This is a genomic window from Azospirillum argentinense (assembly GCF_000632475.1).
Lineage (GTDB): Bacteria > Pseudomonadota > Alphaproteobacteria > Azospirillales > Azospirillaceae > Azospirillum > Azospirillum baldaniorum.
The window spans coordinates 1,542,992-1,764,509 of record NZ_CP007793.1 but is presented as its reverse complement, the minus strand read 5'-3'; the positions used below and the strand labels follow the sequence as shown (position 1 = coordinate 1,764,509).

Genomic DNA, 221,518 nt, shown 5'->3' with positions numbered 1-221,518 from the left:
GACCCTGCTCCTGCTCGCCAACCAGGTGGCGACCGGCCTCGCGCTGACGCTGTTCGGCGTCGGCCTGTCGGCGCTGATCGGGCAGGGCTTCGTCGGCATCCCCATCGCCGACGTGCCGGAGCTCTACATCCCCGGCCTGACCGACCTGCCGGTGATCGGCAAGGCGCTCTTCGGGCAGGACGCGCTGGTCTATCTGGCGCTGGCGGCGGTGCCGGCGGTGCACTGGTTCCTCTACGCCACGCGCAAGGGGCTGATCCTGCGCGCGGTCGGCGAGAACCACGCGGCGGCCCACGCGCTCGGCTACAAAGTCATCCGCATCCGCTTCCTCGCCGTGCTGTTCGGCGGCGCGATGAGCGGCATGGGCGGGGCCTTTCTGTCGCTGGACTACACGCCGATGTGGGCGGAAGGCATTTCCTCCGGGCGCGGCTGGATCGCGCTGGCGCTGGTGGTCTTCGCGACCTGGAAGCCGGGCCGCGTGCTGCTCGGCGCCTGGCTGTTCGGCGGGGTGACCATCGCGCAGCTCCACGTCCAGGGGCTGGGAATCGACATTCCGTCACAACTCTTGTCGATGCTGCCTTATCTGGCTACCGTCATCGTCCTGGTGGTGATTTCACGCGATGTCGCCCGAATCCGGCTGAACGCGCCGGCCAGCCTCGGGAAGGTTTTCCATCCCGATGCCTGACGGGCTCACGCCTGACGGGCGCCGGTATGTCTGCAAGTCTTACGTTCGTGCTCAATCAATTGGATCAGGGAGCAAACACGTGAACAGAAGGACCATGGGCAAGGCCCTGATGGGTCTGGCCACCGGCGCCGCCATGCTGGCGCTGGGCGTCGGCGCGGCCGACGCGCAGGAGAAGATGAAGGTCGGCTTCGTCTATGTCGGTCCGATCAGCGACCACGGCTACAGCTACCAGCACGACCAGGGCCGTCTGGCCGTGGAGAAGGAGTTGGGCGACAAGGTCACCACCACCTTCGTCGAGAACGTCCCCGAGGGCGCCGACGCCGAGCGCGTGATCGAGCAGCTGGCCTCCTCCGGCCACAAGCTGATCTTCACGACCTCCTTCGGCTTCATGAACCCGACGCTGAAGGTCGCGCAGCGCCACCCCGACGTGAAGTTCGAGCACGCCACCGGCTACAAGCGCTCGGCCAACGTTGCCACCTATTCCGCGCGCTTCTACGAGGCCCGGACGGTCATCGGCCAGATCGCCGGCAAGATGACCAAGTCGAACATCATCGGCTACATCGGCTCCTTCCCGATCCCCGAGGTGGTCAGCGGCATCAACGCCTTCACCATCGCCATGCGCGAGGTGAACCCGAAGGCCGAGGTGCGCGTGGTTTGGGTGAACAGCTGGTACGACCCCGGCAAGGAAGCCGAGGCCGCCAAGGCCCTGATCGACCAGGGCGCCGACGTGATCTCGCTGCACACCGACAGCCCGGCGGCCATCCAGGTCGCACAGGAGCGCGGCCTGTGGGTGTTCGGCCAGTCCTCCGACATGACCCGCTTCGGCCCGAAGGCGCACCTGACCGCCATCGTGGACGACTGGCGCGAGTATTACGTGAACCGCGTCAAGGCGGCGCTGGACGGCTCCTGGAAGTCGCAGGACACCTGGGGCGGCTTCAAGGACCACATGCTGTTCCTGGCCCCCTACAACCCGGCGCTCCCGGCGGACGTCGTCGCGGCGGCCGAGAAGACCCGCACCGACATCATGGAAGGCAAGCGCCACTCCTTCCAGGGCCCGGTGAAGGACCAGTCCGGCAAGGTCGTGATCGCCGAGGGCAAGCAGGCCACTGACGAGCAGATCCTGAAGATGGACTGGTACGTCGAGGGCGTGCAGGGCAAGGTTCCGAAGTAAGCGGAGCCGGTCGCCAGGAAGGAAAGGGGAGGCTTCGGCCTCCCTTTTTTGTTGCCCGCTTTTTTTGGGCCGCCGCTCAGCCCGGCTGGCGGCCCAGCGCGGCCCAACCGGCGGGGGCGAGGCGCATCACCTCCGGCCCGCTGCCGGCGGGGTTGGGCTCCATCGTCACAAGCTCCCGGTTCTCGAACCAGACCCAGCGGGGAACCTCCGCCGCAGTGGGGACCCAGCCCTCGGCCATCCGCTCCAGCACCGCCAGATCGGCGGCGGCGATCGGGAATTTCGGCTTCGCCGGGGCGCGGCCGGGTGCGGCGGGGGTGGGCGGGGGCGCCGTCGGGGCGTCCTGCCCGGCGCGGGCGTGTATCCAGGCCGTCTGGAAGGCGGTCAAAGCCTCATTCAGTTCCCCGCGCAGCGGCTCGGACGGGCAGCGCAGGTAGCGGTCGAGCAGGGCGTGCAGGGACTCGGCGGAGGGCGGCGGGGTGTCGGGCATGGGGCGGTTCCGTGGTCGGCGTGGTCCGGCACCGCAGCCATAAACGCAAGGGGCAGGAGAAGACAAGGGGCAGGAAAAGAAAGGCTCCGCCGCTTCAGGGAGCGCGGCGGAGCCTGTCGAGGAGGCACAATCCCCTGTGCTGCCTGACTCCAAACACGCGGGCCGGGCCGACGGTTCCACCTTCCCTTCCGGGGTGACCCGCAAGGCTGCGGTCCGAAAGCCGGGACGATGCGTTGACAGCCGCAGGACAGGCTCTCGCGTCGGAAAGGGAAGCGCATCGTGGGGAACGGATTTCAAAAGGCGTCGCGGGTCATGTATTTCCTGGCGACCGGCGTGTTGATGCTGTTCGCCCTGGTGTTCATCGGCGTAGCCGCCTATTCGGTGTTTCACAGCCTTCTGCTCCTCGACATCGAGGCGACGACCCACGGGCTGCTGGACGGCGTCGGCATGATCGTGCTGGCCATCGCCGTCTTCGAGATCGCCAAGTATCTCTATGAGGAGGAGCTGGAGCACGACCGCGAGTTGCGCCACGCCGACGAGGCGCGGCGCACCCTGACCAAGTTCCTGACCACCATCATCATCGCCGCCAGCTTGGAAGGGCTGGTGCTGGTGTTCGAGGCGCGGACCTCGCAGATGAGCGACATGGTGTATCCGGCCATCCTGCTGATGGTCATCGTCTTCATGGTGCTCGGGCTCGGGCTCTATCAGCTGATCAGCCGACGGGCGGAGACCATCGACCCGAAGGAGGGGGATTCCTGACCGCCCCCCGCGTTCCAACATTGCTGGAAGGAGTTGTTGATCCCTCCAGCCAGAGCGGAGCGCCCCCATGTTCGACCCCGCCCAGATCGGCCGCATCTCTCCCGTGGAACAGGCCGATGCCCTGCGCACCCTGATCGCCGTCTTCGCCACCGCGGTGGTGCGGCCCGGCGAGAAGGCGCCGCGCAACGCCGTCAGCGCCGAGATCGTCGACATCCTCGACGAGGTGCCGGCGGAGCGGGTGGAGGCGGTGGCCCAGCTCTTCACCATGATGGCGCTGCGGCTGCGGCGGAAGGGGCGACCACGCCGCACCGCCTTCCGGCTGACCCTGGAGACGGCGCTGCTCGCCCGCTCCTACGTTGGGGAGCCGGCGCCGCAGAACGAAACCAGCTACCTGTCGTCCGACCGGCCCGGCCTGGGAACGATCGACCATGCCTGCAACGAGATGCTGGAGCGTATGGCCGGCGTGCCGGATGAGGAGCAGCGGGCGTGGCTGACCGCGCAGGTGATCGCCACCGGCCTGATCGACGCGGACCGCCGCCACCGGCTGGGCGGCCCCGACCGCGACCTGGGCGACATGGCGGTGGCGGAGTTCCTGCTGCGCACGGCGGCCCAGTATCTCGCGGCCACCGCCGTCCGCACCCCGCCGGGGGAGAGCGAGGGTTGAGGCCAGCGGGGCGGGCTCATTGCAGGGCGATGATCGCGGCCATGGTCGCGTAGCGCTCGATCGACTGGGAGGAGGGCGAGCGCATCGCCTGCCGGGTGATGGCGAGCTGGTTCTCGTGCGAGACCGGCTGGCGCACCCCCAGATGGGCGACCACCTTGGCGAGCGGCACGACGTGGGCCGAGGACAGCTCCCAGTTCACGATGGCGCCGCCCGCCGGGCGCCCGGGCGTGACGGCGGATTGCGCAACCCGCAGGGTGATCGAGGAGGCCAGCGACTCCAGCCCGGTCATCGGAACGAAATACAGCGTGAAGCTCCGCGAGGTGGGGCGCCATGGCTCCGCCGCCCGTCCGTCGGGGAAGGCGAGACCGGTCTGTTCGTGGAACAGGCGCTGGAGCGCCGCAAGCGGGCTGGTGACGCTCTCGTAGCCGCCGCCGGGCACCGCCCATTGGCCTGCGGCGTCGACGACCCGCGGCTCCGCCGGGCCGCGGCCCCACCACGTGCTGACCTCGCGCCGCCGGACGATCAGGACCTTCGTCCCCTCCAGAAACGCCACATGGACATGGCGCATCGCCTGTTCCCCGCATCCCGTTGTCTTCGCTGCCGGAGACGGGCGGGAGAGGCATGGCGTGAACGATCTAGGGAGAGGGGACCACGCGATTCCGCCCTTCGGCCTTCGCGCGATACAGCGCGGCGTCGGCCGTCCGGAGCGCGTCGTCGATGCCGCCGGGGGCGTCCGGTGCGACGGGCGCGACGCCGAAGCTGGCGGTCATGCGGAACGAATCGCCGTCCGGCCCCATCTCCTGCGCGGCGACGCGCTGGCGCAAGCGTTCCGCCACCACCGAGGCGTCCGCCAGCGCGGTGTTGGGAAGCAGAACCACGAACTCCTCACCGCCGTAGCGCCCGATCAGGTCGCCGGGGCGCAGGGCGCCGTCCAGCGTCCGGACGAAACGCTGCAAGGCCTCGTCGCCGGCGGCGTGACCGCGGCTGTCGTTGATGCGCTTGAAATGGTCGATGTCGGCGATCAGCAGGGACAGAGGCTGCCGCGCCCGCTGCGCCCGTTGGATCTCCTCACCCGCACGGTCCAGAAGGGCGCGCCGGTTGGCGACGCCGGTCAGCGGGTCGGTCTGCGCCTGCGCGACCAGCAGCCGGTGCATTTCGGTGATGCGGCCGCCCGCCTTCAGCCGCGCCTTGAGGTGGGCGCGGTTGACCGGCTTGTGGATGAAGTCGTCCGCTCCGGCGTCCAGCGCCTTCATCTCGTAGAAGGGTTCGTCGTGGGACGTCATCAGGATCAGGTAGCTGTAGGCGGTGCGCGGATCGGCCTTCAGAAGCCAGCACACCTCCAGCCCCGACAGCCGCGGCATCTCCCAATCGATGATGGCGATGTCGAAGGATTCAGCCTGGGCAAGGTTCAGCGCTTCCCGGCCGTCCCTGGCCAGGATCACGTCATGGCCGTAGGACGCCACCTGCTCCGAGAGCATGGTGCGCATCAGGACCGTATCGTCGGCGATGAGCACGCGCATGGCGGGAAACTGCCTCATACCTTCGTCTGCGGTCAATGAGTGGAAGACCGCCGCAGCATCATTTTCAGGAGTCCGTCCCTGCCGTCCTATCGCCTTCACGGTAACGTTGCGCCTAAGGTCGTGGTCGCCCCGCTGCGGCCCTTGCGGCATAGTACGGGCCGAACGGGGCGCCCATGTCCGGGCGCGCAACGCAAGAGGGAACAGCATGGCCCGCTATACGGGCGTCTACGGATTTCCAGAATCGGCCGACGGCGCGCGGCGTCTGGCCGAGGCCCTGAACGTTCCCTGCCACATCGCCGAACTGCACCGTTTTCCGGATGGGGAAAGCCTCGTCCGCCTGCCCGAATCGGTGGAGCGGGCCGTGGTCTACCGCTCGCTCGACCGCCCGAACGACAAGCTGGTGGAACTGACGCTGGCCGCCTCCGTCCTGCGCCGCCAGGGCGCCACGGAGCTGTGCCTCGTCGCCCCCTACATGGCCTACATGCGTCAGGACGCGGTGTTCCGCCCGGGCGAGCCGGTGAGCCAGACGGTGGTGGGGGATTGGCTGGGCCGGCTGTTCGACCGCTTCGTCTGCGTGGAGCCGCATCTTCACCGCACCCACACGCTGGACGAGGTGTTCGTCGGGCGCCCCTCCGTCTGCCTCAGCGGCGCCGGGGCCATCGCCGAGCGGCTGCGCCGTGACGGGACAGCACCCGACGCCGTGATCGTCGGCCCGGACGAGGAGGCCGCCCCGCTGGTCGAGGCGGTGGCCGGGCCGCTCGGTCTCGCCGCCCTGGTCGGGCGGAAGGAGAGGCGCGGCGACCGCGACGTGACGGTAACCCTGCCCGCCGACGCGCCGCTGGCCGGCCGGCCCGTGGTGATCGTCGACGACGTCATCAGCTCCGGCGAGACCATCTTCTCCTGCGCACGGGCGGCGCGGGCCGCGGGGGCGGCGTCGGTCCGGGTGTTCGGGGTCCACGCCCTGTTCGATGCGGCGGTGGCCGCCCGTTTCCAATCCGAAGGGCTGGGGATGCCGTTGTCCTGCGACGGGGTTCCGCACCCCAGCAACGCCCTGCCGCTCGCCCGGCTGATCGCCGACGCGCTGGCAGCCCCCTGTTGATGGGCCCCTGTTGACGGGCCGGTAACCCTTCGTCAGGCAGGATAGAGGGACAGGGCACAACAAGGCGGGGTTTCGCCATGACACTGTCCCTCACCTTCCACGGCGCCGTCGGCACGGTCACCGGTTCCTGCTTCCGCATCCGCACCGGCGACGGCGATCTGCTGATCGACTGCGGCCTGTTTCAGGGCACCAAGACGGTCAAGGAGCTGAATTACCGGCCCTTCCCCTTCAAGCCGTCCGCCGTGAAGGCGGTGCTGCTGACCCACGCGCACATCGACCATTCCGGCCTGCTGCCGAAGCTGGTCCGCCAGGGCTTCAAGGGGCGGGTGCACACCACCGCCGGCACCGCCGACCTGCTGGCCTACATGCTGCCCGACAGCGGCTACATCCAGGAGACGGAAGTCGAGCGGCTGAACCGCCGCAACCGCCAGCGCGGGCGCCCGGCGGTGGAGGCGATCTACACCCAGGCCGACGCCCAGGCGGCCATCCGCCACCTGCACGCCGTCGATTACGGGGAATGGGTGAAGGTGCTGCCCGGCATCCGTGCCCGCTTCTGGCAGGCCGGTCACATCCTCGGCTCGGCGTCGGTGGAGCTGGAGGTGACGCGCGGCGGGACGGCGGAGGCGATCCTGTTCTCCGGCGACCTCGGGCCGGGCGGCAAATCCTTCCACGCCGACGCGGAAGGGCCGCCGCGGCCCGATTGGATGGTGCTGGAGACCACCTACGGCAACCGCGAGCGGGTGGAGGTGGGCGAGGCCGAGCGGCAGGCCCTGCTGCGCGACGAGGTGCGGGCGGCGCTCGCCGCGGGCGGCCCGCTGCTGATCCCGGCCTTCGCGGTGGAGCGCACGCAGGAGCTTCTCTACGACCTGCACCGGCTGTTCGACCGCGGCGAGATCCCGCTGGTCGACGTGTTCCTCGACTCGCCGCTGGCCGACTCCGTCACCGGGGTGTTCCGCCGCCATCTGGCCGATCTCGGCACCGGGGGCGATCCCTTCGCCCGGCCCAACCTGCACCGTGTGCGCTCCGCAGCGGAGAGCCAGAAGCTCAACGCGATCAAGGGCGGCGCCATCGTCATGGCGGCCAGCGGCATGTGCGACGCCGGGCGCATCCGCCATCACCTGAAGAACCATCTGTGGCGCCCGGAGGCCACGGTCCTGCTGGTCGGCTATCAGGCGCCGGGCACGCTGGGCCACCTGTTGCAGCAGGGGGCGGCCAACGTCCGCATCCATGGCGAGGAGATCGCGGTGCGCGCCCGCATCCGGTCGCTGGACGTCTATTCCGGCCACGCCGACCGCAGCAGCCTGCTGGCCTGGGTGGCGGCGCGGCAGGGCGTGAAGCGCGGCCTGTTCCTGGTGCATGGCGAGGAGGAGGCCCGCGCCGGTCTGCGCGACGCCCTGGTCCGCCGCGGCTGGGACCCGGCGCTGATCCGCCTGCCCGAACTGGACGAGGTGGCCGACCTGACCGCCTCCGTCCCGGCACAGGCGCCGGCAACGACCGAGGGCAGTCCGTCGCGGCTGGAGCCGGAGGCCGTGACCGCCGGGCGGGACTGGCACAACCGCTACGCCGCCTTCCTGCTGGACCTGCACCGGGCGCTGGACGCGGCACCCGACGACGCGGCGCGCGAGGCGCTGCTTCGCGGGGTGGGCGACCGCCTGCCGCAGGCGCAGGGGCGGCCAGCGCAGTGAACGTCCTGCCCTCGGCCGGGCGGCGCATGCTATAGATCGATGACAGCCGCGAGACAAAAGGATGACGGGGCGATGGGGAAGGTGGCGAACATCGTGGTCCAGATGGCGCGCAAGCTGACCGACGACAACGCCCGGCTGGGTCGTGTCCGCAACGCCGGCAAGCCCAAGACCTTTCCCCATTTCCGCGAGATCCGAAACGCCTATCTTGACATCCAGGGGCTGGTCTTCTCCATCCAGGAGCGTCTTCCGGAGACGGGGAACGACCTGCCGCCGAACTTTCCGCAATGGGTGATCCGGCAGAAGCTGACGGCCATCGCCCATTTCACCGACATCAGCTACGCCTTCGTCAGCGATCCGCCGCTGGCGCTGACCAGCTCGCTCGGCGCCTTCGACGTGCTCCAGGCGGAACAGAAAGCCTTTTCGGAGACGCTGAACGCCTTCGACATGATGCTGATGGAGGCCGGCATCGACGACAAGACGGCCGACGAACTGGACGCCACCCGCACGAAGATCGAGCAGATCCTCGGCATGATCGAAACGCTTTTGCAGAACAGTCCCAAGGTGTTGCAGGAGTTTTGAGCGTCGTCGCACGCTGTGGGTGATTTCGCCCATATTTATACGCTTCTCGCACGCGCACATTCTGGTTAAGGTCTACCGGCGCGCGTCGTTCCGATGGTCGGAGTCCGGGTGGCGGCGTCACAGGCAGCTTCGGTACGGCCCCATGCAGAGGTCTTCCAGCCCCGATCCGATCGACCGCGCGCCGGGCGAGTCCGCTGCCGATGCCATGGCCGACTCCGCCACCGATGCGCTGGCCATTCCCAAGCGCCTTCCCCTTCTGGTTCTGCTGGCAGCGCTTCTGCTGACCGCGCTGGTGTGGCACGACACCCGAGAGCGCGTCGCTGCGGAGGCCGAAGGCCGGTTCGCCCTGCGGGTGGAGGAACTGCACCGCCGTTTCGAGAATCAGATCCAGGCCTACGTGCAGGTGACGCGCTCCGCCGCCGCCCTGTTCACCGCCTATCCCGAGGTGAAGCGCGCGGAATGGAGCCGGTTCGTCGACGGGCTGCATCTTGCCGAGCGCTTTCCGGCGGTGACCGCCGTCGCCTTCGCGCGGGTCGCCGATCAATGGACCGGCCCGGAGCTGGTGACGGAGGCCCGGATGGACGGGCTCCGCGGCTTCCGGATCTGGCCGGACACCACAGGCCCGATGCGGCTCGTCACGCTGTACGCCGCTCCGGTCAACGAACGCACCCTGCGCACGCTCGGTTATGATCTGCTGGCGGAGCCGGTGCGCCGTGCCGCCGCGGAGCAGGCGCGGGACAGCGGCGAGCCGACGGTCGTCCGCGTCGTCGGACTGCGGCTCGATGAGGGGGAGCCGTCGTCGCCCTCCTTCCTGGTCTTCCAGGCCGTCTACCGTGACGGGCAGCGCCCCGCCACGCAGGAACAGCGGCGGGTCGCCTTCGCCGGTCTGGTGATGACGCCGATCCAGGTCGCGCCGCTGGCGGAGTCCGTGTTCGGCCGGATGGGCGACGTCGCGGCGACGGTGTTCGAAGGGCAAGGGGATTTTCCGCTCTACCGCAGCCGCCCGGAGGCGTCGGACCGGCCGCTGCTGACCACGAGCCGCGATCTCGCCCTGGTCAACCGCGTCTGGTCGGTCCAGTACGAGAGCCGTGCGAGTTTCGAGGAAGGGCTGGACCACTGGAAGCCGACACTGGTTCTGGCAACGGGGCTGTCGCTCAGCCTGCTGCTGTCCGCCCTGCTGTGGGCGCTGGCCGCGACGCGCCACCGGGCGCTGGTGATCGCCGGGCGCATCACCGCCTCGCTGCGCCAGCGTGAGACGGAGCTGGACCTGCTGTTCAACCAGGCGCCGCTGGGCATCGCCCTGATCGGGCCGGACGCCAGGATCACCGATTGCAACCCGGCCTTCGCCCGCACGGTCGGGGTGGCGCGCGACGGGTTGATCGGAACCGACACGAGGCTGCGCGCCCCGGACCCGGCGGTGATCGCCGCCATCGACTCCGCGATTGCCGGGGAGAGCGCGCGGCTGGAGGTCGACCGCCTGCTGTTGGCCGGTGGACGGCACAGCCACTTCTCTCTTCACCTCCAGCCGGTGTCCACACCCGGCGACCCGCCCTTCGTCATGGCCTTCGTCGAGGACATCGGCGACAAGCGGCGGGCCGAGCAGCACGTCCACTATCTGGCCCATTACGACCCGCTGACCGGCCTGCCCAACCGCGTCCTGCTGTTCGACCGCATCGCCCAGGCGGCCCGGGAGGCGCGGCGCGACGGCGCGCGGGTCGCCGTCCTGTTCATCGATCTGGACCGCTTCAAGATCATCAACGACAGCCTGGGTCATTCCTTCGGCGACGAGGTTCTGCGGTCGGTGGCGCGGCGGCTGCACGGGGCGATGCGTCCATCGGACACGGTGGGCCGGCTGGGCGGCGACGAATTCCTGATCGTCGTCCCGAACATCGAGACGCCGGGCGTGGCCGCCGCGGTGGCGGAAAAGGTGATGGCGCAGCTCGCCGCGCCCTTCACCATCGGCGGGCGGAACTTCGTGGTGTCGCCCAGCATCGGCATCAGCCTGTTTCCCGACGACGCGGAGGATGCGGAGGGACTGATCCGCTGCGCCGACATAGCCATGTACAACGCCAAGGACGCCGGGCGGAACGCCTACCGCTTCGTGACGCGCGAGATGGGCGCGCGGTCCCGCGAGCGTCTGGACCTGGAGGCGGCGCTGCGCCGTGCCCTGCAGAACCGGGAGCTGTTCCTGGTCTACCAACCGCAGCTGCGCATTTCCGACGATCTCGTGGTCGGGGTGGAGGCTCTGCTGCGCTGGCGCCATCCGGAAGCCGGCCTCATCATGCCGAACCGCTTCCTGCCCGTGGCCGAGGAAACCGGCCTGATCCAGGCCATCGGCGATTGGGTACTGGACGAGGTGTGCGCCCAGATCCGCCGCTGGCACGACCAGATCGGTCTGACGGTCCCGGTCGCCGTCAACGTCTCCGCCCAGCAGTTCCGCGATGGTCAGCTTCCCGCCAAGGTGGACGCCGCGCTGGACCGCAACGGCCTCCAGGGATGGGAGTTGGAGATCGAGGTGACCGAGGGCACCCTGATCGACGACATTCCGTCGGCCATCGCGACCTTGCGCGCGCTGAAGCAGCGCGGGTGCCTGATCGCGCTGGACGATTTCGGCACCGGCTACTCCTCGCTCAACTACCTGCACCGTTTCCCGATCGACAAGCTGAAGATCGACCGCTCCTTCATCCTCGATCTGGAGCAGGATGGAACCGGCGATTCCATCCCGCGCGCCATCGTCGGTCTGGGCCGCAGCCTCGGCCTGTCGGTGGTCGCCGAGGGGGTGGAGACGGAGGCGCAGCTCCAGCTTCTGCGCAGCCTGAAGTGCGAGAGCTTCCAGGGCTATCTGTTCAGCCGCCCCGTCCTCGCGGAGGAGCTGGAGCCGATCCTGGCGCTGCGTGCCACCCGCGGGCGCCACCACGCTCCCGTGACCGAGGCGGCGAGGGAGTCGGTGTAGACCGGCGGTCAGCGGGGAAAGGTCACCATGCCTTCTTCCGCAGCCTGCCATGCCGGCTTGGCGTTGTGGCCGATGGTGCGCCCTTCCTCGTCCATCCGGTCCCGATGCCGCCGCATCGACCGGCGGTGCCGGTTCAGCCCCGACGCTGCGTCCTCGTCCCGCACCCAGCCGTGCGCCATCGCCGCCCCGGCCAGCACGCCGAAACCGGCGACCACCGCGGCGGTGACCCAGGGATGCATCCTGGCCTCGGTGTAGAGGCTGGTTTCCCGCACGAAGCGATGCCGGCCGGCGCGTTCCCGCCCGTCGTCGCCGTGGCTGTGCAGGGCGTCGTTGCGCGGGCGGCGCGGCCCGCCGGAGCGGATGACCCGCGGCAGGGTCCGCTCCATGATCCGGTCGGTGAGCCGCGGCGCGAAGGTCTCCGCCAGCGCGAACAGCTTGGCGCCGCCGCCGACATAGAGGTCGCGCATCGGCCGGCGGGCGCAATGCAGGATGGCCTTCGCCACGACCTCCGGCGCGTAGACCGGGGGCGGGTTGCTCGGCTCCGCGTCCAGCAGGTTCAGGGCGTGGTCCTCGTACAGGCTGTCGACCGCCGCCGGCTTGATCAGGCTGACCGAGATGGGCCAGCCCTCCGCCTCAAGCTCCATGCGCAGCGCGTCGGTGAAGCCCTTCACGGCGTGCTTGGTGGCGACATAGGCGCCCTGGAGCGGGATGGCGCGGTCGGACAGCACGCTGCCGATGTTGATCAGCGCCCCGCCGTCCTGCCGCAGGTGGGGGATGGCCGCCAGCGAGCCGTTGACCACGCCCCAGTAGTTCGTCTCGAACAGGCGGCGGTGGTCGTCCGGGGCGGTTTCCAGAAGCTTGCCGATGATCGCCACGCCGGCGTTGTTCACCCACGTGTCGATCCGGCCGTAGCTGCGCACCGCGGCGTCGGCCACCCTCCGCAGGGCGTCGGGGTCGGCCACGTCGGCGACGCAGTGGATCGCGTCCCCGCCTTCGGCGCGAATCTCCTCCGCCACCTGGGCGAGCGCGTCGCGGTCGCGGGCGGCCAGGACGACCTTCGCGCCCTGCCGGGCGGCCATGCGGGCGGTGACCAGCCCGATACCGCTCGACGCGCCGGTGATGACGATCACCTGCTCGTCAATGGGTTTGAGACGCGGTTGCATGAATGCCGTTCCTCCATCGTTCGATCGTCGGAATCCGTGCGTCATCCGCTGTGAACAGGCAGTGGGGCGGAGCGTTGCCGCCGGGCGGTGCGTCCGGGCCACTCCGAAAGGAGGGTTGGCGGCCCTGCGAAGCGGCACAGCTTTACCGGAACCTGTCAGGCGGGGGAGGGAAACAGCGCCCATGCTCAAAACAGCCGCCAAAGCCGGCGGACTCGCCGACCGATTCCGCCGGGTGCGCGCCACCTCGGCGGAGCTGGCCGTCGGGTTGTCGCCGGAGGATCAGGTGGTGCAGTCCATGCCGGACGCCAGCCCGGTCAAATGGCATCTGGCCCACACGACGTGGTTCTTCGAAACCTTTCTGCTGAGTCCGAATCTGCCGGGTTACCGGCCCTTCGATCCGGCTTTCGGCTATCTCTTCAACTCCTATTACGAGGCCGTCGGCGCCCGCCATCCGCGGCCCCGGCGCGGTCTGGTGACGCGGCCCGGCGTGGCCGAGGTGGCGGCCTACCGCGACCATGTCGACGCCGCCATGCTGACCCTACTGGAGCGTGGCGACGCCGAGCGGCTGGCCCCGCTGGTGACGCTGGGCCTCGCCCACGAGGAGCAGCATCAGGAATTGATCCTGATGGACCTGCTGCACCTATTCTCCTGCAACCCGGTCGCGCCCGCCTACCGTCCGTACCGCCCCGCCTTGCGCGGCCCCGCCCATGAGGGGCGCTGGATCGCGGTGGACGGCGGGATCGTCGCGGTGGGCCATGCGGGCGAGGGATTCGCCTTCGACAACGAGGGACCGCGGCACGAGGTGCTGCTGCGCCCCTTCCGGCTGTTCTCCCGCGCGGTGACCAACGGGGAGTGGTTGGCCTTCGTCGAGGACGGCGGTTACCGCAACCCGGCGCTCTGGCTGTCCGACGGCTGGGCCACGGTCAACGCGGAGGGGTGGGAGGCGCCGGCCTACTGGCGGCGCGGCGAGGACGGCGGCTGGAGGGAGTTCACCCTGCTGGGTGAGCATCCGTTGGACGAGGACGCCCCGGTCAGCCACGTCGGCTTCTACGAGGCCGACGCCTTCGCCCGCTGGGCCGGCAAGCGCCTGCCGACGGAAGCCGAGTGGGAAACCGCCGCCGCCGCCGGCATTCCCGCCACCGGGCTTTCTCCCACCGGCAACACGCTGGGTAGCGGGCTGCTTCGCCCGGTGGCCGCCGCGGCGGACGAGGGGTTTGCCCAAATGTTCGGCGACGTCTGGGAATGGACGGCCAGCGCCTACAGCGGCTACCCGGGCTTCCGTCCCGCTGTCGGGGCGGTTGGCGAATACAACGGCAAGTTCATGGCCAACCAGTATGTGCTGCGCGGCGGATGCTGCGCCACGCCGGACGGCCATGCCCGCGCCACCTACCGGAATTTCTTCTATCCGCACCAACGCTGGATGTTCAGCGGCGTGCGCCTCGCGGAGGACGCTTGATGACCGCAATTTCCGCCGCCCGCGCCCATCTCGCGCAGGGGCCGGCGCAGGATGACGTGTTCCTGTCCGACGTGCTGGAAGGGCTGTCCCGCCCGGACAAGAGCCTGCCCTGCAAGTATTTCTACGACGCCGAGGGCTCGGCCCTGTTCGACGCCATCTGCACGCTCGACGAATATTACCCGACGCGGACCGAGACCGCGCTGCTGCACGACCGCGCCGAGGAGATCGCCGGTCTGGCCGGGCGCGGCGCCACCCTGGTGGAGCTGGGCAGCGGGTCGAGCGTCAAGGTGCGCATCCTGCTCGACTCGCTGGACGCGCCGGCCATGTATGTGCCGGTGGACATCAGCCGCGACCATCTGATCGCCGCCGCCGCCCGGCTGGCCGGCGACTATCCGGCGGTGACGGTGGTGCCGGTGGCCGCCGATTATGTGCGGGGCTTCGCGCTGCCGCGGGGTGTCGCGCCGGAACGGACGATGGCCTTCTTTCCCGGCAGCACCATCGGCAATTTCCGGCCCGCCGAGGCGATGACCTTCCTGAACGGCTTGGGGCGGCGGCTCGGGGCCGGGGCGCGGCTGCTGATCGGGGTGGACCTGCGCAAGGACCCGGCGGTGCTGGAGGCCGCCTATGACGACGCCCGCGGGGTAACCGCCGCCTTCAACATGAACCTGCTGGCCCGCATCAACCGCGAACTGGACGGCACCTTCGATCTGGACCGCTTCGCCCACGTGGCCCGCTACGACACCGCGCGCGGACGGATCGAGATGCATCTGCGCAGCCTGGACGACCAGACCGTCCGCGTCGCCGGCCATCCCATCCGCTTCGCCCGCGGCGAGACGATCCACACCGAGAACTCCTACAAATACTCCGTACCCGGCTTCCGTCGCCTCGCCGCCCGCGCCGGCTGGCGCACCGAGCGGAGCTGGACCGACGAGCGGAGCCTGTTCAGCCTGCACTGGATGGTTCGGCATGGCTGACCCCGTTTGGCACCGGGAACACCGGGATCGGAGCCAGGGTTGAATCCCGTCGAGACATCGCAACAACGGGACAGGACCGATGACCAGCATCTTCGACCGGATCAAGCAGGACCACGACACCATCCGCCGCCTGCTCGACGCGGCCGAGAAGGCGGACGGCGACGGGCGCGCCGCCTATGAGGATCTGCAGCGCGAGCTGTGGGCGCACGGCAAGATCGAGGAGGCCGTCTTCTACCAATCGCTGTCCAAGGCCAAGAACACCAAGCAGGAGACCACCGAGGGCCTGAACGAGCACCACATCATCAACGGCTTCCTCGACGAGCTGAACGCCATGCCCGCCGACAGCACCGCCTGGAAGGCCAAGCTCCAGGTGCTGGGCGAGGTCACCCGCCACCACCTCGACGAGGAGGAGGAGGAGCTGTTCGAGGAGGCCAAGAAGGCGCTCGACGACAAGCGCGCCGAGGAACTCGGCAGCATCTATGGCGAGCGCAAGAAGCAGATGCTGGCTGCCCTGGCCCCGCTGCCCAAGAGCGCATAACACCGAGAGCAACGGCGTTCCGGTGAAACTCCGGTGAAACGATGGACCGCAGTCTCTTGCGCCGGGGCTTCCCGCCGTGACAGGCTGCGGTCTTCCGTTCCGCTGCACGAATCGTCGCCATGCCCCCGATCGCAAAGACCCCGATCGCCAAGCCCGCCCCGAAGTCAGCCGCCGGCTCGCTCGCCTCCTTCGCGCCGTGGGCGGGGGAGGGTGGTGTCCGCGTCTATCTGAGGCCGGTCGGGCTGCTGCCCATCGCCGCCTGGAGCGCCGGGACGGCGGTGCCGCTGGCCGGCGGGCGCTTTTCCTTCGCCACCGCCGAACTGATCGTCCGGCAGGGGGCGCGGATCGAGCGGGCCTTCGCGCCGCTGACCGAAATCATGGCCTGGGGGTGGGAGCGCGGCACCGCCGTGGCGCAGAGCCTCGACAAGCGGCTGGGCGCACTGACCCGTGGTCGGGCGCCGTTCGCCGGGCTGGACCTCGGGCGTCCGCGCATCATGGCCATTGTCAACGTGACGCCGGACAGCTTTTCCGACGGGGGCGACTTCTTCGACGCCGGAATCGCCATCGCCCATGGCGAGGCGATGCTGGAGGCCGGCGCCGACCTGCTGGACGTCGGCGGCGAATCCACCCGTCCCGGTTCCGCCCCCGTGTCGCCGGAGGAGGAGGAGGCCCGCGTCCTGCCGGTCGTCCGCCACTTCGCGGCCAAGGGCGCCGTGGTCTCGGTGGACACGCGCCACGCGCGGGTGATGCGCGCGGCGCTCGACGCCGGGGCGGCGCTGATCAACGACGTGGCCGGGCTGCGCGACCCCGGCGCGCTGCCGCTGGTGGCGGAGAAGGCGGCCCCGGTGGTGGTCATGCACATGCGGGGCGAACCCGGCACCATGCAGCAGAACCCGACCTATGAGGACGCGGCGCTCGACGTGTTCGACTGGTTGGAAGAGCGGGTGGAGGCCTGCCTCGCCGCCGGGGTGGCGCTGGAGCGCATCGCCATCGATCCCGGGATCGGCTTCGGCAAGACGGTGGAGCACAATCTCGACATCCTGCGCCACACCGCCCTCTATCACGGGCTGGGCTGCGCCCTGCTGATCGGGCTGTCGCGCAAGACCCTGATCGGCAAGCTGTCGCGCAGCGAGCCGCCGAAGGAGCGTCTGGGCGGCTCGCTGGCCGGGGGGCTGGAAACGCTGAACCAGGGCGCGCAGATCCTGCGTGTGCATGACGTTCCCCAAACGATCCAGGCGCGCGCCGTCTGGGAGGGGCTGCACCCTGCAAGGGTGCCGTGATCGCAGCGTGCGCGTAACCCTTTGGCGTCTGCGCGGAAGGGTTCTTGACCCTGCCCCCCGCGGCAAGCGATGACCTTCTCACCACATCCGCGATTGCGGTACAGTGACTGGCCTATTCCTGAGGGATTTCATGACGCGACACCTGTTCGGCACCGACGGCATCCGTGGCACCGCCAACATCGACCCGATGACGGCGGAAACCGCCCTGCGCGTCGCGATGGCGTCCGCTTTGCAGTTCCGCCGGGGTGACTACCGGCACCGCGTGGTGATCGGCAAGGACACCCGCCTCTCGGGTTATCTTCTGGAGCCGGCGCTGACCGCGGGCTTCATCTCCATGGGCATGGACGTGGTGCTGCTCGGCCCGCTGCCGACGCCCGCCGTCGCCATGCTGACGCGCTCGCTGCGCGCCGATCTCGGCGTGATGATCTCCGCCTCGCACAACCCGTATCAGGACAACGGCATCAAGCTGTTCGGCCCGGACGGCTACAAGCTGTCGGACGCGGTGGAGATCGCCATCGAGACGCGCATGGGCCAGCCCTTCGCGCCGGACCTCGCCGGCTCCGCCGATCTCGGCCGCGCCTCGCGCCTTGAGGATTCGACGGGCCGCTACATCGAGTATGTGAAGAACACCTTCCCGCGCGGCTTGCGGCTGGACGGGCTGAAGATCGTCGTGGACTGCGCCAACGGCGCCGCCTACCGCGTCGCCCCGAAGGTGCTGTACGAGCTGGGGGCCGACGTGATCCCGGTCGGGGTCAACCCGGATGGCCTGAACATCAACAAGGACTGCGGCGCCACCGCCACCCGCACCCTGCAGGAGCAGGTGGTGGCCCACGGCGCCCATCTGGGCATTGCGCTGGACGGCGACGCCGACCGCCTGATCATGGTCGACGAGGCTGGGCGCGTCGTCGACGGCGATCAGGTGATGGCGCTCATCGCCTCTTCCTGGGCGCAGGCGCAGACGCTGAAGGGCGGCGGCGTGGTCGCCACGGTCATGTCCAACCTGGGCATGGAACGGCACCTCCAGGGGCTGGGCATCGCTCTGGTCCGCACGCCGGTCGGTGACCGCTATGTGGTGGAACATATGCGCGAGCACGGCTACAACGTCGGTGGGGAGCAGTCGGGGCACGTCGTGCTGTCCGATTATTCCACGACGGGCGACGGGCTGATCGCCGCACTCCAGGTCCTGGCGGTGCTGATCCAGTCCGGCGGCCGGGCGGCCAGCGAGGTCTGCCAGGTCTTCGCCCCGGTGCCGCAGAAGCTGACCAACGTCCGCTTCGCCGCCGGGTCGAAGCCTCTGGAGATCGCTTCCGTCCAGGCGGCGATCCGCGACGGCGAGGCGCGGCTGAACGGGTCGGGACGCATCCTGATCCGCAAGTCGGGGACCGAGCCGGTGATCCGCGTCATGGCGGAAGGCGACGACGAAGGGCTGGTGCACGCGGTGGTGGCCGACATTGCCGGCGCCATCACGGACGCCGCCCGGCTGGAGACCGCCTCCTAAGGCCCACCCTCCAACCAGACGACCAGACGGAAGCAATCCCGATGCAGGCCCACCCGATCAACGGCCGTGTTCTCATCGTCGCCGGGTCCGATTCCGGCGGCGGTGCCGGCATCCAGGCGGACATCAAGGCGGTCAGCGCGCTGAACGCCTTCGCCATGACCGCCATCGCGGCGCTGACCGCGCAGAACACGACGGGGGTCTTTGGTGTGCTGCCCGTCGATCCGGCCTTCGTCGCCCTGCAGATGAAGGTGGTGCTGGAGGATCTCGGGGCCGACAGCATCAAGATCGGCATGCTCGCCACCGCCGCCGTCATCGAGGCGGTGGCCGGCGAGTATGAGGCGCGGGCCATCAACGTTCCGTTGGTCGTCGATCCGGTGATGGTTTCGAAGAGCGGCCATTTCCTGCTGGAGCCCGACGCCGTGCAGACCCTGCGCAAGCGCCTGCTGCCCCATGCGGAGCTGGTCACCCCCAACCTGCCGGAGGCCGAGGCGTTGACCGACATTCCGGTGCGCAACCTGGACGACATGCGCCGCGCCGCCGAGATGATCCGCACCTTCGGACCGAAGGCCGTCCTGCTGAAGGGCGGCCATCTGGAGGACGAGCGGCTGTGCGACCTGCTGCTCACCGAGGATGGCGAGGAGGTGTTCGAGGGGCGTCGCATCCACACCCCGCACACCCACGGCACCGGCTGCACCCTGGCCTCGGCCATCGCCGCCGGCATCGCCCAGGGATTGAGCGTGCGCGATTCGGTGGCCCGCGCCCGCGCCTATGTGGACGAGGCCATCCGCTCGGCTCCCGGTTTCGGGCACGGCCACGGCCCGCTGAACCATCTGCACACGGTCCGGCCGTTCCCGTAAGGGCGCGGCCCTTCCGCTTCTCCTCGATCACACGATCGACAGCATCGCCGTCTGCGGATTTTCCAGCAGGTCGGCCAGGGTGCGCAGGCCGCGCGCCAGCTCGTCCCGGCTGTGCGGGTGACAGAGGCCCAGCCGCACGGCGTGGGGGGCGCTGGCCCGGCCCACGGCGAACACGTCGCCACCCGTCACCTTCACGCCGCGCCGCAGCGCCTCGGCGATGAAATCGTCGCGCCGCCAGGGCTCGGGCAGGACCAGCCAGAGATGCTGCGCCGACGCGTGCCCGCAGACGGCGCTGGCGGGCAGGATGGAGCGGGCGATCTGCTGGCGCGCCATGGCCTCCCCGCGCTGGGCCTCGGCGATGCGGTCGGCGCTGCCGTCGGTGATCCAGCGCGTCGCGACCTCCGGCGGCAGGGGCGGGGAGGAGTATTGCAGGGCGCGGATGACCGCCTCGACGCGCGGCACCAGGGCCGGCGGAGCGACCACATAGCCGACGCGCAGGCCGGCCGACACGCTCTTGGACAAGCTGTTGACGTAGACGGTGACATCCGGGGCGATGGCTTGGATGGGCTTGGCGTCATGGACCAGGAAGCCGAACACGTCATCCTCGACCAGCATCACCCCGTAGCGGCGGGCGATGGCGGCGATCTCCACGCGCCGGGCCTGCGGCATGACGGAGGCGGTGGGGTTGTGCATGGTCGGCACCAGATACAGCGCCTTGGGCGCCAGACGGCGGCAGGCGCTGTCGAAACTGTCCGGGACCACGCCATGCTCGTCGATGGCGATGCCTTCCAGATGGTAGCCCTCGACCGCGCTCAGGGTTTTGATGCCGTAGTTGGTCAGCCGCTCGGTCAGCACGACGTCGCCGGGGCGCGCCACCGCGGCCAGCGCCACCGCCATGGCGTTCTGCGCGCCCGTGGTCAGCAGGACCGTGTCGGCGGAGGTGGCCACCCGGTGCTGCCGCGTCAGCCACTGCGCCCCGGCGGCGCGGTGCGCGGGCAGGCCGGCGTGCGGCGCGTATTCCAGAAGCGCCCCGAGATTCGGTGACGCGCCGATGGCGGCCAGGGTGGCGCCCATCATCGGCACCGACATCGGGTGCTCCGGCGTCACGACGGTCATGTTGACGACGGAGGGTTCGGGCCGGGGCGTCCAGCTGAAGGGGTCGGAGGGGGGCATGTGCCGCTGCCCCTGCACGAAGGTGCCGCGCCCGACCTCGCCGCCGATCAGCCCGCGCTTCTCCGCCTCGGTGTAGGCGCGGGTGATGGTGCCGACGGTGACGCCGAGGCGGTAGGCGAGGTCGCGGTGGGTGGGAAGCCGCGTGCCGGGGGCGAGCCGTCCGTTGGCGATGTCGTCGGACAGGGCGTCGGCGATGGCGCGGTAACGGGGGCCTTGCCGCCCCTCCAGATCAGGAACCCAATGTGTCATGGGGACAATGATGACATTGTACCGATCGCTCGACAAGTGTCACCGCATTGTCGCAATTGTGCGGTTCCGGTTGCGCTGGCAACTCGGGAACCCGGATGGCCGGGCGGGCGTTGCAGTCAGGACCGCCCGGCGCCGCTTCGGCATCCCTTTCGCGCCGGGCACAGCCGGGAGAATTCAGGCATGAGCGCCGAAAACGCCATCCGACACACCTACGACCGCTTCTTTGGGGGCGAACGGAATCTCGGGCCGCTGGAACGCGCCGTGTCCACCGGCCTCGGCCTTGTCATGGCGGCGGGCGGCGTGCGCCGCGGCGCCGACGTGCGGGGCGCCATCATGGGTCTGGCTGGCGCCGCCCTGGTGGCCCGCGGCATGAGCGGCCATTGCCCGCTGAAGGCCATGGTGGCGGACGAGGACCACGACCGCCTGTCCGGTCCGCGTTCGGAGCGCTACAGCCCCGGTGAAGGGCCGCTGGAGCGCACGCCGGCCCGCACCGGCTCCTATTCCTGACGGAACGGTGCAGTCAGAGGAGACGGTCATGAGGACGAGGAAGCGGCGCGGCGCCGCCGCTTCCACTCCTTCCAGCGCCGCTCGCCGCGCACCAGCGCGCGGTTGATCGGCGGGCGAAGGAACGGAACGTCGTAGGCGAGCAGCACGAGGCCGAGGGGCAGCATCCAGATGCCCAGCACGGGCAGGAAGCTGAGCAGACCGCCGAGAATCAGCAGCAGCCCGGCGGGGACGCGCACCCAGGTCGCCCGCGGCTCGCGGAGCCAAGCCAACACCCGCGCCATGGAGTCGGGAAGCTTCTCCTGGATGCGATCCACCCGCCGTTCGAGGCGTCTGTGGTGCTGGTCGCTCAACGCGGCACTCTCCATGTTGTTGATCCGGCTCTGGTGGTTGTTGACGGGTGAAGCGGCGGCCCGGCTTCCCGGACCGGTCGCTCCCAAGCCGCCATATGGGAACAGCCAGGCGTGTTCCAAGCTCCCGTTCGTGTGGAACCGCTGAGCGGGCGGGCATCTTGAAAGGCGCCGGCCACACGGCCAACTATTAGGGCAATCAGGGTCCGGGCCCCTCTGGCAGCCGAGTCGTCGGCCGCGATGTCGGACCTCTTCATCTGCTTTTGCGCCGACGGGCATGACCGCATCTGGAGGGCCTTTTCGGTGGACAGCGCAGCCATACCGTCCCGCCGCCGCTCAAGCGCGGCAGACCCGCTGCCCAATTTGCTGCCATGTGCCCCCCGCCGGTCCGAGGCTTGCCGGTTAGAAGCTTGAACGAGGGAGTTTTCGCAATGTTCGACCAGTATCCCAACCAGAGTCGTTGGGGCGCCGGCGCCGCGGGCGTGGACCGTGCGGCGTTCGACGAGGGCCTGCGCAAGCACATGCTGCGGGTCTACAACTTCATGATGCTCGGCCTTGGCGTGACGGGGCTTGTGGCGCTGTTCGTGGCGAGCACGCCGGCGCTGTACGTTCCGATCTTCACGACCCCGCTGAAGTGGGTGGTGATGCTGGCGCCGCTGGCCTTCATCATGGTGCTGTCCTTCCGCTTCCACGCGATGTCGGCGACCGCGCTGCAGGGGCTGTTCTGGGCCTTCTGCGCGGTGATGGGCGTGTCGATGGCGTCGATCTTCCTGGTCTTCACCGGGGCCAGCGTGGCGCGGGTGTTCTTCATCACCGCGGCGATGTTCGCGGCGATGAGCCTGTGGGGCTACACCACCAAGGCCGACCTGTCGAAGATGGGCTCGTTCCTGATGATGGGCCTGATCGGCATCGTCATCGCCAGCCTGGTCAACATCTTCATCGGCTCCAGCGCGCTGCAGTTCGCCGTCTCGGTGATCGGCGTGGTCATCTTCACCGGCCTGACCGCCTACGACACCCAGCGCATCAAGGAGGAGTACGCCGAGGGCTACGGGCATGAGGCCAACACCAAGCTCGCCGTCATGGGCGCCCTCTCGCTCTACCTCAACTTCATCAACCTCTTCCAGATGCTCCTCCAGCTCATGGGCAACCGCGAGTAACGGGACCGCATCCGGCGCCAGTCAGGGCGCCACACCGGGCCGGCCGCTTTCCGCGGCCGGCCTTTTTCATGCCCGGAGGGTGAGGGCGCCGGAGGTTGGGCTCGTCCAGGGGGGTGTCACGGGTGGGTGTGGCCGGCGGGATACATCCGATATCGGAAATGTAATGGTGACAATAACGACATTGACCGGGATGATTGCGCGGACATAATCACCATTGTCTCGATTGTTCGGGGCCGAATGTTTTGATGAAGGAGGCACATTATGCGCATCACAGAAGCGACCCGCTCGTCCGGATCGTCCTCGTTCACGACCGTCTTCAAGGTCATCGCGCGCGCCCTCTCCGTCGGCATCCGCCCCGTCTGGTTCGTGATGGAGGCCGGCCTGAACGGCTACGAGCGGTGGCGGCAGCGGCAGGCGCTGATGCGGCTGGACGATCATCTGCTGAAGGACATCGGCGTGTCCCGCGCCGACGTGGACAGCGAGGTCAACAAGCCGTTCTGGCGGGGTTGATGCGATGAGTGCCGATGCGATCCTCTACGCCGTCGAGCCCGACCTGACCGCCGACGCCTTCATCGACGTGCTTCACCGCTCCGGGCTGGCCGAACGCCGGCCCGTCGCGGACCGCCCGCGGGTGGAAGCGATGCTGCGCAACGCCGGCCTGATCGTCACCGCCCGCAAGGCGGACGGCGACCTGATCGGCGTCGCCCGCTCCGTCACCGATTTCGCCTTCTGCTGCTACCTGTCCGACCTCGCCGTCGACCGCGCCTGTCAGGGGCGCGGCATCGGCAAGGAGTTGATGCGCCGCACCCGCGCCGCGGTGGGGGAGGGCGTGACCTGCCTTCTCCTGTCGGCGCCCAAGGCGGTCACCTTCTACGAGGCGGCGGGGATGGAGCGGCACGCCCAGGCATTCCTATTCACCGAGAAACCCTAAGGAGGCACCGTGCGCCTTCCCCTGTATCAGGTCGATGCCTTCGCGGACGCGGTGTTCGCGGGCAACCCGGCGGCGGTCGTGCCGCTGGAGGACTGGCTTCCCGACGCGACGCTCCAGGCCATTGCGGCGGAAAACAACTTGGCGGAGACCGCCTTCCTCGTCCGCCGCGGCGACGGTTACGAGATCCGCTGGTTCACCCCGACGGTCGAGGTGGACCTGTGCGGTCACGCCACGCTGGCCTCGGCCTTCGTCATCGCGACGATGCTGGAGTGGGGCTGCCCGCGCATCGACTTCGCCACCCGGGAAGCCGGAACCCTCAGCGTCACCCGCAACGGCGACCTCTACACGCTGGATTTCCCCAGCCGCCCGCCGGAACCGCTGGCCGGGCCGCCGGCCGGCCTTCTCGACGCGCTGGGCGGACCGCCGCCGACGGCGCTGCTGAAGGCGCGCGACCTCGTGGTCGTCTATGACGACGAGGCGACGGTGCGCGGCCTGACCCCCGACATGAGCGCCCTGGCCCGGCTGGAGGATTTCTACGCGGTCATCGTGACGGCGCCGGGCAGCGGCGGCGTGGACTTCGTCTCCCGCTTCTTCGCGCCGGCCCAGGGGATTCCCGAAGACCCGGTAACCGGCTCCGCCCATTGCACGCTGATCCCCTATTGGGCGCAGCGGCTGGGCAAGGAGCGGCTGAAGGCCCGGCAGGTCTCGGCCCGCGGCGGTTCCCTGTCCTGTGAACTGGTAGGCGACCGTGTGAAGATCGCCGGGAAAGCGGTTCTCTATATGGATGGCGCCATCTACATTTAGCGCTGTCCATACGAGGACCGATGGAACGGGAGGGCAGCGGGCATGGCGGGGCGTTACTTCGAGGATTTCCGCGTCGGTGACGTGATCGACACCGAAGGGGCGACGGTCACCGACAGCCAGATCATGGATTTCGCCCAGCGCTTCGACCCGCAACCCTTCCACATGGACGCGGTGGCCGCCGCGGAGGGGCCGTTCGGCGGGCTGATCGCCAGCGGCTTCCACACCCTGTCCCTGACCTTCCGGCTGTTCCGCGACACCGGGGCCATCACCGGCACCAGCCTGGGCGGCTCGGGCGGCGACGAACTGCGCTGGCTGCGCCCGGTGCGGCCCGGCGACACGCTGCGCGTCCGGGTGGAGGTGGTGGAGGCCATCCCGTCCCGCCGCGGCGACCGTGGCACGGTCCGGCTGGCCTACACCACGCTGAACCAGCATGGCGAGGCGGTGATGACCATCACCCTGAACCACATCGTGGCCACCCGCAGTGTCCCGGCCGAATAAGAAGGACAAGCGCGGCCTGTTCCGTCGCGCGTCTTGATCCGCAGGCCCGGCCCCTGTATAGCCTCGCCCCTTCCATCACGGCGGGGGTTCCCATGACGGCTTGCGGCCTCGATTTCGGCACGTCCAACACGACGCTCGGCGTGCGGACGGCGTCCGCGGCTGCCGGCACGGGAGGGGGCGGTTACGGCCTGCTTGCCCTCGACGGCGCGCGGACGACCCTGCCCAGCGCCGTCTTCTTCGATTTCGAAGCCGACGCGGTGACGGTGGGGCAGGCGGCCATCGACGCCTATGCGTCGGGCGTCGAGGGGCGCTTGATGCGCTCCATCAAGTCGATGCTGGGCACCGACCTGATCGACGCCGACACCGCGCTGCGCAAAGGCCGCATCACCTTCCGCGCGGTCATCGCCACCTTCCTGGCCGCGGTCAAGGAGCGGGCGGAGACGGCGCTCGGCAGCGAACTGACCGACGTGGTGCTCGGGCGCCCGGTGCATTTCGTGGACGGCGACCCGGCGGGCGACGCCGCGGCGGAGGAGACTCTGGGCGAGATCGCCCGCTCCGTCGGCTTCCGCGGCATCTCCTTCCAGTACGAACCGATCGCCGCCGCGCTCGACTACGAGCAGCAGGTCGAGCGGGAGGAGCTGGCCCTGATCGCCGACATTGGCGGCGGCACGTCGGACTTCTCCATCGTCCGCATCGGGCCGGAGCGGCGCGGGCGGGCCGACCGCAGCGCCGACATCCTGGCCAACGACGGCATCCGTGTCGGCGGCACCGACTTCGACCGCGACCTGTCGTTGGCGACGGCCATGCCGCTGCTTGGCCACGGCAGCGCCATGAAGCGCCCCGGTCTGCTGGCCCCCAAGCATTTGTTCTTCGATCTGGCGACTTGGTCGAAGATCAACTTCCTCTACACCGCCAAGGCGATGGCCGATCTGGAGCGTCTGAAGCGCGATTCCGCGACTCCGGACCGCATCGAGCGGCTGATCGGCGTGGTCGAGCATCGGCTGGGGCACGCGCTGGCCATGGCGGTGGAGCGCACCAAGATCGCCCTGTCCGACGGGCCGGAGGCCGGCCTGTTGCTGGATTGGGGCGGGGGCGGCCTGACGCGCCCGGTGTCGGTGGACGAGTTGAACGAGGCGACGGCGATCCTGGCCGGCCGCATCGGCGGGCGGGTGCGCGCCTGTCTGGCCGAGGCCGGCACGCTGCCGGCGGAGATCGACGCTGTGTTCCTGACCGGCGGCTCCACGTTGCTGCCGCAGGTGCGGGCGGCCATCCTGGCCGAACTGCCCGGTGCCCGCGTGGTGGAGGGCAACATCTTCGGCTCGGTCGGCACCGGCCTGACCATCGAGGCGGCCCGGCGTTTCGGCGGCACCGCCTGAGACACCCTTCAAGTCCCGGACACGAAAAAGCCCACCGACGGTGCCGTCGGTGGGCTTTTTCGTGCTCTGCTCCACGGTTCGGCCCTCCGGTGGTGCCCGCCGCGCCGCGAGGGCGGGGCGGGCACCGGAGGACCGAAGTCCGACGGATCAGACCGAGTAGTACATCTTGTACTCGATCGGGTGCGGCATGGTCTCGAAGGCCAGCAGCTCCTCGGTGCGCAGGTCGATGTAGGATTCGATCATGTCCTTGGTGAACACGTCGCCCTTCTGCAGGAAGGCGCTGTCGGCCTTCAGGCTGTCCAGGGCCTCGCGCAGCGAGCCGCAAACCGTCGGAACCTTGGCCAGCTCTTCGGCCGGCAGGTCGTACAGGTTCTTGTCCATCGCCTCGCCCGGATGGATCTTGTTCTGGATGCCGTCCAGACCGGCCATCAGCAGGGCAGCGAAGGCCAGGTACGGGTTGGCCGACGGATCCGGGAAGCGGACCTCGACGCGCTTGCCCTTCGGCGACGCGACGTACGGGATGCGGCAGGAGGCCGAACGGTTGCGGGCCGAGTAGGCCAGCAGAACCGGAGCCTCATAGCCCGGGACCAGACGCTTGTAGGAGTTGGTCGTCGGGTTGGTGAAGGCGTTCAGCGCCTTGGCGTGCTTGATGATGCCGCCGATGTAGTACAGCGCCAGCTCCGACAGGTCGGCGTACTGGTTGCCGGCGAACAGCGGCTGGCCTTCCTTCCAGATCGACTGGTGCATGTGCATGCCCGAGCCATTGTCGCCGAAGACGGGCTTCGGCATGAAGGTCGCGGTCTTGCCGTAGGCGTGGGCGACGTTGTGCACGACGTACTTGTAGTACTGCATGTTGTCGCCGGTGCGGACCAGCGTGTCGAACTTGATGCCCAGCTCATGCTGCGAAGCGGCCACCTCGTGGTGGTGCTTCTCGACCGGCACGCCCATCTCGGCGAGCACGCTCAGCATCTCGGCGCGCAGGTCCGAGCCGCTGTCGACCGGAGCGACCGGGAAGTAGCCGCCCTTGACGCCCGGGCGGTGGCCCAGGTTGCCGTCCTCATAGTCCTTGTCCGAGGTGTACGGGCCTTCCTCCGAGTCGAACTCGTAGGACACCTTGTTCATCTCGACCTTGAACTTGACGTCGTCGAAGACGAAGAACTCGGCTTCCGGGCCGAAGTAGGCGGTGTCGCCGATGCCGGCCGACGCCATGTACTTCTCGGCGGCCTTCGCGATGCCGCGCGGGCAGCGGGCGTAGGGCTGGCCGGTCGACGGCTCGTAGACGTCGCAGAGGATGTTCAGCGTCGGCTGGGCCGAGAACGGGTCCATGACGGCGGTGGTCGGGTCGAGCTGGAGGATCATGTCCGACTCGTTGATCGCCTTCCAACCGGCGATCGAGGAGCCGTCGAACATGATGCCGTCCTCGAACACGTCCTCGTCGATGGTCGAGACGTGCTGAGCGGTGTGGTGCAGCTTGCCGCGCGGGTCGGTGAAGCGGAGGTCCACGTACTTGACGTCGTGTTCCTTGATCAGGTCGAAGACCTTGCTGATGTCGGACATATCTCTTTTTCCACGCTTAAGAGGTTTGGGTCCCGCTGCGTCAAACCGACCGAGGGGCGGGTGACGGCGCTCGCGGCGGACGTTATGTCATGCCTTTCCCAAGCACACAACGTGACAGCACAAAAAGTCGCGCCCGGATGGGCCTCCACGCACGGATCGTTCCGGTCGCGGTTGCGACGGTCTGCGTCGGCCCGATCGGTGTCGGCCGGCTTTGCGTCGGTTGTGGGCGGGGCTGGTTCATGTTGGCCGGTGGTCGGGTTTCCGGGACGCGATCAGATCGCGTCGCCTCCCTTCTCGCCGGTCCGGATGCGGACAACTTCTTCCACGGGGGTGACGAAGATCTTGCCGTCGCCGATGCGGCCGGTGTGGGCGGCCTGCTGGATCGCCTCGATCGCCCGCTCCACCAGGGAGTCCTCCATCACCACCTCGATCTTCACCTTCGGCAGGAAGTCGACCACATACTCCGCGCCGCGGTACAGCTCGGTGTGCCCCTTCTGACGGCCGAAGCCCTTGGCCTCGGTGACGGTGATGCCCTTGATGCCGACTTCGTGAAGGGCTTCCTTCACTTCGTCGAGTTTGAACGGCTTAATGATGGCTTCGATCTTCTTCATGGGTCTCTCGTGTACGAGGTGCCAACGCCGGCAGGCACCGTCCACGGCTCTGCCGACGGTCCGAAGTAAAGCACGTTGCGTGCCAATCGGAGGGGTTGCGATCCGGCTGCGTGGGATGCCGGGCCGCAGCGGGCCGATGCCACCGTGGGCGGCACGCGACTGCCAACGGATAGGGCGAAGTGAACAATATTTGTGCACAAGCTGCAAGCAATCCGCGCAGCTGTACCCTTTCGGATGGGGTAGGGCCGGCGTTCGTCAGGCTTTTCACATTGATAAACGCGGTGCAAAATAGAGCTTGACCCGCCCCGTCCCTTGGGGCAAATAGGCGACCCCGGTGGCGGTGGTAGCTCAGTTGGTAGAGCTCTCGGTTGTGGTCCGAGCGGTCGTGGGTTCGAGTCCCATCCATCGCCCCAGTCCCCCTTGACGGTGGATGCGCGTGCCTCGTGAGGAGTTCACGTCGGCGTTGCATCGATCGAAACGGCGGGTGGGGTGTTTGCGGACGGTTCATTCCGTCCCCCGGTGGCGGTGGTAGCTCAGTTGGTAGAGCTCTCGGTTGTGGTCCGAGCGGTCGTGGGTTCGAGTCCCATCCATCGCCCCAGTTCTTCCTTCCAATTCCTGTGCCAATCAGGCCATTCCTTTCATTCCCCCTGTGCCCGGCTATGCTGCGGCCGTCGCGGTGCTTATTGTGCCGGGTGACGGTGATGCGGGATTGCGGCGGGTGGAGGCGATGGACGAACTGCTTTCCGTGGCGGAGATGTACCGCGCCGACGCGCTGACCATGGCGGGCGGTGTGCCGGGGCCTGTGCTGATGGAGGCGGCGGGGGCCGCGGTGGTGCGCGCGGTCTGCGAGCGCTGGGCGCCGCACCCGACCGTCGTCCTGTGCGGGCCGGGCAACAATGGTGGCGACGGCTTCGTCATCGCGCGTCTTCTTCTTGAAGCGGGCTGGCCGGTGCGGCTGGCCTTGCTGGGGTCGCGCTCCGCGCTGCGCGGCGACGCGGCGGTGGCGGCCGGGCGCTGGACCGGGCCGGTGGAGGCCGCCGACCCCTGGCTGCTGGAAGGCAACCCTCTGGTCATCGACGCGCTGTTCGGGGCCGGGCTGGCCCGCCCGCTCGACGGCATGGCCAAGGACGTCGTCGAGGCGATGGCGGGGCGCACCGTCGTTGCCGTGGACGTGCCCAGCGGCCTGCGCGGCGACAGCGGCCAAGTGATGGGAGTGGCCCCGCAGGCGGCGTTGACCGTCACCTTCTTCCGCCGCAAGCCCGGCCATCTGCTGCTGCCCGGCCGGGTTCTCTGCGGGGAGGTGGTGGTCGCCGACATCGGCATTCCCGACACGGTGCTGGACGCCATCGCGCCGCAAACCCTGGTGAACGGCCCCGACCTGTGGCGGCAGCGCTACCCCTGGCCGCGGCTCGACGCGCACAAATACGCGCGAGGGCACGCGGTGGTGCTTGGCGGGGCGCGGATGACCGGCGCGGCGCGGCTGTCGGCGCGGGGCGCTTTGCGCGCCGGGGCAGGGCTGGTCACGGTGGCCTGCCCACCCGACTCGATGCCGATCTACGCCGCCGGCTCGCCCAGCCTGATCGTGACCGATGTGGCGGACGGCGCGGCCTTCGAGGCTCTGCTGGTGGATCCGCGCAAGAACGCGGTGCTGCTGGGACCGGGAGCCGGAGTCGGGGCGGACACGCGGGGCCATGCGCTCGCCGCGCTGGGTGCTGGAAAGGCCTGCGTGCTGGACGCCGACGCGCTGACCAGCTTCGCCGAGTCGCCCGCCGACCTGCTCGACCGGTTGAACGGGCGCTGTCTGCTGACCCCGCACGAAGGCGAATTCGCCCGGGTCTTTCCGGATATCGCGGCGCAGGAGGGCGGCAAATTGACCCGCGCCCGTGCCGCGGCGGCGCGCTGTGGCGCGGTCGTCCTTTTGAAGGGTGCCGACACGGTGGTCGCGGCACCGGATGGGCGGGCCGTCATCAACGCCAACGCTCCGGCCGATCTGGCGACCGCCGGGTCGGGGGATGTGCTGGCGGGCATCGCGCTCGGGCTGATCGCCCAGGGGACGGACACGTTCGACGCCGCCTGCGCCGCGGTCTGGCTGCACGGCGAGGCGGCGAACGCCTTCGGGCCGGGCCTGATCGCCGAGGATTTGCCGGACGCGCTGCCGGGGGTGCTGAAGCGGCTCAAGGCGGGCGCGCGCTGACCCGGCGTCCCCAGGGCATACATACGCCTGGACAGGGGGCTTACCCTTAGGGCCGGGCTCAAGCTATGGCTTGCCGAGAGCGCGCCCGCACGCCAGACTCTAGGGTATGAGCGAGACGCCCGAGATCAAATCCGCTGAGACCCGGTCCAGCCAGCCCGTCCCGACCCAGCCCCCCGCCATCGGGGTGGGCACGCCGCCGGGGCTGCTCGACCGCACTCTGGACACGCTGCGCGCGGGCTGGCGCGAGATCGCCGCCTCCGCCCGCGGGGTGGTCGGCGCCGCGCCGCGCGCCAATCTGCCCAAGGAGGACGCGGAGCGGCTGAAGGAACAGATCGAAGCCTGCCTGGAGGGCCGCGGCGGCGAGGTGTCGGCGCGGGCGCGGGCGGCGCAGCTCGGCCGCACTTATCTGGCGCTGGACGGGCAGGGGCGGCGCAATTTCCTGATGATGCTGGCGCGCGATTTCGACGTGGACCGCGCTGCCGTTGACCAAGCCATGGCGACCTTCCAGACGGCGGGCGACCCGGTGTCGCGCGGCCATGCCGAGCGCGCCCTGCGACGAGCGCTGGAGCCGCCGCGGCTGCGCCTGCTGACCCAGTTCAACGGCCTGCCGGAAGGGGTGAAGTTCCTGGTGGACCTGCGCGCCGAGCTGATGGAGATGGCGCGCGGCGAACCGTTGCTCCAGGCGCTGGAGGACGATCTCAAGAGCCTGCTGCGCAGTTGGTTCGATGTCGGCTTCCTGGAGATGCGCCGGATCACCTGGGACAGCCCGGCCTCGCTCCTGGAAAAGCTCATCAAGTACGAGGCGGTGCACGAGATCAGCGGTTGGCGGGACCTGAAGGACCGCCTCGACTCCGACCGCCGCTGCTTCGCCTTTTTCCACCCGCGCATGCCGAACGAGCCGCTGATCTTCGTCGAGGTCGCGCTGGTCCAGGGCATGTCGGACAACGTCCAGGCGCTGCTCGACCCCTCCGCCCCGGTCTGCGACCCGAAGAGCGCGGACAGCGCCATCTTCTATTCCATCTCCAACGCCCAGGTCGGGCTGGCGGGAATCAGCTTCGGCAACTTCCTCATCAAGCGGGTGGTGGACGGGCTGACCGGCGAGTTTCCCAACATCAAATGCTTCGCCACCCTGTCGCCGATTCCCGGCTTCCGCCGCTGGCTGGACCGGGAATTGGCCGAGCGCGGTGATTCTCTGCTCAGCCCGCCCGAGGCGGAACGCATCGCCGAAGCCATGGCCAGCCGTCCGGGCGCCAGCGAATCGGAGACGGAAAGCGACGCGGACGAGCGTCCCGTGCTGGCCGGAGCCCTGGCTCTGCCCTCTTGGCACGCCGACGACGAGCTTCAAAAGCAGTTGCGCGGCCCGTTGATGCGGCTGTGTGCGCATTACCTGACGACGGCGCGCGCGTCGGACCGCCGCAGCGAACGGCCAGGTGCGGCGCCGGCTCGGGCGCTCGATCCGGTCGCGCATTTCCACCTCAGCAACGGCGCCCGCATGGAGCGGCTGAACTGGCTGGGCGATCGGTCGCCCAAGGGGTTGCGGCAGTCTTGCGGGATGATGATCAACTACCGCTACAAGCTGGGGGAAATCGACGCCAACCACGAAGCGTACCGGGGGGAGGGCAAGGTCAACGCCTCCTCCTCCATCCGGTCGCTGGGAAAGGGGGGCGGATGAGCCGGTTCGCCGCCCGCCGGGGCGCCGTCGTCATCGCGTCAAGCGTCCCCCACCAATGGCGTGCGGAACGGCGCCCATTTTGCCTGTTTGCGGCGCGAACCCTGTGCTATAGAGCGGACTTCGCCGGCAGTCCGTCGGGTGTTCCGCACCCGTCGCGGGCTGTCTATGCCATTGCGGGCGTGGCGGAACTGGTAGACGCGCCGGATTTAGGTTCCGGTGACTTCGGTCGTGGGGGTTCGAGTCCCTTCGCCCGCACCATGGCAACAGCTTGGACCGCATGGGAACACACGGTTTCGGGCCGCCCGGACGGGCGCCGCCGGGCCGGACAACGAGATAGGCTTTCGTTCCGATGAACATCACCGAGACCAGCGCCGACGGCCTGAAGCGCGAGTACAAGGTCGTCATTTCCGCCCAGGATATCGAACAGAAGGTGCAGGGCCGGCTCGAAGAGCTGCGCCGGACGGTGCAGCTCCCCGGCTTCCGTCCGGGCAAGGTGCCGGTTGCCGTGATCAAGCAGCGCTACGGCGGCAGCGTGCTGGCCGAGGCTCTGGAGGATGCGATCGCCGACAGCTCGCGTCAGGCGCTGAACGAGCGCGGCCTGCGCATCGCCATGCAGCCGAAGATCAATGTCGAGAAGTACGAGGACGGCGGCGACCTGTCCTACACCATGGGCGTCGAGCTTCTGCCGGACATCGAGCCGGGCGATCTCAGCGGCCTGGAGCTTGAGAAGCCGGTCGCCACGGTCGAGGACTCGGCCGTCGACGAGGCGCTGACCCGTCTGGCCTCCGCCCATTCGGTGCAGGCCCCGGTCACCGAGGACCGCGCGGCCGAGAAGGGCGACATCGCCGTGATCGACTTCGCCGGTTCGGTCGATGGCGAGGCCCTGCCGGGCATGGACGGCAAGGACTACCCGCTGGAGCTGGGCGCCAACCAGTTCGTTCCGGGCTTCGAGGACCAGCTGGTCGGCGCCAAGGCCGGCGAGCACCGCACGGTGAAGGTCACCTTCCCGGCCGACTACCCGCACGACCGCCTGAAGGGCGCCGACACCGTGTTCGAGGTGGACGTCAAGGAACTCCGCAAGAACGTCCCGGCCGAGGTCAACGACGACCTCGCCAAGGAGTTCGGCATGGAGAGCCTGGAGAAGCTGCGCGAGGCCGTCGGCGACCGCATCAAGAGCGAGTACGCCAATGTGTCGCGCCTGCGCGTCAAGCGCCAGCTCCTCGATAAGCTGGCCGAGGCGCACTCCTTCGAGGTCCCGCCGGGCATGGTGGACGTCGAGTTCGAGGGCATCTGGCAGCGCCTTCAGCAGGAACTGAAGAACGGCACCGCCGGTGAGGACGCCGGCAAGCCGGAAGAGGAGCTGAAGACCGAGTACCGCGGCATCGCCGAGCGCCGCGTGCGCCTGGGCCTGCTGCTGTCGGAAATCGGCCGCCGCAACGACATCCAGGTGACCCAGGACGAGATCAACCGCGCCCTGATCGCGGAAGCCCGCCGCTTCCCCGGCCAGGAGCGTCAGGTGTTCGAGTTCTTCAAGCAGAACCGGGAAGCGCTGGAAAACCTCCGCGCGCCCCTCTTCGAGGACAAGGTCGTCGACTACATCCTGGATCAGGCCAAGGTGAGCGAGAAGCCGGTGTCCGCCGAAGAGCTGATGAAGGACCCCGACGAGGAGGCCGAGGCGGCCTGATCGTCAGAAAGGTTGAGGGGCGGCCTACCGGTCGCCCCTTTCCATTCCTATATGTAGACTGCTCAGACGACTAACCGAGCTGCGGGAGCAGGGAAGACCACCATGTACGACTTCGAACCGAAGATGAATGCTCTGGTCCCGATGGTCATCGAGCAGACCAACCGGGGCGAACGAGCGTACGATATTTACTCGCGCCTGCTGAAGGAACGGATCATCTTCTTGATCGGTGGCGTGAACGACGCCGTCGCCAGTCTGATCTGCTCGCAGCTGCTGTTCCTGGAATCGGAAAACCCGAGCAAGGACATCGCGCTCTACATCAATTCGCCGGGCGGCTACGTCTCGGCCGGCCTCGCCATCTACGACACCATGCAGTACATCCGTCCGCAGGTGTCGACGGTGTGCATGGGGCAGGCGGCCTCGATGGGCTCGCTTCTGCTCGCCGCCGGCGCGCCGGGCAAGCGCTTCTCGCTGCCGAACAGCCGGATCATGATCCACCAGCCGTCGGGCGGCGCCCAGGGCCAGGCCTCGGACATCGAGATCCAGGCCCAGGAGATCCTGAAGCTGCGTTCGCGCCTCAACGACATCTACGTCAAGCACACCGGCCAGTCGCTCGACACCATCGAGGCGGCCATGGAGCGTGACAAGTTCATGTCGCCCGAGGAAGCCAAGGCCTTCGGCCTGATCGACGAGGTCGTGGAAAAGCGCCCCGGCTCGATCGGCGACGGCAACGCCGCCTGATGGGGCGCGCGAACTAATGATTGATTGCGCCGGTTCCCTGTTGTTGAATGATGGGGAACCGGTCCGATGGATCGGGTTCGAAGGATGAGCGGATGCGTTAACCTTGTCACGGGCCATGCCCGGGACAACCTTTGAAAGGACCGGCGTCGGGGGACGCCGCAGGCGGTTGACAGGTTATACGGATCAGTCCCCCGCGAGATGACGGAGTACCGATGAGCAAGTCCAGCAGCGGCGATTCGAAGAACACGCTCTACTGCTCCTTTTGCGGCAAGAGCCAGCACGAGGTCCGCAAGCTGATTGCCGGTCCGACGGTGTTCATCTGCGATGAATGCGTCGAGCTGTGCATGGACATCATTCGCGAGGAGAACAAGACGACCCTCGTGAAGTCCCGCGACGGCGTGCCGACCCCGCGCGACATCCATGCGGTACTGGACGATTACGTGATCGGCCAGCATCACGCGAAACGGGTCCTTTCGGTTGCGGTGCACAATCACTACAAGCGGTTGGCGCACGGCACGAAGCACAACGACGTCGAACTGGCGAAGTCCAACATCCTGCTGGTCGGCCCCACCGGCTGCGGCAAGACGCTGCTCGCCCAGACGCTCGCCCGGATCATCGACGTTCCCTTCACGATGGCCGACGCCACGACCCTGACCGAGGCGGGGTATGTCGGTGAGGACGTCGAGAACATCATCCTCAAGCTGCTCCAGGCCGCCGACTACAACGTCGAGCGGGCGCAGCGCGGCATCGTCTACATCGACGAGGTCGACAAAATCAGCCGCAAGTCCGACAACCCGTCGATCACGCGCGACGTGTCGGGCGAGGGCGTGCAGCAGGCCCTGCTGAAGATCATGGAGGGCACCGTCGCCTCCGTGCCTCCGCAGGGTGGCCGCAAGCATCCGCAGCAGGAGTTCCTGCAGGTCGACACCAGCAACATCCTGTTCATCTGCGGCGGTGCCTTCGCCGGTCTCGACAAGATCATCGCCCAGCGCGGCAAGGGCACCTCGATCGGCTTCGGTGCCGACGTGCGCGGTCCGGACGAGCGCTCGACCGGCGATATCCTGCGCGAGGTCGAGCCCGAGGATCTGCTGAAGTTCGGTCTGATCCCCGAGTTCATCGGCCGTCTGCCGGTGGTCGCCACCCTGGCCGATCTCGACGAGGCGGCTCTGGTGGAGATTCTCACCAAGCCGAAGAACGCCCTGGTCAAGCAGTACCAGCGCCTGTTCGAGATGGAGGACGTCCGTCTGGAGTTCTCCGACGACGCCCTGCGCACCATCTCCCACAAGGCGATCCAGCGGAAGACCGGCGCGCGCGGCCTGCGCTCGATCATGGAGTCGATCCTGCTCGACCCGATGTTCGATCTCCCGGGGCTTTCGGGGGTGGAGAGCATCCTGGTGAACAAGGAAGTGGTCGAGGGGCGGGCCAAGCCGCTCTACGTCCACGCCGAACGCCGCGGGGAGCAACAGGCCCCTGGCGCCTGACCCTCACCGGCGGAGGTTGCGAAAACGAGAAAGGGCGCTTCGGGCGCCCTTTTTCATGCCTGGGCGGGGCCGCTGGTCACATCAACCGGCTCACGTTGCAGATCTTGTACGCGTATCTTACAACATCGTCCTCGCTGCACATGTCTTCGGTATAGACTTGGCTGTACAATCGCCACCGCCCTTGGACGCGCACGCCGACGAGTGAGCATTTGGTATGATCTCCGAAGGCGCGATACCGGCTGGGCCCGTAAATTGAGAAATCGGGGTTGAGGTTGCGCAGTTCCGCCGCCGTGGCGTCTTCTGTCATTCCCTCGATGTTGCACAAATTCGCGTGAGCGACGCTGACTGTCTGGTTCGCCTTGGCGGCCCAGCCGAAGGAGCAGCCGTCCATGGTCGCGTTGAAGAACAGGTCGGCGCCATCGCCCAAGGTGATCTGGGTGATCTTGTCTGAAATCCAGGGAAGATAGTAGGCGCACCAGCTCGGCGTGGGCGTCGTCATGGGGCGCAAACCCAGGTCGGGGCTTGTGAGGCAATAAGCGCCGGCGACGCTCCACTCCCAATCCTTTCTGAAAAATCCCAACAGTCTTGACCGGCGGCTGACCGTGTAATTCTTCCTGTAGACCTCCCGGTTGACCGTCTCGACATGCAATTCCCGCCTCTGGTCGAGCAGATAGAAAAACGGAGACTTGTATATTTCAGGCAAGTCGGAGCGGTTCATCTGCTGCGTCGGATAGCAGACGATGTTGTTCCCAAGGAAGCCGTCGGCATCGGCAACCAGTTGGTTTCGCAGATCCGCGGGCGCGCATCTTTTCATGAAAAGCTCCTTCGAACCGCCGCCACCGGCAGAGGTGTGGCATCGGTGGAAGGACGGTCAGGCCGACGGCGCCGTGAAGGCGCAGCCGCGTCGTGACAAGGGTTAAGCCCTTGCCGCACCGCCATACGGAATTGGGGTTCTGGCCCTTGAAGGGGGGCTATGGCTGTGCCACGTTAGAAAAAGTGCCGGTTTCCGATCCCTGCGCTCATCCCCGAGGCGGGGTTCCTCCCAGGCCCATCCCGGGCTGACGGCGTCCCAATGAAAGAGGCCCAATCAATGTTCGAAATCCCTCGTGGTGCCCTCTATCCGGTCCTGCCGCTCCGCGACATTGTGGTTTTCCCCCACATGATCGTGCCTCTTTTCGTCGGCCGCGAGAAATCCGTGCGCGCCCTGGAAGACGTTATGAAGGACGACAAGCAGATCCTTCTCGTCACCCAGAAGAACGCCGCGCAGGACGATCCGACGCCGGCCGATATCTACAGCGTCGGCACCGTTGGGACCGTGTTGCAGCTGCTGAAGCTGCCGGACGGAACGGTGAAGGTGCTGGTGGAGGGCGGCCAGCGCGCGTCCATCACCAAGTTCGCCGAGAACGAGGATTTCTTCCAGGCCCACGCCGACCTCGTCGAGGAGAAGGTCGGGGAAAGCCAGGAGCTTGAAGCGCTGGGCCGGGCCGTCGTCTCGCAATTCGAACAGTACATCAAGCTGAACAAGAAGATCCCGCCGGAGGTCCTGGTCTCGATCAACCAGATCGAGGAGCCGGGCAAGCTGGCGGACACCGTGGCCTCCCACCTCGCGCTGAAGATTCCGGAGAAGCAGCAGCTTCTGGAATGCGCCACGGTGTCGGAGCGTCTGGAGCGGGTCTACGCCTTCATGGAAGGTGAGATCGGCGTCCTGCAGGTGGAAAAGCGCATCCGCAACCGCGTCAAGCGGCAGATGGAGAAGACCCAGCGCGAGTACTACCTCAACGAACAGCTCAAGGCGATCCAGAAGGAACTCGGCGAGACCGAGGACGGCCGCGACGAGTCGGCCGAACTGGAAGAGAAGATCAACAAGACCCGCTTCTCCAAGGAAGCCCGCGACAAGGCCCTGGCCGAGCTGAAGAAGCTGCGTTCCATGAGCCCGATGTCGGCCGAGGCGACGGTGGTGCGCAACTACCTGGACTGGATGCTGTCCATTCCGTGGAAGAAGCGCACCAAGGTGAAGAAGGACCTGAAGCTCGCGCAGAAGATCCTCGACGCCGACCATTACGGCCTGGAGAAGGTCAAGGAACGCATCCTCGAGTATCTCGCGGTCCAGAACCGCATGAACAAGGTGAAGGGGCCGATTCTCTGCCTCGTCGGGCCGCCCGGCGTCGGCAAGACCTCGCTCGGCAAGTCGATCGCCAAGTCCACGGGGCGCAACTTCGTGCGCATGTCGCTCGGCGGCGTGCGGGACGAGGCCGAGGTCCGTGGTCACCGGCGCACCTACATCGGCTCGATGCCCGGCAAGGTCATCCAGGGCATGAAGAAGGCGAAGTCATCCAACCCGCTGTTCCTGCTGGACGAGATCGACAAGCTCGGCGCCGACTGGCGCGGCGACCCGTCGTCGGCCCTGCTGGAGGTCCTCGACCCCGAGCAGAACGGCACCTTCAACGACCACTACCTGGAGGTCGACTACGACCTGTCTGACGTGATGTTCGTCTGCACGGCCAACACGATGCGCATGCCGCAGCCGCTGCTGGACCGTATGGAGATCATCCGGGTCGCCGGCTACACCGAGGACGAAAAGGTCGAAATCTCCAAGCGTCACCTGATCGAGAAGCAGATCGAGGCGAACGGCCTGAAGAAGGGTGAATTCACGATCTCCGACGACGCGATGCGCGACCTGATCCGCTACTACACGCGGGAGGCCGGCGTCCGCAGTCTGGAGCGCGAGATCGCCAATCTCTGCCGCAAGGCCGTGAAGGAAATCCTGATGAAGGGCTCCGCCGGCGCCAAGGTCTCGGTCACCCGCCGGAACCTGGACAAGTACGCCGGCGTCCGTCGCTTCCACTTCGGCGAGGCGGAGCTTGAGGATCTGGTGGGCGTCACCACCGGGCTGGCCTGGACGGAAGTCGGCGGCGAGCTGCTGTCGATCGAGGCGGTCAGCCTTCCCGGCAAGGGGCGTGTGACCACCACCGGCAAACTGGGCGACGTCATGAAGGAGTCGGTCCAGGCGGCGGAGAGCTACGTCAAGTCGCGGGCCACCGCCTTCGGCATCAAGCCGACGCTCTTCGAGAAGCGGGACATCCACGTCCACGTGCCCGAGGGCGCCACCCCGAAGGACGGCCCGTCGGCGGGTGTGGCGATGATCACCTCAATCGTCTCGGTCCTGACCGGCATCGCGGTCCGCAAGGACGTGGCGATGACCGGCGAGATCACCCTGCGCGGCCGGGTGCTCCCGATCGGCGGCCTGAAGGAGAAGCTGCTGGCCGCTCTGCGCGGCGGCCTGAAGCATGTGCTGATCCCGAAGGACAACGAGAAGGATCTCGCCGACATCCCGGACAACGTGAAGCGCGGCCTGGAAATCATCCCGGTCAGCACCGTCGACGACGTCCTGAAGCACGCCCTGGTTCGGGAAGTCGAGCCCATCGAGTGGAAGGAACCGGAGGCGGTCGAGCCGGCGGTCGCCAAGCCGCAGACCGACGGTGGAGGCGAGGTGCTTCGTCACTGATCGAGTCCGGCGTTTAAAGCACCTTTAAAGCGCTACCATGCTTCGCATCGCCCGCCCGTCTGCAATTGACGGGCGGGCGATGTCGCGTTTATCGTTTGAATGCGTGAAGTCATTGGGCGGCTTTGCTTCCATTTTCTTTGCCGGTTTGAGAAGGGGGGAAGTAAGTGAACAAGAACGATCTGGTGGCGCACGTCGCCGACGCCGTGGGTTTGTCCAAAACCGATGCGACCAAGGCGGTCGACGCCGTTTTCGACGGCATCGCCGACTCGCTCAAGAACGGGGAGGAGGTTCGTCTGGTCGGCTTCGGCACATTCGCGGTCTCCGAGCGCGCGGCCAGCGAGGGCCGCAACCCGCGCACCGGCGAGAAGATCGCCATTCCCGCGTCGAAACAACCGAAGTTCAAACCGGGCAAGACCCTGAAGGACGGGTTGAAGTGATGACGCCTTGAACGGACAGGGCATTCCGGGCATAGTGCGCGCCGGTCAGCACAAGCTGGCCGGCTTTGCGTTGTCTGGAACGCCAATCCGGTCAACGACGCGGCGCGGGCGATTAGCTCAGCGGTAGAGCATCTCGTTTACACCGAGAGGGTCGGGGGTTCGAAACCCTCATCGCCCACCATCGCGCCCGGTCCTTCCGGCACGTCCCTTTCAAATTCGTGATTGACAGGTTATGCGTCGGGCGGCTAGAAACCGCCCATCGGCGACGGGGCGTGGCCCCGGAAACTGCGCTGCGATCCTATGACACGGACGCCTGTTCTTGCGCATTTCACTTCGCCGCGTTGCGCGGGTGTAGCTCAGTTGGTTAGAGCGCCGGCCTGTCACGCCGGAGGCCGCGGGTTCAAGTCCCGTCACTCGCGCCATTCTCTCCCTCTGCATTCTCCTTTTTGCAAAGAAAACGAAGCCTTCACGGCTTTACCGGCAGGTCCGCGGTCCCTATATCCGATTAGCTCGACCCGCATATCCGATAAGCCGGATAGAGAGAAGGGTCATTTAAAAAGTTTGGTAATACCAAGGACATCCGCTCATTTCCGCAGAGTGGATTCGTTGGCCGAAAGCGATTCAAAGCGCTTTCCTTGATCACGCTCTCGTCATATATTCCGCCCCGTCTGATGGGCTAATCCAAGGCATTCCAGCCACGACACCGCGCGTCGGCCGATTACGGGCCGTACCGGCGATCGTGGCGTGGGCTTATGGGAGGACCGCGGTGACCAACCCGCTGATCATTGAGTACCTTCCGATCCTGGTGTTCCTGTTGATCGGTATCGCGCTGGCCGTGGTGATGGTTGGCGCGTCTTACGTCATCAGCCCGAAGAATCCGGATTCGGAGAAGCTCTCCCCCTACGAGTGCGGCTTCGAGCCGTTCGAGGATGCCCGCACGAAGTTCGACGTGCGGTTTTACCTGGTCTCCATCCTGTTCATCATCTTCGACCTCGAGGTCGCCTTCCTGTTCCCGTGGGCCGTCGCGCTCGGGGACATCGGCCTCTTCGGTTTCTGGTCGATGATCGTGTTCCTTGGGATCCTGACCATCGGCTTCATCTATGAGTGGAAGAAAGGAGCTCTGGAATGGGAGTAGAGGCTGCCAAGCTGGCGCCGATTCCGCCCGGACCGGAACAGGACGCCTATCTCCGCGCGGTCACCGAGGAGATCCAGGAAAAGGGCTTCATCACGGCGAAGTACGAGGATGTGCTCGCCTGGGCCCGCACCGGTTCCCTGTGGCCGATGACCTTCGGTCTGGCCTGCTGCGCGGTGGAGATGATCCACGCCTACATGAGCCGGTACGACCTGGACCGTTTCGGCGTCATTCCGCGCCCCAGCCCGCGCCAGTCCGACTGCATGATCGTGGCCGGCACGCTGACCAACAAGATGGCCCCCGCGCTGCGCAAGGTCTATGACCAGATGCCGGAACCGCGCTGGGTGATCTCGATGGGCTCCTGCGCCAACGGCGGCGGCTACTATCACTATTCCTACTCGGTGGTGCGCGGCTGCGACCGGATCGTTCCGGTCGATATTTACGTGCCGGGCTGTCCTCCGACCGCGGAAGCGCTGGTCTACGGCATTCTGCAACTCCAAAAGAAGATCCGGCGCGGCAACCGCATCGCTCGCTGAATAAGAAAAAGGCAGGTCCTGGCCATGTCCGAACAGGCGTTGAAGGAACTTGGGGACCATATCGCCGCGACGCTCGGCGATGACGTCCTGAAGGTCGAGCTGAAGCTTGGCGAGCTGATGGTGACCGTCCGCCGGCCCTCGCTCATCAAGTCGCTCACCTTCCTGCGTGACGATCCGACCTGCTCGTTCGAGCAGCTGCTCGACGTCACCGCTGTGGATTGGCCGGAGCGGGAGGAACGCTTCGAGGTCGTCTACATCCTTTTGAGCTACAAGCACAATCGGCGCCTCCGCGTGAAGGTCACCACCGACGAGGACACTCCCGTGGCCTCGGCCGTGCCGGTGTACAACGCGGCCGGCTGGTTCGAGCGTGAAACCTGGGACATGTTCGGGATCTTCTTCTCCGACCATCCGGATCTGCGCCGCATCCTGACCGACTATGGTTTCGAAGGTCACCCGTTGCGCAAAGACTTCCCGATGACGGGCTATGTCGAGTGCCGCTACGACGAGGACCAGAAGCGCGTCGTCTACGAACCCGTCCGCCTGACGCAGGATTTCCGCAGCTTCGACTTCCTGTCGCCCTGGGAAGGCATGACGAACGTGATGCTGCCCGGCGACGAGAAGGCCCAGGCCCCTGACTCCGGGAGCAAGCCGTGACCATCGCCACGTCCGCACACCCCGCCGCCGGCCAGTCCGGCGGCAAGACCCAGATCAAGCCCTACACCATGAACTTCGGGCCGCAGCACCCTGCGGCCCACGGCGTGTTGCGTCTGGTGATGGAGCTGAACGGCGAAGTCGTCGAGCGCTGCGACCCGCACATCGGCCTGCTGCACCGCGGCACCGAGAAGCTGATCGAGTACAAGACCTACCTGCAGGCCGTTCCGTATTTCGACCGCCTGGACTACGTCAGCCCGATGTGCATGGAGCACGCCTATGTGCTCGGCATCGAGAACCTGCTGCAGATCAAGGCGCCGCTGCGCGCCCAGTACATCCGCGTCCTCTTCTCCGAGATCACGCGCATCCTGAACCACATCCTGTCGATCACCACCGGCGCGCTCGACGTCGGCGCGATCACGCCGGCGCTGTGGGGCTTCGAGGAACGCGAGATCCTCATGGAGTTCTACGAGCGTGTGTGCGGCGCGCGCCTCCATGCGAACTATTTCCGTCCCGGCGGCGTCGCCTGGGATCTGCCCGCTGGCCTGACCGACGACATCTGGGAGTTCACGGAGCGCTTCCCGAAGTTTGTTGACGACATTGACAATCTGCTGACGAACAATCGCATTTTCAAGCAGCGGACCGTCGACATCGGCGTCGTCACCAAGGAAGAGGCGTTCAACTGGGGCTTCACCGGCCCGATGCTGCGCGGTTCGGGCGTCGCCTGGGACCTGCGCAAGTCGCAGCCCTACGAAGTCTACGATCGCATGGACTTCGACGTGCCGGTCGGCCTGACCGGCGACTGCTGGGCGCGCTACCTCGTCCGCATGGAGGAGATGCGCCAGTCCAACCGCATGATCCGCCAGTGCCTGAAGGAGCTTCCCGACGGCCCGGTGCGCGCGGAGGAGCGCAAGGTCTCCCCGCCGCCGCGCGGCGAGATGAAGCGGTCGATGGAAGCGCTGATCCATCACTTCAAGCTCTTCACCGAGGGCTTCCACGTCCCGGCGGGCGAAACCTACACCGCCATCGAGGCGCCGAAGGGCGAGTTCGGCGTGTATCTGGTGTCGGACGGCACGAACAAGCCGTACCGCTGCAAGATCCGCGCACCGGGCTTCGCCCACCTGCAGGGCCTCGACTTCATGTCGAAGGGCCACATGCTGGCCGATGCGGTGGCCAACATCGCGTCCATGGACATCGTGTTCGGAGAAATTGACCGATGAGCGCCCCGGCTCACGACCCGGCCAAGGAGCCGGCCTCCTTCGCCTTCAATCCGGAAAACCTGGAACGGGCGAAAGCCATCATCGCGAAGTACCCGACGGGCAAGCAGGCCAGCGCCTGCATGCCGCTGCTCGATCTGGCCCAGCGCCAGAGCGACGGCTGGCTGCCGCGCGTCGCCATGGACGCCGTGGCCGACCTGCTCGGCATGCCGCGCATCCGCGTGTACGAGGTTGCGACCTTCTACACGATGTACAACAAGACCCCGGTCGGGAAGCACGTCATCCAGGTCTGCACGACCACGCCGTGCTGGCTGCGCGGGTCGGACGACATCGTGCACACCTGCGAGCGCAAGCTGGGCATCGGCGTCGGCGAGACCACCGCGGACGGCCAGTTCACGCTGCGCGAGGTCGAGTGTTCGGGCGCCTGCGTCAACGCGCCGGTGGTCCAGATCGGCGACGACTATTACGAAGACGTCAGCCCGGAACACATGGAAAAGATCATCGACGCCCTCAAGGGCGGCGAGATCCCCAAGCACGGCTCGCAGATCGGCCGGCAGTCCTCCGAACCGGTGGGCGGCCCGACGACTCTGAAGGCCTTCACCACCACGGCCGATTGAGGGGGATGCGATGCTTCGCGACGAGGACCGCATTTTCACCAACCTGTACGGCTACCAGAGCTTCGGCCTGGACGCCGCCCGGAAGCGTGGTGACTGGGACAACACCAAGGCCCTGATCGCCCAGGGCAAAGAGTGGATCATCGAGCAGGTCAAGGAATCCGGCCTGCGCGGGCGCGGCGGCGCCGGCTTCTCCACCGGCATGAAGTGGTCCTTCATGCCGAAGAACGTGACGGACAAGCCGGTCTACCTCGTCATCAACGCCGACGAGGGCGAGCCGGGCACCTGCAAGGACCGCGACATCCTGCGCCACGATCCGCACAAGCTGATCGAGGGCTGCCTGATCGCCGGTTTCGCCATCGGCGCGTCGGCCTGCTACATCTACATCCGCGGTGAGTTCTACAACGAGGGCTCCAACGTCCAGCGCGCCATCGACGAGGCGTACGAGGCGGGGCTGATCGGCAAGAACGCCTGCGGCACCGGCTACGACTACGACATCTACATCCACCGCGGCGCGGGCGCTTATATCTGCGGCGAGGAAACCGCGCTCATCGAGTCCATCGAGGGCAAGAAGGGTCAGCCGCGCAACAAGCCGCCGTTCCCCGCCCAAGCCGGTCTCTATTCCTGCCCGACCACGGTGAACAACGTCGAATCCATCGCGGTGGTTCCGACCATCCTGCGCCGCGGTGCGGCGTGGTTCGCCGGCCTCGGCCGTCCGAAGAACACCGGCACCAAGCTCTTCTGCATCTCCGGGCACGTCAACAAGCCGTGCAACGTGGAAGAGGAGATGGGCATCCCGCTGAAGGAGCTGATCGAGAAGCACGCCGGCGGCGTGCGCGGCGGGTGGGACAACCTGCTGGCGATCATCCCCGGCGGCTCGTCGGTACCGCTGCTGCCGAAGTCGATCTGCGACACGGTCCTGATGGACTTCGACAGCCTGCGCGACGTGCGCTCGGGCCTGGGCACCGCGGCGGTGATCGTGATGGACAAGTCCACCGACGTGGTGAAGGCCATCGCCCGCCTGTCCCAGTTCTACGCCCATGAGAGCTGCGGCCAGTGCACGCCGTGCCGCGAGGGCACCGGCTGGATGAACCGCATCATGCAGCGCATGGTGACCGGCAACGCGCGCGTCGAGGAAATCGACATGCTGCTGGAGGTCACCAAGCAGATCGAGGGGCACACCATCTGCGCGCTCGGCGATGCCGCGGCCTGGCCGATCCAGGGCCTGTTCCGGCATTTCCGGCCGGAGGTCGAGCGCCGCATCCTCGACTACCGCAACGCCGCCAAGTCCTTGGCGGCCGAGTAAGGAGCCCGGTTTCCAATGCCGAAACTCACCATCGACGGGATCGAGATCGAAGTCGAGCCGGGCACCTCGATCCTGCAGGCCTGCGAACAGCTGGGCATCGAGATCCCGCGCTTCTGCTACCACGAGCGTCTGAGCGTGCCGGCGAACTGCCGCATGTGCCTCGTGGAGATGGAGCGCGCGCCCAAGCCGGTGGCCGCCTGCGCCATGCCCTGCGGCGACGGGATGGTCGTCAAGACCAACACCGAACTCGTGCACAAGGCCCGCAAGGGCGTCATGGAATTCCTGCTGATCAACCACCCGCTGGACTGTCCGATCTGCGACCAGGGCGGCGAGTGCGATCTCCAGGACCAGGCGATGGCCTACGGTTTTGACCGTGGCCGCTACGGCGAGAACAAGCGCGCCGTCCAGGACAAGTACATGGGGCCGCTGATCCGGACCGAGATGACGCGCTGCATCCACTGCACGCGCTGCATCCGCTTCGTGAACGAGATCGCCGGCGTTCCCGACCTCGGCGCGGTGAACCGCGGCGAGCATATGGAGATCACCACCTTCGTCGAGAAGGCCATCGGGTCGGAGCTGTCGGGCAACCTCGCCGACGTATGTCCGGTGGGCGCTCTGCTGTCCAAGCCCTACGCCTTCACGGCCCGCCCGTGGGAGCTGCGCAAGACCGAGACGGTCGACGTGCTGGACGCGGTCGGCTCGAACATCCGCGTCGACACCCGCGGTCCCGAGGTGATGCGCGTCCTGCCGCGCGTCAACGAGGACGTCAACGAGGAGTGGATCGCCGACAAGACCCGCTTCGCCTATGACGGGCTGAAGCGCCAGCGTCTCGACCGCCCCTACGTCCGCAAGGACGGCAAGCTCCAGCCGGCGACCTGGGCCGAGGCCTTCCAGGCCATCGCCGCCAAGGTCAAGGGCGTCCCGGGCAACCGCATCGCCGCCATCGCGGGCGATCTGGCCGACACCGAGTCCATGCTGGCGCTCAAGGAACTGATGGCCGGCCTCGGCTCGGCCAACATCGACTGCCGCCAGGACGGCGCCCTGTTCGACACCTCGTCCCGCGCGGGCTACCTGTTCAACAGCGGCATCGCCGGGATCGAGCGGGCCGACGTCATCCTGCTGGTCGGCACTAACCCGCGTTGGGAAGCCACCATCGTCAACGCCCGCATCCGCAAGCGCTACCTGATGGGTGGCCTGAAGGTCGCGGTGATCGGCGAGGCCCGCGAGCTGACCTACCCGTACAGCCATCTCGGCACGGGCACCGACGCCCTGCAGCAGCTCGTCGACGGCACGCATGCCTTCGCCGACGTGCTGCGCGGCGCCAAGAACCCGATGATCATCCTCGGTGCCGGCGCCTTCCGCCGCAAGGACGGCGCCGCCGTTCAAGCCGCGGTGCGCAAGCTGGCCGAGACCTTCAACGTGGTTCAGGACGGCTGGAACGGCTTCAACGTGCTGCACACGGCGGCGTCCCGCGTCGGCGGCCTCGACATCGGCTTCCTGCCGGGCGAGGGCGGTCGCGGCACCGCCGGCATCGTCGAGGGGGCAGGGAAGGGCGAGATCGACGTGGTGTACCTGCTGGGCGCCGACGAGATCGACACCGCCGCTCTGGGCAACGCCTTCGTGGTCTACCAGGGCCACCACGGCGACAAGGGCGCCCACCGCGCCGACGTCATCCTGCCGGGCGCCGCCTACACCGAGAAGAACGCCCTCTACGTCAACACCGAGGGCCGTCCGCAGCAGGCGCGTCTCGCCACCTTCCCGCCCGGCGAGGCGCGGGAGGATTGGAAGATCCTGCGCGCCCTGTCGGAACAGCTCGGCCACAAGCTGCCCTACGACAGCCTGACGCAGATCCGTCGCCGTCTGGCCGAGGTCAACCCGGTCTTCGCGGCGGTCGGCACGGTCACGCCGGCCCCCTGGGCGCCGTTCGGCGCGGAGGGTGCGCTCGACGCGGCCCCGCTGCAGTCGCCGGTCGCGAACTACTACATGACCGACCCGATCAGCCGCGCCTCGGTGACCATGGCTCGTTGCGCCGAGACGTTCGTGAAGCCCGCCGTGAAGCCCGCCGAGAGCGCTCAGGAGAGGACCGGTACCCATGGCTGAGTTCTGGAGCGGCTTCCTGCTGCCGCTGATCATCATCGTCCTCAAGATCCTGGCGATCGTCGTGCCGCTCCTGGTGGCCGTGGCCTTCATGACCTACGCCGAGCGTAAGATCATGGGCGCCATGCAGCTCCGCCAGGGCCCGAACATCGTCGGCCCGTTCGGGCTTCTGCAGCCTTTCGCGGATGGCCTGAAGCTGTTCGCGAAGGAGCAGATCCTGCCGGTCGGCGCGAACCGCTTCGTGTTCTATCTGGCCCCGATGCTGACCTTCTTCCTGGCGCTGGTCGCCTGGGCGGTCATTCCCTTCGACTACGGCATGGTGCTGGCCGACATCAACGTCGGCATCCTGTACCTGTTCGCGATCTCGTCGCTGGGCGTGTACGGCATCGTGATGGCCGGCTGGGCGTCGAACTCGCGCTACGCCTTCCTCGGCGCGCTGCGCTCGGCGGCGCAGATGGTGTCCTACGAGGTCTCGATGGGCCTCGTCATCATCTCCGTCCTGCTCTGCGTCGGCTCGCTGAACCTGACGAAGATCGTCGAGGCGCAGGAGACGATCTGGTTCGCCATCCCGCTGCTGCCGATGTTCGTCATCTTCTTCATCTCGGCGCTGGCGGAAACCAACCGGTCCCCCTTCGATCTGCCGGAAGGCGAGTCGGAGCTGGTGGCCGGCTTCATGGTGGAGTACAGCTCGGCCCCCTTCGCGCTCTTCTTCCTTGGCGAATACGCCAACATGATCCTGATGAGCGCGATGACCAGCATCCTGTTCCTGGGAGGCTGGCTGCCGCCGCTGCCGTTCGCGCCCTTCACCTGGATCCCCGGCCCGATCTGGTTCGCCCTGAAGATCGCCTTCTGCCTGTTCGTCTATGTGTGGGTCCGCGCGACCATGCCGCGCTACCGCTACGACCAGCTGATGCGTCTGGGGTGGAAGGTGTTCCTGCCGTTCTCGCTGCTGTGGGTCGTGCTGACGGCCGGCGTGCTGGTGACGTTCGGCTGGCTGCCGAAGTGACCGGCGCCTGAACGGACCATCGGATCGAGTTTCAAAGAGAAAGCGCGGGCGTCACCCGGAACGGGGCGCCCGCTAGGAAGGAGACGAAGAGGCCATGGCGTTCCTCGATCGTGCGGCGCGCAGCCTGTTCCTGACCGAACTGTTGGGCGGCCTCGGGCTCACCCTGCGCTACATGTTCAAGCCCAAGGTGACCCTGAACTACCCGTTCGAAAAGGGCCCCATCAGCCCCCGCTTCCGCGGCGAGCACGTCCTGCGCCGGTATCCCGGCGGCGAGGAGCGCTGCATCGCCTGCAAGCTGTGCGAGGCGGTGTGTCCGGCCCTGGCCATCACCATCGAGGCCGAACCGCGTGAGGACGGCAGCCGCCGCACCACGCGCTACGACATCGATATGACGAAGTGTATCTACTGCGGCTATTGCCAGGAGGCTTGCCCGGTGGACGCCATCGTGATGGGTCCGAACTTCGAGTTCTCCACCGAGAACCGTGAAGAGCTTTTCTACAACAAGCAGAAGCTGCTGGCGAACGGCGACCGCTGGGAAGCGGAAATCGCCCAGAACCTCGCGGCCGAGGCGCCGTACCGGTAAGTCGTTGCAGTGCGGTAAGCGGAAACGGGGATAACGATGATTGTTCAAGGCATCGCCTTCTACGTCTTTGCCGCGCTGCTGGTGGCCTCCGGTGTGATGGTCATCTCGGCGCGGAATCCGGTTCATTCGGTCCTTTATCTGGTCCTGGCCTTTTTCCAGGCCGCCGGCCTGTGCGTGCTGCTCGGGGCCGAGTTCATCGCGATGATCCTGGTGATCGTCTATGTGGGCGCGGTCGCGGTGCTGTTCCTGTTCGTGGTGATGATGCTCGACATCAACTTCCGCGAGCTGCGGGCGGGCGCGCTCCAGTACCTGCCGATCGGCGGGCTGATCGGCCTCATCCTGCTGGCCGAGCTGGCCGCCGTGCTCGGCGGCTGGATCATCGCGCCGGCGGCGGAGAAAGCCGCCTCGGCGCCGGTCGCGGCGATGGCCGGTGCGACCAACACCGAGCAGCTCGGCCAGCTGATCTACACCCACTACGTCTATCTGTTCCAGGCGTCGGGCCTCGTGCTGCTGATCGCCATGATCGGCGCCATCGTCCTGACCCTGCGTCAGCGTGAGGGTGTCCGGAAGCAGAACATCGGCTCCCAGCTCGCCCGTCGGCGCGAGGACGTGGTCGCCATCCGCAAGGTGCCGACCGGGGAGGGCGTGTGATCATGGAAATCGGTCTCGGGCATTATCTGACGGTCTCGGCCATCATCTTCACGCTCGGCGTCCTCGGCATCTTCCTCAACCGGAAGAACGTCATCATCATCCTGATGTCGATCGAGATGATGCTGCTCGCCGTGAACCTGAACTTGGTGTCGTTCTCGGTCTTCCTGAACGATCTGGTCGGGCAGGTCTTCTCCATGATCATCCTGACCGTCGCCGCCGCCGAGGCGGCCATCGGTCTCGCCATCCTGGTGGTGTACTTCCGCAACCGCGGCTCCATCCGGGTCGAAGACATCAATCTGATGAGGGGCTAAGGCAGCGCCATGGAAGTCCTTGTCGTATTCCTCCCGCTCCTGGCGTTCCTCGTCGCGGGTTCCATCGCCCTGTTCGGCGGACCGAAGGCGGAGCCGGCGCACGCCGGCGGCCACGATCACCATGGGCATGACCACGGTCATGGCCACGACGCCCATGCGCATGACGCGCACGCTCACGACGAGCATCACGAAGACGGCCACGACGACCATCACGTCGTCGCCGGGCCGCCCACCGTGGGCGACCGCGCCGCGCAGTTCGTCACCACCGGTGCCGTCCTGCTCTCCGCAGTCCTGTCCTGGGTGCTGTTCTTCGACGTCGCCGTCGGCGGCCATCCCCGCACGATCGAGCTGATGAGCTGGATGCGCAGCGGCGGCCTGGACGTGTCCTGGGCGCTGCGCGTCGACCAGCTCACCGCGGTCATGCTGGTGGTGGTCAACACCGTGTCGTCGATGGTCCATCTGTATTCCATCGGCTACATGGCCGAGGACCCGCAGAAGCCGCGCTTCATGGGTTACCTGTCGCTGTTCACCTTCGCCATGCTCATGCTGGTGACGGCCGACAACCTCGTGCAGCTCTTCTTCGGCTGGGAGGGCGTGGGTCTCGCCTCCTACCTGCTCATCAACTTCTGGTACGAGAAGCCCTCGGCCAACAACGCGGCGATCAAGGCCTTCCTGGTCAACCGCGTCGGCGACTTCGGCTTCGTGCTCGGCATCTTCGCGATCTTCGTGCTGACGGGCTCCGTCCAGTTCGACGCGATCTTCGCCAAGGCGCCGGAACTGGCCGGTCAGACGCTGCATTTCCTCAGCTGGAACTTTGACGCGCTGACCGTCACCTGCCTGCTGCTGTTCATCGGCGCCATGGGCAAGTCGGCCCAGCTCGGCCTGCACACTTGGCTGCCGGACGCCATGGAAGGCCCGACCCCGGTGTCGGCGCTCATCCACGCGGCCACCATGGTGACCGCCGGCGTGTTCATGGTCTGCCGCCTGTCCCCGGTCTTCGAATACGCCCCGACGGCGCTGGAGATCGTGGCCGTGGTCGGCGCCCTGACGGCCTTCGTCGCGGCGACCATCGGGTTCACCCAGTTCGACATCAAGCGCGTCATCGCCTATTCGACCATGAGCCAGCTCGGCTACATGTTCTTCGCCGCGGGCGTCTCCGCCTACGGCGCGGCGATGTTCCACCTGTTCACGCACGCCTTCTTCAAGGCCCTGCTGTTCCTCGGCGCCGGCTCGGTGATCCACGCCCTGCACCATGAGCAGGACATGCGCAACATGGGCGGCGTCTGGCGGAAGATCCCCTTCACCTACGCGGTGATGTGGATCGGCAACCTCGCGCTCGCCGGTCTGCCCTTCTTCGCCGGCTACTATTCCAAGGACATGATCCTGGAGGCGGCCTTCGCCTCGGCCAGCCCGGTCGGCAAGTTCGCCTTCGCGCTCGGCATCGCCGCGGCCCTGCTGACCGCCTTCTACTCCTGGCGTCTGCTGTTCATGACCTTCCACGGCAAGCCGCGGATGGAGAAGTCGGTCTTCGACCACGCTCATGAATCGCCGATCGTCATGCTGATCCCGCTGGCGGTGCTGGCGGTGGGCGCGCTGTTCGCCGGCTTCGGCTTCCACGAGCTGTTCATCGGCCACAGCATGGAGCATTTCTGGGGCAAGACCATCCTGGTGCTGGCGGACAACAACAGCATCGAGGCGGCCCACCACCACACCCCGGGCTGGGTCAAGCTGGCTCCGCTGGTCGTCGGCCTGATCGGCATCGCGCTCGCCTACATCATGTACATGGCGATCCCGGGCCTGCCGGAGAAGGTCGCCACCACGTTCCGTGGCGTGCACCAGTTCCTGTACAACAAGTGGTACTTCGACGAGCTGTACGACCGTCTGTTCGTGCGCACGGCCAAGTATCTGGGCTACGGCCTGTGGAAATCCGGCGACGGCGCCGTGATCGACGGTGTCGGTCCGGACGGGATCGCCGCCGCCACCCGCGACGTCGCGGCGCGCGCCAGCCGCCTCCAGTCCGGCTACGTCTATCACTACGCCTTCGCGATGGTGATCGGTGTGGTGCTGCTGGTGGCTTGGCTCTCGGTGTTCGGTTGAGCGGTTTGAAGGGGAACAAGAACAATGGCTAGCTGGCCGCTCCTGTCGTTCACGACCTTCCTGCCGCTGGCCGGTGTGGCGCTGATCCTGCTCTTCTGCAGGGGCAACACGCCGGATGTGGTTCGGAACGTCCGTTACGTCGCGCTCTGGACGACGGTCATCACCTTCGTCCTGTCGCTGTTCATCTGGTTCAACTTCGACCCGCGCAACCCGGGCTACCAGCTCGTGGAGAAGGCGGCGTGGATTCCCGAGTTCGGGATCTCCTACCACATGGGTGTGGACGGCATTTCGATGCTGTTCGTCATCCTCTCCACCTTTCTGATGCCGCTCTGCATCCTCTCCTCCTGGGAGGCGGTGCAGACCCGAGTGAAGGAGTACATGATCGCCTTCCTCGTGCTGGAAACCCTCATGGTGGGGATGTTCTGCGCGCTGGACTTCGTCCTCTTCTACATGTTCTTCGAGGGCGTGCTGATCCCGATGTTCCTGATCATCGGTGTCTGGGGCGGGGCGCGGCGCGTCTACGCGGCGTTCAAGTTCTTCCTCTACACGCTGCTCGGCTCGGTCCTGATGCTGCTGGCCATCCTGGCCATGTACTTCGCGGCCGGCACGACGGACATCCCGACGATCACGGCGACCCACTTCCCGCGCAACATGCAGCTCTGGCTGTGGCTGGCCTTCTTCGCGTCCTTCGCGGTGAAGGTGCCGATGTGGCCGGTGCACACCTGGCTCCCCGACGCCCACGTCGAGGCGCCGACCGCCGGGTCGGTCATCCTAGCCGGCGTTCTGCTGAAGATGGGCGGCTACGGCTTCCTGCGCTTCAACATCCCGATGCTGCCCGAGGCGACCGAGTATTTCGCCCCGATGGTCTACGCGCTGTCGATCGTCGCGGTGATCTACACCTCCCTCGTCGCCCTGGCGCAGGAGGACATGAAGAAGCTGATCGCCTACTCGTCCGTCGCCCACATGGGCTTCGTCACCATCGGCATGTTCGCGCTGAACCAGCAGGGCATCGAGGGCTCGATCTTCACGATGCTGTCGCACGGCATCGTCTCGGGCGCGCTCTTCCTCTGCGTCGGCGTCGTCTATGACCGGCTGCACACCCGCGAGATCGCCCGCTACGGCGGTCTGGTGAAGAACATGCCGAAATACGCGGTGGTCTTCCTGTTCATGACCATGGCCTCGGTCGGCCTGCCGGGCACCTCCGGTTTCGTCGGCGAGTTCCTGGTCCTGCTCGGCGCCTTCCGCGACAACACCTGGGTCGCCTTCCTGGCCGCCACCGGCCTGATCCTGGGCCCGGCCTACGCGCTGTGGCTGTTCCGCCGCGTCGTGTACGGCAAGCTGGTCAAGGCGGACGTCCGCGCGATGTTCGACCTGAACACCCGCGAGGTTGCCATCTTCCTGCCGCTGATCGTCGTGGTGCTGTGGATGGGCGTCTACCCGAACAGCTTCCTGAACGTCACCTCGGCGTCGGTCGGGCAGCTGATCCAGACCTACCAGACCAAGCTGGCCGCCGCTCAGGGCGGGGCCGACGTCTCCGTCGCCGCGCGCTAGAGGTTCCGACATGACCGCTGTGTTTCCCGACATCTGGCCGGCCCTGCCGGAAATCTTCCTCGCCTGCGCCGGCATGGCCCTGCTGCTGATCGGCGTGTTCCGCGGCGACGGCTTCACGCGCCCCATCGGCTACATGACGATGGTGGCGCTGCTGCTGGCTGCCATATTGACCATGGGCTACGGCACCGGCCGGGTCGTCACCTTCAATGGCCTCTTCGTGATGGACGCCTTCGGCGTCTTCATGAAGGTGCTGATCCTCGTCGCCGCCTCGCTGTCGGTCCTCCTCGCGCTCGGCTTCAACGAGCGCGAGAAGATGGCCCGGTTCGAGTTCCCGGTGCTGATGCTCTTCGCCACGCTCGGCATGCTGATGATGGTGTCGGCCAACGACCTCATCTCCCTCTATGTCGGGCTGGAGACGCAGAGCCTCGCGCTCTACGTCATCGCCGCCTTCCGCCGCGACAGCGCCAAGTCCTCGGAAGCGGGCCTGAAGTACTTCGTGCTCGGCTCGCTCTCCTCGGGCATGCTGCTGTACGGCGCGTCGATGGTCTACGGCTTCGCCGGCACGACCTCTTTCGACAAGATCGCCGCCCTGTTCGCCGGCGGCGCGCATCCGTCGGTGGGCGTCATCATCGGCTTGGTCTTCGTCGTCGCCGGTCTGGCCTTCAAGATCTCCGCCGTTCCGTTCCATATGTGGACGCCGGACGTCTACGAGGGCGCGCCGACCCCGGTCACGGCCTTCTTCGCCGCCGCCCCGAAGGTCGCCGCCATCGCGCTGGTCACCCGCCTGCTGATCGAGCCGTTCGGTCATCTGGCCCACCAGTGGCAGCAGATCATCATCGTCAGCTCGATCCTCTCGATGTCGCTCGGCGCCTTCGCGGCGATCACCCAGAGCAACATCAAGCGGCTGATGGCCTACAGCTCCATCGGCCACGTCGGCTACGCCCTGGTCGGCCTCGCCTCCGGCACCCAGGAAGGCGTGCGCGGCGTGCTGATCTACATGGCGGTCTACATCGTCATGAACATCGGCACCTTCGCGGTCATCCTGTGCATGAAGCAGCAGGGCCGCATGGTCGAGGAGATCAAGGACCTCGCCGGTCTGTCGCGCACCAACCCGCTGCTGGCGGGCGCGATGGCGGTGTTCATGTTCTCCATGGCGGGCATCCCGCCGATGGCCGGCTTCTTCAGCAAGCTCTACGTCTTCCTCGCCGCCATCGAGGCGCAGCTCTACACGCTGGCGGTGATCGGCGTGCTGACCAGCGTCGTGGGCGCCTACTACTACCTGCGCATCATCAAGATCATGTACTTCGATGAGCCGGTGGAGGCGTTCGACAAGATCGGCGATGACGGGATGACCGGCATCCTGATCGCCACCGGCCTGTTCACCCTGCTGTTCTTCGTGGTTCCGGCGCCGATCCTGAACTACGCGGCGGCGGCGGCGGCCTCGCTGTTCGCCGGATGACGGCAGGCAACGAAGCGGAGGCGGCGCGTTTGCGCCTGCCTTCGGGCTTCCGGGTGATGGCCTTCGACTCCGTCGGCAGCACGAACGACGAGGCGAAGGCCTTCGCGCGTTCGGGGGCTGCCGAAGGCACCATCGTATGGGCCAAGCGGCAGGAGTCGGGCCGCGGCCGCCGCGGCCGGGCCTGGACCTCGCCGGAAGGCAATCTGTACAGTTCGACCATACTGCGTCCCTCGCGCCCGCCGGCCGAGGCGGCGCAGATTTCGTTCGTGGCGGCGCTCGCCATCGCCGACACCGCCGCCGCCGTTCTCCCCGATCCCGACGGCGTGCGCTGCAAATGGCCGAACGATGTTCTGGTGCATGGCCGCAAGCTGTCCGGCATCCTGCTCGAGTCGGAGGCAGCGGCCGGGGGCGGGGTCTCCTGGCTGGTGCTCGGCGTCGGCATCAACCTGCGGCATTTTCCCGAGGGCACCGACTACGCGGCCACGTCGCTGGCGGCGGAGGGCGCCCCGGCGCTCCAGCCCGCGGCCCTGCTGGAAATCTACGCGGAGCAGTTGGCGCGCTGGTACGGCGTCTGGGCGGAGCATGGCTTCGGCCCCGTGCGCGACGCCTGGATGAAGCGGGCTCGGGGTTTGGGCGAGCCCATCGTCGTCCGTCTGCCGGACCGCACGCTGACCGGCACGTTCGCCGATCTGGACAGCGACGGCGTTCTGTTGCTTGATCGGGATGACGGGGCGGGGCGCCAGCGCATCGCCGCCGGAGACGTGTTTTTCCCACCCGCGGTGGAGACCTGAGAGATGCTGCTCGCCATCGACGCCGGAAACACCAACGTGGTGTTCGCGATCTATGAGGGCGACGAACAGCGCGGCCTGTGGCGCACGGCGACCGACAAGAAGCGCACCGCCGACGAGTACATGGTGTGGGTGACCCACCTGATGGCGCTGAAGGGCTTGGGCCCGGCGAACATCGACAGCGCCATCATCGCCAGCGTGGTGCCCGGCGCGACCTTCAACCTGAAGCGCCTGTGCAAGGATCATTTCGGCTGCGATCCACTGGTGGTCGGCCAGCCGGGGGTCGATCTCGGCACCCGCGCGCTGGTCGACCGGCCCGACGAGGTCGGTGCCGACCGTCTGGTCAACACGGTGGCGGCGGCGGCCACCTACAAGACGCCGCTGATCGTCATCGACTTCGGCACGGCGACGACCTTCGACGTGGTCGACCGCGACGGCAACTACCGCGGCGGCGTCATCGCGCCCGGCCTGAACCTGTCGCTGGAGGCGCTGCAGATGGCGGCGAGCAAGCTGCCCCGCGTCGAAATCCAGCAGCCGGGCCACGTCATCGGCACCAACACCGTCGAGTGCATGCAGTCCGGGGTCTTCTGGGGCTATGTCGGCCTGATCGAAGGGCTGGTCAACCGCATCCGGGCGGAGTACGGCGAGCCGATGACGGTCGTCGCGACCGGAGGGCTAGGTGTGCTTTTCGCCAAGGCAACCCATGTAATCGAACACACCGACGGCGAACTCACGCTGCGCGGCCTCCTCCTGATCCACAAGCGCAACACGGCCCAATGACCCATCCCGACTCCGCTCCCTCCGTCCACCCGGTCGAGGGAGACGGCGACCTGTTCGCTCCCGAGGACGACGCGCTCTACTTCCTGCCGCTGGGCGGTTCGGGCGAGATCGGCATGAACCTCAACCTCTACGGCCATCGCGGCAAGTGGTTGATGGTGGATCTCGGCATCTCCTTCGCGGACGATACGATGCCGGGGCTGGACGTCATCATGCCGGACCCCGCCTTCATCGCGGAGCGTCGGCACGACCTCGTGGGCATCGTGGTCACGCACGCGCACGAGGATCACCTGGGGGCCATCCAGTATCTGTGGCCGCAGCTTCGCGTGCCCGTCTACTGCACGCCTTTCACCGCCGCCGTCCTGCGCGCCAAGCTGCACGAGCGCGGGCTGGCCGGGGTGGTGCCGGTGCATGAGGTGGCGCTGGGCAGCACCATCGAGGTCGGCCCCTTCTCGGTCGAGTATGTGACGGTCACCCATTCGATCCCTGAGCCGAACGCCCTGGCGATCCGCACCACCGCCGGCACGGTGCTGCACACCGGCGACTGGAAGCTCGACCCTGAACCACTGGTGGGGGAGGCGGCCGACGAGGAGCGGCTGCGCGCCATCGGCGACGAGGGCGTGCTGGCGCTGATCGGCGACAGCACCAACGCTCTGGTGCCCGGCAGCTCCGGGTCGGAAGGCAGCGTGCGCAAGACGCTGACCGAGCTGATCGGGCAGTTCCCCGACGTGCGCGTCGCGGTGAGCTGCTTCGCCACCAACGTCGCGCGGCTGGAAAGCATCGCCCACGCGGCGGCGGCGCACGGGCGCCACGTCGCCCTGGTCGGGCGGTCGATGTGGCGGATCAACGAGGCCGCGCGCTCCAACGGCTACCTCGCCGACCTGCCGGCCTTTCTGACCGAGCATGACGCCAACTACGTGCCGCGCGACAAGCTGGTGCTGGTCTGCACCGGCAGCCAGGGGGAACCGCGCTCCGCGCTCGCCCGCATCGCGTCGGACGACCATCCCCAGGTGTCGCTGCAGCGCGGCGATGTGGTGGTTTTTTCCTCGCGCGAGATTCCCGGCAACGAGCGGGCCATCGGCCGCATGCAGAACCTGCTGGTCAGTCAGGGCATCCGCATCGTCACCGCCGACGAGGCGCCGGTCCATGTGTCCGGCCACCCCGCGCAGGACGAGCTGGTCCGCATGTACCAGTGGGTGCGCCCGCGCATCGCCATGCCGGTCCACGGCGAGCAGCGCCACCAGCTGGAGCACGCCAAGCTGGCCCGCGCCTGTCAGGTGCCGGAGGCTCTGGTCCCCGGCAACGGCGACCTGATCCGGCTGTCGCCCGACGCGCCGCCGCGGGTGGTGGCGCAGGTCCGCTCCGGCCGCATGGCGCTGGACGGCAAGCGGCTGATCCCGCTCGACACCGGGCTGATGCGGGCGCGCCACCGGATGGTCCACAACGGCGCCGCCGTCGTCACGCTGGTGATGAACGGCAAGGGCGAGCTGGTGACCGCGCCGCAGATCGCGGTGATGGGGCTGCTCGACGACTCGGCGGACCGCGACATGCTGCTCGACGTGGTGGACGCGGTGCGCGAGGCCGTCGCCGAGATGCCGAAATCGGCCCGCGCCGACGACGAGCAGGTGCGCGCCGCCGCCCGGATCGCCGTTCGCCGCTGCTTCAACGCGACGCACGGCAAGAAGCCGGTGACGGACGTTCATCTGGTCCGTGTATAAGCGAATCCGACTTTACGCCTTTCGGGAGGACCCATGATCGGGAAGCTGAACCACGTCGCCATCGTCGTGCCGGATCTGACGGCGGCGACCGCGCTCTACCGCGACACGCTGGGCGCCGCGGTGTCCCAGCCGGTGGACCTGCCGCCGCACGGCGTCACCGTCGTCTTCGTCGAGCTGCCCAACACGAAGATCGAGCTGCTCCATCCCTTTGGCGAGAAGTCGCCGATCGCCGGCTTCCTGGAAAAGAACCCGTCTGGCGGCATCCACCACATCTGCTACGAGGTGGACGACATCCTGGCCGCCCGCGACCGGATGAAGGCGCAGGGCGCCCGCGTTCTGGGCGACGGCGAACCGAAGATCGGCGCCCACGACAAGCCGGTGCTGTTCCTGCATCCCAAGGACTTCTGCGGCACCCTGGTGGAGCTGGAGCAGGCCTGAGGCAAGGCGCGAAAACCGGAGGCATGCGATGGGCTGGGTGACGGGCATCAGCGTCTATGTGGTCGTCTGGTGGGTGGTGCTGTTCGCGGTGCTGCCCTGGGGCGTGCGCACCCCGGCCCAGCCCGAGCCGGGCATGGCGAGCAGCGCGCCGGAGCGCCCGCGCATCCTCCTGAAATTCGCCGCCACGACCCTGGTCGCGGCGGTGGTGTGGCTGGTCATTTTCGGCATCGTGCAGTCGGACCTGATTTCCTTCCGCGAGATGGCCAAGCCGCACTGATCCCCCTCCCGGAAGGAGCCTTCGCGTGAGCCTGACCTATTGCGACGCGGCGCCCGGCCACGCGCATCACGGCCCCTACCACGACAGCGAGTACGGCTTCCCCAGCGCCGACGACCGGGTGCTGTTCGAGCGGCTGATTCTGGAGATCAATCAGGCGGGCCTGTCCTGGCTGACCATTCTGAAGAAGCGCGAGGCCTTTCGCGCCGCCTTCGACGCTTTCGACATCGACCGCGTCGCTGCCTATGGCGAGGCGGAGCGGGAACGGCTGCTGGCCGATCCGGGAATCATCCGCAACCGGCTGAAGGTCGACGCCGCCATTGAGAACGCGCGGCGGATCGTGGCCCTGCGCGAAACGCACGGATCGTTCGACGGCTGGCTGCGCGCCCATCACCCCTTGAGCAAGGCGGAGTGGATCCGGCTGTTCAAGCGCACCTTCCGCTTCACCGGCGGCGAGATCACCGGCGAATTCCTGATGAGTCTCGGCTATCTGCCGGGCGCGCATCAGCCCCGTTGCCCGGTCTGGTCCGAGGTCGCCATGCTCGATCCCCCTTGGATGGTCGCCGTTCGGCAGGGGTTCGCAGGATACGACGCTCATAAAGCAGGCATATCGGCGCCTATGACGTAATCAACCGCCTATGTCTTGGGCGAAACCTGCGAATTCTTTGCTGACGACTTGGTTTATTCCAAATTCCGTCTTGTCATCGGGTGGGGTCGGGTTCAATGTACTTGGTGTGACGAGAGGGGTTCTTCCCTCTTTTCCGACGCCTGGTGGCGATTCCTCCCTAAACCTCGGGCCGCGCCGCGATCGCCGCGCGGTCCTTTTTTCGTCCCGGCCCGCTTCACGGAGCCCACGATCACCTTCGTCCGTAGGCAGACGGACCGTTGTGCTTCGGTACAGAATGAATTAACCCTTTGCGGGTATAGCTCATCCTACTGTGCGGGAGGCGGGCGAGCGTCCGTTCCGGCTTTGGATTCAAGTGCGGCGGCGTTCGCAGCCGGAATTTGCGGCCGTCAGCGGGGAGAACGATGCCGAGGCGCCGATGACCGCGGGTGATAACGAGAAGTTCGAGCAGTTCGCGGCCATTCTGACCACCGAACTGCTTGACCGCACCCGCAAGAGTCTTGAACTGCTGACCCCCGAAGAGCAGCCGGCGGCCAAGCTCCCCTTTGCCTTGACCCCATCCTTTCAGGAAATCTACGCCGAACTGGTGCGCGTCGGGATCTTCCCGGTTCTGCTCAGCCGCCGTCCGGTGCGGGCCATCGTCGGCGACGTGGATTGGCCGCGGGACGGGCGCGACTATCTGCTGACCGTCCTCGACGACCGCTCCAACGCCGTCTTCACCGCCTGGGATTACGCCTGGGACGCGCTGTGGGACGAGCGGAAGGTGGGGGCGGACAGCGGCTCCTCGGCACCGGCCAAGAAGAAGGGCTTCTTCGCCTCGCTGTTCGGCCGCAAAACGGACAAGCCGGAAAAGAAGGCCAGCGAGCAAGGTGCGGAGGGCGACGTGATGGCCGGCCTCTACACCATGCTGAACGAGCAGGCCGAGCGCCGCGGCTACCTGCCGCTGTTCCATGACGACATCAAGGTGCTGAAGGGGCTGGTCCGCGTGAAACCGGCGCGCATCTTCCAGGCATGGAAGGAGATCAACCAGTACCATCACCAGGAATTCTACCTGTCGGGCCAGGATCAGGCGAAGCCGGGGGTGACCTCGGAATGCCTGCAGAAATGGCATTACAACCTGCCGGACCGGATCGGCGAGTTCCTGGTGCTGAAGGCGGCCGTCGACATGGAGTTCGTGAACAAGCCCTTCCTCGGCAAGTACATCCGCCAGTCGGCACGCACCCAGGAGGAGGCGGAGAAGGGCATGCCCTATCTCGCCACCTACTGGAAATCCATGAAACAGTCCGCCGCCGCCCAAGGCTGAGGTCCGCCATGATCCGCCGCTCCGCCCTGTCCGTCATCGCTATGCTGGCGCTGTCCGGTGGGGCAGCGGCGCAACCGATCGATCTCTCCGCCTGCCGGTTCCTGACCGCTCACCGCCCGGCGCCGGGGGTGGACTACACGCCCGGCCTGGATGTGAACGGCAAGGCGGTGGCCCCCGCCGACCTGCCGGGCTCGGCCGGCGCCGCGCCGCCGCTGGAGCGGTTCGACATCCCGGTGACCGTGGATTTCGCCCGCCGCATGGGCTTCCCGGTGCCGCAAGGTGGGGCGGCGCCGGGTGTCGAGGTCGGCTATCTGACCTGGTACGCCAACCGCCTTTACTTCAACGGCCAGCCCATCGGCGCGCCGAGCGAGGCCGAGGTCTATGCCTATTGCCGCACCGTCCGATAGGGCGGTCCGCCTCCTGACGCGTGCCGTGACGATGGACAAGCGCGCGGTGGCTTCCTAAAGTCGCTCTCCCTGTTGCGGACCGGCGCACCGCCGGACGAATCCCCTCGAAACCGAGAGCAGAGCCATGCGGCTATCCACCTTCTTCCTGCCGACCCTCAAGGAGACCCCGACCGAGGCGCAGATCGTCTCGCACCGCCTGATGCTGCGGGCCGGGATGATCCGCCAGACCAGCGCCGGCATCTACGCCTGGCTGCCGCTGGGCCACCGGGTCCTGAAGAAGATCGAGCAGATCGTCCGCGAGGAGCAGGACGCCGCCGGCGCCCAGGAACTGCTGATGCCGACCATCCAGTCGGCGGAGCTGTGGAAGGAAAGCGGCCGCTACGACGATTACGGCAAGGAGATGCTGCGCATCACCGACCGTCACGACCGCGAGATGCTGTTCGGTCCCACGAACGAGGAGATGATCACCGACATCTTCCGCGCCTTCGTGAAGAGCTACCGCCAGCTTCCGCTGAACCTCTACCACATCCAGTGGAAGTTCCGGGACGAGATCCGCCCCCGCTTCGGCGTGATGCGCGGGCGCGAGTTCCTGATGAAGGACGCCTACAGCTTCGACATCGACGCGGCCAGCGCCCGGCGCTCCTACCAGAAGATGTTCCTGGCCTATCTGCGCACCTTCGCCCGCATGGGGCTGAAGGCCATCCCGATGCGCGCCGACACCGGCCCCATCGGCGGCGACCTCAGCCACGAATTCATCATCCTGGCCGAGACCGGCGAGAGCGGCGTCTTCTGCCACAAGGATTGGCTGACCCTGGACGTGCTGCAGAACGCCCCGGGCTTCGACGAGGACCTGCAGCCCTTCTTCGACACCTACACCTCGATCTACGCGGCGACCGACGAGAAGCACGAGCCCGGCAACTGCCCGGTCGCGGAATCGGATCTGGTGTCGGCCCGCGGCATCGAGGTCGGCCACATCTTCAACTTCGGCACCAAGTACTCGAAGCCGATGAACGCCGTCGTCGCCGGTCCGGGCGGCGAGCCGGTCCCGGTCGAGATGGGCTCCTACGGCATCGGCGTGTCGCGCCTGATGGGCGCCATCATCGAGGCCAGCCATGACGACAACGGCATCATCTGGCCCGACGCCGTGGCGCCCTTCAACGTCGGCCTCGTCAACCTGAAGGTCGGCGACGCCGAGACCGACCGCGTCTGCCAGGAGCTGTATTACAAGCTCCGCGCCAACGGGCTGGACGTGCTCTACGACGACCGCGACGAGCGTCCGGGCGTGAAGTTCGCCGACATGGACCTGATCGGCCTGCCGTGGCAGCTCGTCGTCGGGCCGCGCGGCCTGAAGAACGGCGTGGTCGAACTGAAGCGCCGCGCCACTGGCGAGAAGCAGGAGCTGTCGGTGGACAGCGCCCTGGAGAAGCTCTCGGCGTAACACCGTGGGGCGGGGGAGCGGGCGCCTTGGAAGGTCGCCCTTTTCCTGCCACGGTTAAGCACTTATGTTGCGGGGCGGCGGACTGGTTGCGGTCCGCCGCCTTTGCTTTTGCCGGGCCTCCGTCGCCCGCCCTTCGCTCATCGGGAGCCGCATGATCTTCTCCGCCTTTGAACGCATGGTCGCGATGCGCTATCTGCGGGCGCGCCGCCAGGAAGGGTTCATCTCGGTCATCGCCGGATTCTCGCTGCTGGGCATCGCGCTCGGCGTGGCGACGCTGATCATCGTGATGTCGGTGATGAACGGCTTCCGGGCGGAGCTTCTGGGCCGCGTGCTCGGCCTGAACGGCCATCTCAACGTCTACAGCAGCCGTGGCGGCCCGCTGCCCGACTACGACCCGCTGGTGCAGCGGCTGCAGGGCGTGTCCGGCGTGGTCGGGGTGACGCCGACGGTCGAGGGGCAGGCGCTGGTGTCGGTGCGCGGCGTCGCCTCCGGCGCGGTGGTGCGCGGCGTGCGGCCGGAGGACTTCCGGGTGCGCCCGACGCTGTCGCGCAACATCGTGCGCGGCACCGTGGAGGCGTTCGGCGAGGACAACATCGCCATCGGCATCCGCATGGCGCAGCGGCTGGGTCTGGCGGTCGGCGATCAGCTCACCCTGATCGCGCCGCAGGGCAACGTCACCGCCTTCGGCACGGTGCCGCGGATGCGCAGCTTCACCATCGGCGCCGTGTTCGACGTCGGCATGTTCGAATACGACAACAGCTTCATCTTCCTGCCCCTGCCCGAGGCCCAGGCCTTCTTCCGCACGGGCGAGGCGGTGACCTCGCTGGAGGTCTTCGTCAGCGACCCGACCCGGATACGGGAGGCGCGCGACGCCATCCAGTCGGCGGTGGCCGGGGTGGGGCGGGTGGTCGACTGGCAGCAGTCCAACGCCAGCTTCTTCACGGCGCTCCAGGTCGAGCGCAACGTGATGTTCCTGATCCTGTCGCTGATCATCACGGTGGCCGCCTTCAACATCATCTCCAGCCTGATCATGCTGGTGAAGGACAAGGGGCGGGACATCGCCATCCTGCGCACCATGGGCGCAACCCGCGGCATGATCATGCGCATCTTCTTCCTGTCCGGCGCCTCGGTGGGGGTGGCGGGGACGCTGGTCGGTGTGGCGCTCGGCGTGTCCTTCGCGCTGAACATCGAGACGATCCGCCAGGGCATCCAGGCGCTGACCGGCACCAACCTGTTCAACGCCGAGATCTATTTCCTGTCGCAATTGCCGGCGAAGATCGACTGGTCGGAGGTGGTCCAGGTCACGCTGATGGCGCTGGGCCTGTCCTTCGCCGCCACCGTCTACCCGTCCTGGCGGGCGGCCCGTCTCGATCCGGTGGAGGCCCTGCGCTATGAGTGAGCCGATGCTGGAACTGTCGGGGATCGTCCGGACCTTCGAGCAGGCGGGGACCGAGCTTCAGGTGCTGCGCGGGGCGGAGCTGACCGTCCATGCGGGCGAGCTTGTCGCCCTGGTCGGCCCGTCGGGCGCCGGCAAATCGACCCTGCTGCACATCGCCGGCCTGCTGGAGCGGCCGACCGCCGGCACGGTGCGGATCGCCGGGACCGACGTGTCCGCCCTGGACGACGGGAAGCGGACGGAGGTGCGCCGCCGCTCGGTCGGCTTCGTTTACCAGTTCCATCACCTGCTGCCGGAATTCTCCGCGCTGGAGAACATCGTGCTGCCGCAGATGATCAACGGCGTGGCGAAGCGCACCGCCCGCGAGCGCGCACTGGAACTGCTGCGCATGGTCGGGCTGGAGCCGCGCGCCGGCCACCGTCCGGCCCGCCTGTCCGGCGGCGAGCAGCAGCGGGTCGCCATCGCCCGCGCGTTGGCCAACGGGCCGGGCCTGCTGATCGCCGACGAGCCGACGGGCAATCTCGACCCGCACACGGCGGAGGGGGTCTTCGCCATGCTGACCTCCATCGTCCGGCAGGCGCGGGTCGGCGCGCTGATCGCCACCCACAACCTGGAGCTTGCCAACCGCATGGACCGGGTGCTCGAAATGAGCGATGGCGTCCTCGTGGAGCACGCGCGGGTTTGACCGCCATCGCGGCGCGGCCGGGGGATCGGCCAAACCGCGGCAACCGGCCAAACCGCTTAAGAGTGGCATCGCCGTTCGGCGGATTGGTGATCGGTGCGTCCTGGGGCAGACTTCGCGCAACCCAACAAGGAGGGACCGGAGTTCATGGATCAGAAGATCATCGATCTGTACGACGAGTACACCCACCGGCCGCTGCCGCGCCGCGTCTTCCTGGAGCGGCTGGCGGTGCTGGCGGGCAGCGCGGCGGCCATTCCGGCGATCCTCTCCCAGATCGAGCCGAACTACGCCCTGGCCGCCGAGGTTCCGGAGGACGACAGCCGGATCGCCACGGACCGCGTCACCTTCCAGGGGGCGACCGGCGACGTTCAGGCCTACCGGGCCCGCCCGAAGCTGGCCGAGCAGGCGCCGTCGGTGGTGGTGATTCACGAGAACCGTGGCCTGAACCCTTACATCGAGGACGTGACGCGGCGGCTGGCGGTGGCCGGCTTCGTCGCCATGGCTCCGGATCTGCTGTCCCCGCTCGGCGGCACCCCGCAGGACCCCGACCGTGCCCGCGAGATGATCGGCCAACTCGACCCCGACAAGACGGTGAACAACCTGATCGCGTCGATGAGCGACCTGATGGCCTACCGCTATTCCAACGCCAAGGTGGGGGCTATCGGCTTCTGCTGGGGCGGCGGCATGACCAACCGGCTGGCCATCAAGGCGCCGGACCTCAAGGCGGGCGTCGTCTTCTACGGCCCGGCGCCCGACCCGACGCTGGTCACCACCATCAAGTCGCCGCTTCAGCTCCATTACGCCGGGTTGGACAACAATGTGAACGCCAAGGTGCCGGCCTATGAGGAGGCCCTGAAAAAAGGCGGCAAGTCTTACCAACTCTTCATGTACGACAACGTGAACCACGCCTTCCACAACGACACGTCGGCGGAGCGCTACAACAAGGAGGCGGCGGACCTCGCCTGGGGCCGGTCCGTGGAGTTCCTGAAGAAGAACCTGACCTGAGCGATCAGGCCCGAATCAGGGCCGATGGGTGGCCGGCCGTGCGGAAGGCAGCTTCAGCACGGCCACCGCCAGCCCGGCCAGCACCAGAAGCGCGCCGGCCATCTTCAGCGGCGTGAAGCTCTCCCCCAGGACCAGCGCGCTGGAACTCATGCCGAAGACCGGCACCAGCAGCGAGAAGGGCGCCACCAGGCTCGCCGGATAGTGGCGCAGCAAAAAGCCCCAGGCGGCGAAGCCGAACAGCGTCGCCCCGAAGGCGATGTAGGCCACCGCCCCGACGCCCAGCGGCGTCAGATGGGTCAGGGCCTGCCAAGCCCGGTCCGGGCCCTCCATCCCCAGCGACAGCAGCAGCAGCGGGATCGGCGGCACCACACTGACCCACAGCATCATGCGGAACAGGTCCGGCGCTTTGGCCTGCTTCATCAGCAGGTTCGCCACGCCCCAGGTGGCCGCGGCGGCCATGACCAGCCCCAGACCGAGCAGCGACTCGCCCGCCGGCATCTCCAGAGCGATCAGGCCGATCCCGGCGAAGGCCACCGCCATGCCCAGCACCTGCTTCGGACCGGGCCGCTCCCCCAGCACCAGCGCGGCGAACAGGGCGGTGAAGAAGGCCTGCGACTGCAGCACCAGCGAGGACAGTCCGGCCGGCATGCCGATGTCCATCCCGACGAACAGCAGCGAGAACTTCACCACCCCCAGCACCAGCCCGATGCCCAGGATGAAGCGCCAGGGCACCGGCGGACCGCCGCGAACGCCCAGCACGAGAAGGGGCAGCGCCGCCAACGCGAAGCGCAGGGCGCAGAACAGGATCGGCGGAAAGTCCGCGAGACCGACCTTGATGGCGACGAAGTTGAAGCCCCAGATCGCCGCGACGGCGACGGCAAGGCCGATGTGGGCGGTGCGCATGGAGCCGAAGGCTAGAGATGCACAACCCGCCGGTCAACGCGGCGCTCAATGCGCCCATCGCGGGTCAGATCCCCGAATCGCTTCACTTGTCCGTGTGCAGGATGCGGCACTCGTCCAGCGCGGCCAGCGCCCAGGAGGAGCCGCCGAGATTGACGTCGCCGATCTCGGTCCCGCCGCCGTCCCGCTGCAGCGTCACCGCGCGCGACCGCATGAAGGGTTCGAACAGATCCTCGTACTTGGGCAACTCGACCGGAACCACAACGCCGCCGTCGGGCAGGGGGCTGGCCTCAAGCGCCATGGTCTCGCCGTCGGGGAAGATGGCGGTCAGGCGGCTTTCCGCGTCCTTGCCGGCTTGGGCGTGCTGGTCGGCGTTGACCAGCATGGCCGCGCCCTTCGCCGTCGCCCGGAAGGAGAGGGGGGAGGAGTCGTCCGCCCGCGTGGCGTAACAATAGGCCGAGCCGGTCTTGGTCGCCGGATGCGCCCGCACGACCCAGCCCTTGTTCTGCGCAACGACGCGCCCCGGCGCGTCGGACAGGGGGGAGGCGGGCGTAGCGGTCGGCGGCGGCCGGTGGGTCTGCTCCGCGGACGGTGCGGGGGCGCCGGTGGTCTGGCAAGCCGTGAGGAGCGTGGCCGCCAGCACCGCCAGGACGGCGCTGGAGCGGATGCGGCGCATGGAACGGGTCATTCTCGGATCGTGGCTCTGCCTCTTTCGATAGCACGAACACGCATGATCGGGGAATCTTCCCTTACCTTCGACAGGGTTGGCGCATCGCCGCATGGCCGGGCCCGCGCTTGGTCCCTTGCAGTGCGGGACGGGATGCGCGACGACTAAGGGGAAACGTCCCCTCTTCGCTGGAACCGGTGCCCATCTCCGCCATGCCCCACGCCGACTTCATCCACCTGCGCGTCCACTCCGCCTATTCCCTGTCCGAGGGCGCCATCAAGGTGAAGGAGCTGGTCAAGCTCTGCCAGAAGAAGGAGATGCCGGCGGTCGCCGTGACCGACACCGGCAACCTGTTCGGCGCGCTGGAGTTCGCGCTGGCTGCCGCGGATTCGGGTGTGCAGCCGATCATCGGCACGGTTCTGGGCATCACCCGAGTCGGTCCCGCCAACGGCAAGCCGGGCCTGCCGGGCAAGGCGGCGTCGGTCCCTGACCAGCTCGTCCTGCTCTGCCAGACCGACGAGGGCTACCGGAACCTGATGAAGCTGGTGTCCAAGGCCTTCCTGGAATCGGACCCGATGGCCGGGCCGCAGATTCCGCTGGACGCGCTGGAGGGCCATTCCGCCGGGCTGATCGCGCTGACCGGCGGTCCCGGCGGCTCGGTCGGGCGGCTGCTGGGCGAGGGGCAGAAGGATCTGGCGCTCGACGTGCTGGAGCGACTGAAGCGGCTGTTCCCCGGTCGCCTCTACGTCGAGCTTCAGCGCCACCGCGACCATTTCGCGGTGATCGAGGACGCCATCGAGCCGGCGCTGATCGATCTCGCCTACGCCCACGACCTGCCGCTGGTCGCCACCAACGACTGCTATTTCGCGACCGAGGACATGTACGAGGCGCACGACGCGCTGCTCTGCATCGCCGAGGGCGCCTACATCAGCCAGACCGAGCGCCGCCGCCTCACCCCCGACCACCGCTTCAAGTCGGCCGAGGAGATGCGGGACCTGTTCAAGGACCTGCCGGAAGCGGTGGACAACACGGTCGCAATCGCCCGGCGCTGCTCCTTCCTGCTGAAGCCGATCAAGCCCATCCTCCCGCCCTTCCCCTGCGAGGGCGGCCGCGACGAGGGGGAGGAGCTGCGCGCCCAGTCCCGCGAGGGTCTGGAGATGCGGCTGAACAGCGTCGTCTACACCCCGGACATGACGCCGGAGCAGCGCGAAGAGACCCGCAAGACCTATTTCGAGCGGCTGGAGTTCGAGCTGGATGTCATCGTGTCGATGAAGTTCCCCGGCTACTTCCTGATCGTGTCGGACTTCATCAAGTGGGCCAAGTCGCACGACATCCCGGTGGGGCCGGGCCGCGGCTCGGGCGCGGGCTCGGTCGTCGCCTGGGCGCTGACCATCACCGACCTGGACCCGCTGCGCTTCGGCCTGCTGTTCGAGCGCTTCCTGAATCCCGAACGCGTGTCGATGCCCGACTTCGACGTGGACTTCTGCCAGGACCGCCGCGAAGAGGTGATCCGCTACGTCCAGGACAAGTACGGCTACGACCGCGTCGCCCAGATCATCACCTTCGGTAAGCTGCAGGCCCGCGCCGTGCTGCGCGACGTCGGGCGCGTGCTGCAGATGCCCTACGGGCAGGTGGACAAGATCTGCAAGCTGGTGCCGAACAACCCGGCCAACCCGGTGACGCTGCAGCAGGCGCTCGACAGCGAGGAGATGCTGCGCCAGGCCCGCGACGGCGACGAGACGGTGGCGCGCCTCGTCAACATCGCGCTGAAGCTGGAGGGGCTGTACCGCCACGCCTCGACCCACGCGGCAGGCGTGGTGATCGGCGACCGGCCGCTGCACGATTTGGTGCCGCTGTACCGAGACCCGCGCTCCGACATGCCGGTCACCCAGTTCAACATGAAGTTCGTCGAGCAGGCCGGGCTGGTGAAGTTCGACTTCCTCGGCTTGAAGACGCTGACCGTGCTGAAGACGGCGGTGGACCTGATCCCCGAGAAGCCGGACCTGACCACCGTCACGCTGGACGACCCCCGAAGCTACGAGATTCTGGGGCGCGCCGAATCGACCGGCGTGTTCCAGCTGGAAAGCTCGGGCATGCGCGACGTGCTGCGCCGGCTGAAGCCGAACCGGCTGGAGGACATCATCGCGCTGGTGTCGCTCTACCGCCCTGGCCCGATGGACAACATCCCCAAATACATCAAGGTCAAGAACGGGGAGGAACTGCCCGACTACATGAATCCGGCCCTGGAGCCGATCCTGAAGGAGACCTTCGGGATCATGATCTACCAGGAGCAGGTCATGCAGATCGCCCAGGTGCTGTCCGGCTATTCGCTGGGCGGCGCCGATCTTCTGCGCCGCGCCATGGGCAAGAAGATCAAGGAGGAGATGGACAAGGAGCGCGACAAGTTCGTCGTTGGCGCCAAGGACAAGGGCGTGGACCCCGATCAGGCCAGCATGATCTTCGATCAGGTTGCCAAGTTCGCCGGCTACGGCTTCAACAAGAGCCACGCCGCCGCCTACGCCCTGGTCGCCTACCACACCGCCTATCTGAAGGCGAACCACCCGGTGGAGTTCATGGCGGCGTCGATGACGCTCGACCTCGGCAACACCGACAAGCTGAACGTCTTCCGGCAGGAACTGGTGCGGCTGAAGATCAAGCTGCTGACGCCGGACATCAACAAATCCGACAGCATCTTCGGGGTCGAGGCGCTGCCCGACGGCACCAAGGCGGTGCGCTACGCGCTGGCCGCCGTGAAGGGCGTCGGCCTGCCGGCCATGAAGGCGGTGGTGGAGGAGCGGCGCAAGAACGGCCCTTACAAGAGCCTCTTCGACTTCGCCCGCCGCCTCGACCTGAAGACCATCAACAAGCGCCAGCTTGAAAACCTGACCTGCGCCGGTGCCTTCGACGGCATCAACCCGAACCGCGCCCAGGTGCACGCGGCGCTGGAGACGCTCATCCGTTACGCCCAGGCCGAGGCGGCGGAGCGCGACAGCGGCATCGGCAACCTGTTCGGCGGCGCCGGGGGCGGGCTGAAGGAGCCGGACCTGCCCAAGGTCAAGGAGTGGGAGCCGCTGGAAAAGCTGAAGCACGAGTTCGGCGCCATCGGCTTCTACCTGTCTGCCCACCCGCTGGACGCCTTCGCCGGGCCGCTGGGCCGCATGAGGGTGGTGCGATCGGCGGACCTTGCCACGGCGGTGACCGGCGGCGGCTCGACCCGGCGCAGCGTCGCCGGCATCGTGGTCAGCCGCAAGGAGAAGACCGCGAAGTCAGGCAACCGCTTCGCCTTCGTGGAGCTGTCCGACTCCAGCGGCGGCTACGAGGTGACGGTCTTCTCCGAGGTGCTGGCGACCAACCGCGACCTGCTGGAGGCCGGGCGCCCGGTGCTGATGACCGTGGACGTCCAGATGAACGGCGAGGACATGCGCCTGACCTGCCAGGAGGTGAAACCGCTGGAGGACGCCGTCGCCCAGGTCTCGGACGGCTTGAAGGTGGTGGTGCGCGACGGCGGGCCGGTGGAGAGCATTCGCGGCATGCTGGAGCGGCTGGCCCGCGGCAAGGGCAAGATCCACCTGCTGGTCGAGATCGACCCACTGAAGGAGGTGGAGATCCAGCTTCCCGGCTCCTTCAACATCACCAACCAGAGCCGTGCCGCGCTGAAGGCGGTGCCGGGGGTGGTCGAGGTGGTGGAGCTGTAATCGGGTGCACAGCTGGAAAAGGCCGCGCCGGGATGTCATATTCAAGCCATGCCGAACCTCGCCCGCCAGCTCGACGATGAAGCCGCCGAATCCGATGCTCTGAAGGCTGCGGTCGCAACGGCGCGCGCAGACCGGCGCGGCGTGCCGCACGAGCAGATGCGGGAATGGCTGTTGCGGGTGGCCGATGGTGAGTTCGGTGCGGAGCCGCCGGAGACTCGCGACCTGTGACGGTAGTCTGGCGAGCGGCGGCGCGTGCCGATCTCGTCCGCATCCTGCACTATGTCTCGCAGGAAAATCCGGTCGCCGCTCGGCGCCTGGCCCAGGAGTTGGTTCTTGCGGGTGACAGCCTGCAGGTGTTTCCGCGACGCGGCCGCCGGGGCTTGGTCGAGGGCACGCGGGAACTGGTCGTCGTCCGTCCCTATGTCATCGTCTACGACATCGGCGAAGACGAAACCGTTTCGATCCTGCGGCTCTGGCACAGCGCTCAAGACCGCGGTTAACCGCTGAGAAAACAGGATCGCGCTTCCGACCGAATTGGCAAACCGGTGTTGCCAAAGCGGTTGCGGCGGGCTATGTAAGCGCCGTCGTCAAAACCTCACGCGGGCTGGCGGTCCCTCGGCTTTACCCCGATGGCCCGATCCGGTGTCCTGTCAAACGGACAGTGCCCGCGGCGGAGCAACCGGAAAAGGACTTTTCCAAATGGCTATTCCGTCTTTCACCATGCGCCAGCTGCTCGAAGCCGGCGTCCACTTCGGTCACCACACCCGTCGCTGGAACCCGAAGATGGGTCCGTACATCTTCGGCGTGCGCAACGGCGTGCACATCATCGACCTGGAGCAGACCGTCCCGGCTCTGCACCGCGCCCTGCAGGCCGTCCGTGACGTCGTCGCCGGCGGCGGCCGCGTCCTGTTCGTCGGCACCAAGCGCCAGGCCCAGGAGAAGGTGGCCGAGGCCGCGTCGAAGTGCGGCCAGTACTACGTCAACCACCGCTGGCTCGGCGGCATGCTGACCAACTGGAAGACCATCTCCCAGTCGATCAAGCGCCTGCGCGAGATGGAAGAGCGTCTGGGCGGCGACACCTCGGGCCTGACCAAGCGCGAAATCCTCGAGCTGACCCGTGAGCGCGACAAGCTGGAGCGCGCGCTGGGCGGCATCAAGGAGATGGGCGGCCTGCCGGACGTCCTCTTCATCATCGACACCAACAAGGAGTCGATCGCGGTCAAGGAAGCCAACAAGCTCGGCATTCCGGTCATCGCGGTGATCGACAGCAACTCCGATCCGGACGGCGTGGCCTTCCCGATCCCCGGCAACGACGACGCCCTGCGCGCCATCGACCTGTACTGCGAGCTGGTGAACGGCGCCGTGCTCGACGGTCTGCAAGCTGAGATGAGCGCCGCCGGCATCGACGTCGGCTCCTCCGAGGAGGCTCCGGCCGAGCAGCTGCCGGAAGAGGAAGGGGCCGAGGCCGAACAGGCCCAGGCCTGATCCCGGTGATACGGGGCAGCCGGGCCTTATGACCTATGGCCCGGCTGCCTTTTTTATGAGTTGTTTGGATCAACCCGATCCGCTTGGATCTGTTCGGAAGGAAGAGGGCGAAACCATGGCCGAGATTACCGCCGCGCTCGTCAAGGAACTGCGCGAGAAGACCGGCGCGGGCATGATGGACTGCAAGAAGGCGCTGGCCGAGACCCAGGGCGACCTCGAGGGCGCCGTTGACTGGCTGCGCAAGAAGGGCCTCGCCGCCGCCGCCAAGAAGTCCGGCCGCGTCGCCGCCGAGGGTCTGGTCGCCGTCGCCACCGCCGGCACCGCGGGCGCCGTCGTCGAGGTGAACGCCGAGACCGACTTCGTCGCGCGCAACGACAAGTTCCAGGCCTTCTCCCTGAAGGCCGCCGAGCTGACCCTGTCGGGTTCGGGCGACGTCGAGGGCCTGAAGGGCACCGCCTATCCGGACGCCGGCCGCACGGTCCAGGAAGAGCTGACCAACCTGATCGCCACCATCGGCGAGAACATGAACATCCGCCGCTCGGCCAAGCTGTCGGTCCCGGCGGGCGTCGTCGTGTCCTACGTCCACTCGGCCATCGCGCCGGGCCTCGGCAAGATCGGCGTTCTGGTCGCCCTGGAGTCGACTGGCGACGCCGCCAAGCTGAACGATCTGGGCAAGCAGATCGCCATGCACATCGCCGCCGCCCGTCCGGACGCCCTGGACATCGCCGACGTCGACACCTCCGCCCTGGAGCGTGAGCGCAACGTGCTCGCCGAGCAGGCCCGCGCCTCGGGCAAGCCGGAGAACATCGTCGAGAAGATGCTCGAGGGCCGCATCCGCAAGTACTACGAGGAAGTGGTGCTGCTGGAGCAGACCTACGTGATCGATGGCGAGACCAAGGTCCGCAAGGTGGTGGAGAACGCCGCCAAGGACGTCGGCGCCCCGGTCAAGGTGACGGGCTTCGTCCGCTTCGCGCTGGGCGAGGGCATCGAGAAGGCGGAGAGCGATTTCGCCGCCGAAGTCGCCGCCGCCGCCGGCCAGAAGTAAGGACCCGGCGACCCGCCGCACGCACTCTTCACACCAACCGGGAGAAAGCCCCCCATGGCCCAGACCACCGGGACCACCGAGCCGGCTGACGGCATCCGCTTCAAACGAGTCCTGCTGAAGGTGTCGGGCGAGGCGTTGATGGGTCAGCGCGACTACGGCCTCGACCCGGAGGTGGTCAACCGCGTCGCCAACGAGGTGAAGGCGGTGATCCAGCTGGGCGTCCAGGTCAGCCTGGTCATCGGCGGGGGCAACATCTTCCGCGGCGTGAAGGGTGCGGCGAGCGGCATGGAGCGCGCCTCGGCCGACTACATCGGGATGCTCGCCACCGTCATGAACGCCCTGTCGATGCAGAGCGCTCTGGAACGGATGGGTGTCGCGACCCGCGTGCAGTCGGCCATTCCCATGTCGTCGGTGTGCGAGCCCTACATCCGGCGCCGCGCCATCCGGCACATGGAGAAGGGCCGTGTGGTGATCTTCGCCGCCGGCACCGGCAACCCCTTCTTCACCACCGACACCGCCGCCGCGCTGCGCGCGTCGGAGATGGGCTGCGACGCTCTGCTGAAGGGCACGCAGGTGGACGGCGTCTACACCGCCGACCCGAAGAAGGTGAAGGACGCGCAGCGTTACGAGCGCCTGGGCTATCTCGAAGTCCTGGCGAACGATCTGCAGGTGATGGACGCTTCCGCGATCTCCTTGGCGCGCGAAAGCCACATCCCCATACTCGTGTTCTCGATCCACACCCCCGGCGCTTTCGCCGAGGTGATGCAGGGCCGGGGCAAGTTTACGATCATCAACGAAGAAACGGAGTGAGCCGTGGCTGCGCCCGATGCATCGGATCTCAAGCGCCGCATGGAAGGAGCGCTTGAGGCGTTTCGCAAGGAGTTGAGCGGTCTGCGCACCGGCCGTGCCTCCGCCAGCCTGCTTGAGCCCGTCACCATTGAGGCTTACGGCGCCAGGATGCACCTCAAGGAGGTCGGCACCGTCAGCGTGCCGGAGCCGCGCCTGATCGTCGTGCAGGTGTGGGACCGCGGCATGGTCAAGGCCGTGGAGAAGGGCATCCGCGATTCCGGCCTCGGCCTGAACCCGCAGACGGAAGGCCAGTCGATCCGCGTGCCGCTGCCCGACCTGACGCAGGAGCGCCGCAAGGAGCTGGCCAAGGTCGCCCACAAGTACGCCGAGCAGGCCCGCGTCGCCGTGCGCAACGTGCGCCGCGACGGCATGGACGGCCTGAAGAAGGCCGAAAAAGCCGGCGACATCTCGCAGGACGAGCACAAGGGGCTCGGCGAGAAGGTCCAGGCGCTGACCGACCAGTACATCAAGCTGGTCGACGATGCGCTTGCGGCGAAAGAAAAGGACATCATGCAGGTCTGACGGCATGCGCGACGCGGAAGACAGCCGCCCCCTGCGCCCGCCCGCGCACGTGGCCGTGATCATGGACGGCAACGGGCGTTGGGCGAAGTCCAGAGGGCTGCCCCGCACCGCCGGCCATAAAAAGGGCGTGGACGCCGTCCGCCGGACGGTCGAAGCCGCGGGCGAACTGGGGATCGGCTATCTGACGATCTTCAGCTTCTCGTCCGAGAACTGGCGTCGGCCGGAGGAGGAGGTGTCCGACCTCATGCAGCTCCTGCGCTTCTACCTGCGCAGCGAGATTGCCGACCTCCACCGCAACGGCGTGCGCCTGCGCGTCATCGGCGACCGGGCCCGCCTGTCCAAGGACATCATCGGGCTGATCGACAACGCCGAGACTCTGACCCGCGACAACCGCAAGCTGACCCTCGTGGTGGCGTTGAGCTACGGCTCCCGCCAGGAGATCACGCTGGCGGCGCGGCGTCTGGCCGAAGAGGTGAAGGCGGGGACGCTCGATCCCGAGGACATCACCGAGGACCGGCTGTCCGAACGCCTGTTCACCGCCGACATCCCGGATCCCGACCTGATCGTCCGCACCAGCGGCGAGAAGCGCATCAGCAACTTCCTGCTCTGGCAGGCGGCGTATGCCGAGCTGGTCTTCGTGGACACGCTCTGGCCTGACTTTTCCAAGCGTGACCTGGAGGCGGCGATTGAAGAGTTCCACCGACGGGAACGTCGCTTCGGCGCAACCACCGGCACCCGCTAAATCCGGCGATCTGAAGACGCGCGTCATTTCGGCGCTCGTCCTGGCTCCGCTCGTCCTGGCCGCGGTCTGGGCCGGCGGCTGGATTTTCCACGCCCTGATCGCGCTCGGCGCCGTGGCCTCCGCCGTGGAATGGGGCAACCTTGTTCCCTGCCGCCGCAAGGGTGCAGCCATCGCGTTATCGGTGGCCGGCGTCCTGCTGGCGCTGGCCGCGCAGGTCGCCGCCGGGCCATGGGCGGCCGTCGTCGTCGCCATCCTGGCCACGGCCGGCGTCGCGGTGGCCTCGGGCGGGCCGGACCGCGGTCTGTCCGGAGGCGGCGTCCTCTACATCGTCGCCGGTCTGGCGGGTCTGATGTGGCTGCGCGACGATCCGGACTCCGGCCTCGCGCTGTTCCTCTTCACCATGCTCGGCGTCTGGGCGACCGACATCGGCGCCTACGCCGCCGGACGCACCATCGGCGGGCCGAAGCTGGCCCCGCGCATCAGCCCGAAGAAGACCTGGGCCGGCCTGATCGGCGGCATGGCCTCCTCCGCCCTGGTGGGGTGGGGGGTGGCTTTGGCCGCGGGCGCGCAACGGCCGCTGCTGGCTCTTGCGGTGGGCGCCGTCCTCGCCGTGGTGGCGCAAGCGGGCGACCTCTTCGAATCCGCGGTCAAGCGCCGTTACAACGTGAAGGACAGCGGCCATCTCATTCCTGGTCACGGGGGAATCCTGGACCGCATCGACGGGCTGCTCAGCGCGGCTCCGGTGCTGGCCCTGTTCCACGCGACCATCGGCACGGCAATCGCATGGTGGTGACGGGGTCATGGTTGTGAAGGCTGAAGGGGCGGAGAACGCACCGCGCCGCGTGACGATCTTCGGTTCGACCGGGTCGGTCGGCACGCAGACGGTGGACCTTGTCGCCCGCGAACCGGAACGCTTTCCGGTGGAGGCGCTGACCGCCAACCGCAACGTCGCCCTCCTCGCCGAGCAGGCGCGGCAACTCCGCCCCAAGCTGGCGGTGGTCGCCGACCCCGCCGCCTACGCCGACCTCAAGGAGGCGCTGGCCGGTACCGGCGTGGAGGCCGCCGCCGGCCCGCAGGCAGTGGCCGAGGCCGCCGAGCGTCCCGCCGACTGGGTGATGGCCGCCATCGTCGGCGCCGCCGGGCTGGAGCCCACGCTGGCCGCCGTGCGCCGCGGCGCCTGCGTCGCCTTCGCCAACAAGGAGGTTCTGGTCTGCGCCGGCGCTTTGATGATGGAGGAGGTGCGCCGCCACGGCGCCAACCTGTTGCCGGTCGACAGCGAGCATTCGGCGATCTATCAGGTTTTCGACTTCGACCGGCTGGACAGCGTGCAGCGCCTGATCCTGACGGCGTCCGGCGGCCCCTTCCGGACGAAGGACCGCGCCTTCATGGCCGCGGCGACGCGCGAGCAGGCGGTCGCCCACCCGACCTGGGAGATGGGCGCCAAGATCTCCATCGACAGCGCCACCATGATGAACAAGGGGCTGGAGATCATCGAGGCGCATTTCCTCTTCGGCGTCCCCGAAGAGAAGATCGACGTGCTGGTCCATCCCCAATCGGTCGTGCATTCGCTGGTCGAGTATGTGGACGGCTCGGTCCTGGCGCAGCTCGGCACGCCGGACATGCGCACGCCGATCGCCTACGCGCTCGGCTGGCCGGCGCGCATCCCGACGCCCGCCGAAAGGCTGGACCTCGTCAAGGCCGCAACCTTGACCTTCGAGGCGCCGGACCCCGAGCGATTCCCGGCCCTGAGGCTCGCCCGGGCCGCCTTGCAAAGCGGTGGGGGCGCTCCTACTATTCTCAGTGCCGCCAACGAGGTGGCCGTGCAGGCGTTTCTCGACCGCCGGATCGGCTTTCTCGACATCGAACGGATCGTCGAGGGGGTGTTGGGCACGCTGCCGCACCGGCCGCTCCGCGACCTGGGCGCGGTGCGCGACACCGATGCCGAGGCGCGCCGCGTGGCGGCCGACCGGGTCGCGGCCCTGGCACGCTGAGTCTTTTTCCGGGCGCGGACCGCGAAGGAGCCGCTCCGGGATGCAAAGGATGTGATGGACGTCATGGGCGGCTTCGGGACCACGCTTCTGTCTTTTCTGCTGGTCCTCACCGTGCTCGTGTTTGTGCACGAACTCGGCCACTACCTCGTGGCGCGCCGCAACGGCGTGCGGATCGAGGTCTTCTCCATCGGCTTCGGCCCGGAGCTGTTCGGCTGGACCGACCGCTCCGGCACGCGCTGGAAGTTCAGCGCCATCCCGCTCGGCGGCTATGTGAAGATGTTCGGCGACGCCGACCCGGCGAGCACGCCCGGCGCCCACACGCAGAGCATGAGCGCCGAGGAGCAGGCGGTCTCCTTCCACCACAAGCGGCTCGGCCAGCGGGCGGCCATCGTTGCGGCGGGACCCATCGCGAATTTCCTGTTCGCCATCGTCGCCCTGACCATCCTCTTCGCCACCGCCGGCCAGTCCTTCACGCCGCCGGACGTCGGCGGCGTGCAGCCGGGCAGCGCCGCGGAGCGCGCCGGGCTGCAGCCGGGCGACCTGATCGTCTCGATCAACGGCAGCGGCATCCAGCGATTCGAGGAAATCCGGCAGATCGTCTCCATGCAGCCGGGGGCGCCGCTGGAGATGGTGGTGCAGCGCGATGGGCGTTCGGTCAATCTGACGGCGACTCCGGACGTGCGCGAGGTCACCGACCGACTCGGCAACACCCACCGCATCGGCCAGCTCGGAATCATGCGCGGCGGGGCGGAGACGAAGCGCCACGACCCGCTGACCGCCCTGTGGCAGGCGGGCCGGGAGGTCGTCGGCATGGTCTCCGGCACCTTCGTGGCGCTCGGCCAGATGATCGAGGGCTCACGCGGCACCGAGGAGTTGGGCGGGCCGCTGCGCATCGCCCAGATGTCCGGCGAGGTCGCGCAATCCGGCTGGTACCCGCTGATCTGGTTCATGACCTTCCTGTCCGTGAACCTCGGCATGATCAATTTGTTTCCGGTTCCGCTGCTTGACGGCGGCCATCTGATGTTTTACGCCCTTGAAGGACTCCGTGGGCGTCCTCTCGGACCTAAAGCGCAAGAATACGGTTTCCGCATCGGGCTTGCTTTGGTATTAACGCTCATGGTTTTCGCCACGTGGAACGATCTCGTTCAGCTTCGCGTGGTGGATTTCTTTAGGGGGCTCATTTCCTGAGGGATGCCCCCAAAGCCAGGGAGCGAGCTTTGCGGGTGTCGAGCAGGGTTCTGGCGTTCGGCCTGATGGCCGGTTGCGCCATGACGACGGTTTCTCTTGCCCTTTCCCACGCAGCCTGGGCCCAGGCGGGCGCGCCCAATCCGGGGGTGGCGAAGTCCGCCGCCTTCGGTGACGGGACGCTGGTGGCGCAGATGTTTTCGGGCGGCACCATCCGGGACATCCGGGTGGAGGGCGTCCAGCGCATCGAGCCGACGACCGTCCGCTCCTACCTCGCGGTGGCGCCCGGCGATCCCTTCGATCCCGACCGCATCGACCAGTCGCTGAAGGCCCTGTTCAACACGGGCCTGTTCGCCGACGTCGTGCTGAAGCGCGACGGCGACGTGCTGGTGGTGCAGGTGGCGGAAAACCCGATCATCAACCGCATCGCCTTCGAGGGGAACCGGCGCATCGAGAAGGAGAATCTGGAGAAGGAAATCCAGCTCCGTCCCCGCGTCGTCTACACCCGCACGCGCGTCCAGAGCGACGTGCAGCGCATCCTGGACATCTACCGCCGCCAGGGCCGCTTCGCCGCGACCGTCGAGCCGAAGATCATCCAGCTCGACCAGAACCGCGTCGATCTGGTGTTCGAGATCAACGAGGGTGTGCGCACCGGCGTGCGCAGCATCACCTTCATCGGCAACGAGAAGTTCTCCGACGGGACGCTGCGCGAGGCGATCCAGACGCGGGAAAGCGCTTGGTGGCGCTTCATGACGTCGGACGACAACTACGATCCGGACCGCCTGAACTACGACCGCGACCTGCTGCGCCGCTACTACCTCAAGGAAGGCTACGCCGACTTCCGCGTCGTCTCCGCCGTTGCGGAGCTGACGCCGGATCGCGAGGACTTCGTCATCACCTTCACGGTGGACGAGGGCGAGCGCTACAAATTCGGCAAGATGGACATCAGCACCTCCCTGAAGGCGTTGGACCCGGAGCAGCTGCGCAGCGTGCTGACCACGCGCGAGGGCGACTGGTACAACGCGCAGGAGGTGGAGAACACCATCACCAAGCTGTCCAACGCGGTCGGCGACCTGCAATACGCCTTCGTGGACGTTCGGCCGCGGATTTCGCGCAACCGCGAAAACCAGACCATCGACATCGTCTACGACATCGTCGAGGGGCCGCGCGTCTTCGTGGAGCGCATCGACGTGACGGGCAACGTGCGCACGCTGGACAAGGTGGTCCGGCGTGAGATGCTGCTGTCCGAAGGCGACCCGTTCAGCACGACCAAGCTGCGCCGCTCCGAGCAGCGCATCAAGGATCTCGGCTATTTCGAGCGCGTCAACATCACCACCGCGGAGGGCTCGGCGCCCGACCGCACCGTGATGAACGTCGAGGTGACCGAGCAGTCGACCGGTGAAATCTCCATCGGTGCCGGCTACTCGACCTCGGACGGTCCGCTGGCCGACTTCTCGATCCGTGAGCGCAACCTGCTGGGCCGCGGCCAGGATCTGCGCTTCGGCGCCACCGTGTCGGGCAGCCGCCAGGAATACGACGTCTCCTTCACGGAGCCCTATTTCCTCGACCGCGACCTGTCCGCCGGCTTCGACCTGTTCCGCATCACCCGCGACTATCAGGACGAAAGCTCCTTCGACGAGAAGAGCACCGGCATGGCCTTGCGCATGGGCTATCCGCTGACGGAGAATCTGCGCCAGCGCGTCTACTACCAGCTCCAGAACACCGACATCACCAGCGTTCCCAGCTCGGCGTCCCGGTACATTCAGGACCAGAAGGGCTCGCGCCTGACCTCGCTGATCGGGCAGGAGTTGACCTACGACCGCCGCAACAGCCGCCTGAGCCCGACCGAAGGCTATTACATCCGGTTGACCAACGATCTTGCGGGTCTGGGTGGCGACGCGCGCTTCCTGCGCAACCGTCTCGGCGCCGGCTACTACCTGCCGCTGTTCGACGACAGCTGGGTCGTCAGTGCCACCGGCGAGGTCGGCTACATCGTCGGCATCGGTGACGACGGCATCGCCTTGTCCGATCGCTTCTTCATCGGTGGCGACACGCTGCGCGGCTTCAACACCGCCGGCATCGGCCCCCGCGACCTGCGCACCGGCGACGCCCTGGGCGGCACCCGCTACTACCGCGGTTCGGTGGAGATGAGCTTCCCGGTCGGTCTGCCCGAGGAGTTCGGACTGAAGGGCCACGCCTTCTCCGACGTCGGCACGCTGGGCAAGGTCGACATCAACGATCCGCTCGTCCCCGACGACGAATCGCTCCGTCTGTCGGTCGGTACCGGCTTGTCCTGGCGCTCGCCCTTCGGGCCGATCCGCCTTGACTTTGCGATCCCGATTCTCAAGGAAGATTACGACAAGAAAGAGATCTTCCGTTTCAGCTTTGGAACCAGGTTCTAACATGCAGCTCAGCAAGCTCAGGGCGCTGGTCGCCGCCGGTGCGGTGTTGGCGGGCGTCGCGATGGCGACGCCGTCCTTCGCCCAGGACAAGCCGACCGACAACCTCAAGGCGCCGGTCATCGCGGTGGTCGACGTTCAGAAGATCATGCAGGAGTCGAACGCCTCGAAGGGTGTCTCGAAGTCCTTCGAATCGTTGCGCGAGACCTACCAGAAGGAAATCGCCTCGCTGGAGGACAAGCTGCGCAAGTCCGAGGAGGAATTGCGCAAGCAGCAGACCGTGCTGGCTCCGGACGCGCTGGCCAACAAGCGCCGCGACTTCGAGAAGCAGGTCGGCGAGGTCCAGAAGACGGTGCAGAGCCGCAAGCGCGCCCTGGAAAACGCGCTTAACGAGGCGATGGCCGTCGTTCACAAGAGCATGGTGGAGATCGTGGCCGACGTCGCGCGCGAGCGTGGCGCCAATCTGGTCCTCGCCCGCCAGCAGTTCGTTCTGGTCGACACCCAGCTCGACGTGACGGACGTCGTGCTGGACCGGGTGAACAAGAAGCTGCCCCAGGTCGCGCTGACCGTTCCCAAGCAGTAAGGCGCAAGCGGCAGTAAGGCATAAGCGGATGAGCCGCCGCGCTTCCTCAGGGAGGCGCGGCGGCTTTTTCGTTTGCGCCGGGTGTGGGGAGGAGCCGCACCGTCCACGGCGTCGGGATTGCCAAATCCCTGGAAATGGGGCACAAGGGGCGTCGTCCCGTGCCGCCGCAGGCGAAGCGCGGGGCGTTTTCGTGGAATTTGAAAGGCGGGCGGCCGGACCATGGATGTGACGGCGGACAACAAGAAGATAGCCGACCTCGACATCATGCGGATCATGGAAATGATCCCGCATCGCTATCCGATTCTGATGATCGACCGGGTGATCGACATCACGCTGGGCGAAAGCGCCACCGGTGTGAAGAACGTCACCATCAACGAGCCGTTCTTCCAGGGTCACTTCCCCTCGCGACCGGTGATGCCGGGCGTGATGATCATCGAGGCGATGGCGCAAACCTCCGCCGTGCTGGTGGTTGCCACGCTGGGCAAGGAGTCCGAGGGCAAGCTGGTCTACTTCATGACCGTGGACGAGGCGCGCTTCCGCCGTCCGGTCACGCCCGGCGACACCATCCACATCCATGTGAGCAAGCAGCGCCAGCGCGCCAACGTGTGGAAGTTCAAGGGCGAGGCCAAGGTCAACGGTGTCCTGGTCGCCGAAGCCGTCTATTCCGCCATGATCCTGGACGAGAAATGAGCGTTTCCATTCACCCGACGGCGGTCGTCGATCCGGCCGCCAGGCTGGGCGAAGACGTTTCCATCGGTCCCTTCTGTGTGGTTGGACCGGATGTCCAACTCGGCGACCGCGTGCGGCTGACCTCCCATGTGGTGGTCGAAGGCCGCACGCGCATCGGCGAGGACTCGGTCATCTACCCCTTCGCGTCCATCGGCCACCGCCCGCAGGACCTCAAGTTCAAGGGCGAGCCGTCCGAACTGATCATCGGGCGCAACAACCAGATCCGCGAGCATGTCACCATGAGCCCCGGCACCGAGGGCGGCGGCATGGTCACGCGGGTCGGCGACAACGGCTTGTTCATGGTCGGCGTCCACATCGCCCACGATTGCGTCGTCGGCGACCACGCGGTCCTGGCGAACAACGCCACGCTGGCCGGCCATGTCCATCTGGGCGATTTCGTGACCATCGGCGGTCTGTCGGCGGTCCGCCAGTTCGTCCGCATCGGGTCGCACGCCATGATCGGCGGCATGTCCGGTGTCGAGAAGGACGTGATCCCCTATGGCCTCGTCATGGGCGACCGGGCGCGTCTGGCCGGCCTGAACCTCGTCGGGCTGGAGCGCCGCGGCTTCCAGAAGGACGAGATCCACGCCCTGCGCGCCGCCTATCGCCTGCTGTTCGGCAACGAGGGCACCTTCGCCGAGCGCATGGAGGAGGTCGGGCGCGACATGGGGCAGCAGACGCTGGTCGCCGACGTGCTGACTTTCGCGCGCGCCTCGCGGTCGCTCTGCCAGCCGCGCGAGGGCTGAGGGGCCTTCACGCCCCTCTTTTTACGTTCCGTTTCCTGGGAGAGTCCCGGCCATGTCGCAGCCTCTTCCCAAGCTCGGCATCCTGGCGGGCGGCGGCACCTTGCCGGCCCGCATCGCCGCCGCGGTGCGCGGCCAGGGGCGCGAGGTCTTCGTGGTCGCCTTCGACGGCCACACCGACCCAGCCACCGTCGAGGGACTCCCCCATCTGTGGAGCCGCTTCGGCGCCGCCGGCAGCATCATCGACCGGTTGAAGAAGGAAAAGGTCGGGGAACTGGTCTTCGCTGGACCAGTGCGTCGGCCGTCCTTCACCGAGCTTCTTCCCGACTGGTACACCACCAAGTTCCTCGCCAAGGTCGGCACCCGAGCGCTGGGCGACGACGGGCTGCTGCGCTCCGTCGCGCGCGAACTCGAAGGGGAGGGGTTCCGCGTGGTCGGCCTGCACGACCTCCTCGGCGAGCTTCTCACTCCGGCGGGGCCGGTGGGCCGGCTGCGGCCGGACGCCGAGGCCGAACGCGACATTGCCCGCGCGGTCGAGGTCGCCCGCACGCTCGGTGCGCTCGACGTCGGACAAGGCGCCGTGGTCCAGCAGGGGATCGTGATCGCCGTGGAAGCCATCGAGGGCACCGACGCCATGCTGGCCCGCTGCGCCGGGCTGGCGCGTCCTGGACCGGGCGGCGTGCTGGTCAAGGTGAAGAAGCCGCAGCAGGACCGACGCCTCGACCTGCCCACCATGGGAGTGACGACGGTGGAGAACGCCGCCCGCGCCGGTCTGCGCGGCATTGCCGTCGAGGCGGGCGGCAGCCTGCTGGTGGACCGTGCCGCGGTGGCCGAGGCCGCCGACCGGCTGGGTCTGTTCGTCGTCGGCATCACCGTTGCGTCGGAGACCCGGTCGTGAGCGATCCGTTGATTTTCCTGATCGCTGGGGAGCCCTCCGGCGACGCGCTGGGCGCGCGGCTGATGGCCGCTTGCAAACGGCTGACCGGCGGGCGGGTGCGCTTCGCCGGCATCGGCGGCGAGAAGATGGTCGCGGAGGGGCTGGAGAGCCTGTTCCCGATGGGCGAGCTGACTCTGTTCGGCGTGTTCGAACTGCTGCCCCATCTGCCGAACCTGCTGCGCCGCATCGACCAGACGGTTGCCGAGATCCTGCGGCTGCGGCCTGACGCGGTGGTGGGCATCGATTCGCCGGGCTTTACCGTGCGGGTGTCCAAGCGGGTCAAGGCGCAGGCGCCGGACATTCCGCTCATCCACTATGTGGCGCCCACTGTCTGGGCGTGGAAGCCGAAGCGCGCCGCCAAGTACGCGGCGATCTACGATCATCTGCTGGCCATCCTGCCCTTCGAGCCGCCCTATTTCGAGAAGGAGGGGCTTCCCTGCACCTTCGTCGGCCATTCGGTGGTGGAGAGCGGCGCCGGGCATGGCGACGCACAGCGCTTCCGCGAGACCCATGGGCTGGCAGCGGATGCGCGGGTCGTCGCCGTCCTGCCAGGAAGCCGGAAGGGCGAGGTGTCGCGCCTGCTTCCCGACTTCCGCGCCACGCTGGAACGCTTGCTGCCGTCTCATCCGGGGCTGGTCGCCGTGGTGCCGACCGTGGCGACGGTGCGCGACCGCGTGGCGGCGGAGGTGGCGGGGTGGCCGTTGCGCACCATCCTCGTCGAGGGCGACGCTCCGAAATACGATGCCTTCGCGGCGGCGGAGGCCGCGCTGGCGGCGTCCGGGACGGTGGCGCTGGAGCTGGCGCTGGCCCGCCTGCCGACGGTGATCGCCTACCGCCTCAACCCGGTGACGGTGGCCTTGTACCGGCGGCTGATCCGGGTCAAATACGTCAATCTGGTCAATCTGATGCTCGACCGCATGCTGGTGCCGGAACTGCTTCAGGAGGACTGCCGGCCCGACCGGCTGGCGTCCGAACTGGGCCGCCTGCTCGACGATCCCGCCGCCCGCGCGACGCAGATCGACGGTGTGGCGGAGGTGGCGCGCTGGCTGGGGCAGGGCGGAGCGCCGCCCAGCGAACGCGCCGCCCAGGTCGTGCTGGAGGTTGCCGCCGGCCGGTTGGATAAGACGAGGCCGGATAAAACGAGAGCGCAAGAACCCGCTTGGGAGACGAGACCATGAGCCAATTCCGCCTGCTGCACACGATGCTCCGGGTCTATGATCTGGAGAAGTCGCTGGACTTCTACACCCGCCTGCTCGGCATGAAGCTGCTGCGCCGCAACGATTATGAGGGCGGTCGCTTCACGCTGGCCTTCGTCGGCTACGGCGATGAGAAGGACACCGCCGTCCTGGAACTGACCCACAACTGGGACCAAGCCGAGCCCTACGCCATCGGCACCGCCTACGGCCACATCGCGCTGGGCGTGCCGGACATCTATGCCACCTGCGAGCAGCTCGCCAAGGAAGGCGTCAAAATTCCGCGTCCGCCCGGCCCGATGAAGCACGGCACCACCGTGATCGCCTTCATCGAGGACCCGGACGGTTACAAGGTCGAACTGATCGAGACGAAGTAAGCGGTCTCACAGCGTTTTGTAGAAGAGGACGGTGTCGTGAAAGGCGCCGTCCGCTTCCACCGTGTAGCCGGGAATCAGCCCGGCGCGACGCCAGCCCGTCGCTTCGTAGAAGGGCTCGCCGCTGTCGCCCTTCAACGTGTCGAGCACCAGCAGCGACCGCCCCAGACCACGGGCCGTGTCCTCCACCGCCGCCATCAGCCGTCGCGCGACTCCGTTCCGCCGATGGCGGGTGAAGACGAGCAGCTTTTGCACCTCGGCGCGGTGCGCGCCATTCGGCTTGGTGCAGAGCGCCAACTGGACGCTTCCCAGCACGTCTCCGTCCGGCCCGCGGGCGATCAGCAGCCGGTGCGCGCCAGCGGAGAGCTGGGCGGCCACCCCGTCCCAGAACGCCCGTTTCCAATGTGGTTCCAGCGGGGCGTGGTAGCCGACCGAGGCGCCGCCGTTCACGGTGTCCTCCAGAAGGGTTTCAAGCTCCACCCGCAGGCGGCGGTCGTCGAGAGCGGGAACGTTGGTGATGGCCAAGGGGGTCGTCATGGGAAGCACCGGGATGGTTCTGTTCGTGCCCCAAGCCTGCCCGCCGCTTCATCGGTCCACAATTGACTTCGCAGGGCAGGGGTGTGAGGAATTCTCACAGCGAAACCCAGCAGCGCCGCCGATGCCGCGTCTTCCCTTCACCGCCCTGGCCGCCTTCGAAGCGGCGTCCCGGCACGGCAGCATGACGCGCGCCGCCGACGAGCTTGGCCTGACCCATGGGGCGGTCAGCCGTCAGGTCGGCGATCTGGAAAAGCGGCTGAAGGTCCGTCTGTTCGACCGCACCCCGCAGGGGCTTCACTTGACCGACGCCGGACGCGATCTCGCGCAGGCCTGCACCGCCGGGCTGGGGCGGGTCCAGGAAAGCTGGGACCGCATCGCCGGACAAGGGCCGGAACGGTTGCGTATCGCCGCGCCGCGCACCTGGGCGGCCTTGTGGCTGGTCCCGCGGCTGGGGCGCTTCCTGGACGGCCGGCCGAACCTGCGGCTGGACATCGAGGGGGGCAACAGCGAGCGCGCGTCGGAGGCCGAGGCGGGCTGGGCGGTGATCCGCTACGTGCGCGGCGGCGATCCTGGTCCCGCGGGGGCGCTTCTGTCGGAAGAGCCGCTGTTTCCGGTCTGTGCGCCGTCGCTGGCCGGGCGGCTGTCCGGCCCGGCCGACCTGTCCCGCCAGACGCTGCTGCATTATCAGGCGTCGCCGGACTGGAGTCTGTGGCGCGCTGGCAGCGGGGTAAGTCTGGATGGAGCGGGCAGCCTGAGCTTTTCGGAATCGGTGATGGTGATCCAGGCAGCCATGGCCGGGCAGGGGATCGCGCTGGGGCGCCCGTCGCTGGTGCTGGAGGCGCTGGAAGCGGGACGGCTTGTCTGCCCCTTCGGACCGGCGGTGCCCTGCGGCGACCGCTATGTGCTGACCGCACCGGCCGAAGGGCGCGGACGCGGCGTGCTCCGCGCCTTCCGGAACTGGCTGCTGGCGGAGGCCGCTGCGGATCGGGCGCGGTTGGAGCGGCTCGGCGTACCGTTTCCGCAGGGCTGCGCTGGCGCCTGATTCCGTTTCGTGTTTATATCCGCCATCGGATGGATTTGGAGCGGAGACACGCCCCATGCTGCGCCTTTACGACAACCTGTCTTCCGGAAACGGCTACAAGTGCCGGCTGCTGCTGCACAAGCTCGGCATTCCCTATGAACGGATCGAACTGGACATCGACCGGGCGGAGACCCGCACACCGGAATTCCTGGCCCGCAATCCGAACGGCCGCATTCCGACGCTGCAATTGGAGGACGGCAGCCATCTGCCGGAATCCAACGCCATCCTCTGGTATCTGGCGGAGGGCACACCTTACCTGCCCGACGACCGGGAGGGACGCGCGCGGGTCCTGCAATGGATGTTCTTCGAGCAGTACAGCCACGAACCGAACGTCGCGACCGTGCGCTTCTGGATCACGCACCACGTGGAGATGACGGAGGAGCGCAAGCTGGGGCTGGTGACCAAGCGCCGGCTCGGCCACGACGCGCTGGGTGTCATGGACGGGCATCTGGCGGAGCGCCGCTTTTTCGTGGGCGATCGCTTCAGCATCGCCGACATCGCGCTCTACGCCTACACGCATGTGGCGGAGGAGGGTGGGTTCGACCTGTCCGGCTATCCGGCGGTGCGCGCATGGATGGAGCGTGTGGCGGCGGAAGGGCCGCACATCCCGATCACCCAGGGCTAGACGGTCAGATCAGCACCACCGCGGCGATCATCGCCACAATCACCGCATAGAAGACGATGCGGCGAAGCCGCCGCGAGAGCGGCGGCTTGTTGTCGTTCGCGGCGGGCTGGCCCTGACGGACCCGCCGCGCCGGAACGATGAACGCAGCCGGGCTGCGGGCGGCTCCGTCGGAGCCGCCCGTCCCGATGTGTGCTGTCGGCCGGTTAGCCACGCTCGGCCAGCGGGATGAAGTCCCGCTTGGTCGCGCCGGTGTAGAGCTGACGCGGACGGCCGATCTTCTGGACCGGGTCCTCGATCATCTCCTTCCACTGGGAGATCCAGCCGACGGTGCGCGCCACGGCGAACAGCACGGTGAACATGCTGGTCGGGAAGCCCATCGCCTTCAGGATGATGCCCGAGTAGAAATCGACGTTCGGGTACAGCTTCTTCTCGACGAAGTACGGGTCTTCAAGGGCGATCTTCTCCAGCTCCATGGCGATGTCGAGGAGCGGCTCGTCCTTGATGCCCAACTCGGCCAGGACCTCGTGGCAGGTCTTGCGCATGACTTGGGCGCGCGGGTCGTAGTTCTTGTAGACCCGGTGGCCGAAGCCCATCAGGCGGAAGTTGTCGTTCTTGTCCTTGGCGCGGCGGACGATCTCCGGGATGCGATCGACGGAGCCGATCTCCTCCAGCATCTTCAGCACGGCCTCGTTGGCGCCGCCATGGGCCGGACCCCACAGCGAGGCGATGCCGGCGGCGATGCAGGCGAACGGGTTGGCGCCCGACGAGCCGGCCAGACGGACGGTCGAGGTCGAGGCGTTCTGCTCGTGGTCGGCGTGCAGGATGAAGATCTTGTCCATGGCCTTGGACAGGACCGGGTTGACCTTGTACGGCTCGCACGGCGTGCCGAAAGTCATGTAGAGGAAGTTCTCGGCGTAGGACAGGTCGTTGCGCGGGTACATGAACGGCTGGCCGACCGAGTACTTGTAGGCCATCGCGGCGATCGCCGGGATCTTGGCGATCAGGCGGTGCGCGGCGATCTTGCGCTGCACCGGATCCTCGATGTCCGTCGAGTCGTGGTAGAAGGCCGACAGCGCGCCGACGACGCCGCAGAGAACCGCCATCGGGTGGGCGTCGCGGCGGAAGCCGCTGTAGAAGCGGGTCAGCTGCTCGTGCACCATCGAGTGGCCGCGCAGGATGCCCTCGAACTCTTCCTTCTCGGCGGCGTTCGGCAGGTGGTTGTTGAGGAGGAGGAAGCAGACCTCCGGGAAGGTCGCGTGCTCGGCAAGGTCGTCGATGGCATAACCGCGGTGCAGCAGAACACCCTCATCACCATCGATGTAGGTGATCTTGGACTCGCAGCTGCCCGTCGAAGTGAAACCCGGATCGTAGGTGAAACAACCGGTCTCGGCGTAGAGCTTGCGGATGTCGATCACGTCCGGACCCGTGCTTCCCTTCATCACGGGCAGGCTGACCTGCTTGCCAGTCCGGTTGTCGATCAGGGTGAAGGTATCGGCCTTGTCCGCGGTTTGGGTCATCTCGGCACGTCCTTATCTTTAGGGTTGGGGCTTAACGCCCTTTTCGAATGCGCGCAGCATAGTTCTATGCCGGGCGGATATCAACGCACGGAAGTTATCCCCGTGCTGCAGTTGCGGCATCCTTCATCCGGGCCAGTGTTTCCGCGCGGCCGAGGATCTCGGCCACCTCGAAGATGGGGGGCGACACGGTGGAACCGGTGAGCGCGGCGCGCAGCGGCTGGGCGATCTTGCCCAGCTTCTCGCCCCGCTCCTCGGCGAAGGCGCGCACCAGCCCTTCGAGGGCGGCGGCGGTGAAGTCGGCCTCGGCCTCGAAGCGGGCGGCAAGGTCGGTCAGGACGCCGCGGCCCTTCTCGTCCAACAGCGCGGTGGCCTTCTCGTCCATCGCCAGCGGACGGGCGGCGAGGTAGAAGCGGGCGCTCTGGGCGAGATCGACCACGGTGCGGGCGCGCTGCTTCAGCCCGTTCATGGCGCGGGTCAGCAGATCGCGTTCCGACTCGGTCAGCGCGCGGCCAAGCTCGGCCTCCAGCCGCGGGGCGGCCAGACCCACGAGGCGGGCGTCGTCGGCCTGCCGCATGTAGTGGGCGTTCAGGTTCTCCAACTTGGCGAAGTCGAAGCGCGAGGGGGAGCGCCCGATGCCCTCCAGGTTGAACCACTCCACGGCCTGTTCGGTGGAGATGATCTCGTCGTCGCCGTGCCCCCAGCCGAGCCGCAGCAGGTAGTTGCGGATCGCCTCCGGCAGGTAGCCCATGTCGCGGTAGGCGTCGACGCCCAGCGCGCCGTGGCGCTTCGACAGCTTGGCGCCGTCCGGACCGTGGATCAGCGGGATGTGGCCGAACTCCGGCAGGTCCCAGCCCATGGCGTTGAAGATCTGGATCTGGCGGAAGGTGTTGGTCAGATGGTCGTCGCCGCGGATGACGTGGGTCACGCCCATGTCATGGTCGTCCACCACCACCGCCAGCAGATAGGTCGGGGTGCCATCGGCGCGCAGCAGGATCAGGTCGTCGAGCTGGGCGTTCTGCACGGTCACCTCGCCCTGGACGCGGTCCTTCAGGACCGTTTCGCCCTCCTGCGGCGCCTTCAGGCGGATCACCGGCTTCACGCCGGCCGGCGCCTCGGACGGGTCGCGGTCGCGCCAGCGCCCGTCGTAGCGCACCGGCTGACCCGCGGCCTTCTGGGCGGCGCGCATCTCCTCCAGCTCCTCGGGGCTCGCGTAGCAGTAATAGGCGCGGCCGGCGGCCAGCATCTGCTGCGCCACCTCGGCGTGGCGGTCCTTGCGGGCGAACTGGCTGACCGCGTCGCCGTCCCAGTCGAGGCCGAGCCAGGACAGGCCGTCGAGGATGGCGTCCACCGCCGCGTCCGTCGAGCGCTGGCGGTCGGTGTCCTCGATGCGCAGCAGATACGTGCCGCCGTTGCGTCGGGCGTACAGCCAGTTGAACAATGCGGTGCGGGCACCGCCGATGTGGAGAAAGCCGGTGGGCGACGGGGCGAAACGGGTGACGACGGTCATGGGAGGCTCAATTCCAGGTTCGGCGCTGCTACAGTGCTGCGGCGGCCGAGATGCGGCTGCTGCGGTGCGACTGCGGTGGTGCGGTGGTGTAACACATTAACGGCGCCGGAGGCATTTGCCTTGCGCGCATAGGCGACAGTATGGCCCACGGGGTTGAAGAGGGCATGGCCGGAGGTTTGACGGCGGAGGGCGATGCCGGTCCTGTCCGTCGCGGCGTCGGCGCGCGCCTTCTCGTTGCGGCTCTGGAATGCCTTGCCGCGGAACGGGAGCGCTGGGCGCTGTGGCTGCCCGTGGGGACCGGGGCGGGTGTGGCCCTGTATTTCGGCCTGCATGCCGAGCCGCCGCTCTGGCTGGGGCCGGGCGCCGTGGTCGGCTGTCTGGCTCTGCTGTGGCTGGTGCGGCGGCGTCTGGCGCCGGTCGTTCTGCTGCTGGGGCTGTTGAGCGTCGCTCTGGGTTTCGCGGCGGCGCAACTGCACAGCGTGGCTGCGATGGCGCCAATGCTGACGCGCGAGCTTGGACCGGTGCAGGTCACCGGGCGGGTGCTGGCGATCGAACGGCAGCCCACCGGCACGCGGTTGATGATCGGTGAACCGATGGTGGAGCGGCTGGCCCCGGAGGCGACGCCGGAGCGGGTCCGCCTGCATTTGCCGGCCAAGGTGACACCGCCGGAGGCCGGGACGGTGGTACGGCTGCGCGCCATGCTCCACCCGCCGGCCGCCCCGGCGGAGCCGGGAGCCTTCGACCTGCAGCGGCGCGCCTATTTCGAAGGCTTCGGCGCGGTCGGCTTCGTCATGGGCGCCCCCGTCGCCCAGGAGGCGCCGCCGCCCGACGGCTGGCGCCGGGTGACGGTGGCCTTTGAGCGGGCGCGCGCCGCCATCGCCGAGCGGGTGCGTGCCGTCGTGAGCGATTCCGCGGAGGCCAGCGTCACCGCCGCCCTGCTGAACGGCGACGCGGCGGCGATTCCGGGACCGATGATGGACGCCTTCCGCGACAGCGGTCTGGCGCACCTCCTGTCCATTTCCGGCCTGCATGTGGGCATCGCCGCGGGGATCGTCTTCTGGGTGGTGCGGGCGCTGCTGGCGCTGGTTCCCTGGGTGGCGCTGCGCTGGCCGATCAAGAAGATCGCGGCGCTGGCCGGCATCCTGTCAGCCATCCTCTATACGCTGCTGGTGGGGGCGCCCTTGCCGACGCTGCGGTCGGTGCTGATGACCGGTCTGGTCATGGGAGCGGTGATCGCCGATCGGTCGCCGATCAGCATGCGGCTGGTCGCCTTCGCCGGCATCGTCACCGTCCTCTATGACCCGGAGGGGATGCTGGGGCCGAGCTTCCAGATGTCCTTCGCGGCGGTCGTCGCCCTGATCGCCGCCTTCGAACGCTTCACGCCCTGGGTGGTGCGGCGGCGGCGCGACATGGGCTGGCTCGGCAAGGGCGCCATGGCGCTGGGCGGCATCGCCTTTTCCAGCGTGGTGGCGACCGTCGCGACGACGCCTTACGGGCTCTACCATTTCCAGCAGGTCGCCTTTTACGGTGTGCTGTCCAACATGGTGGCGATTCCCATCACGACGGTGTGGATCATGCCCTTCAGCCTGTTGTCCTACCTGCTGCTGCCCTTCGGGCTGGAGGGGCCGGCGGTGACGGCGATGAGCTGGGGCGTCCGGCTGGTCATCGAGACGGCGGAGCGGACCGCGGCGCTGCCCGGAGCGACGGCGTTCCTTCCGGCCATGCCGGACGCCGCCATAGCGGCGGTCACGCTGGGCGGGCTGTGGCTGGCCATCTGGACAAGACGCTGGCGCTGGCTGGGGCTGGTGGCCTTGGCCGGCGGGCTGCTCGCCCCGGCCGTCGCGCCGCGGCCCGACATTCTGGTGTCGGAGGACGGAAAACTGATGGCCGTGCGCGGCGCGGACGGAATTCTCAGCCTGTCCACCGCCAGCGACGGGCGGGTCGCCAACACGTGGAGGCGGCGCGACGGCATGGAGAAGCCGGAGGAGAAAGCCGGTCAGGATGTCTGGCCGCTCGCCGGGGTCAGCCTGGACGGGCGGCTGCGCTGCGACGCTCTGGGATGCCTTTATCGAGCGCAGGGAAAGACGGTAGCGCTGCTGCGCCAGCCGGATGCCTTGCCGCAGGATTGCGCGGTGGCCGATGCGGTGGTGACCGCGACCCCGTCGCGCGGGTGTCGGGCGCCGCTGGTCATCGACCGTTGGCAACTGCGGCGGGAGGGCGCGCACACGCTCACCCTGTCGGACAAGGGCATCCGGGTGGAAAGCGTGCGTGGTTGGCGCGGTGACCGCCCTTGGACGATGGGAGGAAGGACAATGGGAGGAAGGACGGCGGCCGGCAAGCTGACCGATGGAAGGACCGGGGCGCGCTGAGCCGCCGCCCCGGCGCGTCCTGCCGTCAGTACTTGCGCACCAGACCGACGAGGCGGCCCTGCACCCGAACGCGGTCGGCGCCGAAGATGCGGGTCTCATAGGCGGCGTTGGCGGGTTCGAGCGCCACGGTGTTGCCCTTGCGGCGCAGGCGCTTCAGCGTGACCTCGGCGTCGTCGACCAGGGCGACGACGATCGAGCCATTGTCCGCGCTGTCGCAGCGCTGGATGACCACCGTGTCATGGTCGAGGATGCCGGCCTCCACCATGGAGTCGCCGGCGACTTCCAGCGCGTAGTGGTCGCCCATGCCGAGCATGGCGGCGGGAACGTCCACGAAGGCGGAACCGTCGCGCAACGCCTCGATGGGCGTGCCCGCGGCGATCCGGCCGTAGAGCGGCAACTGCACGGATTCGGACGCCGGGTTCGCCTCACGTCCCGCGAAGCTGAAGTCGCCCTTGATGACGTTGGGCTCGAACTTGGCGCGCGGCGGCCGGGTGCGGGCGGTCTCCAGCCCCTCCGGCAGGCGCAGCACCTCCAGCGCGCGGGCGCGGTGGGGCAGGCGGCGGATGAAGCCGCGCTCCTCCAGCCCCGTGATGAGGCGGTGGATGCCCGACTTGGACTTCAGGTTGAGAGCGTCCTTCATTTCGTCGAAGGAAGGGGACACACCGCCCTGTCCGAGCCGCTCGTTGATGAAAAGCAGCAATTCATGCTGCTTGCGCGTGAGCATTTGTGCCTCCCGGCCGGTTCCGCACTAGATATGGAACAAAAGCAAAACGTTCCATCTTGTTCTAGTTTGGTTCTTAACCCCCGTCAAGCCCTACGGATGAAATCAATCGCAAATCGACGGACAGGACTCCCAAATGGATTTCCCGTGCGGAACGGATTAAAGCGACAGGACACCGCCGCTCAGCGGGATCACCGTCACGCGGTCGCCCACAGCGGCGGCGGTTGCCTGCGGCTCGCGGACGATCAGGGCGTCGGCCCGGGCCAGCCGGGACATCATCGCGCTGTCCTGGCGCGGGAAGGGCGTAGCGATGGGCTCGCCGTCCGTCCCGGTGGACAGGGTGGCGCGCATGAAGTCGGTGCGGTCGTCGTTGGCCTTTAGCGGCGCGCCGAGCCGCGCCGCGAGCGTGGTGTTCTCGGCGGGCAACCCCTGGAGACGGCGAAGGACGGGCACCAGGAACAGCAGGGCGGCCACCCCGGTGGACACCGGATTGCCGGGCAGGCCGAGCAGCGGCACGCCGCTCGCCGTCCCGAAAATCAACGGTTTGCCGGGCTTCATGGCGACGCGGTAGAAGTCCAGCGACAGCCCGCCCAGCACGTCGCGCACATGATCGTGCTCGCCTTGCGAGGCGCCGCCGGTGGTCACCAGCAGGTCGCAGCCGGCCGCCCCGGCGGCCATGGCGGCGAGATGCTCCGGATCGTCCTTGGCCACGCCGAGATTGTGGGCGACGCCGCCCTGGCTGGCGACCAGCGCGCAGAGGCCGAGCGCGTTGGAGCTGACGATCTGGCTCGGTCCCAGCGGATCGCCGGGCAGGGCGATCTCGTCCCCGGTGGCGAGCACGGCGACCCGCGGTCGGCGGTGGACGCGCAGCCAAGGCAGGTTGGCCGCGGCGGCCAGGGCGACGTCGCGGGCGGTGAGCAGCCGTCCCTTGGGAAGCAACTCCTCTCCCGCGGTGAAGTCCAGGCCGGCAGGGCGGATGAAGCGGCCCACAGGCACGGCGCGCCCGACGCGCACGCGGTCCCCGGCGTCCTCGCAATCCTCCTGCATCACCACGGCGTCGGCCCAGGCGGGCAGGGGGGCGCCGGTGAAGATGCGCACGGCCTCGCCCGCGCCGAGCGATCCGGCGAAGGCGTGGCCGGCCGCGGACTCGCCGATGCGGCGCAGCGTGACGGGAGCTTCCGCCGACGCCCGGACGATGTCGGCGGCGCGGACGGCCCAGCCGTCCATGGCGGCGGCGGCGAAGGGCGGCTGGGTCAGGCGAGCGACGGCGGGCTCCGCCAGGACGCGCCCCAGCGCGTCGGGCAACGGCACCGTCTCCGCCGGCAGGGCGGTGAAGGCGGCGAGGATGCGGGCGCGGGCTTCACCGACCTGTAGCATCAGACCGCGCTCCCCCATTCGCCGCTCTTGCCACCGGCCTTGTGCAGCAGCTTCACCTCGGTGATGGTCATGCCGCGGTCCACCGCCTTGCACATGTCGTAGACGGTGAGTGCGGCGACCGACACGGCGGTCAGCGCCTCCATCTCCACGCCGGTCTGGCCCCTGAGCTTGCAAGTGGCGGTGATGTCCACGGCGTTGCGCTCGGGGTCGCAGGTCAGGTCCACCTTGACCGACGTCAGCATCAGCGGGTGGCACAGCGGGATCAGGTCCGGCGTGCGTTTGGCCCCCATGATGCCGGCCAGCCGGGCCACCGACAGGACGTCGCCCTTCTTGAAGCCGCCCTGGAGGATGAGCGCCAGCGTTTCCGGCTGCATCAGGACGGAGCCGCGGGCGGTCGCCGTGCGTTCCGTATCCGCCTTGTCGGACACGTCCACCATGACCGCGCGGCCTTCGGCGTCGAAGTGGGTGAAGCCGCTTGCGGGCTGGTCGGTCATAGGGGTTTCTCCATGAACAGGCTCAGCGGGTCCAGACCGTAGGGGCCGAACGGGCCGCGGTCGGCGAAGCCCTGCTTGCGGTAGAGGGCAATCGCCTCGTCCTGATAGACGCCGGTCTCCAGCCGCAGCAGGGACAGGCCGGCGGCGCGGGCCTCGTCCTCGATGCGTTCCAGAAGGCGCCGACCGATCTGGCCGCCGCGCGCGGTCGGCTGGACGAACATCCGCTTGACCTCGCCATAGCCGCCGTCGGTGTCGATGCGCATGGCGCCGCAGCCGACCACGGTTCCCGACCGCCGAGCGACGAGGAAACGGATGTCCGGCTTGGCCAGCGATTGCAGGTCGAGTAGATGGTTGCTCTCGGCTGGGTATAAGTCGCCCAGATAGCGGTCCAGCTCTTCGATGAGTTGGACCACCTCGTCCTGGAGCGGGCTTTCACGGGCAATGGTCACGTTCGGCACGGCGTCGCTCCTCCCCATTGCTTTCTTGTTTTGTCTCAGGCGAGCAGGGCGCGGGTGGCCGCGGTCACATCCTCCTGCCGCATCAGCGATTCACCGACCAGGAAGCAGCGCGCGCCGACCGCGGCCATGCGCGACAGGTCCGACGGGCTGTAGAGACCGCTTTCGGCGACCAGCATGCGATCGGCGGGCACATGGGCCGCCAGTTCCTCGGTCGTGGCGATGTCCACCGCCAGGGTCTTCAGGTTCCGGTTGTTCACGCCGAGAAGCGGGGTCTTCAACGCAAGGGCGCGGTCCAGCTCCTCGCGGTTGTGCACCTCAACCAGCACGTCCAGGCCCCAGGCGATGGCGGCGTCCTCGATCTCCGCGGCCTGCGCGTCGCTCAGCGCCGCCATGATGATGAGGATACAGTCGGCGCCGAGCGCACGGGATTCGGCGATCTGGTAGGGATCGACCATGAAGTCCTTGCGTAGCACCGGCAGGTCCACCGCGGCGCGGGCGGCCAGCAGATAGTCGTCGCAGCCCTGGAAGTAAGGCTCGTCCGTCAGCACCGACAGGCAGGTGGCGCCGCCCTCGCGGTAGGCGCGGGCCAGCGACGGCGGGTCGAAGTCGGGGCGGATCAGGCCCTTCGACGGGCTGGCCTTCTTGATCTCGGCGATCAGGCCGTAGCGGCCCCCGTCCACCGTGCGGCGCAGGGCGCGGATGAAGCCGCGCGCCGGGTCGGCGCTGCGGGCGGCGTCCTCCACCGCGGACAGCGGGCGGGCGGACTTGCGGGCGTGGACCAGCGCGCGCTTGTCGTCGCAGATTCGGGTCAGGACGTCGCTCATGGCGCGGCAACCGGTTCGGTGGTGGCGGATGAATTGGTGATGGACACGAGGTGCTGGAGCACGGCGCGGGCGGCACCGCTGTCGATGGCGTGGCGGGCCCGCTCGACGCCTTCCTTCAGGTCGCCGGCCTTGCCCGCCACATGCAGCGCGGCGGCGGCGTTCAGCAGAACGATGTCGCGGTAGGCGCCCTGGACGCCGTCGAACAGCGCGCGGATGGCCTCGGCGTTCACATGGGCGTCGCCGCCCTTCAGAAGCTCCGGCCGGGCGCGGAAGATGCCGGCCTGTTCCGGCTCGATCTCGAGCACCGTGACCTCACCGTCCTTCAACTGGGCGACGGTGGTCGGGCCGGTGGTGGTGATCTCGTCCAGCCCGTCGGAGCCATGGACGATCCAGGCGGCCTCCGACCCCAGGCGCTTCAGCACATGGGCCAGCGGCTCCACCCACTGCTTGGCGTAGACGCCGAGAAGCTGGCGCTTGGCGCTGGCCGGGTTGGACAGCGGCCCCAGCAGGTTGAAGATGGTGCGCGTGCCCAACTCGACGCGGGTCGGGCCGACGTTGCGCATGGCGAGATGGTGGCGCGGCGCCATCAGGAAGCCGATGCGCGCGTCCCACAGGGCCTTGCGCACCAGACCCATGTCGCAGTCCAGGTTGACGCCCAGCGCGCCCAGCACGTCGGCGGCGCCCGACTTGGACGACATGGCGCGGTTGCCGTGCTTGGCCACCGGCACGCCGCAGGCCGCGATGACCACCGCAGCGGCGGTCGAGATGTTGTAGGTGCCCGAGCCGTCGCCGCCGGTGCCGCAGGTGTCGATGGTGCCCTCCGGGGCCTCCACCGGGATCGCCTTGGCGCGCATGACGCGGGCGGCGCCGGTGATCTCGTCCACCGTCTCGCCGCGCACGCGCAGCGCCATCAGGAAGCCGCCCATCTGCGACGGGGTGGCGTTGCCCGACATGATGATGTCGAAGGCCATCGAGGCCTCTTGCTCGTTCAGGGCGTTGCCGGCGGCGACCTTGGCGAGGATGGCCTTCATGTCGGTCAGGTCGCCGTGCGGCGCGGACGGCGTGCTCATGCGGCGGTCTCCAGCCGGCGGGTCGTGTTCAGGAAGTTTTCCAGAATCTTGTGCCCGTGCTCGCTCTCGATGCTTTCCGGGTGGAACTGCACGCCGTGGATCGGCAACTCGCGGTGGGACAGCGCCATGATCAGCCCGTCCTCCGTCTCGCCGGTCACCTCCAGGCAGGCGGGCAGGGTGGCGCGCTCGACGATCAGCGAATGGTAGCGGGTGGCCCGGAAGGGCGAGGGCAGGTCCTTCAGGACGCCGCGCCCCTGGTGGAACATGCGGTCGACCTTGCCGTGCATCGGCATCGGCGCGCGCAGCACCGTGCCGCCGAAGGCCTGCCCGATGGCCTGATGGCCCAGGCACACGCCCATCAGCGGAACGCCGGCCTTGGCGGCGGCGTCGATCAGCGGCAGGCAGATGCCCGCCTTGTCCGGGTCGCAGGGGCCGGGCGACAGCACGATCCCTTCGGGGCGAAGCGCCATGGCCTCCTCCACCGTCAGGCTGTCGTTGCGGCGGACGTCCAGTTCGGCGCCCAGTTCGCCCAGGTAATGGACGAGGTTGTAGGTGAAGCTGTCGTAATTATCGATGAGCAGCAGCATGGGGCGCCCCGGCATCCTTCCGGCCTGTCGTTTCCGGTCCGTCGGTCTCGGCCCGATCGTCCCGGAATAGCGTTCCGGCCTTGTTCCAAGGCGGGTACCCTAGCGGCTGGAGCGGTGGATTTCCAGCCCGTCCGAACCTCGACTCGGCGGAGAATCAGCGGCAGAGGAACTGCGCCGTCGCCGCCGGCTTGTCCAGCACCATGCCGCGCGCGTCGGTCTCCTCGGTGATCTGGCAGCGCCGCACGGTGCGCGGCAGGTCTATGGCCAGCGTGGCCTGCGTCCCGGCGTAGCGGCAGATCAGGAAGACGTTGTCGCGCCGCGCGGCGGGGAAATCCCATTGCCGGATTTCCGAGCGGCCCCGCCGCAGGCTGCGGTCCGGCTCCAGCGCCGCCGGGGCCGGGGCGGCCATCTGCGACGCCCGGTCGCCTTCCACCAGGGTGACGCCCGCGAAGGCGTGCTGGTCCTTCGCCGGGTAGGGCGACCAGCCGCCGGGCGCTTCCGGCTGGGCCTGCACGGTCAGGCTGGCCGGGCAGCGGACCTCGTTCGCGAGGGCGGGACCGGCGGTGGCGGTGATGAGGACCGTCAGGAGGATCAAGGTGCGGAGCATGGCGGTCACAGCATAGTCCCAGCCGGTGGAGGCCTCCACCCCGCTCCGCTGTTGCAGGGACGGAGCGGGGGTGCCACCTTGCGCGCAAACCGGAAACCAGGGTTCGAGATTCCTTCCCATGGCCAAGAAACCGCCGCGCAAGCCCCAGAAAGCCGCGGCACGGAAGCCATCGCCGAAAACGCCCGCCGCCGCATCTGGGCGCGCCGTCTCACCGGTCCTGCTGGCGCTGGCCGGCGTGATCGCGGTCTTCGTGGTGGCGCTCGGCGCGCGCTTCATCATCGGGCGCGACGCACCGGAGACGGAGAGCGTGGTTGAGCGGGAGGCGCCGGTCATCGCCCCCGCTTCGCCAATCAAGGCGCCGCCGCACAAGGTCGCCGAAGCGCCGCCTCCGCCTCCGCCGGTTCGCGGGGCCGAACCCGCCCCGGCGCCCGTTCCCGCACCGCCTCCCCAGGTGACCGAGGCCCCGGCCCCCGTTCCGGTTCCCGCGCCGCCCCCGCCGCCGGCCATGACGCCGAAGCCGGTGGTGGCGATGCTGCCGCCTCCCGTCGCCCCGCTGGAACCGCCCAAGGTGGCCCCCGGCTCGCCGCTGTGGAAGAAGAACGCGCTGCCCTTCCGCGCCCCGCCGGGCAAGCCGGCCATCGCCATCGTCATCGACGACATGGGCGTGGACCGCAAGCGTTCGAATCGCGCGGTGTCGCTGCCGGCGCCGTTGACGCTGGCGTGGCTGCCCTACGCCCACGAGCTGCCGGCCCAGGCCCGTGCCGCCCGCGCCGCCGGGCACGAGCTGATGCTTCATCTTCCCATGGAGCCGAGCGGCTCGGCCGATCCGGGACCGCAGGCGCTGCGCGTGTCGCTGGACAAGGGGGAGATCCTGCGCCGGACCAAGGCGGCGCTGGACAGCTTCGACGGCTATGTCGGGGTCAACAACCACATGGGCAGCCGCTTCACCGCCGACTCCGCGGCCATGGCGCCCGTGCTGGGGGAGATCGCGCGGCGCGGCCTGTTGTGGCTGGACAGCCGGACCACCGCGAAAAGCGCCGGCCTGACCCTCGCGCGGGAGTTTCAGATGCCCTTCGCCGGGCGCGACATCTTCCTCGACAACGAGATGACCGTGTCGGCGGTGCGCGGCCAGCTCGCCAAGACGGAGCAGGTGGCGCGCCGCCAAGGCTACGCCATCGCCATCGGCCACCCGCACGATGCGACAATCGACGCACTGGCCTCCTGGATGCCGGAGGTGCAGAAACGCGGCTTCGTCCTGGTTCCGGTCAGCGCCGTCGTGCGCGCCCACCACACCGGCGGGTGACCGCCGGTCCCGCTTGAGGAGAGTTCCATGGCTGACACCTACAAGGTCGGCGGCATGACCTGCGGCGGCTGCGCCCGCTCCGTCACCAATGCCATCGGCAAGCTGGCGCCGGGCGCCGCCGTGACGGTGGACCTCGACGCCGGCACCGTGGCCGTGGAGGGCGGAGTCGCCCCGGAGACGGTGAAGAAGGCCGTGGAAGGCGCCGGCTTCGACTTCGGCGGTCAGGCAGCCTGAGGTCCGGTCAGGCGGGCTGGCGCAGCCGCCACACCAGCAGGCCGCCGGCCCAGGACAGCGACACCGCCAGAGCGACGCCGAGCGCGACGAACCGTCCGGCGGGCTCGGCCAGCAGATGGGCGGTGGTCAGCGCAAGGGCCAAGCCGGGGTTGGTCAGCAGCGCGCTGCGCATCGCCGCGGCGACCACGCCGCCGCCCAGGCGGCCGTGCAGGATCGCCGTCAGGCTGGTGAGCGCGATGGGGAACACGGCGGCGATGCCGGTGGCCGCCGGGCCGATGCTGTGGCTGAGCGTGGTCACCGTGGCGACCAGCAGGCCGACCAGACCGGCGCGGGCCGGGATATCGTACCAGCGCGACCGCGCCACCCGGACCACCGTGTCCTGTGGAATCGGCGTCGACACCGCCCAGGCGGCGATCCCATAGCAGGCCAGCGTCAGCAGCAGCGCCAGCGGCAGCGTCCACGCGACGGCGGAGCGCAGCGTGGCCGCCGTGGCGATCCAGAAGACGGAACTGGCGATGACCGTCGCCGGCATACTCCAGCGCGGGGCGATCCGCACGAGAAGCGCCAGATAGAGGACGATCGTCGCGTTCCCGACCATTCCCGACAGGGCGGCGTCGGCGACGAAGCCGTCGCCATGCTCCATCGCGAGCATCACGAAGGCCGGGCCGGTCGAGACGGGCAGGGCGGTGATCATGCCGCCATAGAAGGGGCCGGCCTTCTCCGCCGCCAGCGAGGCGGCGACGACGACCAGGGCCGCCGCCACGATCTTGACGATCAGCGGCAGCAGCAGCGCATCGAGGGGCATGCGGTCCTTACCGGGCGGAGGTCTCGCGGACGGTTTCCTCCGCGGCGCGGATCAGGGCCATCGACTTGTTGACGGTCTCCTGATACTCGGCCTCCGGGTCGCTGTCGGCGACCACGCCGCCGCCGGCCTGCACATACATCATGCCGTCCTTCAGCACGGCGGTGCGCAGCGCGATGCAGGTGTCCATGGCGCCCGACGCGCCGAAGTAGCCGACGCAGCCGGCGTAGACGCCGCGGCGGGCCTTCTCCAGCTCGTCGATGATCTGCATGGCGCGGACCTTCGGCGCGCCCGACACGGTGCCGGCCGGGAAGCCGGCGATCAGCGCGTCCAGCGCGTCGTGCTTCGGGTCGAGGTCGCCCTCGACGTTGGAGACGATGTGCATGACGTGGCTGTACAGCTCCACGATCATCTTCTGCGTCACCTTGACGGTGCCGGTGCGCGCCACGCGGCCCACGTCGTTGCGGCCGAGGTCGAGCAGCATCAGATGCTCGGCCAGCTCCTTCGGATCGCTCAGCAAATCCTCGGCCAGCGCCTGGTCCTCCGCCGCGGTGGCGCCGCGCTTGCGGGTGCCGGCGATGGGGCGGACGGTCACCTTGCCGTCGCGCACGCGCACCAGGATTTCCGGGCTGGAGCCGACGACCGACAGCTCGCCGAAGTCGCAGTGGAACAGGAAAGGCGACGGGTTCAGGCGGCGCAGCGTGCGGTACAGCGCCAGCGGCGACGGCTTGAAGGGGAAGCGGATGCGCTGGGACGGCACCACCTGGAAGATGTCGCCGGCCCGGATGTACTCCTTCGCCCGCTCCACGATCGCGTGGTACTCCTCGCGCGTCGTGTTGGAGGTCCAGGCGAGCGGCAGCCCGTCCTTGGTCCGCGGCTCCCGCCGGTAGGGCAGGGGGCGCTCCAGATCGGCCACCGCGTCCATCAGACGCTCGCGGGCGTCGCCGTAGGCGGCGTTGCCGTCGACCCCCGGCTTCGGCCAGACCGGGGTGACCAGAGTCACCGAATCGGTGTGGCTGTCGAAGATGGCGACGATGCTCGGCCGCGACAGAATGGCGTCGGGGATGCCCAGCTCGTCCGGGTTGTCGTCCGGCAGCCGTTCCATCAGCCGGACCATGTCGTAGGTCAGGTAGCCGAACAGGCCGGCGGCCATCGGCGGCAGGGCGTCCGGCAGGTCGATCCGGCTCTCGTTGATGAGGGCGCGCAGCGACTCCAGCGGGGCGGTCTCGATCGGCTCGTAGGCGTCGCGGTCGTGCAGGGCGTTGCGGTTCACCTCCGCCCGGTCGCGGCGGCAGCGCCACACCAGATCGGGCTTGAAGCCGATCACCGAATAGCGGTCGCGCCGCGACCCCGCCCCGCGCTCCGCCGATTCGAAGAGGAAGCCGAAGGGCCGCCCGTCGGCCAGCTTCATGTAGGCGGAGACGGGGGTCTCCAGATCGCTGACCAGCGTGGTCCACACCACCTGCGGCTTGCCGGCCTCATAAGCGGTGTGGAAGGCGGCGAATTCCGGCTGAACCTTCACGGGACGGGCCTCGACTGAGTGGGCGACGGAGTTGGATTAGTTGCCGCTGGCGAAGAACTGGTCGATGCGGTTGCGGTGAACCTCGACCGGGTAGCTGTTGCGCAGCGCGTTGCCGAACTGGGCCATGATGTCGCTTTCCAGCCCCTGGGCCACGGTGCTCTCCACGGTCGCCAGCGTGGCGTCGGAGGCCGCCGGGTCCGCCGGGATGATCTCCTTCAGGCGGGCGACGACCTGGCTGTCGGCGGTGGCGCCGGTCACCGTCTCGCCGGGCTTCACCTCGAACAGCTTGCGCACCAGCTCGCCCGGTAGCCCCTCGACCGAACGGGCGTCGCGGGTGAAGGGCGTGGTCATGGCGAAGCTGGCGCCGGACTGGCTGGCGACGTCCTGCGCCGCGGCCTCCGAGCCCTGCTTCAGCTTGGCGGCGATGTCCTGGGCCTTCTCGGCGGCCAGCTTGGCGCGCTTGTCGTCCTGCCAGCCGGCGACGGCCTGATCGCGCACCTCGGCCAGCGCCTTGGGGGCGGCCGGCGTCACGCCGTCGACGCGCACGGCGTAGAAGACGTTGTTGGGGGCCTCGGTCAGGTTCGAGGTGGCGCCGGAGGCGAGCTGGAAGGCGGTCTGCACCATGGCGGCGAAGTTCGGGCGGCCCGGGGCGGCGTCCTTGCCGTCCGGCGCCTTGCCGCTGCTGTCGACCGCGGCGATCTTGGCGATGGGCAGCGACTGGGCCTGGGCGACCTCCTCCAGCGGAGCGCCGCTGGCGAGCTGATCCTCGACGCGGTTGGCGATGGAGTAGAGCGAATCCATCGCCTTCTCCTTGCGCAACTCGGCCAGGAGCTGATCGCGGGCCTCCTCGAAGCTCTTGGTGGCGCCCGGCTGGATGGCGGTGACCGTCAGGACGTGCCAGCCCAGCCCGCTGCGCACCGCGTCGCTGACCGCACCCTGGGCCAGGGCGAAGGTGGCGTCGCCGATCTCCGGCAACTCGTTGCGGGTGACGTTGTCGAGCGTGATGACGTCGGTCCCGGCGTCCTTGGCGGCGGCGGTCAGGCCCCTGGTCTTGGCGGCCTCGGCGATCTGCTTCGCCTTCGCCTCGTCGTCGGCCAGGACCATCTCCACCGTGCGGCGCTCCGGCGTGCCGAGCTCGTCGGCGCGCTCGTCGTAGGCGGCGCGCAGCTCGTTGTCGGGGATCTGGATGTCCTTGGCGATCTCGTCGGCGGAGAGCTGGGCGATGCTCAGCGAGCGGTATTCCGGCGCGGTGAAGCGGACCTGATGGTCCTCGTAATAGCGGGTCAGCTCCGCCTCGTCGGGCACGCCGACGTCGCCGATGGCGGCGTTGGGCAGGGTGACCACCTCGGCCACGCGGCGCTCCCCGCGGAAGCGGTAGAGGTCCTGGACGAGCGGCTTCGGCGGGGTCACCCCGGCGCCGACCGCGCCGGCCACCAGCTCGCGCGCGGTCTCGCGGCGCAACAGGGCAACGTAGCCGTCCTCGGTCAGCTGGTTGTTGCGCAGCACGCTGCGGAACTGGTTCGCGTCGAACTGGTTCTGCGCGTTGCGGAAGGCCGGCTCCTCGGCGATGCGCTGGCGCACCACGTCCGGGCCGACCGAGATCCCGGCGTCGCGCGCCGCCTGATCGTAGAGCGCGCGCTGCACCAGCGCCGACAGCGACTGGTCGAGCAGGCCGAACTGGCGCGCCTGCTCCGTCGTCAGGTTGCCGCCCATCATCGGGCGCAGCCGTTCCATCTGGCGACGGAACTCCTGGTCCAGCTCCGCCCGGTCGATCTCCACCTTGCCGACGGAGGCGACGGTGCTGGAAATCCCGCCTGTGCGGATCATGTCGCCGATGCCCCAGGCCGCGAAGCTGACGATGAGGAGCACGAACAGGATCTTGACGACCCACGAACCGGCGTAAGTGCGGATGAACTGAAGCATGGGACCCGAAGTGAGTGCGCAAAGGGCGGCCCTGCGGCCGGGGCGGCATCATAGGCACCCCGCGAAAGCCCGGCAACACCCCATTTCCCCCGCGTTTCCCCATCGGAAAGAACCCGTTGGGCGGGTGGAAATGCCCGGCGCACCTTGCTAGACAGGGGGCGCACTTTGAAAACGAACACCCGCGACAACGCCCACATCAACAAACGAGAGCCGGAGGACGAAAACGCCATGGCCGCACGCCGCAAACTGATTGCCGGGAACTGGAAGATGAACGGGCTGAAGGCCGACGGGCTCGACCTCGCCTCGGACCTCGCCGGGCGCCTGACGGGGGCTGGGACGGTCGCCTTCGACATGCTGGTGTGCCCGCCCTTCCCGCTGCTGTTCCCGGTGGGCGACGCCATCTCCGGCAGCCCGCTGGCGCTCGGCGCGCAGGACTGCCACGCCAAGACCTCCGGCGCGCACACCGGCGACGTCAGCCCGGCGATGCTGACCGACGCCGGCTGCCGCTACGTCATCCTCGGCCATTCGGAGCGCCGCGCCGACCACGCCGAATCCGACGCCCAGGTCGCCGCCAAGGCCGCCGCCGCCCACAAGGCGGGTCTGATCGCCATCATCTGCGTCGGCGAGACGGAGGCCCAGCGCGACGCCGGGCAGGCGAACAGCGTGGTCGCCAGCCAGCTCAAGGGCTCGATCCCGGAAGGCGCCACCGCGGCGAACACCGTCATCGCCTACGAGCCGGTCTGGGCCATCGGCACCGGCAAGACCGCGACTCCCGACGACGTCAAGGCGATGCACGCCCACATCCGGGCGGAGCTGGCCGGCAAGACCGCCGATCCCGAGGCGGTGCGCGTCCTCTACGGCGGCTCGGTGAAGCCGGGCAACGCGGCGGAACTGATGGCGGTGGAGAATGTGGACGGCGCGCTGGTCGGCGGCGCCGCGCTGAAGGCGGACGATTTCTGGGCGATCGCCACCAGTTGCCGCTAGCATATCGCGCAGGACCGCGTTAAAAACAGTGGGCGCGCGCCACGGGCCCTTGCCAAGGTCCGTGGCGCGCTGTTGGTTTGGGCGGTCCCTGCGGACCGCTCCGGGAAGGGATCAAGGGAACGGGCTGCATGGAATCGGTGCTTCTGGTCATTCACCTGCTGATCGCCCTGGCGCTGGTCGGGGTCATCCTGATCCAGCGGTCGGAAGGCGGCGGTCTCGGCATCGGCGGCGGCAATATGGGGGGCATGATGTCCACCCGCGGCACCGCCAATCTGCTGACGCGGACCACCGGCATCCTGGCGGGCTGCTTCATGGCGACCAGCCTGGTCCTGGCGGTCCTGGCGGGCGCGCACAGGGCGCCGACCTCGATCATCGACACGATGCCGGCCCAGCCCGTGGCCCCGGCGGCTCCCGCCCAGCCGGCCGCGCCGGCGCAGCCCGCCCCGCCGGTCGCCCAGTAACAGCGGCCCGGCAAAACGCGACGCGGCTCCGGCCGGGTCTGACGTGAGGCGGCCTCCCCCGAAGCCGCCTCTTTCTTTTGAGGATCGTCGATCTGGGCAGCGCCCGGGGGACGGTCCGAACTCGGGGAACGGATCAGGCTCTGAAGGTCTTCGGACGGACATGACTCGCTACATCTTCATCACCGGTGGCGTCGTTTCCTCGCTGGGCAAAGGTCTGGCGTCGGCGGCGCTTGGGGCGCTTCTCCAGGCGCGCGGCTACAAGGTGCGGCTTCGCAAGCTGGACCCGTACCTGAACGTGGACCCCGGCACGATGAGCCCGTACCAGCACGGCGAGGTCTATGTGACCGACGACGGCGCTGAGACCGACCTCGACCTCGGCCATTACGAGCGCTTCACCGGCGTGGCCGCGCGCCGTGGCGACAACATCACCACGGGCCGCATCTATTCGAACGTGATCGCCAAGGAGCGCCGCGGCGACTATCTGGGCGCGACCGTGCAGGTGATTCCGCACGTCACCGACCAGATCAAGGACTTCATCGGCGCCGAGACGACCGACGAGGACTTCATCCTCTGCGAGATCGGCGGCACGGTGGGCGACATCGAGTCGACCCCCTTTCTGGAGGCCATCCGCCAGTTCGGCAACGAGGTCGGTCCGGAGAACGCCCTGTTCATCCACCTGACCCTGCTGCCCTACATCCCGACGGCGGGCGAGCTGAAGACCAAGCCGACGCAGCATTCCGTGAAGGAGCTGCTGGGCATGGGCATTCAGGCCAACATCCTGCTCTGCCGCGCCGACCGCCCGATTCCGGAGAACGAGCGCAAGAAGATCGCGCTGTTCTGCAACATCCGTCCGGAGCGCGTCATCGCCGCCCTGGACGTCGATTCGATCTATCAGGTGCCGGTCAGCTACCACGAGGAAGGCTTCGACACCCAGGTGCTGGCCTATTTCGGCCTGCCGACCGAGGGCAAGCCGGACCTGTCGCGCTGGACCAGCATCGTCGAGCGCGTGCGCAAGCCGCAGGGCGAGGTGACCATCGCCGTCGTCGGCAAGTACACCAGCCTGCTCGACAGCTACAAGTCGCTGGCCGAGGCGCTGACCCACGGCGGCATCGCCAACAACGTGAAGGTCAAGCTCGACTGGATCGACTCGGAGATCTTCGAGGACGACAGCGCCGTCCAGCGGCTGGAGAACGTCCACGGCATCCTGGTGCCGGGCGGCTTCGGCTCGCGCGGCACGGAGGGCAAGATCCGCGCCGCCCAGTTCGCCCGCGAGCGCAAGGTGCCGTATTTCGGCATCTGCTTCGGCATGCAGATGGCGGTGATCGAATCGGCCCGCAACATGGCCGGGATCGTCGACGCCGGCTCGACCGAGCTGGGCAAGCCCGGCAACCCGGTGGTCGGCCTGATGACCGAGTGGATGCGCGGCAACAGCCTGGAGAAGCGCACGGAGGGCACCGATCTCGGCGGCACCATGCGTCTCGGCACCTACCCGGCGAAGCTGGTCCCCGGCAGCAAGGTCGCGGAGGTCTACGGCACCACCGACATCACCGAGCGGCACCGCCACCGCTACGAGGTGAACGTCTATTACAAGGACCGGCTGGAGAAGGTCGGCCTGCTGTTCTCCGGCCTGTCGCCGGACGGCGAGCTGCCCGAGATCGTCGAGATCCCGGACCACCCCTGGTTCATCGGCGTGCAGTTCCACCCGGAGCTGAAGTCGAAGCCCTTCGACCCGCACCCGCTTTTCACCTCCTTCATCAAGGCGGCGATCGAGCAGAGCCGGCTGGTGTGATGTGACCATACGGGGGAGGGCATTCCTCCCCCGCGTGTTCCGGTTCCGGGTTTCCCGTGGGTATAGTGACAGCGGCGGCCGAGCCAACGGCCGCCGCTTTTGCGTTATGGGCCAGGAAAAAACCAAGGGAAGGGACACAACCATGACCGACATCAGCATCCCCGCCGGCGACGGCGGCAGCTTTTCCGCCTATGTGGCCAAGCCGGCGGGCGGCGGACCGGCGCCGGGACTCGTCGTCATCCAGGAAATCTTCGGGGTCAATCAGGTCATGCGCGACCTGTGCGACGGCTTCGCCGCCCAGGGCTGGCTGGCCGTCTGTCCGGACCTGTTCTGGCGGCAGGAGCCGGGCGTCCAGATCACCGACAAGACCCAGGAGGAGTGGAACCGCGCTTTCGCCCTGATGAACGGCATGGACCAGGATAAGGCGGTGGACGACCTCAAGGCCACCCTGGCGTGGTTGCGCCAGAATCCGGATTGCACCGGCAAGGCCGGGTCGGTCGGCTACTGCCTGGGCGGCCGGCTCGCCTTCATGATGGCGGCGCGTTCCGATTCCGATGCCAACGTCAGCTATTACGGCGTCGGTCTCGATGGTCTGGCCGGCGAGGCGGCGAGCATCACCAAGCCGTTGCTGATGCACATCGCCGAGAAGGACCAGTTCGTCCCGGCGGAGGCACGGGAGAAAATCCTGGCCGCGGTGAAGGGCAACCCGAACGTCACCGCCCACGTCTACCCCGGCGTCGATCACGCCTTCGCCCGCGCCGGCGGCGCCCATTTCGACGCCGAGGCGGCCGAGCTTGCCAACGGACGCACGGCAGCCTTCTTCAAGCAGCATCTGGGTTGACGCCATTCCGGTTGACCGGGATCGCCGATATCTGGGAAGGAATGGGCAGCGCGAGGGGGCCTTCGGCATGCGTCCCCTCGCATTGCTTTTTGGAGAGCACGGGATGACCACCGCCAAGACCGTCCAGATCGGCAACCTGACCATCGCCAACGATCGGCCCTTCACCCTGATCGCCGGACCGTGCCAGATGGAGAGCCGCGACCACGCGCTGGAGACGGCGGCGGCGCTGGTGGAGATGACCGGCGCGCTGGGCATCGGGCTGATCTACAAGTCGTCCTTCGACAAGGCCAACCGCACCTCCATCAGCACGGCGCGCGGCCTCGGCATGGACAAGGCGCTGCCGATCTTCGCCGAGATCAAGGAGCGGTTCGGCTGCCCGGTGATCACCGACGTGCACGAGGCCGACCAGTGCGCCGCGGTGGCCGAGGTGATGGATGTCCTCCAGATCCCCGCCTTCCTGTGCCGCCAGACCGACCTGCTGATCGCCGCCGCCAAGACGGGCCGGGCGGTCAACGTCAAGAAGGGCCAGTTCCTCGCCCCTTGGGACATGAAGAACGTCGCGGCGAAGCTGGTGGCGTCGGGCAACGACAAGGTGCTGCTGTGCGAGCGCGGCGCCAGCTTCGGCTACAACACGCTGGTGTCGGACATGCGGTCCCTTCCGATCATGGCGGAGACTGGATTCCCGGTGGTGTTCGACGCCACCCATTCCGTGCAGCAGCCGGGCGGGCAGGGCACCACCTCCGGCGGCCAGCGCGAGTTCGTTCCGGTGTTGGCCCGCGCCGCCATCGCCGTGGGCGTTGCCGCGGTCTTCATGGAAACCCATGAGAATCCGGACTGCGCGCCCAGCGACGGCCCGAACATGGTCCCGCTGAAGGAGATGCCGGCCCTGCTGGCACGGCTCCAGGCCTTCGATCGGCTCGCAAAAGGCTGACGAAAGGACAGGTTCGGGAACGGCGTGCCGGTCCCGGCGTTGCCTTGGCACCGCGGGCGCCGCGCTTATGGTGGAGCGCCCGCGGAATGAGCCATGGAGCAACGCCATGAAGCCGATCCGCCTGTCCGCCATCGCCGCCATCGCCAGTGTTGGCGCGATGATCGCCGTTCCCGCTTTCGCGCAATCGACCGCGCCGTCCGCAACGCCTTCCACCACGCCGATGCCGCAGGCCAAGCCGGCCATGCCGCCGGGCCACAGCGGCACCACCACGGCCCCGCCGATGGGCAGCGGGTCGTCGTCGACGACGGCAAAGGCCAAGGTCATCGACCTCAACACCGCCGGCAAGGACGAGCTTCAGACCCTGCCGGGAATCGGCGAGGCGCGGTCCGAGGCCATCGTGAAGAACCGCCCCTACCGGTCCAAGGACGAGCTGGTCAGCAAGAAGATCGTGCCGCAGAACGTCTACGACGACATCAAGGGCCGCATCGCCGCGGTCGGTGGCTCCAAGACCAGCGCCTCGGCGGCGACCGCCCCGAAGAAGTGAGCCAATCCCCTCTCCCCTCCGGGGAGAGGGTTAGGGTGAGGGGGGTATGCGTGGCGGTACGTTCGGCACAAGCGCACCCCCCTCACCGGCCCTCCGGGCCACCCTCTCCCCGGAGGGGAGAGGGCTAAGATAGCGTCACAAGAGGCTGAAGCTCCGGTAGGTGATTGGCGCCTCGGCCGTGCCGCCGTCCTCTGCGGCGATCTCGGCGAGCAGACCATGATGCTCCGACAGGTCGCACACCGGGTCGGTGTTGTCGGCGCTTCCGGTCAGCGCCAGCGCCTGGCAGCGGCAGCCGCCCCAGTCGATCTCCTTCTGGTCGCAGCTCCGGCAGGGTTGCGGCATCCAGTCGGTGCCGCGGTAGCGCTGAAAGGCGGCGGAGTTGGCCCAGATGTCGGCCAGCGGGCGCTCCGTCACCCGGTCGAAGGTCATGCCGGGAATCGTCTCGGCGGCGTGGCAGGGCAGAACCGAACCGCTGGGCGTCACGTTCAGGAACTTGCGGCCCCAGCCGCCCATGCAGGCCTTGGGGCGCTTGGCGTAATAGTCGGGCACCACGTAATCGACGACCAGCCGGCCCTTCAGCTCCGGCAGGCGGGCGCGCACCCGCTCGTCCATGCGGACCAACTGCTCGCGGGTCGGCATCAGGGCGGCGCGGTTCTTCAGCGCCCAGCCGTAATATTGGACGTTGGCAATCTCGATCCGGCCGGCCTTCAGTTCCAGCGCCATGTCGATGAAGTCGTCGACCCGGCCAATGTTGTGGCGCTGCACGATGGCGTTGACCGTCAGCGCCATGCCAACGTCGGTGACCCCGCGCGCCACCTCCAGCTTCTTCGGCTGGCCGCCGGGGAAGCCGCTGATCAGTTCGGCCTTGGCGGGCTGGGTGTCCTGGAAGCCGATCTGCACATGCTGGAGCCCGGCGTCGCGCAGCCGCTCCAGCCGCGCCCGGTCGAGCAGCACCGCCGAGGTGATGAGGTTGGCGTAGAGCCCGGCCGCGGTGGCGTGGGCGATCAGCGCCTCCAGGTCCTTGCGCGCCGTCGGCTCGCCGCCGGAGAAATGCACCTGGATGATGCCGAGGTCGGCCGCCTCGTCGAGCACGCGGCACCAAGCGGCGGTGTCCAGCTCGCGGCTGGCCGGGTCGAGCGCCAGCGGGTTGGAGCAGTAGGCGCAGCGCAGCGGGCAGCGGTGCGTCAGTTCCGCCAGCAGGGCCAGCGGCGGTTCAAGTCCGGTCGTGGCGCCACAGAAGGTCATCGGGTCAGGAACCCTTTCGCGATCATGTCGCCCAACAGTTCCAACACATCCGCGGCGATCTCGTCCCGCGGCGCGTCGAATTGCGCGGCCAGCACCCCAACGGCCGTGCCCACCGTCACCGGAGGCTGGCCCGTCTGAGACTGGCCCGTCTGAGGCCGTGCAGTGACGGCCCGCACCACCTCCAGCGCCACCTCGTCCAGGATCAGCACGCGCTCCGGCCCCAGAAGCTGCCAGTGGCCGCGCACCCGGTCCTGGCGGAGCATGACGCCGGGGGCCAGCCGGACCCGGTCCTCCTCGGTCACGCCGTCCGTCATCGCCGGTAGACCGTCGGTTCCATGTCGTCCGGCACGAAGGCGCCGGGCGGGATCAGGCCGGGCGACACATAGGCGTGGTGCAGCGCGTCCAATTGCGCCCACAGCAGCTCCGCCTTGTGGCGCAGCGCGGCGATCACCTGCTGCTGCTGCTCCGGTGTCCGGGCGTTGTCGAGCACGTAGTCGAGCCCGAACTCGACGTCGCGCGGCGCCTCGTCCAGCCGCTTGCGGAAGTAGGACAGGGTGGCGTCGTTGGCGAAGGCGTAATAGGCCTCGAACCCGGCGATGCGCTCGCGGTGGATGGCCGGGGCGAACAACTCGGTCAGGGACGAGGCGACGGCCTCCAGCGTCGATTTGCTCGACACGAAATGGACGTAGGAATCGACGGCGTAGCGGGTCGCCGGCAGGATGCCCCTCAGCGAGGTGACATAGTCGCGGTCCAGCCCCAGCCCGTCGGTCAGGCGCAGCCAGCGCTCGATTCCGCCGACCTTGCCCTCCTCGCGCTCCCGGCTCTCGCCGAAGCCGTCATGGTCGAGCACGCGCTGAATCCAGATGCGGCGCAGCGCCGGATCGTCCATCCGCGCCATCAGGGCCAGATCCTTCTTGGGGATGCAGACCTGATAATAGAAGCGGTTCAGCGCCCAGGCCTGGACCTGCCCGCGCTTCAGCTTTCCGCCGTGCAGCAGTTTGTGGAAGGGGTGGAGGTCGTGGTACTGGCGCTCGCCGATGGCGCGCAACTCGCGTTCCAAGTCCTCGCGCGACAGCGCTGACGTCATAGCGTGAACTCCATCCCGTCGTGGGCGATTTCCCAACCTTCGGCGGTGGCGGCGGCCCGTTCGGGCGAGTCGTCCAGCAGCGCCGGGTTGGTGTTGTTGATGTGGACGAAGACCTTGCGCTGCACGCCCAGCCCCGCGAAGGCGGCGATGGAGCCGTCCGGGCCGGACATCGCCATATGGCCCATGCGCTGGCCGGTCTTGCTGCCGGTGCCGGCGCGGATCATCTCGTCGTCGGTCCAGGTGGTGCCGTCGAACAGCACCAGCGGCGCCCCGCGCAGCTGGTCGGCCAGCCAGTCCGGCATGGCCGAGCAACCGGGGATGTAGAAGAACTCCCCGTCGCCATTGCGGTCGCGGATGCGCAGAGCCACCGTGTCCTCCGCCACCGAGCCGAAGCCGGCGGCGGATGGGTCCTCCAGATAGAGCGCGACCTTGCCGGGCACGGCGAAGGCCTCGATCTCGAAGGGGAAGGGGGTGCCGGCGGCGTCGGCGGGAACCCAGGGCCGGTCCAGCGCCATGGCGCGGCGCGGCGCCAGCTCCGGGTTGACCACGCGGAATACGGCGTTCGCCTCCAGCACACGATGCACCCGGTCGGTGGCGTAAACGGCCAGCGGCTGGGATTCGCGCAGCGTCAGCAGGCCCGCCACATGGTCGATGTCGGCGTTGGTCAGCACCGCTGCGGCGATGGGGCTGTGGCGCACGGCGGTCTGCGGGTGCAGCGCCGGATTGGCGAGGATCTGCTGACCGATGTCCGGCGAGGCGTTCAGCAGCAGCCAGCGCTCGTCGCCACCGCTGACGGCGAGCGACGACTGGGTGCGGGGACGGGCCGCCGGGTCGCCGGAGCGGGCGCGGCGGCAGCCCGCGCAGTTGCAGTTCCACTGGGGAAAACCGCCGCCCGCGGCGGAGCCAAGGACCAGGATCGTCAGCATGGGGTGCCTTTCCTAATCAGGCGGCCCGAATCAGGCGGCGGTCGTCACGCATGGGAACCGGCCGCCGTTCAGAGGCGGGCGCAGGCGTAGGCGTTGATTTCGGTGCCGACGGCGATCTCGACGATCTGGGGCTTGCGCCAGGTCTTCATGGTTGGGTCCTCCGCGCTTGGATTGGCCTTGGGATGATTCCCAGGGGCTGTTGCCGCCCGCTGCGGGCGGCCCCGCTAGCGAACGTTAGAACGCTACGGGTACGGGACAAGGTGGTCTATGCGACTTTGGATGCAGGTGCGCTGCACAACCGGATAGGGGTGCCCCACCGTCCGGGCGTCCTTCCGCGAGCTGTTGCGCCCCAGCGGCCTTGCATCCCCCCGCACGCAGGGCTATCAAGCCCGCGCGCTTCTTTTTCGCCTGGAAAGATCATCCGCCTGGAAAGATCATCCAGTGGACGCGCGCAACGCGGAGGAAGGACAAACATGAGCGCCATTACCGAAATCCACGCCCGCGAGATCCTCGACAGCCGTGGGAACCCGACCGTCGAGGTGGACGTCCTGCTCGAATCCGGCGCCTTCGGCCGCGCCGCCGTTCCGTCGGGCGCCTCGACCGGCGCGCACGAGGCGGTGGAGCTGCGCGACGGCGACAAGTCCCGCTACGGCGGCAAGGGCGTGCTGAAGGCCGTGGAGTCGGTCAACGGCGAGATCTTCGACGCCATCGCCGGCCTCGACGGCTCCAACCAGCGCGCCCTCGACCTCGCCATGATCGAGCTGGACGGCACCCCCAACAAGGGCCGCCTCGGCGCCAACGCCATCCTCGGCGTCTCGCTCGCCGTCGCCAAGGCCTCGGCGGAAGAGGCGGCCCTGCCGCTGTTCCGCTACGTCGGCGGCGCCTTCGCCAACCTGCTGCCGGTGCCGATGATGAACATCATCAACGGCGGCGCCCACGCCGACAACCCGATCGACATCCAGGAGTTCATGGTCATGCCGGTCGGCGCCGAGACCGGCGCCGAGGCCATCCGCATGGGCTCGGAGATCTTCCAGGCGCTCAAGAAGAAGCTCAAGGACGCCGGCCACAACACCAACGTCGGCGACGAGGGCGGCTTCGCCCCCAACCTCGCCTCGACCGAGGACGCGCTGGGCTTCGTGATGAAGGCCATCGAGGCCGCCGGCTACAAGCCGGGCGACGACGTCATGCTGGCCATCGACGCCGCCTCGACCGAGTTCTTCAAGAACGGCAAGTACGAGCTGGCCGGCGAGGGCAAGTCGCTGGCGCCGGAGCAGATGGTGGCCTACTGGGCCGATCTGGTCGGCCGTTACCCGATCATCTCGATCGAGGACGGCATGGCCGAGGACGACTGGGAGGGCTGGAAGGCGCTGACCGACGCCATCGGCAGCAAGGTGCAGCTGGTCGGCGACGACCTGTTCGTGACCAACCCGGCGCGTCTGGCGGACGGCATCCGGAAGGGCGTGGGCAACTCGATCCTGGTCAAGGTCAACCAGATCGGCACGCTGTCGGAGACGCTGGAAGCCGTCGACATGGCGCACAAGGCCGGCTACACGGCCGTTCTGTCGCACCGTTCGGGCGAAACCGAGGACAGCACCATCGCTGATCTGGCGGTCGCCACCAACTGCGGCCAGATCAAGACCGGCTCGCTGTCGCGCTCCGACCGTCTGGCCAAGTACAACCAGCTGATCCGCATCGAAGAGATGCTCGGCACCGCCGCCCGCTTCGCCGGACGCGGCATCCTCAAGGCGTAAGACGCTCTTTAATGACCTTTTAAGGGAAAAGGCCCCTTTCCGGGACACCGGGAAGGGGCCTTTTTCTGTGGTCTCTTTAGGGGTTGCGCCCGGTGCGCGGGAGATTTCCAAATCACCACCGTGCAAGGGGCGCGCGCTTCTGGTAAACAGCCGCCATAGTTTCGCCCGCTTGGGCCGCCACCCTCCCACGACGGCATTCCCCGCCCGGACAGGACCCTCGACGCATGACCAAGACCACTTCTTTCGCCGCCCTGCTGCTTGGCGGCCTGCTGTGCAGCGGTTCCGTCTTCGCGCAGACGGCTTCGCTGCAGGACCGTCTGGACCGGCTGGAGTCGGGGGTGGAGGCGCTGGGCGGGCGCGTCGAGGTGGCCCAGGCCTATCCGGGCAGTGGCTACGCGCGGGGGCAGACCGCCGAGATCCAACCGTCCCTGGCCGCCGATTTCGAGGTGCGGCTGCAGAAGCTGGAGCGCGCCCTGTCGGAGCTGACCGGGCGCTATGAAGAGGCGACCTATCAGATCTCGCAGATGAAGGATCGGCTGGAGCGGGTCAACAGCGACATCGATTTCCGCTTGAAGGAGCTGGAAAGCAAGGGCGGCGGGGCGGCCAGCGATCCGTTCGGCGGCCCGGCCAAGCCCAGCGCGGCGGCTCCGGCCGCGGCCCCCAGCGCCGCCAAGGTGCCCGAGAAGACGGCTGACAAGCCGGCGGAGAAGCAGACCGCCGCCCTGGCGCCGCTGCCCGCCAACTCGACCCCGGAAAAGCAGTACGAGCACGCCTTCGAGCTGCTGCGCCAGTCCGACTACGACAAGGCGGAAAAGGCCTTCAGCGACTTCCTGGCGAAGAACAAGGGTCACCAGCTCGCCGGCAACGCCCAGTATTGGCTGGGTGAGACCTACTACGTCCGCAACAAGTTCCAGGACGCCGCCGTCGCCTTCGCCGAGGGCGTGCAAAAGTATCCGAAGAACAACAAGGCGGCCGACAACCTGCTGAAGCTCGGCATGTCGCTGCAGCAGCTGAACCAGAAGAAGGACGCCTGCACGGCCTTCAACCAGCTGATCACCAAGTTCCCCGAAGCCTCGGCCAGCGTGAAGCGCCGTGCCGACACCGAGCGCCGCCGCCTGAACTGCGCCTGACGGGCGCGGTGAACGCGTCCGACCCGGCGGGGCCGATTTCCGCGGGGCCGATCTCCGCGCGTGAGTTCGCCGCCCGCATGGACCGGCTGGGCGGCTTCGAGACGCGGCCGCGCGTGGCCGTGGGCGTGTCCGGCGGGGCGGACAGCCTCGGGCTGGTTCTGCTCGTCCAACGGTGGGCGGCGGAGCGGGGCGGGGATGTCCTCGCGCTGATCGTCGATCATGGCCTGCGCGCCGAGTCCGCGGCGGAGGCTGCTCGTGTGGGCGGCTGGCTCCGGGCCCGCGGCGTCGCCCACGCCATTCTGCGCTGGGACGGCGAGAAGCCGGCGACCGGCATCCAGGAGGCGGCCCGCGCCGCGCGCCACCGCCTGCTGGCCGAGCGCTGCCGGGAAGAGGGCATTCTCCATCTGGCGCTCGCCCACCACCGCGACGACCAGGCGGAGACGGTGCTTCTGCGCTTCGCCCGCGGCTCCGGAATCGACGGACTGGCCGGCATGGCGCCGGTGCGCGCGGCCGGTGCGGTGCGGGTGATCCGGCCGCTGCTGGACCTGTCCCATGAACGGCTGGTGGCGACCTGCCGCGCCTTCGGTCAGGAGTGGATCGAGGACCCCTCCAACCGCAACCCGCGCTTCGCCCGCGCCCGCCTGCGCGCGGCGGGGGAGGCGCTGGCCGCTGAAGGGCTGGACCCGCCGCGTCTGGCCGACCTCGCCCGCCGGGCCGCCCGTGCCCGCAACGCGCTGGAAGCGGGAACCGCCGCCCTGCTGGCCGAGGCCGTGGAGGTCCATCCGGAGGGCTGGCTGCGGCTGGACCCGAAGCCGTTGCTGGCGGCACCGGAGGAGCTTGGCCTGCGCGCGCTGACCCGCTGCATCGCCGCGACGGGGGGGCCGCCTACCCGCCGAAGGACGAGGCGGCGGAGCGCCTGTTCGCCGAGATCGCGGGGGAAGGCTTCCGGGGGCGCACCTTGGGCGGCTGCCGCATCCTGCCGCGGAAGGGGCATTTGGTGATCGCGCGGGAGCCGGTCGGGGTCACCGAACGGCTGAGCCTTACCCCCGGCGGAGAGGTCTGGTGGGATCGCCGATTCGCCGTTCGGCTGGCGGTGGGGGCGGGCGGGGCGGTGACCGTGGCAACATTGGGGCGGGAAGGGTGGCAAAGGGTGCGGTCCGCAGGCCCGGATTCGGGCCGCATCGGCCTGCCCGAACCGGTCCGCGAGACGCTGCCGGCGCTGTGGGACGGAAACGGGCTGGCGGCGGTGCCGCATCTGGGATTTTCGCGGCCCGGATTCCCCCTTTCGGCGGTCGCTTTGCACGCGCCCGGGGTGGTGTTGGCCGGTCCAGCTTTTCCGGTTGTTTCGGACCGTGTCGGCATTATTTAATCTGGGAACGTGCCCGTAAGCCCGGGAGGGGTGGCTCCGCATCAGCCTACCTTTCCGCGCAGGGTTCGCAGAAAGGCTTTTGACGTGAACAATTTCGGCAAGAATCTCGCGCTCTGGATCATCATCGGGCTGCTGCTGGTGGCCCTGTTCAACCTGTTCCAGAGCTCTTCCACGCGCAGCCCGCAGACGACGGTTCCGTTCAGCGAGCTTCTCGCCGAAGTGGACCGCGGCCAAGTGGCCGACGTCACCATCAAAGGAAACCAGGTCTCCGGCCACTTCACCGACGGCCGGTCCTTCAGCACCTACGTCCCGCCCGAAGCCGGGCTGGTCGAGCGGCTGACGCAGAAGAACGTGCGCATCAGCGCCGTTCCGGACGACAGCAACGTGCCGTCGCTGTTCTCCGTCCTGCTGTCCTGGTTCCCGATGCTGCTGCTGATCGGCGTCTGGATCTTCTTCATGCGTCAGATGCAGTCGGGCGGCGGCAAGGCCATGGGCTTTGGCAAGTCCCGCGCGCGCCTGCTGACGGAGAAGGTCGGCCGGGTCACCTTCGACGACGTCGCCGGCATCGACGAGGCCAAGCAGGAGCTGGCGGAAATCGTCGAGTTCCTGAAGGACCCGCAGAAGTTCCAGCGTCTGGGCGGCAAGATCCCGAAGGGCGTGCTGCTCGTCGGCCCGCCGGGCACCGGTAAGACCCTGACCGCGCGCGCCGTGGCGGGTGAGGCCAACGTGCCCTTCTTCACCATCTCCGGCTCCGACTTCGTCGAGATGTTCGTGGGTGTCGGTGCCAGCCGCGTCCGCGACATGTTCGAGCAGGGCAAGAAGAACGCCCCCTGCATCATCTTCATCGACGAAATCGACGCCGTCGGCCGCCATCGTGGCGCCGGCCTGGGCGGTGGCAACGACGAGCGCGAGCAGACCCTGAACCAGCTGCTGGTCGAGATGGACGGCTTCGAGGCGAACGAGGGCGTCATCCTCATCGCCGCGACCAACCGTCCCGACGTGCTCGACCCCGCGCTGCTGCGTCCGGGCCGCTTCGACCGTCAGGTCGTCGTGCCGAACCCCGACGTGCTGGGCCGCGAGAAGATCCTCAAGGTCCACATGCGCAAGGTGCCGCTGTCCCCGGACGTCGACGCCAAGGTCATCGCGCGCGGCACCCCGGGCTTCTCGGGCGCCGACCTCGCCAACCTCGTCAACGAGGCCGCTCTGCTCGCCGCCCGCATCGGCAAGCGCGTCGTCGGCATGGCCGAGTTCGAGGCCGCCAAGGACAAGGTCATGATGGGCGCGGAACGCCGCTCCATGGTCATGACCGAGGACGAGAAGAAGCTGACCGCCTATCACGAGGCCGGTCACGCCATCGTCGCCATCCACCAGCCGGACAGCGATCCGGTGCACAAGGCCACCATCATCCCGCGCGGTCGCGCGCTCGGCATGGTGATGCGCCTGCCGGAAGGCGATCGCATCTCGCTGTCCCAGGCCAAGCTGCACGCCGACCTGCGCGTCGCCATGGGCGGCCGCATCGCGGAAGAGCTGATCTTCGGCAAGGACCGCGTGACCACCGGCGCGTCGGGCGACATCAAGATGGCGACCGACATGTCGCGCCGCATGGTCACCGAGTGGGGCATGAGCGACAAGCTGGGCCCGCTGCTCTACGGCGAGCCGACGCAGGAGGTCTTCCTCGGCCACTCCGTCACCCAGCACAAGAACATGTCCGACGCCACGGCCCGCACGGTGGACGAGGAAATCCGCCGGATCGTCGACGAGGCGTACGGCGAGGCCCGCCGCATCCTGACGGAGAACATCGACCAGCTGCATACCATCGCCAAGGGCCTCCTGGAGTACGAGACCCTGAGCGGTGAGGACATCGCCCGCCTGCTGCGCGGCGAACCGCTGATCCGCAACGACGAGCGGGAGGGCTTCTCCCCGGCCCCGCCGAAGCAGCCGACCCCGACTTCGGGCCGTCGCCCGTCGGTGCCGACCACCAAGGAAAGCGGCGGGATGGACCCGGAGCCCCAGGGCACCTGATAGCGGGCACCTGATCCGCACCGCGGCTTTAGTCAGCGAAACCGGCGCTCCGCAAGGGGCGCCGGTTTTTCTTTGCCGACTTCCGCCTGTACGTGTGTCCCGTACGTCTTGGCGGAACTGTTAGGCGGGATCATCGTGTTGAACAGGGCCGCCCCAACCGAAAGCGCCGCCGATGCTGTTCCTGTCCATCTACGACGACAACCCGACACGGCGGACGCCGGTCGTCACCATGGCGCTGATCGCGCTGTGCGTGATGGTGTTCCTGTGGCAGCTCTCGCTGGGGGCGCGGGCCGGAAACCTCGCGGTCTATTCCTTCGGCCTCGTTCCGGCGGTGCTGTTCGGCCACGCCGAGTTGCCGGAGCCGTTGCGGGTCGTTCCGCCCTGGATGTCCATCATCACCTCCATGTTCATGCATGGCGGCTTCCTGCATCTCGCCGGCAACATGCTGTACCTCTGGATCTTCGGTAACAACGTCGAGGACAGCATGGGGCGGGGCCGCTTCGTGGTCTTTTACCTGCTCTGCGGGACGGCGGCGGCGCTCGCCCAGAGCTTCGCCGCTCCAACGTCCGAAGTCCCGATGGTGGGGGCGAGCGGTGCCATCGGCGGGGTGCTCGGCGCCTATCTGGTGCTGCACCCGCGGGCCAATGTCGGCGTCTTCTTCTGGTTCATCATCATCGTGCGTGTCATCAGCGTTCCGGCGGTGCTGGTGCTGGGCTTCTGGTTCCTCGGGCAAATCCTCAGCGGGGTCACCACCCCGACCTCCGACGACAGCGGCGGAGTGGCCTTCTGGGCGCATGTCGGCGGGTTCGTCATGGGGGCTGCGCTGATTCCCTTCTTCAAGCGGCCCGAGGTGCGGTTGCTGGAGCCGGCGCACAGCCGCGCCTTCGAAGTCGTTCCGCCGGGCACCCGGTTGCGTCGCGGCAGCGTGCCGGAAGCGGGCGACCGCCGCCGTCCCTTTCGTTGATGAATAGGGACTGTCTATTGATCTGTTTGGATCGTTCGATTGGACCTGTCGCCGTCCGACGCGCATGCTGAGGCTGAACAGAAACGGCGGCGTTCGGGAGTTCAGCGATGACCAAGACCTTCAGCTTTGCCTGCATCCACTTCACGGTGGCCTTCACGGTCGGCTATCTGATGACCGGCAGCATCGCGGTGGGCGGCGCGTTGGCGCTGGTGGAGCCGCTGTGCAACACGGTGGCCTATCATCTGCACGAGCGGGCTTGGGCGGCCCATGAACGCCGCAAGGTACGGGCGGCCGAGGCGGAGCCGACGGAAGGAACCGCCGTTCCGGCTTGAAGGGATCGGTGGTCATAATCCCCTCTCCCCTCCGGGGAGAGGGTTAGGGTGAGGGGGATGCGCTTGACCGTGCGTCCGGCAAAAGCGCAACCACCTCACCGGCCCTCCGGGCCACCCTCTCCCCAGAGGGGAGAGGGCTAAAGCGGATTGCAATCCGCTTTGGACCGCGACTGCGGTCCCGGTCGCACATGCGACCGGAGCCCGCCGGCGAATGAGGCGATAAGAGTCTAAAGCGAACGGAAGTTCGCTTTAAAGAAACGAAATACTGGTTCAGCGCGAACGCAGGTAGGCCAGCACCGCTTCCGGAGCGGATTCGCCGTAGGGATCGCCGCCCTCGCCGGCGTCGTTGATGCCCGGCTCCTCGAACAGCTTCTCGATCACGCCGTCGGTCACCACCATGGCGTAGCGCCAGCTGCGCATGCCGAAGCCGACATGCTCCTTGTTGATCAGCATGCCCATGCGGCGGGTGAAGTGACCCGAGCCGTCGGGGATCAGCTTGACGTTCTTCACGCCGAGATGCTTGCCCCACTGGAACATCACGAAGGCGTCGTTGACGCTGAGGCAATAGACCTCGTCCACGCCCAGGTCGCGGAACTCAGGGTACAGCGCGTCGTAGGTCGGCACCTGCTGGTTTGAGCAGGTCGGGGTGAAGGCGCCGGGCAGGGAAAAGACGACGACGCGCTTTCCGGCGAACAGCTCGTCGCTGCTGACGTCCTGCCAGCGGAACGGGTTGGGGCCGCCGACGCTTTCGTCGCGCACGCGGGTCTTGAACACGACCGAGGGGACTTTGCGTCCTTCCATGATGGTCTCCGGATCGAAGTGAAGCGGTTGATGTGGAATGATCCGAACCTTAGCCCTTCAACGGATTGACGAAAACCGGCCGGAGCGGCCTGCGCGGTCTTGTCTCAGCCGGCCCCCGTGGATCAGGGCAGGAGGTTCTCCGCAAAGGGGCGGAAGGCCCCCTCCGTGACCAACCGCTTCGCCGCCGCGATGTCCGGGGCCATCGCGCGATCCTCCGTCCACACCGCCACGCGGGCGCGCAGCAGCCCCCGCGCGCGCTCCAGCGCGGGGGAGGAGGCCAGCGGCGCCCGCAAGTCGATCCCCTGGGCCGCGGCCAGCAGTTCCACCGCGACGATTCCCGCCAGATTGTCGGCCATGTCCGACAAGCGGCGGGCGGCGTGGGTCGCCATGCTGACATGGTCCTCCTGGTTGGCGGAGGTGGGCAGGCTGTCCACGCTGGCCGGGTGGGCCATCTGCTTGTTCTCGCTGGCCAGCGCCGCCGCGGTGACCTGGGCGATCATGAAGCCGCTGTTCAGCCCGCCGTCGGCCACCAGGAAGGGCGGCAGACCCGACAGGTGGGTGTCCATCAGCAGGGCGATCCGCCGCTCCGACAGCGCCCCGGTCTCGGCGATGGACAGGGCCAGCACGTCGGCGGCCATCGCCACCGGCTCGGCGTGGAAGTTGCCGCCCGACAGGATGTCGCCGCTGTCCGGGAAGACCAGCGGGTTGTCGGAGACCGCGTTGGCCTCGCGTTCCAGCACGCCGGCGGCGAAGCGCAGATGGTCGAGCACCGCGCCCATCACCTGCGGCTGGCAGCGCAGGCTGTAGGGGTCCTGAACCGTCTCGTGCCCTTCACGGTGGGAGTCGCGGATGCCGCTGCCCTGGAGGAGGGAGCGGTAGACGGCGGCGACGTCGCGCTGGCCGGGCTGGCCGCGCAGGTCGTGGATGCGCGCGTCGAACGGGCCGTCGCTGCCCAGCGCGGCGTCGACGCTGAGCGCCCCGGCGACCAGGGCGGCCGCGAAGCCGTCCTCCGCCGCGACCAGCCCGGCCAGACCCAGGGCGGTGGACACCTGCGTGCCGTTTAGCAGGGCCAAGCCTTCCTTGGCCTCCAGCGCCAGCGGCGCCAGCCCGGCGCGGGCCAGCGCCTCGGCGGCGGGCAGCCGCTCGCCGTCCACGTCGGCCTCGCCCTCGCCGATCAGCACGCCGGTCAGGTGGGCCAGCGGCGCCAGATCGCCGGACGCCCCCACCGACCCCTTGGCCGGCACCACCGGCAGGACGCCGCGGTTGTAGAGCGCCAGCAGCGCCTCGATCACCACCATGCGTACGCCGGAATGGCCGCGCGCCAGCGCGTTGACCTTCAGCGCCAGGATCAGCCGCACCACGCCCGGCGGCAGGTCCGGCCCGGTGCCGGCGCTGTGCGAGAGGACCAGTCGCCGCTGCAGCTCGCGCACCTGATCCGGGGGGATGCGCTTCTTCGCCAGCAGGCCGAAGCCGGTGTTCACGCCATAGACCGCGCGTTCCCCGCCCGCCGCCTCCGCCACCGTGCGGGCCGAGGCGTCGATGGCGGCGCGGCAGCCGGGCGCCAGGGCCAGGGTGGGTGGGTCGCGCAGGATGCGGCGCAGGTCGGGCAGGGTGAGATGGCCGGGGGCGAAGGTCAGCGTGTCGGTCATGCGGCGTTCCTTGAGACGGGGCGAACAGGGAGGTCCTTCACATGAGGCGCCGTCAGCGTCTGCGCAAAGGGGGTGGTTTTCAGTGGCATTCCTGTGATGTCCCTCAATCTTCAGATTTCATTTACCAAAAACGCGCCAACTGACCTCGCCTGCATCCAGTGGGCACTGCCGCAAACGGTGACAATTGGAGGGCTGTAAATGCCTCGCCTGTTTTCTCGCGGGTCTGAAAAGACCAATAAAGATATGGCTCACGGGGGACGTTACTTCACCCGGGTACTCGTTGGTGCATTTGTCTTCAGCGCCACCATCAATCTCCTGATGTTGGCGATGCCGCTTTATTCCCTTCAGGTCTTTAGCCGGGCTATTCCGTCCGGCAACATCGATACGCTGGTCATGCTGACCGTCATCGTCGTCCTGGCCCTGACGCTGAGCGCCGCCATGGAAACGGTGCGGGCGCGCATCCTGGCCCGCGCGGGCAACGCGCTGGAGGTCGCCTGGCGCCGCCGGCTGACCGCCGACGTGCTGGACGCCTCGGGCCGCGGCCGTCCGGACACCGCCCCGGTCAGCGACCTCATGGAGGTCAAGGGCGCGATGAGCCGCCCGTCGCTGCCGGCCCTGATGGACCTGCCCTGGGTGCCCCTGTACGTCATCGGCATCTACCTGATCCACCCGCTGCTCGCCGTGATCCTGGTCGCCGCGATGGTCATCATGACGGCGCTGGGGTATCTGAGCAACTGGGCGGTGCGCCACTTCGCCGAGGACAGCAAGGCCCCGGCCAGCCGCTCGCAGCGCCTGTTCGACTCCCTGCTGTCGCGGTCGGAGACGGTGCGCGGCCTGCGCATGGGGCCGAGCGCGCTGGACGCCGTGGCCCGCGACGCCATGACCACCTCCGCCCTGCAGGGCCGCTCGACCGAGCGCGCCGCCGCCATCGGCGCCTTCACCAAGTGGGTCCGCATGGTCATCCAGATCGCGGTGACCGGTGTCGGCGCCCTGCTGGTGATCGAGCAGCACCTGTCCTTCGGCGGCATGATCGCCACCTCCATGCTGGTCGGCCGCGCCCTCGCCCCGGTGGAGCAGAGCGCCGGCGCCTGGGGCCAGATCCAGAAGTCCTACCAAGCCTTCCGCCGCCTGTTCCCGCTGCTGAAGCGCCTGTCGCTCGAGCCGGAGCGCCCGATGATCCCGGTGGAGCGCGAGCGCCTGACCGTCGAGAACCTGCTGTTCGTCTCCCCCCGCGACCAGAAGCCGATCCTGCGCAGCGTCACGCTGGCGGTGGAGCCGGGCCAGACGGTGTGCATCGCCGGTCCCAACCGCTCCGGCAAGTCCGTCCTGGCCCGTCTGCTGGCCGGTGTGGCGATGCCGTCGGCGGGCACCGTGCGGCTGGGCGGTCTGGCCGTCGCCTCGCTGAACCCGGAAACCCCGGAGCAGGGCATCGGTTACATGTCGCAGGGCGCCGATCTGCTGCCCGGCACCATCGCCGAGAACATCGCCCGCTTCACCGAGACGACGCGGGAGAAGGTCGAGGACGCCGCCAAGCGCGCCGGCATCCACGCCTGGGTCGAGAGCCTGCCCGGCGGCTATGAGACCGAGGTGACCGACCCGCTGTTCCCGATCACCGGCGCCTCGGCCCGCCTGATCGCCCTGGCCCGCGCCGGCTACGGCCGCCCCTCGCTGATGGTTCTCGACGAGCCGTCGGCCGGCATGGACGAGATCGGCCACAAGGCGGTGCGCGAGTTCATCGTCGAGGCCAGGAACCGCGGCGTCACCACCATCGTGCTGACCCATTCCCCGGCCTTCGTCGATATCTCCGACAAGACCTTCGTTCTGAAGAACGGCATGGCGGTGGAACTGCCGCAACGCCAGCAGGAGCAGCAGGGTCCGAACTGGAGCCGCCTGCGCAACATCGGCCCGGCGCCGGTGCAGAGCGCCGCCGGCTGACGCCGGAACCTCCAGACCAGTACCCAGCACTTCCGGCGATCAAGGACCGATTGTTATGACCGACACCACCATGAACACCTACAAGACGAAGACCATGACGTCGATCGGCGCGCTGCGCGCGCTGGTTCCCGACACCCGGGTCAGCGGGCTTCTGGCCGGCGGCTTCATGGTGCTGGCGGTGGGCTTCGGCGGGATGACCGCCTGGGCCGCGCTCGCCCCGCTTCACAGCGCCGTCATGGCCTCCGGCGCTCTGGCCCCGGAGACCGGCCGCAAGATCGTGAAGCACACCGAGACTGCCCAGATCGAGGAGATTCTCGTCAAGGAAGGCGACACGGTGAAGGCCGGTCAGGTCCTGATGCGGCTCGACAGCACTGAGGCGGCGACCCGGCTCCAGGTGCTCAGCACCTCCTGGCTGGAAACCCAGGCGCTGGAAGCGCGCCTGACCGCCGAGCTGTTCGAGCAGCCCGCCATCGAGTGGCCGGAGGAGCTGCTGCGCCGCCGAGGCAGCGACCGCACGGTGGAAAAGCTGATGGGCAACCAGGAGACCCTGTTCCAGGTCCGCCGCAACCAGCTCGACACCGAGGCCAAGCTGACCAAGGAGCGCGTCGCCACGCTGCGCGAGGAGGGCAAGAGCCTTCAGGAGCAGCGCAAGTTCCTGGCCCGCGAGATCCAGCTCATCGAGGACGATCTGCGCATCACCCAGGGTCTGCTGTCCCGCGGCAACGCCACCCGCACCAAGCTGGTCGAGCAGCAGAAGGAGGAGGCGCAGCTCAAGGGCCGCGACCGCGAGCTGGAGGCCCGCATCGCCCAGGCCAACCAGGCCGCCGTGGACGCCGAGGGCGAGCTTCTGCGCCGCCGCAACGACTTCCGCGAGAAGGTGCTGGTCGACCTGGAGAAGTCCCGCGGCGACGTCATCCGCCTCGCCGAGCAGATCCGCGACGCCGCCAACCGACTGGAAACCCGTGCCATAAAGGCCCCGGACGCCGGGACCGTCGTGATGCACAGCCATTGGGCGGCCGGCGGCACGATCACCGCGAACGAGCCGATCCTGGACATCATCCCGGACGACCGCGCCCTGCTGGCCGAGGTGAAGGTCCAGCCGAAGGACATCAAGTCGCTGACCGTCGATCTGCCGGTGAAGGTGCAGCTGACCGCCTATGACAGCCGCGTCGTCGGCTCGCTGGACGGCACGGTGACCTACGTCTCGGCCGACCGCGTGATGGACCCGATCACCCGTCAGGAATCCTACATTGCGCGGATCAAGCTGAAGGACAGCGACTCCCATCAGGTCCACAACCTGACGATCAAGCCGGGCATGCCGGTGGAGGCGCGCATCCTGCTGTCCGCCCGCACCCCGCTCGACTATCTGGTGCAGCCGCTGTCGCACTCCTACGTGAAGGCGTTCATTCAGGAGTAATGAGCCAAGCGTAAGGGGCGTCACGCTCCGCGATGGTCCGGAAAAGGAAAGGGCGGCTTCCCACGGGGGAGGCCGCCCTTCCTTGTTTGGCGAAGCGGGATGGTGTCAGCCGCGCGGGCCGTGCAGGCGCCGCGCCGCGAGGTCCAGCGCCAGTTTCAGCTGGGCGAGCGAATAGGGCTTGTTGACCACGCCCAGCGGGTAGGTCTCGGTGATGCGGGCCATGATCGCGTGGTTGGCGTAGCCGGACAGGAAAATGGAGCGGATGCCGTAGTTGGCGCGCAGGCGCCGCGCCGCCTCGATCCCGTCGCCGCCGGCCAGCCGCACGTCCATCAGCGCCACGTCGGGACGCTCGCGCCCGGCGATGGCCACCGCCTCCTCCTCGGTGCGGGCGGTGCCGCAGACGATGTGGCCGAGATCCATGGCGGCCATCCCCACCGCCTCGGCGGCCAGGGACTCGTCCTCCACGATCAGCAACCGCAGCGGACGGATCGCCGCCGGGGTGTCGCGCCGGGTGGAGTCGTTCGGGCCGGCCTGGACGGCCGGACCGCAGCGGTGCCGCCATTCCAGGCGGGACGACGGTCGTGCCCCGGACGCCGGTCGTGCCAGCGTGTCCACATCATCCCGTGCCATGACCACCCCCATGCGTCGCCGCAGGTGTTATTGGTAAAGATTCATTTACCAAATAAAGTGGTAGCCACACCCATTTCGGAGTTCAAGGAAAATCGGTGTGACGTGGGTGCGTTCGGACGAGGTGCGACCTTCCCGCAACAATGTGGCTCGATAGAATCAGGGGTGCGCAGGTCAGCGCTTGGGGCGGCTCAGCCAGTCCACATTCCCGCTGCGGGGAGCGGCGCCGTTGGTCCCCGTACCGCCTTTGCGTCCGGACAGGGGCGAAAGCCAGGAGGGAGCCGGAGCCGCATCGGGGGCGGAGTCCGGTGCCGCAGGGCGCTGCGGCGCCGGGGCGGGTGCGCGCGGGACGAAGGGCGACAGAACGGGCGCCGGTGACGGAGGCGTTGAGGGCGCGGGCGGATCGTCGCGCGGCGGCTCGGCGAAGGAAGGGGCCGGCTCGCTGGACGGCGGCGGAGCGTAGGTCTGCGGTGCCGTCTGCGGTGCGGGGGGCGGCACCGCCGGAGCTGCGGCGGATGGCTGGGCGGACGGCTGGGCGCGCGGTTCGGCGACGGCCCGCGTGGGGCGGTCGTCATCGTCCACCGGGCCGGTCTGGGTGTTGATGCGCCGGGCATCGTCGCGGATGGTCAGCAGGGTGGACACGGCGAACTGGAGCAGCGGCGCCATCGTCTCGGAGTTCGCCAACTCCTCCGCCGTCAGCGCGGCGAAGCGCTGGCGCACCTGCTCCACCGCGTCCTCGATGCTGTCGCGCAAGGCGCCGGTGTCCTGGAGGACGCGCTCCAGATCCTCCCGAAGGGCTGAAATCTCGCAGGCTTGGCGCAGCTCGTGGAAGCCGATGGGGGTCCCCGGCGTCCGGCCGGAGTCGGCGGTCCGCTGATCCTGCGATCGGAAATCATAGGGCATCTTCGCCAAACGCCGGGCCCTATCCTGCAATCCTGATGGAGACCAAGGAAGGTTGCCGTGTCACAGGTTTAATGCGGTTGAACATGGTTGGAAACCGTTTGCGCACCCCAATCGCTTGTACTATTTTTTCCGCACCGGGGGGAACGGAATCCTGCGGTATCACAAATCCTACCCACCCCTCCCCAGAACCACGCATGCCGGGTACTCACGGTGTCGATTGATCGCGCGGAACTGGAACGGCTTCTTGCCGATCGTCCGACAGGAAACCGCTCGGCCATGCAGGCCGTCCGCGAAAGCTACGCCGACATCGGCCTGATGCGCGAGCGCGGCCTGTCTTGGGCGGAAATCTCCGACGTACTGGCGAAGCTGGGCGTCACCGCCCGCGACAACCAGCCGATCTCGCCCGTCACCCTGCGCTCCGCCTTCTTCCTCGTGGGGAACGAGGAACGTGACGGCGGCGCCGACGGGGAGGAGGACGGCGGCACGACTCCTCGCGAAACGCTGGATGCGGTGCACCGCGCCGCCCTCGCCGCGGGACAGCCGGACGACGCCGAGGATGCGGCGCCCGAACCGGAGATGCCCGAGCCGGAGATGCCCGAGCCGGACATGGCAGATGGCGCGACCGACGATCCGCCGGAAGCCGCCGTGCCGGAACCCGCTTCTGAGCCGGAGCTGGTCCCCGTTTCGGAACCGGCCGCCGTGGTGCCTGCCGATCCCCCGGAGGAATCGACTCCGGCCCCGGTTCCGGAGGCTGCTCCAATTCAGGCTCCGATTTCCCCGGCCCCGACTCCCAAGGCGTCGACCCTCAAGGCCCCGGCCGCTCACGCTTCAACACCTCAAGATTTGACAACGAACAGACTCTGGAAAGGCGATCGCATGCTGGGCACCATCTTCGTTCTCAACGACCGCGGTGGCGTCGGCAAGACGCTGCTGTCTCATCACCTGATGGCCACCGCCATGCTCGAAGGCCTTCAGCTCAAGGTCGTCGAATATGAGGTGAACGAGCGCCTGAACCGCCTGTTCGGTCCGGAAGTGGTGGAGCACCGCCGCATCACCCAGGACTTCATGAACATGATGGGCTCGGGCGACGGCTTCTACGAATTCTGGGACCAGATCGGTCCGGAGCTGCAGCGCGGCGGCCGCCTCTACGACTTCGGCGGCAACATCTCCCAGTGGTTCTTCAACTGGGCCGAGGTGTCGGGCTTCGACTACTACGTCGGCGAGGGCGAGCGGTTGACCTTCATGGTGCCGGTCACCGTCGATCTGGCCTCGCTGTCCACCGGCATGAACACGCTGGAGCGCATCGCCACCATCGCCCCGAAGGCCAAGCGCGTCCTGGTCGAGAACGGCTTCTCCGGCCCGTTCTCGCAGCTCGACGACAGCCAGTACGCCCGCCGCAAGGCGGAGATGGTGGAGCGCGAGGGCGTGGAGGTCATCTCCATGGCGCCCTGCACGGCCCCGGCCTGGGCGCGCCTGACCGGCCACCGCATCGACGAGGTGGCGCAGATGACCCGCGAGGATCTGGTGAAGCTGGGCATGACCCCGCCGGTCGCCTCCCGCTCGCTGATCATCATCCACGAGTGGCTGCGCACGATGCGGCAGGCGCTGTCGCCCTACCTGCGCGACGCCTTCAACCAGTCCGCCGGCCCGGCCGCCAAGACCGGCGCCCGTCAGGGCGCGCTCTAAGAGAATTGCCGCCAGGGCGCGCTCTGACAGGACCGCGCATCGCCAGCATGTGAGAACGGGGGCCTTCGCGGCCCCCGTTTCTTTTTGCCGTCAGGCCGATTCAGGCGAAGGTTTCAACCAAAGCCGCGAACTCCTGCGGGCGTTCGGCGTGCAGCCAGTGGCCGGCGCCCTCGATCATCTCGATGGCGGCCTTGGGGAAGTGGCGGCGGATGGCGGCGTGGTTTTCCGGCACGATGTAGTCGGACCGGGTTCCGCCGATGAACAGGGTGGGGCCGTCGTACCGGGCGTCGCCCAGATCCGGGAAGCCGATCAGGTCGGTCATGCGGGCGCCGATGGCGTCGAGGTTGATCCGCCAGTGAAACGACCCCTGCTCCAGAACGAGATTCTGCAGCAGGAAGGAACGCAAGGGGGCTTCCGGCACCGCGTCCACAAGCTGCGCCTCGACCTCCGAGCGGCGGGTGCAGCCTTCCAGCTTGGCCTGTTTCATGGCCGCCACGAAGGGGGCGTGGGTGTGGGTGTAGGCGACCGGCGCGATGTCGGCCACGGCGAGACGCTCCACCCGGTCGGGATGGTTGAGCGCCAGAGTCATCGCCACCTTGCCGCCCATGGAATGGCCGACCACCGACGCCCGCGCGAAACCGCGGTCGTCGAGGAAGCGCAGAACGTCCGCGGCCATCGCCGGGTAGGTCATCTCGTCCGACCAGGGGGCGCCGCCGTGGTTGCGCAGATCCAGGGCATAGACCCGGTGCCGCTCAGCGAAGCGCTTCGCCAGGGTCTGCCAGTTGCGCGCCGACCCGAACAGGCCGTGCAGGACCAGCAGGGGGGTGCCGCCGTTCGCTTCGCCGGCTTCCAGATAGGTGAGGGGAAGACCCTGGGGCATGGACGTTCCGCTTGTCTGAAGGTGGGGGATGGGACAATGGGTGGGCGGCGATCCTAGCAGACCGTTTCCGCCCGCCGCCTTCAAATTCCACACGGGCCGGCATGCCGAAAGGGGTGACGCGGGCGGGGAAAACGCTAGGATGGCGCCGCCCATCAGAGGACCCATACCACCGTGCTCCGCAACATCCTGTCCGTCGGCGGGCTGACGCTGGTCAGCCGCGTCCTTGGCTTTCTGCGCGACGTTCTGACCGCAGCGCTGCTCGGCGCCGGGCCGGTGGCCGACGCCTTCTTCGTGGCGTTCCGGCTGCCCAACCATTTCCGCGCCCTGTTCGCCGAGGGGGCCTTCAACTCCGCCTTCGTGCCGCTGTTCTCCGCCAAGCTGGTGCAGGACGGGCAGGCCGCCGCCAAGCGCTTCGCCGAGGAGGTGATGAGCTTGCTGCTGGTGGTGCAGCTTCTGTTCCTGGCCGGCATCCTGGCGATCATGCCGCAGTTCATGACGGTCTTCGCGCCGGGCTTCTCCGACGAGCCGGAGAAGTTCCGGCTGGCCGTGCTGTTCACCAGCATCACCTTTCCGTACCTGCTGTTCATCTCGCTGGAATCGCTGCTGGCCGGCGTTCTCAACAGCATGGGGCGGTTCGGGGCGGCGGCGGCGGCGCCGATCCTGCTCAACCTGTGCCTGATTGCGGCGATGGTGCTGGCCGCGCCGCTGATGCCCACGGTGGGCCACGCCCTGTCCTGGGGCGTTTTCGCCGCCGGGCTGGCGCAGTTCCTGTACCTGTACTGGGAGGCCAGCCGGGCCGGGATGGGGCTGCGTCTGGCCCTGCCGCGCCTGACGCCCGACGTGAAGCGGTTCCTGACGGTGCTGGGGCCGGCGGCGCTGGGGTCCGGCCTGACGCAGATCAACCTGTTCGTCGACACGCTGATCGCCTCGCTGCTGCCCACCGGGGCGGTGTCCTACCTGTATTACGCGGACCGGCTGAACCAGTTGCCGCTGGGCGTCATCGGGATCGCGGTGGGCACCGTTCTGCTTCCGGAAATGGCCCGGCGCATCAAGGGCGGGGACGAGCCCGGCGCGGTGGAGAGCCAGAACCGGGCGGTGGAGCTGTCGCTGGTGCTGACCCTGCCGGCCGCCGCCGCCTTCCTGGTCGCCGGCCTGCCCATCGTGTCGGTGCTGTTCCAGCACGGCGCCTTCGGCCCGACCGACGCCGCGCAGTCCGCCGCGACCCTGCAGGCCTACGCGCTGGGTCTGCCGGCCTTCGTGGTGATCCGCAGCCTGGTCAACGGCTTCTACGCCCGGCACGACACGGCGACCCCGGTGCGGGTGGCGCTGGCCGCGACGGCGGTCAACGTGGCGTTGAAGCTGGCGCTGATGGGGCCGCTGGCCCAGGTCGGCCTGGCGGTGGCGACCTCCGTCGCCGCCTGGGTCAACGCAGGGCTGCTGGCGTGGCTGCTGACCCGGCGCGGGCTGTTCAAGGCCGATGCCCGGTTGCTGCGCAACCTGCCGCGCATGGCCATCGCGGCGCTCGCCATGGGCGGCACGCTGTGGCTGGTGCAGACCCAGCTCTCGTCCTGGCTGACCGCCCATGGCCTGTTCGAGCGTCTGGGCGGGCTGGTGTTGCTGGGCCTTGCCGGCCTGCTGGTCTACGCGGTGCTGGCGGTCGCGCTGGGCCTGCTGCGCCGGTCGGACCTCGGGCGGTTCCGCCGGCGCCGCAAGAGCGTTTGAGGACTACGCCGCCGGCCCGTTCTTGACGGGACGAGACGGGTCGGCGGTCCATTCCGACATCGACCCGTCATAGAGGCGGACCCCGTCGATCCCCGCCACCTCGCTCAGCGCGAACCAGGACACCGAGGCGAGGTGGCCGGTGTTGCAGAAGGTGATCGTCGACTTGCCCGTCCCGGCCTGATCCGCCAGCGCCTTTACCGCGTCGGCGGGGAGGAAGCGCTTCTCGGTGGCGGAGTAGAAGGCGCCGTTCTCGATCAGCACCGCCCCCGGCAGCGTGCCCGGAACGCGGGCCTGCGGGCTCTTGGCCTTGCCCTCGAACTGCTCGGCGGAGCGGGCGTCCAGCAGCGGGACGGAGCCGCCGGCCACCGCCGTCGCGACCACGGGCAGGGGGGCACGCAAGTCCTCGCGGGGGGCCGCGGTGAAGGTGGCGGCGGGGCGGGTGGCGGCGGCCGTGACGACGGGATGGCCGGCGTCGCTCCAGGCGGCGAAGCCGCCGTCCAGCACCGACACGCGGTCATGGCCCAGCGTCTTGAACGTCCAATAGACGCGTGTCGCGTTCCCCATGTCGGCGGCGCTCAGGCCGCTGGCAACCAGAACGACGTGGTCGCCGTTCCGAATCCCCAATCCGCCGATCAGCCTTTCCAGAACGGCGGTGTCGGGCAGCAGGCCCGGAACGCCGTCCACCGTCGCTCGCCAGCCGGCCTTGGCGTAGTCGGAATGGATCGAACCGGGGATGAAGCCGCCCGCCGGCGGCGTGCGCACGTCCAGAACCACGAGGTCGGGGCGGTCGAGGGCGCCCTTCAGCCAGGCGCTGTCCACCAGCGGGCGTTGAGAATCGGTCGTCATGGCTCTGCCTTTACGGCTGGTTTCACGTCGGACGGGCAGGGTATCAACACAAGCTGGCGTAGGAAAACCAAATCTACGCTGTTGTTTCCCATCCTTGTCGCAGGCTGTTGCGACGGTCGCCGTTGCTCCGGCGCCCCTGGTGGGGTAACTCTTGTCGGTTGAAGGGTCTTGTGATCCAGGCGAAGGAGTGCGGCATGGCCAACATCGATGATCTGCTGGGCGCCGGCTCGTCCGACGACATGAGCAGCGATGCCTTCGCCATCGGCGACGCGCCGGTCGAGATCAAGGTGGTCATCGGCACCGCCATGCTGCGCGTCCGCGACCTTCTGAAGCTTGGCCGCGGCGCCGTCGTGGAACTGGACCGGCACTTGAAGGACCCGACCGACGTGTATGTGGAGGGCGTCCTCGTCGCCCGCGGCGAGGTGGTCATCGTGGACGACAAGATCGGCGTCACCCTGACCGACTTCGTGAAATCCAGCCGCGAGTGGAAGCGCTAAGCTTTCGGCGCTTTGATACGTTTTCGCAATGACATGTTCCGGGAGCGAAACGTCATGTTGCGCCCCCGGAACAATCATGATGCGGCTTCGCAACGATCCTTTATTTAAATCGTCACTCGGCCGACTCGGGGACCACGATGTCCAGCGGTGCGCCGGTGGCGTGGGCGTAGAGCATCAGGTCGTTCAGCAACTCGGCCTCCTGCTCGCCGGCGTCCTTGCGGCGGATGGCGACCAGCTTGTCGAGCGCCTTGATGTTGAAGCCGGCGGATTTGACCTCGCTGCGCAGGTCCTTCAGGTCGGCCTTCAGGCCGTCGATCTCGTCCATCAACCGCTCCATGCGGTCGGCGAACTGCTTCAATTGGTCGGCGGCGGTGGTGTTGAAACCGGTCGTCACGACGGAACCATCTCCTTCAGGAACGGGGACCCCGCCGCCTTCGGCGCGCTGGCCGGACCGCGGGGGGAGGCGCTGTTAGCACAGCTCGCGGCGCTTTGTCCGGGGACAACGCGCGTGGCTTGACGCGGCGTGGCCGGCAATGCTTTCGTGGCTGCGGCCGTCCTTGCGGCGCTGGAGAGCGAACACGATGTCCGACCTGCCGCCGCTTGGCACCCCGCGTCTCTTCTCGAATCCGCGCGCCGACACGGACCAGCCCTACGGGCCCGCCGAACGGGCGATCCTGAGCCGCGCCGCCTTCCAGGACGCGATGACGGAGATCGGCGCCTGGCCGGGCTACGCCCCGACCCCGCTGCGCTCGCTGAGCGGGCTGGCCCGTGCCGCCGGCATCGACCGAATCTGGTACAAGGACGAGAGCAGCCGCTTCAACCTGCATAGCTTCAAGGCGCTGGGCGGCGCCTACGCCGTGCTGCGCCTGCTGGTGCGCGAGGTTCAGGCCCGCGTGCCCGGCGTGCCGGTGACCGCGCTGGATATGGTGGTTGGGCGCTACGCCAAGGTGACCCGCGGCATCACGGTGACCACGGCGACCGACGGCAATCATGGTCGCTCCGTCGCCTGGGGGGCGCAGGTGTTCGGCTGCGGCTGCGTCATCTACATTCCCGGCAACTGCTCGCAGGGGCGGCAGCAGGCGATCGAATCCTTCGACGCCCGCGTCGTCCGTGTGGCCGGCAACTACGACGACGCGGTGCGGCAGGCGGCGGCGGACGCGCGGGAGCATGGCCGGCACGTCGTCTCCGACACCTCCTACACCGGCTACATGGACATCCCCCGCGACGTCATGCAGGGCTATACCGTGATGGTGGAGGAGGCGATCGGCCAGCTTCCGGCCAGCGAGCGCCCGACCCACGTCTTCGTGCAGGGCGGGGTGGGGGCCTTGCCCGCCGCCGTCTGCGGCCATCTGTGGGAAAGCTGGGGCCGCCAGCGCCCGCGCTTCGTGGTGGTGGAGCCGCACGCCGCCGACTGCCTGTACCAGAGCGCCGTCAACGGCCGCCCGACACCGTCCAAGGGCGATCTGGAGACGCTGATGGCCGGGCTCGCCTGCGGGGAGGTGTCCCTGCTGGCCTGGGCGATCCTGGAGCGCGGGGCCGACGATTTCCTGACCATCCCCGACGATGCGGCGGTGGCGACCATGCGCCTGCTGGCCGAGGGGCGGCATGGCGGACGGCCCATCGTGGGCGGGGAGTCCGGTGTGGCTGGTCTGGCGGGCCTGCTCTGCGCCGCGGCGGACCCGGCGACCCGCGCCAGCCTGGGCCTCGCCCCGGACGCCCGCGTGCTGGTCTTCGGATCGGAAGGGGCGACCGACCCCGAGGTCTATGAGTCCTTGGTGGGCCGCAAGCCGGACGCGGTGCTGGGCGGCGCCTGACCCCTGCTTGGCCCTGCTGGGCCTGCCATGCGCGTTCCCCTGTTCTGGTCCCTTGCGCGGGCCCGGCGGGGCGGTCCACCATGGCGCCCCATAAAAATCGGACCCCGCAGACTGGACATCAGGGAATGGACCGCAGAGACGTCAACCCGCTCGTCGCCGCCACCGAGGCCCCGCCCATCGCCGAGGCGTGGCGCTGGGTGGAAGGCCGCAGCTTTCCGGCGGACAAGCCGCTGATCGACCTCTGTCAGGCGGTGCCCGGCTACCCGCCCGCCGACGCGCTGACCGCCCATCTGGCCGAGCAGGTGCGGGCGCCGGACACGGCGCGCTACACCGCCATCGACGGCATCCCGCCGCTGACCACCGCGCTGGCCCGGCGCACCGGATCGCTCTATGGCGGCGAGGTGGTGGCGAACGAGGTGCTGATCACCGCGGGCTGCAACCAGGCCTTCGCGGTGGCGGTGATGGGGCTGGCGCGGGCCGGCGACAACGTGATCCTGCCCGCCCCCTGGTACTTCAATCACAAGATGACGCTGGACATGCTGGGCATTGAGGCCCGGTCGCTGGCGTTGCGCGAGGAGAACGGGCTGATCCCCGACCCGGCGGAGGCCGAGCGGCTGATCGACGCCGGCACCCGCGCGCTCGTGCTGATCTCTCCCAACAACCCGACCGGCGCCATCGCTTCGCCCGACGCCATCGCGGCACTGTATGAACTGTGCGAGCGGCGCGGCGTGAAGCTGCTGCTCGACGAGACCTACCGCGACTTCCCGGATTGGGAGGGACGGGCGCCGCATGGGCTGTTCCAACGGCCGGGCTGGCAGCGGACCCTGGTCCAGCTCTACAGCTTCTCCAAGGTTTACAGCCTCGCCGGTTACCGGGTCGGCGCGGTGATCGCCGACGCCGGCCTGCTGTCCCAGGCGCGCAAGGTGATGGATTGCCTCGCCATCTGCGCCCCGCATGTCGGGCAGAAGGCGGCGCTGTTCGGGCTGGAGAACCTGGACGGCTGGGTGGCGGAGAAGCGGGGCGACATCCTGGCCCGCGTCCATGCCTTCCAGTCGGCGATGGAGGCCAGCGGCACCGGCTACCGCATCGCCAGCATCGGGGCCTATTTCGCCTATGTCCGGCATCCCTTCGCCGGCAAGCGCGCCCATGACGTGGCCGAGGGGCTGGCGCGCGATCACAACATCCTGTGCCTGCCCGGTTCCATGTTCGGTCCCGGCCAGGACGATTACCTGCGCTTCGCCTTCGCCAACGTCGACGCGGCGGTCATGCCGGAGATCGCCCGGCGCCTCAAGGAAAGCGAAGCGTAAGGACGCTCAGCGGATCAGGTGGGTGACGATGTTGGCGCCCACCGCCGCCAGATGGTCGGCGTTGTCGCGGTAGTCGAGGCTGCCGGAGAAACCGCCGGCGGCCCGCACCCGCTCGATCCAGGCGGGGGCGGCGCCCAGCGCGACCAGACGCTTCACCATCTGGTCGGTGGAGCGCAGCGTCATGCGGCCGTTCTCGGCCAGACGCGGGGCGTGAACCATGAACTCGGCCGTCGGCGCGGCGTAGCGCGGGTAGCCGGCCAGATAGAGGCCGACGCACATGCTCTCGCAGGACTGCCCGCCGGCCACGCGGGTGGCGACGGCACGCCCCGCCTGCCTTTCCGCCAGCATCAGGTCGATCATGCGGTAGCCCGCGGTGGTGAAGCCGCCGGGGCTCGACAGTTCGACCACCACCGGCTGGCCGGCTGGAACGCTGCGCAGCGCGTCGGAGAAGCGCTGCTCCACGGCCGGGGTGATGATGCCGTCCAGCCGCAGCGTGGTTGAGTCCACCTGATCGACGCGGACCAGCGTGGCGTCGGGAAAGTCGGAGGCGACAGGGGGCGGCACCGGGTTCGGACGGTTCACCGACAGGCTGTCGGCGGTCGCAGCCCCAGACGAGCCGACGGCCAGCAGCAGCCCCAGAACCATCATGCGTGCAGTCGCGCGAACCGGCATCGAAACCTCCTTGCTCTGGGAAGGAGGGTGCCGGGAAATGCTTGCGTGATGGTTAACGCGAAGCCTGTCCGAAAGTGCAACGTCCTTCGCAGCAGGCTGTTTATGGAGGAAGGCGATCGTCTGAGCTGTGAATGGCGAAACAATTTTGCGCATTTTGCGCTGCGACCATGCTGATTCTGTGGGCCTTTCAGGGCTTATCGGCGGAATTGGTTAATAATGTGGCGCCGCAGCAATTATCGCGCGGCTGCGGAGTGCCGGCCCCGGCAACGGTGCCCGACCATGTGGCACTGGACGGCACGGCGCGTGGCATGATCGTGGCCGTGCCGGACGGCTACCGCCCCGACCGTCCGCACAGCCTCGTCGTCGCCTTCCACGGGCGGACCAACAGCAACGCCGAGGTGCGGCGCTACTTCGGCCTGGAAGGGCAGGCGGGGGAGCCGGCGATCATCGTCTATCCTGCCAGCCTGAAGGACGCCCGCGGCTTGAACGTCTGGTCCGATCCCGGCGACCCGCCGGACCGGCTGCGCGATTTCCGTCTGTTCGACGCCGTTCTGGAGAGCATGGCGGCGAGCTATTGCATCGACATGGGCCGGGTGTTCGTCGTCGGCCATTCGCTGGGCGGGTCCTTCGCCAACAGCCTCGCCTGCGCGCGGGGCGGGGTGATCCGCGGGCTGGCCAGCCTCGGCGGCGGCTCCGCGCGGCCCAAGAACTGCGGCGGACCGGTCGCCGCCATGGTCCTGCACAACCCGCGCGACGAGCAGGTGCCGGTCTCCGAAGCCCTGCGCCTGCGCCGGGCACTGCTGGCCCAGGACGGTCTGCCGACGGGCAGCGAGCCCGACGAGCCGCATCGTTTCAACTGCCGGCGCTATGGCGCCGAAGGTGAGGAGAACCCGGTTCTGTGGTGTCCGCTGGCCGACGACCGGACACGCAACGGGCGCTTCTACCCGCATCAATGGCCGCAAGGGGTGGGGGCGGCGATCATGGCCTTCTTCGCGCGGCTGGACTGAGTCTCACCGTCCGCGACAACAATTGTTGGCTGTGCCCATTGCCGAGGCCGCCTCATTCGGCCAAGATGCCGTGAAAACGACCATCAGGGACGGAACGCATTGATGTCAGACAGCGCCGCCGTGGCGGCCGCCCTGCGGACGGAGGGGGCGGACAAGGCCGCGCTCCGCCTGGACGGCGTGACCTGCACCTTTCCATCGCCCGACGGACGCGGGCAGACCTACACGGCGGTCCAGGGCGTGACCCTGTCGGTCGCGGCGGGGGAGTTCGTGTCCATCGTCGGGCCGACCGGCAGCGGCAAATCGACGATCCTGAACGTTGCGGCGGGCCTGCTCGCCCCCAGTGCGGGGCGCGCCCTGACCTTCGGGGAACCGGTCGACGGCATCAATTCGCACGCCGGCTACATGTTCCAGGCCGACGCGCTGATGCCCTGGAAGTCGGCGCTGGAGAATGTGGCCGCCGGGCTGGAGTTCCGCGGTGTGCCGCGGCGCGAGGCGGAGGAGCGGGCGCGCCCCTGGCTGGCCCGCGTCGGGCTGGACCGCTTCGGCGACCGCTACCCCCACCAGCTCTCCGGCGGCATGCGCAAGCGAGTGGCGCTGGCCCAGACGCTGATCGTCGACCCCAAGATCGTGCTGATGGACGAGCCCTTCTCGGCGCTCGACATCCAGACGCGGCAGCTGATGGAGAACGAACTGCTGGACCTGTGGTCGGCCGACCGCAAGTCGGTCATCTTCATCACCCACGACCTGGAGGAGGCCATCTCCATGTCCGACCGGGTGCTGGTGCTGTCCGCCGGCCCCGGCGCCCGGCTGATCGGCGAGTACCGGGTGGACCTGGAGCGTCCGCGCGACGTGGCGGAGATCCGCATGACGCCGCGCTTCCTCGACCTGCACCGGGAAATCTGGGGGCAGCTGCGCGAGGAAGTGCTGAAGGGCTACGCCCAAACCAAACTGAAATGACGTCCAAGCCGACGTGAGGACCCCATGGCCGTGGCCCGTGTGAAACGCCTGCCGAGCCGTCCGGTGATCCTGCTGCTGCAGGTCGCCGTGCTGATCGGTTTCTTCCTGATCTGGCACGTCCTGACCGCGACGAAGATCCTGAGCCCCTTCTTCTTCGGCACGCCGCTGGCGGTGCTGGAGCGCACCTGGAGCGACTTCGCGTCCGGGGTGATCTGGTACCATCTCGGCATCACCCTTCTGGAAACCGCGCTGGCCTTCGTCATCGGGACGGTGGCGGGCATCGCCTTCGGTTTCTGGTTCGCCCGCGCGCCCTTGGTCTCCATCGTCTTCGACCCCTACATCAAGGCGGTCAACGCGCTGCCCCGCGTGGTGCTGGCGCCGATCTTCGCGCTGTGGCTGGGCCTCGGCATCTGGTCGAAGGTGGCGCTGGGGGTGACGCTGGTCTTCTTCATCGTCTTCTTCAACGTCTACCAGGGCGTGAAGGAGGTCAGCCCGGTCGTGCTGGCCAACGCGAAGATGCTGGGGGCGAGCAACCGGCACCTGTTCCGGCACGTCTATCTGCCGTCCGCCCTGTCCTGGGTCTTCTCCAGCCTGCACACCGCGGTCGGCTTCGCCATGGTCGGCGCGGTGGTGGGCGAGTATCTCGGCTCCGCCGCTGGTCTCGGCTACCGCATCCATCAGGCGGAGGGGGTGTTCGACACGGTCGGCGTCTTCTCCGGCATGCTGGTGCTGACGATCTTTGTCGTGGTGATCGACGCCGTGGTGACCGTCATCGAGAAACGCCTTCTGCACTGGCGCCCGCAGGAGGCGCAGACGACCAACGCGCAGGGATGACTGCGCCATAGCAAGAAAACTGGGAGGGAAGCCATGCGTATGAAAAGCGTGATCGCCGCCGCGGCGGTGGTCCTGGCCTTCGGCATCGGCGGGGCGAACGCCCAGCAGGTGGAGAAGAAGGACCTGAAGCTGGCGGTCGGCGGCAAGCCGCTGCTCTATTACCTGCCGCTGACGGTGGCGGAGCGGCTCGGCTACTTCAAGGAGGCCGGGCTGAACGTCGAGATCAACGACTTCGGCGGCGGCGCCAAGAGCCTCCAGGCGCTGGTCGGGGGTTCGGCGGACATCGTGACGGGTGCCTTCGACCACACGGTGCAGATGCAGGCCAAGGGCCAGCCGATCACCGCCGTCGCCCTGCTGGGCCGCTATCCGGGCATCGTTCTGGCCGCGGTCAATAAGGCCGGCACGATCAAGTCGATCAAGGAGCTGAAGGGCAAGAAGATCGGCGTGACCGCCCCCGGCTCCTCGACCAACTTCATGGTCAACTACCTGCTGACCCAGCACGGCATGACGCCGGAGGACGTGTCCTTCATCGGCGTCGGCGGCGGCCCCAGCGCGGTGGCTGCGGTGAAGCGCGGCGAGATCGACGCCATCGCCAACCTCGACCCGGTGATCAGCCAGTTGGAGGCCGACGGCGACGTCACCACCATCGCCGACACTCGGACGGAGAAGGGCACGCTGGACACTTACGGCGGGCCGTACCCGGCGGCGGTGCTCTACACCACGCCGGCCTTCATCAAGGAGAACCCGAAGACCACCCAGGCGCTGGTCGACGTCTTCGTGCGGACGCTGAAGTGGCTGGATCAGGCCAAGACCGAGGACGTCCTGAAGGTCCTGCCGCCGGAATACTTCCTCGGCAACCAGACGCTCTACGCCCAGGCATTCGAGCATTCGAAGCCGACCTATTCGCCCGACGGCCGGTTTTCCCAGGAGGGGGCGGAGGCCGCCTACAAGGTGCTGAAGGCCTTCGACAAGGCCGTGGCCGCGACGGACATCGACCTGTCCAAGACCTACACCAACGCCTACGTCGAGGACTCGCTGAAGCGCATCAAGTGATTTGTTCCCTCTCCCGTCCCGGGAGAGGGTGCCCGCGACAGCGGGCGGGTGAGGGTCGTCCAAGGATGGAGCCGGTGATCCTTGGCGATACCCTCACCCTCCCACCGCTTCGCGGCGGGTCCCTCCCTCTCCCGGGGGCGGGAGAGGGGAGAGGGGAGAGGGGTGCGACATTCCGTCACCGGCACCCCCGGTCTCCGCGCCGGTAGACTGGACCTAATTCGTCCTGTTTCGATGCGGAGCACCAACCCCATGACGGAAGTGATCTTTTACGGCCTGTCCGGCTGCACGGCGAACGCCAAGCAGAAGCTTCAACTCCAGGCCGCCGGCCACACGCTGGTGGAGCGCGATCTGGCCGCCGAGCCGCTGACCGCCGAAACCCTCCGCCCCTTCTTCGAGGATCGTCCGGTCGAGGACTGGTTCAACCGCCGCGCCGCCGCCGTGAAGACCGGCGCCGTGAAGCCCGACGAGCTGGACGAGGAGTCGGCGCTGGCCGCCCTGCTGGCCGACCGCGACCTGATCCGCCGCCCGCTGCTCCAGGTCGGGGTGGACCGCAAGGCCGGATTCGACCCCAACACGCTGCACGCCTGGATCGGCCTGACCGCGTCCGGCGAAAGCTGCGACGACAAGCATTCGCGCGGCGTCTGCGACCACGGCCATCACCATTTCCCGAAGCAGGGCTGAGCGCGGAATCAACTGGCGGGGGGACCGGGCGTAATGGTTGAATGCCGGGTTATGGACCGGCCCGACCAAGAGCTTGCGGAACTCCTCGACACCCTGGGCGCGCGGCTCTCCGCCGCGCCGCCCGGCGCGCTGGCCCATCTGCGGGAGCCGCTGCGGGCGCTGCGCGACCGGCTCGACGCCGTCGTGGAGAGCCCGGCGAGCCGTCACCCAGGCGAGGGCGAGGCGCATTTCCGCGCGCTGCTGTCCGACGCCATCGGCTGCGTGTCCGAAGGCTTCGTGCTGTTCGGCGCCGACGGACGGCTGGTGCTGTGCAACGACCGCTACCGCGCCGCCTACCCGCTGCTGTCCGACCATCTGATCCCTGGCGTCCGTTTCGCCGACCTGCTGCGCGTCGCGGTGGAGCGGGGGGCGGCCGGCGACGATCTGGGCGACCCGTCCGACTGGATCGCCGAGCGGCTGAACCGCCACATCCGCAGCGGGCCGCCGACCGACCACCAGCTTGGGGACGGGCGCTGGTATCGCATCAGCGAGCACGCCACGCGCTTCGGCGGCGTGGTCAAGATCCTCACCGACATCACCGAACTGAAGCGCCACGAGGAGGCGCTGGCCGACAGCGAGGCGCGCTACCGCCGGCTGGTCGAGATGGCGCCCTACGGCATCCTGATCTGGGATGGGCTGCGGCTGCGCTTCGCCAACCGCTCCGCCGCGCTGATTCTGGGCAATGGCGATCCCGATGCGATGCTGCGCATCCCGCTGGTCGAGGCGACGGAGTTCGACGGGGTGCAGCGCCTGTTCGACTGGCTGCCCCCGCCCGGCAGCGGCCTGGAAGCTCCGCCGCCGGTCGAGGCCCGCTTCGTCACCGCGCAGGGCGCCCTGCGCGAGCTTGAGGTCGGCATCCACCCCTTTGCGGTGGAGGGAGAGGCGGCATGGTTCCTCGTCCTCACCGACATCACCGGGCGCAAGCAGGCGGAGCGCGCCATCCAGCAGGCGCAGAAGATGCAGGCCATCGGCCAGCTGGCCGGCGGCATCGCGCACGAGTTCAACAACATGCTGACGGCCATCGGCGGCTTCGCCCAGATGGCCCGTCGGGCTCCGCAGGACCGCTCGCGGGTCGAGCAGTGCCTGACCGAGATCGTCAAGGCGACCGACCGCGCCTCCGGCCTGACCGCCCAGCTTCTCAGCTTCGGGCGGCCCGGCCAGACCGATGCGGCGCGTCCCGTGCGCGTCGGCGCGGTGATCGACGACCTGCGCCGCTTCCTCGGCCCCACGCTGGGCGAGCGCCACCCGTTGCGGATCGAGGGCGCTGGGGGCGGAGCGGTGGTGACCATCGACCCGGCGCTGCTGCACCAGTCGCTGCTCAACCTCGTGCTCAACGCGCGCGACGCCATGCCGGAGGGCGGGCCGATCGCCATCGCGGTGGAGCGGACGGACGATCTCGGAGTCATCATCACCGTTGCCGACACCGGTTGCGGCATTGATCCGGCGGTGATCGACCGCATCTTCGAACCCTTCTTCACCACTAAGGAACCGGGGGCCGGGACCGGGCTGGGGCTGGCGCTCGTCTATTCCACGGTCGCGCGGGCAGGCGGCGACGTCGAGGTGGACACGGAGCTGGGGCGCGGCACCGTCTTCACGCTCCGCTTGCCGACGGAGGACGTCGCAGAACCGCAGGACGCGGACGTCCCCGGCCTGGACGACGCGTTCCTCCTCGACGCGGCGGACGACGAGATGGAGGGGCTGTCGATGGCCGCCACCGTCCTGCTGGTCGAGGACGAGGCGCAGGTGCGCGACTTCATCCGCCTGACGCTGGAGGACATGGGCATGCGGGTGGTCTGCGCCGCCGACGGCACCGAGGCTCTGCGGGCCTACGCCGACCATGGGGGGGCCTTCGACCTGCTGGTGACCGACCTCGTGATGCCGCAGGTCGGCGGGGCGTCGGTGGCGCGCGCGCTGCGCCGGGAGAACCCGGACCTGCCGACCGTCCTGATGTCCGGCTACCCGCCGGAAACCGAAAGCCTGGACGACCTGCTGGCAGACCCGAAATCAGGCGGGCGCCGCATCGTCTTCCTGCGCAAGCCGATCAACCCGGACGAGCTGGCCGACACGATCCACGCGCTGCTGATCTGATGGCGGGGCATCGATGAGCGCCGTGCCGCCGCCTTCCTCCCTTCCGACCGACGGCATTCCCATCGGCGCCTACGACGTCGACGCGCTTCTCGGCGAGCTGAGCGGCGACGCGCCGGAGGAGTCGCCGGAGTCCGCCGTCTGCGTCCGGGTCGAGGAAATCTTCGCTCCCGCCGCGCGATTCCTGATCGCGGAGGAACTGGCGGAGTTCCTGGAGACGCGCGGCATCACCCCCACCGAATTTCTGCACAAGGTGGAGCCGCAGCGCTCCTTCCTCGACTGGCCGCGCCGCGTCCAGGTGCTGGAGCGGGTGGCCCAGCGGCAGGCCCGCCCCGGCCGCCGCTCCCCCGCCATGCGGCTGGAGGAGCTGAAGCGGCTGGAGCAGGAGGTGCTGGCCGTCACCGCCCGGCGCGCCCACAGCGGCACCGCCCTGTCCATCGACGCCAAGCAGTTCGCCGCCACCGTGGCCCAGACCATGGCGCGGACGCCGGGCTTCGCCGGGCGCCACACCATCGATTGCTGGCTGTCCGCCTGGCTGGGGGAAGGGCGCAACCACGAGCTTCGGCTGGTGCGAATCCTCTCGCTCGACGGGGACGGGCTGTCCGGCGAGGGCATCGCCATCCTCGACCAGATCGTCGGGGAAATGCTGGCCAACGGGCTGGTGGTCGAGGCGCTGTTCGGCTGGGCGGACGGGCTGCGCGGCGTGCTCGACGCCATGGCGATGGTCTGGCGGGGTGAGGCGCCGTCCTACCCCGACGCCCCGGCGGTCCTGCACCGCCTGTCCGCCTTCGTCGCCCGCCATCAGGCGCGCGCCGCCCGGCTGGGGCTGGAGGCGGGGGTTCACCACGCCCTGCTGGGGGACACGCCGCTGTCCGGCACCAAGGCGGAGCCGAACAGCGTCGCGGCGGTGCTGGACGAGCTGTCGGCGATCAGCCTCCTCGCCGCGCGCCTGACGGTGAAGGGCGGGGTGATCGGCGGCGAGCGCACGACCCGGCTGATCGACCGGCGGGTGGCGCTGCTGCTGTCCGGCGCGCGGCTGGAGGCGGTGCTGCACGCCAAGAGCCACTACGCCCGCATCGTCGATCTGCTGGCCTTCGAAGGGGCGGTGTCGGGGGAGCGCAGCCGGCGCATGATCGTCGCCCACCTGCGCCGCCACCTGGAGGCCCGCGACTTCACCCAGCGCCTGTTCGAAACGGCCCGCACGCCGCGTGCCCGCATCAAGGCGCTGGCCGACCTGCAACGGCGCGTGGCGCGCTCCACCTTGCCGGACGGCCTGCGCGAGCGCTACGTCCGCATGCTCGACGAGATCCAGAACACCTTCCTGCGCACCAACAAGGTCTTCGCCCGCATCGCCAAGGACCGGCCGCCCCACGTCGACGAGGTCATGGAGTTCGCCAGCCTGCTCGCCGAGGGCGCCTTCACCGAGGGGAAATGCGTGGCGGCGGCGCGCGAGCTGGTCGGGCACCATGTCCGTTCCACCGCCTTCCTGCGCGGCTACCTGGCCCGCTGCAAGGACGCGACGGAGCAGCGGGCCGACCGCTTCGCCCAATTCTTCGCCACGCTGGCCGGCGCCGGCCTGCCGATGCGCGCCATGAACACGCTGCGCGTCCTGCTGGCCGACGACGAGCCGGCCGCCCGCGGCTACGTCGAGATGATCCTGCGCGACCTCGGCATCACCGACCTGACCATCGCCCAGGACGGGCGCGAGGCACTGACCCGATTCGAGGAGCGGCAGGGCGCCTTCGACCTCATCGTCTGCGACTGGAAGATGCCGCGCCTGTCGGGGCTGGAGTTCCTGAAGCTGGTCCGCGCGGTGCGTCCCGACATGCCCTTCCTGATGGTTACCGCACTCGCCACCATCATCGCGGTCGAGGAGGCGATGGCCCACGATGTCACCGCCTACATCGCCAAACCTTTTTCTCCCGAACAGCTCGAAGAGAAGATCCTGGTTCTGGTGAACCGGCGCTGAGCGGTGGAAATCGTATGCTCACGGTAGAATCCGATCGTACGAAGGCGAACAGCGAAACGGGCTGTTAACGGCTCCCCTCCTATTACGGGTCTATGCAGATCGCGCCTTGCGCGGCGGTACACCCATGACGATGGAGCGGGGCTCCGTGGATCTTTCCGGCCGGGGCGGGCTGCCCCCCACCGACACCGACCTCGACGTCCGTGCCGTCCGGCCGGGCAGTGACGCGGCGCCGCGCCGCGGGCCGGGCGGGCTGACCGACCTGCTGTTCCTCATGCTCGGCGCCGCCGGCCTGCTGGCCGTGATGATGCCGGAGGAGGGGCGCGACCGGCTGATGCTGCCGCTCGGCGTGATGACGCTGGCGATGGCGGCGCTGGCCGTGCTGTCGGTGCGCCGCGCCCGCGCCGCGGCGGCAGCCCTGGACCGCTCCGCCCGCCTGCTGCGCGCCGCCAACGAGGAGCTGGCCGCCAGCCGCCAGCGCTTCCGCGACTTCGCCGAGGCCGCGTCCGACTGGTTCTGGGAAAGCGCCCCCGACCACCGCTACACCTACGTGTCCGAACGGCTGCCGGAGCTTCTCGGCGGCGATCCGGCGCCGGTGTTCGGCGATTCGCTGCTCGACCTCGGCGCGCTGGTCGAGGACACCGACACCTGGCTGGACCATCTGGCCGACATCGAGGCCGGGCGGGCCTTCCGCGACCTGGAAATCACGCTGCGCGACGGGGCGGGCGACACCCGTGTCTTCCGCATCAGCGCCCAGCCCTTCACCGACGCGGACGGGCGGTTCGCCGGCTACCGCGGCACCGGCATCGAGACGACCGCGGAGACTCTGGCCCTGGTCGAGGCGCGCTTCATGCAGTCGGTGGTGCACGACGCGCTGTCCAGCATCTCCGAGGGCTTCGTGCTGTTCAGCCCGGACGACCGGCTGATCTTCTGCAACGAGCGCTACCGCAGCGCCTACCCGAATCTGGCCGATGTGCTGGTGCCCGGCACCGCCTTCAAGGACATCCTGCGCGCCGCCGCCGAGCGCGGCGGGTACGAAGGCGACGACCGCGAGATGGCCGACTGGATCGCCGAGCGGATGAAGCGCCACCTGCTGCACACCGATCCGGTGGACGGCCGCCTGTCCGACGGGCGCTGGTATCGCATCAGCGAGCACGCCACCGGCTCCGGCGGCATCGTGAAGATCCTGATGGACATCACCGAGCTGAAGCGGCGCGAGGAGCAGCTCGCCGGCCAGACGGAACGGCTGGAGGCCACCGTCAGCGCGCTCAGCGAGAGCGAGAAGCGCTACCGTCAGCTGGTCGAGCTGGCGCCCTACGGCATCGTCATCTGGGACCGCCGGGCCATCCGCTTCGGCAACGCCGCCGCGGCGTCCATCCTAGGGGTGGGCGGCAGCGGCGGGCTGGAGGGGGTGGACCTCAACCGCTTCATCGTCGAGGCGGAGGCCGTGACGACGCGGCTCGGGATGGGCGCGGAGGGCGACCACCAGCGCGTGGAATGCGCGATCGCCCGCCCGTCGGGCGAGCAGCGCCATGTGGAGATCGGCGCCTTCCCAGCGGTCTACCAGCGGGAGGCGGCGGTTCTCCTGGTGCTGAACGACGTGACCGAGCGCCGCCGTGCGGAGGCGGAGCTTCAGAAGTCGCAGAAGATGGAGGCGGTGGGCCGCATGGCCGGCGGCATCGCCCATGAGTTCAACAACATGCTGACCGCCATCGGCGGTTTCGCCCGGCTGGCCGAGCGGGCGCCGGACGATCCGGCGCGCGTCACCACCTGCGTGCGGGAGATCGCCAAGGCGTCCGACCGGGCGGCCGCGCTGACCGCCCAGCTTCTCGACTTCTCGCGCCGCCGACCGTCGGACGAGACGGAGGTGGTGGCGCTGGCGCCGCTGGTGCGCGACCTGAAGGTCTTCCTGAAGCCGCTGCTGAGCGCCGGCATCGATCTGGACATCCGCATCGGCGACGGGGAAGCGCACGCCGTCGCCAACCCGGTGATGCTGAACCAGGCCATCCTGAACCTCGCCCTCAACGCGCGCGACGCCATGCCGGACGGCGGGCGCCTGACCATCGCGCTGGACAGCGCCCTGCCGGACGCCGGCTTCTTCGGGCGGCACGGCGCGCTGGCGCACGGCCGCTACGCCGTGATCCGCGTCATCGACGAGGGCTGCGGCGTGCCGGAGGCGGTGCGCGACCGCATCTGGGAGCCCTTCTTCACGACCAAGGAGCCGGGCAAGGGCACCGGCCTCGGCCTGTGGATGGTCTACGGCACCGCCCAGCAGGCCGGCGGGGCGGTGGAAATGGAGGCCGGGCCGGACGGGCGTGGCAGCGTCTTCTCCATCCATCTGCCCGCCGTTCCCGCTCCCGCTCAGGCCGGTTCGCTGGCGGACGGGCTGGGGCTGGGCGAGGACGAGGGGGCCGCCATCCTGCTGGTGGACGACGAGGATTCCGTGCGCACCTACGTCCGCTTGGCGCTGGAGGAAGCCGGCTGCACGGTGACGGAGGCGGTGGACGGGCTGGACGCGCTGGAGCGCTGGGACGAATGCGGCGGGCTGTTCGACGCCGTGGTGTCCGACATGTCCATGCCCCGCATGAACGGGCTGGAGCTGAGCCGCGCCCTGGCGGAGCGCAACCCCGATCTGCGCATACTCTTCCTGACCGGCTACGCGTCCCATGAAACGGCGGCGGACATGACGGCACAGCCGGGCCGCCGGATCGTCATGAAGCCAGTGGCCCCGGACCGCCTGATCGAGGCGGTGCGCGGGCTGCTGGCCGAATGAGACGGGGTTAGGGCATGGCATCGGACCAGAGCATCGCGGACGGCCGGGATAGCGGTCGTGACCTTGACGCGGATGGCGGGAGCGACGCCGTCGTCTGCCGGACCCCGGAGGACTTCTACACCCCGCAGGGCCGCGACAGCATCGGCCGGCATTGCCAGCGCTATTTCGACGAGAACGCGCTGACCCCGACCGAGCTTTTGCATTCCCCCCGCCACCAGCAGAGCCTGTCCAACATCCCGACCTTCGTCGCCATCCTGCAGCAGGCGGAACGGGCGATGGACCGCAAGGGCGCGCTGACCGCCCTGGTCAACGAGGTCGCCCGGGTGACCCGCGAGCGGCTGAAGGACGCCCAGCCGCCGGACCTGACTCCGGCCAGCTACGCCGCGACGGCGGAGCGGCTGATCGCCGCCCGCGACGCCTTCACCGGGCGCTTCATGGTCGATGCGGCGCTGACCACGCACCTGTACCAGGGCCGCAGCTTCGCCGAAAAGGCGCGGCTCCTGCTGGAGCTGGCGGACGGCCTGGAGGACGCCGACGCGCTGGCGCCGCTCGACCGGCTGCTCGGCGAGATCCTGCGCAGCGACACCGGCACCGCCTCCTGTTCCCTGGACGCGCCCTTCGTGGACCGGGTGGACATGATCGTGACGCTGATCGCCGGGGACAAGCCGCTGTCCGACGAGGCGCCACCGGTCTTCAAGGGGCTTGAGACGCTGGTGCGCCGCACGGCCATGCCGGTGCTGAGCGACAGCCTGATCGTCGCGCTGCGCCGCGAGTTGTCGAAGCCTGACCGCTTCACCATCACCAGCGCCGGCGACCTGTTCGGGGTGGAGGCGGTGCAGCGGGAGATCATGGCGCTGAGCCAGGTGTCGCAGCGGCTGCGCACGGGGGAGGGCTATTTCGGCGGTGCCCGGACGGAGGCGGCGCTCCAGCGGCGCAGCGCTCTGCTCGTCAACGAGGACACGCTGCCCGAGATCACCAAGGGGCGGACGCTGATGCAGAAGCTCCGCATCCTGTTCGTCCTGCAGAGGATGCCGCTGTCGCCGAGCGCCGAGCGGGCGGTGAACGGATATCTGACCCAATTCTTCGACGGGCGGGATTTCGCCGGACGCCTGCTCGACTGCTGGAAGGAGAAGACCGAGAAGCTGAAGGGGCTGTCGGAGGTCCAGAAGCTCGTGCTCGACAGCGCCTTTGCGGAGGAAGCCCGCGACCATATGGCCGGGCAGATCGACGAGATCCAGAACGCCTTCATCCGCACCCAGCGTCTGCTGAGCCCCCTCCAGGGCAAGGACGAGCCGAACCCCGACACGGTGCTGGAGATGGTGCGGCTGGCCGGCGACGGCGCCTTCTGCCGCGGCAAGAGCCGGGCGGCGGTCGCCAAGGCGCTGTACCGGCAGGTGCACCGGCCGCGCTTCGTGCGCTCCTTCCTGCTGGGCGCCACGGGCGGCAAGGAGCGCTCGGCCCGCGCCTCCTGGATGCGCGGGGCGCTGGGGGTGATCGGCGTGCCCTTCATCGACCTCGGCGCCATCCGCGTTCTGGTCGTCGACGACGAGGACGGGCCGCGGCACTTCGTCGAATCGGTGCTGCGCGACCTCGGCATCGGCCACATAGACACGGCGTCGGACGGCCAGGAGGCGCTGCTCCGGCTGGCCGGGGACGGCGCGTACGACCTGATCGTCTGCGACTGGATGATGCCGAAGGCCAGCGGCCTGGACGTGCTGCGCCGGGTGCGCGAGGTGCGGCGCGATCTGCCCTTCCTGATGGTGACGGCGCTCGCCACGCTGAAGGCGGTGGAGCGGGCTCTGGCCCACAACGTCAGCGCCTACATCGCCAAGCCCTTCACCCCGGAGCAGCTCGAGGAAAAGGTCTTTCTCGTCCTGACGCAGAAATCAGCCCCCGGCGCGTGAGCGGAGCAACCAAAGCTGGTTGCCGCATTCTTTTAAGTCTCCTTTGAGTTATCTATTTTCGGGCCGAGGCACCAAAACAATCTCGATGGTTGCTCTGAAGTTGTTCGAATTTCTTTGAACAAAATTAAATAAAACCATTAACAAATGAGTCACGATTGCTTCGATAGCATTCTGGCATGGAAACGCTCATGCGTGCCACCGCCCATCGGCGCGGATTTGTCGGAAAGGTTGTCATGTTCGATAATGTGTCCATCCGCTCGAAGCTTTGGGGGTTGGTGGCTCTGGCAAGCATCGCGTCGGCGGCCATCGTCGGTGCCGGCCTCTGGCTGAATTACCAGCGCATGCACTCGGACCGCGTCCAGTCGCTCCGCTTCATGGTCGAGGCCGCCCACAGCATGGCCGCCGCCTACGAGGCGGAGGCCGCCGCCGGGCAGATCACGCGGGAGGAGGCGCAGTCCCGCTTCAAGCGGTCGCTTCTCGGCATGCGCTACGGCGGGCAGGAGTATCTGTTCGCGATCACGCTGGACGGCTTCGGCTTCGCCCATCCCAGCCCGAAGCTGATGGGGCAGGACGTGTCCGGCGTGAAGGACACCAGGGGCGCGCCGATCCTGATGGACATGGCGCGCATCGCCAAGGCCTCGGGGGAGGGTACCTACGGCTATTTCTGGAACGTCGCCCCGAACAGCGACGAGACGGCGGCGAAGCTGTCCTACATCAAAACCTTCCAGCCCTGGGGCATCTACATCGGGACGGGCGTCTTCATCGACGACATCCGCGGCGCCTTCCTGAACACGCTGTGGACCGTTCTGGCGGTGGCCGGCCTTCTGGCGGTGCCGGCGGTCTGCCTGATCGCGCTGGTCGGGGTGCGGCTCAGCGCCACCATCCGCAGCCTCAGCGTCCGCATGCACGCTCTGGCGGACGGCGACCTTTCCGTTGCCTTTCCCGAGGCGACCCGCCGCGACGAGATCGGCGCCATGGCCAGCGCCGCCCGCGTGTTCCTGAGCAACGCCGAGGAGAAGAAGCGTCTGGAGGCCGATCAGGCCGCCACGCTGCGCCGCTCGGAGGAGGACAAGCGCCGCACCCTCGCCGATCTCGCCGAACGGTTCGAGCGGAGCGTCGGCGAGGTGATGAAGTCGGTGTCGCACGAAACCGAGGCGATGGAGCGCGAGGCCCAGGAGATGACCCGCGCCGCCGGGCAGACCGACCGGCTGGCCGGTGCCGTGGCGTCGGCGACGGAGCAGACCTCGACCAACGTGCAGACGGTTGCGGTGGCGACGGAGCAGCTGTCGGGGTCGGTGGGGGAGATCAGCCGCCGGGTCGCCGACGCTTCGCGCATCGCGCGGGACGCCGCCACCGCGTCGGAGCGCGCCACCGGCAAGGTGACCGGGCTGGCCGAGGCGGTCGGGCGGATCGGCACCGTGGTCAGCCTGATCAACGACATCGCGGCGCAGACCAACCTTCTGGCGCTCAATGCGACCATCGAGGCGGCGCGCGCCGGCGAGGCCGGCAAGGGCTTCGCGGTGGTCGCGGGCGAGGTGAAGAGCCTCGCCAGCCAGACCGCCCGCGCCACCGAGGAGATCGCCGCCCAGGTCGCCGGCGTCCAGTCCGCGACCGGCGAGGCGGTGGCGGAGATCGGCGGGGTGGCGCGCGTGATCGAGCAGGTGAACGGCATCGCCACGATCATCGCGTCGGCGGTGGAGGAGCAGGGGGCGGCGACCCAGGCGATCAGCCGCAACGTCCAGCAGGCCGCCGATGTCACGCGCGACGTGGCGCGCGACATCTCCGGCGTCACCGATGCCGCCGGGCAGTGCGGGAAGATGGCCTACGCCGTGCTGGAGGCGTCCCGGCAACTGGCCCAGCAGTCGGAAACCCTGAACGGCGAGATCGGCGGCTTCCTGCGGACCCTGCGCACGCAGTGAACGGCGGCGCGCCGGGACCTTAAAGCGGATTGCAATCCGCTTTGGACCGCGACGGCGATCCCGGCCGCATGTGCGGTCGAAGCTCGCCGGCGAGTGAGGCGATGTGAATCTAAAGCGAACGGAAGTTTGCTTTAGTCGGCGGCGGCGCGCGTGCCCGTGTCCGGGAGCGCCGCCGGAACCGTCTTCTTTGGCGCCGCCTTTTCCAGCGCCGGTTTCGCCAGAACGGTCGTTTCCACCCAGTCCGCGACGTGGCGGGCGACCGATTCCCAGCCGGGTTCGAGCATCATGCTGTGCCCCATCTCCGGGAAGAACACCGGCTCCGTCCGGAAGGCGCGGGCGGTGGCCTCGACTTGGTCCTTGGGGATCAGCCGGTCCTCCTCCGCGCCCAGCACGGCCACGCGGACGCCGCGGGCCGGCAGGAGCGGGAAGGGAATCCAGCCGCCGATGTCCAGAAGCACGCGCTGCGACTCCTCCTGCATCAGCGGCTCGTAGCGCTTGGCCAGCTCCAGCGGCACCCGGTCGGAGAACATGGCGCGGCGCACCGCCTCCGCCTCAATGCCGTTGGAGAAGGTCATCAGCATGCCCATCTGCTGGAACACGTAGGGATCGCTCCAGGCCAGCCGCATCGTGGACTCCAGCAGGCCGTGCGGCGGGGCGGAGGCCATCAGCACCGCCCCCGGGAAGCGGCGGCGGATCAAGGCTCGCTGGACCACCATGCCGCCCATGGAGTGGCCGATCAGCACCGGCGGCGCCGAACAGGCGTCCACCGCGCTCAGAACATCATCCACATAGTCGGCGATGCCGAAGCTGTTCAGCCGCTCCCGCCCCTCGCTGGCGCCATGTCCGCGCAGGGACACGGCGTGCGCCTCCCACCCCTGCTCGGCGAACCAAGGCAGGAAATGCTCGTCCCAGATCCAGCCGCCGCAAAAGGCGCCATGGACGAACAGCAGGGGCACGGGCTTCACCGGCCCGGCAGGGCGGCGGCTGAGGATTTCGAGCTGGGGCATGGGCGGTCGGATCCGGATGCTGCGATGCGGTAGGGAAACCAGAGGTAGCCCGCATCGCTCCCGCTGTCGACCCACACTCAGCCGTTGGCAGCCTTGAGCAGATGGGTGGCGAACCAGGAGCGCGCGGAATCGGCCACCTGATCCAGCTTCCCCGTCTCTTCGAACAGGCGCCCGGCCCCCGGGACGACCTCCAGCGCCTTGGTGCAGTGCAGCCGGGCGAAGGCGTCGTTGTTGAGGTCCAGCGCCGGGGCGTCCTTGCCGCCGACCACCAGCAGGGTGGGGGCGGCGACGGCGTTCAGCCACTCCTCCGCCAGATCGGGGCGACCACCGCGGCAGACCACGGCGCCGACGCCATCGTGCTCCGCGGCGCGCCCGGCCGCGATCAGCGCCGACGCCGCCCCGGACCCGGCGCCGAAGAAGCCGATGGCCTTGCGCTCCACCGCGGTGGTCGCGCGCAGGTGGCGGACGGCCAGCAGCAGGCGCTCGGACTGGCGGTGGACGTCGAACTGGTTGGCCGGGTCGGACCTCTCCTTCTCGGTCAGCAGGTCCATCAGCAGCGTGGCGAATCCGGCCTCGCGCAATCGCGCGGCGACGCGGAGGTTGCGCGGGCTCATCCGTCCGCTGGAGGTGCCATGGGCGAAGATCACCGCCGCCGCAAAATCGGCGGGCGCGTCGAACTGGCCCGCAAGGCCGAGCGGTGGAATGTAGAGCGTCGTCTCCATGCGCCTTTCCCCCTTTCGTTGGGCCTTGCCCCGATGAGTTGGCCGGCCGGTGGCTCAACAGGCCGGATGGTCGGTCCGTGCCCGATGGCCTACAGTGACGATCCCGGACCGAATCCAGAGATCGGTATCGTTCCCCGGTGAAGGGAGACCCACCTTTGTCAGACAAGCCCCCCGCCTGTACCCCGCCCACCGTGCCAGTCCTCGACCCCGCCGCGGTCGGGGCGAAGCTCGGCGCCACCGACTATCCGGAGCCGTTCCGCGCGGCGGTTGCCGGACGCCTGCGCAAGCGGCTGGGAAACCCGCTGGGGATCACCAACTTCGGCGTGAACCTGACCCGGCTGGAGCCGGGCGCCGCCTCCGCCCTGCGGCACTGGCACACCCGCCAGGACGAGTTCATCTATGTGCTGGACGGCGAGCTGACCCTGGTCACCGACGCCGGCGAGACGGTCCTGCGTCCCGGCATGTGTGCCGGCTTTCCGGCCGGAAAGCCCGACGGCCACCAGCTCGTCAACCGTTCCGACGAACCGGCGACCTACCTGGAGGTCGGCGACCGCAGCGCGGGGGACGAGGCGCATTACCCGGACGAGGATCTGCGCTACGACAGCGTGACGGATCTCTTCACGCATCGCGACGGCACCCCCTGGTGAGGGGAGCGGGGGCGCGATCCGGTACTCCCATCCGGTCCCCCCATCCGTCAGGGCACCGCCCGCGCGCCCAGAAAGGCCGGCTCCGCCAGGGGGTAGGCGGACCGCCGCAGCCCGGCGATGTGCCGGGCGGCCTGGGCGCACTGGTTGCGCAGCTCGGGCACCGCGGTCATCTCCCAGAAGGGCGGCCGGCTGACCGGGCCGAGGGCGAACAGCCGGTCCGACGCCCGACCGTCCTCGCCGATCAGGGCGCCGTCCATGGTGACGTCCAGCCCCAGCCGCAGCGGGTCGGGCCGCGCCAGACCGCGCGTCAGCAGCGCCTTGACGAGCGGGTGGGCGATCCGGCTGAAGTCGCACTCGGTGCCGGTGGCGTTGACGATGGCCCCCACCTTGCGGGTCCAGACGGTTCCCTCCGCCCCACGGGCGCGGACGGTCGCCTCAACCCCGTTCGGGAGGAGAGTCAGCGTTTGCAGGCGGCCGGCGCGGATGGCCAGCCGCCCGTTGGCGCAGAGGGCGGCGATGCGGGCCGCCACCTCGGGCGCGATGCGGTGGCGATGGACCTCCCAATAGGGGCGGACATGGCGCAGGAAGCGCCGCCGCTCCTCGGTCGGCAGATGGCTCCAGATCAGGTGATGGTAGGGGCGCAGCGCGTCGAAGGCCGACCGCCAGTCGAACCCGGTCTCCCGCGCGCGGCGGACGTCGGCCTTCAGGGCGATCATGACGTCCAGAACGGTGCGCGGCATCACCTGCGGGTGGATGAAGCTTCTGAAGGGGCGCGTCTCCTCGTGCGTCTGGGGCAGCAGGCCACGGCGCGACAGGGCGACGATCGGGCCGCGGTGCCCCTGGTCCTCCAGCGACAGGACGGTGTCCACCATGGTCAGCCCGGTGCCAAGGATCAGCACGGGCGCGTCGGGGGCGATCGTGGACAGCGCCGGCCAGTCCCAGGGCGAGGCTATATAGCGGCTGGAGGCATAGACCTCCGGCGCCGGGACCGGAGGCGGCGAGGGGGCGAAGTTGCCGACGCAGAGAACCGCGGTGTCCACCGACAGGCTGGTGCCGTTGCCCAACCGCAGCCGGGTGCCCCGCGCGTCCGACGCGATGTCCACCGCCTCCGCCTGCGACACGGTGAGCGAGACGTGAGGTGGAGCGGCGGCTACGGCCTCCCGCAGGACGTCCTGGATGTAGGCGCCGTAGCGGCCGCGTGAGACGAAGGCGTGTCCGCTGGGCGGCACCGCCCCGGCCCCGTCATCCTGCGCCCACAGCCAGCGCAGGAAGTGCCGCGGGTCATCCGGATAGGCGCTCATGTTGTAGGCGCGCACGTTCAGCAGATGCGCGGCGTTGGGCGTGGAGTAGGCGAGCCCGGCACCGACGCTGGGTGTGCGTTCGATCAGGTGCAGGCTCGTCGGCTCATCGGCGCAGCGCATCAGGTGCGCGGCGAGGACGCTGCCGGTGAAGCCGGCCCCGATGATGGCGATGCGGCGTTTCGAAGGGCGTGCTGACAACGTCGTCGCTCCTCTGCTCTGGCCGTGCGAAGGGGGGCGGTGATCCGGTGCCAGGGGATTATCCCGCGCCGGATGGCCCAGCCGGCCACTCTTCGGTGCAGGATTGGACAGGTCAACCGCTATTCCGGCGTAGGGTAAACCCCTGGCACTGCCGCTGGATTTATGGTTAACAAGAAATTAACTATAAGAGGGGATGGTTTCGTACCTTCGAACCATGTACGGCAGGACCGATGCGCGACCACCCCCTCCGACCCGCCCACACCATTCCGTCCAACGCCAATCCAGCGCCGTCGGACCGCCGTGAACCCGACGTGCAACTGGCCGCCATGGTGCCGCAGAGCGTCAAGCGCGCCGTCCGCCGCCGCGCCGAGGAGGAGGGAACGACCGTCCGCAGCGTCCTTCTGCGCGCCCTGAAGCACGCCGGGATCGCCGAGGTGGATGAAACGGAGATCGCCGACCGTCGCATCGCCGCCGGTGCCGAACGCTCCGGCGCCTGGAAGGCAACGCGTATCCGTTGACGGGACGGTCGAGCATCGCGCACGGTCACGCGGAACCATTTTCCGAAAGCCGCCCGGCATGAGCTTGCTTCACCGCCTGTTGCTTCTCGTCCTCGTGGCGATGATTCCGGCGGCCGTCATCGAGGTCAGGAACGAGCTGGCCCTCCGCGCCGCGCGGGAGGCGGAGGTGGGGCGGGACGCCCTGCACCTCGCCTCTCTGTTCGAGGCGGAGCAGCACCGCATGATCGACGGGCTGCGGCAGGTGCTGAGCACGCTGGTGAAGGCCGACCCGGCGCGCGCGCCCGGTTCTCCGGCCTGTCAGGCGCTGATGGACGATCTGCGCGCGTCGTATCCCGGCCATCTCGGCATCGTGATCGCCGGGCTGGACGGGGTGGTGCGCTGCTCGACCGATCGCGCAGCGCTGGGGATTTCCATCGCCGACCGCGATTATTTCCGCGACGCGCTGGACAGCGGCCGGATGACGCTGGGCGAGCATGTCTTCCGGCGGACCGACGGGCGCTCCGCCATGCCCGTCGCCTTGGCCTTCCAGGACGCGGAGGGCCGGGCGGCCGGTGTCGTGACGGCGATGACCGACATTTCCTGGATCGCCGATTTCCTGTCCAAGCGGCCGCTGTCCGACAACGCGCGGATCACGCTGGTGGACCGCCGCGACCGGGTGGTCGCCCAGGTGCCCCCGGTGCCGCCTCTGCCGAACCAGACGGGGTCCAGCCAGACGGGGCCCAGCCAGACGGATGGCGGCGTGCTGTCCCCGTCGGTCATCGCGCTGCTCTCCCGTGACGCACCCGGCGTCGCCGAAGTGACCGGGCCGGACGGGCGGCCGCGCATCGTCGCCTATCAGCCGACCGGCCGGAGCCTGGACGGCATCGGCGTCGTGGTCTGCCTGGACAAGGGCGAGGCGCTGGGACCCATCCGCGGCGCGATGGTTCAGGCGATGACGGGCATCGCCATAGTGCTGCTGCTGACGCTGCTCGCCGTCTGGTGGGGTGCCAGCCGGTTCCTGCGGCGGCCGGTGGCGGCGCTGGTCGCGACGGCGGAGCGCTGGAAGGGCGGCGACCTGACGGCGCGCAGCGGCGTGGCCGACCAGTCGTCCGAACTCGGCACGCTGGCCCGCGCCTTCGACGGCATGGCCGAGGAACTGGCCCGCCAGCAGCAGGTTCGGGAGCAGGCCAACGCGCTGGCCCACAAGACGGCCGCCGTTCTGGGCAGCATCACCGACGGCGTGTTCGAGGTGGATCGCCACTGGCGCATCACCTTCATGAACGAGCGCGCCCGGACGCTGATCGCCGGGGGGCGCGACCTGATCGGCCAGGATCTCTGGGACGTCTTCCCGGAGGTCGCCGCCAGCGCGTTCGGGGAGAATTACCGCCGCGCCATGCAGGATCAGACGCCGGTGGAGTTCGAGGAGTATTGCACGGCCTTCGAATCCTGGTTCGCCGTGCGGGCATTTCCGTCGCCGGACGGGCTGGCCGTCTTCTTCCAGGACACCACCGCCCGCAAGTGGGGGGAGGCGGCGCTGGTTTCGGCCAACCGGGAAAAGAATGCGTTGCTGGCGCAGTTGAACAGCCTGCTGCAGAACGCGCCGGTCGGTTTCGCCTTCTTCGACCGCGAGCGCCGCTACATCCGCATCAACGAGCAGTTGGCGGATTGCAACGGCATCCTGGCCGAGGCCCACATGGGGCGCACGCTGGCAGACCTGATGCCCGTCGTGGGCGCCAGCGTCGAGCCGCTGATCGACCGGGTGTTCGACAGCGGCGAACCGATCCCCTACCGGGAGATCGTGGGTGAGACGCCCAAGGAACCCGGCGTGACGCGCCACTGGCTGACCGCTCTGTTCCCCGTGCATGAAGGGATGGAGGTCGCGGCGGTCGGCGCCGTCGTGATGGAGGTCACCGACCTGCGCCGGGCCGAGACGGCGCGTCGCCAGAGCGACGAACGGTTCCGGTCGGTCTTCGAACTGGCCGCGGTGGGCATCGAGCGGGTCGGCTTGGATGGACGCATCCTCGACGTCAACGCCAAGATCTGCGACATCATTGGCTATCCGCGCGAGGAGTTGCTGAGGCGGACCTACCGCGACATCACCGACCCGGCGGATCTGGCGGCGGAAGAAGAACTGATCGAGCGGCTGCTGTCCGGGGAACTGTCCAGCTACGCGCTGGAAAAGCGCTACCGCCGCAAGGACGGCGGAGCGGTGTGGGTGCGGGTGACCTCCTCGCTCGCCCGGATCACCGGTACGGAGCCGGCCTACCGCATCACCGTCGCCGAGGACATCACCGAGCGCAAGGCGATGGAGGCCGAACTGCGCTCCGCCCGCGACGAGGCGGAGCGCGCCAACCTCGCCAAGTCGAAGTTCCTGGCGGCGGCCAGCCACGATCTGCGCCAGCCGCTCCAGTCGCTGTTCTTCTTCGCCGCCGCCCTGTCGGCCCATGTCGGGTCCCCCGCCGGCACCAAGATCCTGACCCATCTGGAGCAGGGGCTGGACGCGTTGAAGGGGCTGCTGGACAGCCTGCTCGACGTGTCGCGCCTCGACGCCGGGGTGGTGACGCCGGTGTTCGAGGATTTCGACATCGGGGAGGTGCTGGACCCCATCCGCGCCGCCTACGCGCCGGTCGCCGCGGGCAAGGGCATCGGCTGGCAAGTCGAGGTCGCCGCCGGGCGGGTGCGCAGCGACCGCACGCTGCTGGGCCGGATGCTGCGCAATCTGGTCGAAAACGCCATCCGCTACACCGACAGCGGGCTGGTGCGGGTGCAGTGCCGGCCGGACGGGCGGTTCCTGTCGATCGTCGTCCAGGACACCGGCATGGGCATTCCCGACGACCATCTGGAGCGGATCTTCGAGGAGTTCCATCAGGTCGGCAACCCGGAGCGGGACCGCAACCAGGGCCTCGGCCTCGGCCTCGCCATCGTGCGGCGCCTGTCGCGGCTGCTCGACCATCCGGTGGAGGTGCGTTCCGCGGTGGGCAGGGGCTCGGCCTTCCGGGTTCTGGTGCCGATGGGCGAAACGGTGGTCGCCGCCGCCGTGGGGGCGGGGGGTGCGGCACCGGGAATGGGGCAGGGCCGCCTCGCCGTTCTGGTGGACGACGACGCCATCGTGCTGATGGGGCTTCAGCTGATCCTGACGGAATGGGGCTATGCGGTGCTGGCGGCGGGCAGCGCCGATCAGGCCATGGAGCGTCTGTCGGCACAGACCCGCGTTCCCGACATCGTGATCGCCGATTACCGGCTGCGCGAGGGGCGGATCGGGACCGAGGTGATCCTGCGCGTGCGCGAGCGCTACGGCAGCGGGATTCCGGGGGTGATCCTGACCGGCGAGACGGGGCCGGACTGCCTGCTGGACGCCACCGCCCACGGGCTGACGGTGATCCACAAGCCGGTCACCCCCCGTGAACTGGCGGCGGCGGTGGACCAGCAACTGAAGGCCGTGTCGGCGTGAGGCGTGCGCCGCGGCCTTATCGCGTGAGGCCCCAGCGCCGGTACCACGCGTTCAGGTCCCGCGCGGAGTCGATCCGGATCTTCGGCAGGTCGGCCTGATCGAAGGTCCGCAGGTTCCGCGCCCGGTTTCTCGGGGTGGTGACGGCGATGTGGCGGATCATCTCCCACTTGATGCTGTCCCGGCGGCCCTCCAGTGCGCCGCGCCGTTCCCGCTCGAACAGGGTTCGGCGGACGTAGCGCAGCAGGCTGAGCGGCATGGGCACGTCCAGGTAGATCAGGCCCGTCGCCCGCTGGAAACGCTGCGGAATGCAGCGTGAGTAGTTTCCCTCCATGATCCAGCGGTCGCCGGCGATGGCCGCGTCGTGCAGGGCGATGAATTCTTCGGTCGGCCGCGGCTGCCAATCCGTGCCGGGGGCGTGGTACAGCCGGTCGAGGTGGACGACGGGAAAGCCGCGTTGCCGCGCGATCGCTTCGGCAAGCGTGGATTTTCCGCTGTTGGACGGCCCGAGGATGCAAATGCGGTGGCCGAGGTCGGAGAGCTGCATGGATTGATACCGTTGCAAAACAAAGCTTGGTCGGGCCGCGAGCGTTCGCGGACCGCAACATGGTGTTCAGAGGGAGAATCGTCACCCGTCCGGCGTTCATTCCGCCTGGACGAGTTCCTTCGCGGCCGGGCTGGGGGCGAGGGCGGCGCGGCCGGCGTCGGTCAGGCGGCAGACCAGCCAGTCGGGCTTCAGCGGGTTGTCGAACCAGCGCGCGGCCCAGCCGGACTTCAGGCAGCTTTCGATGGTCTGGCGCTTGACACGCTGGCCGTCGCCGTCGAACAGGGGCAGCTTGCCGCCGGGCTGCTCCAGGCCGTTGCGCAGCCACGCCGCCTGCGCCTCGGTGGGGCGGCGTCGGGACGTGGTGCGTCGGGGTGCGGCCATGGTTCGTCGCCTCGGAAGATGTTGCGGCCTGGCTGTTGCGCCCTGCGGCCTGTGGCAAGATTCGGGCACTCTACATCGAAAGGGTTCGGTCATGGAATTCGTCTTCGCCTACATCACCGCCGGATCGCGGGACGAGGCCCGGCGCATCGGCCGCGCGCTGGTCGAGGAGCGGCTGGCCGCCTGCGCCAACATCTTCGACGGCATGACCTCCATCTACCGCTGGCAGGACGCCATCGAGGAAGCCACGGAAACGGTGCTGATCGCCAAGACGCGGGCGGATCTGTTCGACCGGCTGGCCGCGCGGGTGCGGGAGCTGCACAGCTACGACGTGCCCTGCGTGGTCGAGCTGAGGGTGGGGCGTGGCAACCCGGCCTATCTGGACTGGCTGCGCGACGAGACCGCCTGAGCCCCGATGCCAGCCGCCGCATGTCGGCCATGACGGCGGCGCATTGGACCGCCTCCGACCCGCGTGCCAGTTTCGCAAGGGTTGCTTTCAAGCGCAAATCATCCGGATGCGGAGAATTTCCATGACCGACACATCGGCGCGGCTGTCGATCGGCTTTTCCTGGATCGGCCATGCGCTGATGCACATCGTGTCGGCCCTGTTTCTGACTGTCGTCCTGGCGCTGGAGCGGGAATGGAAGCTGCCCTACGACGAGTTGATCCGGCTGTGGACGCTCGGCGCGCTGATGATCGGCGTCGGCGCGCCGCTGGCCGGCTGGCTGGGCGACCGCTGGAGCGAATGCCGGATGATGGCGGTCTTCTTCCTGCTGACCGGGGCGGGGACCATCGCCTGCGGCCTGACCGACGGTCCGGAGGCGCTGCTGTGGGCGTTGGCGGTGCTCGGGCTCGGCTCCTCCATCTACCACCCGGTGGGCATGGCCTGGATGGTCAAGAACGCCACCAACCGCGGCAAGGCGCTGGGCTATCAGGGCATCTTCGGCACCATCGGCATCGCCTCGGCGGCGGTGGTGGCCGGCGGTCTGACCGAATGGCTGGGATGGCGCTCCGCCTTCCTGATTCCGGGTGCGGTCTGCCTGGGGCTGGGCGTCGTTCTGGCCCTGCTGATCGCCACGGGCAAGGTCGAGGACCGCCAGGGCGACGTGAAGCCGATCCCCAAGGCCTCGCGCGGCGACGTGATCCGCGCCTTCTTCGTGCTGTCGGTGACGATGGTCTGCGCCGGGCTGATGTTCAACGCCATGCAGGTGGTGCTGCCGAAGCTGTTCGAGGCGCGGCTGAGCGACCTGCTGGGCGGCAGCACGCTGGGCGTCGGCGGCGTGGTGACGGCGGTCTATCTGTTCGCCGCCCTGCCGCAGCTCATCGGCGGGCATCTGGCGGACAAGTACCCGCTGAAGCGCATCTACACCCTGTGCCTGCTGGTCCAGGTGCCGATGATGGCGGCGGTGGCGGTCCTGGCCGATCTGCCGCTGGTCGGTGCGGCGGCTCTGGTCGTCGTCGCCTCCCAGGTGCAGATCCCGGCGGAGAATCTTCTGCTCGCCCGCTACACCCCGGAAAAGCACCGCGGGCTGGCCTATGGCGCCAAGTTCATCCTGTCCTTCGGCGCCGGCCCCCTGGCCGTGCAGCTGGTCGCCCTGGTCTATGAGCGGACGGGCGAGTTCGTGATGCTTTACGCCACGCTGTCGGTGCTGGCTCTGGTCGCCTTCGCGGCGGCGCTGTTGCTGCCGCGCGATCGCGACGTTCCGGCCAAGCCCGCCGCGGCGCCGATGGCGGCGGCGGAGTGACGGCTTACATTTTGTCCGGCAGGCTGGGGTAGGGCGCGTCGCCGGGCAGATCGGCGACCACCGTCCGCCCCTTCCAGGTCAGGAGCCACGCGTCGCCGACCCCGGCGGCGCGGATCTCGGCCAAGCGGCGCAGGGCGGTCGGGCGATCCTCCGGCGGCAGGACGAGCCGGTGGATGCGCCGGCCCTGCACGTCGGCCGCCAAGATGTCGGCCTCCGGATGGCCCAGCCGCGCGCGCTGGGCTTCGGCCTGTCCACGCTTCGAAAAGCTGCCCGCCACCACGAGGAAGCGCCGTTCGGCGGCACGCGGCATCGGCGGCAGCGCGGCGATCTCCACCTCCGCCGTCACGGGGAGCGGCGGGGGCGGGGCGGGGGCGGGTGATGGTTCGGTTTCCGGAAGGGGGATCGGTACGCTCTCGGCGCTGCGGACCACCGGCACAATCACCGGCCTGCAGACATAGCCTTGGCTCAGGACACGGAAGGTCGCGCAATCCTGCTGCAGCATCGCCGACAGCATGTGGTCGGTGCTGCTCTTGTTGGTTCCGACATACAGCATCCCGTCCACCGCGAAGGACGCGGCGGTCATCGCCACCGGCGCTCCCGCGCAGCCGCCCAGCCCCAGCACCGCGACCGCCGCCACCCCCCGCCTGAGCCGTCCGCTCATGCTCCGCTTCCCCACCCTGTTCGCGTCAGGGTCGGTGCTATGACCTGCGGCGGTCAATGGAACGGCCAGCGCTCAGCCCTTCGCGTCATGTCTACCTCTTGCGGGGTACCCCTCCGCCCGCCGGGCCGGACGCCGCAGCGGGCGGAGGGGAGCCGGCATCAGGCAGCCGACAGCGCGCGGTCGAGGTCGGCGATGATGTCCTCCACGCTCTCCAGGCCGATCGACAGGCGCAGCACGTCCGGGCCGGCGCCCGCCTGGGCCTGACCTTCGGGCGACAGCTGACGGTGCGTGGTCGAGGAGGGGTGGATGATCAGCGACCGGCTGTCACCGATGTTGGCGAGATGGCTGAGGAGCTGGACGTTCTCCACCACCTTCACCCCGGTGTCGAAGCCGCCCTTGACGCCGAAGGTCAGCACGGCGCCGGCACCCTTCGGCAGGTACTTCTTGGCGAGCGCGTTGTACTTGGACGATTCCAGTCCGGCGTAGCTGACCCAGCCCACCGCCGGGTGGCTTTCCAGGAACTGCGCGACTTTCAGGGCGCTGTCGCTGTGGCGCTGCATGCGCAGCGGCAGCGTCTCGATGCCGTTCAGCGTCAGGAAGGCGTTCAGCGGCGCCTGGCTCGGCCCGAGGTCGCGCAGGCCGACGGCGTGGCCGTGGATGGTGAAGGCCAGATGACCGAAGGTCTCCTGGAACTTCAGCCCGTGATAGCCGGCGTCCGGCTCCGACAGGGCGGGGAACTTGCCGGACTTTCCCCAGTCGAAGGTGCCGCTGTCGATGACCACGCCGCCGACCGAGGTGCCGTTGCCGGACAGGAACTTCGTGGTCGAATGCACGACCAGCGTGGCGCCCCACTGGATCGGGTTGATCAGGTACGGGGTCGCCAGCGTGTTGTCGACGATCAGCGGAATGCCGGCCTCGTCGGCGATCTTCGCGATGGCCTCCAGGTCGGTGACCACGCCGCCGGGGTTGGCGAGGCTTTCCACGAAGATGGCCTTGGTCTTCGCGGTGATGGCGGCGCGGACGTTCTCCGGCTGGTCGGTGTCCACGAAGACGGACTTCCAGCCGAAGGCGCGCGGGAAGCTGGTGCCGAGCTGGTTGAGCGTGCCGCCGTAGAGCTTGCGCGAGGCGACGATCTCGTCGCCCGGCTCCATCAGCGGGAACAGGGCGAGCAGCTGCGCGGCGTGGCCGGAGGAGGTGGCCGTGGCCCCGGCGCCGCCTTCCAGGTTGGCGAGCCGCTCCTCCAGCACCGACACGGTCGGGTTGGTCAGGCGGGAGTAGATGAAGCCGACCTTCTGGAGGTTGAACAGCGAGGCCGCGTCGTCCACATCGTCGAAGACGAAGCTGGTCGTCTGGTAGATCGGCGTCTGGCGCGCCCCGGTGGCGGGGTCGGGGGCGGCGCCGGCGTGGATGGCGCGGGTTTCGAAACCGAAGGACTTCTGCTCGCTCATGATGGCTTCCTCTGCTTTTTACATCAGTTTTTTGAAGGATTTGGCCGGTGCGGCCTTCTTGGACGTCAGGATGTTGGAGTTGACGCCGATGCGCCCGATCTCGTGGAACAGGCGCTGAAGCTCGATCTTGGGACAGCGGTTCATGATGACGGTCAGCCCCGCCGCCTCGGCCCGCGCCGCCGCCTCGTCGTTGCGCACGCCGAGCTGCATCCACACCACCTTGGCGCCGATGGCGATGGCCTCGTCGGTCACCCCTCCGGCGGCTGTGGCGTTGCGGAAGACATCCACCATGTCCGGCGGCTCCGGCAACTCCGACAGGCTGGCGTGGACCCGCTCGCCGAGGATGGTCTGGCCGGCGAGCTTCGGGTTGATGGGGATGACCCGGTAGCCCTTGTCGCGCAGGTACTTCAGCACGATGAAGCTGGCCTTCACCGGGTCGTTCGACGCGCCGACCAGGGCGATGGTCTTCACCCGATCCAGAACGCCGCGGATGAACTCGTCGCTGTAGCCGTCGTGCGAGGGGGCGGGGCCGCTCATTGGCCGCACCACACCGGAGGGCGCTTCTGCAGGAAGGCGTCGATGCCTTCCTCGGCGTCGCGGGCCAGCATGTTCTCGGTCATCACGCGGGCGGCGTAGGCGTAGGCCTCCTCCACGTCCAGCTCGATCTGGCGGTAGAAGGCCTCCTTGCCGATGGCGAGAGTCAGCGGCGACTTCGCGGCGATCTTGCCGGCGGCCTCCGTCACCACGGCGTCGAGCCGGTCGGCCGGCACAGCGCGGTTGACAAGGCCGATGCGCACCGCTTCCTCGGCGCCGATCAGGTCGCCGAGCAGAAGCATTTCCATGGCCGCCTTGCGCCCCACGGCGCGGCTCAGCGCCACCATGGGGGTGGAGCAGAACAGGCCGATGTTCACGCCCGGCGTGGCGAATCGCGCCGTGTCGGCGCAATAGGCGAGGTCGCAGGTGGCGACGAGCTGGCACCCCGCCGCCGTGGCGATGCCGTGGACCTTGGCGATCACCGGCTGGCGGATGCGGCTGACCGTCAGCATCAGTTTTGAGCACTGGACGAACAGCGATTCATAGGCCGCGCGGTCCGGATTGGCGCGCATCTCCTTGAGGTCGTGCCCGGCGCAGAAGGCCGGCCCGGCCCCGGCCAGCACCACGGCGCGGACCGTGGAGTCCTGGTGGATGGTGTCCAGCTCCGCCTGCAGCGCGCCCATCAGCCCGACGGACAGGGCGTTGCGCGCCTGCGGGCGGTTCAGCGTCAGGGTGGCGACTCCGTCGCGGTCCTCGCGGAGAACCAGCGGCGCGTCGTCGCCGATGAGGGGCGGGGTGTCGTTCATCGCTGTCCAATCCTCCCGGATGTTTTGATCGTTGGCGGGAACAGTACCCCGACCGCCCCCGCCACGGAACCGGGCGTGTGGTCCGTTCATCTAACGGTGCCAAGGCGGACAACTCAACCTATTTGTTGATAACGTTTGTAGATTTAATGCCGTTTGGCCTCGGATGGTTGTGTAAAATAGACGGCACCGCGATGCGCTTGGCGGGCCGGGGAATGTCCGCCATGATCGGGCCTCCATAAGAAAATCCATGGGTGAGGGAATGAGCGCGCCGGTCGTGTCCGCCGAGGAACTGGAAGCCCTGATTCGCGAGGGCGTGCCGCTGGTCGGCAATTATGGAATCACCATCGAGCAACTTGGCGCCGGGACCGTGCGCATGAAGCTGCCCTACAACGACAGCTTCGTCCGTCCCGGCGGCACGGTGACCGGGCCGGCGATGTTCGGCTTGGCCGACGTGGCGCTCTACGCCGCCGTGCTCAGCCTGATCGGGCGGGTGGAACTGGCCGTGACCACCAGCATGACCATCAACTTCCTGCGCCGTCCGGCGCCGGTTGCCATCACCGCCGATTGCCGGATCCTGAAGATGGGAAAGCGGCTGGCCTATGGCGAAGTCCTGTTGTTCTCCGAGGGCGATCCGGAGCCCGTCGCCCACGCCACCGGCACCTACTCGATTCCGCCGCACGACCCGGTGACGCTCGCGGTATCAGGATACCACGATCCGGAAATGTCCTGAAAAATTCAATGGTATCAATGACTTTGCTTTCGCGGTAAAATAATACCGCGCGTCTAGAGCGTTGATATAAAACGGACATTTTTCCGTTGACAGAGTGCCTCTGCGCTGCGTACAAAACCGGCCGCTTCGGCGCCCCGGGGATTGAACGTCCAGTTTCGGTGGCCCGCCGATCCACGTTTAGTCAACGAGTGTGGCGATGAAGACCTTCAATCTGAAGCCGACCGACATCGAGAAGAAGTGGTACGTCGTCGATGCCGACGGCCTCGTTCTCGGCCGGCTTGCCAGCATCCTGGCGAACATCCTGCGCGGCAAGAACAAGCCGACCTTCACCCCGCACATGGATTGCGGCGACCATGTCGTCGTGATCAACGCGGAGAAGGTCAAGCTGACCGGCAACAAGCGCCAGGACGACATCTTCTACTGGCACACCGGTTATCCGGGCGGCATCAAGGGCCGTTCCAAGGGCCAGATCCTGGACGGCAAGTACCCGGAGCGCGTGATCGAGAAGGCCGTGGAGCGCATGGTTCCGCGCGGTCCGCTCGGCCGCAAGGTGATGACCCACCTGAAGGTCTACAAGGGCGCCGCCCACCCGCACGAGGCGCAGCAGCCGGTCGCTCTCGACGTTGCGGCCATGAACCCGAAGAATAAGCGGAGCGCGTAATCCAATGGCTCAGGTTACCACCACCCTTTCCGGCCTGAAGGACATCGCTGCCGCTCCGGCCGCCGCCTCCGCCGAAGTGGTCGCCCCGAAGCTGGACGCCCAGGGCCGCGCCTACGCCACCGGCAAGCGCAAGGACGCCGTCGCCCGCGTGTGGATCAAGCCGGGCTCCGGCAAGATCGTCATCAACGGCCGCGACCAGGAAGTCTACTTCGCCCGCCCCGTGCTGCGCATGATGATCGCCCAGCCGTTCGGCATCACCGACCGCGCCGACCAGTTCGACGTGATGGTCACGGTGGCCGGCGGTGGTCTGTCCGGTCAGGCCGGTGCGGTCCGTCACGGCATCTCCAAGGCGCTGACCTACTTCGAGCCGGCGCTCCGTCCGCCGCTGAAGGCCGCCGGCTTCCTGACCCGCGACGCCCGCGTCGTCGAGCGTAAGAAGTACGGCAAGGCCAAGGCCCGCCGCAGCTTCCAGTTCTCGAAGCGCTAAAGCCTACCGCGGACCCGCGTTACTGCTGTACAAGCGAGGGGCGTCCCGACGGGACGCCCCTTTCTTGTTTCAGGTCTGTTTCATTCGTCTTCACCGTTCCGTGCCCATTCCCGTGCGTCAAAAGGAACAGCGTCCATGGCCAACAGCACTTCCCCCATCCGCGTCGGCATTCTCGGTGCGTCCGGTTACACCGGCGCCGAGCTGGTGCGCATGCTTCTCCGCCATCCCGGCGTGGAGATCTGCGCGCTGACGGCCGAGCGACAGGCGGGAAAGCCCATGGCGGAGGTGTTCCCGCATCTGGGCCAGTTCAACCTGCCCGGCCTCGTGAAGATCGAGGAGGTCGCCTGGGACAAGCTGGACGCCGTCTTCTGCGCCCTGCCGCACGGCACCACGCAGGAGGTCATCGCCGGCCTGCCGCGCCACATCAAGGTGGTGGACCTGTCCGCCGACTTCCGCCTGTCCGACCCCGCCGAATACGCCACCTGGTACGGGCATGAGCACCGCGCTGTGGAGCTCCAGAAGGAGGTCGCCTACGGGCTGACCGAGTTCAACCGGCAGGGCGTGCGCAAGGCGCGCGTGGTCGCCAACCCCGGCTGCTACCCGACCTGCTCGCTGCTGGCCCTGCTGCCGCTTCTGATGGACGAGATGATCGAGCCGGGCGGCATCGTGATCGACGCCAAGTCGGGCGTCTCCGGCGCCGGGCGCGACGCCAAGCAGCAGAACCTCTTCACCGAGGTGTCGGAGGGCTTCAACGCCTACGGCGTCGGCCATCACCGCCACATGCCGGAGATCGAGCAGGAGCTGCGGCTGGCCGCCGGGCGTCCGGTGACGGTCAGCTTCACGCCGCACCTCGTCCCGATGAACCGCGGCATGATGGCGACGATCTACGTCCGCATGGCCGACGGGGTCACCGCCGACGACCTGCGCGCCACCCTGACCGCGCGCTACGAGTCGGAGCCCTTCGTGAACGTCACGGCAGCGGGCATCGCCCCGGCGACCCGCCACGTCCGCGCCTCCAACCAAGCCCTGATCGGCGTCTTTCCCGACCGCACCCCGCGCGGCGCCATCATCGTCTCGGTCATCGACAATCTGGTGAAGGGCGCCTCCGGCCAGGCCATCCAGAACATGAACGTCATGTTCGGCCTGGGCGAGACGACCGGCCTGGAGCAGGCCCCGCTGTTCCCGTGACCGAAGAGAAACAGCCCGAGGAAAAATTGCCTGCGATGTCCGGCCTGATATTGCCCTTCCAGGGCACGCATCCGAAGATCGACCCGAGCGTCTATGTGGCGCCGACGGCCTCGGTCATCGGCGACGTGGAGATCGGGCCGGGCAGCAGTGTCTGGTTCGGCTGCACCATCCGCGGCGACGTGAACGAGATCCGAATCGGTGCGCGCACCAACATCCAGGACGGTACCGTGATTCACGTCGCTTCGGCGGGGCAGGGGACCTACATCGGCGACGACGTGTCGATCGGCCACATGGCCCTGTTGCACGCCTGCACGCTGGAGAGCGGCTGCTTCATCGGCATGCAGGCGTGCGTCATGGACGGTGCCTATGTCGAGTCGGGGGCCATGGTGGCCGCCGGAGCTCTGGTGACCCCTGGGAAGCGTGTTGCCGCCGGGCAACTTTGGGCCGGAAGTCCCGCAAGACCCGTGCGTGCACTTACGGAAAAGGACACATCTTTCTTCCCGGTAAACATCCGGAACTACGTGCGGCTTGCTCAAATCTACAGAGAGGGCTAATACCTCTTTAGTGCGTCGCAGCACTGTGGCATACTAGCAACAGTGACACCGGCACGAAACGTGTAGGACTTCCGGAGGGTATGTTTGTACGTGGACAAACCCCACATGTTTCGCGTTTTGTCACGTTACATGCACGCGATATGTCCTATCGTTTGTGCGATTCGTCCTCCGCGAACCAAGCGGTAGGGAGTGTGTCTCTAAGGGAGTGGAGAAATGAACAGCTTCTTCCGCGCTACCATGGCCGTCGTGCCGGCCGCCGTCGTCGCTTTCGGCCTGACCGCCGGGGCTCAGGCCCAGAGCGCCGACACCGCCGAGTGGTGCAATCCGGTTATCGGCTGGAACGACACCCCGGTCCGCACGGCGGATGGCGGCTACGCCACCCACCAGGGCAGCTTCAAGTGCCCGCCGGCCGCCGCTCCGGCGGTTGCCCCGGCCCCGGCCGCCCGCGCCCAGACCGAATACCTCGTGTTCTTCGACTGGGATAAGGCCAACGTCACCCCGGCCGCCGATCGCGTGATCGGCGATGCGGCCGCCGCCATCGGCAAGGGCGCCAACGCCCGCGTCCATGTCGTCGGTCACACCGACACCTCGGGTTCGCCGGCCTACAACCAGCGTCTGTCGGTGCGTCGCGCCGAGGCGGTGAAGCAGGCCCTCGTCTCCAAGGGCATCGCCGCCGGCGCCATCACCACCGAGGGCAAGGGCGAGAGCCAGCTCCTGGTGCAGACCGGCCCGAACGTCCGCGAGCCGTCCAACCGTCGTGCGCAGATCCTGCCGCGCGGTGCGAACGCCCCGTCGTCGTAAGGCGCAGGTTCCCTTTCGGGACACGGAGCCCCGGACCTCGGTCCGGGGTTTTCGCCGACAAAGGAAAAGGCCCCGGATTTCGGTCCGGGGCCTTTTCTTTTTGGCCGTCCCTTTTGGCCCGGGCATCCGGAGGGCGGCGGACCGCCCTCCGGATTCGGGGCATCAGACGATGCGCACCTTGGCGTAGGAGCCGGGGGCGTCTTCCAGAACGGGCAGGCCGCCCTTTTCCGGATTGCGCGCCGGGACCTTGCCTTCGGAGAAGGTGGAGACCCAGTTGTTCCACTCCGGCCACCAGGAGCCGGGGGTCTGCTCCGACGACGCCAGCCAGTCGTCCGAGGCCTTCGGCAGCTTGGCGTTGGTCCAGTAGCAGTACTTGCCGGCGGCCGGCGGGTTCACCACGCCGGCGATGTGGCCGGAGGCGGCCAGCACGAACTTCACCGGGCCGGAGAACAGGTGGGCGCCCATGTAGGTGGACTTCCACGGCGCGATGTGGTCCTCGCGGGCCGACAGGAAGAAGGACGGGGTCTTCACGTTGCGCAGGTCGATCGGCACGCCGCCCAGCGTCACCCCGCCCGGCTGCGCCAGCAGGTTCTTCTGGTACATGTTGCGCAGGTAGAAGCTGTGCATCGCCGCCGGCATGCGGGTCGAATCGCTGTTCCAGTAGAGCAGGTCGAACGGGAACGGGTCCTTGCCGAGCAGGTAGTTGTTCACGACGAACGACCAGATCAGGTCGTTGGCGCGCAGCATGTTGAAGGTGGTCGCCATCTTCGAGCCGTCCAGGTAGCCCTGCTGGGCCATTTGGCTCTCGATCATGGTGAGCTGCTCCTCGTCGATGAAGACCGACAGCTCGCCGGCTTCGGTGAAGTCCAGCATGGTGGTGAAGAAGGTGGCCGACTTGATGCGGTCGTCCTTCTTGGCGGCCATGTAGGACAGGGTGGAGGCCAGCAGCGTGCCGCCCAGGCAATAGCCGATGGCGTTCACGTCCTTCTCGCCGGTCACCTTCTCAATGGCGTCCAGCGCGGCCAGCACGCCTTCGAACATGTAGTCTTCGAAGCCCTTCTGGGCCAGCTTCTCATCCGGGTTCACCCAGGACAGGACGAAGACGCTGTGGCCCTGGTCCACCGCCCACTTGATGAAGCTGTTCTTCTCGCGCAGATCCAGGATGTAGTACTTGTTGATCCAGGGCGGCACGATCATCAGCGGCCGCTTGTTCACCTCCGGCGTGGTCGGGGTGTACTGGATGAGCTGCATCAGATCGGTCTGGAAGACGACCTTGCCCGGCGTGACGGCGATGTTCTTGCCGACCTGGAAGGCGTCGTAGTCGGTCATGGAGATGCGCAGCTCGCCCTTGCCGCGCTCCAGGTCCTTCAGCAGGTGCTCAAGCCCCTTGACGAGGTTCTCGCCGCCCGTCTCGATGGTCGTGCGCAGCACCTCCGGGTTCGTCATGACGAAGTTGGAGGGCGCCATCGCGTCGACGAACTGGCGGGTGTAGAAGTCGACCTTCTTGGCCGTGTGGTCGTCCAGCCCGTCCACCTCGTTGACCGTCGACTGCATCCACCGGGCCGACAGCAGGTAGGACTGCTTGATGAAGTCGAACAGGGTGTTCTCGTCCCAGGCCGAATCCTTGAAGCGGCGGTCGTCCTTCGCCGGGGCGATGACCGGCTGGGCCTCCTGTCCGAAGAAGCGCTGGGTGGTGCGCTGCCACAGGGTCAGGTAGTCCTGCCACAGCGTCATCTGCGCCTTCATCAGCTTGGCCGGGTCGGCCATCATGCGCGTGGTCATTTCCAGGAACGCATGGCCGACGCCCATCGGGTCGGGGTTCTTCGCGCCGACGCCGTCCGAGGCCTGACGGGACAGGAATTCGGTGACCAGCCGCTGGCTCTGCTCGGCGATGCGGGTCATCGCCCGCGACATCTCCACCGGGTCGGGAAGCTTGACGTCAGGGGCCTGGTTTTCGGCCATTGGTGCGGTCCTTCTTCTTTAGGCGAGTTTTAGGCTTCAGGAGGGACGTTGTGCGGTTTATACAGTGCCTGCCGGAAGTCTGTTCGGTCGGAGTGCGTTCCGGTCCTGGCATCCCGGACAGCTTATGCCATGTCCGTTCGAGCCGGGGTCCGTCATACACCTCTCGTATGAAGATTTCATTTCGCCCACCACCGTTCAAGCGGCCGGATGGGTTCGGATGTGGGGTTTGCAGAATGGAAACGGGTATCCGACGCGGCGTGGTGGCGAAGGCGGGCCGGTTGGGTCCGGCGCTGTCCGTCCTGGTTGTTCTCGCTCTGCCGGCCTGCAGCGACCGCGTGCTCGACACCGGGCTGGTCGGCGCCGTGACCGGCCGCGACGTGCCCAGCCAGGAGTCGCCGGTGCGCGGCATGTCCGGCCAGAGCCGGGAATACCCCAATCTCGGCACCGTTCCGCCGCGCCCCACCGATCTGCGGACGGAAGCGCAGCGCCAGCAGGACCTGGACCGTCTGGCCCAGGACCGTGCGGCCGCCAAGACCATGCTGCCGACCCCCATGGACGTTCCCCCGCCGCCGGACATCACGCCTGGACAGCCAAGCGCCGGGAAGCCCGCCCCCGGAAAGCCCAATTGAGGGCTGGGGTATAGCAAAAGGCGGGCGCTGCCAGTAATCCGTAAGTATACCTATGCGGAGCGTCCTTCGGCCTCTGATGGCATCCCTTTGAAGGAAAGGGACGCGCCGGTCTTCGTCCGGTCGATGCGCAGTTACGAAGGCGGTGGCGCGGACCACGGAGCACCCATTGCTGCTGCCAAGGTGGAAAAACTACGTCTTGCGGCGGCGGGTCCGCAACAGATTTTAAAACTGCGACTATTTGGCGCGTCGGCTTCGCTTCAGCTTGGGTGGATTGCGCCGCTGCACGGCTATGGCGCCGCGGCATGACCGCCCTGCGCCGCCCGCGGTTGCTGGAAATTATAAGGCGCCCTTACAATAAGGGATGCTTGATGAATCCCCCTTCGGAATGATCCTGATCGACTGCGCGCGGCTTCTGCGCGCGCGGTTCGACCGTGCCCTGGACGACGCCCGGCTCGGCCTCACGGCGGGGGAGGCGAGGGCACTGGTTTACGTCTGCCGCCACCCCGGCTCGCGCCAGTCGGTGCTGGCGACCCACATGTGGGTGGAGCCGATGACCCTGGTCGGTTTCCTCGACCGCTTGGAGGCGCGCGGGCTGGTGGTCCGCGAGCCGGATCCGGCGGACCGCCGCGCCAAGATCGTCCAGCCGACCCCGCAGGCCGAGCCACTGGCGCTCCAGGTCCTGGAAGCCTTCCGCACCGAGCGGGAGTCGGCCATGGCCGACCTCACGGCGGAAGAGATCGTCCTGCTCAAGGACATGCTGGGCCGCCTGCGCAACCGCATGATCGCCGACGACATGATCGCCAACGACCGCGGCGGGGCCGGCCAATGAGCCGTCCTCCCGTGCAGACCGACGCGCCCGCCATGACGGAGACGCGGACGGCCGTCATCGGAACGCTGATCGTCACGCTGGGGCCGCTCAGCCTCGCGCTCTACACGCCGGCCCTGCCGATGCTGGTGGAGGCGTTCCAGACCACACCGGCGGCGCTGAAGCTGACGCTCTCCGTCTATTTCTTCGGCTTCGCCTTTTCCCAGCTTGCCTGCGGACCGCTGTCCGACGCCTACGGGCGGCGGCCGGTCGCCCTGGGCTTCTTCGTCACCTATGTGCTGGGCAGCGTCGTGGCGGCATTGTCGGGCAGCATCGAATGGCTGCTGGTCGGGCGGGCCCTGCAGGGCATCGGGGCGGCGGCGGGCATCGCCATTTCCCGCGCCATCGTGCGCGACCAGTTCACCGGCCAGCGGTCGGCGCGCATCCTCAACCTGATCGGGCTGATGCTGGCCATCGTGCCGGCGGTGGCGCCGACGCTGGGTGGGGTGATCCTCGGCACGGTTGGCTGGCACGCCATCTTCGTGGTGATGACGCTCTACGGGCTCGCCGTGCTGACCGTCTTCGCGCTGGGCACGGCGGAGACCAACCGGACGCGGGATCGCTCGGCGGCCCGGCCCGGCCCGGTGATCCGCAACTACCGGACCCTGCTGACCGACCGGCGCTTCATGCGGGCGGGGCTGGTGCTCGGCACGACGCTGGGCGGCCTCTACACCATGGCGGCGCTGCTGCCCTTCGTGATGATCGAACGGGTGGGGCTGAGCCCGACCGTCTTCGGCTTCGCCATGCTGCTGCAGACCGGCTCCTACACGCTGGGGGCGACCCTGGCCGGGCGGCTGCTGCGCCGGGTGGACGCGATGCGGCTGATCCCCTACGGGCTGGCCTGCGTGGCGGTGGGCGGGCTCGGCTTCGCCCTGGCGCCCCTGACCGGCGAGCCGACCGTGGCGAGCGTGATGGGGCCGACCGCGATCTGGGCCTTCGGCATCGCCCTGGTCATGCCCGGAGCGACCAGCGACGCCCTTGCCGGCTTCCCCCGCATGGCCGGGGCGGCCTCGGCGCTGATCGGCTTCATGCAGATCGGCGGCGGGCTGGCCGGCACGGCGGTAGCCGCCCTGTTCGCCGATCCCTACACGGCGACGACGGCCATCATGCCGGGCCTCGCCGCACTGTCGCTGCTCTCCTTCGCGCTGCTGCGCGTGCCGGCGTCCCGGCGCGGCCACCCGGCCAAGCCCGCCCGGCCGGAGGATCTGGAGGTCGCGGTGGACCCCGTCGCCCTGGTTGGTGCCGGCGGCGAGGAGATCGAGGAAGCGCTCCACCAGCGCCGGGCTTCCGGCCGCAAGGGAGGCTGAAGATGGGCTTCGGCGTCCGGTATGCCTTGGGGAGCGCAGGAATGCGGCCGGACGCGAATTTTACCTCGCTTCTGAAGATGCGGGGCGGTAGATAAGTGGTCCCGGTCCGCAAATATGGGTTCGTGGCGTGGCCGGACAAGGCTTCGGAGCGTCCATGAGCGATTCAGAATTCCACCGGATCAAGCGGCTTCCGCCCTACGTCTTCGCCGAAGTGAACGCCATGAAGGCGCGAGCCCGAGCTGCCGGCGAGGACATCATCGACCTCGGCATGGGCAACCCGGACCAGCCGACGCCCCAGCACATCGTCGATAAGCTGATCGAGGCCGTGCGCGATCCCAAGACGCACCGCTACTCGAACTCCCGCGGCATCCCCGGTCTGCGCAAGGCGCACGCGGCCTATTACAAGCGCCGCTTCAACGTGGACGTCGATCCGGAGTCGGAGTGCATCGTCACCATCGGCTCGAAGGAAGGCCTGGCCAACCTCGCCCAGGCGATCACCAGCCCCGGTGACATCATCCTGGTGCCGAACCCCAGCTACCCGATCCATCCCTTCGGCTTCATCCTGGCCGGCGCCTCGGTGCGCCATCTGCCAGTGGGGCAGGCCAACGGCACCTCCACCGACATCGATAGCTTCATGATCATGCTGGAGCGCGCCGTGCGCCACAGCGTGCCGAAGCCGCTGGCGCTGGTGCTGAACTACCCGTCCAACCCGACGGCGGAGGTGGTCGGCCTCGACTTCTACCGCCCGATCGTCGAGTTCTGCCGCAAGCACGGCATCTACATCCTGTCGGATCTGGCCTACGCCGAGGTCTTCTTCGACGGTGAGCCGCCGCCCTCGATCCTGGAGATCCCGGAAGCGCGCGAGGTGGCCGTCGAATTCACCTCGATGTCGAAGACCTATTCGATGGCCGGTTGGCGCATCGGCTTCGCCACCGGAAACAAGAAGCTCATCACCGCGCTGGCCCGCATCAAGTCGTATCTGGACTACGGCGCCTTCACGCCGATCCAGGTCGCCGCGACCGCCGCGCTGAACGGCCCGCAGGAGTGCGTGGAGCAGGTCCGCACCATGTACCGCCAGCGCCGCGACGTGATGATCGAGGGTCTGGCCTCGGCCGGCTGGACGGTGCCGAGCCCGTCGGCCTCGATGTTCGCCTGGGCGCCGATCCCCGAGCCCTTCGCCCATCTCGGCTCGCTGGAGTTCTCCAAGCTGCTGTTGCAGGAAGCCAAGGTGGCCGTGGCGCCGGGCATCGGCTTCGGCGAGTACGGCGACGGCCATGTCCGTCTGGCGCTGGTGGAGAACGTCCACCGCATCCGTCAGGCGACCCGCAACATCAAGGAGTTCTTCCGCTCCAACGCCGCCGGTGCGGCGGCGAGCAAGGACCCGGCGGCGCGGGCCGCCCTCCTCGATCCGGAGAAAGCGAAAGTCTGATGTCCGACTCCCACAAAACAGGCCCCCTGAAAATCGCCGTCGCGGGCCTGGGCACGGTCGGCGCGGGCGTTCTGAAGCTTCTGGAGCGGCAGGCCGACCTGATCGAGCAGCGCTGCGGCCGCCGCATCGAGGTGGTGGCGGTCAGCGCCCGCTCGCGCGGCAAGGACCGCGGCGTCGACCTGTCGACGGCCGAATGGTACGACGACCCGGTGGCGCTCGCCGCCCATCCCGGCGTGGATGTGGTGGTCGAGCTGATCGGCGGGTCCGAGGGGCCGGCGAAGGAGACCGTCGAGCTGGCGCTGGAGCGGGGACACCACGTCGTCACCGCCAACAAGGCGCTGCTCGCCCATCACGGCACCGCGCTCGCGGCCAAGGCGGAGGCCGCCGGCCTCGCCATCGGCTTCGAGGCGGCGGTGGCCGGCGGCATCCCGATCATCAAGGGGCTGCGCGAGGGGCTGGCGGGCAACCGGGTGTCGGAGGTGCACGGCATCCTCAACGGCACCTGCAACTACATCCTCACCGAGATGCGCACCACCGGCCGCGATTTCGCGGACGTGCTGGCCGACGCGCAGAAGCTGGGCTACGCGGAAGCCGACCCGAGCTTCGACATCGACGGTGTGGACGCGGCGCACAAGCTGGCGATCCTGACCTCGGTGGCCTTCGGCACGCCGGTGGACTTCAAGAGCGTCCATGTCGAGGGCATCCGCCACGTCTCGGCGGTGGACTTCGACTACGCCGACGCGCTCGGCTACCGGATCAAGCTGCTGGGCATCGCCCGGCGCACCGACCACGGGATCGAGCAGCGCGTGCACCCCTGCATGGTGCCGAAGGCGGCGCCCATCGCGGCGGTGGACGGCGTGTTCAACGCCGTGATCGCCCAGGGCGACTTCGTGGACCGCGTGCTGTTCGTCGGCCGCGGCGCGGGCGAGGGGCCGACGGCCTCGGCCGTGGTCGCCGACCTGATCGACATCGCCCGCGGGCGCTCCACCCCCACCTTCGGCGTGCCGGCGGCCCAGCTTTCCGAGGCGCAGCCGTCGCCGATGGAGGCGCGCCGGGGGTCGTACTACGTACGCCTGATGGTCGTGGACCGTCCCGGCGTGATAGCGGATGTTGCGGCGGCCATGCGCGACCAGAACGTCTCCATGGAGCAGTTCCTGCAGCGCGGGCGCGCCCCCGGTGAAGCGGTGCCGGTGGTCCTGACCACCCATGACACCGAAGAGGCGGCCATGCAGCGCGCGCTTGCCACCATCGCCGACAAGGAGTCGGTGGTCGAGCCGCCGCGTATGATCCGCATCGAACAGTTTTGACCGAACCATAGAAGAACCGAGCATCGATTCGGGGGAGAACACCATGTCCGTTCATGTCGACCTGTCCGGTATGGACCGGAACCTGGCTCTGGAAGCCGTCCGCGTCACCGAGGCCGCCGCGCTGTCCGCGTCGCTGCTGATGGGCCGCGGTGACGAGAAGCTTGCCGACCAGGCCGCGGTCGACGCCATGCGCCAGGCGCTCAACACCCTCTACATCGACGGCACCGTCGTGATCGGCGAGGGCGAGCGCGACGAGGCGCCCATGCTCTACATCGGCGAGAAGGTCGGCGCCGGCATCGGCCGCGGGCCGAAGGTCGACATCGCGCTCGACCCGCTGGAAGGCACCACCATCTGCGCCACCGGCGGCCCGAACTCGCTGGCCGTCATCGCCATGGCGGACGAGGGCGGCTTCCTGAACGCCCCCGACGTCTACATGGACAAGATCGCCGTCGGTTCCGGCCTGCCGGAAGGCGTGGTCGATCTCGACGAGACGCCGGCCAACAACCTCAAGGCGCTGGCCAAGGCCAAGGGCACCGAGGTGCAGGAGCTGCTGGTCTGCATCCTGAACCGTCCGCGCCACGCCGAGCTGATCGCCCGCGTCCGCGAGGCCGGCGCGCGCATCATGCTGATCAACGACGGCGACGTGTCGGGGGTGATCGCCACCAGCCAGGCCGGCACCGGCGTCGACATGTATGTCGGCTCCGGCGGCGCGCCGGAAGGCGTTCTGGCCGCGGCGGCGCTGCGCTGCATCGGCGGTCAGTTCCAGGGCCGTCTGCTGTTCCGCAACGACGACGAGAAGGCCCGCGCCGCCCGTTGGGGCGTCAAGGACCTGAACAAGAAGTACAGCCTGACCGAGTTGGCCAGCGGCAACGTCATGTTCGCCGCGACCGGCGTGACCGACGGCGCCATGCTGCGCGGCGTCCGCCGCTTCCCCGGCGGCGCGACCACCCACTCGGTGATCATGCGCTCCAAGTCGGGCACCGTGCGCTACGTCGAGGCGCACCACAACCTGCAGCGCAAGCCGAGCATGGCGTAAGGCCGCTTAAGGAAAAAAGGGGCGCGCGGCCATCCGCCGCGCGCCCCTTTCTTTTTTGGAGATTTCTCCTTTTTCGGAGACTACAGGCCCTTCCGCCGCCGTCCCTCGGCGTCGGCGGCCTTCATGGCGGCCAGGACGCGCTGCGGGGTGATCTCGTGCGGCTCGTTGTGGATGGTCTCGCCCTCGGCGCAGGCCCGCTCCGCCGCCAGCAGGAGCCGCTCGTCCGACACGCCGGCAAGGCCGATCTCGGCCAGCGTCGTCGGCAGCCCCACCGCCTTGCAGAAGCCGTAGACCTCGTCCAGCACCGCGGGCGGCCGATCGGTCAGGATCAGCAGGGTCAGCGTGCCGAAGGCGACCTTTTCGCCGTGCCAGCAATGGTGCGTTTCCTCCAGCGCGGTCAGGCCGTTGTGGACGGCGTGCGCCGCCGCCAGTCCGCCGCTCTCGAAGCCCAGCCCGCTCAGCAGCGTGTTGGCCTCGACGATACGCTCCAGCGCCGGGGTGACCACGCCCTGCTCGCAGGCCGATTTGGCGAGCACGCCATACTCCAGAAGCGTGTCGTAGCACAGCCGGGCCAGCGCGAAGGCGGTCATCGGGCCGACGCGCCCGGTCATGTTGCCGCCGCGCTTGATGCGGCAGTCCTCCGCCTCGAACCAGGTGGACAGGGCGTCGCCCATGCCGGAGACGAGGAAGCGCACCGGCGCGCTCGCCACCACACCGGTGTCGACCAGCACGAGGTCAGGGTTGCGCGGCAGCACGAGGTAGCGCTTGAACGCCCCCTCCGGCGTGTAGATCACCGACAGGGCGCTGCACGGCGCGTCGGTGGAGGCGAGTGTCGGGACGATGGCGGTGCGCGCGTCCAGCGCGTGGGCGACCGCCTTGGCGGTGTCGAGCGCCTTGCCGCCGCCGATGCCGACCACGGTGTCGGCGCCCATGGCGCGGGCAAGGCCGGTCAGCCGCTCGATCTCCTCGTCGGAGCATTCGCCACGGAATTCCTGGATGTTCATCTCGACGCGCCCGGCGGCGGCCTCGACCAGCCGGCCTTTCAGCGTCTTCAGGACGAAACTGTCGGTGACGGCCAGAACCGTCTTGCCCAACCGGGCCAGATCCTCGCCCAGACTGTCGAGGGCGCCGTTGCCCTGGACGTAGCGGGCCGGAAAGATCGCCGTGGTGATCATGGTTCCCTCCTCCGCGGATTGGTACCCGCAGTGGAGCAAGACTCCTCTGCCTCCGCAATGACCTGCCTCAAGTTGCGGCGCAGCAAATAAATCCACTGCCTTTGTGTTGGGGTGCTTCTGCAAAGGTCAGAGCCATAGAAGGATGGCGGCGACGGTGATCATAGCGAGGTAGTTGGCGGCGCGCTTCTTGTACCGAGTGGCGGTCCGGCGGAACTGCTTCAACCGGCCGATCCGGCGCTCCACACGGTTACACTCGCGATAGGCGGTGCGATCAAACGTCGGCTCCGGGCGCTCGTTTCTCTTGGTCGGGATCGCCGGCTGGATGCCGCGGCGGTGCAGGGCGCGGCAGATCACGCCGCTGCTGCAGGCTTTGTCGGCGACCAGCCGTTCCGGTTTCGTCAACTCAAGGCGCACCATCCGAACCAGATGGGGGCGAGGAAGCCGAGGCCCACCGTTTTCCGGAACATCCGTCCTGTGACCGAAGACGGCCCTCAGGTGTTGTCCATACCCGTCTGCCGGCTTGATCGGATTAAGGTATGGAAAACCTGCTTCTTCAGTTCCTCCCCAAGGCCCCACAATCGATCTGGGTGCGATACGGGGTTACAGCCGTGATCATTGCTATCACGACGCTGTTGCGTTACGTCCTTGAGCCCATCCTGAGCAAATACCCCTTCCTTCTATACATCCCTGCAATTTTCCTGGTCTCACTGCTGTTCGACCGCGCGTCTGGTTTTATCGCCGTACTCCTATCTGGTGGTTTCGCGGCGTGGTTGTTCATGGAACCCCGGGGTGATCTCTGGATCGCCGATCATGGCGACCAGTTGGCCTTCATGATCTATGTCGGCCTGGGGCTAGGTATCGCCGCGATCACGGAAATGCTGCGCACGACGCTCGAGGAGCTGTGCCAGTCCTGGGAAAAGCTGGCTGCGTCAGATCGGGAAAAGGATCTCATGCTGCAGGAGATCCATCACCGCATCCGCAACGATCTCCAGCTGATCTCCGCCCAGCTGACCTTGGCGGCCATGCGGCCGGAAAACGCCCAAGCGATGATGCAAGGGACCATTGAGCGCATCGGTGTGTTGGCCCGCATTTATGGCCGCCTGCGCCGGGTCGATGGGGCGAGCATCGTGAACGTAAAGGAGTTTCTGGAGAGCTTGGTGGAGGACCTCCAGCTGGGCATGGTGGGCGTGCGACCGATTGCCTTGAGCGCCCGCGCGGACAGCGTGGACTTGGACATGAACACGGCTGTCGCTGTCGGCACCATTGCCAACGAACTCGTTACCAACGCGGTCAAGTACGCCTTCCCCGACGCGCAGGCAGGCTGGGTTGATCTCTCGTTTCGCCAGGAGGCAGACGAGTACGTTCTGTGCGTCAGCGACAACGGCGTCGGGTTCACCTCGGACCAGCCGAAAGGGACGGGTCTCGGGCGTCAGATCGTGCAGCAGCTGGCGTTGCAGCTTCGAGGCAAGCTGGACATACAGTCCCGAACGGAAGGTGGGATTCAGGCAATGCTCCGTTTTCCTGTTCCGCGTCCAGGCTAGGCTCCAGTCGACACTGCGCTTTCCCGCCTTGCAAGAATGGAAAACCCGTACGCTAACAGCGGCGCTCAACCGCCAACAGGTCTTCCAGGCAGAAGCATTCGCAACCCGGCACTGGTTTGCAGAAGCGCCCTAACAAATAGTGGGCGACAGTGGTGGGGTGCCGTTCTTCACCGATGCATGTGCATGGCGTAAGCGAGCACCAGATGTTCCAACTCAGGGCGCCGCAAGTGGGGCACATCAGCCGTGAGGAAAGCCACCGACCGCGTGATCATCGCCACCGTTTCGGGCGGCGTGCAATCGCCCCCGGCCACCGTGACGGTCATCAGCAGCGCCACGGCGTCGCCCAGGCAGCGCGGTTCCAACTGTTGGAGTCGCTCCTTCGCCGCCGCCATGGCCCGCACGGCTCCGGCCTCCGGCACCCGGTCCCAGTGAGCGAGCGGTGCTGTCAGCACGTCCAGATCCCGCAATCCCGGCGAGTCCGTCCGCACGGGCAGGCGAACAAAGCCCGGACCGAGGGCGGGGTGGGATAACGCGGGCAAAGCTGTGCTATCGTCGGAATCAGCCATGATCCGATGCTCCTGGTTGGCGCGGGTTGAGCCTGTCCGGGCGGGGTGTTGCCGCACGCCATCCGGTTGGAGATTCTTTGAATTGGTTACAGCGTCACCATAACAGGGCGCCTTTCGCTCCTCAAGAAAATAGTTGCGTGGTAACTAATGCGCCCTATTCAATGCAAACTCGCCCGTACGGCACTCGGTTGGGGAGTGCGCGACGTGGCGTCGGCAACCGGCATGTCGCCGAACACGATTGTCCGCTTCGAGCGGGGTGAACGCATGCGTGACCGCACCGTGGCCGAACTGCGCACACTGTTCGAAAGCAACGGTCTGGAGTTCATCGACGAGGCGGACGGGAAGGGACCGGGGTTACGGTTTCGGCAGCCATTTCCCGCTGAGCCGGAGGGCTGAAGGAGTAGAGCATCTGCTTCCTGGTTTGCCCCCACCCGCTGGCCCCCGCCGCCCTACTTCTGCTATGGCTTCGGCCATTCCGATCCGTGGCATCCTGGGCAGCATGACCGACACCGTTCCCGCCTTCCTGAACGTCGCCCATTCCCTGTCCGGCAAGCGCTGGCAGGCGCGGCCCTACGACGAGCGGCTGGCCTGGGGGCTGGCGCAGGGGCGGGGGCTGCCGGAGATCGTCGGGCGGGTGCTCGCCGCCCGTGGGGTGACCGAGGAGGCGTGCGACGGCTTCCTGAACCCGACGCTGAAGGCGCTGCTTCCCGACCCCTCCCGCTTCAAGGACATGGACATCGCCGCGGAGCGCATCGCCCGCGCCGTCATGGACGGCGAGCCGGTGGCCGTCTTTGGCGACTATGACGTGGACGGCGCCACCTCCTCCGCGCTGCTGCGGCGCTTCTTCCGGGCGGTGGGGGCGGATCTGCGCATCTACGTGCCCGACCGCATGAAGGAGGGCTACGGCCCCAACGGCCCGGCGCTGCTGCGGCTGAAGGCCGAGGGCGTGCGGCTGGTCGTGACGGTGGATTGCGGCATCTCCGCCTTCGCGGCCCTGGAGGCGGCGGCGGAGGCCGGGCTGGAGGTGGTGGTGCTCGACCATCACGCGGCGGAACCGCGCCTGCCGCCGGCCGTCGCCCTGGTCAACCCGAACCGGCTGGACGAGGACGGCGCCTACCGCACGCTGTGCGCGGCGGGGGTCACCTTCCTGGCCGTGGTGGCGGTGAACCGGGCGCTGCGCAGCGCCGGATTCTACGCGGGCCGCAACGAGCCGAACCTCATGGAATGGCTCGACCTCGTGGCGCTGGGCACGGTGTGCGACGTGGTGCCGCTGACGGGGTTGAACCGCGCCCTGGTTGCGCAGGGGCTGAAGGTGATGGCGCGGCGCGCCAACCCCGGCCTGTCCGCCCTGTCCGATGTCGCCGGGGTCAAGGAGAAGCCGGACGCCTACCACGCCGGCTTCGTGCTCGGCCCGCGGGTCAACGCCGGCGGGCGCGTCGGCGCGTCGGACCTCGGGGCGCGGCTGCTCTCCACCGACGACCCCATGGAGGCGATGGAACTGGCCCAGAAGCTGGAGGCCCACAACGCCGAGCGCCGCGCGGTGGAGCAGGGCGTGCTCGCCGACGCCATGGCCCGGCTGGAGGAGCACGCCGAGGAACTGGCCGAGTTGGTCTTCGTGGCGGGGGAGGGCTGGCACCCCGGCGTGATCGGCATCGTCGCCAGCCGCCTGAAGGAGCGCTACAGCCGCCCCGCCTGCGTCATCGCGCTGGAGGAGGGGGCGGATGGCACGGTGATCGGCAAGGCCTCGGGCCGCTCGGTGCGCGGGGTCGATCTCGGGGCGGCGGTGATCGCGGCGCGGCAGGAAGGGCTGCTGATGGCCGGCGGCGGGCACCGCATGGCGGCCGGCTTCACCGTGGCCGGGAGCAAGCTGGCCGACCTGCAGGCCTTCCTGACCGGCCGCGTCGCCGAACAGGTGGCCGCGGCCCCGCTGGTGCCGACGCTGGAACTGGACGGCGCGCTGTCCGTGGGGGCGGCGAACACGTCCCTGGTTGACCGCCTGAACCAGCTCGGCCCGTTCGGCACCGGCAACGCGGAGCCGCGCTTCGCCGTCACCGACGCCCGTGTGGTGCGGGCCGACGTGGTCGGGGCGAATCATGTCCGCTGCATCCTGCAGGGTGGCGACGGCGCCCGGCTGAAGGCCATCGCCTTCCGCGCGCTGGAGAGCGAGATGGGAAAAGCCCTGCTGATGGGCCGCGGATCGCCCTTCCACATCGCCGGTGTCCTGCGCATCGACCGCTGGAACGGGGCGGAGGGAGTCCAGCTCCTGATCGACGACGCCGCACCCTCCCAAACCATGTGAATGCAAACAAATTCGCCGTGGAGATGGTGCATGGGGGGCATACGCGAACGGGGTAGAAAGGAGTTGGAAAAAACGCTTGCGCTCGGCCCGTCATCCCATTAGTAATCCCGCCACGCCAACGACGTCCCCATCGTCTAGAGGCCTAGGACACCGCCCTTTCACGGCGGCGACAGGGGTTCGAATCCCCTTGGGGACGCCACCTTCTCACAGGTTGGCACCGGTTTCGAAAGCTCAGCCCTTGGCTGAGCTTTTGTCGTTACAGGCGTCATTTGTCCGGCGCCTTTGCCGGTCTGGCAAGCGACCTGTTTGCCGCGCCGCGTTCGTCGGCGTCTCCCATCCGCCGAAATAGCGCCAAGGGGCGGTTTCCAGGGGTGGCTCCGTGGACTAACGTTCCTCACGCCCCTTCGATGCTTAGATGGGGCCAAGGGAACGGGAGACATCCATGACCATTTCGACGACACGCCTTCCTTCGGGAACCGCCGTTCCGGTGCTCGGTCAGGGCACCTGGTACATGGGCGAGGACAGCCGCGACCGCGCGCGGGAGGTGGCGGCGTTGCGGCTCGGCCTCGACCTCGGCATGACGCTGATCGACACGGCGGAGATGTACGCCGACGGCGGGGCGGAGGAGGTGGTCGGCGAGGCCATCGCCGGGCGCCGCGACGAGGTGTTCCTGGTCAGCAAGGTGCTGCCGATGAACGCCAGCCGCCGCGGCACCATCGCGGCCTGCGAACGCAGCCTGAAGCGCCTGCGCACCGATCGCATCGACCTCTATCTGCTGCACTGGCGCGGCAGCCACGACTTCTCCGAAACGATTGCGGCCTTCGACACGCTGATGCGCGACGGCAAGATCGGCCAATGGGGCGTCAGCAACCTGGATCTCCAGGACATGGAGGAGTTGGTCGGCACGCCGGGTGGGGAAGGGGTGCAGACCAATCAACTCCTCTACAACCTGACGCGCCGCGGCATCGAGTACGACCTGCAGCCCTGGTGCCGTGGGCGGGGAATCCCGATCATGGCCTATTCGCCGATCGAGCAGGGGCGGATGCTGCGCCACCCGGAGCTTCGCCGCGTCGCCGAGCGGCACGGCGCGACGCCGGCCCAGGTCGGGCTGGCTTGGCTGCTGCGCCAGGACGGGGTGGTCGCCATCCCCAAGGCTTCGGACCCCGCCCATGTCCGCGACAACCGGGCCGCCGCCGATTTGCGGCTCGACGAGCAGGATCTCGCGGACCTCGACCGGGCCTTCCCGCCGCCGCGCGGGCCGCGCCCGCTGGAGATGCTGTAGCGCGGCGAAGCGCCGCGCTTGCGGTGGCGGACTCGATTTCCCTGGCCGAACGGCCTATGTATGCTGCATTGCGGAATCAGGCGCGCCTGAGTCCGCGTGTGGCTCATCCGGGAATCGAAGCATGCTCGCCATCGTTCTTCTGTCCATGCTGCTGTCGGGCTTCGCCATCGTCGTGGCGCGGATTCTGACCGCCGAGGTCGCCACCGCCGGCATGCCGGTCTGCGATCCCTGGTCGCCCCGGCATCTCCGCCGGGTGAAGAAGGCGCGCAAGGCGCAGGAGGAGATCGAGGGCGGCCCGTCCTGGGCGTCCTTCCCGCGCGGGCTCTGACCGTTTCCCAAAAACCTGTTTCCCCACAAGCAAATCGGGCCGGGAAATTTCCCGGCCCGATTGCGTTCGTGTGCTGATGGTGCGTCCGGTGCCTTACTGGGCCGGCTCCGCCGCCAGCTTCGAGGCCGGCAGGCTCTCGGTGATCTGGCGGGCGCGCATCGGCTTCAGGACGAAGATGGCCAGCAGGGCGGCGATGCCGTTGACCGCGGCGGCGAAGAAGAACACCGCCTGCCAGCTGCCGGTCGAGGCGACCGCCACGTTGGCGAAGGGAACGACCAGCGACGCGGTGCCCTTGGCGGTGTACAGCAGGCCGGCGTTGGTGGTGGCGAACTTCGAGCCGAAGGAGTCGCCGCACAGCGCCGGGAACAGGCTGTAGATCTCACCCCAGGCGAAGAACACCAGACCCGTCAGGATCACGAAGGCGACGGGGTTGTGGCCCCACTGGTTCAGCGCCAGGATGCCGACGCACTCCAGGGCGAAGGCGATGAACATCGTGTTCTCGCGGCCGATGTGGTCCGACACCCAGCCGAAGAAGGGGCGGGTGACGCCGTTCAGCACGCGGTCGATCGACAGGGCGAAGGTCAGCGCCGGCAGGGTCAGGCCCATGATGCTGACGGGAACGCCGTCCAGATGGAAGTCCTTGGCGATCGGGCCGAGCTGCGCGGTCGCCATCAGGCCGCCCGCCGCCACCATCACGAACATGGCGTACATCACCCAGAAGACCGGGGTCTTCAGCATCTGGACCGGGGTGTAGCTCTCGCGGGTCTGCGACACCGACGAGCGGGAGACCTCCGGAACCTGCCCCTTCTTCGGCGCCGCCAGGAACCACGCCAGCGCGAGGATCACCGCGCCCTGGCCGATGCCGAAGGTCATGAAGGTGGCTTCATAGCCCGAGGAGTGGATCATGTTGGCGATGGGAACGACCGTGAGGGCCGAGCCGGCGCCGAAACCGGCGGCGGTCAGGCCGGCGGCGAGGCCGCGGCGGTCGGGGAACCACTTCAGCGCGTTGCCCACGCAGGTGCCATAGACGCCGCCGGCACCGATGCCGCCCAGCGCAGCGCCCAGATAGAGCATGGCAAGCGAGTCGGCCACCGAGTTGACCGCCCAGGCCGCGGCGCAGAACACGCCGCCGATCAGGACGACGATGCGCGGGCCGAACTTGTCGACGAACCAGCCTTCGACGGGAACCAGCCAGGTTTCCATGACGACGAAGATGGTGAAGGCCACCTGGATGGCCGCACGGCCCCAGCCATGCTTCTGGTCGATGGGCTCGACGAACAGAGTCCAGCCATACTGCAGGTTCGCGATCATCGACATGCAGATGACGCCGATGACGAGCTGGAACCAGCGGCCACCGAGGGGCCCCTTTGGGGCCTCCGTGAGGGCTTGGTGCATTTCTCTCCTCCTAGAAGCGATCTCTTTGCGAAGCGGTCTTTTGCTTTTTTGAGTCGGGTTGTTTTTGTTCTTTGACCGGAGGCGTCCCCGTGGTGTGCCGGGTCGTCTCCATCGCCTTAGCCTGACCGTGGAACCGGCCGCTTGGTGTGGGCGGCTTAAGCTCGCGGGGTGAGCGTTTTTGGCATTAGAGATATGGTATGCCAGATACAGTTTCCGGCGCAAGCTGTTTGTCAGCGTAACAAACAGACTCGGCGTACGAGGGCCGCTCTACCACCTTCGGAAGCGCTGATGGCCTTTGTCTGAATAGGGGTTCTTGCGCTTGGACGGTTGCAGTGCTGACGGTTCGTCAGCAAAGCGATTTGGACCGTTCTGGTATTTGGTATACATATAAGGCAAGAGCGCGCGTCGACTCGGGATGGCATGACGCTTCCGCGCCGTCGCGCGAACGACCAGCTTCAGATCGTCGGTACAGGGGAGGAAAAGACTCGATGACCACCGCCATTTTCACCCATCCGGACTTCCTGGCGCACGACACCGGCCCGGGTCACCCGGAGCGTCCCGAGCGAATCGCCGTGGTGTGGGAGGTTCTGGACCGCGACGAGTTTCGCGATCTGCCCCGCTTCGAGGCCCCGGAGGCGGAGGTCGAGCAGCTGCGCTGGGTGCATGACCCGGCCTATGTGGACGCCGTCCTGAACGCGGTCCCGGACAGCGGCCATGCCCGGCTGGACGCCGACACCGTGCTGTCGCCCACCTCGCGCTCGGCGATCCTGCGGGCCGCTGGCGCGGTCTGCGCGGCGGTGGACGCGGTGCTGGACGGGGCGGCGAAGAACGCCTTCTGCGCCGTCCGCCCCTGCGGCCATCACGCCGAGCCGGCCCGCGCCATGGGCTTCTGCGTCTTCAACAATGTGGCGGTCGGTGCCGAGCACGCCCGCAAGCGGCACGGCCTGACCCGCGTGGCCGTGGTCGATTACGACGTGCACCACGGCAACGGCACCCAGGCCATGTTCTGGGACGACGCCGACCTGTTCTTCGCCTCGACCCACCAGTCGCCGCTTTATCCCGGCACCGGCTCGATGAGCGAGACCGGAGTCGCCGACAACATCGTCAACGCGCCGCTGCCGCCCCACTCCGGGACGGTGGAGTTCCGCCAAGCCATGGAGCGCCGCATCCTCCCCGCGCTGGAGGAGTTCCAGCCGGAGCTGATCCTGATCTCCGCCGGATTCGACGCCCACGCCCGCGACCCGCTGGCGTCGCTGAACTTCACCGGCCCGGATTTCGAATGGGCGACGCGCAAGCTGGTCGAGGCGGCGGACCGGCTGTGCGATGGCCGCGTCGTGACGGTGCTGGAGGGGGGATACGACATGGTGGGGCTCGCCGAGGGGTGCGCCGCCCATCTTCAGGCACTGATGCGTGGCTGACCGGGGCTCGGACGACGAAGCCCGGGTGATTTCGAGGGACTTTGCGCAGCTGCACCATAAGGTCGGTTGCTTCCTGCACGGATTATCTGGTATACCAAATACCAGAGAGACGAACAGAGTCCCTCGAACACACAAAAAAACGGGAGTTACGCACGATGGACCAGCGGATCGCCGAACAGAACGCCGCTCAGAACGCTTCGGGCCAGCCCACCATCGAGATCACCCTGGCGAAGACCGACGCCGACATCGCCGACAGCTACGCGGTGGTGAAGGAACTGCGCACCCACATGACCGACCCCGACGCCTACGCCGCCCAGATCCGCCGCCAGATGGAGGACGGCTACAACATGGCGCTCCTGCGCATCGACGGCGAGGTGGCCGGCTGCGGCGGCTTCCGCGTTCACGAGACGCTGTCGCGCGGTCGCTATATGTATGTTGAGGATCTCGTCACCTCGCCGAAGCACCGTTCCTTCGGTCTGGGCGACAAGCTGTTCGATTGGCTGGCCGGTCAGGCCCGCGAAAAGGGCTGCGCCCAGATGGAAATCATCTCCGGCGTCCAGCGCGGCGACGCGCACCGCTTCTATCACCGCAAGCGCATGACGGTTAAGGCGTTCCAGCTCGTCCTGCCGCTCACCTGATCCCACGCACCGGATGGACCCGCGAACCGGGCGTCCGGACGGGCCGGGCGTCCGGTTTTCCATGCTCGAACTTTCGTTGGAAAACCCAGGATTCTCGCCCGATTCCGGATCATGCCCCTCCCTCGTCAGGGTCTATTTTGCCAGTTGACATCTGGTATCTGGTATACCAAACTCCGTATTTGTTCGGTGTGCTGATTGATTGGGGTTACTGCAAAGGCTGCGCGGCGCGTGGCCGATAATTGGGGGAGAGGAAACGGGTTATGAAGATCTGCATCTTTGGGTCCGGGGCCATCGGCGGGTATCTGGGTGTGCGTCTCCACCAGGCCGGCGCGGATGTCAGCCTCGTGGCGCGCGGCGCCCATCTCACGGCCATGCGTGAGAACGGCGTGAAGCTGATCGTCGGAGAGGAAGAAACGGTCGTCCACCCCCGCTGCACCGACAACGCGGCGGAACTCGGCCCGCAGGACTACGTCATCATCGGTCTGAAGGCCCACTCCGTTCCCAGCGTCGTCAACGCCATCCAGCCGCTGCTTGGCAAGGACACCGCCGTGGTCACCGCGGTCAACGGCATCCCCTACTGGTACTTCTACAAGAACGGCGGCGAGTTCGAAGGCCGCGTGCTCGACACCGTCGATCCGGGCGGCATCCAGTGGAACGGCCTGAGCCCGGAGCGCGCCATCGGCTGCGTCGTCTACCCCGCGACCGAAGTCGTCGAGCCCGGCGTCATTCAGCACATCTACGGCGACAAGTTCTCGCTGGGCGAGCCGGACGGCAGCCAGTCCGACCGCGTGAAGAAGCTCAGCGCGGCGATGGAGGCCGGCGGCCTGCGCGCCCCGGTGCTCGACCGCATCCGCGACGAGATCTGGCTGAAGCTGTGGGGCAACCTCTGCTTCAACCCGATCAGCGCGCTCACCCACGCCACGCTGGACGTCATCTGCTCCGATCCGGAAACCCGCGCCGTCGCCAAGTCGATGATGCTGGAGGCCAAGGAGATCGGCGACCGTCTGGGCGTGCATTTCCGGGTGGATGTGGAGCGCCGCATCAACGGTGCCGGTGCCGTCGGTGCGCACAAGACCTCGATGCTCCAGGATCTGGAGCGCGGCCGTCCGATGGAGATCGACGCCCTGCTGTCGGTGGTCCAGGAGATGGGCCGCATGGTCGGCGTGGCGACCCCGACCATCGACGTGGTCCTGGCGCTCGTCCGCCAGCGCGGCGAGATCGCCGACTGCTACACCCGCCCGCAGCGGGCGTCGTCCGAGGCCGCCCCCGCGGTCGCCGCCCAGTAGGGCGGACACCGTCCGGCCCCGCACACAGAAACCAACGCCCCCAACGACGAAGCGAAGCAACGCCGAGGGGCCGGACAATCGCTTCACAGGAGGAGCGTCATGAGGGTTGAAGACATTCTCCGCCGGAAGGGGACGCGCATCGGCACGGTGCGCATCAACGAAACCGTGGAAACGGCGTTGCGTCTTCTAAAGGCCGAAAACACCGGCGCGCTGGTGGTCAAGGACGTTTGCCGGACCGAGGGCAACACGGTCGTCGGGGTGATTTCCGAACGCGACATCGTGCGTGGCCTGACCGACCGCGGGCCGGGCATCCTGTCCCTGCCGGTCACGTCGGTGATGAGCAACCATCCCGTCTGCTGCGCGCCGGGCGATTCCGTCCGTCACGTGCTCCAGCTGATGGACGAGCACACCGTTCGCCACATTCCCGTTCTGGACGGCGCCTCGCTGGTCGGCGTGGTCAGCGTGCGCGATCTCATCAAGGCGCAGCTCGACGCCGCCCCGCCGGACGCCGAGCCGGCCGAGGTCGTCAGCTATCCCGTCGCCGCGGCCCAGTGACGGACGACGGCGCCTTGGACAGCGTTCAAGGTTAGCCTCCACGTGAAGGCGGCGGCGGTCCGGAGGCGGTCACCCGCATCCATCCCGGGTGACCGCTCCGCCGCCCTGCGGGCCAGACGCCGGATCATGCTCCGGCACCGACATCATTCGAGAATTTGACCGGCGGGCCGCCCGCCGAGGCCGCCCGCCGTCGAGGCCGGAGCGCTGACGCCTCGTCCTGCCGATTGCTTTGGGAGGCAATCAACAACCATGAAAATCGCCATACCCAGGGAGCGGCGCGCGGGCGAGAATCGCGTCGCGGCGTCTCCGGAAACCGTTAAGAAGATCAAAGGTCTCGGTCTCGATGTCGTGGTCGAGACCGGGGCCGGTCTGGGCTCGAACCTGCCGGACCGGGTCTATCAGGACGCCGGCGCGGAGATCGCGCCGGATGCCGCGTCGGCGCTGGCCGATGCCGACATCGTGCTGAAGGTGCAGCGCCCGCTGCTGGCCGGGGAAGGGGACCTCGACGAGCTGGCGCTGATCAAGCGCGGCGCGCTGCTGTTCGCCATCCTCAACCCCTACAACAGCCGCGACCACGTGGCGGCCTACGCCGCGGCCGGGGTGAACGCCTTCGCCATGGAGTTCATGCCGCGCATCACTCGCGCCCAGGTCATGGACGTGCTGTCCTCGCAGGCCAACCTCGCCGGCTACAAGGCGGTGGTCGATGCCGCCAGCGAGTACGGCCGGGCCTACCCGATGATGATGACCGCGGCGGGCACGGTGCCGCCGGCGCGCGCCTTCATCATGGGCGTCGGTGTCGCCGGTCTGCAGGCCATCGCCACGGCCAAGCGGCTGGGCGCCATCGTCTCGGCGACCGACGTGCGTCCGGCGGTCAAGGAGCAGGTGCAGAGCCTCGGCGGCAGCTTCGTCGCGGTGGAGAACGACGAGTTCAAGCAGGCGGAAACCGCTGGCGGCTATGCCAAGGAGATGTCCGACGACTACAAGCGCCAGCAGGCGGCGCTGGTGGCCGAGCACATCAAGAAGCAGGACATCGTCATCACCACGGCGCTGATCCCGGGCCGCAAGGCGCCGATCCTGGTGACGCGCGAGCATGTCGCCTCGATGAAGCCGGGCTCGGTGCTGATCGATCTGGCGGTGGAGCAGGGCGGCAACGTCGAGGGCTCGGAGCTGGGCAAGGTCGTCACCACGGAGAACGGGGTGAAGATCGTCGGCCACGCCAACTACCCCAGCCGCATCGCCGAGAGCGCCTCGCTGCTCTACGCCAAGAACCTCCTCGCGCTGCTGCAGTCGCTGCACGACAAGGAGAAGGGCGTCACGCTCAACTGGGACGACGAGATCGTGAAGGCCATCGCGCTCACCCGCGATGGGCAGGTCGTCCATCCCGCCTTCGCGGACACGGTCCGCGAAGTCCAGACCGTCTGAGGAGGCGGCTTCCATGGAACATCCCGATCCCGCGAGCCAGATTGAGGCCTTCCGCCACTCGCTCCTCACCCTGACCAACCAGACGGCGGAGCTTCAGGTCCAGGTTGCCCAGATGACCCACGCGATGCCGATCCCGGCGCCCGTCCTGGACGCGGCGAGCCACGGCAACTTCTTCATCACCGGCCTGACGGTGTTCGTGCTGGCCTGCTTCGTGGGCTACTACGTGGTGTGGCGGGTGACGCCGGCGCTGCACTCGCCGCTGATGGCGGTGACCAACGCGGTGTCCTCGGTGATCATCGTCGGCGCCCTGATCGCCGCCGGCCCCGCGGGGTTCGGCTTCTCCAAGATCATGGGCTTCCTCGCGGTCATCCTGGCCAGCGTCAACATCTTCGGCGGCTTCCTGGTCACCCAGCGCATGCTGTCGATGTTCAAGAAGAAGGGCAAGTAACCATGGAAACCCTGTCCGCCCTTCTCTATCTGGTCGCCTCGGTCTGCTTCATCATGGCGCTGCGCGGCCTGTCCAGCCCGGAGACCTCCCGCCAGGGCAACTTCTTCGGCATGGCCGGCATGACCATCGCCGTGCTGACCACGCTGGCCCTGCCCATCGTCCAGTCCTACTGGATGATCGTGCTCGGCATCGCGATCGGCGGCGGCATCGGCTACGTCATCGCCAAGAAGATCGAGATGACCGCCCTGCCGCAGCTCGTCGCCGCCTTCCACTCGCTGGTCGGTCTGGCCGCGGTGTTCGTGGCGCTGTCGGCCTTCTACTCGCCCGAGGCCTACGGCATCGGCGTGCCCGGCGCCATCGCCAAGGGCTCGCTGGTCGAGATGGCGCTGGGCACCGCCATCGGTGCGATCACTTTCACCGGCTCGATCGTCGCCTTCGCCAAGCTGCAGGGCCTGGTCACCGGCAAGCCGCTGGCCTTCCCCTTCCAGCACCACCTCAACGCCGCCCTCGGCGTGCTGACCATCCTCCTCATCGTCTGGCTGGTGCAGAGCAACGCCGATGCCCCGATGTGGCTGATCGTCGCCGTGTCGCTGGCGCTCGGCCTGCTGCTGATCCTGCCGATCGGCGGCGCGGACATGCCGGTGGTCATCTCGATGCTGAACAGCTACTCGGGCTGGGCGGCGGCGGGCATCGGCTTCACGCTGCAGAACAACCTGCTGATCGTCACGGGCGCGCTGGTCGGCTCGTCGGGCGCCATCCTGTCCTACATCATGTGCAAGGGCATGAACCGCTCGATCTTCAACGTCATCCTGGGCGGCTTCGGCGGCGACAGCGGGGCGGCGTCGGCAGCGGCCGGCGGCGGCGAGCGCGGCACGGTCAAGGCCGGCTCGCCGGAGGACGCGGCCTACATCATGAAGAACGCCCAGTCGGTGATCATCGTCCCCGGCTACGGCATGGCGGTGGCCCAGGCCCAGCACGCGCTGCGCGAGATGGCCGACCTGCTGAAGAAGGAGGGCGTCGAGGTCAAGTACGCCATCCATCCGGTGGCGGGGCGCATGCCCGGGCACATGAACGTGCTGCTGGCCGAGGCCAACGTGCCCTACGACGAGGTGTTCGAGCTGGAGGACATCAACCGCGACTTCAGCACCGCAGACGTGGCCTTCGTGATCGGCGCCAACGACGTGACCAACCCGGCGGCCAAGACCGATCCGCAGTCGCCGATCTACGGCATGCCGATCCTCGACGTCGAGAAGGCCAAGACGGTGTTCTTCATCAAGCGCGGCATGGCCGCCGGCTACGCCGGCGTCGAGAACGAGCTGTTCTTCCGCCCCAACACCATGATGCTGTTCGGCGACGCCAAGAAGGTCACCGAAGAGGTCGTGAAGGCCACCGAGTAAAGGCCTGCTGAAAGGAAAAGCCCCTTCCCGGACGAACCGGGAAGGGGCTTTTTTGTTGCCGCGTCGGTGATTGGCTCAGAAGCCGACCGCGCCTTCGGCGACATGATCCACGATGATCAGGTGATTCTCCACGCGGGTGACGCCGGGGGTGTTCTCGGCGGCGACGCGAATGGCGTCACGCTGCGCCTCGGTGCGGACGCTGCCCCAGAGATGCACGACGCCGTTGCGCACCACGATGTTTTCGCTGATCTCCGGCGCCCAGGGCTGCGCCCGCAGGGTTTCCAGAAGCCGGTCGCGCACGACGCGGTCGTCCGCGGCGGCAGGGGAGACGTCCGGCGCGATGCTGGCGAGGACGTGCAGCAGGTTGGCGCGGCTGACGATGCCGACCAGCTTGCCGTTGTTCAGCACCGGAACGCGCTTGATGCGGTTGCCCTCCATCAGGCGGACGACCTCGTCGAGCGGGGTCTCCTCCGTGACGGAGATCAGCGACTCGGTCATCGCGTCGCGCACATGGCGGCCGTGGGACTTGGTGTAGTCGGCGGCCTGGTTCGGCGCGCCGGCGAACATGGCGAGCCACCAGGAGGCCCGGCGCACCGTGCCGGTTTCCGCCCGGCGCAGCAGGTCGCCTTCGCTGATGACGCCGAGCAGGCGCCCGTTCGAATCGCAGACGGGCAGGCCGCTGATCCGGTTCTCCAGCATGCGCTTCGCGGCTTCGGTAACCGTGGCGTCGGGACCGATGGTGACCACCTGACGGGTCATGATGTCCGCAGCTTTCATGGCTTTCCTCCGTTTGCCTGATTCGTTGACCCAGCCAACATACACACACGCGAAGTGCGGTGAAACTGTCTGGTGTACGGTATACCAATTTGCCGCAGGGCAAATTCCACAGTCGGGCAAATTTTGCGGGCGGAAAAAAAGAAGGCTCCGCTGGCAGGAAGCCGCGGAGCCGTCAGGTGGGGGAATCTACAGGGAGGAATGCGTGTAGTTCCAAGAACGTTTGTACCTTCAGCGATCCGCCGCAACCACAGTGGATTCGGTATACCAGTCATGCGGCATGTGGATACCGTATACGATATTCCAGAAAGCGCCAAAAGGCGCAGAATTGCCGGACCGTCGCGGAGGAATCGCCGTGTCGTCGTTCATCGAAGAAACAGTCCGCGATCCGAACATATCCGCTTGTCATGAACTGGCATCTGGTATACCGTATCTCCAATCCAAGCCGCTTCCCTCTCCGGGGCAATGAAAGCGCGGCCCAAACCCCGTCAACCGGGGAAACCCCGGATCATTCCGGGGGCGGAGAGAGAGGGACGGGAACGCCAATGCAGATGATGAGTTTCTCGGTCGCGCCACTGGATCAGGGGATGAGCTTCAAGGCCAAGGCCTACCAGGCGCTGCGCCAAGCCATCACCCAGATGGACATCTACGGCGGGCCGAGCGAGATCCGCCTCGACGAGCGCCAGCTCTGCGAGGCGCTGGGCGTCAGCCGCACCCCGGTGCGCGAGGCCATGGCGCTGCTGGAGCAGGAGGGCTTCATCCGCTCCATGCCCCGCCGCGGCATCTTCGTGGTCCGCAAGACCAAGGCGGAGATCATCGAGATGATCACCGTCTGCGCCGCCCTGGAGGGCATGGCCGCCCGCCTCTTCGTCGAGCGCGCCGACGAGCGCGGCATGGCCGACCTGCACGAGACCTTCGACCGCTTCGCCGAAGGCGAACTGGCCGACCACGTGCTGGAGTATTCCGACGCCAACGTCGCCTTCCACCAGTCGATCATCCAGGCCTCGGGCTGCACGCTCATCGCCGACCTGACCGACCGCTTCTTCATCCACATGCGGGCCATCCGCCGCGTCACCATGCGCCGCGGCGGCCGGGCCGAGACGTCCATCGTCGAGCACCGCGACATCATCGACGCCCTGACCCGGCGCGACGCCGACCTGGCCGAGCGGCGGGTGCGCGAGCACACACTGGGGCTGGCCCGCCATGTCGAACAGCACTGCGATTTTCTCGATTGACCGATCGTGAACCGAATAAGAGTCGGGGAGGAGTAACCCTTATGTCAGCCGTCACAGTCCTCAACAACCAAGCCACGGCCGCCACCGATGCGGAACCGGCGCTGACGGATGGTTTCCAGCTCGTCATCGATGCCCTCAAGCTCAACGGCATCGAGAACCTCTACGTCGTGCCGGGCATCCCGATTTCCGACCTGCTGCGCATGGCCCAGGGCGAGGGGCTGCGGGTCATCTCCTTCCGCCACGAGCAGAACGCCGGCAACGCCGCGGCGATCGCCGGCTTCCTGACCAAGAAGCCGGGCGTGTGCATGACCGTCTCGGCGCCGGGCTTCCTCAACGGCCTGACCGCGCTGGCCAACGCCACCACCAACTGCTTCCCGATGATCCTGATCTCCGGCTCGTCGGAGCGCGAGATCGTCGACCTGCAGCAGGGCGACTACGAGGAGATGGACCAGCTGGCCATCGCCAAGCCGTTGTGCAAGGCGGCCTTCCGCGTGCTGCACGCCCAGGACATCGGCATCGCCGTGGCCCGCGCGATCCGCGCCGCGGTGTCGGGCCGTCCGGGCGGCGTCTACCTCGACCTGCCGGCCAAGCTGTTCTCGCAGGTGATGGACGCCGCCGAGGGGGCCCGCTCGCTGGTCAAGGTGGTCGACGCCGCCCCGGCGCAGCTGCCCTCGCCGGACTCGGTGGCGCGCGCTCTGGAGGTGCTGAAGGGCGCCAAGCGGCCGCTGATCATCCTCGGCAAGGGCGCCGCCTATGCCCAGGCCGACGAGGCGGTGCGTGAGCTGGTCGAGAAGTCGGGCATCCCGTTCCTGCCGATGAGCATGGCCAAGGGTCTGCTGCCCGACACCCACCCGCAGTCGGCCGGGGCGGCGCGCTCGATGGTGCTGAAGGACGCCGACGTGGTGGTCCTGGTGGGCGCGCGTCTGAACTGGCTGCTGTCGCACGGCAAGGGCAAGACCTGGGGCGAGCCGGGGTCGAAGACCTTCATCCAGATCGACATCGAGCCGCGCGAGATGGACAGCAACGTGGCGATCGTGGCGCCGCTGGTCGGCGACATCGGGTCGTGCGTGTCGGCCCTGACCGCCGGGATGGCGAAGGGCTGGACGCCGCCGCCGGCGGAGTGGACGGGGGCGGTGTCGGCGCGCAAGGAGGCGAACATCGCCAAGATGGCGCCCAAGCTGATGAGCAACGCCTCGCCGATGAACTTCCACGGCGCGCTCGGCGCGCTGCGCCGGGTGGTGCAGGAGCGGCCCGAGGCTCTGCTGGTGAACGAGGGGGCCAACACGCTGGACCTGGCGCGCGGGATCATCGACATGCACCAGCCGCGCAAGCGCCTGGACGTCGGGACCTGGGGCGTGATGGGCATCGGCATGGGCTTCGCGGTGGCGGCGGCTGTGGAGTCGGGCAAGCCGGTGCTGGCGGTTGAGGGCGACAGCGCCTTCGGCTTCTCGGGCATGGAGGTCGAGACGATCTGCCGGTACAACCTACCGGTGTGCATCGTGGTGTTCAACAACAACGGCATCTACAAGGGGACGGACGTGAACCCGACGGGCGGGTCGGACCCGTCGCCGATGGTCTTCGTTCCGGACTCGCGCTACGACAAGATGATGGAGGCCTTCGGCGGCGCGGGCGTCAACGTGACGACGCCGGACGAGCTGTACCGCGCGGTCAGCGCGGCGATGGACAGCGGCCGGCCGACGCTGATCAACGCGGTGATCGACCCCAACGCCGGGTCGGAGAGCGGCAACATCGGCAGCCTCAACCCCACCAGCGCCGTTCGCAAGGGTCCCAAGACCTGACGATCGAGCGGTAACCAAGGACGCCGGTTCTCCGGTTCCAGGCCGGGCGGCCCTGCCAGCGAGGGGTGGGGTCGCCCTTTTCAGACACAGAGCACCACCGGGAGGAACGACGATGGGAAAAGCTCTTGAAGGCGTGCGGGTTCTGGACTTTACCCATGTTCAGTCGGGTCCGACCTGCACGCAGCTTCTGGCGTGGTTCGGCGCCGACGTGATCAAGGTCGAGCGTCCGGGCGAGGGCGACATCACGCGCGGCCAGCTCCGCGACGTGCCCGAGGCCGACAGCCTCTACTTCACCATGCTGAACCACAACAAGCGGTCCATCACGCTGGACACCAAGAACCCGGACGGCAAGCGCGTCCTGGAGGATCTGGTGCGCATCTGCGACGTGATGGTCGAGAATTTCGCCCCCGGCGTGCTCGACCGCATGGGCCTGACCTGGGAGCGCATCCAGGAGCTGAACCCCCGAATCATCGTCGCTTCGGTCAAGGGCTTCGGCCCCGGACCCTACGAGGACTGCAAGGTCTATGAGAACGTCGCGCAGTGCGCCGGCGGCTCGGCCTCGACGACCGGCTTCGACGACGGCCCGCCGATGGTCACCGGCGCCCAGATCGGCGACAGCGGCACCGGCCTGCATCTGGCGCTGGGCATCGTGACGGCGCTCTACCAGCGCACCCAGACCGGGCGCGGCCAGAAGGTGCTGGCGGCCATGCAGGACGCCGTGCTGAACCTCTGCCGCGTCAAGCTGCGCGACCAGCAGCGGCTGGAGCGCGGCCCACTGAAAGAGTACCCGCAGTACCCCAACGGCGAGTTCGGCGACACCGTGCCGCGCGCCGGCAACGCCTCGGGTGGCGGCCAGCCGGGCTGGATCCTGAAGTGCAAGGGCTGGGAGACCGATCCCAACGCCTACATCTATTTCATCACCCAGGCGCCGGTCTGGGCGAAGATCTGCGACGTCATCGGCAAGCCGGAATGGGTCACCGATCCGGACTACGCGACGCCCGCCGCGCGCCTGCCGCGCCTGAAGGACATCTTCGCGACCGTCGAAGAATGGACCATGACCAAGACGAAGTTCGAGGTCATGGAGATCCTGAACAAGTACGACATCCCCTGCGGCCCCATCCTGTCGATGAAGGAGTTGGCGGAGGATCAGTCGCTGCGCGAGACCGGCACCATCGTCGAGGTCGATCACCCGACGCGCGGCAAGTACCTGACGGTCGGCAACCCGATCAAGCTGTCGGACAGCCCGACCGAGGTCACGCGGTCGCCGCTGCTGGGCGAACACACCGACGAGATCCTGCGCGAGGTGCTCGGCTTCGACGAACGCCGCATCGGCGAGGTTCGCGACAGCGGCGCGCTGGGGCTGGTCGTTCCCCGCATGGCCGCCGAGTAAAGACAGCCGTGGCAGGGGCGTCCCGTCGGGACGCCCGTTCCATGCAGCACGGATAACAGGCGCACGCAGTCCCGAAGAGCGGGGGCGTTGACGCACACATCCGGTGAGCCGCAGGCTCACACCGTTATTCTTCCACGGATTCAGCACAGGACGCAGGGTGCCGGCGCGGGACGCGTCAGCGCCGATGCCGGCCTGCGCCCCGCACCCTTCCATTTTAAACACCCGAAGACAGCCCCGAAGACAGCCATGAACATCCATGAGTATCAGGCCAAGGGCCTGCTGAAGACGTACGGCGTCGCGGTGCCCCGCGGCGGCGTGGCGTTCTCTCCCGAGGAGGCCGAGACCGTCGCCCGCGAGCTGGGCGGCCCGGTGTGGGTCGTGAAGTCGCAGATCCACGCGGGCGGCCGCGGCGCCGGCCGCTTCAAGGACAACCCCGAGGGCAAGGGCGGCGTCCGCGTCGTCAAGTCCGTCGAGGAGGTCGGCAAGAACGCCGGCGAGATGCTGAACCACGTGCTGGTCACCAAGCAGACCGGTCCGGAAGGCCGCGAGGTCAAGCGCCTCTACGTCGAGGAGGGCGCCGACATCAAGCGCGAGCTGTATCTCGGCATGCTGGTCGACCGCGCCACCGGCCGCGTCACCATCATGGCGTCCACCGAGGGCGGCATGGAGATCGAGGAGGTCGCCCACAACACGCCGGAGAAGATCGTCAAGGTCGCCGTCGACCCGGCCACCGGCATCCAGGGCTACCACACCCGCAAGGTCGCCTTCGCCCTCGGCCTCGAAGGCAAGCAGGTCGGGGCGGCGGCGAAGTTCCTGACCGCCATGTACCGCGCCTTCACCGAGCTGGACTGCGCGATCGTCGAGATCAACCCGCTGATCGTCACCGGCTCGGGCGAGATCCTGGCGCTCGACGCCAAGATGGCCTTCGACGACAACGCCCTGTTCCGCCACAAGAACGTGGCCGAGCTGCGCGATGTCGCGGAAGAGGACCCGGCCGAAGTCGAGGCCGCCAAGCATGACCTGAACTACGTCAAGCTCGACGGCAACATCGGCTGCATGGTCAACGGCGCCGGCCTGGCGATGGGCACCATGGACATCATCAAGCTGTACGGCGGCGAGCCGGCCAACTTCCTCGATGTCGGCGGCGGCGCCACGAAGGAGCGCGTCACCGCGGCCTTCAAGCTGATCCTCTCCGATCCCAATGTGAGCGGCATCCTGGTCAACATCTTCGGCGGCATCATGCGCTGCGACGTCATCGCCGAAGGCGTCGTCACGGCGGCCCGCGACGTCAAGCTGCACGTTCCTCTGGTCGTGCGTCTGGAGGGCACGAACGTCGAGCTGGGCAAGAAGATCCTTGCCGAGTCCGGTCTGCCGATCCTCTCGGCCGACAACCTCGCCGACGCCGCCGACAAGGTGGTCAAGGCCGTGAAGGAGGCCGCGTAAGATGGCTGTTCTCGTCGATAAGAACACGAAGGTGATCTGCCAGGGCTTCACCGGAGCCCAGGGCACCTTCCATTCCGAGCAGGCGATCGCCTACGGCACCAAGATGGTCGGCGGCGTCACCCCGGGCAAGGGCGGCACCAAGCACCTCGACCTGCCGGTCTTCGACACGGTGGCCGACGCGGTCGAGAAGACCGGCGCCAACGCCAGCGTCATCTACGTGCCGCCGCCGTTTGCCGCCGACGCCATCCTGGAGGCGATCGACGCCGAGATCCCGCTGGTGGTGTGCATCACCGAGGGCATCCCGGTGCTCGACATGGTGCGCGTCAAGCGGGCGCTGGGCAACTCCAAGACCCGCCTGATCGGGCCGAACTGCCCGGGCATCATCACGCCCGACGAGTGCAAGATCGGCATCATGCCGGGCCACATCCACAAGCGCGGCAAGATCGGCATCGTCTCGCGCTCGGGGACGCTGACCTACGAGGCGGTGGCGCAGACCACCGCGGCGGGGCTGGGCCAGACGACCTGCATCGGCATCGGCGGCGACCCGGTGAACGGGACGAACTTCGTGGACAGCCTGGAGCTGTTCCTGAAGGACCCGGAGACCGAGGGCATCATCATGATCGGCGAGATCGGCGGTGACGCCGAGGTCAAGGGCGCGGAGTTCATCCGCGACTCCGGGACCAGGAAGCCGGTCGTCGGCTTCATCGCCGGACGCACCGCGCCTCCGGGCCGCCGCATGGGCCACGCCGGCGCGGTGATCTCCGGCGGCAACGACACCGCTGACTTCAAGATCGACTTCATGAAGTCCGTCGGCATCGCCGTCGCCGACAGTCCCGCCAGCCTGGGCTCCACCATGCTCAAGGTCTTCAAGGGCTGATCGCTTTTTTTCCGCAGTGCTGTTTCCCCGAAGTGACTGGCCGCGCCGGCGACGGCGCGGTCTTCTTTGTTGTGTATTCAGAAGGGAATGGGACCGTTTCCGCAATGTGGAAAGCCATCAGAGAAGCGTTGCGGTGAGTGGTCTGACCAGTCATCTTGGTCTTGCACAGGGTGCTTCACCCTTTGTATCGGGCGGGTTGTTGCTCTGCATTTATGCGAGCCTCTCGAAATCACTGGCCGTGCTGGCAACAGCACGGCCATTTTTTTGCGCTTACCGATCGATCGTCCGGGCGAGGGCGAGGAAGCCGGCGATGTAGTCCACGCTTTCCTCGCCGCGGCGGACGCCGAGATGAATGCTCTTGCCGATCCCCTCGCTCCCCAGCCGCACGCAGCGGACGGGCAGGCCGGTGCCGTCCTCCCGCACCAGCCAGTCCGGCAGGACGGTGACCCCGCGCCGGGCGGCGACGAGCTGGAGCATCAGGTCGGTCGACTCCGCGGTCTTGTGGCGAAGCGGACGGCAGTGGGCGGGGACGAGGAAGCGGGTGTAGACGTCCAGCCGCTCCAGGCTGACCGGGACCGTGATCAGTTCCTCCGCACGCAGGTCTTCGGGCTGCGCCACACCCCGCGCGGCAAGCGGATGCGCGTCATGCACCACGAGGACGAGTTCGTAGTCGAAGACCGGCGTGAACAGGACATCGGCGGCTTCGATGGGGTCGGGCGTGATCAGCAGATCAATCTCGTTATCGAGCAGCGCGGCCAAGCCGTCGAAGCGGAAGGCGGTGCGGACCTCGAAATCCACGTCCGGCCATTGCGTGAGATAGCGGGCGGTCATCCGCATCAGCCAAGCCTGGCAGGGATGGCATTCCATGCCCACCCGGAACGCCCCGCGGCGGCCCGACGCGAAATCGGCGAGAATCCGTTCGGCGTGCTCGAACTGCGGCAGCAGGCGCTGCGCCAACGCCAGAAGATGCCCGCCGCCCTGGGTGAAGCGGAGGCTCCGCCCTCTCTTCGTCCAGATTTCGACGCCGCAGCGCTCTTCGAATTTGCGCATCGTGTGGCTCAGCGCCGACTGGCTGAGATTCAGGCGTTCGGCGGCGGCGGTGACGCTGCCCGCCCGATCCACCTCCCGGAGGATCGCGAGTATCTGGCGATCAAGCATTCATGACTCCAGCTCATCCAATCATGAAAACATACCACTTCTATTCATGATGGCGGGTCGGTAAGCCTGGGGCAACTGTTACAGAGCCAGTCCCGAGGACCGTCATGAGCCAAGCCGACACCAACTTTTACGCGCACGGGACAGCGAACGTTCTGCGGCTGGCGACCGCGCAGGCGCTGGCCGGCGCCAACGCGGTGGTGGTCTATGCGACGGGCGCCATCGTCGGGAACACGCTGGCTCCCAGCCCGGCGCTGGCCACGCTGCCGCTCTCCGTCTTCGTCGTGGGCATGGCGGTCTGCACCATTCCCGCCGGGGCCATCGCCCGGCGGCATGGGCGGCGCGCTGCCTTCCTGGCGGGGACGGGCTGCGGTGTGCTCGTCGGGCTGCTGTCCGCCCTGGCGGTGATTCTGGGGAGCTTCTGGCTGTTCTGCGCGGCGATGATTCCCGGGGGCGCCTACGCCGCCGTGGTTCTGTCCTTCCGCTTCGCCGCGACCGATTGTGTCGAACCGGAGCGGCGGTCGCGGGCGATGTCGGCCGTGATGGCCGGAGGGGTGTTCGCCGGGGTGATCGGACCGCAGCTCGTCACCGTCACCATGGATGTCTGGCCGCCGCACCTTTTCCTGGCGACCTTCTTCGCCCAGGCCGTCGTGGCGGCCGTGTCCGCGCTGGTGCTGGTCGGCGTGCGGCTGCCGATGCCGACCGCGGCGGAGGCCGCCGGAGGACGGCCGCTCGGTGTCATCGCCCGCCAGCCGCGATTCGTCACCGCCGTGCTGTGCGGGGTCGTCTCCTATCTTCTGATGAACTTCATCATGACGGCGGCACCGCTGGCGATGCGGCTGTGCGGCCTGTCGCAGGAGGTGTCCAACCTCGGCCTGCAATGGCATGTGATCGCCATGTACGCCCCGAGTTTCGTCACCGGGCGGCTGGTCGAACGGTTCGGCCCGTCCCGGATCGTGTTCGCCGGCCTGGGCCTGATCGCCGCCTCCGCCGCGGTCGGGCTGGGGGGCATCGACGTGGTGAATTTCTGGGTCAGCCTGATCCTGCTGGGGGTCGGCTGGAACTTTGGCTTCCTGGGAGCCTCCGCGCTCGTTCTGGAGTGCCACCGTCCGGAGGAGAAGACGCAGGTACAGTCGCTCAACGACTTCATTGTGTTCGGCACGATGGCGGTGGGGTCCTTTGCGTCGGGCGGGCTGCTGGCCGCCTTCGGCTGGGATTCGGTGCTGTGGGTGTCCTTCATTCCGCTGGCGGCGGCCATAGCGGCGCTCGCTGTCACCGCCTCATCCCGCGCTGCCTCCGCGGCTGCCTGAGGCCGCTCGTCCTCTCCTTTCCGCGACCGCACTGAGCACCATCGGGTCCCGTCCTCAGGGCGGGGCCAACCCTCTCGATTGTCCGGCTTTCGAAAGCCCGAAAAATTTTTGGATGAAAAGGGCAACACGCCAAAAGTTCGTGTTGCCAACAATCGTGTCTCTGGCATACCATATGCCGTATCTGGAGCGCCACGAACGCAGGGACGGCGTGACCGGCTCTCCAGCTCATCATTGAACCATGACTCACATCGGCACGGAACAAGGCCGCCCATGACGCGGCGATGCGGACGCTCGCTCGGATGCCGCTCGCCCGCCCAAGGGGACCCTCATGCCCGGTATCAAAGCGTCGCAATCCCACGGGAGGGAATGATGGTTGGATCGACAGAATCCCAGAGGCCAGCTTTTAACAGTTCCGGCGGCTCGCAGGCGCCCATCTCCGAAGGCGCGCGCTGGATGCAGATCGTCGTCGGCATCGTCTGCATGGTCGCCGCGGCCAACATCCAGTACGCCTGGACGCTCTTCGTGCCGGAAATCCAGGCCACCCATGGCTGGACCCGCGCCTCGATCCAGACCGCCTTCACCGTCTTCGTCGTCGTCCAGACCTGGCTGACCCCCATCGAAGGCTACTTCATCGACCGTTACGGCCCCCGCGCCATCGTCGCCTTCGGTGGCGTGATGACCGGCCTTTCCTGGATCATCGACAGCTACGCCGGCTCGCTCGGTATGCTCTATGTCGGTTCGGCCATCGGCGGCATCGGCGTCGGCTGCGTCTACGCCACCTGCGTCAACAGCGCGTTGAAGTGGTTCCCGGACAAGCGCGGCCTCGCCGTCGGCCTGACCGCGGGCGGCTACGGCGCCGGCTCGGCCGTGACGATCCTGCCGATCGCCAACATGATCCACTCCTCGGGCTATCAGGCGACCTTCTTCTGGTTCGGCCTGCTGCAGGGCACGATCATCCTCATCGCCGCCTTCTTCCTGCGCGCCCCGCAGAAGGATCAGGTGAAGGCCTCGACCAAGGTCCTGCAGTCCCGCCGCGACTACACGCTGAAGGAAGCGCTGCAGACGCCGGTCTTCTGGGTCATGATGGTCATGTTCATCTGCACCGTCTCGGGCGGTCTGATGGCGGTGGCCCAGCTCGGCGTGATCGCCCACGATCTGGGCGTGAAGGAAGCCCCGATCAGCCTGTTCGGCATCACCATGGCGGCTCTGCCCTTCGCGCTGATGCTCGACCGCGTGATGAACGGCATCTCCCGTCCGCTGTTCGGCTTCGTCTCCGACCACATCGGCCGTGAAGCGACGATGTTCATCGCCTTCACCTTCGAGGGTCTCGGCATCCTGATGCTCAGCCGCTTCGGCCACGACCCGATCATGTTCCTGATCCTGTCGGGTCTGGTGTTCCTGGCCTGGGGCGAAGTGTACAGCCTGTTCAGCGCCACCTCGGCGGACACCTTCGGCACCAAGCATGCGGCGAAGATCTACGGCGTGCTGTACTGCGCCAAGGGCGTCGCGGCCCTGCTGGTCCCGCTGGGCAACCTGCTGATGGAAGCCACCGGCACCTGGGCGACCGTGCTCTACATCTGCGCCACCATGGACCTCATCGCGGCCTTCTGCGCCATCGCGATCCTGCGGCCCATGCTGCGCAAGCACCATGCCCGCAACGCCGAACTCGCCGCCCAGCAGGGTGCGGGTGGGCTGGCGGTGCAGCCCGGCCACTGATCGGCCCGCGAAGCTTCAGGTTTCTTGTCTCGAATGACGGCCGCCGCGCGCACCCCGCGCGGCGGCCTTCTTTCATTCCAGGAAGAAGGGACGGTTGTGGCCCTCGCCGGACTGGTTGAAGCGGTCCGACGACCAGAGGCCGTCCGGCTGCTCGTCCTGCGGATCGGAAGTCCACTCGTCGTCCTCCCGCATCAGCAAAGTCAGGCCGTGGCCCATCAGGCCGGCCAGGGCGACAAAGGCGATCATCTGGGATTCGAGCATGGGACAGGCTCCGGGCATTCGGGAGGGGGCGTTGCTTCTTGTTGTTGTGATGCAGCATAGAGGGCCGGCTCAGGCTACGCAATAGGATTTTGTATACCAGATAATGGATACCAGAATCGCGCCAATTGCATTGATCGGGTGGGATTCGCCGTGAATCGCGCCTTGAATAGCGTTGACGTGGGTGGGGCGGATGGTTCAGCATGGCGACGTTCCAAGGGGAGCCCCATAGCACGGGGCTGAGATGATGCCGTAAGGCGCCGAACCCTTTGAACCTGATCCGGGTCGTACCGGCGTAGGGACAGGAACAAACGGGCCATGGTCACGCGCATCCCCATTGCGCACCCCTCCATGGGGACCGCTCCGGTCGTCCGTTCTGCCGCTCCGTCACACCCGGGTCTCCAACGATCCTATGTGCGATGGAGATCCACAGCAGATGCCCGACACTCTTCCCCCCGCTTCCCAGAAGGCCGCGCCGTCCGACCATTTCTCGGTGACGACCGGCCCGCTGCCGTCGTCCAGCAAGGTCCATGTGGCCGGGGAGCGCTTCCCCGACCTGCGCGTGGCGATGCGCGACATCCATGTCGGCGGCGGCGAGCCGCCGGTGCGCGTCTACGACACCTCCGGCCCCTACAGCGACCCCGCCGTGCAGACCGACATCCGCCGCGGCTTGGCCGAACTGCGCCGCTCCTGGATCGAGGCCCGCGGCGACGTCGAGGCCTATGAGGGCCGCGAGGTCCGTCCGGAGGACGACGGGCTGCGCGTCGGCGAGACGCGCGCCGTGCCCGTCTTCGACCGCGCCGGGCGCCGTCCGCTGCGCGGCAAGCCGGGCCGGGCGGTCACGCAGATGGCCTACGCCCGCGCCGGCATCGTCACGCCGGAGATGGAGTACATCGCCGTCCGCGAAAATCTGGGCCGCCAGCGGCTGGCCGAGGCGGCGGCGCGGGATGGTGACGACTTCGGCGCCTCCATCCCCGACCATGTGACCCCGGAGTTCGTCCGCGACGAGGTGGCGCGCGGGCGGGCGATCATCCCGTCCAACATCAACCACCCCGAATCGGAGCCGATGATCATCGGCCGCAACTTCCTCACCAAGATCAACGCGAACATCGGCAACTCCGCCGTCGCGTCCTCGGTGGGGGAGGAGGTCGACAAGATGGTCTGGTCGATCCGCTGGGGCGCCGACACCGTGATGGACCTGTCCACCGGCCGCAACATCCACACCACCCGCGAATGGATCCTGCGCAACAGCCCGGTCCCCATCGGCACCGTGCCGATCTACCAGGCGCTGGAGAAGGTCGGCGGCAAGGCCGAGGACCTGACCTGGGAGATCTTCCGCGACACGCTGATCGAGCAGGCGGAGCAGGGGGTGGACTATTTCACCATCCACGCCGGCATCCGTCTGGCGCACATCCCGCTGACCGCCAAGCGCACCACGGGCATCGTGTCGCGCGGCGGCTCGATCATGGCGAAATGGTGCCTGTCCCACCACCGCGAGAGCTTCCTCTACGAGCGGTTCGAGGAGATCTGCGAGATCATGAAGGCGTACGACGTCGCCTTCTCGCTGGGTGACGGTTTGCGCCCCGGCTCCATCGCCGACGCCAACGACGCCGCCCAGTTCGCCGAGCTGGAGACGCTGGGCGAACTGACCAAGATCGCCTGGAAGCACGACGTGCAGGTGATGATCGAGGGGCCGGGCCATGTGCCCATGCACAAGATCAAGGCCAACGTCGACAAGCAGCTGGCGCTCTGCGGCGAGGCGCCCTTCTACACGCTCGGGCCGCTGACCACCGACATCGCGCCGGGCTACGATCACATCACCAGCGCCATCGGCGCCGCCATGATCGGCTGGTTCGGCACGGCGATGCTCTGCTACGTCACGCCGAAGGAGCATCTGGGGCTGCCGGACCGCGACGACGTCAAGGTGGGCGTGGTCACCTACAAGATCGCCGCCCACGCCGCCGACCTCGCCAAGGGCCATCCCGGCGCCCAGGAACGCGACGACGCCCTGTCGCGCGCCCGCTTCGAGTTCCGCTGGCGCGACCAGTTCCATCTGTCGCTGGACCCCGAGACGGCAGAGCGCTTCCACGACCAGACCCTTCCGGCGGAGGGGGCGAAGGTCGCGCATTTCTGTTCGATGTGCGGGCCGAAGTTCTGCTCGATGAAGATTACGCAGGAGGTGCGGGACTACGCCAACTCCGGCATGGCCGAGATGTCGGAGAGCTTCCGCGCCAAGGGCGGGGAGATTTATTTGGAGGAGGGGCAGGCGGCGGACTGACCCACGAATCGAAAAGGGGACGCCCTCGCGGGCGCCCCCTCGCTTCGGCTCCTTCCCCAAGCGGGGGGAAAGGGGAAAAGAGCGTCAGGACGTTGCCGTCACGCTCCGGCCGCTGCGCGCGTCCAGCGATTCGGCGGCCATGCGGTTGCGCATCGGGCGCAGGACGAACAGCGCCAGCACGGCGGCCAGCGCGTTGACCGCGGCGGCCAGCAGGAAGACCGCGTGCCAGCTTCCCGTCGCGTCGGCGATGATGTTGGCGAAGGGGATCAGCAGCGCCGCCGTGCCCTTGGCGGTGTAGAGCAGCCCGGCGTTGCTCGCCGCGAACTTCGACCCGAAGGTGTCGGCGCAGCAGGCGGGGAACAGGCTGTAGATCTCGCCCCAGGCGAAGAAGACCAGACCGGTCAGCAGCACGAAGGCCACCGGGTCGCGGCCGTAGAGGCTGAGCGCGACGATGCCCACCGCCTCGATGGCGAAGGCGATGAACATGGTGTTTTCGCGCCCGATGTGGTCGGACACCCAACCGAAGAAGGGGCGGGTCAGCCCGTTCAGCACCCGGTCGATGGACAGGGCGAAGGTCAGGGCGGGCAGGGTCAGGCCGAGGATGCTGACCGGCGCGTGGGCCAGCCCGAAGTCCTGGGCAATCGGGCCGAGCTGGGCCGTCGCCATCAGCCCGCCGCCGGCCACCATCACGAACATGGCGTACATGACCCAGAAGACCGGGGTGCGGACCATCTGGCTCGGCGTGTATTGCCGCTGCGCGGGCGAGGCGGCGAAGCCGCCGCGGGCGGGGGGAGCGGAGGGCGGGGCGACCAGCAGCCAGGCGAGCGCGAAGACCACCAGCCCCTGACCCAGCCCGAAGGCCATGAAGGTCGCCTCGTAGCCCGAGGTCTCGATCATCGTGGCGATGGGCACCACCGTCAGGGCGGAGCCGGCTCCGAAGCCCGCCGCGGTGATGCCGGCGGCCAGACCGCGCCGATCGGGGAACCATTTCAGCGCGTTGCCCACGCAGGTGCCGTAGACGGCGCCCGCCCCGATGCCGCCGATGGCCGCCGCGACGTAGAGCACGAGCAGCGAATCCGCCACCGCGTTCAACGCCCAGGAGGCGGCGCAGAGCACCGAGCCGAACAGCACGACGATCCGCGGGCCGAAGCGGTCGACGAACCAGCCCTCGACGGGCACCAGCCATGTTTCGGTGACGATGAAGATGGTGAAGGCCACCTGGATGGCCGCACGGCCCCAGCCGTGCTTGTCGTCGATGGGTTCGACGAAGAGGGTCCACCCGTATTGGAGATTGGCGATCATCGACATGCAGATGACGCCGGCAAGCAACTGCATCCAACGCCCGCCGACAGGCAGGGCGCTTTGCGCACCGGTTTGGCGCATATGGTTCCTCCCGGATGGGTCCGCTATCTCGTTCTTGTCCTGGCGCGCGCGGGGTGCGTTCGGTGCCCGACCGCTTCGCTTTATCCTTCGAACGGGGCGGCCCGGTTGGATGCCTGTGGCATGCCAGACGCCATATTCGTGATGCCTTGACGGTGAGTGTGGCGGATAATCCGTGGAGTCATCAACAAATTTTCGTGAGCGGGCGCCGCTCTGGCCGTAAGTGATATATCAAATCGGCCGGCGGCGCCCCACCGCTTACACGACCAGAACCGCACGGAAGTCGTTGACATTGGTCAGGGTCGGCCCGGTCACCAGCAGGTCGTCGAGCGCGCTGAAGAAGCTGTAGCCGTCGTTGTCGGCCAGCCGTTCCTTGGCGTTGACGCCAGCCTCGGCGGCGCGGGCCAGCGTGTCGGGGGAGAGCAGGGCGCCGGCGTTGTCCTCCGTCCCGTCGATTCCATCGGTGTCGGCGGCCAGGGCGTGCACGCCCTTCATTCCGTCCAGCGCCACGGTCAGCGCCAGCAGAAACTCGGCGTTGCGCCCGCCGCGGCCCTTGCCGCGCACGGTCACCGTGGTCTCACCGCCGGACAGCAGGACGCAGGGCTTGGCCGCCGGCTGGTCGTGCTCGACGATCTGGCGGGCGATGCCGGCATGGACCAGCGCCACCTCGCGCGACTCGCCCTCCAGGGCGTTGCCGAGGATGACCGGGGTGACGCCGGCCTTGCGGGCGACCTCCGCCGCGCGCTCCAGCGCCATCTGCGGGGTGGCGACGAGGATCGTGCTGACGCGCTCCAGCCGCGGGTCGCCGGGCTTCGGGCTTTCGTCGCGCCCGGCCAGCAGATGGTCCATGACCGGCTGCGGCGGGGTGATGCCGTACTTCTCCAGCACGGCCAGCGCGTCGGCGTAGCTGGTCGGGTCGGGGACGGTGGGGCCGGAGGCGATCACCGACAGGTCATCGCCCGGCACGTCGGAGATGACCAGCGAGACCACCCGCGCCTTGGTCGCCGCGGCCAGCCGCCCGCCCTTGATGGCGGACAGGTGCTTGCGCACGCAGTTCATCTCGGTGATGTTCGCGCCGGAGCGGAGCAGCGCCTTGGACACCGCCTGCTTGTCGGCCATGCTGATGCCCGGCGCCGGCAGGGCGAGCAGGGCGGAGCCGCCGCCGGAGATCAGGCAAAGCATCAGGTCGTCGGGGCCGAGCGAGGCGGCGATGTCGAGGATGCGCTTCGCCGCCTGCTGGCCGGCCTCGTCGGGGACGGGGTGCGACGCCTCGACCACCTCGATCCGCTCGCAGGGCACGTTGTGGCCGTAGCGGGTGACGACCAGACCGGACAGCGGACCCTTCCAGTGATCCTCCACCGCCTTCGCCATGGAGGCCGCGGCCTTGCCGGCACCGACGACGACCGTGCGGCCCTTCGGCGGTTCCGGAAGATGCGGCGGCACGCACAGCGCCGGCTGCGCCGAAGCGACGGCGGCGCGGAACATGTCGGTCAGGAGCGCGCGGGGATCGGTGGTCGTCATGGTTCGGTTCTGTCCCTTCCCTGAGCCGCGCCGTTCGTCGGCGCCGGTCCTCATGTGCTGGGAATGCTAACGAATTTGGCGCAGGGGGCAATGGGGAGTGCTTTCACCCCTCTCACATCATGAGAGAGGGGGGCCGCAAAGCGGGCGGGTGAGGATGGCCCGAGGATCAGTCCCGTATTCTTGGCGGCACCCTCACCCTCCCATGCGGCGCATGGGCCCCTCCCTCTCCCGGGGCGGGAGAGGGAGAAAGAAACAGCCTCACTCCGCGGGTTCGGTCACGCGGTGGTTCTGGCCGATCTCGTGGTTGGCGAGCAGCTCCAGCGCGCGGACCATGCCCGAGTGGTCCCACGCCTTGCCGCCCTGGGCGGCGCAGGCGTTGAACAGCTCCTGGCAGGTCGCCGTGTTGGGCAGCGACACGCCAAGCGCCCGGGCGCCGGACAGGGCCAAGTTCAGGTCCTTCTGGTGCAGCTCGATGCGGAAGCCCGGATCGAAGGTGCGCTTCACCATGCGCTCGCCATGCACCTCCAGGATGCGCGAGGAGGCGAAGCCGCCCATCAGGGCCTGACGGACCTTCGCCGGGTCGGCGCCGGCCTTGGACGCGAACAGCAGGGCCTCGCCCACCGCCTCGATGGTCAGGGCGACGACGATCTGGTTGGCGACCTTCGTCGTCTGGCCGTCGCCGTTGCCGCCGACCAGCGTGATGTTCTTGCCCATCGTCTCGAACAGCGGCTTCACCGTCTCGAAGGCCTTGTCCGGACCGCCGACCATGATGGTCAGCGAGGCGGCCTTGGCGCCGACCTCACCGCCGGACACCGGGGCGTCGAGGTAGTCGCAGCCCAGCTCGTTGATGCGCTGGGCGAAGGCCTTCGTCTCGATCGGGGAGATCGAGGACATGTCCACGACGATCTTGCCGGCGGACAGACCCTCGGCGACGCCGTTCGGGCCGAACAGGGCGGCCTGCACATGGGGGGTGTCGGGGACCATCGTGAAGACGATGTCGGCCTTCTGCGCCACCTCGCGGCTGGAACCGCAGGCCGTGACGCCCTTGGCGAGCAGGTCTTCCGGAGCCGGGTTGATGTCGTAGACGAACAGGGTGTGGCCGGCGTCGGCCAGATGACCGGCCATGGGGCGGCCCATGATGCCGAGACCGATGAATCCAACGTTCATGGCTGTGTCCTCAAATCTTCTGTGTTCGGGCGGTCGAAATGGGGTGGGCGATCAGGTGGCGGCCATTAGGCGGCTGCCCTCAGGCGGCAACGGTCTCGCCGGGGGTGGCGGCGCGCATCCAGCCCAGCCCTTCGCTGGTCCCCTTGGCCGGCTTGTACTCGCAGCCGACCCAGCCGTCGTAGCCGATCCGGTCGAGCGCCGCGAAGACGAAGGGGTAGTTGATCTCGCCGGTGCCCGGCTCGTTGCGGCCCGGATTGTCGGCGATCTGGACATGCGCGATCTTCGGCAGCAGGCGCTGTATGGTCGGGACGAGATCGCCCTCCATGATCTGCATGTGATAGACGTCGTACTGGATGAAGAGGTTGTCGGAGCCGACGGCCTCCAGAATCCGTTCCGCCTGCGCGGTGTTGGTCAGGTAGAAGCCCGGAATGTCGCGGGTGTTGATCGGCTCGATCAGGAAACGGATGCCGGCCTGCTTCAGCGCCTTGGCGGCGAAGGACAGGTTCTCGACGAAGGTGCGCTCCAGCGCGTCCGCCGCCACGCCCGCCGGGGCCTTGCCGGCGAGGCAGTTTATCTGCTTGCAGCCCAGCGCCGTGGCGTATTCGATGGCGCGGCCCACCCCGTCCTGGAACTCGCCGACGCGGTCCGGCAGGACGGCGATGCCGCGCTCGCCCGCGTCCCAGTCGCCCGCCGGCAGGTTGTGCAGGACCTGGGTCAGCCGGTTGGCGGCCAGCCGCTCGACCAGCGCGTCCTTCTCGAAGGCGTAGGGGAACAGATACTCGACGCCGGTGAAGCCGTCCTTCGCCGCCGCGGCGAAGCGGTCGAGGAAGGGCAGCTCGTTGTAGAGCATCGTCAGGTTGGCGGCGAACTTGGGCATGTCTCTCTCCCGGATGTTCGTTTCGGGCCGGATGTTCGTTACAGGCTTGGCCGGTTGGCGGTCAGGATCGAAGGGTGACGGTGGGGGCGTCAACGCGGGGATGACGCTTTTTCACCCTGCGGAACTGTGGATCTGGCGGAGCCGCTTGCCCCCACCCTGACCCTCCCCCGCTTCGCAGGGGAGGGGATTTGGGCGCGCGGCGTGCCGATCAGACCCGCACCAGCTCCGGTTCGTCCGCGGGCACGTCCAGCACGTCCTCGAACTCGGTGATGTTGTTGATCTCCGTGCCCATGGCGATGTTGGTGACGCGCTCCAGAATGACCTCGACCACCACCGGGACCTGGAACTCGTCCATCCACTGCTGCGCTTGCGCGAAGGCGGATTGCAGGTTGTCCGGGTCGGTGACGCGGATGGCCTTGCAGCCCAGGCCCTCGGCCACCGCGATGTGATCCACGCCGTAGACGCCGATCTCCGGGGCGTTGATGTTCTCGAAGGAGAGCTGGACCTGGAAGTCCATCTGGAAGGCGCGCTGCGCCTGCCGGATCAGCCCGAGGTAGCTGTTGTTCACCAGAACGTGGATGTAGGGCAGCTTGAACTGGGCGCCCACCGCCAGCTCCTCGATCAGGAACTGGAAGTCGTAGTCACCGGACAGCGCGACGATCTTGCGCTTCGGATCGGCCACCCGCACGCCGAGCGCCGCCGGCAGGGTCCAGCCGAGCGGGCCGGCCTGACCGCAATTGATCCAATGGCGCGGCTTGTAGACGTGCAGGAACTGTGCGCCGGCAATCTGCGACAGGCCGATGGTCGAGACGTAGCAGACGTCCTCGCCGAAGGCTCTGTTCATCTCCTGATAGACGCGCTGCGGCTTGATCGGCACGTTGGCGAAGTCGGACCGGCGCAGCATGGAGCGCTTGCGGACTTGGCAGGTCTTCACCCACTCCGACCAGTCGCGCAGCTTGCCGGCGGCCTTCCACTCCTTCGCCACCTCGATGAAGAGGTCGAGCGCCGCCCCGGCGTCGGACACGATGCCCAGGTCCGGCGCGAAGACGCGTCCGATCTGGGTCGGCTCGATGTCCACATGCACGAACTTGCGGCCCTTGGTGTAGACGTCGACCGAGCCGGTGTGGCGGTTGGCCCAGCGGTTGCCGATGCCCAGCACGAAGTCCGACGCCAGCATGGCGGCGTTGCCGTAGCGGTGGGCGGTCTGCAAACCGACCATGCCGGCCATCAGCGGGTGATCGTCCGGAATGGCGCCCCAGGCCATCAGGGTCGGGATGACCGGCAGGCCGGCGATCTCGGCGAACGCGACCAGACGGTCGCTGGCGTCGGCGTTGATGATGCCGCCGCCGGCCACCAGCAGCGGACGCTCCGCCGCGTTCAGCATGGCCAGAGCCTTCTCCACCTGGGCGCGGGTCGCCGCCGGCTTGTAGGTGGGCAGCGGCTCGTAGGCGTCGGGATCGAACTCGATCTCGGCCATCTGCACGTCGATCGGCAGGTCGAGCAGCACCGGGCCGGGACGGCCGGAGCGCATCAGATGGAAGGCTTGCTGGAAGGCGTAGGGGACCTGCCCCGGCTCCAGCACGGTGACCGCCCACTTGGCGACCGGCTTGGCGATGGACGGGATGTCCACGGCCTGGAAATCCTCCTTGTGCAGGCGGGCGCGCGGCGCCTGGCCGGTGATGCACAGGATCGGAATGGAGTCGGCGGAGGCCGAATAGAGGCCCGTGATCATGTCGGTGCCGGCGGGGCCGGAGGTGCCGATGCACACGCCGATGTTGCCGGCCTTGGCGCGCGTGTAGCCTTCGGCCATATGCGACGCGCCCTCGACATGGCGCGCAAGAACGTGGCCGATGCGGCCGTTGCGTTGCAGCGCCGCGTAGAACGGATTGATGGCCGCTCCGGGGACGCCAAAGCAAACGGACACGCCTTCCTTTTCCAGGACATGCACCGCCGCTTCAATCGCCATCATCCTAGCCATGGCTTGGTCTCCTCCCTCGCGTAACGGGTCGCTGTTGCGTTGGATTGAGCTTTCATCAGCAGGGCGGCTATTGGCAAAATGTTGGCGAATCCTTTCCGCGTGATGGAAATCGCGCCGAACGGGGCAGTCCTTCACGGTGCTTCGGACAATTATGCTGCACTTGCACAGTCCCGATGGCGCTGTCATCGTGAGCGGATGATGGCGATCCCGAGTCCCCGCCTCCTGGCGATCACGGACCGGCGGCAGGCGGCGCAGCCCCTGCCGGATCTGGCGGCGCGCCTGTTCGCCGGCGGGCTGCGCTGGCTGTCGCTGCGCGAGAAGGATCTGGACGAGTCGCGGCAGGTCGCCCTGGCCCACGCGCTGGTGGAGCGGGCGCGGCCCTGGGGAGCCGTGGTCACGCTGCACGGCGATCCGGATCTGGCGCTGGCCGCGGGGACGGACGGGGTGCATCTGCCGGAAGGAGCCGATGTAGCGGCGGCGCGGCGGCGGCTTGGTCCCGGCGCGCTGGTCGGGCTCTCGACCCACGACGCGGAGGGGATTCGGCGGGCCGCGGCGGGCGGGGCGGACTACGTCACTCTGTCGCCCGTCTTTCCATCGCCGAGTAAGCCAGGCTACGGCCCGCCGATCGGAACGGAGGCGCTGAGACGCTTGGCCGCGGAGTCCCCGCTGCCCATCATTGCGCTTGGCGGCGTGGAGTCGGGCACTATCGGAGACTGTCTGGCCGCGGGAGCCGCCGGAGTGGCGGTCATGGGCACGGCGATGCGGACACCGGACCGCCTGCCCGAATTGCTCAAGGCCTTGAAAGGTGGACAACCGTAAGGACGAGCGGCGGGCGGAGCCACCCTATCTTTATCGTAATCCTGGACTTTTCAGCCCGAAATGTGCATCTGGTATCTCATATACGAAAACGATGCGATGCCTTTCGCACGACCGGGCCGGCGCACAGTGGGGTGTTTCCGGACGGCCAGCATTGAGGAACGGTGCCGACCATGAACCCTCCGCCGATCAACGTCCAGCCGCTCGACACCGGAACGACCTTCCGCAGCCAAGCGTACCATGCGTTGAAGCAAGCCATCTCGCAAATGGACATCTACGACCATAACGACGAGATCCGGCTTGAGGAGCGGCAGCTCAGCGAGTTGCTGGGCGTCAGCCGGACGCCGATCCGCGAGGCGCTGACCCTGCTGGAGCAGGAGGGGTTCATCCGCCTCCAGCCGCGCCGGGGCATCTTCGTCATCCGCAAGACCAAGGCCGAGATCGTCGAGATGATCCAGGTCTGGGCGGCGCTGGAGAGCATGGCCGGACGGATGGTCGCGACGCAGGCCACCGACGAGGACATCCGCACCCTGTGGGACCTGTTCCGCAACTTCGAGATGCGGAACCCCAAGGAGCATGTCAACGAATACTCCGACGCCAACATCGCCTTCCACAAGAGCATCATCCGGCTCAGCGGGTCCAAGCTGATCCAGGAGATGACCGACAACCTGTTCATCCACATCCGCGCGATCCGCAAGCTGACCATCGGTCAGGACAACCGGGCGGAGCGGTCGATCAACGACCACAAGGAAATCATCAAGGCCCTGGAACGCCGCGACGTCGATCAGGCCGAACACCTGATCCGCGACCACACTCTGGGTCTGGCGGCGCACGTCGAGAAGCATTGCGACTTCCTGGAGTAAGGGGCGATTTCCTGGAGTGAGGGTGCCCCGCCCCCGGTGAGGGGGAGGGGCACGGACACGGGCGTCAGACCGGCTCGTGGAGCTTCGCGGTCGTCACGCTGTTCAGACCGTTCGCGGTGATCGTGACCACGCGCAGGCTGTTGGTGGTGCCGGGCGTTCCGAAGGGGACGCCCGCCGTCACGATCAGGGACTGGCCGGGGGCGCCGATGCCCTCCTGAGCGGCGACGAGGCTCGCCCGCTCGACCATCTCCGCGAAATTCGCCACGTCGGCGGTCCAGACCGGGTGCACGCCCCAGGCCAGCGACAGCAGGCGGGCAGTCCCGCGTTCGGCGCTGAGGCCGAGGATCGGCACGGTCGGCCGCTCGCGCGAGGCGCGCCGCGCGGTGGAGCCGGTGCTGGTGAAGGTGGCGATGCCGGCGGCCGAGATGGTCTCGGCGATCTGGCGCGCCGCGGCGGACAGGGCGTCCGGGGTGGTCGCCTCCGGGCTCGGATGCTCGGAGTCCATGATGCGGCGGTAGAGGGGATCGCGCTCCACCCGGCGGATGATGCGGTCCATCATCGCCACCGCCTCGACCGGGTGCTTGCCAGACGCGGATTCCGCCGACAGCATCACGGCGTCCGACCCGTCATAGACGGCGGTCGCCACGTCCGACGCCTCGGCGCGCGTCGGCGTCGGCTCGGTGATCATGGATTCCAGCATCTGCGTGGCGACGATCACCGGCTTGCCGGCGGCGCGGCTCAGGCGGATCATCCGCTTCTGCAGGCCGGGCACGTCCTCCGGCGGCAGTTCCACGCCGAGGTCGCCGCGGGCCACCATCACCGCGTCCGACAGGGCGATGATCTCCTCCAACCGGGGCAGGGCGGCGGGCTTCTCCACCTTGGTCATGATGTGGGCGCGGTCGCCGATCAGGGCGCGCGCCTCCAGGATATCCTCGGGCCGCTGCACGAAGCTGAGGCCGATCCAGTCCACGCCCAGCGTCAGGCCGAACTGCAGGTCGCTGCGGTCCTTCTCCGACAGGGCGCTGAGGGCCAGCGTGGTGCCGGGGACGTTCATGCCCTTGCGGTCGGACAGCGTGCCGCCGACCATGACCTCGGTCTCGGCGTGGTCGGGGCCGCAGCTCAGCACGCGCAGGCGCATGCGCCCGTCGTTCAGCAGAAGCTCGTGGCCCGGCTCCAGGCTGGCGAAGATCTCCGGATGCGGGACGCAGACGCGGCTGCGGTCGCCGGGGGTCGGGTCGAGGTCGAGGCGGAAGCGGTCGCCGCCGGCCAGGATCACCGCCACCTCCTTGAAGGTGCCGACGCGCAGCTTCGGACCCTGAAGATCGAGAAGCACGCCGATGGGGCGCCCGACCGTTTCCTCGACCGCGCGGATCTGGCGGTAGCGTTCGGCGTGGTCGCGCTGCGTGCCGTGGCTGGCGTTCAGGCGGAAGACATCCACGCCGGCCTCGGCGAGGGCGAAGATCTGGCTGTAGGTCGAGCTGGCCGGCCCCAGAGTGGCGACGATCTTGGTGCTGCGGTTGCGCTGCATGGCGCGGGCCTCCTGAGAGGGCGATGACTTGACAATGACTGGGTGGTGCTTGGGGTGATGCTGCGACCGGGGCAGGGCGGGGGTCAAACCGCCGCTATGGCTTTTCCACATAGCGGGAAGTCACACGGTTGGTTTGACCGGGGGTAAGCCCTGGGCCGACACTGGACGCCCGCGATCAGCCAGGACGATGCCATGAACACGCCTGTCGAGCCG

209 protein-coding genes, 6 tRNA genes and 1 riboswitch (2 of these 216 cut by a window edge) are annotated in these 221,518 nt (G+C 68.2%); of the genes, 153 read left to right on the top strand and 62 right to left on the bottom strand.

Features of this window, described 5'->3' with window-relative positions; genetic code table 11:
- Together ABAZ39_RS08425 and ABAZ39_RS08420 are read left to right on the top strand one after the other, a co-directional pair.
- Nucleotides 1–682, top strand: partial view of an ABC transporter permease gene (locus tag ABAZ39_RS08425; protein WP_038528464.1) — the 3' portion only. 251 nt of this gene lie to the left of the window's left edge; only the last 682 of its 933 coding nucleotides appear in the window; its start codon lies beyond the left edge, outside the window; its stop codon occupies nt 680–682.
- 94 nt (nt 683–776) lie between these two features.
- Nucleotides 777–1,853 (top strand): BMP family ABC transporter substrate-binding protein, encoded by a 1,077-nt coding sequence (locus ABAZ39_RS08420; protein WP_014240078.1) that lies wholly within the window; start codon nt 777–779, stop codon nt 1,851–1,853.
- A 76-nt stretch (nt 1,854–1,929) separates the two neighbouring features.
- Here the strand turns inward: ABAZ39_RS08420 and ABAZ39_RS08415 are convergent, their stop codons facing one another.
- Entirely contained in the window at nt 1,930–2,340 is a 411-nt protein-coding gene (locus ABAZ39_RS08415) for a hypothetical protein (RefSeq protein WP_038528462.1), read from the bottom strand.
- Nucleotides 2,341–2,619: 279 nt separating this feature from the next.
- On the opposite strand from ABAZ39_RS08415, the gene ABAZ39_RS08410 reads away from it, so the two are divergent.
- On the top strand, nt 2,620–3,099 hold the full coding sequence (locus ABAZ39_RS08410; RefSeq protein ID WP_014240080.1) for a hypothetical protein: 480 nt from the start codon (nt 2,620–2,622) through the stop codon (nt 3,097–3,099).
- A gap of 67 nt (nt 3,100–3,166) precedes the next feature.
- The gene (locus tag ABAZ39_RS08405; RefSeq protein ID WP_038528457.1) at nt 3,167–3,763 is read left to right on the top strand and encodes a hypothetical protein; all 597 of its coding nucleotides are present in this window, start codon (nt 3,167–3,169) and stop codon (nt 3,761–3,763) included.
- 16 nt (nt 3,764–3,779) lie between these two features.
- On the opposite strand, the gene ABAZ39_RS08400 is transcribed toward ABAZ39_RS08405, so the two are convergent.
- Nucleotides 3,780–4,331 (bottom strand): NUDIX domain-containing protein, encoded by a 552-nt coding sequence (locus ABAZ39_RS08400; protein ID WP_038528455.1) that lies wholly within the window; start codon nt 4,329–4,331, stop codon nt 3,780–3,782.
- Nucleotides 4,332–4,398: 67 nt separating this feature from the next.
- The gene (locus ABAZ39_RS08395) at nt 4,399–5,301 is read right to left on the bottom strand and encodes a GGDEF domain-containing protein (RefSeq protein WP_160174806.1); all 903 of its coding nucleotides are present in this window, start codon (nt 5,299–5,301) and stop codon (nt 4,399–4,401) included.
- Nucleotides 5,302–5,488: 187 nt separating this feature from the next.
- Between ABAZ39_RS08395 and ABAZ39_RS08390 the strand changes: the two genes are divergently transcribed.
- The 4 genes from ABAZ39_RS08390 to ABAZ39_RS08375 all read left to right on the top strand — a co-directional run bounded on the left by ABAZ39_RS08390 (nt 5,489) and on the right by ABAZ39_RS08375 (nt 11,599).
- Nucleotides 5,489–6,382, top strand: coding sequence for a ribose-phosphate diphosphokinase (locus ABAZ39_RS08390; protein ID WP_038528451.1), 894 nt, complete (start codon nt 5,489–5,491; stop codon nt 6,380–6,382).
- Between the two features lie 77 nt (nt 6,383–6,459).
- Complete coding sequence (locus tag ABAZ39_RS08385; protein ID WP_038528449.1) at nt 6,460–8,067, top strand: MBL fold metallo-hydrolase; 1,608 nt, start codon at nt 6,460–6,462, stop codon at nt 8,065–8,067.
- A gap of 72 nt (nt 8,068–8,139) precedes the next feature.
- Nucleotides 8,140–8,646 (top strand): hypothetical protein, encoded by a 507-nt coding sequence (locus ABAZ39_RS08380; protein WP_038528447.1) that lies wholly within the window; start codon nt 8,140–8,142, stop codon nt 8,644–8,646.
- A 142-nt stretch (nt 8,647–8,788) separates the two neighbouring features.
- Nucleotides 8,789–11,599 carry a bifunctional diguanylate cyclase/phosphodiesterase gene (locus ABAZ39_RS08375; RefSeq protein ID WP_247881557.1) on the top strand — a complete coding sequence of 937 codons (2,811 nt, stop codon included), beginning with the start codon at nt 8,789–8,791 and terminating at the stop codon, nt 11,597–11,599.
- An 8-nt stretch (nt 11,600–11,607) separates the two neighbouring features.
- Here the strand turns inward: ABAZ39_RS08375 and ABAZ39_RS08370 are convergent, their stop codons facing one another.
- A complete protein-coding gene (locus ABAZ39_RS08370) occupies nt 11,608–12,762 on the bottom strand; it encodes an SDR family oxidoreductase (protein ID WP_038528445.1) in 1,155 nt (384 codons plus the stop codon).
- A 181-nt stretch (nt 12,763–12,943) separates the two neighbouring features.
- Between ABAZ39_RS08370 and egtB the strand changes: the two genes are divergently transcribed.
- From egtB to thiD, 6 genes are all read left to right on the top strand, one after another.
- On the top strand, nt 12,944–14,218 hold the full coding sequence (gene egtB, locus ABAZ39_RS08365; RefSeq protein ID WP_038528443.1) for an ergothioneine biosynthesis protein EgtB: 1,275 nt from the start codon (nt 12,944–12,946) through the stop codon (nt 14,216–14,218).
- Nucleotides 14,218–15,192: an L-histidine N(alpha)-methyltransferase gene (gene egtD, locus ABAZ39_RS08360; RefSeq protein WP_051657876.1), complete on the top strand. Its 975-nt coding sequence runs from the start codon at nt 14,218–14,220 to the stop codon at nt 15,190–15,192. The genes egtB and egtD overlap by 1 nt, the downstream gene beginning before the upstream one ends.
- A 79-nt stretch (nt 15,193–15,271) precedes the next feature.
- Nucleotides 15,272–15,730, top strand: a complete 459-nt coding sequence (locus ABAZ39_RS08355; protein WP_014240091.1) for a hemerythrin domain-containing protein — start codon at nt 15,272–15,274, stop codon at nt 15,728–15,730.
- Between the two features lie 119 nt (nt 15,731–15,849).
- Nucleotides 15,850–17,010, top strand: a complete 1,161-nt coding sequence (gene folP, locus ABAZ39_RS08350) for a dihydropteroate synthase (RefSeq protein WP_038528440.1) — start codon at nt 15,850–15,852, stop codon at nt 17,008–17,010.
- A gap of 130 nt (nt 17,011–17,140) precedes the next feature.
- The gene (gene glmM / locus ABAZ39_RS08345; RefSeq protein WP_038528438.1) at nt 17,141–18,508 is read left to right on the top strand and encodes a phosphoglucosamine mutase; all 1,368 of its coding nucleotides are present in this window, start codon (nt 17,141–17,143) and stop codon (nt 18,506–18,508) included.
- A gap of 41 nt (nt 18,509–18,549) precedes the next feature.
- The gene (thiD, locus tag ABAZ39_RS08340) at nt 18,550–19,365 is read left to right on the top strand and encodes a bifunctional hydroxymethylpyrimidine kinase/phosphomethylpyrimidine kinase (RefSeq protein ID WP_175428576.1); all 816 of its coding nucleotides are present in this window, start codon (nt 18,550–18,552) and stop codon (nt 19,363–19,365) included.
- 27 nt (nt 19,366–19,392) lie between these two features.
- Here thiD and ABAZ39_RS08335 read toward each other — a convergent pair whose 3' ends face one another.
- Nucleotides 19,393–20,787, bottom strand: coding sequence for an aminotransferase-like domain-containing protein (locus ABAZ39_RS08335; protein WP_038528435.1), 1,395 nt, complete (start codon nt 20,785–20,787; stop codon nt 19,393–19,395).
- A gap of 180 nt (nt 20,788–20,967) precedes the next feature.
- On the opposite strand from ABAZ39_RS08335, the gene ABAZ39_RS08330 reads away from it, so the two are divergent.
- Nucleotides 20,968–21,294, top strand: coding sequence for a YgaP family membrane protein (locus ABAZ39_RS08330; protein WP_014240096.1), 327 nt, complete (start codon nt 20,968–20,970; stop codon nt 21,292–21,294).
- A 26-nt stretch (nt 21,295–21,320) separates the two neighbouring features.
- Here ABAZ39_RS08330 and ABAZ39_RS08325 read toward each other — a convergent pair whose 3' ends face one another.
- The gene (locus ABAZ39_RS08325; protein WP_038528432.1) at nt 21,321–21,644 is read right to left on the bottom strand and encodes a hypothetical protein; all 324 of its coding nucleotides are present in this window, start codon (nt 21,642–21,644) and stop codon (nt 21,321–21,323) included.
- A 428-nt stretch (nt 21,645–22,072) separates the two neighbouring features.
- On the opposite strand from ABAZ39_RS08325, the gene ABAZ39_RS08320 reads away from it, so the two are divergent.
- The 6 genes from ABAZ39_RS08320 (at nt 22,073) to ABAZ39_RS08295 (ending at nt 26,407) form a co-directional block, all read left to right on the top strand.
- Complete coding sequence (locus ABAZ39_RS08320; RefSeq protein WP_038528429.1) at nt 22,073–22,798, top strand: Bax inhibitor-1/YccA family protein; 726 nt, start codon at nt 22,073–22,075, stop codon at nt 22,796–22,798.
- Nucleotides 22,799–23,059: 261 nt separating this feature from the next.
- The gene (locus ABAZ39_RS08315) at nt 23,060–23,308 is read left to right on the top strand and encodes a DUF1127 domain-containing protein (protein ID WP_038528427.1); all 249 of its coding nucleotides are present in this window, start codon (nt 23,060–23,062) and stop codon (nt 23,306–23,308) included.
- A gap of 4 nt (nt 23,309–23,312) precedes the next feature.
- Nucleotides 23,313–23,729, top strand: a complete 417-nt coding sequence (locus ABAZ39_RS08310) for a GNAT family N-acetyltransferase (RefSeq protein WP_038528425.1) — start codon at nt 23,313–23,315, stop codon at nt 23,727–23,729.
- A gap of 9 nt (nt 23,730–23,738) precedes the next feature.
- Nucleotides 23,739–24,533 carry a PhzF family phenazine biosynthesis protein gene (locus ABAZ39_RS08305; protein ID WP_038528422.1) on the top strand — a complete coding sequence of 265 codons (795 nt, stop codon included), beginning with the start codon at nt 23,739–23,741 and terminating at the stop codon, nt 24,531–24,533.
- A gap of 42 nt (nt 24,534–24,575) precedes the next feature.
- On the top strand, nt 24,576–25,031 hold the full coding sequence (locus tag ABAZ39_RS08300; protein WP_014240103.1) for a MaoC family dehydratase: 456 nt from the start codon (nt 24,576–24,578) through the stop codon (nt 25,029–25,031).
- Nucleotides 25,032–25,123: 92 nt separating this feature from the next.
- Nucleotides 25,124–26,407, top strand: a complete 1,284-nt coding sequence (locus ABAZ39_RS08295; protein ID WP_038528420.1) for an Hsp70 family protein — start codon at nt 25,124–25,126, stop codon at nt 26,405–26,407.
- Nucleotides 26,408–26,554: 147 nt separating this feature from the next.
- Here ABAZ39_RS08295 and glnA read toward each other — a convergent pair whose 3' ends face one another.
- On the bottom strand, nt 26,555–27,964 hold the full coding sequence (glnA, locus tag ABAZ39_RS08290; RefSeq protein WP_014240105.1) for a type I glutamate--ammonia ligase: 1,410 nt from the start codon (nt 27,962–27,964) through the stop codon (nt 26,555–26,557).
- Nucleotides 27,965–28,236: 272 nt separating this feature from the next.
- On the bottom strand, nt 28,237–28,575 hold the full coding sequence (locus tag ABAZ39_RS08285; protein WP_014240107.1) for a P-II family nitrogen regulator: 339 nt from the start codon (nt 28,573–28,575) through the stop codon (nt 28,237–28,239).
- Nucleotides 28,576–28,912: 337 nt separating this feature from the next.
- On the opposite strand from ABAZ39_RS08285, the gene ABAZ39_RS08280 reads away from it, so the two are divergent.
- The 8 genes from ABAZ39_RS08280 (at nt 28,913) to clpX (ending at nt 36,344) form a co-directional block, all read left to right on the top strand.
- Nucleotides 28,913–28,988 (top strand) — tRNA-His (locus ABAZ39_RS08280).
- A gap of 109 nt (nt 28,989–29,097) precedes the next feature.
- Nucleotides 29,098–29,173, top strand: a tRNA-His gene (locus ABAZ39_RS08275).
- 129 nt (nt 29,174–29,302) lie between these two features.
- Complete coding sequence (locus tag ABAZ39_RS08270; protein ID WP_038528416.1) at nt 29,303–30,769, top strand: bifunctional ADP-dependent NAD(P)H-hydrate dehydratase/NAD(P)H-hydrate epimerase; 1,467 nt, start codon at nt 29,303–29,305, stop codon at nt 30,767–30,769.
- 106 nt (nt 30,770–30,875) lie between these two features.
- Nucleotides 30,876–32,441 (top strand): malonyl-CoA decarboxylase, encoded by a 1,566-nt coding sequence (locus tag ABAZ39_RS08265; protein ID WP_038528413.1) that lies wholly within the window; start codon nt 30,876–30,878, stop codon nt 32,439–32,441.
- A gap of 173 nt (nt 32,442–32,614) precedes the next feature.
- Nucleotides 32,615–32,699 (top strand) — tRNA-Leu (locus ABAZ39_RS08260).
- Between the two features lie 91 nt (nt 32,700–32,790).
- The gene (tig, locus tag ABAZ39_RS08255; RefSeq protein ID WP_038528410.1) at nt 32,791–34,125 is read left to right on the top strand and encodes a trigger factor; all 1,335 of its coding nucleotides are present in this window, start codon (nt 32,791–32,793) and stop codon (nt 34,123–34,125) included.
- Nucleotides 34,126–34,227: 102 nt separating this feature from the next.
- Nucleotides 34,228–34,863, top strand: coding sequence for an ATP-dependent Clp endopeptidase proteolytic subunit ClpP (gene clpP / locus ABAZ39_RS08250; protein WP_038528407.1), 636 nt, complete (start codon nt 34,228–34,230; stop codon nt 34,861–34,863).
- Between the two features lie 212 nt (nt 34,864–35,075).
- The gene (gene clpX, locus ABAZ39_RS08245; RefSeq protein WP_038528404.1) at nt 35,076–36,344 is read left to right on the top strand and encodes an ATP-dependent Clp protease ATP-binding subunit ClpX; all 1,269 of its coding nucleotides are present in this window, start codon (nt 35,076–35,078) and stop codon (nt 36,342–36,344) included.
- Between the two features lie 76 nt (nt 36,345–36,420).
- Here clpX and ABAZ39_RS08240 read toward each other — a convergent pair whose 3' ends face one another.
- Nucleotides 36,421–37,158, bottom strand: a complete 738-nt coding sequence (locus tag ABAZ39_RS08240; protein WP_038528402.1) for a hypothetical protein — start codon at nt 37,156–37,158, stop codon at nt 36,421–36,423.
- A 276-nt stretch (nt 37,159–37,434) separates the two neighbouring features.
- Between ABAZ39_RS08240 and lon the strand changes: the two genes are divergently transcribed.
- From lon to ABAZ39_RS08090, 30 genes are all read left to right on the top strand, one after another.
- Nucleotides 37,435–39,849, top strand: a complete 2,415-nt coding sequence (gene lon, locus ABAZ39_RS08235) for an endopeptidase La (RefSeq protein WP_038528399.1) — start codon at nt 37,435–37,437, stop codon at nt 39,847–39,849.
- Nucleotides 39,850–40,013: 164 nt separating this feature from the next.
- Nucleotides 40,014–40,286, top strand: a complete 273-nt coding sequence (gene hbs, locus ABAZ39_RS08230) for a non-specific DNA-binding protein Hbs (protein ID WP_038528397.1) — start codon at nt 40,014–40,016, stop codon at nt 40,284–40,286.
- 106 nt (nt 40,287–40,392) lie between these two features.
- Nucleotides 40,393–40,467, top strand: a tRNA-Val gene (locus ABAZ39_RS08225).
- Nucleotides 40,468–40,631: 164 nt separating this feature from the next.
- Nucleotides 40,632–40,708: transfer RNA gene (locus tag ABAZ39_RS08220), tRNA-Asp, on the top strand.
- A 344-nt stretch (nt 40,709–41,052) separates the two neighbouring features.
- Nucleotides 41,053–41,421: an NADH-quinone oxidoreductase subunit A gene (locus ABAZ39_RS08215; RefSeq protein WP_014240120.1), complete on the top strand. Its 369-nt coding sequence runs from the start codon at nt 41,053–41,055 to the stop codon at nt 41,419–41,421.
- Nucleotides 41,412–41,954, top strand: coding sequence for a NuoB/complex I 20 kDa subunit family protein (locus ABAZ39_RS08210; RefSeq protein ID WP_014240121.1), 543 nt, complete (start codon nt 41,412–41,414; stop codon nt 41,952–41,954). The genes ABAZ39_RS08215 and ABAZ39_RS08210 overlap by 10 nt, the downstream gene beginning before the upstream one ends.
- Before the next feature lie 24 nt (nt 41,955–41,978).
- Entirely contained in the window at nt 41,979–42,608 is a 630-nt protein-coding gene (locus tag ABAZ39_RS08205) for an NADH-quinone oxidoreductase subunit C (RefSeq protein WP_038528393.1), read from the top strand.
- Between the two features lie 68 nt (nt 42,609–42,676).
- Complete coding sequence (locus ABAZ39_RS08200; protein ID WP_038531004.1) at nt 42,677–43,825, top strand: NADH-quinone oxidoreductase subunit D; 1,149 nt, start codon at nt 42,677–42,679, stop codon at nt 43,823–43,825.
- On the top strand, nt 43,822–44,439 hold the full coding sequence (gene nuoE, locus ABAZ39_RS08195; protein ID WP_038528391.1) for an NADH-quinone oxidoreductase subunit NuoE: 618 nt from the start codon (nt 43,822–43,824) through the stop codon (nt 44,437–44,439). Before ABAZ39_RS08200 ends, nuoE begins: the two co-directional genes overlap by 4 nt.
- A gap of 10 nt (nt 44,440–44,449) precedes the next feature.
- The gene (gene nuoF / locus ABAZ39_RS08190) at nt 44,450–45,742 is read left to right on the top strand and encodes an NADH-quinone oxidoreductase subunit NuoF (protein WP_014240125.1); all 1,293 of its coding nucleotides are present in this window, start codon (nt 44,450–44,452) and stop codon (nt 45,740–45,742) included.
- 15 nt (nt 45,743–45,757) lie between these two features.
- On the top strand, nt 45,758–47,842 hold the full coding sequence (gene nuoG / locus ABAZ39_RS08185; RefSeq protein WP_038528388.1) for an NADH-quinone oxidoreductase subunit NuoG: 2,085 nt from the start codon (nt 45,758–45,760) through the stop codon (nt 47,840–47,842).
- On the top strand, nt 47,835–48,845 hold the full coding sequence (gene nuoH, locus ABAZ39_RS08180; RefSeq protein ID WP_014240127.1) for an NADH-quinone oxidoreductase subunit NuoH: 1,011 nt from the start codon (nt 47,835–47,837) through the stop codon (nt 48,843–48,845). Before nuoG ends, nuoH begins: the two co-directional genes overlap by 8 nt.
- A gap of 94 nt (nt 48,846–48,939) precedes the next feature.
- Nucleotides 48,940–49,428 carry an NADH-quinone oxidoreductase subunit NuoI gene (gene nuoI, locus ABAZ39_RS08175; RefSeq protein ID WP_014240128.1) on the top strand — a complete coding sequence of 163 codons (489 nt, stop codon included), beginning with the start codon at nt 48,940–48,942 and terminating at the stop codon, nt 49,426–49,428.
- Between the two features lie 36 nt (nt 49,429–49,464).
- Nucleotides 49,465–50,079 (top strand): NADH-quinone oxidoreductase subunit J, encoded by a 615-nt coding sequence (locus ABAZ39_RS08170; RefSeq protein ID WP_014240129.1) that lies wholly within the window; start codon nt 49,465–49,467, stop codon nt 50,077–50,079.
- 2 nt (nt 50,080–50,081) lie between these two features.
- The gene (gene nuoK, locus ABAZ39_RS08165) at nt 50,082–50,390 is read left to right on the top strand and encodes an NADH-quinone oxidoreductase subunit NuoK (RefSeq protein ID WP_014240130.1); all 309 of its coding nucleotides are present in this window, start codon (nt 50,082–50,084) and stop codon (nt 50,388–50,390) included.
- A gap of 9 nt (nt 50,391–50,399) precedes the next feature.
- A complete protein-coding gene (gene nuoL / locus ABAZ39_RS08160) occupies nt 50,400–52,487 on the top strand; it encodes an NADH-quinone oxidoreductase subunit L (protein ID WP_038528384.1) in 2,088 nt (695 codons plus the stop codon).
- A gap of 24 nt (nt 52,488–52,511) precedes the next feature.
- Nucleotides 52,512–54,038: an NADH-quinone oxidoreductase subunit M gene (locus tag ABAZ39_RS08155; RefSeq protein ID WP_014240132.1), complete on the top strand. Its 1,527-nt coding sequence runs from the start codon at nt 52,512–52,514 to the stop codon at nt 54,036–54,038.
- A gap of 10 nt (nt 54,039–54,048) precedes the next feature.
- A complete protein-coding gene (gene nuoN, locus ABAZ39_RS08150; protein WP_014240133.1) occupies nt 54,049–55,497 on the top strand; it encodes an NADH-quinone oxidoreductase subunit NuoN in 1,449 nt (482 codons plus the stop codon).
- A complete protein-coding gene (locus ABAZ39_RS08145; protein ID WP_038528381.1) occupies nt 55,494–56,288 on the top strand; it encodes a biotin--[acetyl-CoA-carboxylase] ligase in 795 nt (264 codons plus the stop codon). Before nuoN ends, ABAZ39_RS08145 begins: the two co-directional genes overlap by 4 nt.
- Nucleotides 56,289–56,291: 3 nt before the next feature.
- Nucleotides 56,292–57,065, top strand: coding sequence for a type III pantothenate kinase (locus ABAZ39_RS08140; protein ID WP_038528379.1), 774 nt, complete (start codon nt 56,292–56,294; stop codon nt 57,063–57,065).
- Nucleotides 57,062–58,780 carry a ribonuclease J gene (locus tag ABAZ39_RS08135; protein WP_103040651.1) on the top strand — a complete coding sequence of 573 codons (1,719 nt, stop codon included), beginning with the start codon at nt 57,062–57,064 and terminating at the stop codon, nt 58,778–58,780. Before ABAZ39_RS08140 ends, ABAZ39_RS08135 begins: the two co-directional genes overlap by 4 nt.
- A gap of 33 nt (nt 58,781–58,813) precedes the next feature.
- On the top strand, nt 58,814–59,218 hold the full coding sequence (gene mce, locus ABAZ39_RS08130) for a methylmalonyl-CoA epimerase (RefSeq protein WP_038528376.1): 405 nt from the start codon (nt 58,814–58,816) through the stop codon (nt 59,216–59,218).
- A gap of 28 nt (nt 59,219–59,246) precedes the next feature.
- Entirely contained in the window at nt 59,247–59,495 is a 249-nt protein-coding gene (locus ABAZ39_RS08125; protein WP_014240138.1) for a DUF1467 family protein, read from the top strand.
- Nucleotides 59,496–59,520: 25 nt separating this feature from the next.
- Nucleotides 59,521–60,120 carry a DNA-3-methyladenine glycosylase I gene (locus tag ABAZ39_RS08120; protein WP_014240139.1) on the top strand — a complete coding sequence of 200 codons (600 nt, stop codon included), beginning with the start codon at nt 59,521–59,523 and terminating at the stop codon, nt 60,118–60,120.
- Between the two features lie 415 nt (nt 60,121–60,535).
- Nucleotides 60,536–61,420: a hypothetical protein gene (locus ABAZ39_RS08115; protein WP_038530999.1), complete on the top strand. Its 885-nt coding sequence runs from the start codon at nt 60,536–60,538 to the stop codon at nt 61,418–61,420.
- Between the two features lie 8 nt (nt 61,421–61,428).
- The gene (locus tag ABAZ39_RS08110) at nt 61,429–61,827 is read left to right on the top strand and encodes a hypothetical protein (RefSeq protein WP_038528371.1); all 399 of its coding nucleotides are present in this window, start codon (nt 61,429–61,431) and stop codon (nt 61,825–61,827) included.
- Nucleotides 61,828–61,951: 124 nt separating this feature from the next.
- Nucleotides 61,952–63,265, top strand: a complete 1,314-nt coding sequence (proS, locus tag ABAZ39_RS08105) for a proline--tRNA ligase (RefSeq protein WP_038528368.1) — start codon at nt 61,952–61,954, stop codon at nt 63,263–63,265.
- 151 nt (nt 63,266–63,416) lie between these two features.
- Nucleotides 63,417–64,664 carry a lipoprotein-releasing ABC transporter permease subunit gene (locus ABAZ39_RS08100; protein ID WP_038528365.1) on the top strand — a complete coding sequence of 416 codons (1,248 nt, stop codon included), beginning with the start codon at nt 63,417–63,419 and terminating at the stop codon, nt 64,662–64,664.
- Complete coding sequence (locus ABAZ39_RS08095; protein WP_038528362.1) at nt 64,657–65,346, top strand: ABC transporter ATP-binding protein; 690 nt, start codon at nt 64,657–64,659, stop codon at nt 65,344–65,346. Before ABAZ39_RS08100 ends, ABAZ39_RS08095 begins: the two co-directional genes overlap by 8 nt.
- 144 nt (nt 65,347–65,490) lie before the next feature.
- On the top strand, nt 65,491–66,348 hold the full coding sequence (locus ABAZ39_RS08090) for a dienelactone hydrolase family protein (RefSeq protein ID WP_038528359.1): 858 nt from the start codon (nt 65,491–65,493) through the stop codon (nt 66,346–66,348).
- Nucleotides 66,349–66,363: 15 nt separating this feature from the next.
- Here ABAZ39_RS08090 and ABAZ39_RS08085 read toward each other — a convergent pair whose 3' ends face one another.
- Together ABAZ39_RS08085 and ABAZ39_RS08080 are read right to left on the bottom strand one after the other, a co-directional pair.
- Nucleotides 66,364–67,251 carry an EamA family transporter gene (locus ABAZ39_RS08085; RefSeq protein ID WP_038528356.1) on the bottom strand — a complete coding sequence of 296 codons (888 nt, stop codon included), beginning with the start codon at nt 67,249–67,251 and terminating at the stop codon, nt 66,364–66,366.
- A gap of 82 nt (nt 67,252–67,333) precedes the next feature.
- On the bottom strand, nt 67,334–67,936 hold the full coding sequence (locus ABAZ39_RS08080) for a hypothetical protein (RefSeq protein WP_038528353.1): 603 nt from the start codon (nt 67,934–67,936) through the stop codon (nt 67,334–67,336).
- A 191-nt stretch (nt 67,937–68,127) separates the two neighbouring features.
- On the opposite strand from ABAZ39_RS08080, the gene dnaE reads away from it, so the two are divergent.
- From dnaE to gloA, 18 genes are all read left to right on the top strand, one after another.
- Nucleotides 68,128–71,610 (top strand): DNA polymerase III subunit alpha, encoded by a 3,483-nt coding sequence (dnaE, locus tag ABAZ39_RS08075; RefSeq protein WP_038530997.1) that lies wholly within the window; start codon nt 68,128–68,130, stop codon nt 71,608–71,610.
- 48 nt (nt 71,611–71,658) lie between these two features.
- The gene (locus ABAZ39_RS08070; protein ID WP_038528350.1) at nt 71,659–71,838 is read left to right on the top strand and encodes a hypothetical protein; all 180 of its coding nucleotides are present in this window, start codon (nt 71,659–71,661) and stop codon (nt 71,836–71,838) included.
- Entirely contained in the window at nt 71,835–72,110 is a 276-nt protein-coding gene (locus ABAZ39_RS08065) for a type II toxin-antitoxin system RelE/ParE family toxin (protein ID WP_038528347.1), read from the top strand. Before ABAZ39_RS08070 ends, ABAZ39_RS08065 begins: the two co-directional genes overlap by 4 nt.
- Before the next feature lie 199 nt (nt 72,111–72,309).
- On the top strand, nt 72,310–73,095 hold the full coding sequence (gene rpsB / locus ABAZ39_RS08060; RefSeq protein WP_038528344.1) for a 30S ribosomal protein S2: 786 nt from the start codon (nt 72,310–72,312) through the stop codon (nt 73,093–73,095).
- Between the two features lie 115 nt (nt 73,096–73,210).
- A complete protein-coding gene (gene tsf / locus ABAZ39_RS08055; RefSeq protein WP_038528340.1) occupies nt 73,211–74,140 on the top strand; it encodes a translation elongation factor Ts in 930 nt (309 codons plus the stop codon).
- Nucleotides 74,141–74,194: 54 nt separating this feature from the next.
- A complete protein-coding gene (gene pyrH / locus ABAZ39_RS08050; protein WP_014240152.1) occupies nt 74,195–74,950 on the top strand; it encodes a UMP kinase in 756 nt (251 codons plus the stop codon).
- Nucleotides 74,951–74,953: 3 nt separating this feature from the next.
- Nucleotides 74,954–75,511, top strand: coding sequence for a ribosome recycling factor (gene frr / locus ABAZ39_RS08045; protein WP_014240153.1), 558 nt, complete (start codon nt 74,954–74,956; stop codon nt 75,509–75,511).
- A 4-nt stretch (nt 75,512–75,515) separates the two neighbouring features.
- Complete coding sequence (locus tag ABAZ39_RS08040) at nt 75,516–76,253, top strand: isoprenyl transferase (protein WP_038528337.1); 738 nt, start codon at nt 75,516–75,518, stop codon at nt 76,251–76,253.
- Nucleotides 76,198–77,046, top strand: a complete 849-nt coding sequence (locus tag ABAZ39_RS08035) for a phosphatidate cytidylyltransferase (RefSeq protein ID WP_081862921.1) — start codon at nt 76,198–76,200, stop codon at nt 77,044–77,046. The genes ABAZ39_RS08040 and ABAZ39_RS08035 overlap by 56 nt, the downstream gene beginning before the upstream one ends.
- Nucleotides 77,047–77,053: 7 nt before the next feature.
- The gene (locus tag ABAZ39_RS08030) at nt 77,054–78,244 is read left to right on the top strand and encodes a 1-deoxy-D-xylulose-5-phosphate reductoisomerase (RefSeq protein WP_038528334.1); all 1,191 of its coding nucleotides are present in this window, start codon (nt 77,054–77,056) and stop codon (nt 78,242–78,244) included.
- Nucleotides 78,245–78,298: 54 nt separating this feature from the next.
- Entirely contained in the window at nt 78,299–79,432 is a 1,134-nt protein-coding gene (gene rseP, locus ABAZ39_RS08025; protein WP_014240157.1) for an RIP metalloprotease RseP, read from the top strand.
- 80 nt (nt 79,433–79,512) lie between these two features.
- Complete coding sequence (bamA, locus tag ABAZ39_RS08020; RefSeq protein ID WP_247881556.1) at nt 79,513–81,831, top strand: outer membrane protein assembly factor BamA; 2,319 nt, start codon at nt 79,513–79,515, stop codon at nt 81,829–81,831.
- Nucleotide 81,832: 1 nt separating this feature from the next.
- Complete coding sequence (locus tag ABAZ39_RS08015) at nt 81,833–82,411, top strand: OmpH/Skp family outer membrane protein (protein ID WP_038528331.1); 579 nt, start codon at nt 81,833–81,835, stop codon at nt 82,409–82,411.
- Nucleotides 82,412–82,630: 219 nt separating this feature from the next.
- Nucleotides 82,631–83,101: a 3-hydroxyacyl-ACP dehydratase FabZ gene (gene fabZ, locus ABAZ39_RS08010; RefSeq protein WP_014240160.1), complete on the top strand. Its 471-nt coding sequence runs from the start codon at nt 82,631–82,633 to the stop codon at nt 83,099–83,101.
- Nucleotides 83,098–83,886, top strand: coding sequence for an acyl-ACP--UDP-N-acetylglucosamine O-acyltransferase (lpxA, locus tag ABAZ39_RS08005; RefSeq protein WP_038528327.1), 789 nt, complete (start codon nt 83,098–83,100; stop codon nt 83,884–83,886). The genes fabZ and lpxA overlap by 4 nt, the downstream gene beginning before the upstream one ends.
- Nucleotides 83,887–83,938: 52 nt before the next feature.
- Entirely contained in the window at nt 83,939–84,781 is an 843-nt protein-coding gene (locus tag ABAZ39_RS08000; RefSeq protein ID WP_038528324.1) for an LpxI family protein, read from the top strand.
- Nucleotides 84,778–85,998: a lipid-A-disaccharide synthase gene (lpxB, locus tag ABAZ39_RS07995; RefSeq protein ID WP_038528321.1), complete on the top strand. Its 1,221-nt coding sequence runs from the start codon at nt 84,778–84,780 to the stop codon at nt 85,996–85,998. Before ABAZ39_RS08000 ends, lpxB begins: the two co-directional genes overlap by 4 nt.
- On the top strand, nt 85,995–86,390 hold the full coding sequence (gene gloA, locus ABAZ39_RS07990; RefSeq protein WP_014240164.1) for a lactoylglutathione lyase: 396 nt from the start codon (nt 85,995–85,997) through the stop codon (nt 86,388–86,390). The genes lpxB and gloA overlap by 4 nt, the downstream gene beginning before the upstream one ends.
- Before the next feature lie 6 nt (nt 86,391–86,396).
- Here the strand turns inward: gloA and ABAZ39_RS07985 are convergent, their stop codons facing one another.
- Entirely contained in the window at nt 86,397–86,924 is a 528-nt protein-coding gene (locus ABAZ39_RS07985) for a GNAT family N-acetyltransferase (protein ID WP_038528318.1), read from the bottom strand.
- A 121-nt stretch (nt 86,925–87,045) separates the two neighbouring features.
- On the opposite strand from ABAZ39_RS07985, the gene ABAZ39_RS07980 reads away from it, so the two are divergent.
- A complete protein-coding gene (locus tag ABAZ39_RS07980) occupies nt 87,046–87,966 on the top strand; it encodes a LysR substrate-binding domain-containing protein (protein WP_051657873.1) in 921 nt (306 codons plus the stop codon).
- A gap of 55 nt (nt 87,967–88,021) precedes the next feature.
- Nucleotides 88,022–88,630 (top strand): glutathione S-transferase family protein, encoded by a 609-nt coding sequence (locus ABAZ39_RS07975; protein WP_038528315.1) that lies wholly within the window; start codon nt 88,022–88,024, stop codon nt 88,628–88,630.
- A 4-nt stretch (nt 88,631–88,634) separates the two neighbouring features.
- Here the strand turns inward: ABAZ39_RS07975 and ABAZ39_RS07970 are convergent, their stop codons facing one another.
- From ABAZ39_RS07970 to gltX, 3 genes are all read right to left on the bottom strand, one after another.
- Complete coding sequence (locus ABAZ39_RS07970) at nt 88,635–88,841, bottom strand: hypothetical protein (protein ID WP_014240168.1); 207 nt, start codon at nt 88,839–88,841, stop codon at nt 88,635–88,637.
- Nucleotides 88,834–90,147: a citrate synthase gene (gltA, locus tag ABAZ39_RS07965; RefSeq protein ID WP_038528311.1), complete on the bottom strand. Its 1,314-nt coding sequence runs from the start codon at nt 90,145–90,147 to the stop codon at nt 88,834–88,836. Before gltA ends, ABAZ39_RS07970 begins: the two co-directional genes overlap by 8 nt.
- Before the next feature lie 94 nt (nt 90,148–90,241).
- Nucleotides 90,242–91,654, bottom strand: coding sequence for a glutamate--tRNA ligase (gene gltX, locus ABAZ39_RS07960; RefSeq protein ID WP_038528308.1), 1,413 nt, complete (start codon nt 91,652–91,654; stop codon nt 90,242–90,244).
- Nucleotides 91,655–91,818: 164 nt separating this feature from the next.
- Between gltX and ABAZ39_RS07955 the strand changes: the two genes are divergently transcribed.
- A complete protein-coding gene (locus ABAZ39_RS07955) occupies nt 91,819–94,023 on the top strand; it encodes a ComEC/Rec2 family competence protein (RefSeq protein WP_051657872.1) in 2,205 nt (734 codons plus the stop codon).
- Between the two features lie 25 nt (nt 94,024–94,048).
- Here ABAZ39_RS07955 and lexA read toward each other — a convergent pair whose 3' ends face one another.
- The 8 genes from lexA to ABAZ39_RS07915 form a co-directional block, all read right to left on the bottom strand.
- Entirely contained in the window at nt 94,049–94,747 is a 699-nt protein-coding gene (gene lexA, locus ABAZ39_RS07950; protein ID WP_038528305.1) for a transcriptional repressor LexA, read from the bottom strand.
- 156 nt (nt 94,748–94,903) lie between these two features.
- The gene (locus tag ABAZ39_RS07945; protein ID WP_038530984.1) at nt 94,904–96,121 is read right to left on the bottom strand and encodes a molybdopterin molybdotransferase MoeA; all 1,218 of its coding nucleotides are present in this window, start codon (nt 96,119–96,121) and stop codon (nt 94,904–94,906) included.
- Nucleotides 96,121–96,615 (bottom strand): cyclic pyranopterin monophosphate synthase MoaC, encoded by a 495-nt coding sequence (gene moaC, locus ABAZ39_RS07940; RefSeq protein WP_038528302.1) that lies wholly within the window; start codon nt 96,613–96,615, stop codon nt 96,121–96,123. The genes ABAZ39_RS07945 and moaC overlap by 1 nt, the downstream gene beginning before the upstream one ends.
- Nucleotides 96,612–97,073 carry a GNAT family N-acetyltransferase gene (locus ABAZ39_RS07935; protein ID WP_103040659.1) on the bottom strand — a complete coding sequence of 154 codons (462 nt, stop codon included), beginning with the start codon at nt 97,071–97,073 and terminating at the stop codon, nt 96,612–96,614. Before ABAZ39_RS07935 ends, moaC begins: the two co-directional genes overlap by 4 nt.
- 35 nt (nt 97,074–97,108) lie before the next feature.
- Nucleotides 97,109–97,897, bottom strand: coding sequence for an indole-3-glycerol phosphate synthase TrpC (gene trpC, locus ABAZ39_RS07930; RefSeq protein WP_038528296.1), 789 nt, complete (start codon nt 97,895–97,897; stop codon nt 97,109–97,111).
- On the bottom strand, nt 97,894–98,967 hold the full coding sequence (gene trpD, locus ABAZ39_RS07925; protein ID WP_038528293.1) for an anthranilate phosphoribosyltransferase: 1,074 nt from the start codon (nt 98,965–98,967) through the stop codon (nt 97,894–97,896). The genes trpC and trpD overlap by 4 nt, the downstream gene beginning before the upstream one ends.
- Entirely contained in the window at nt 98,964–99,554 is a 591-nt protein-coding gene (locus ABAZ39_RS07920; protein WP_038528290.1) for an anthranilate synthase component II, read from the bottom strand. The genes trpD and ABAZ39_RS07920 overlap by 4 nt, the downstream gene beginning before the upstream one ends.
- Before the next feature lie 154 nt (nt 99,555–99,708).
- Nucleotides 99,709–100,161: an STY0301 family protein gene (locus tag ABAZ39_RS07915; RefSeq protein ID WP_038530983.1), complete on the bottom strand. Its 453-nt coding sequence runs from the start codon at nt 100,159–100,161 to the stop codon at nt 99,709–99,711.
- 118 nt (nt 100,162–100,279) lie between these two features.
- Here ABAZ39_RS07915 and ABAZ39_RS07910 point away from each other — a divergent pair, with 118 nt between their 5' ends.
- Nucleotides 100,280–101,464: a divergent polysaccharide deacetylase family protein gene (locus tag ABAZ39_RS07910; protein ID WP_038528287.1), complete on the top strand. Its 1,185-nt coding sequence runs from the start codon at nt 100,280–100,282 to the stop codon at nt 101,462–101,464.
- Between the two features lie 27 nt (nt 101,465–101,491).
- Nucleotides 101,492–101,698, top strand: coding sequence for a heavy-metal-associated domain-containing protein (locus ABAZ39_RS07905; RefSeq protein WP_038528284.1), 207 nt, complete (start codon nt 101,492–101,494; stop codon nt 101,696–101,698).
- 7 nt (nt 101,699–101,705) lie between these two features.
- Here the strand turns inward: ABAZ39_RS07905 and ABAZ39_RS07900 are convergent, their stop codons facing one another.
- Genes ABAZ39_RS07900 through ABAZ39_RS07890 form a run of 3 tightly spaced genes read right to left on the bottom strand, consistent with a single transcriptional unit; the run spans nt 101,706 to nt 105,945 of the window.
- On the bottom strand, nt 101,706–102,503 hold the full coding sequence (locus ABAZ39_RS07900; RefSeq protein WP_038528281.1) for a hypothetical protein: 798 nt from the start codon (nt 102,501–102,503) through the stop codon (nt 101,706–101,708).
- A 7-nt stretch (nt 102,504–102,510) separates the two neighbouring features.
- Nucleotides 102,511–104,022 carry an anthranilate synthase component I gene (trpE, locus tag ABAZ39_RS07895; RefSeq protein WP_038528278.1) on the bottom strand — a complete coding sequence of 504 codons (1,512 nt, stop codon included), beginning with the start codon at nt 104,020–104,022 and terminating at the stop codon, nt 102,511–102,513.
- Nucleotides 104,023–104,058: 36 nt separating this feature from the next.
- Complete coding sequence (locus ABAZ39_RS07890) at nt 104,059–105,945, bottom strand: SurA N-terminal domain-containing protein (RefSeq protein ID WP_038528275.1); 1,887 nt, start codon at nt 105,943–105,945, stop codon at nt 104,059–104,061.
- A gap of 228 nt (nt 105,946–106,173) precedes the next feature.
- Here ABAZ39_RS07890 and tpiA point away from each other — a divergent pair, with 228 nt between their 5' ends.
- The 6 genes from tpiA (at nt 106,174) to ABAZ39_RS07860 (ending at nt 111,495) form a co-directional block, all read left to right on the top strand.
- Nucleotides 106,174–106,929, top strand: a complete 756-nt coding sequence (gene tpiA / locus ABAZ39_RS07885) for a triose-phosphate isomerase (protein WP_038530980.1) — start codon at nt 106,174–106,176, stop codon at nt 106,927–106,929.
- A 128-nt stretch (nt 106,930–107,057) separates the two neighbouring features.
- Complete coding sequence (secG, locus tag ABAZ39_RS07880) at nt 107,058–107,390, top strand: preprotein translocase subunit SecG (protein WP_038528272.1); 333 nt, start codon at nt 107,058–107,060, stop codon at nt 107,388–107,390.
- A gap of 160 nt (nt 107,391–107,550) precedes the next feature.
- Entirely contained in the window at nt 107,551–109,179 is a 1,629-nt protein-coding gene (gene pyrG / locus ABAZ39_RS07875; protein WP_035673163.1) for a CTP synthase, read from the top strand.
- A 142-nt stretch (nt 109,180–109,321) separates the two neighbouring features.
- Nucleotides 109,322–110,020, top strand: coding sequence for a dienelactone hydrolase family protein (locus tag ABAZ39_RS07870; protein WP_038528267.1), 699 nt, complete (start codon nt 109,322–109,324; stop codon nt 110,018–110,020).
- A 103-nt stretch (nt 110,021–110,123) separates the two neighbouring features.
- Entirely contained in the window at nt 110,124–110,951 is an 828-nt protein-coding gene (kdsA, locus tag ABAZ39_RS07865) for a 3-deoxy-8-phosphooctulonate synthase (RefSeq protein WP_038528264.1), read from the top strand.
- A gap of 106 nt (nt 110,952–111,057) precedes the next feature.
- Complete coding sequence (locus ABAZ39_RS07860) at nt 111,058–111,495, top strand: ComEA family DNA-binding protein (protein WP_038528261.1); 438 nt, start codon at nt 111,058–111,060, stop codon at nt 111,493–111,495.
- 135 nt (nt 111,496–111,630) lie between these two features.
- On the opposite strand, the gene pqqE is transcribed toward ABAZ39_RS07860, so the two are convergent.
- The 5 genes from pqqE to pqqA all read right to left on the bottom strand — a co-directional run bounded on the left by pqqE (nt 111,631) and on the right by pqqA (nt 114,902).
- On the bottom strand, nt 111,631–112,740 hold the full coding sequence (gene pqqE / locus ABAZ39_RS07855) for a pyrroloquinoline quinone biosynthesis protein PqqE (RefSeq protein ID WP_038528257.1): 1,110 nt from the start codon (nt 112,738–112,740) through the stop codon (nt 111,631–111,633).
- Nucleotides 112,737–113,042, bottom strand: coding sequence for a PqqD family peptide modification chaperone (locus tag ABAZ39_RS07850; protein WP_247881555.1), 306 nt, complete (start codon nt 113,040–113,042; stop codon nt 112,737–112,739). Before ABAZ39_RS07850 ends, pqqE begins: the two co-directional genes overlap by 4 nt.
- Before the next feature lie 8 nt (nt 113,043–113,050).
- Nucleotides 113,051–113,827 (bottom strand): pyrroloquinoline-quinone synthase PqqC, encoded by a 777-nt coding sequence (gene pqqC, locus ABAZ39_RS07845; RefSeq protein ID WP_038528251.1) that lies wholly within the window; start codon nt 113,825–113,827, stop codon nt 113,051–113,053.
- Entirely contained in the window at nt 113,824–114,753 is a 930-nt protein-coding gene (pqqB, locus tag ABAZ39_RS07840; RefSeq protein WP_038528249.1) for a pyrroloquinoline quinone biosynthesis protein PqqB, read from the bottom strand. Before pqqB ends, pqqC begins: the two co-directional genes overlap by 4 nt.
- A 68-nt stretch (nt 114,754–114,821) precedes the next feature.
- Complete coding sequence (gene pqqA, locus ABAZ39_RS07835) at nt 114,822–114,902, bottom strand: pyrroloquinoline quinone precursor peptide PqqA (protein WP_014240199.1); 81 nt, start codon at nt 114,900–114,902, stop codon at nt 114,822–114,824.
- Between the two features lie 324 nt (nt 114,903–115,226).
- On the opposite strand from pqqA, the gene eno reads away from it, so the two are divergent.
- The 7 genes from eno (at nt 115,227) to ABAZ39_RS07805 (ending at nt 122,321) form a co-directional block, all read left to right on the top strand.
- Nucleotides 115,227–116,504, top strand: a complete 1,278-nt coding sequence (gene eno / locus ABAZ39_RS07830) for a phosphopyruvate hydratase (protein ID WP_038528246.1) — start codon at nt 115,227–115,229, stop codon at nt 116,502–116,504.
- A 224-nt stretch (nt 116,505–116,728) separates the two neighbouring features.
- Entirely contained in the window at nt 116,729–117,634 is a 906-nt protein-coding gene (gene ybgF, locus ABAZ39_RS07825; protein ID WP_038528243.1) for a tol-pal system protein YbgF, read from the top strand.
- A gap of 8 nt (nt 117,635–117,642) precedes the next feature.
- Entirely contained in the window at nt 117,643–118,635 is a 993-nt protein-coding gene (tilS, locus tag ABAZ39_RS37470) for a tRNA lysidine(34) synthetase TilS (RefSeq protein ID WP_063922629.1), read from the top strand.
- Nucleotides 118,629–119,003, top strand: a complete 375-nt coding sequence (locus ABAZ39_RS36765) for a hypothetical protein (protein ID WP_247881554.1) — start codon at nt 118,629–118,631, stop codon at nt 119,001–119,003. The genes tilS and ABAZ39_RS36765 overlap by 7 nt, the downstream gene beginning before the upstream one ends.
- 84 nt (nt 119,004–119,087) lie before the next feature.
- On the top strand, nt 119,088–121,025 hold the full coding sequence (gene ftsH, locus ABAZ39_RS07815; protein WP_014240204.1) for an ATP-dependent zinc metalloprotease FtsH: 1,938 nt from the start codon (nt 119,088–119,090) through the stop codon (nt 121,023–121,025).
- A gap of 172 nt (nt 121,026–121,197) precedes the next feature.
- On the top strand, nt 121,198–121,989 hold the full coding sequence (locus ABAZ39_RS07810; protein WP_144243478.1) for a rhomboid family intramembrane serine protease: 792 nt from the start codon (nt 121,198–121,200) through the stop codon (nt 121,987–121,989).
- Between the two features lie 107 nt (nt 121,990–122,096).
- Nucleotides 122,097–122,321, top strand: a complete 225-nt coding sequence (locus ABAZ39_RS07805; protein WP_014240206.1) for a DUF2061 domain-containing protein — start codon at nt 122,097–122,099, stop codon at nt 122,319–122,321.
- Nucleotides 122,322–122,591: 270 nt separating this feature from the next.
- On the opposite strand, the gene ABAZ39_RS07800 is transcribed toward ABAZ39_RS07805, so the two are convergent.
- Nucleotides 122,592–123,122: a peroxiredoxin gene (locus ABAZ39_RS07800; protein WP_038528240.1), complete on the bottom strand. Its 531-nt coding sequence runs from the start codon at nt 123,120–123,122 to the stop codon at nt 122,592–122,594.
- A gap of 122 nt (nt 123,123–123,244) precedes the next feature.
- The gene (gene hutH, locus ABAZ39_RS07795) at nt 123,245–124,771 is read right to left on the bottom strand and encodes a histidine ammonia-lyase (protein ID WP_038528238.1); all 1,527 of its coding nucleotides are present in this window, start codon (nt 124,769–124,771) and stop codon (nt 123,245–123,247) included.
- 198 nt (nt 124,772–124,969) lie between these two features.
- Here hutH and ABAZ39_RS07790 point away from each other — a divergent pair, with 198 nt between their 5' ends.
- Together ABAZ39_RS07790 and ABAZ39_RS07785 are read left to right on the top strand one after the other, a co-directional pair.
- On the top strand, nt 124,970–126,706 hold the full coding sequence (locus ABAZ39_RS07790) for a type I secretion system permease/ATPase (RefSeq protein WP_307832859.1): 1,737 nt from the start codon (nt 124,970–124,972) through the stop codon (nt 126,704–126,706).
- Nucleotides 126,707–126,761: 55 nt separating this feature from the next.
- Nucleotides 126,762–128,123 (top strand): HlyD family type I secretion periplasmic adaptor subunit, encoded by a 1,362-nt coding sequence (locus tag ABAZ39_RS07785; RefSeq protein ID WP_038528234.1) that lies wholly within the window; start codon nt 126,762–126,764, stop codon nt 128,121–128,123.
- Nucleotides 128,124–128,228: 105 nt separating this feature from the next.
- Here ABAZ39_RS07785 and ABAZ39_RS07780 read toward each other — a convergent pair whose 3' ends face one another.
- A complete protein-coding gene (locus ABAZ39_RS07780) occupies nt 128,229–128,753 on the bottom strand; it encodes a response regulator (RefSeq protein WP_081863038.1) in 525 nt (174 codons plus the stop codon).
- Between the two features lie 171 nt (nt 128,754–128,924).
- Entirely contained in the window at nt 128,925–129,653 is a 729-nt protein-coding gene (locus ABAZ39_RS07775; protein ID WP_038530971.1) for a hypothetical protein, read from the bottom strand.
- 276 nt (nt 129,654–129,929) lie between these two features.
- On the opposite strand from ABAZ39_RS07775, the gene ABAZ39_RS07770 reads away from it, so the two are divergent.
- Nucleotides 129,930–131,339, top strand: a complete 1,410-nt coding sequence (locus ABAZ39_RS07770) for a hypothetical protein (RefSeq protein WP_247881552.1) — start codon at nt 129,930–129,932, stop codon at nt 131,337–131,339.
- 100 nt (nt 131,340–131,439) lie between these two features.
- On the opposite strand, the gene ABAZ39_RS07765 is transcribed toward ABAZ39_RS07770, so the two are convergent.
- Nucleotides 131,440–132,219 (bottom strand): alpha/beta fold hydrolase, encoded by a 780-nt coding sequence (locus ABAZ39_RS07765; RefSeq protein WP_038528229.1) that lies wholly within the window; start codon nt 132,217–132,219, stop codon nt 131,440–131,442.
- 171 nt (nt 132,220–132,390) lie between these two features.
- On the opposite strand from ABAZ39_RS07765, the gene murJ reads away from it, so the two are divergent.
- The gene (gene murJ / locus ABAZ39_RS07760; protein ID WP_038528226.1) at nt 132,391–133,941 is read left to right on the top strand and encodes a murein biosynthesis integral membrane protein MurJ; all 1,551 of its coding nucleotides are present in this window, start codon (nt 132,391–132,393) and stop codon (nt 133,939–133,941) included.
- A 3-nt stretch (nt 133,942–133,944) separates the two neighbouring features.
- Here the strand turns inward: murJ and ABAZ39_RS07755 are convergent, their stop codons facing one another.
- Nucleotides 133,945–134,787: a sulfurtransferase gene (locus tag ABAZ39_RS07755; RefSeq protein ID WP_038528222.1), complete on the bottom strand. Its 843-nt coding sequence runs from the start codon at nt 134,785–134,787 to the stop codon at nt 133,945–133,947.
- A gap of 194 nt (nt 134,788–134,981) precedes the next feature.
- On the opposite strand from ABAZ39_RS07755, the gene fliN reads away from it, so the two are divergent.
- The gene (fliN, locus tag ABAZ39_RS07750) at nt 134,982–135,284 is read left to right on the top strand and encodes a flagellar motor switch protein FliN (protein ID WP_014240218.1); all 303 of its coding nucleotides are present in this window, start codon (nt 134,982–134,984) and stop codon (nt 135,282–135,284) included.
- A gap of 112 nt (nt 135,285–135,396) precedes the next feature.
- Here fliN and ABAZ39_RS07745 read toward each other — a convergent pair whose 3' ends face one another.
- On the bottom strand, nt 135,397–135,678 hold the full coding sequence (locus ABAZ39_RS07745; RefSeq protein WP_063922628.1) for a DUF2312 domain-containing protein: 282 nt from the start codon (nt 135,676–135,678) through the stop codon (nt 135,397–135,399).
- Nucleotides 135,679–135,865: 187 nt separating this feature from the next.
- On the opposite strand from ABAZ39_RS07745, the gene ABAZ39_RS07740 reads away from it, so the two are divergent.
- Both ABAZ39_RS07740 and ABAZ39_RS07735 read left to right on the top strand, forming a co-directional pair.
- On the top strand, nt 135,866–137,098 hold the full coding sequence (locus ABAZ39_RS07740; RefSeq protein WP_038528219.1) for a diaminopropionate ammonia-lyase: 1,233 nt from the start codon (nt 135,866–135,868) through the stop codon (nt 137,096–137,098).
- Nucleotides 137,099–137,223: 125 nt separating this feature from the next.
- Nucleotides 137,224–138,405 carry an aminotransferase gene (locus ABAZ39_RS07735; RefSeq protein WP_038528217.1) on the top strand — a complete coding sequence of 394 codons (1,182 nt, stop codon included), beginning with the start codon at nt 137,224–137,226 and terminating at the stop codon, nt 138,403–138,405.
- 6 nt (nt 138,406–138,411) lie between these two features.
- On the opposite strand, the gene ABAZ39_RS07730 is transcribed toward ABAZ39_RS07735, so the two are convergent.
- The gene (locus ABAZ39_RS07730; protein ID WP_014240222.1) at nt 138,412–139,077 is read right to left on the bottom strand and encodes an ATP-dependent Clp protease proteolytic subunit; all 666 of its coding nucleotides are present in this window, start codon (nt 139,075–139,077) and stop codon (nt 138,412–138,414) included.
- A gap of 251 nt (nt 139,078–139,328) precedes the next feature.
- Here ABAZ39_RS07730 and ABAZ39_RS07725 point away from each other — a divergent pair, with 251 nt between their 5' ends.
- The 10 genes from ABAZ39_RS07725 to ABAZ39_RS07680 all read left to right on the top strand — a co-directional run bounded on the left by ABAZ39_RS07725 (nt 139,329) and on the right by ABAZ39_RS07680 (nt 154,295).
- Entirely contained in the window at nt 139,329–140,084 is a 756-nt protein-coding gene (locus ABAZ39_RS07725) for a CE1 family esterase (protein WP_144243477.1), read from the top strand.
- A 102-nt stretch (nt 140,085–140,186) separates the two neighbouring features.
- Nucleotides 140,187–141,041: an ABC transporter ATP-binding protein gene (locus tag ABAZ39_RS07720; RefSeq protein ID WP_051657870.1), complete on the top strand. Its 855-nt coding sequence runs from the start codon at nt 140,187–140,189 to the stop codon at nt 141,039–141,041.
- Nucleotides 141,042–141,065: 24 nt separating this feature from the next.
- Complete coding sequence (locus ABAZ39_RS07715) at nt 141,066–141,875, top strand: ABC transporter permease (protein WP_014240225.1); 810 nt, start codon at nt 141,066–141,068, stop codon at nt 141,873–141,875.
- Between the two features lie 33 nt (nt 141,876–141,908).
- Nucleotides 141,909–142,928 carry an ABC transporter substrate-binding protein gene (locus ABAZ39_RS07710; RefSeq protein ID WP_038528212.1) on the top strand — a complete coding sequence of 340 codons (1,020 nt, stop codon included), beginning with the start codon at nt 141,909–141,911 and terminating at the stop codon, nt 142,926–142,928.
- A 249-nt stretch (nt 142,929–143,177) separates the two neighbouring features.
- Nucleotides 143,178–143,609 carry an ArsC/Spx/MgsR family protein gene (locus ABAZ39_RS07705; RefSeq protein ID WP_038528209.1) on the top strand — a complete coding sequence of 144 codons (432 nt, stop codon included), beginning with the start codon at nt 143,178–143,180 and terminating at the stop codon, nt 143,607–143,609.
- A gap of 51 nt (nt 143,610–143,660) precedes the next feature.
- Nucleotides 143,661–145,736: an ATP-binding protein gene (locus ABAZ39_RS07700; RefSeq protein ID WP_051657869.1), complete on the top strand. Its 2,076-nt coding sequence runs from the start codon at nt 143,661–143,663 to the stop codon at nt 145,734–145,736.
- Nucleotides 145,737–145,749: 13 nt separating this feature from the next.
- Entirely contained in the window at nt 145,750–147,702 is a 1,953-nt protein-coding gene (locus ABAZ39_RS33940; RefSeq protein WP_051657868.1) for a response regulator, read from the top strand.
- A 145-nt stretch (nt 147,703–147,847) separates the two neighbouring features.
- Nucleotides 147,848–150,472, top strand: coding sequence for a hybrid sensor histidine kinase/response regulator (locus ABAZ39_RS07690; RefSeq protein ID WP_247881551.1), 2,625 nt, complete (start codon nt 147,848–147,850; stop codon nt 150,470–150,472).
- A 14-nt stretch (nt 150,473–150,486) separates the two neighbouring features.
- Nucleotides 150,487–152,376 carry a response regulator gene (locus ABAZ39_RS33935; RefSeq protein ID WP_051657866.1) on the top strand — a complete coding sequence of 630 codons (1,890 nt, stop codon included), beginning with the start codon at nt 150,487–150,489 and terminating at the stop codon, nt 152,374–152,376.
- Nucleotides 152,377–152,609: 233 nt separating this feature from the next.
- Nucleotides 152,610–154,295 carry a methyl-accepting chemotaxis protein gene (locus tag ABAZ39_RS07680; RefSeq protein ID WP_038528207.1) on the top strand — a complete coding sequence of 562 codons (1,686 nt, stop codon included), beginning with the start codon at nt 152,610–152,612 and terminating at the stop codon, nt 154,293–154,295.
- A gap of 131 nt (nt 154,296–154,426) precedes the next feature.
- On the opposite strand, the gene ABAZ39_RS07675 is transcribed toward ABAZ39_RS07680, so the two are convergent.
- The gene (locus ABAZ39_RS07675; RefSeq protein ID WP_038528204.1) at nt 154,427–155,302 is read right to left on the bottom strand and encodes an alpha/beta hydrolase; all 876 of its coding nucleotides are present in this window, start codon (nt 155,300–155,302) and stop codon (nt 154,427–154,429) included.
- 77 nt (nt 155,303–155,379) lie between these two features.
- Nucleotides 155,380–156,024, bottom strand: coding sequence for a dienelactone hydrolase family protein (locus ABAZ39_RS07670; RefSeq protein WP_038528202.1), 645 nt, complete (start codon nt 156,022–156,024; stop codon nt 155,380–155,382).
- Nucleotides 156,025–156,179: 155 nt separating this feature from the next.
- On the opposite strand from ABAZ39_RS07670, the gene ABAZ39_RS07665 reads away from it, so the two are divergent.
- On the top strand, nt 156,180–156,671 hold the full coding sequence (locus ABAZ39_RS07665; protein WP_081862918.1) for a cupin domain-containing protein: 492 nt from the start codon (nt 156,180–156,182) through the stop codon (nt 156,669–156,671).
- A 47-nt stretch (nt 156,672–156,718) separates the two neighbouring features.
- Here ABAZ39_RS07665 and ABAZ39_RS07660 read toward each other — a convergent pair whose 3' ends face one another.
- The gene (locus tag ABAZ39_RS07660) at nt 156,719–158,170 is read right to left on the bottom strand and encodes an FAD/NAD(P)-binding protein (protein ID WP_038528198.1); all 1,452 of its coding nucleotides are present in this window, start codon (nt 158,168–158,170) and stop codon (nt 156,719–156,721) included.
- 230 nt (nt 158,171–158,400) lie between these two features.
- Here ABAZ39_RS07660 and ABAZ39_RS07655 point away from each other — a divergent pair, with 230 nt between their 5' ends.
- Nucleotides 158,401–158,688 carry a hypothetical protein gene (locus ABAZ39_RS07655; RefSeq protein WP_038528196.1) on the top strand — a complete coding sequence of 96 codons (288 nt, stop codon included), beginning with the start codon at nt 158,401–158,403 and terminating at the stop codon, nt 158,686–158,688.
- A 58-nt stretch (nt 158,689–158,746) separates the two neighbouring features.
- Entirely contained in the window at nt 158,747–162,118 is a 3,372-nt protein-coding gene (locus ABAZ39_RS33930) for a PAS domain-containing protein (RefSeq protein WP_160174805.1), read from the top strand.
- A gap of 16 nt (nt 162,119–162,134) precedes the next feature.
- Here ABAZ39_RS33930 and ABAZ39_RS07645 read toward each other — a convergent pair whose 3' ends face one another.
- Nucleotides 162,135–162,662 (bottom strand): isopentenyl transferase family protein, encoded by a 528-nt coding sequence (locus ABAZ39_RS07645; RefSeq protein ID WP_038528194.1) that lies wholly within the window; start codon nt 162,660–162,662, stop codon nt 162,135–162,137.
- A gap of 96 nt (nt 162,663–162,758) precedes the next feature.
- A complete protein-coding gene (locus ABAZ39_RS07640) occupies nt 162,759–163,043 on the bottom strand; it encodes a hypothetical protein (protein WP_038528191.1) in 285 nt (94 codons plus the stop codon).
- A 91-nt stretch (nt 163,044–163,134) separates the two neighbouring features.
- On the opposite strand from ABAZ39_RS07640, the gene cutA reads away from it, so the two are divergent.
- Both cutA and ABAZ39_RS07630 read left to right on the top strand, forming a co-directional pair.
- Nucleotides 163,135–163,449 carry a divalent-cation tolerance protein CutA gene (gene cutA, locus ABAZ39_RS07635; protein WP_038528188.1) on the top strand — a complete coding sequence of 105 codons (315 nt, stop codon included), beginning with the start codon at nt 163,135–163,137 and terminating at the stop codon, nt 163,447–163,449.
- 121 nt (nt 163,450–163,570) lie between these two features.
- Nucleotides 163,571–164,785, top strand: coding sequence for an MFS transporter (locus tag ABAZ39_RS07630; protein WP_081862916.1), 1,215 nt, complete (start codon nt 163,571–163,573; stop codon nt 164,783–164,785).
- Nucleotides 164,786–164,789: 4 nt separating this feature from the next.
- Here the strand turns inward: ABAZ39_RS07630 and ABAZ39_RS07625 are convergent, their stop codons facing one another.
- The 4 genes from ABAZ39_RS07625 to ABAZ39_RS07610 form a co-directional block, all read right to left on the bottom strand.
- The gene (locus tag ABAZ39_RS07625) at nt 164,790–165,446 is read right to left on the bottom strand and encodes an SPOR domain-containing protein (protein ID WP_144243476.1); all 657 of its coding nucleotides are present in this window, start codon (nt 165,444–165,446) and stop codon (nt 164,790–164,792) included.
- Between the two features lie 158 nt (nt 165,447–165,604).
- Nucleotides 165,605–166,894, bottom strand: coding sequence for an O-acetylhomoserine aminocarboxypropyltransferase (locus tag ABAZ39_RS07620; RefSeq protein ID WP_038528179.1), 1,290 nt, complete (start codon nt 166,892–166,894; stop codon nt 165,605–165,607).
- Between the two features lie 18 nt (nt 166,895–166,912).
- Nucleotides 166,913–167,431 carry a CoA-binding protein gene (locus tag ABAZ39_RS07615; RefSeq protein WP_014240243.1) on the bottom strand — a complete coding sequence of 173 codons (519 nt, stop codon included), beginning with the start codon at nt 167,429–167,431 and terminating at the stop codon, nt 166,913–166,915.
- Entirely contained in the window at nt 167,428–168,234 is an 807-nt protein-coding gene (locus tag ABAZ39_RS07610) for an enoyl-CoA hydratase (RefSeq protein ID WP_014240244.1), read from the bottom strand. The genes ABAZ39_RS07615 and ABAZ39_RS07610 overlap by 4 nt, the downstream gene beginning before the upstream one ends.
- Before the next feature lie 259 nt (nt 168,235–168,493).
- On the opposite strand from ABAZ39_RS07610, the gene ABAZ39_RS07605 reads away from it, so the two are divergent.
- The 6 genes from ABAZ39_RS07605 to ABAZ39_RS07580 all read left to right on the top strand — a co-directional run bounded on the left by ABAZ39_RS07605 (nt 168,494) and on the right by ABAZ39_RS07580 (nt 172,655).
- Nucleotides 168,494–168,964 carry a PaaI family thioesterase gene (locus ABAZ39_RS07605; RefSeq protein WP_035673266.1) on the top strand — a complete coding sequence of 157 codons (471 nt, stop codon included), beginning with the start codon at nt 168,494–168,496 and terminating at the stop codon, nt 168,962–168,964.
- Nucleotides 168,965–169,160: 196 nt separating this feature from the next.
- On the top strand, nt 169,161–169,625 hold the full coding sequence (gene rplM / locus ABAZ39_RS07600) for a 50S ribosomal protein L13 (RefSeq protein WP_014240247.1): 465 nt from the start codon (nt 169,161–169,163) through the stop codon (nt 169,623–169,625).
- 4 nt (nt 169,626–169,629) lie between these two features.
- Nucleotides 169,630–170,112, top strand: coding sequence for a 30S ribosomal protein S9 (gene rpsI, locus ABAZ39_RS07595; protein ID WP_014240248.1), 483 nt, complete (start codon nt 169,630–169,632; stop codon nt 170,110–170,112).
- 135 nt (nt 170,113–170,247) lie between these two features.
- Entirely contained in the window at nt 170,248–171,300 is a 1,053-nt protein-coding gene (argC, locus tag ABAZ39_RS07590) for an N-acetyl-gamma-glutamyl-phosphate reductase (RefSeq protein WP_014240249.1), read from the top strand.
- 35 nt (nt 171,301–171,335) lie between these two features.
- Entirely contained in the window at nt 171,336–171,854 is a 519-nt protein-coding gene (locus ABAZ39_RS07585) for a gamma carbonic anhydrase family protein (protein ID WP_051657865.1), read from the top strand.
- A gap of 213 nt (nt 171,855–172,067) precedes the next feature.
- Nucleotides 172,068–172,655, top strand: coding sequence for an OmpA family protein (locus tag ABAZ39_RS07580; protein ID WP_014240251.1), 588 nt, complete (start codon nt 172,068–172,070; stop codon nt 172,653–172,655).
- 162 nt (nt 172,656–172,817) lie between these two features.
- On the opposite strand, the gene ABAZ39_RS07575 is transcribed toward ABAZ39_RS07580, so the two are convergent.
- Nucleotides 172,818–174,617: a PHA/PHB synthase family protein gene (locus ABAZ39_RS07575; RefSeq protein WP_038528170.1), complete on the bottom strand. Its 1,800-nt coding sequence runs from the start codon at nt 174,615–174,617 to the stop codon at nt 172,818–172,820.
- 233 nt (nt 174,618–174,850) lie between these two features.
- Between ABAZ39_RS07575 and ABAZ39_RS07570 the strand changes: the two genes are divergently transcribed.
- The 6 genes from ABAZ39_RS07570 (at nt 174,851) to glpX (ending at nt 181,190) form a co-directional block, all read left to right on the top strand.
- Complete coding sequence (locus ABAZ39_RS07570; RefSeq protein ID WP_038528168.1) at nt 174,851–175,246, top strand: hypothetical protein; 396 nt, start codon at nt 174,851–174,853, stop codon at nt 175,244–175,246.
- 361 nt (nt 175,247–175,607) lie between these two features.
- Nucleotides 175,608–176,075 carry a MarR family winged helix-turn-helix transcriptional regulator gene (locus tag ABAZ39_RS07565; RefSeq protein ID WP_038528166.1) on the top strand — a complete coding sequence of 156 codons (468 nt, stop codon included), beginning with the start codon at nt 175,608–175,610 and terminating at the stop codon, nt 176,073–176,075.
- Nucleotides 176,072–177,418 carry a multidrug effflux MFS transporter gene (locus ABAZ39_RS07560; protein WP_038528164.1) on the top strand — a complete coding sequence of 449 codons (1,347 nt, stop codon included), beginning with the start codon at nt 176,072–176,074 and terminating at the stop codon, nt 177,416–177,418. Before ABAZ39_RS07565 ends, ABAZ39_RS07560 begins: the two co-directional genes overlap by 4 nt.
- A 154-nt stretch (nt 177,419–177,572) precedes the next feature.
- Nucleotides 177,573–178,847, top strand: a complete 1,275-nt coding sequence (locus ABAZ39_RS07555; RefSeq protein ID WP_014240257.1) for an LL-diaminopimelate aminotransferase — start codon at nt 177,573–177,575, stop codon at nt 178,845–178,847.
- Nucleotides 178,847–180,154 (top strand): homoserine dehydrogenase, encoded by a 1,308-nt coding sequence (locus tag ABAZ39_RS07550; RefSeq protein ID WP_038528161.1) that lies wholly within the window; start codon nt 178,847–178,849, stop codon nt 180,152–180,154. Before ABAZ39_RS07555 ends, ABAZ39_RS07550 begins: the two co-directional genes overlap by 1 nt.
- 43 nt (nt 180,155–180,197) lie before the next feature.
- Nucleotides 180,198–181,190: a class II fructose-bisphosphatase gene (glpX, locus tag ABAZ39_RS07545; protein WP_014240259.1), complete on the top strand. Its 993-nt coding sequence runs from the start codon at nt 180,198–180,200 to the stop codon at nt 181,188–181,190.
- 80 nt (nt 181,191–181,270) lie between these two features.
- Here glpX and ABAZ39_RS07540 read toward each other — a convergent pair whose 3' ends face one another.
- Both ABAZ39_RS07540 and ABAZ39_RS33705 read right to left on the bottom strand, forming a co-directional pair.
- Complete coding sequence (locus tag ABAZ39_RS07540; protein WP_038528159.1) at nt 181,271–182,365, bottom strand: glycerol dehydrogenase; 1,095 nt, start codon at nt 182,363–182,365, stop codon at nt 181,271–181,273.
- Between the two features lie 126 nt (nt 182,366–182,491).
- A complete protein-coding gene (locus tag ABAZ39_RS33705) occupies nt 182,492–182,782 on the bottom strand; it encodes an IS5/IS1182 family transposase (protein WP_063922627.1) in 291 nt (96 codons plus the stop codon).
- Between the two features lie 119 nt (nt 182,783–182,901).
- Here ABAZ39_RS33705 and ABAZ39_RS07530 point away from each other — a divergent pair, with 119 nt between their 5' ends.
- Nucleotides 182,902–183,906, top strand: coding sequence for a sensor histidine kinase (locus ABAZ39_RS07530; RefSeq protein ID WP_038528157.1), 1,005 nt, complete (start codon nt 182,902–182,904; stop codon nt 183,904–183,906).
- A 167-nt stretch (nt 183,907–184,073) separates the two neighbouring features.
- Here the strand turns inward: ABAZ39_RS07530 and ABAZ39_RS07525 are convergent, their stop codons facing one another.
- Nucleotides 184,074–184,472 (bottom strand): hypothetical protein, encoded by a 399-nt coding sequence (locus ABAZ39_RS07525; RefSeq protein WP_038528154.1) that lies wholly within the window; start codon nt 184,470–184,472, stop codon nt 184,074–184,076.
- 147 nt (nt 184,473–184,619) lie between these two features.
- On the opposite strand from ABAZ39_RS07525, the gene ABAZ39_RS07520 reads away from it, so the two are divergent.
- The 5 genes from ABAZ39_RS07520 (at nt 184,620) to ABAZ39_RS07500 (ending at nt 188,381) form a co-directional block, all read left to right on the top strand.
- Entirely contained in the window at nt 184,620–184,868 is a 249-nt protein-coding gene (locus tag ABAZ39_RS07520) for a helix-turn-helix domain-containing protein (protein ID WP_038528152.1), read from the top strand.
- Between the two features lie 103 nt (nt 184,869–184,971).
- Nucleotides 184,972–186,771, top strand: coding sequence for a single-stranded-DNA-specific exonuclease RecJ (gene recJ / locus ABAZ39_RS07515; protein ID WP_038530948.1), 1,800 nt, complete (start codon nt 184,972–184,974; stop codon nt 186,769–186,771).
- 123 nt (nt 186,772–186,894) lie between these two features.
- A tRNA-Glu gene (locus tag ABAZ39_RS07510) sits at nt 186,895–186,970 on the top strand.
- Between the two features lie 243 nt (nt 186,971–187,213).
- Nucleotides 187,214–188,053 (top strand): aldo/keto reductase, encoded by an 840-nt coding sequence (locus ABAZ39_RS07505; RefSeq protein ID WP_038528150.1) that lies wholly within the window; start codon nt 187,214–187,216, stop codon nt 188,051–188,053.
- Between the two features lie 121 nt (nt 188,054–188,174).
- On the top strand, nt 188,175–188,381 hold the full coding sequence (locus ABAZ39_RS07500; protein WP_038528147.1) for a hypothetical protein: 207 nt from the start codon (nt 188,175–188,177) through the stop codon (nt 188,379–188,381).
- Between the two features lie 93 nt (nt 188,382–188,474).
- Here the strand turns inward: ABAZ39_RS07500 and oxlT (ABAZ39_RS07495) are convergent, their stop codons facing one another.
- Nucleotides 188,475–189,776: an oxalate/formate MFS antiporter gene (gene oxlT / locus ABAZ39_RS07495; RefSeq protein WP_038528144.1), complete on the bottom strand. Its 1,302-nt coding sequence runs from the start codon at nt 189,774–189,776 to the stop codon at nt 188,475–188,477.
- 488 nt (nt 189,777–190,264) lie between these two features.
- On the opposite strand from oxlT (ABAZ39_RS07495), the gene ABAZ39_RS07490 reads away from it, so the two are divergent.
- From ABAZ39_RS07490 to ABAZ39_RS07460, 7 genes are all read left to right on the top strand, one after another.
- Nucleotides 190,265–191,194 (top strand): histone deacetylase family protein, encoded by a 930-nt coding sequence (locus ABAZ39_RS07490; RefSeq protein ID WP_038528141.1) that lies wholly within the window; start codon nt 190,265–190,267, stop codon nt 191,192–191,194.
- A gap of 155 nt (nt 191,195–191,349) precedes the next feature.
- Entirely contained in the window at nt 191,350–191,832 is a 483-nt protein-coding gene (locus ABAZ39_RS07485; RefSeq protein WP_051657864.1) for a GNAT family N-acetyltransferase, read from the top strand.
- A gap of 260 nt (nt 191,833–192,092) precedes the next feature.
- Complete coding sequence (locus ABAZ39_RS07480; RefSeq protein WP_014240275.1) at nt 192,093–193,118, top strand: 2-dehydropantoate 2-reductase; 1,026 nt, start codon at nt 192,093–192,095, stop codon at nt 193,116–193,118.
- A gap of 99 nt (nt 193,119–193,217) precedes the next feature.
- Nucleotides 193,218–193,673, top strand: coding sequence for a CBS domain-containing protein (locus tag ABAZ39_RS07475; RefSeq protein WP_038528139.1), 456 nt, complete (start codon nt 193,218–193,220; stop codon nt 193,671–193,673).
- 249 nt (nt 193,674–193,922) lie between these two features.
- Nucleotides 193,923–195,095 carry a Re/Si-specific NAD(P)(+) transhydrogenase subunit alpha gene (locus ABAZ39_RS07470; RefSeq protein ID WP_038528136.1) on the top strand — a complete coding sequence of 391 codons (1,173 nt, stop codon included), beginning with the start codon at nt 193,923–193,925 and terminating at the stop codon, nt 195,093–195,095.
- A gap of 13 nt (nt 195,096–195,108) precedes the next feature.
- Nucleotides 195,109–195,543 (top strand): NAD(P) transhydrogenase subunit alpha part 2, encoded by a 435-nt coding sequence (locus ABAZ39_RS07465; protein ID WP_014240278.1) that lies wholly within the window; start codon nt 195,109–195,111, stop codon nt 195,541–195,543.
- Between the two features lie 2 nt (nt 195,544–195,545).
- On the top strand, nt 195,546–196,940 hold the full coding sequence (locus tag ABAZ39_RS07460) for an NAD(P)(+) transhydrogenase (Re/Si-specific) subunit beta (RefSeq protein ID WP_038528133.1): 1,395 nt from the start codon (nt 195,546–195,548) through the stop codon (nt 196,938–196,940).
- Between the two features lie 75 nt (nt 196,941–197,015).
- On the opposite strand, the gene ABAZ39_RS07455 is transcribed toward ABAZ39_RS07460, so the two are convergent.
- The gene (locus tag ABAZ39_RS07455) at nt 197,016–197,717 is read right to left on the bottom strand and encodes a CBS domain-containing protein (protein ID WP_038528130.1); all 702 of its coding nucleotides are present in this window, start codon (nt 197,715–197,717) and stop codon (nt 197,016–197,018) included.
- A gap of 542 nt (nt 197,718–198,259) precedes the next feature.
- Between ABAZ39_RS07455 and ABAZ39_RS07450 the strand changes: the two genes are divergently transcribed.
- The 5 genes from ABAZ39_RS07450 to sucD all read left to right on the top strand — a co-directional run bounded on the left by ABAZ39_RS07450 (nt 198,260) and on the right by sucD (nt 204,458).
- Entirely contained in the window at nt 198,260–198,949 is a 690-nt protein-coding gene (locus ABAZ39_RS07450) for a GntR family transcriptional regulator (protein WP_038528128.1), read from the top strand.
- 41 nt (nt 198,950–198,990) lie between these two features.
- Complete coding sequence (gene oxc / locus ABAZ39_RS07445) at nt 198,991–200,748, top strand: oxalyl-CoA decarboxylase (protein ID WP_014200111.1); 1,758 nt, start codon at nt 198,991–198,993, stop codon at nt 200,746–200,748.
- 112 nt (nt 200,749–200,860) lie between these two features.
- Complete coding sequence (gene frc, locus ABAZ39_RS07440; protein ID WP_038528124.1) at nt 200,861–202,138, top strand: formyl-CoA transferase; 1,278 nt, start codon at nt 200,861–200,863, stop codon at nt 202,136–202,138.
- Between the two features lie 246 nt (nt 202,139–202,384).
- Nucleotides 202,385–203,581, top strand: a complete 1,197-nt coding sequence (gene sucC / locus ABAZ39_RS07435; protein WP_038528122.1) for an ADP-forming succinate--CoA ligase subunit beta — start codon at nt 202,385–202,387, stop codon at nt 203,579–203,581.
- A 1-nt stretch (nt 203,582) separates the two neighbouring features.
- Nucleotides 203,583–204,458 (top strand): succinate--CoA ligase subunit alpha, encoded by an 876-nt coding sequence (sucD, locus tag ABAZ39_RS07430; protein ID WP_038528120.1) that lies wholly within the window; start codon nt 203,583–203,585, stop codon nt 204,456–204,458.
- Between the two features lie 270 nt (nt 204,459–204,728).
- Here the strand turns inward: sucD and ABAZ39_RS07425 are convergent, their stop codons facing one another.
- Nucleotides 204,729–205,616 carry a LysR family transcriptional regulator gene (locus ABAZ39_RS07425; RefSeq protein WP_038528117.1) on the bottom strand — a complete coding sequence of 296 codons (888 nt, stop codon included), beginning with the start codon at nt 205,614–205,616 and terminating at the stop codon, nt 204,729–204,731.
- A 104-nt stretch (nt 205,617–205,720) separates the two neighbouring features.
- Between ABAZ39_RS07425 and ABAZ39_RS07420 the strand changes: the two genes are divergently transcribed.
- A complete protein-coding gene (locus tag ABAZ39_RS07420; RefSeq protein WP_038528114.1) occupies nt 205,721–206,923 on the top strand; it encodes an MFS transporter in 1,203 nt (400 codons plus the stop codon).
- Nucleotides 206,924–207,376: 453 nt separating this feature from the next.
- Nucleotides 207,377–208,639, top strand: coding sequence for an oxalate/formate MFS antiporter (oxlT, locus tag ABAZ39_RS07415; protein ID WP_081862915.1), 1,263 nt, complete (start codon nt 207,377–207,379; stop codon nt 208,637–208,639).
- A 72-nt stretch (nt 208,640–208,711) separates the two neighbouring features.
- Here the strand turns inward: oxlT (ABAZ39_RS07415) and ABAZ39_RS07410 are convergent, their stop codons facing one another.
- Nucleotides 208,712–208,900 (bottom strand): hypothetical protein, encoded by a 189-nt coding sequence (locus tag ABAZ39_RS07410; protein WP_038528112.1) that lies wholly within the window; start codon nt 208,898–208,900, stop codon nt 208,712–208,714.
- A gap of 204 nt (nt 208,901–209,104) precedes the next feature.
- Nucleotides 209,105–209,217: riboswitch (TPP riboswitch) on the top strand.
- Between the two features lie 116 nt (nt 209,218–209,333).
- Here ABAZ39_RS07410 and thiC point away from each other — a divergent pair.
- Entirely contained in the window at nt 209,334–211,175 is a 1,842-nt protein-coding gene (thiC, locus tag ABAZ39_RS07405) for a phosphomethylpyrimidine synthase ThiC (protein WP_051657863.1), read from the top strand.
- An 84-nt stretch (nt 211,176–211,259) separates the two neighbouring features.
- Here the strand turns inward: thiC and oxlT (ABAZ39_RS07400) are convergent, their stop codons facing one another.
- The 5 genes from oxlT (ABAZ39_RS07400) to gcl form a co-directional block, all read right to left on the bottom strand.
- A complete protein-coding gene (oxlT, locus tag ABAZ39_RS07400; protein WP_038528110.1) occupies nt 211,260–212,558 on the bottom strand; it encodes an oxalate/formate MFS antiporter in 1,299 nt (432 codons plus the stop codon).
- A 255-nt stretch (nt 212,559–212,813) separates the two neighbouring features.
- Complete coding sequence (locus tag ABAZ39_RS07395; RefSeq protein WP_038528107.1) at nt 212,814–214,076, bottom strand: glycerate kinase type-2 family protein; 1,263 nt, start codon at nt 214,074–214,076, stop codon at nt 212,814–212,816.
- A 258-nt stretch (nt 214,077–214,334) separates the two neighbouring features.
- On the bottom strand, nt 214,335–215,243 hold the full coding sequence (gene glxR / locus ABAZ39_RS07390; protein ID WP_038528104.1) for a 2-hydroxy-3-oxopropionate reductase: 909 nt from the start codon (nt 215,241–215,243) through the stop codon (nt 214,335–214,337).
- A gap of 79 nt (nt 215,244–215,322) precedes the next feature.
- Nucleotides 215,323–216,120, bottom strand: coding sequence for a hydroxypyruvate isomerase (hyi, locus tag ABAZ39_RS07385; RefSeq protein WP_038528102.1), 798 nt, complete (start codon nt 216,118–216,120; stop codon nt 215,323–215,325).
- 208 nt (nt 216,121–216,328) lie between these two features.
- Complete coding sequence (gene gcl / locus ABAZ39_RS07380; RefSeq protein ID WP_038528099.1) at nt 216,329–218,098, bottom strand: glyoxylate carboligase; 1,770 nt, start codon at nt 218,096–218,098, stop codon at nt 216,329–216,331.
- 198 nt (nt 218,099–218,296) lie between these two features.
- On the opposite strand from gcl, the gene ABAZ39_RS07375 reads away from it, so the two are divergent.
- Together ABAZ39_RS07375 and ABAZ39_RS07370 are read left to right on the top strand one after the other, a co-directional pair.
- Nucleotides 218,297–218,917, top strand: a complete 621-nt coding sequence (locus ABAZ39_RS07375) for a thiamine phosphate synthase (RefSeq protein ID WP_051658082.1) — start codon at nt 218,297–218,299, stop codon at nt 218,915–218,917.
- A 170-nt stretch (nt 218,918–219,087) separates the two neighbouring features.
- Complete coding sequence (locus ABAZ39_RS07370) at nt 219,088–219,777, top strand: GntR family transcriptional regulator (RefSeq protein WP_014240292.1); 690 nt, start codon at nt 219,088–219,090, stop codon at nt 219,775–219,777.
- A 64-nt stretch (nt 219,778–219,841) separates the two neighbouring features.
- On the opposite strand, the gene pyk is transcribed toward ABAZ39_RS07370, so the two are convergent.
- Nucleotides 219,842–221,305 carry a pyruvate kinase gene (gene pyk / locus ABAZ39_RS07365; protein WP_038528090.1) on the bottom strand — a complete coding sequence of 488 codons (1,464 nt, stop codon included), beginning with the start codon at nt 221,303–221,305 and terminating at the stop codon, nt 219,842–219,844.
- A gap of 192 nt (nt 221,306–221,497) precedes the next feature.
- On the opposite strand from pyk, the gene ABAZ39_RS07360 reads away from it, so the two are divergent.
- Nucleotides 221,498–221,518, top strand: partial view of an NUDIX hydrolase gene (locus tag ABAZ39_RS07360; protein WP_038528088.1) — the 5' end (the start) only. It continues 732 nt past the right edge of the window; only the first 21 of its 753 coding nucleotides appear in the window; its start codon is at nt 221,498–221,500; its stop codon lies off the right edge, out of view.

What these genes read in the sequence shown, in the direction of transcription:
- nuoH (WP_014240127.1), top strand. Translation starts at nt 47,835, where the DNA reads ATGGCTGAGTTCTGGAGCGGCTTCCTGCTGCCGCTGATCATCATCGTC.
- ABAZ39_RS07780 (WP_081863038.1), bottom strand. Translation starts at nt 128,753, where the DNA reads ATGGCACGGGATGATGTGGACACGCTGGCACGACCGGCGTCCGGGGCA.
- ABAZ39_RS07470 (WP_038528136.1), top strand. Translation starts at nt 193,923, where the DNA reads ATGAAAATCGCCATACCCAGGGAGCGGCGCGCGGGCGAGAATCGCGTC.
- egtD (WP_051657876.1), top strand. Translation starts at nt 14,218, where the DNA reads ATGACCGCAATTTCCGCCGCCCGCGCCCATCTCGCGCAGGGGCCGGCG.
- ABAZ39_RS07900 (WP_038528281.1), bottom strand. Translation starts at nt 102,503, where the DNA reads ATGCCCCTCGATGCGCTGCTGCTGCCGCTGATCGTCAAGATCGTGGCG.
- ABAZ39_RS08155 (WP_014240132.1), top strand. Translation starts at nt 52,512, where the DNA reads ATGGCTAGCTGGCCGCTCCTGTCGTTCACGACCTTCCTGCCGCTGGCC.
- ABAZ39_RS08100 (WP_038528365.1), top strand. Translation starts at nt 63,417, where the DNA reads ATGATCTTCTCCGCCTTTGAACGCATGGTCGCGATGCGCTATCTGCGG.
- ABAZ39_RS08405 (WP_038528457.1), top strand. Translation starts at nt 3,167, where the DNA reads ATGTTCGACCCCGCCCAGATCGGCCGCATCTCTCCCGTGGAACAGGCC.
- tsf (WP_038528340.1), top strand. Translation starts at nt 73,211, where the DNA reads ATGGCCGAGATTACCGCCGCGCTCGTCAAGGAACTGCGCGAGAAGACC.
- ABAZ39_RS07370 (WP_014240292.1), top strand. Translation starts at nt 219,088, where the DNA reads ATGAACCCTCCGCCGATCAACGTCCAGCCGCTCGACACCGGAACGACC.
- hyi (WP_038528102.1), bottom strand. Translation starts at nt 216,120, where the DNA reads ATGCCCAAGTTCGCCGCCAACCTGACGATGCTCTACAACGAGCTGCCC.
- fliN (WP_014240218.1), top strand. Translation starts at nt 134,982, where the DNA reads ATGGCCAACATCGATGATCTGCTGGGCGCCGGCTCGTCCGACGACATG.
- trpC (WP_038528296.1), bottom strand. Translation starts at nt 97,897, where the DNA reads ATGAGCGACGTCCTGACCCGAATCTGCGACGACAAGCGCGCGCTGGTC.
- nuoK (WP_014240130.1), top strand. Translation starts at nt 50,082, where the DNA reads ATGGAAATCGGTCTCGGGCATTATCTGACGGTCTCGGCCATCATCTTC.
- ABAZ39_RS07465 (WP_014240278.1), top strand. Translation starts at nt 195,109, where the DNA reads ATGGAACATCCCGATCCCGCGAGCCAGATTGAGGCCTTCCGCCACTCG.
- cutA (WP_038528188.1), top strand. Translation starts at nt 163,135, where the DNA reads ATGGAATTCGTCTTCGCCTACATCACCGCCGGATCGCGGGACGAGGCC.
- ABAZ39_RS07520 (WP_038528152.1), top strand. Translation starts at nt 184,620, where the DNA reads ATGCGCCCTATTCAATGCAAACTCGCCCGTACGGCACTCGGTTGGGGA.
- ABAZ39_RS07755 (WP_038528222.1), bottom strand. Translation starts at nt 134,787, where the DNA reads ATGACGACCGATTCTCAACGCCCGCTGGTGGACAGCGCCTGGCTGAAG.
- thiD (WP_175428576.1), top strand. Translation starts at nt 18,550, where the DNA reads ATGCAGGCCCACCCGATCAACGGCCGTGTTCTCATCGTCGCCGGGTCC.
- ABAZ39_RS07915 (WP_038530983.1), bottom strand. Translation starts at nt 100,161, where the DNA reads ATGCTCCGCACCTTGATCCTCCTGACGGTCCTCATCACCGCCACCGCC.
- glnA (WP_014240105.1), bottom strand. Translation starts at nt 27,964, where the DNA reads ATGTCCGACATCAGCAAGGTCTTCGACCTGATCAAGGAACACGACGTC.
- ABAZ39_RS07505 (WP_038528150.1), top strand. Translation starts at nt 187,214, where the DNA reads ATGACCATTTCGACGACACGCCTTCCTTCGGGAACCGCCGTTCCGGTG.
- pqqC (WP_038528251.1), bottom strand. Translation starts at nt 113,827, where the DNA reads ATGACGTCAGCGCTGTCGCGCGAGGACTTGGAACGCGAGTTGCGCGCC.
- ABAZ39_RS08015 (WP_038528331.1), top strand. Translation starts at nt 81,833, where the DNA reads ATGCAGCTCAGCAAGCTCAGGGCGCTGGTCGCCGCCGGTGCGGTGTTG.
- ABAZ39_RS07655 (WP_038528196.1), top strand. Translation starts at nt 158,401, where the DNA reads ATGCGCGACCACCCCCTCCGACCCGCCCACACCATTCCGTCCAACGCC.
- ABAZ39_RS07625 (WP_144243476.1), bottom strand. Translation starts at nt 165,446, where the DNA reads ATGAGCGGACGGCTCAGGCGGGGGGTGGCGGCGGTCGCGGTGCTGGGG.
- ABAZ39_RS08395 (WP_160174806.1), bottom strand. Translation starts at nt 5,301, where the DNA reads ATGAGGCAGTTTCCCGCCATGCGCGTGCTCATCGCCGACGATACGGTC.
- pqqB (WP_038528249.1), bottom strand. Translation starts at nt 114,753, where the DNA reads ATGCTGACGATCCTGGTCCTTGGCTCCGCCGCGGGCGGCGGTTTTCCC.
- ABAZ39_RS08390 (WP_038528451.1), top strand. Translation starts at nt 5,489, where the DNA reads ATGGCCCGCTATACGGGCGTCTACGGATTTCCAGAATCGGCCGACGGC.
- ABAZ39_RS07975 (WP_038528315.1), top strand. Translation starts at nt 88,022, where the DNA reads ATGCTGCGCCTTTACGACAACCTGTCTTCCGGAAACGGCTACAAGTGC.
- lexA (WP_038528305.1), bottom strand. Translation starts at nt 94,747, where the DNA reads ATGCTCACGCGCAAGCAGCATGAATTGCTGCTTTTCATCAACGAGCGG.
- ABAZ39_RS07775 (WP_038530971.1), bottom strand. Translation starts at nt 129,653, where the DNA reads ATGCCCTATGATTTCCGATCGCAGGATCAGCGGACCGCCGACTCCGGC.
- ABAZ39_RS08330 (WP_014240096.1), top strand. Translation starts at nt 20,968, where the DNA reads ATGAGCGCCGAAAACGCCATCCGACACACCTACGACCGCTTCTTTGGG.
- ABAZ39_RS07955 (WP_051657872.1), top strand. Translation starts at nt 91,819, where the DNA reads ATGGCCGGAGGTTTGACGGCGGAGGGCGATGCCGGTCCTGTCCGTCGC.
- secG (WP_038528272.1), top strand. Translation starts at nt 107,058, where the DNA reads ATGGAATCGGTGCTTCTGGTCATTCACCTGCTGATCGCCCTGGCGCTG.
- ABAZ39_RS08310 (WP_038528425.1), top strand. Translation starts at nt 23,313, where the DNA reads ATGAGTGCCGATGCGATCCTCTACGCCGTCGAGCCCGACCTGACCGCC.
- ABAZ39_RS07910 (WP_038528287.1), top strand. Translation starts at nt 100,280, where the DNA reads ATGGCCAAGAAACCGCCGCGCAAGCCCCAGAAAGCCGCGGCACGGAAG.
- recJ (WP_038530948.1), top strand. Translation starts at nt 184,972, where the DNA reads ATGACCGACACCGTTCCCGCCTTCCTGAACGTCGCCCATTCCCTGTCC.
- ABAZ39_RS33930 (WP_160174805.1), top strand. Translation starts at nt 158,747, where the DNA reads ATGAGCTTGCTTCACCGCCTGTTGCTTCTCGTCCTCGTGGCGATGATT.
- ABAZ39_RS07730 (WP_014240222.1), bottom strand. Translation starts at nt 139,077, where the DNA reads ATGCCGGTTCGCGCGACTGCACGCATGATGGTTCTGGGGCTGCTGCTG.
- ABAZ39_RS08210 (WP_014240121.1), top strand. Translation starts at nt 41,412, where the DNA reads ATGGGAGTAGAGGCTGCCAAGCTGGCGCCGATTCCGCCCGGACCGGAA.
- pyrG (WP_035673163.1), top strand. Translation starts at nt 107,551, where the DNA reads ATGACTCGCTACATCTTCATCACCGGTGGCGTCGTTTCCTCGCTGGGC.
- mce (WP_038528376.1), top strand. Translation starts at nt 58,814, where the DNA reads ATGATCGGGAAGCTGAACCACGTCGCCATCGTCGTGCCGGATCTGACG.
- ABAZ39_RS07450 (WP_038528128.1), top strand. Translation starts at nt 198,260, where the DNA reads ATGCAGATGATGAGTTTCTCGGTCGCGCCACTGGATCAGGGGATGAGC.
- oxc (WP_014200111.1), top strand. Translation starts at nt 198,991, where the DNA reads ATGTCAGCCGTCACAGTCCTCAACAACCAAGCCACGGCCGCCACCGAT.
- ABAZ39_RS08415 (WP_038528462.1), bottom strand. Translation starts at nt 2,340, where the DNA reads ATGCCCGACACCCCGCCGCCCTCCGCCGAGTCCCTGCACGCCCTGCTC.
- ABAZ39_RS07740 (WP_038528219.1), top strand. Translation starts at nt 135,866, where the DNA reads ATGTCCGACCTGCCGCCGCTTGGCACCCCGCGTCTCTTCTCGAATCCG.
- ABAZ39_RS07475 (WP_038528139.1), top strand. Translation starts at nt 193,218, where the DNA reads ATGAGGGTTGAAGACATTCTCCGCCGGAAGGGGACGCGCATCGGCACG.
- dnaE (WP_038530997.1), top strand. Translation starts at nt 68,128, where the DNA reads ATGCCCCACGCCGACTTCATCCACCTGCGCGTCCACTCCGCCTATTCC.
- ABAZ39_RS08095 (WP_038528362.1), top strand. Translation starts at nt 64,657, where the DNA reads ATGAGTGAGCCGATGCTGGAACTGTCGGGGATCGTCCGGACCTTCGAG.
- egtB (WP_038528443.1), top strand. Translation starts at nt 12,944, where the DNA reads ATGCTCAAAACAGCCGCCAAAGCCGGCGGACTCGCCGACCGATTCCGC.
- ABAZ39_RS07985 (WP_038528318.1), bottom strand. Translation starts at nt 86,924, where the DNA reads ATGACGACCCCCTTGGCCATCACCAACGTTCCCGCTCTCGACGACCGC.
- oxlT (WP_038528144.1), bottom strand. Translation starts at nt 189,776, where the DNA reads ATGCACCAAGCCCTCACGGAGGCCCCAAAGGGGCCCCTCGGTGGCCGC.
- trpD (WP_038528293.1), bottom strand. Translation starts at nt 98,967, where the DNA reads ATGAGCACGCCGTCCGCGCCGCACGGCGACCTGACCGACATGAAGGCC.
- glxR (WP_038528104.1), bottom strand. Translation starts at nt 215,243, where the DNA reads ATGAACGTTGGATTCATCGGTCTCGGCATCATGGGCCGCCCCATGGCC.
- pyk (WP_038528090.1), bottom strand. Translation starts at nt 221,305, where the DNA reads ATGCAGCGCAACCGCAGCACCAAGATCGTCGCCACTCTGGGGCCGGCC.
- nuoL (WP_038528384.1), top strand. Translation starts at nt 50,400, where the DNA reads ATGGAAGTCCTTGTCGTATTCCTCCCGCTCCTGGCGTTCCTCGTCGCG.
- ABAZ39_RS07555 (WP_014240257.1), top strand. Translation starts at nt 177,573, where the DNA reads ATGAGCGATTCAGAATTCCACCGGATCAAGCGGCTTCCGCCCTACGTC.
- ABAZ39_RS08030 (WP_038528334.1), top strand. Translation starts at nt 77,054, where the DNA reads ATGGTTGTGAAGGCTGAAGGGGCGGAGAACGCACCGCGCCGCGTGACG.
- ABAZ39_RS08115 (WP_038530999.1), top strand. Translation starts at nt 60,536, where the DNA reads ATGACCGCGGGTGATAACGAGAAGTTCGAGCAGTTCGCGGCCATTCTG.
- tpiA (WP_038530980.1), top strand. Translation starts at nt 106,174, where the DNA reads ATGGCCGCACGCCGCAAACTGATTGCCGGGAACTGGAAGATGAACGGG.
- ABAZ39_RS08385 (WP_038528449.1), top strand. Translation starts at nt 6,460, where the DNA reads ATGACACTGTCCCTCACCTTCCACGGCGCCGTCGGCACGGTCACCGGT.
- ABAZ39_RS07720 (WP_051657870.1), top strand. Translation starts at nt 140,187, where the DNA reads ATGTCAGACAGCGCCGCCGTGGCGGCCGCCCTGCGGACGGAGGGGGCG.
- oxlT (WP_038528110.1), bottom strand. Translation starts at nt 212,558, where the DNA reads ATGCGCCAAACCGGTGCGCAAAGCGCCCTGCCTGTCGGCGGGCGTTGG.
- ABAZ39_RS07455 (WP_038528130.1), bottom strand. Translation starts at nt 197,717, where the DNA reads ATGAAAGCTGCGGACATCATGACCCGTCAGGTGGTCACCATCGGTCCC.
- nuoN (WP_014240133.1), top strand. Translation starts at nt 54,049, where the DNA reads ATGACCGCTGTGTTTCCCGACATCTGGCCGGCCCTGCCGGAAATCTTC.
- ABAZ39_RS07800 (WP_038528240.1), bottom strand. Translation starts at nt 123,122, where the DNA reads ATGGAAGGACGCAAAGTCCCCTCGGTCGTGTTCAAGACCCGCGTGCGC.
- ABAZ39_RS07550 (WP_038528161.1), top strand. Translation starts at nt 178,847, where the DNA reads ATGTCCGACTCCCACAAAACAGGCCCCCTGAAAATCGCCGTCGCGGGC.
- ABAZ39_RS33705 (WP_063922627.1), bottom strand. Translation starts at nt 182,782, where the DNA reads ATGGTGCGCCTTGAGTTGACGAAACCGGAACGGCTGGTCGCCGACAAA.
- ABAZ39_RS08370 (WP_038528445.1), bottom strand. Translation starts at nt 12,762, where the DNA reads ATGCAACCGCGTCTCAAACCCATTGACGAGCAGGTGATCGTCATCACC.
- ABAZ39_RS07675 (WP_038528204.1), bottom strand. Translation starts at nt 155,302, where the DNA reads ATGCCCCAGCTCGAAATCCTCAGCCGCCGCCCTGCCGGGCCGGTGAAG.
- ABAZ39_RS07565 (WP_038528166.1), top strand. Translation starts at nt 175,608, where the DNA reads ATGCTTGATGAATCCCCCTTCGGAATGATCCTGATCGACTGCGCGCGG.
- ABAZ39_RS07785 (WP_038528234.1), top strand. Translation starts at nt 126,762, where the DNA reads ATGACCGACACCACCATGAACACCTACAAGACGAAGACCATGACGTCG.
- ABAZ39_RS07540 (WP_038528159.1), bottom strand. Translation starts at nt 182,365, where the DNA reads ATGATCACCACGGCGATCTTTCCGGCCCGCTACGTCCAGGGCAACGGC.
- ABAZ39_RS07905 (WP_038528284.1), top strand. Translation starts at nt 101,492, where the DNA reads ATGGCTGACACCTACAAGGTCGGCGGCATGACCTGCGGCGGCTGCGCC.
- ABAZ39_RS08145 (WP_038528381.1), top strand. Translation starts at nt 55,494, where the DNA reads ATGACGGCAGGCAACGAAGCGGAGGCGGCGCGTTTGCGCCTGCCTTCG.
- hutH (WP_038528238.1), bottom strand. Translation starts at nt 124,771, where the DNA reads ATGACCGACACGCTGACCTTCGCCCCCGGCCATCTCACCCTGCCCGAC.
- nuoE (WP_038528391.1), top strand. Translation starts at nt 43,822, where the DNA reads ATGAGCGCCCCGGCTCACGACCCGGCCAAGGAGCCGGCCTCCTTCGCC.
- ABAZ39_RS08135 (WP_103040651.1), top strand. Translation starts at nt 57,062, where the DNA reads ATGACCCATCCCGACTCCGCTCCCTCCGTCCACCCGGTCGAGGGAGAC.
- ABAZ39_RS07645 (WP_038528194.1), bottom strand. Translation starts at nt 162,662, where the DNA reads ATGCAGCTCTCCGACCTCGGCCACCGCATTTGCATCCTCGGGCCGTCC.
- ABAZ39_RS08125 (WP_014240138.1), top strand. Translation starts at nt 59,247, where the DNA reads ATGGGCTGGGTGACGGGCATCAGCGTCTATGTGGTCGTCTGGTGGGTG.
- ABAZ39_RS08320 (WP_038528429.1), top strand. Translation starts at nt 22,073, where the DNA reads ATGTTCGACCAGTATCCCAACCAGAGTCGTTGGGGCGCCGGCGCCGCG.
- ABAZ39_RS07870 (WP_038528267.1), top strand. Translation starts at nt 109,322, where the DNA reads ATGACCGACATCAGCATCCCCGCCGGCGACGGCGGCAGCTTTTCCGCC.
- nuoI (WP_014240128.1), top strand. Translation starts at nt 48,940, where the DNA reads ATGGCGTTCCTCGATCGTGCGGCGCGCAGCCTGTTCCTGACCGAACTG.
- ABAZ39_RS07500 (WP_038528147.1), top strand. Translation starts at nt 188,175, where the DNA reads ATGCTCGCCATCGTTCTTCTGTCCATGCTGCTGTCGGGCTTCGCCATC.
- ABAZ39_RS07805 (WP_014240206.1), top strand. Translation starts at nt 122,097, where the DNA reads ATGACCAAGACCTTCAGCTTTGCCTGCATCCACTTCACGGTGGCCTTC.
- ABAZ39_RS33935 (WP_051657866.1), top strand. Translation starts at nt 150,487, where the DNA reads ATGGCATCGGACCAGAGCATCGCGGACGGCCGGGATAGCGGTCGTGAC.
- ABAZ39_RS08000 (WP_038528324.1), top strand. Translation starts at nt 83,939, where the DNA reads ATGTCGCAGCCTCTTCCCAAGCTCGGCATCCTGGCGGGCGGCGGCACC.
- ABAZ39_RS08090 (WP_038528359.1), top strand. Translation starts at nt 65,491, where the DNA reads ATGGATCAGAAGATCATCGATCTGTACGACGAGTACACCCACCGGCCG.
- lpxA (WP_038528327.1), top strand. Translation starts at nt 83,098, where the DNA reads ATGAGCGTTTCCATTCACCCGACGGCGGTCGTCGATCCGGCCGCCAGG.
- ABAZ39_RS07860 (WP_038528261.1), top strand. Translation starts at nt 111,058, where the DNA reads ATGAAGCCGATCCGCCTGTCCGCCATCGCCGCCATCGCCAGTGTTGGC.
- ABAZ39_RS08085 (WP_038528356.1), bottom strand. Translation starts at nt 67,251, where the DNA reads ATGCGCACCGCCCACATCGGCCTTGCCGTCGCCGTCGCGGCGATCTGG.
- ABAZ39_RS08170 (WP_014240129.1), top strand. Translation starts at nt 49,465, where the DNA reads ATGATTGTTCAAGGCATCGCCTTCTACGTCTTTGCCGCGCTGCTGGTG.
- rseP (WP_014240157.1), top strand. Translation starts at nt 78,299, where the DNA reads ATGGACGTCATGGGCGGCTTCGGGACCACGCTTCTGTCTTTTCTGCTG.
- frc (WP_038528124.1), top strand. Translation starts at nt 200,861, where the DNA reads ATGGGAAAAGCTCTTGAAGGCGTGCGGGTTCTGGACTTTACCCATGTT.
- bamA (WP_247881556.1), top strand. Translation starts at nt 79,513, where the DNA reads ATGACGACGGTTTCTCTTGCCCTTTCCCACGCAGCCTGGGCCCAGGCG.
- ABAZ39_RS07620 (WP_038528179.1), bottom strand. Translation starts at nt 166,894, where the DNA reads ATGAGCGAGCAGAAGTCCTTCGGTTTCGAAACCCGCGCCATCCACGCC.
- ABAZ39_RS07605 (WP_035673266.1), top strand. Translation starts at nt 168,494, where the DNA reads ATGAGCGCGCCGGTCGTGTCCGCCGAGGAACTGGAAGCCCTGATTCGC.
- kdsA (WP_038528264.1), top strand. Translation starts at nt 110,124, where the DNA reads ATGACCACCGCCAAGACCGTCCAGATCGGCAACCTGACCATCGCCAAC.
- ABAZ39_RS08355 (WP_014240091.1), top strand. Translation starts at nt 15,272, where the DNA reads ATGACCAGCATCTTCGACCGGATCAAGCAGGACCACGACACCATCCGC.
- ABAZ39_RS07705 (WP_038528209.1), top strand. Translation starts at nt 143,178, where the DNA reads ATGACGGAAGTGATCTTTTACGGCCTGTCCGGCTGCACGGCGAACGCC.
- ABAZ39_RS08205 (WP_038528393.1), top strand. Translation starts at nt 41,979, where the DNA reads ATGTCCGAACAGGCGTTGAAGGAACTTGGGGACCATATCGCCGCGACG.
- ABAZ39_RS08315 (WP_038528427.1), top strand. Translation starts at nt 23,060, where the DNA reads ATGCGCATCACAGAAGCGACCCGCTCGTCCGGATCGTCCTCGTTCACG.
- folP (WP_038528440.1), top strand. Translation starts at nt 15,850, where the DNA reads ATGCCCCCGATCGCAAAGACCCCGATCGCCAAGCCCGCCCCGAAGTCA.
- tig (WP_038528410.1), top strand. Translation starts at nt 32,791, where the DNA reads ATGAACATCACCGAGACCAGCGCCGACGGCCTGAAGCGCGAGTACAAG.
- rpsB (WP_038528344.1), top strand. Translation starts at nt 72,310, where the DNA reads ATGGCTATTCCGTCTTTCACCATGCGCCAGCTGCTCGAAGCCGGCGTC.
- glpX (WP_014240259.1), top strand. Translation starts at nt 180,198, where the DNA reads ATGTCCGTTCATGTCGACCTGTCCGGTATGGACCGGAACCTGGCTCTG.
- ABAZ39_RS08285 (WP_014240107.1), bottom strand. Translation starts at nt 28,575, where the DNA reads ATGAAGAAGATCGAAGCCATCATTAAGCCGTTCAAACTCGACGAAGTG.
- ABAZ39_RS07735 (WP_038528217.1), top strand. Translation starts at nt 137,224, where the DNA reads ATGGACCGCAGAGACGTCAACCCGCTCGTCGCCGCCACCGAGGCCCCG.
- rpsI (WP_014240248.1), top strand. Translation starts at nt 169,630, where the DNA reads ATGGCTCAGGTTACCACCACCCTTTCCGGCCTGAAGGACATCGCTGCC.
- proS (WP_038528368.1), top strand. Translation starts at nt 61,952, where the DNA reads ATGCGGCTATCCACCTTCTTCCTGCCGACCCTCAAGGAGACCCCGACC.
- nuoG (WP_038528388.1), top strand. Translation starts at nt 45,758, where the DNA reads ATGCCGAAACTCACCATCGACGGGATCGAGATCGAAGTCGAGCCGGGC.
- glmM (WP_038528438.1), top strand. Translation starts at nt 17,141, where the DNA reads ATGACGCGACACCTGTTCGGCACCGACGGCATCCGTGGCACCGCCAAC.
- ABAZ39_RS07640 (WP_038528191.1), bottom strand. Translation starts at nt 163,043, where the DNA reads ATGGCCGCACCCCGACGCACCACGTCCCGACGCCGCCCCACCGAGGCG.
- ABAZ39_RS07615 (WP_014240243.1), bottom strand. Translation starts at nt 167,431, where the DNA reads ATGAGCGGCCCCGCCCCCTCGCACGACGGCTACAGCGACGAGTTCATC.
- ABAZ39_RS07580 (WP_014240251.1), top strand. Translation starts at nt 172,068, where the DNA reads ATGAACAGCTTCTTCCGCGCTACCATGGCCGTCGTGCCGGCCGCCGTC.
- ABAZ39_RS07920 (WP_038528290.1), bottom strand. Translation starts at nt 99,554, where the DNA reads ATGCTGCTGCTCATCGATAATTACGACAGCTTCACCTACAACCTCGTC.
- ABAZ39_RS07395 (WP_038528107.1), bottom strand. Translation starts at nt 214,076, where the DNA reads ATGACGACCACCGATCCCCGCGCGCTCCTGACCGACATGTTCCGCGCC.
- ABAZ39_RS07585 (WP_051657865.1), top strand. Translation starts at nt 171,336, where the DNA reads ATGTCCGGCCTGATATTGCCCTTCCAGGGCACGCATCCGAAGATCGAC.
- ABAZ39_RS07575 (WP_038528170.1), bottom strand. Translation starts at nt 174,617, where the DNA reads ATGGCCGAAAACCAGGCCCCTGACGTCAAGCTTCCCGACCCGGTGGAG.
- ABAZ39_RS07410 (WP_038528112.1), bottom strand. Translation starts at nt 208,900, where the DNA reads ATGCTCGAATCCCAGATGATCGCCTTTGTCGCCCTGGCCGGCCTGATG.
- gloA (WP_014240164.1), top strand. Translation starts at nt 85,995, where the DNA reads ATGAGCCAATTCCGCCTGCTGCACACGATGCTCCGGGTCTATGATCTG.
- ABAZ39_RS07770 (WP_247881552.1), top strand. Translation starts at nt 129,930, where the DNA reads ATGCAGGCCGTCCGCGAAAGCTACGCCGACATCGGCCTGATGCGCGAG.
- ABAZ39_RS07980 (WP_051657873.1), top strand. Translation starts at nt 87,046, where the DNA reads ATGCCGCGTCTTCCCTTCACCGCCCTGGCCGCCTTCGAAGCGGCGTCC.
- ABAZ39_RS07890 (WP_038528275.1), bottom strand. Translation starts at nt 105,945, where the DNA reads ATGCTTCAGTTCATCCGCACTTACGCCGGTTCGTGGGTCGTCAAGATC.
- ybgF (WP_038528243.1), top strand. Translation starts at nt 116,729, where the DNA reads ATGACCAAGACCACTTCTTTCGCCGCCCTGCTGCTTGGCGGCCTGCTG.
- ABAZ39_RS07710 (WP_038528212.1), top strand. Translation starts at nt 141,909, where the DNA reads ATGCGTATGAAAAGCGTGATCGCCGCCGCGGCGGTGGTCCTGGCCTTC.
- ABAZ39_RS08335 (WP_038528435.1), bottom strand. Translation starts at nt 20,787, where the DNA reads ATGACACATTGGGTTCCTGATCTGGAGGGGCGGCAAGGCCCCCGTTAC.
- ABAZ39_RS08295 (WP_038528420.1), top strand. Translation starts at nt 25,124, where the DNA reads ATGACGGCTTGCGGCCTCGATTTCGGCACGTCCAACACGACGCTCGGC.
- sucC (WP_038528122.1), top strand. Translation starts at nt 202,385, where the DNA reads ATGAACATCCATGAGTATCAGGCCAAGGGCCTGCTGAAGACGTACGGC.
- eno (WP_038528246.1), top strand. Translation starts at nt 115,227, where the DNA reads ATGAGCGCCATTACCGAAATCCACGCCCGCGAGATCCTCGACAGCCGT.
- ABAZ39_RS08375 (WP_247881557.1), top strand. Translation starts at nt 8,789, where the DNA reads ATGCAGAGGTCTTCCAGCCCCGATCCGATCGACCGCGCGCCGGGCGAG.
- ABAZ39_RS07460 (WP_038528133.1), top strand. Translation starts at nt 195,546, where the DNA reads ATGGAAACCCTGTCCGCCCTTCTCTATCTGGTCGCCTCGGTCTGCTTC.
- lon (WP_038528399.1), top strand. Translation starts at nt 37,435, where the DNA reads ATGTTCGAAATCCCTCGTGGTGCCCTCTATCCGGTCCTGCCGCTCCGC.
- ABAZ39_RS08080 (WP_038528353.1), bottom strand. Translation starts at nt 67,936, where the DNA reads ATGACCCGTTCCATGCGCCGCATCCGCTCCAGCGCCGTCCTGGCGGTG.
- argC (WP_014240249.1), top strand. Translation starts at nt 170,248, where the DNA reads ATGGCCAACAGCACTTCCCCCATCCGCGTCGGCATTCTCGGTGCGTCC.
- ABAZ39_RS07570 (WP_038528168.1), top strand. Translation starts at nt 174,851, where the DNA reads ATGGAAACGGGTATCCGACGCGGCGTGGTGGCGAAGGCGGGCCGGTTG.
- ABAZ39_RS07480 (WP_014240275.1), top strand. Translation starts at nt 192,093, where the DNA reads ATGAAGATCTGCATCTTTGGGTCCGGGGCCATCGGCGGGTATCTGGGT.
- ABAZ39_RS08300 (WP_014240103.1), top strand. Translation starts at nt 24,576, where the DNA reads ATGGCGGGGCGTTACTTCGAGGATTTCCGCGTCGGTGACGTGATCGAC.
- ABAZ39_RS08110 (WP_038528371.1), top strand. Translation starts at nt 61,429, where the DNA reads ATGATCCGCCGCTCCGCCCTGTCCGTCATCGCTATGCTGGCGCTGTCC.
- moaC (WP_038528302.1), bottom strand. Translation starts at nt 96,615, where the DNA reads ATGACCGACCAGCCCGCAAGCGGCTTCACCCACTTCGACGCCGAAGGC.
- ABAZ39_RS07630 (WP_081862916.1), top strand. Translation starts at nt 163,571, where the DNA reads ATGACCGACACATCGGCGCGGCTGTCGATCGGCTTTTCCTGGATCGGC.
- ABAZ39_RS07425 (WP_038528117.1), bottom strand. Translation starts at nt 205,616, where the DNA reads ATGCTTGATCGCCAGATACTCGCGATCCTCCGGGAGGTGGATCGGGCG.
- ABAZ39_RS08380 (WP_038528447.1), top strand. Translation starts at nt 8,140, where the DNA reads ATGGGGAAGGTGGCGAACATCGTGGTCCAGATGGCGCGCAAGCTGACC.
- ABAZ39_RS07375 (WP_051658082.1), top strand. Translation starts at nt 218,297, where the DNA reads ATGGCGATCCCGAGTCCCCGCCTCCTGGCGATCACGGACCGGCGGCAG.
- ABAZ39_RS07810 (WP_144243478.1), top strand. Translation starts at nt 121,198, where the DNA reads ATGCTGTTCCTGTCCATCTACGACGACAACCCGACACGGCGGACGCCG.
- ABAZ39_RS08140 (WP_038528379.1), top strand. Translation starts at nt 56,292, where the DNA reads ATGCTGCTCGCCATCGACGCCGGAAACACCAACGTGGTGTTCGCGATC.
- ABAZ39_RS07790 (WP_307832859.1), top strand. Translation starts at nt 124,970, where the DNA reads ATGCCTCGCCTGTTTTCTCGCGGGTCTGAAAAGACCAATAAAGATATG.
- ABAZ39_RS08200 (WP_038531004.1), top strand. Translation starts at nt 42,677, where the DNA reads ATGAACTTCGGGCCGCAGCACCCTGCGGCCCACGGCGTGTTGCGTCTG.
- ABAZ39_RS08400 (WP_038528455.1), bottom strand. Translation starts at nt 4,331, where the DNA reads ATGCGCCATGTCCATGTGGCGTTTCTGGAGGGGACGAAGGTCCTGATC.
- ABAZ39_RS08265 (WP_038528413.1), top strand. Translation starts at nt 30,876, where the DNA reads ATGAGCGAGACGCCCGAGATCAAATCCGCTGAGACCCGGTCCAGCCAG.
- ABAZ39_RS07765 (WP_038528229.1), bottom strand. Translation starts at nt 132,219, where the DNA reads ATGCCCCAGGGTCTTCCCCTCACCTATCTGGAAGCCGGCGAAGCGAAC.
- gltX (WP_038528308.1), bottom strand. Translation starts at nt 91,654, where the DNA reads ATGACCGTCGTCACCCGTTTCGCCCCGTCGCCCACCGGCTTTCTCCAC.
- ABAZ39_RS07680 (WP_038528207.1), top strand. Translation starts at nt 152,610, where the DNA reads ATGTTCGATAATGTGTCCATCCGCTCGAAGCTTTGGGGGTTGGTGGCT.
- rplM (WP_014240247.1), top strand. Translation starts at nt 169,161, where the DNA reads ATGAAGACCTTCAATCTGAAGCCGACCGACATCGAGAAGAAGTGGTAC.
- nuoF (WP_014240125.1), top strand. Translation starts at nt 44,450, where the DNA reads ATGCTTCGCGACGAGGACCGCATTTTCACCAACCTGTACGGCTACCAG.
- gcl (WP_038528099.1), bottom strand. Translation starts at nt 218,098, where the DNA reads ATGGCTAGGATGATGGCGATTGAAGCGGCGGTGCATGTCCTGGAAAAG.
- ABAZ39_RS33940 (WP_051657868.1), top strand. Translation starts at nt 145,750, where the DNA reads ATGAGCGCCGTGCCGCCGCCTTCCTCCCTTCCGACCGACGGCATTCCC.
- ABAZ39_RS07945 (WP_038530984.1), bottom strand. Translation starts at nt 96,121, where the DNA reads ATGCTACAGGTCGGTGAAGCCCGCGCCCGCATCCTCGCCGCCTTCACC.
- ABAZ39_RS07670 (WP_038528202.1), bottom strand. Translation starts at nt 156,024, where the DNA reads ATGGAGACGACGCTCTACATTCCACCGCTCGGCCTTGCGGGCCAGTTC.
- ABAZ39_RS07700 (WP_051657869.1), top strand. Translation starts at nt 143,661, where the DNA reads ATGGACCGGCCCGACCAAGAGCTTGCGGAACTCCTCGACACCCTGGGC.
- oxlT (WP_081862915.1), top strand. Translation starts at nt 207,377, where the DNA reads ATGCAGATCGTCGTCGGCATCGTCTGCATGGTCGCCGCGGCCAACATC.
- clpP (WP_038528407.1), top strand. Translation starts at nt 34,228, where the DNA reads ATGTACGACTTCGAACCGAAGATGAATGCTCTGGTCCCGATGGTCATC.
- fabZ (WP_014240160.1), top strand. Translation starts at nt 82,631, where the DNA reads ATGGATGTGACGGCGGACAACAAGAAGATAGCCGACCTCGACATCATG.
- ABAZ39_RS08240 (WP_038528402.1), bottom strand. Translation starts at nt 37,158, where the DNA reads ATGAAAAGATGCGCGCCCGCGGATCTGCGAAACCAACTGGTTGCCGAT.
- ABAZ39_RS07490 (WP_038528141.1), top strand. Translation starts at nt 190,265, where the DNA reads ATGACCACCGCCATTTTCACCCATCCGGACTTCCTGGCGCACGACACC.
- ABAZ39_RS07525 (WP_038528154.1), bottom strand. Translation starts at nt 184,472, where the DNA reads ATGGCTGATTCCGACGATAGCACAGCTTTGCCCGCGTTATCCCACCCC.
- ABAZ39_RS08420 (WP_014240078.1), top strand. Translation starts at nt 777, where the DNA reads ATGGGCAAGGCCCTGATGGGTCTGGCCACCGGCGCCGCCATGCTGGCG.
- clpX (WP_038528404.1), top strand. Translation starts at nt 35,076, where the DNA reads ATGAGCAAGTCCAGCAGCGGCGATTCGAAGAACACGCTCTACTGCTCC.
- thiC (WP_051657863.1), top strand. Translation starts at nt 209,334, where the DNA reads ATGCCCGACACTCTTCCCCCCGCTTCCCAGAAGGCCGCGCCGTCCGAC.
- gltA (WP_038528311.1), bottom strand. Translation starts at nt 90,147, where the DNA reads ATGACCCAAACCGCGGACAAGGCCGATACCTTCACCCTGATCGACAAC.
- sucD (WP_038528120.1), top strand. Translation starts at nt 203,583, where the DNA reads ATGGCTGTTCTCGTCGATAAGAACACGAAGGTGATCTGCCAGGGCTTC.
- ABAZ39_RS07420 (WP_038528114.1), top strand. Translation starts at nt 205,721, where the DNA reads ATGAGCCAAGCCGACACCAACTTTTACGCGCACGGGACAGCGAACGTT.
- ABAZ39_RS07530 (WP_038528157.1), top strand. Translation starts at nt 182,902, where the DNA reads ATGGAAAACCTGCTTCTTCAGTTCCTCCCCAAGGCCCCACAATCGATC.
- ABAZ39_RS07610 (WP_014240244.1), bottom strand. Translation starts at nt 168,234, where the DNA reads ATGAACGACACCCCGCCCCTCATCGGCGACGACGCGCCGCTGGTTCTC.
- ABAZ39_RS07715 (WP_014240225.1), top strand. Translation starts at nt 141,066, where the DNA reads ATGGCCGTGGCCCGTGTGAAACGCCTGCCGAGCCGTCCGGTGATCCTG.
- ABAZ39_RS08270 (WP_038528416.1), top strand. Translation starts at nt 29,303, where the DNA reads ATGGACGAACTGCTTTCCGTGGCGGAGATGTACCGCGCCGACGCGCTG.
- pyrH (WP_014240152.1), top strand. Translation starts at nt 74,195, where the DNA reads ATGGCCCAGACCACCGGGACCACCGAGCCGGCTGACGGCATCCGCTTC.
- ABAZ39_RS07560 (WP_038528164.1), top strand. Translation starts at nt 176,072, where the DNA reads ATGAGCCGTCCTCCCGTGCAGACCGACGCGCCCGCCATGACGGAGACG.
- pqqA (WP_014240199.1), bottom strand. Translation starts at nt 114,902, where the DNA reads ATGAAGACCTGGCGCAAGCCCCAGATCGTCGAGATCGCCGTCGGCACC.
- ABAZ39_RS07485 (WP_051657864.1), top strand. Translation starts at nt 191,350, where the DNA reads ATGGACCAGCGGATCGCCGAACAGAACGCCGCTCAGAACGCTTCGGGC.
- ABAZ39_RS08040 (WP_038528337.1), top strand. Translation starts at nt 75,516, where the DNA reads ATGCGCGACGCGGAAGACAGCCGCCCCCTGCGCCCGCCCGCGCACGTG.
- pqqE (WP_038528257.1), bottom strand. Translation starts at nt 112,740, where the DNA reads ATGACCTTCTGTGGCGCCACGACCGGACTTGAACCGCCGCTGGCCCTG.
- ABAZ39_RS08070 (WP_038528350.1), top strand. Translation starts at nt 71,659, where the DNA reads ATGCCGAACCTCGCCCGCCAGCTCGACGATGAAGCCGCCGAATCCGAT.